The sequence below is a fragment of the Flavobacterium sp. LC2016-23 genome (assembly GCF_009674775.1).
GTDB lineage: Bacteria > Bacteroidota > Bacteroidia > Flavobacteriales > Flavobacteriaceae > Flavobacterium.
Window position 1 is genome coordinate 1 of the sequence record NZ_WKKE01000007.1, and the last position, 205,720, is coordinate 205,720.

Genomic DNA, 205,720 nt, shown 5'->3' on the forward strand with positions numbered 1-205,720 from the left:
AATCTTTGTCGATCGCCTGCTGTCATTTCGACGCAAGGAGAAATCACACAAGAAACTCCATAACTATAATCGCCAATCTTTGTCGATCGCCTGTTGTCATTTCGACGCAAGGAGAAATCACACAAGAAACTCCGTAACTATAATCGCTAATCTTTGTCGATTATCTTAATGTGATTTCTCCCTTCGGTCGAAATGACACAGGAAACTCCGTAACTATAATCGCTAATCTTTGTCGATCGCCTGCTGTCATTTCGACGCAAGGAGAAATCACACAAGAAACTCCATAACTATAATCGCCAATCTTTGTCGATCGCCTGCTGTCATTTCGACGTAAGGAGAAATCACACAGGAAACTCCGTAACTATAATCGCTAATCTTTGTCGATCATCTAGTGCGATTTACTTCGTCTGTTCGCTATCGCTCGGGTCTCCCTTCGGTCGAAATGACACAGGAAACTCCGTAACTATAATTGTCAATCTTTGTCGATCGCCTGCTGTCATTTCGACGCAAGGAGAAATCACACAGGAAACTCCGTAACTATAATCGCCAATCTTTGTCGATCATCTAGTGCGATTTCTCCCTTCGGTCGAAATGACACAGGAAACTCCGTAACTATAATTGTCAATCTTTGTCGATCGTCTGCTGTCATTTCGACGCAAGGAGAAATCACACAAGAAACTCCGTAACTATAATCGCCAATCTTTGTCGATTATCTTAATGTGATTTCTCCCTTTGGTCGAAATGACACAGGAAACTCCGTTCCTATAATCGTCAATCTTTGTCGATCATCTAGTGTGATTTACTTCGTCTGTTCGCTATCGCTCGGGTCTCCCTTCGGTCGAAATGACAAGCAGGACTAGTAATATGGTTGAGTTATAAACAAAAAAAAGACCATCATTTCTGATAGTCTTTTCTGCTCCCTCTCTTGGGCTCGAACCAAGGACCCTCTGATTAACAGTCAGATGCTCTAACCAACTGAGCTAAGAAGGAATCACCTTAAAGGTAAATATGTTTGCTAAAAAAAGTTGCTCCCCCTCTTGGGCTCGAACCAAGGACCCTCTGATTAACAGTCAGATGCTCTAACCAACTGAGCTAAGGAGGAAGTTGTTGCTCTTTTTAGCGAGTGCAAATATAGTTGATTTTTTAATTTCGCAAAAATATTTTAGCACTTTTTCTCAATTATTTTTATCTGCCTACAATTGCCTTGTAGATATCGTTTCCGTTAGCAAACAAAAGCAGTGCTATAAGTAAAACGAAACCAACCATTTGGGCGTTTTCTAAGAATTTATCGCTCGGTTTTCTGCCGCTGATTATTTCGTATAATAAAAACATCACGTGACCTCCGTCAAGGGCAGGAATTGGCAATAAATTCATAACACCAAGCATAATTGACAATAAAGCGGTGATCGACCAGAACACTTCCCAGCTCCATGAACTCGGAAAAATGTTAAAAATCGCTGCAAAACCACCTACTTGTTTGTACGCTTTTGTTTCCGGATTGAAAATCATTTTCAGCTGTTTTCCGTAACCTACCAACTGGTCTTTCCCTTTTTCAAGTCCAACCGGAATAGATTCGAAGAAACTGTATTCTTTCGTACTTATTTTATAGTAGCCTAATTTTTCTAAATCAGATAAATCAATACCTCCAGGATATACACCCAGTTTTCCGTTTTTATCCACTTTTAGTGTAACAGGAGTTTGCTTTAAATCACGTAAAACAACCCCCGGAATTGTTTTCCCTTTGTTATTAGCCAAAATAGCCACTGCCTGATCGTAGTATTTCGCCTGTTGACCGTTGATGCTCACAATTAAATCTTTTGCTTTCAAATCTTTATTGGCAGATTCAGCAGGAACATCTTTTATGGCAAAAGGTTTACGGATTGATACCAAAAGACCTTTTTCGTATTTCGATAACTGATCTACAAAATCAGTCGGCATAGCAATGGTTTGCTCTTTTCCGTCTCTTTCAATCAATATGTTTTTAGCCATGATGATGTTCATGTTAAGATCACCATCAAAATTCACCACTTTTTTACCGTCTATAGCAACCAGTTTATCACCTGTTTTAAAACCAGCTTTCAGCATCACCGGATTTTCAACCAGAATACCGTCTTTCAGATCACTGTTAGCTACATAAGTATCACCGTAAGCAAACGCCATTCCGATATAGATAATAAACGCCAGGATAAAGTTTACCGTAACACCACCCAGCATAATAATCAAACGCTGCCAGGCCGGTTTTGAACGAAATTCCCAAGGTTGCGGAGGCAGGGCCATTTGTTCTTTGTCCATGCTCTCGTCGATCATACCCGAGATTTTTACATAACCACCAAGCGGCAGCCATCCGATTCCGTATTCTGTTTCGCCGATTTTCTTTTTAATAAGAGAATATTTAACATCAAAAAATAAGTAAAATTTTTCGACTCTTGTTTTAAATAATTTAGCAGGAATAAAATGTCCTAATTCGTGAAGAATAATAAGTAAAGATAAACTCAATAGAAATTGAGAGAGTTTGATAACTATATCCATTTTGTATTTTTAGTTCGTAATTTAACGCACAAAAGTAACGTTTCTATTTTAATTTGATAGTGCAAGATAATACATAAGGTTTTAAATGTTTGTTAATAAATGTATCTAAGTTTTTTTAAAACCTATTTGGATTTATTTTCTTGTTTTTTTCAGGAACACATCCTCTTTTAATGGGCCTTTTAGGGAGAAATTACTTTTTCTTTCTTAAAAATGTCTTATTCTGGTATTTTTAAGACTAATCCGGACCTTTTTATATTTCTATTGTAATTAATTTTCCATCCGTTTAAAATCTTTTTTACTATTGATTCTAAACGAGAATATTGTATTTCATTAATTTATCTAACATGAGTTATGGATATTGTCAAACAAATAGAGCGCTTAAAAAAAATGCACAACTTAATTGTTGCTGAAAAAACAGGTAACCCCTGTGAGTTTGCAAAAAAAATGTATTTGAGCCGTAGCCAGTTATACAATACAATTGCCATCATAAAAGATTTAGACGCACCAATAAAATATTGTAAAAAAAGAGAAACTTTTTATTATGAAGCTCCTTTCGATCTGGAATTAAGTTATTCCTTTAAAGCAATTACAAACGATGAAGCCAAAGAAATTTTTGGAGGTTTTAGTTTGCGTCCAATTTTATTAGACGGAACTATTATAAGTTTGCTCTGACAAATAAGTTCTCGAGAAAATGATTTTGTTAGATTTTATTATTAACATTTTTAAAATTTAAAAATTATGAATTTAGAAGATTTAAATTTAGTTGAACTTAATGTTCAGGAAGTTCAGGAAGTACGTGGTGGAGATCTTTTTACTTTTATTGCTCTTGGAGCATTAATAATAGGAGTTGGTTTAATTTCTAATAATAATAGTAAAAAAGTTAATGGGCCCGGAGGAGGTGTTTCTAATGCTCCTGGTAACTCTACGGGATATTATAGAGGAGATTTACTTACAGGAGCAATATTTTAAATTAAACAAAAAAAAGAGCCTTGAGTTTTTCAAGGCTCTTTAAATTCACAATAATTGAGATGCTCTTATTAAAAAAAAACACTAATACAATCATAAATGAGACACTATATTTTAAAAACAATTAGAACAACAGTATTTTTTTTCACACTATTTTTAGCATATTCATGTGGATTAAAAGCTATTCCTTCTGACTATACTTTTATTAAAGGTGGTTTTGAGAAGGTTGAATTAGATAAACTGGGAAATGGCAAAATACTTATCTATAATGGTGCTGGTATTTCACATAAAATAGATAATACAGCGAGATTAAATATCTGGATTAACGATAAACCATTAGGTCAGCTAAGAGCAAGCGAATATGTAGTAATTGATCTTAAAAAGGGCACATATAAATTCAAAGTACAGCATTTAGATGTGGTTAATATGCGGAGTATAGACGAAGTTGAAATTGATGAAAAAACAAGAGTTATAAAAATTAAACCCAATCTTACTTCGAACAAATTAACCATTACAAATGAATTGCCTAAAAACTTCGATAAATTCAGGTACTCAGAAAAAAAATAATGCTTCCCTATTATTGAATTTTTATAATAGATCTGTTAAATTCAAGAAAGACTGCTTGCTGTAAACTTTTTGTTTTTAAAGCTAATACTTATTTTATGAACTTCACTTCAGATCCAATAAATACACTGGAAAACCTTATTTCAAAAAACAACACAAAGAGTTTCTCAATTTACGTTGTTGTTATTGCAGGAATTATAATTTTTCTGGGATTACTGCCCATTATTAAAATTGATATAAGTAGCCAGAGTCGCGGTATAATTCGAAGTAAAATAGATAATGTTCCCGTTTTTACAATAGTAACCGGCAAGGTTAATTGGATTCATTTAAAAAATAATGGTTTGGTAAAAAAAGGAGATACGATTTTAAAAATTGCTAAAGAAAATCTGGAAAATGATAAAAAAACCCAGGATGCCTTATCGGATGCTGTTTCAGCAATACTACAGGATATTTCGAACATTTTAAAAAATGAAACAATTGATTTACAGACGTCTGCAGGAAGAGAAGAATTGTTGAAATTTCAGTCTGAAACCAATGAATTGCAAAGCAAAATCTCGCAAGCGCAAATAAATTATGATCGAAATAAGATTTTATACGATAAAGATATTATTGCAAAAGCAGATTTTGAGAAAAATGATTATGAATTACGTATATCTAAACAAGCACTGCAAAGTTTTGTAAGTCAGCAAAACTTAACTTGGGAGAATCAGAAAAGGGATTTAGAAGAACGGCTTAAAAACCTTACCGGAACTGTTGCGAAAATAAATGTAGAGTCAAGCAATTATGTAGTTTTGGCTCCTATTTCAGGTACAATCGAAAATTATTCAGGTATTCAAAAAGGTTCTTTTGTAAGTGCTTCACAATCTATTGCAACAATTTCACCTACAGAATATCTTATTGCCGAATGTAGTATTTCTCCAAATGATATTGGCTTAATTAAGAAAAACCAAAAAGTAAAACTTCAGTTTGATGCTTTTAACTATAATCAATGGGGTTTTTTAGAAGGAAAAGTAATTGATATTGATCGGAATATAACGATTCAGGGAGAGCAGGCTTTTTTTAAAGTCCGATGTGCCATGAGTTCAACTACACTACACTTAAAATCCGGTTATAAAGCCAGTGTTTCAAAAGGAATGACACTAACAACAAGATATATAATAACCCGCAGAAGCTTGTTCGATTTATTATTTGACAAAATAGATGATTGGCTGAATCCAAAACAAATATCAAGTAAAAAATAAATGGCTTCAATTAAAATAAAACAACATGATATTAAAGATTGTGGTGCTGCTTGTTTGGTATCTATTGGAAACCATTTTAAAGTTAATCTTCCTTTAGCGAGAATTCGCCAATATGCCAATACAGATAAGAGAGGTACGAATGTTTTGGGAATTATTGAAGCTGCCGAAAAAATAGGTTTTACTGCCAAAGCAGTAAAAGGAAGTATTGATTCGTTACACAAAATTCCGCTTCCCACAATAGCCCATATCGTTACAAAAGAACAGTTGCATCATTATATTGTAATTTATAAAGTTGATAAATCTAAACTAACGGTTATGGATCCGGGTTTTGGTAAAATGGTAATTTATACTTTCGAAGATTTTCAAAAAATATGGTCGGGAGTATTAATTCTTTTTGCACCTAATGAAGATTTTAAAATATTGAATGAAAAAACTTCACCCATAAAACGTTTTTGGAATTTAATTCAGCCACATAAAACGATTTTAATTCAGGCTTTAGTTGGTGCAGTTGTATATACCGTACTAGGATTGGCGATGTCTGTTTATATTCAAAAAATAACGGATTATGTTCTGGTAGACGGCAATAGAAATCTACTCAATTTGTTGAGTATTTCTATGATTGTCATTATTTTGCTTCAGGCATACATCGGCTCTAAAAAAAGCATTTTTGTAATGAAAACGGGGCAATTAATTGATGCGAAATTAATTCTTGGTTACTATAAGCATTTGTTGCATCTGCCCCAGCGTTTTTTTGATACAATGCAAATAGGGGAAATAATATCCAGAATAAACGATGCTGTAAAAATTCGATCCTTTATAAATGAAGTTGCTATAGAGATGATTGTTAACATCTTTATTTTAATTTTTTCGTTTGCCTTAATGTTTATTTATTATTGGAAATTAGCTTTGGTTATTTTGCTAGTGATTCCATTTTACAGCACAATTTATTTTATTCTGAACAAATTAAACAAGAAAGTAGAACGAAGTATTATGGAGGATTCAGCTGAACTTCAAACTCAGTTAGTTGAAAGTATTACACATGTCAGGACTGTAAAAGAGTTTGGGATTGAAGAATTTTCAAATCTGAGAACCGAGAATAAATTTGTAAAATTATTGTTTACTACTTATAAATCCGGATTAAATGGTCTTTTTGCTAATACATCGACTCAAATTCTGGCTTCTGTATTTACTGTTGTATTAATATGGATCGGATCGGGATATGTAATCGATCGAAATATTACTCCCGGCGAATTATTCTCCTTTTATGCTTTGATAGGTTATTTTACATCTCCAGTTGCTTCACTAATAGAAATGAACAAAACAGCACAAAATGCTTTGATTGCAGCTGATAGGCTTTTTGAAATTATAGATCTGGAACGGGAAGAAACTGAGAACAAAATTGAAATTCAAAGAGAAAAAATAGGTGATATAAAATTTGAAAACGTTTCTTTTCGCTACGGATCACGAATCGAAGTATTTAAAAAATTTAATGCAATCTTCAAAAAAAATGAAACAACAGCAATAGTGGGAGAAAGTGGCAGCGGAAAAACGACCTTAATTTCATTATTGCAAAATCTATATCCTATAAAAGAAGGAAAAATTTATATCGGTGAATATGATACGCAATTTATTCACTACCAAAGTGTGAGGAAAATTGTTGGTGTTATACCACAGCAACTTAATTTGTTTTCCGGTAATATTATTGAGAATATTGCATTAGGAGATTCATTTCCGGATATTCACAGAATTTTAGATTTGTCTAAACAACTCCAAATAACAGATTTCGTAGAAAAATTGCCAAATGGTTTTGAAACACAAATAGGGGAAAATGGTGCAATGCTTTCCGGTGGACAAAAACAAAGAATTGCAATAGCAAGGGCATTATACAAAAATCCGGAAGTTTTATTAATGGATGAAGCAACATCATCACTCGATACAAATTCCGAAAAAGTGGTAAAAGATGCTATAGATAATTTTAAAAGTCAGGGAAAAACAGTAATCGTTATTGCGCATCGATTGAGTACAATTGCAAATGCTGATAAGATATTGGTTATGAAAAACGGAGCTATTGTTGAATCTGGGAATCATCAAAATTTACTGGAACAAAAAGGAGAGTATTATAATTTATGGAATAAACAACATTTGCTTTAAATGTTTGTTAATTAATAAACATTTAGATTTCTCCTTTTGGGCAGATGCCTTAACTTTACTTTTTTAAACGCTATCATACCCAATAGGTGCGTACAACTATTAAAAGTTACAAAATATGGCTTCATTATTATTTTCTCCCCTTACGATAAAAAAAATTACTTTAAAAAACAGAATCGTTATTTCGCCTATGTGTCAGTACTCCGCAATTGACGGATTTGCAAACGACTGGCATTTGGTTCATCTCGGAAGTCGTGCCAGTGGCGGAGCAGCTTTGATCATTCAGGAAGCGACAGCCGTTTCTCCGGAGGCAAGAATATCTCCGTCAGATCTTGGAATCTGGAAAGATGAGCACCTTCAAAAATTAAAACAGATCAACGAATTTATCGTTTCTCAAAACTCCATTCCCGGAATTCAGCTGGCACATGCCGGACGAAAAGCCAGTGTTTCGGCTCCGTGGGAAGGCAATAAAAAATTAGATTTCGCTCAGGGCGGATGGCAGACGGTTTCTGCGAGCGCGATTCCGTATCACGATGATGAACCGTTTCTTCCGGAAGCTATGGATTCAAACGGAATCCGAAAAGTAGTTTCAGATTTTAAAGCAGCGACCAAAAGGGCTGTTGAAGCGGGGTATAAGGTTGTGGAAATTCATGGAGCACACGGTTATTTACTGCACCAGTTTTTATCGCCTTTAACGAATGTGAGAACCGACGAATACGGAGGAAGTTTTGAAAACAGAATCCGTTTTACCTTAGAAATTGTCGAAGCCGTTCAGTCGGAATGGCCGTCAGATTTGCCGTTATTCGTTCGAATTTCAGCGACAGACTGGGCAGAAGGCGGATGGAATCCCGAAGAATCTGTAAAGCTTTCGAAAATACTAAAAGATAAAGGAGTAGATTTAATTGATGTTTCATCGGGTGGATTGGTTTCGCACCAAAAAATTCAGATTGGTCCCGGTTATCAGGTTTCTTTTGCTGAAAAAATCAAAAAAGAAGCTGCCATCTTAACCGGAGCGGTGGGATTAATTACAGAATCGCAACAAGCCGAAGAAATTTTGAAAAACGGTCAGGCCGATTTGGTTTTATTCGCCAGGGAATCACTAAGAAACCCGAACTTACCTTTAGATTTCGCCAAAGAACTACAAGACGATATTCAATGGCCAAAACAATACGAAAGAGCTAAAATTTAATTTTTTGCCACAGATTATTTTGATTAAAAGGATTAAAAAAAGTTTGCCACGAATTGCACTAATTTTCACAAATCTGTGCGTGTAAAAATGCTAAATTAATTCGCGGAAATTCGTGAAATTCGTGGCAAAAAAATCTTTCCCATCACAATAATCTCTGGCAAAAAAAATCTTTTCCAATCACAATAATCCGTGGCAAAAAAAAACGAAACGAAAATGCAAAAAATAAAAACAGCACTATTATCATACGGAATGTCGGGGAAAGTTTTTCACGCCCCGTTTTTAAACCTTCATCCGGGATTTGAATTATTAGGTTCCTGGGAAAGAAGCAAAAAACTCATTCAGGAAGATTATCCGACCGTAAAAAGTTACCCGTCCATTGACGAATTATTAGCCGATGACGTCGATTTGGTCATCGTAAACACGCCGGTTGGTACCCATTACGAATATGCAAAAAAAGTACTATTGGCCGGAAAACATGCCGTTGTCGAAAAAGCGTTCACCACTACTGTGGCCGAAGCCGAGGAACTGGCAAAAATTGCAAAAGACAAAGGACTGAAGTTGGCTGTTTTCCAGAACCGACGCTGGGACAGTGACTTTAAGACCGTTCAAAAAATAATCAATGATGGCGTTTTAGGAGATTTGGTCGAAGCCGAATTTCACTTTGACAGATACAATCCGTTGCTGAGCCCGAAAGCACATAAAGAAACCGTAAATGACGGCGCCGGAATTCTGAAGGATTTGGGACCCCATTTAATCGATCAGGCTCTTGCTTTGTTTGGTTCACCGAAAGCCGTTTTTGGGGATATCAGAGTGACCCGGGAAAATTCTTTAGTAGACGACTGGATCGATTTGGCATTGATTTACACTGATTTCAGAGTGCGTTTAAAAGCCGGATTTTTTGTCAGGGAAGCGAATCCTGCCTATACCCTTCATGGAAAAAAGGGATCTTTCCTCAAACCCCGCGGTGATGTTCAGGAAGACGATTTAAAACTCGGAAAAAAACCGGATTTAGCATCCTGGGGAACAGAATCAGAAAGTTTGCAGGGGCTTTTGCATACCGAAATTAACGGAAAAGAAGTCCGTGAAAAAGTACCAACCCTTCAGGGGAATTATTTTTCATTTTTTGATGGTGTTTACGAATCAATTGCAAATGATAAAACAGAACCCGTTACGGCACAAGACGGTGTAAAAGTAATGCAGATTATAGAAGCTGCTATTGCTAGTGCTGCGCAGCAAAAGGTTATTATTCTTTAAGGGTTTTTTGCCAGCAGATTTGCAGATTACGCGGATTAACGCAGATTTTTTCAATCCTTTTTATGCGTGATCCTGATCACTTTGGATTGGTAAAAAACTTTGAATATTACAATTAAAAGTTTGCCCGCAGATTTTGCAGATTACGCGGATTGACACAGATTTTAAATTCATTTAATTATGTGATTTCGATAGTTATGGGAAAGGCAAAAAATAAAACCAGTGAAAATCCGCCTAACCCGTAAAACCCGCGAACTAATACCTTTTCTTCTCGAATAAGCATACAATTTATAAACAATAACGTTATAAATCTGGTAAGCAGAAGGGTTTGGTAGTCTGTAAAGCAGCTTTTTAGTACTTTTGCCATACAAACATTAAACGCATTATTTTGATCAATTTCAATCCATTATCATTCTTTCAGGCCAAAGGGAAAATCAAGAAAGTCTACAGAGAGGCAAAAGCTTCTTATTTAAACCGAATTCGTTTTGCTGTCGGAATGTTTTATTTTGGAATGGGTTTAAGTTTTGCCACCTGGGCAAGCCGGATTCCGGATATTAAAACCGCTCTTCATTTGACAGAAGGAGATTTGGGATCTATACTTTTTGCATTACCGATGGGACAGTTGGTAATCATGCCTTTTTCAGGAAAAATGGTCACCAAGTTCGGAAGCCATCGTATTTTGATTTTTTCGCTGATCATGTATGTTTTATGCCTTACCAATTTAGGTTTGGCAACTACTGTTTTGCAGTTATCCTTAGGTTTGTTTCTGTTCGGATTGTTTGGAAATTTAGCCAACATTGCCGTCAATACACAAGGGGTTTATACCGAAGTTCTTTTCAAAAAAACAATTATGTCATCTTTTCACGGCATGTGGAGCTTTGCCGGATTTACAGGGGCTTTGGTCGGTTTAGGGATGCTAGCCTTAAACTTAAGTCCGCTTCATCATTTTTTAATTGTTGGCGCGGTAGTGCTGCTTATGGTTGCTTTTAATTTTAAGTTTTTGGTGAGGGCCAAAGAAAAAATTAAGGCGAAAAGCGGAGAAAAGAAAAAGCTTTTTGTGAAACCGGACAGCGCATTGATCTGGCTGGGCGTAATTGGTTTTTGCAGCATGGCGAGCGAAGGTGTCATGTTTGACTGGAGCGGCGTTTACTTTAAAGATGTTGTCGAGGCACCGGGACCACTGGTGGTTTTAGGGTACACTTCCTTCATGATTATGATGGCCAGCGGACGATTTTTAGGAGACGGAATGATCAATAAATTTGGCCGTGAACGTGTTATGCAAATCAGCGGTGTAATGATTTCTGCCGGACTTTTTACCGCCGTTTTTCTTCCTTACATTATTCCCTGTACCATTGCTTTTATGATGGTTGGACTCGGAGTTGCAACGATTGTTCCAACGGTTTACAGTATGGCCGGAAAAAATCCGACAGTGCCGCCCGGAGAGGCTTTAACGATAGTGTCCAGCGTTAGTTTTCTCGGTTTTTTAATGGGACCTCCGGTAATCGGACACATTGCCCAAAACTTTGGACTTCAGTTCTCCTTTGCTTTTATCGGAATTTTTGGGGTTCTGATTGCTTTTATGGTTTCTAAAATCAGAACTACCTAATTAAGCATCTTTTTCGAAGATTTTATAGCACACCATGCGATCTCATAATGAAATCATATTGGTGTAAATCTGTATACATTTAGAATCTTCTGTTTTCTTTTAAAATAAAATAGTAAGAAAAGTATTGTTTTAATTAATAATAATTATCTTTGAAGCGCGAACAATTGTTCGGCCATTTTATAATACCTTTTTTCCAAAGACCAATTTTATCCTTTGAGGTAAGGATTGAATGTTTGCTTTTTTAAACATTTTAATCCTAAACAATTTATCAAAGTTAATTGGTGTTATCCATGAGAAAAAAGTACCTGTTGTTTTTTATTTTGCTGCCTTTTGGACTTGCTTTTGCACAAAAGGAAATTGCCATTTCAGGAATCGTGATTGATGCAAAAACGCAAAACCCGCTGGAAAATGTTGTAGTAAGCATTCAGAATTCTTCTGTCACACAACTTACCGGAGCAAACGGAAAATTCGTATTGTATTCTTCCCTCAAAGGAGAGCAGTTGCTTTTGGTGCACAGTCAGGGGTATAAAGATTTACTGCTGAAAATAAATATCTACGCCAACCTTACTTTAGGGATTTTACAATTAGAAGATACTTTTACAGATGAGGTCCAGGGTACTTTAATTACCCTGCTCGAAAGTGATTTGTCTGATGATAACAGTTCCAGCGAAATGACTTCAGGCCTTTTACAATCGGCAAAAGATGCTTTTTTTCAGGCCTCCGCTTTTAGTTGGGGACAGGCCCGGTTTAAAGTACGTGGTCTGGACAGCGAAAACGGCACCATGATGCTGAATGGAATGCCAATGAATAAAATTTACGACGGAAGGCCGCAATGGGCCAACTGGGGAGGATTAAATGATGTACTTCGAAACCAGGAATTTTCTATTGGCGGAGCAGCTTCGCTTTATAGTTTTGGAGGTGTTTTGGGCACGCAGCAAATTTATACGCGGGCTTCCTTATACAGAAAAGGAGAACGTCTTTCGTTCTCCGGAAGCAATACAACGTACAACTGGCGGGCTATGGGAACCTATGCTTCAGGCATGAATTCTTCAGGCTGGGCGTATGTCGTTTCGGCAGGGAAGCGTATTGGAAATGAAGGGTATTTTGAAGGAACAAATTTCGATGGGGAATCTTTTTTTCTAAGTATCGAAAAGAACGTAAACAAACGGCACTCGATTAATTTTACAGGATTTTATACGCCAAATTCCCGTGGAAAAAACTCTGCCAATACAGCTGAGGTTACTCAATTGACAAATGGAAAATACAATTCCTACTGGGGCTGGCAAAACGGTAAAAAGCGAAACGCCAGAGTAAAAAATATTGAAGAACCGCTTTTAATGCTGAACCATTATTTTAAAATAAATGAAAAAGCAAACCTGAATTCGGGTATGATGTACCAATTTGGAAAAACAGGAAACAGCAATATCGATTATCAGAATACACCAAGTCCGGATCCTGTTTATTACCGAAAATTACCAAGTTATTTCAGCTCTATGTATGCCGCTGATAAAGGAGGATTCTCAGGAGACTTTACGCCTGACCATGAAAATGCCGAAAAAAGTAAAGAATTGTTTTTGAACAACCCTCAGATTAACTGGGAAGAAATCTATCGTGCCAATCAGAAACCCATAACAAATACCGACGGAATCATTACAGGATACGGACCGGTACAAAGTCATTATGTTTTGTACGAAGACCGGACAGACGACAAAACATTTGGGGCAAACTCAAACTTAAATATAGAACTCACAGAAAACAGCGCTTTTGACTGTGGAATTACTTTTCGGAATTTAAAATCACATCAGTTTCAATCTCTTTTAGATTTACTGGGAGGGGAATATTTTATGGATATTGATGCTTTTTACAGTGGCAATCAGGCACAATCTGACTTGCGAAACCCAAACCGGCAGGTAAAAGTGGGAGATCACTATGGCTACAACTATAATCTTCTGGCAACGACTGTTGATGCGTTTACACAATTTAAATTCAATTATAAAAAAACGGAACTTTACCTGGCACAATCGTATTCGGTGTCCAATTATCAAAGAGAAGGATTGTATCAAAACGGAATTTATCAAACTACTTCACTGGGTAAAAGCCAAAAAGTAAATTTTGAAAATTTTGGCTTCAAAGGTGGATTTACGTATAAGATTTCAGGAAAACAAGGACTGTTTTTTAATGGAATGTATCTGACAAGGGCACCTTCACTTCGAAATACTTTTTCAAATTCAAGGCTCAATAACGCCAATGTGAACGGAATTGAAAATGAAAACATAAGCAGCGCAGAAGCAAATTATGTATACCGTTCGCCTAAGCTTAAAATCAGAACAACCCTTTATTACAGTCTGATAAAAAACACCACCAGAAGCTCCTTTTTTTATGCAGAAGGAATCTTTGATAAAGGTGCCGGATATAATAATACGGATGCTTTTGTAGGCCAGACGCTAACGAATCTGGACAAGAAGAATAAGGGAGCTGAACTTAGTTTTGAATATCAGGTTTCGGCAACATTGAAAACAACTTTATCGGCTGCATACGGCCATTATACGTACAGCAGTAATCCAAATGTTTTTATCACCAATGATGCCAATGCTGCAAAAGCGAATGCACAGGCCGCTTTTGATTTTGGAGAATCCCGACTTAAAAATTACAAACAGCCAGGAACGCCCCAACAGGCCTACTCACTTGGTTTGGAATACAGGGATCCTAAATTTTGGTGGCTTGCTGCGAATATTAATTATTTGACGGATAATTATATCGATGTTTCGCCCATCGCCAGAACCAACCGTTTTTACATCAATTCAAAAAATGGTTTAGCTTTTCCGGAAGCCACCCAAGAACGGGCTAATGAATTATTACGACAGGAAAAATTCAATCCGGTTTCTTTACTAAATATTACAGGAGGAAAATCCTGGCGGGTTTTTGGAAAATATGTTGGCTTTTTTGCAAGTGTCAATAATGTTTTTGATTTGTCTTATAAAACAGGTGGTTTTGAACAGGCAAGAAATGCCAATTTTAGAGCCCTTAATCAGGATGTTTCCAGCGGAACTCCATCCTTTGGTCCCAAATATTTTTATGGCTACGGAAGAACCTATTTCGTTAACATTAGTATCACATTATAAAACTTAAAAACAGATTATATTATGAGAAATATATATGTAAGCTCTTTTCTAGCCATACAATTATACCTTTTTTGTGCCTGCAGCACGGAAATCGAAATTCCGAAATTGGGATGTGAGCAGGTAAATCTCCCCGTAAATCAGACCGTAGAAAAAGTAAAAAGCGTTTCCGGTTTAGTTCCGAAGCAGTATAATTACGATGACGTCATTGAAGGCTATGTGGTATCGTCAGATGAAGCAGGTAATTTCTTCAGGACGATTTCTTTTCAGACATTAGCGAATGAGCAACATCCTGCACAAGGATTTAGTGTTGCTGTTGATGCAGCCAATAGCTACGTAGATTTTTGTGTCGGAAACAAAGTATACATTAAGCTTAAAAATCAATATACAGATCTCAGTTATGGTGCGTTAAGAATTGGTAGTTTGTATGCCAGTAATTCGGGTGAACCAACAATAGGAAGGGTTTCTCAAAATGATTATAAAAATGTACTGAATGCTTCTTGTGTAGTCGTTGATGAAAATCAATTGGTTCAGTCTCTTTCGATAGAAGAAGCTTTAAACGAAAATAAGTTAAACACTTTAGTGGATCTTAAAGACGTACAATTTACAGAAGCGGCAATCGGTCGTCATTACTTTGAGGAATCCAATACTATTGGCGGTGCAACTAACTGGAACCTGACGGATAAGACGGGAAATCAAATTATTTTCAGGACCAGTAGTTTTGCCAATTTTGCTGCCGGTATCGTACCTGAAGGGAGCGGAAAAGTACGTGGAGTGATCACAAAATTCGGATCTGATTATCAATTAGTCGCCCGATTTGAAAGCGATGTTATGATGGAAGGAAAAAGGAGTGCGCCTTTCTTTTCGGAGGATTTCCAATCGGTAAAAAACAATGTAAATTTTAATCTGCCGGGCTGGGGCAATGTCGTAGAAAAAGCCTCAAAGTTATGGAAAAGTATGGTGTACGGAGGGAATGGTTATGCCGAATTTAATACCACCAGCACCACTGCTGCCGAAAACATCGCCTGGCTTGTTTCTCCTAAAATAGATATGGATTCCTATAAAAATGGGGTGCTGTCTTTTAGAAGTGCCCAACATGATTTAAAAGTGGATTCCCCGCTGAATGCATTGGAAATTTATGTGTCAGCCAATTTTGACGGCTCGAACCTAAAGAAAGCTCAATGGACAAAATTGGAAGCAAAAATAGCCACACAGTCAACGCCTTCCCGTCAGTTTATAAGCTCGGGCGCGATAGATTTGTCACCTTATTCCGGAAAGATCAATATTGCCTTTAAATATATCGGCTCCGGAAAAGACAAAACCTTAAACGGCGCTTTTATGATTGATGATGTAAAAATTTATGGAGAAAAATAGCCACACCTTTTTTTAAAAATTAAATTAAAGTATTGGTTTTTAGAGTATTATTTAAAAATCAACAGTTTTTAAGCCTGAGCCTGTTAAAATTTAATTGGATTTTGTATTTTGGTCATCCCAAATCGATACAAATACCATGAAAAAAATCTACTTACTTGCCATCATCATGATGGTATTTCCATGTTTAGTGCATAGTCAGGACGCTCCCCCTGTCCGTTTAAAACAGATCAACATTGTAAAAACCAATTACCAAAATTATAAGGATGGTGAAATTGTAAATAAAACAGTGGTTTTTAGTGAAGGAAAAATACAAACGATTACTACTTCCGATGTTATTCAGAAATTTTTTTACAACAAAAACGGTTTGCTGGATATGACTGTAAAAGAAAAAGTTGGAAGCGACTGGAAAGAAGTGATCAATTATACGTATGATGCCGATAACAACATTATAAAATTCGTAAACAAATATCATGAAGGTAATGATTACATTACCAAAACGGTAACGTTTACCTACGAAGGAGCGCGAATAAAAGCAATCACGAAAAAAAGTACCAATCACCAGAATATAGTGGATGATATTGAATACATTGTTGAAAATGGTATTATCGTAAGACGTACTTCACGTGATAGAAACAAACAGATCATTGGTAAAATAGAATACGTTTATGTGAATGATAATGTGTCTAAACATAAAGGTTTAGTGGGAGATAAAATCTCTAAAACCTATACGTACGATGATAAAAAATCGGTTGAATCTTTAATTGTTCAGAATCTTTTTGGAGATAATTACAAAATAATCGTACCGATGATTTCATACCATGAAGATGAATTTAGTTTTGAGAGTATTTCGTATAATAACGAAGTGAATTTCAGCCCTTCTTCTACAGCTTTGGTAGCGGTAAGCCGAAAATACAAATACAATAAATTAAATTATCCGATATCCTGTTCGCAGCTTGAAGAAAATGGTATTGTAAAAACAGAAAAGACTTTTATTTACGAATAACGACGTTATACTTTATTTTTTAAGTCCTTTAGAAATTAAGATTTTAATTTTTAAAGGACTTATTTTTTTTAAATAAAGACGATAATTTCCTAAATAGAACTTAAAAATAAAATTCTATAAGTGTAGTCACTTACAAATCATTAAATTTGCACCTTATTCAAAGCTATGTTAGAAAAAGAAGTTATAAATTTTGAGAGAACGGCCATTGTTGGTATTGTAACTCAAAATCAAAGTGAGGAAAAACTAAACGAATATTTAGACGAATTAGAGTTTTTGACTTTTACCGCAGGAGGGGAAGTGATCAAGCGTTTTTCGCAAAAAATGGAACGCCCCAACCCGAAAACTTTTGTTGGAACAGGTAAAATCGAAGAAATTAATCTTTTTGTAAAAGAGCACGACATATCAACTTTAATTTTTGATGATGAATTATCGCCATCACAGCAGAAAAATATATCAAAAATTATTGATTGTAAAATCTTAGACAGAACCAATCTGATTCTGGATATTTTTGCGCAGCGGGCAGAAACTTCTTATGCAAGAACTCAGGTAGAATTGGCACAGTGTATCTACTTACTACCAAGACTATCCGGTTTGTGGACACACCTTGAACGCCAGAAAGGTGGTATTGGTATGCGTGGTCCCGGTGAAACGGAGATCGAAACGGACAGACGTATTGTGCGTGACAGAATTGCGTTACTGAAAGACAAAATCAAAACTATCGATAAGCAGATGGGAATTCAGCGTAGTAATCGCGGAGCAATGGTACGTGTGGCGCTGGTGGGATATACCAATGTTGGAAAATCGACTTTGATGAATGCTGTGGGTAAAAGCGATGTTTTTGTAGAGAATAAATTATTCGCAACGCTGGATACAACCGTTCGTAAAGTCGTGATTAAAAACCTGCCATTCTTACTTTCTGACACAGTAGGTTTTATTAGAAAATTACCAACACAATTGGTAGATTCTTTTAAAAGTACACTGGATGAGGTTCGTGAAGCAGATCTGTTGCTGCATGTTGTGGATATTTCACATGCGGATTTCGAGGATCATATCGAATCTGTAAATCAGACGTTATTAGAGATCAAAAGTAATGACAAACCCACGATCATGGTTTTTAATAAAATTGATGCTTACAAACACCTGACAATCGATGAGGATGATTTAATTACTGAAAAGACAAGAAGACATTACACGCTTGAGGAATGGAAACAAACCTGGATGAGCAATGTAGGTCAGGATAAAGCGTTATTTATTTCGGCAACCCAAAAAGAAAATTTCGAAGAATTTAGGGAAACCGTTTATGAAGCTGTTCGCCAGATTCATATCACAAGATTTCCGTATAATAAATTTTTGTATCCGGATTATAAGGATGCAATCGAAAAAGAAGAAAAAGAGGATGACGAATAAATAAAATTTTACTGCAAAGAACGACAGGATTATATCCAGCGTACCTTTATAAACACAAAGTTCGCAAAGCTTATCTAGGATTTAGCTTTGCGAACTTTTTTTATAAAACCTAACGTGTTAAAATCTTTGCGTTCTTTGCGAGAAATATTAATTTTTTCATTTTGCGAATATTTTTTGTCTCGCAGATTTTGCGGATCTATTTTAAAAAATTATTAAAAAAGAAAATCTGCTTAATCAGCCAAATCTGCGGGAAACTTTACTGCACAGTTTTAAATCTAGGTCAAAACCTTAACCGCAAAGTTCGCTAAGCTTTTCATATTTAATCTCGCAAAGTCGCAGAGTCGCAAAGTTTCTTTAGGTTTTTAAACTTGGAGTTTCTGCGGTAAAAATACAATCGATTCCTTTTTACATTAGAATCCGAAATTAATTCCCAAGCCGAAAACCTCCCTGGTTTGAAAACCCTGAAAAGCATTATCGTCATAAATAGCCTGAAAGGCTAAATTAGCGGACAGGAATTTGTTTACTTTCATCACAATATTCAGCGAGTAATTAATGTCTACATTCTGTGGGTCTTCTAAATAATTAGAATATAAATTCAAACTGTTTTCTGCCGTTACGTTGGTCATAATGGCAAGTTTGTAATAAAGTGATGCGTAAAAACCAAGCTCGTATCTAATGGTTTTGTTGGCATCTACACCAAAATAAGCACCATCAACATAGGGTAATCCGGTTCCCTGATCGATTCCTGAAGTGTAGGCACCGTCTACAAAAGTGAATTTTGAGGTTAGGGGTGCAAAGTTTATTTTCAGATTATCATCTTTAGACCAGTATATACCAGGGCCTGTTGTGAGATAACCGGGAGACATAAATTTGGTATTTTCTGTACGGATTTCTTTTCCATTTACATCTTTTCCATAAAGGTAACCCGTCGAGAATTGGGTTCTGAAATTTAAAAAGAAAGAGTAATACCATTCCCCAAAAGCTCTTTTTCCGACTATTGAATTAAATTCTAAACGGTCATCGGTCTTTTTACCAAAATCAGCATTTTTAGTTTGTAAAATACCATACGAAGCCAGAATTTTATTGTCCCAGGTGATGTCGTCTTTTTTATAATTAAAGTCGTAGTTGATTCCTAAAGTTCCGGAGAAACTGTCTTCACCTCCTGCGAGCCAGTTATTAAAACTGGACTGATTTAGTAAAAGAGATACAATTCCTTTTGCTTTCCAGCCTTCCCCCTCAATTGTGTCATTTATTTTTTTTACGGCTTTTTCAGTGTTTTCAACTAGTTCTTTTTCGGAATTTTGTGCCTGAAGAAAAGTAAGATTTGCTAAAACGAAGAGTAATAAGAATATCTTTCTCATAGTATTTAGTTTAAAGTGTAATAACAAATATACTAAAAACCGCCAGATTCTGTAGGATTAATTGGTGCTTAAAGCACGTTATTTCTTAACTTCCTTGTATAAAGGTACTGCAGAACAAGCTTCTCCGTACATAATACTTCTTGCAAAAGGCTGCAGATAGGTTGTTGCTAAAATATAAGCGCGAACAGGAACAGGCTTCTTTGAACAGCCTTTTACAATAACAGGTTTGTTCTGGTACGCCGAATAATCGATTTTACTTAAAATCTCTTCGTATAAACTGCCATTTAGATCCTCGATCGTTCCGTTGACTGTTTTTTTGGCATAAGGCGCCAATTGAATCGCAACCAATAGTAAAGCCCAGGCCGGAATAATAGCATCGGTACTGCAGTTGACGGCAACATACTGATCCTGATATTGTGACCAGTCGTGATTTTTTAAATGCTCCCTGAAGTCTTTTTCTTTTAATAAGAAACCTTCCAAAAGCCATTGTGAAATGTCAAGCTGCACACGCATTCCCTTTGGGTAATAATCTTCAAGATCAAATACTTCCAGTGCACTATTGGCAACTTTATTGATTATTTCTTCCATTTTTTTTAGTTTTCAGCTAAAGCCTCAGTCACAGTGCTCAGTCACAGTCACAGTGCGCACTGAAAACTGAGACTGAGACTGCAAACTGTATACTTTCTTAAAGCATTCCTAATTCTAATTTTGCTTCTTCGCTCATTAAGTCTTTACTCCATGGCGGATCGAAAGTAATTTCTACATCAACATCTTTGATATGCTCGATGGTTTTTACTTTTTCTTCTACTTCCCTTGGTAAACTTTCTGCTACCGGGCAGTTTGGAGAGGTTAACGTCATCAGGATTTTTACTTCGTAATCGGTGTTTACCATTACGTCATAAATCAGTCCTAATTCGTAAATATCTACAGGGATCTCAGGGTCGTAAATTCCTTTTAAAACTTTTACGATTGATTCTCCTAATTCGTTTGTGTCTATTTCTTGTTCCATTTCCATTTTATTGTTTTTGTTTTTTTTTGCCACGAATTTCACAAATTTCCCGAATTAAAAAGTTCGTGTTAATTTGTGAAATTCGTGGCAGAAGAAATTTAATTTTTACTTTTAGCGTCAAAAGCCAAAGCGTACATTTTAATATTTTTTATCATCGACACTAATCCGTTTGCACGTGTTGCCGATAAATGTTCTTTTAACCCAATTTCATCTATGAAATCTGTGTCTGCTTCCAGAATATCTTTTGCCTTCTGATCCGAAAAAGTGCGGATTAAAATAGCAATGATACCTTTCGTTAAAATGGCATCACTGTCTGCAGTAAATACAATTTTATCGTCAGCTTGTTCGCCTTGCAGCCAAACTTTTGACTGGCATCCTTTAATTAAATTGTTGTCCGTTTTGTATTCTTCTTTTATTAACGGAAGACTTTTTCCCAGTTCGATGATGTATTCGTAACGTTGCATCCAGTCATCAAACATTGAAAATTCATCTATTATCTCGTTTTGAATTTCTTTTATTGTCATAATTATTCTTTAGCAAAATCTACCAATAAGTTGACCAGTTTTTCTATTTCCTTTGGAGGAAAACCATTGTCAAATCCTTTTGTTTCGTAGGTTTTTCCGTTTGAAGTTATTTTTAAATTTCCGATGGCAGCGCCATCATAAAAACGTTTTTCTGTCGGGGCTTTCAGATCCGGAATGCTTTCTAAATTCACTTTTTCGAATTCAGCAACAATTTTGTTCCATTTTGAAGCCTCTATTTTAGTTTTAACAGCTTCATCGTTTCTGCCATTTGTAACAGAGACAGATTCGTTTTGAACAAGTATCTTTTTATAAAGTCCTCTTGAAACAGCTGAATATTCAATTTGTGTTGTTGTCATGTCTGTTTTTTTTTGGCTTGAACAACCAGTTACAATAAAGACAGTTAAAAGTAATAAAGATACTATTCGCATAAGTTAGTTTTTTTTTAGCTTAACATTGTTTTTGCTTTTTTGACGGCTTCCACCATCAGATCAATTTCCTCTTTAGTATTGTAAAAAGAAAAAGAAGCACGAATCGTTCCGGGAATACAAAAGAAATTCATAATCGGCTGTGCACAATGATGTCCGGTTCTCACTGCAATTCCTAATTTATCAATGATGGAACCAATATCGTAAGGGTGTATTCCATCAATATTAAACGAAACTACTGACGCTTTATTCTTTCCGGTTCCGTAAATTTTCAGGCCTTCAATTTCTAATAAACTTTTTGTGGCATGCGCTAATAATTCTTCTTCCTGTTTCTGAATGTTTTCAAAACCGACAGTATTTAAATAATCAATCGCAGTTCCCAATACAATTCCGCCCGCAATATTTGGTGTTCCGGCCTCAAATTTATGTGGAAGATCGGCATAGGTTGTTTTTTCGAAAGTAACTTCCTTGATCATTTCACCACCTCCCTGATACGGAGGAAGTTTATTTAGCCACGCTTCTTTTCCGTATAAAATTCCGGTTCCTGTCGGGCCGCACATTTTATGTCCGGAGAAAGCATAAAAATCACAATCCAGATCCTGAACGTCCGGTTTTAAATGCGGAACAGCCTGAGCACCATCAATCAAAACAGCCGCGCCGACAGCATGTGCTTTTTCGATTATGTATTTAATTGGATTGATGATTCCCAAAGCATTTGAGATATGGTTGACCGTAACCACTTTTGTCTTTTCGGACAGAAGTGACTCATAGGCTTCCATAATCAATTCACCATCTTCGTTTATCGGAATGACTCTCAGTACAGCTCCCGTCTTTTCACATAACATCTGCCAGGGCACTATATTACTGTGATGTTCCAGAGACGAAACAATTACCTCGTCGCCCGGTTTTAAAATCGAAGCAAAACCATTGGTCACTAAATTGATTCCGTGTGTAGTTCCGGAAGTAAAAAGGACTTCATGTGCGAATTTAGCATTTATATGGTGCTGTACCTTGCCACGGGAAATCTCGTACGCATCGGTAGCTAATTGACTTAAAGTATGAACACCACGGTGAATATTGGCGTTTATTTCCTGATAATATTTTGCGATGGCATCAATCACAATTTGCGGTTTTTGCGAAGTGGCACCGTTGTCGAAATATACTAAGGGTTTTCCGTTTACAGTTTGTGAAAGTATCGGAAATTCAGCTCTTATTTTTTGAATATCTAGCATGTCTTATTTAGAAAAAATCTATTTACAAAAGTACTAAAACTAAATTGTTTTATGCGGCTATTCTATAATTTCCTTTTATGACGCTATCGGGGGAAGGCTGAAATGTTTATTTTTTAACTTTTAATCCGGATTTATGAATATTCCTGATTGTATTTCTAAATTGAGTTGTAATAACATGCGTATAAATTAATTATATTGCAGTAAAAAGCTGAAAAATTATGAAAAAAATCCTCAAACTGCTTGTACTTGTTTTAGTTATTGCCTTTTTATATTTTGGATTTACGACTTATCCAAAACTTGATTTGATTTCCGGGTTTTCGGCCAAAAGTGTTGCTTCGGGGCATTTTCTGGATCACCGGCCGTTGGATTTAATTCAAAAAACGGACAACGATATCAAGATGATCGATTTGGCTTCCAACTCGATTGATGAGGCGGGAAAGTTTGTAACGTCAAATGTGTACGGACTAAAAGAGCGCAAAGCGATTTATCGGGAAGGTTTGGGTGCCACTTTAATTAATGATGATTTTGATGTTTCAAAACCTTACCTGCTGCCAAAAAGAGCAAAATCGAAAGCTTTACCTTTTCCTTACGGGAATATGGATCCGGTGGACACCCTTTTTTCGAATGTGGACTATTCAAAATTAAAAAAAGCGGTTGATGGTTCTTTTGATAAAAACGCAGGAAAAACAAAGCGTACACGAGCAGTTGTAGTCTTGTACAAAAATAAACTGATAGCCGAAAAATACGATACCGGTTTTACAAAAGACAGCAAAATTCTAGGCTGGTCCATGACAAAAAGTATTACCAGTTCGGCTTTTGGAGTTTTAGCCAAACAGGGAAAAATTGATATTTATAAACCAGCTCCAATTGCGGAATGGAAAAATGACGATCGTAAAAATATTACCATAAACGATTTACTGCACATGAATTCCGGTTTAGAATGGGAAGAGAATTACAGTACGATTTGCGATGCTACAAAAATGCTTTTTCAGGCAGAAGATATGGGAAAAGTTCAAATGGACAAACCGGCGCAGTTTAAACCCAACACACATTGGAATTACTCTTCCGGAACCACAAATTTATTGTCCAGAATTTTAAAAAATCAATTTAAAACACAGCAGGAATATTTGGATTTCTGGTACAGCGCCGTAATTGATAAAATCGGAATGAATTCAATGATTGTGGAGCAGGATATGTCCGGAACGTTTGTGGGTTCTTCGTACGCATGGGCCACAGCGCGTGACTGGTCTAAATTTGGATTATTATATCTTCATAAAGGAAACTGGAACGGAGAACAAATTCTGGATGAAAGCTGGGTAAAATATACGGCAACGCCAACCAATACTTCTGATGGAAAATACGGGGCTCAATTCTGGTTGAACGCCGGAGGCAAATTTCCGGATGTGCCTCGTGATATGTTTTATTGCAGCGGATACCAGGGGCAGATGGTAGCGATTATTCCGTCTCTCGATATGGTTATTGTAAGAATGGGATTGAAAGAGGAGGATCAGGGATTTGATTTTAATGGGTTTTTGAAGGGGATAATTTCTTCTGTAAAAAAGTAAATTTAACCGCAAAGAGCTAAGTAAAAAGCGCAAAGTCCGCAAAGTTTATATAAAAAACTTTGCGGACTTTGCGTAAATCTTTGCGAACCTTGCGGTTAAGCTATTACAAATCGAACCCTAAATTAACGCCTAATTTCATGGCGATAATTTTAGTAATACGTTGTTTTAATTCCGGTATTTTAATGCTTTCGATAACGGCATTTGAGAAGGCGTACATCAATAAAGCTTTTGCTTCTTTCTTCGGAATTCCGCGTGACTGCATGTAGAACATTGCGGTTTCATCAAGCTGTCCGACAGTACATCCGTGAGAACATTTTACGTCATCAGCAAAAATTTCCAATTGTGGTTTTGCATTGATTGTCGCTTTGTCACTCAATAAAATGTTGTTGCTTTTTTGAAAAGCGTTTGTTTTTTGAGCTTCTTTTTCTACGTAAACTTTTCCGTTGAAAACTCCTGTAGAACGATCCGAGAAGATCCCTTTGTAATCCTGGAAACTTTCGCAGTTTGGTGTTGCATGGTTTACCAGTGTATAATGATCTACGTGTTGTTTTTCACCGATAATTGTGATTCCGTTTAGGGTACTTGTCAGTCTTTCTCCGAAATGGTAGAAGTTCAGATTGTTACGTGTCAGATTTCCTCCAAAAGAGAACGTATGTACATATACGTGGCTTTCCTGTTGTTGTGAAACGTAGGTATTATCTACCAGATTGGCTTCACTGTTATCATTTTGAATTTTGTAATAATCAACAATGGCGCGTTTCTGAGCAAAAATCTCTGTAACCGAATTGGTTAAAACCGGATTTTCATTTAGACTCTGGTGACGCTCGATAATCTGAACATGTGAATTTTCTCCAACAATAATCAAATTTCGGGGCTGAACCATAAGTGCAGCTTCATTTCCTGTAGAGAAATACATCACTTCAATAGGTTTATCCGCTACTTTTTTCTGTGGAATATTGATAAAAGCTCCTTCACTTGCAAAAGCAGTATTCAGCGAAGTTAAACTTTCGTCTTTGCTTGCAATCTGATTGAAGTAGGTATCAATAACCATTTTATATTTTGGTTTGGTCAATGCCGATGACATTAAGCAAACATCGATTCCGTCATGTGTCGTAGAAGACAAATGCGAACTGAAAACGCCATCGATAAATACCAGTTTATACGTATCGATTTCGTGTAAAAAGTATTTTTTTACCTGATTAAATTCAATTGCATTTTCCTGCTTTGGAAAAACCGTAAAGTCATTTTTTAAGATGGCGTTTAGCGATGTGTATTTCCAGGCTTCTTCTTTTTTGGTTGGGAAACCTTTATTTTCGAAGTTTTTTAAGGCGTTCGTGCGTATGTCATGTAAATCTGAATGTACATCAACACGCTCTTCAAAAGCCATAAAAGACGATACTAATTTTTCTTTTAAATCCATTTCTGTAGTTATAAGTTATGAGTTATAAGTTATGAGTTTTTGTAAACTGCAAACTGTAACTGTAAACTAGTTTTCTGCTTTAATCCAGTCGTATCCTTTTTCTTCCAGTTCGTACGCCAGTTCTTTTCCGCCTGATTTTACGATTCTTCCGTTGTATAAAACGTGAACGAAATCCGGAACGATATAATCTAACAAACGTTGGTAGTGCGTGATCACGATAATCGCGTTTTTCTCGCTTTTCAATTTGTTAACTCCGTTAGCAACAATTCTTAAGGCATCAATATCAAGACCGGAATCGGTTTCGTCAAGGATAGCTAATTTTGGCTCTAACATGGCCATCTGAAAAATTTCGTTTCTTTTTTTCTCACCACCTGAAAAACCTTCGTTTAAAGAACGGGATAAAAATTTACGATCGATTTCCAATAATTCAGATTTCTCACGAATTACTTTTAGCATTTCATTAGCCGGCATTTCTGCCTGACCGTTTGCTTTACGCGTTTCGTTGATCGCCGTTTTCATGAAGTTCGTTACACTTACTCCGGGAATTTCTACCGGATATTGAAAAGAAAGGAAAACTCCTTTGTGTGCTCTTTCTTCCGGAGCCAAATCGGCAAGATCTTCCCCGTCAAGGAAAACCTGTCCGTCCGTAACTTCGTAGTTTTCGTTTCCGGCAATTACAGCCGAAAGTGTACTTTTTCCGGAACCGTTTGGCCCCATGATAGCATGTACTTCGCCAGCTTTTACTTCTATGTTAATTCCTTTTAGGATTTCTTTATCACCAATTGAGGCGTGAAGGTTTTTTATTGATAACATTGTTTTTTTTTATTTTATATAAATGTCAATTCTATTTTTGTTGTCTGGTTCAGGATGTTGGCATTAAAATGCGCGTGCCCTAAATATTCCATGCCTAAATAATCGGCTGATTTTTTGAACGGTATGTAAAAACTCTCTTCAATTTCATTGTCATGTGAATTGGAGATCACCGCAATTTTCTTTCCTCTGAGTTTTCTTCCGGTTTCTTTTTCAATTCGGATTAAATCCGAAAAACGATCAAAGAAAACCTTCATTATTCCACTCATATTGTACCAATATATAGGAGTCGCAAAAATCAAAGTATCATACTTTTCGAGTATTCCTCTTATCAAAGGCAAAAAATCATCATCTATGTTTTTGCTTTCATAATCATAATAGGAAATAGTATAATCGCTCAAATTAATTACATCTGTTGCAGCATCTTTAGCGATTTGATCTACAATTTTAGTGGTGTTTCCGTTTTTTCGGGAAGAACCTAAAATGATGACTGATTTGTTTTCCATTAATACTTATTCGTAATGTCCTTTCATAGAAAGGATATTGAGTATTTCGATATTGTTTTCTTCTGTTATTCTATATATTATTCGATGTTCTTTATCGATTCTTCTTGACCATCTTCCAGATAATTCGTATTTTAATTGTTCTGGTTTTCCCAGTCCTTCATAAGGATGAATTAAAATGTCTTCAATTAAACTTGTGATTTTTTTCATTATTGATTTGTTTCCTGATTTCTTCCAAAAAAGAATATCTTTTTGTGCCTTTTCAGAATAAATTATTTCCACAAATCTTCAATTTTTATTTTAATTCCTTTTCCTTCTTCAATACTTTTTTCCGCTTCAAGAATTTCTTTTACAAACTTTGAATTATATGGTTTTTCATTTTCTTCAACAATTTCAAAACCAAGAGATTTTGCCAGTGATTTTAAAACTGGAAAATCTTTTTTCTTTACATTTTTTAAGATGATATCCATAATTCTTGTTTTTTCTTATCCAACAGATCCTTCCAAAGAAATCTCTAATAATTTTTGAGCTTCAACCGCAAATTCCATTGGTAATTTGTTCAGTACATCTTTACTGAAACCGTTTACAATTAAGGCAATCGCTTTTTCTGTCGGAATACCTCTCTGGTTGCAGTAAAAAACCTGATCTTCTCCGATTTTACTGGTAGTGGCTTCGTGTTCTATTTTGGCCGAAGGATTTTTGCTTTCGATGTAAGGGAAAGTATGTGCCCCGCAATTATTACCCATTAATAAAGAGTCGCATTGCGAAAAGTTCCTTGCATTTTCGGCTCTCGGGCTAATTTGCACTAGTCCACGGTAACTGTTTTGTGATTTACCGGCTGAGATACCTTTTGAAATAATAGTCGATTTAGTGTTTTTACCTAAATGGATCATTTTAGTTCCGGTATCTGCTTGTTGGTGGTTATTGGTTACGGCAATGGAGTAAAATTCCCCAACCGAATTATCTCCTTTTAATACACAGGAAGGATATTTCCACGTTACAGCTGAACCTGTTTCAACCTGTGTCCATGAAATTTTAGCGTTTGTTTCGCATAAACCTCTTTTGGTAACGAAGTTATACACTCCACCTTTTCCTTCTTTGTTTCCGGGGAACCAGTTCTGAACGGTAGAATATTTAATTTCAGCATCATCCATAGCGATTAATTCTACTACAGCAGCGTGCAATTGATTTTCATCGCGGCTTGGAGCCGTACAACCTTCAAGGTATGAAACGTAACTTCCTTCGTCGGCAATAACAAGGGTTCTTTCGAATTGTCCTGTTCCGGCCTGATTGATCCTGAAATAAGTGGAAAGTTCCATTGGGCAACGAACGCCTTTTGGAATATAACAGAAACTTCCGTCAGAGAAAACGGCTGAGTTTAAGGCTGCGTAGAAGTTGTCCTTTTGAGGTACAACGCTTCCTAAATATTTACGTACTAATTCAGGATGTTCTTTGATGGCTTCAGAAATCGGACAGAAAATAATTCCTTTTTCTGCCAGTGTTTTTTTGAAAGTCGTAGCCACAGAAACAGAATCGACCACAATGTCCATAGCGACATTGTTCATCATTTTTTGCTCATCGACAGAGATTCCCAGCTTTTTGTACATTTCTAAAAGTTCCGGATCTACATCATCCAGCGTTTTGTTTGGATCTACCTGTTTTGGAGCGGAATAATAAGAAATGGCCTGAAAATCGGGTTTGGTATAATGTACATTGGCCCATTCCGGTTCGATCATTTCTTTCCAGGCACGAAAAGCCTCGATGCGCCAGTCGGTCATCCATTGAGGTTCTTCTTTTTTAAGAGAAATAGCGCGAACAATATCTTCATTTAAACCAATAGGGAATGTTTCCGATTCGATATTAGTATAAAATCCGTATTCGTATTCTTTGGTTTCGAGTTCGATTTTTAAATCGTCTTCAGTGTATTTTGACATTTTTTTCTTTTTTAAAACGTTATAAGAAATTAGTTTTCTTAAGCGTTTAAATTTTTGCTTTTATAAATTCGTTTGATTTATAGAGAAAAAGATTCTCCGCAACCACAGGTTCTGCTTGCATTTGGATTATTAAACACAAAACCTTTTCCATTTAATCCTCCGGAGAATTCAAGAATTGTCCCGGCTAAATACAGAAATGATTTTTTTTCAACTGCAATTGTTATGTCGTTGTCTACAAATATTTTATCGTCGTCGCCTTTCGTTTTATCAAATTTTAAATCATATGACAAACCAGAGCATCCTCCGCTTTTTACGCCTACGCGTACGTAGTCTTGAGCGGCATCAAAACCATCATCTTTCATCAGGTCGATGATTTTCTTTTTGGCTGTATCAGAAACTTTTATCATTGTGTTTATAGTATTTATCTTTTCTTTTATTTTAAGCTGTATTTAAAATAGTAATGAAATGATTACATTTTAAAGTACTGTCTTTCAATGTTGAAATGAAATTATCTGCAAAGATACGACTTAAAAACCTTTTTCCATAATGGTTCACATTAATATAACAAATGTTAAAATAGAGAGAAGTTATATAATAATTCTGTCAGCAGGCTTTATGTTCTTTGGTTTATAGTTTTATAGCAACATTCTCAATTTTTGTTTTGCCACTCCCGATAGCTATCGGGATGCACGAATTTTTGTTTTAGTTAAAATAAATTCATGAATTTCATTTTACAGGGGCGGTTCTAAATTATTGAAATTGTTGCGCTTGTTTGCTATCGTTCGGGTCGTGGTGGTTTTTTTTTATTTCTTTTGCCGCAAATAAGAAAGATTGCGTTTTTGAAGGTGAATTTGTAGTATAAGGAAATCCAATTTCCTAGCTTTGTTTTACTAATAGAAATTCAAGCTCATGAAACTTTACCCTATAGAATCCGGAAATTTTAAATTGGACGGAGGCGCGATGTTTGGTGTTGTTCCCAAAACCATCTGGAATAAAACGAATCCTGCCGATAACAATAATCTGATTGATATTGCAGCACGCTGTCTGCTCATTGAAGACGGGAATCGCCTCATTTTGATTGATACCGGAATGGGAGAAAAACAATCAGAAAAGTTTTTTGGGTATTATTCGCTTTGGGGATCGCACTCGATCGACAAATCGCTTGCAAAATATGGCTTTCAGCGGGATGATATTACGGATGTTTTTATGACACATCTTCATTTTGATCATTGTGGAGGCAGTGTACAATGGAACGCTGACAAAACAGGGTACGAACCCGCTTTTAAAAATGCCAGATACTGGACAAACGAAAATCATTGGGAATGGGCAACAAAACCCAACGCCCGGGAAAAAGCGTCCTTTTTAGCTGAGAATATTTTACCGATGCAGGAAAGCGGTCAACTGAATTTTATTCAAAGGCCCAATAGTGATTATGGTTTTTCAGAAGAGTTGGGTTTTGAAATTTTCTACGTTGACGGACATACCGAAAAACAGATGATTCCACATATCAGGTATCAGGACAAAACTATTGTATTTTGTGCCGATTTACTGGCAACTGCCGGACACATTCCGCTGCCTTATGTGATGGGTTATGATACAAGACCTTTGTTGACAATGCCGGAGAAATCAAAATTCTTAAATGCAGCTGCAGACCATAAGTATTATTTGTTTCTCGAACATGATGCACACAACCAGATTATAACGGTAGAACATACCGAAAAAGGAGTTCGGTTAAAAGATGTTTTTACTTGCGAAGAAATCCTTTAAAAGAAAATTTTAAAACATAAAAAACCTGCCCTATGTTAAATTCCTTGACGGTTAAAAATCATAACGCAGTGTTAATGGTTAGTTTTTTGTAACAAAAAAGCATAATTTAGTCGCAACTTTTAACTTTATACATTAAAAATAGATACATGAGTCCTATAAAACCTATTACTTTATCTGCCTTTGCATTGCTTATTTTAGCAGGTGGAGGCGCCACTTTACAAGCACAAACTTCAGCTCCTAAAGAGGCAATCACCGTACCTTTAGCGATTGTAAAAAAAGCCCCGGTTACAGAAAACGATTTAAAAAGATGGAGTCATCTGGATCTTGTAAAAGATACGATTCCCGGAATGAGTGTTGATAAAGCCTATGCTGAACTACTTCAGGGGAAAAAGGGTAACAAAGTAATTGTTGGTATTGTAGATTCCGGTGTTGATATTGAACACGAAGATTTGAAAGGAATGATCTGGACCAACGCTAAAGAAATTGCGGGTAACGGGATCGATGATGATAAAAATGGTTTTATCGATGATGTTCACGGCTGGAATTTTCTTGGCAATGCTGTTCATGAAAACCTTGAGATGACCCGTGTTGTTAAAAAAGGAGACAACGGATCTGCTGAATATAAAAATGCTTTAGCACAGTACAACGAAAAATACGAAAAAGCGTTACAGGATAAACAACAGGTTGACTTTTTACTTGATGTTCACAATACGATTAAAAAAGAGTTAAATAAAACGACTTACAAACTGGAGGATTTAGCTGCGATTACTTCAACAGATCCCAAAGTACTGCAAAGTAAAAGCATCATGACACAGATTTTTACCAATGCAGGACCTACTTTTGATCCGGAAGCGGAACTAAAAGACTATAGTGAGCAGGTTTACGATCAGTTAAATTACAATCTAAACAAAGAATACGACGGAAGAAAAGTCGTAGGAGATAATCCTGAAGATATCAAAGACAACCATTACGGAAATAACATTGTTTTTGGTCCGGACAAAGAAAAAGCACTTCACGGAACTCACGTTGCGGGAATTATTGCGCAAATCCGTCATAATGATTTAGGTGGCGACGGTATAACGAACAATGTTGAAATCCTAACCGTAAGAGCCGTTCCTGATGGAGATGAATACGATAAGGATATTGCATTGGCAATTCGTTATGCAGTAGACAATGGTGCAAAAGTAATCAATGGAAGTTTCGGAAAAAGCTTTTCCCCTCACAAACAATGGGTGTATGATGCGATCAAATATGCGGCTAAAAAAGATGTTTTAATTGTGCATGCTGCAGGTAATGACGGTTCTAACATTGATGAGACAAAAAATATCAATTTCCCTAATGATGCAGAGGACAACATCAAAGAATTTGCAGATAATGTGCTTACAATTGGTGCAATCAATAAAGCCTATGGCGAAAATGTAGTAGCCGGATTTTCAAACTTCGGAAAAATAAATGTAGATGTTTTTGCTCCGGGAGAAGAAATTTACGCAACAGTGCCAAACAACAAATACAAATATTTGCAGGGAACTTCTATGGCTTCGCCTAATGCAGCCGGAGTTGCAGCTCTGATACGTTCTTATTATCCAAAATTAAAAGCTTCGCAGGTAAAACACATCCTGATGGATTCAGGGGTTTTGCTTCCTGCAAAGGTAGTTTTGGGTGAAAATCCAAATCCAAATGAAAAACCTGTAGCTGTTTCTTCTTCGGAATCTTCTAAGACGGGTAAAATGGTAAACGCTTATAATGCTTTATTGATGGCTGAAAAAATGTCAAAAAAATAGAAAAATAAATTACTAATCCGATGGAAGAGTGAACACTCTTCCATTTTTTTATTTAAATAAAGATGCAAAAAATTATTCTACTTTCTTTTCTGAGTTTTGGTTTAAACGCTGCTTTTGCCCAAAATACTCCTTACTGGCAGCAACATGCCGACTATAAAATGGAGGTTTCGATGGATGTGAAAAACTATCAGTATAAGGGGAAACAGGAATTGGTGTATACCAACAATTCTGCTGATACATTAAAAAAAGTATTTTATCATTTATATCCAAATGCTTTTCAGCCGGGAAGTGAAATGGACGCGCGTTTGCATACGATAAAAGATCCGGACGGAAGAATGGTGACTAAAGTAAAAGGCGCCGATGGCAAAGAAACAAAGCAAAGCCGAATTGAAACTTTAAAGCCAAATGAAACAGGATTTCTAAAAATCACGAATTTCAAACAAGATGGTGAAACCGCTCAGACAAGAACCTCAGGAACTATACTTGAGGTAACGCTGGCCAAACCAATTTTACCGAATTCTAAAACGACTTTTACGTTAGATTTTGACGGGCAGGTTCCGGTTCAGATTCGCCGTTCGGGAAGAAACAATTCTGAAGGAATAGAATTATCCATGTCGCAATGGTATCCTAAGTTAGCCGAATTTGATTTCGAAGGATGGCATGCGGATCCTTATATTGCGCGCGAATTTCATGGCGTTTGGGGAAATTTTGATGTGAAAATTACAATCGACGCAGCTTATACAATTGGCGGTTCCGGGTATTTACAGGATAAAAATGAAATAGGTCACGGATATCAGGATGCAGGCGTAACGGTTACCTACCCTAAAAAGACCAAGACTTTAACATGGCATTTTATTGCACCAAACGTTCACGATTTTACCTGGGCGGCAGACAAAGAATATGCACATGATATTGTAAAAGGACCAAACGATGTCGATTTGCATTTCTTCTATAAAAACACCCCGAAAGTAGCTGGAAACTGGAAAAAACTCGAGCCATTGATGGTGAAAGTAATGGATTATTACAATCATAAAGTGGGCGCATATCCGTACAAACAATACTCTTTTATTCAGGGTGGCGATGGCGGAATGGAGTATGCGATGTGTACTTTGATGTTAGGAAACGGAACTCTTGAAGGGATTTTAGGAACTGCTACACACGAATTAGGACATTCCTGGTTTCAGCATATTCTCGCTTCAAACGAATCAAAACACCCGTGGATGGATGAAGGTTTTACCACGTACATCGAAGACAGCGCTTTGAATGAGCTGGCAGGTGATAAAAAAGTAGAAAATCCGTTTAAAGGAAACTATAATGCCTATTACAGTCTGGTTTCATCAGGAAAAGAGCAGCCACAAACCACTCATGGCGACCGTTATGATGAGAACAGGCCTTACAGTATCTCTTCTTATGTAAAAGGAAGTATTTTCCTTTCGCAGTTAGTGTATGTAATTGGACAGGAGAATCTGGATGCGACCTTAAAAAGATATTTCAACGATTTTAAATTCAAACATCCTTCTCCAAATGACATCAAAAGAACAGCGGAAAGAGTTTCCGGTGCAGAACTGGACTGGTATTTAGTGGACTGGACGCAAACCGCAAATACGATTGATTACGGAATCAAAGATGTTGCTGATAACTCAGGTAAAACAACTGTAACCTTAGAAAGAATCGGAAGAATGCCAATGCCGATTGATTTGACAGTTGAATATACGGATGGCACTTCAGAAAGTTTTTATATTCCGTTAAGAATGATGAATTTCATTAAGCCAAATCCAAATCCAAACGTAAAAAGAACCGTTTTAGATGACTGGGCCTGGGCGCAATCCAACTATAGTTTTACAATAGACAAAAGCAAAACAGCGATCAAAAAAATCACCATAGACCCAAGCGGATTAATGGCGGATGTGAAAGCTGCCAATAATGTGTATGAAGTGAAATAATAACATAAACACCTATAAAGTAAAAGCCCTTAAATGATTTAAGGGCTTTTCTTTTTTCAAATTTATCTTAGGATATTATACTGTTTTTACTTCTGTAGCAGCAACAGTTTCTGTTTTCTTAAACGGAAATACTTTTCGATAACTGGCAGATCGCCATAACCATTCGATTGGGCCATAATTGTATTTGGACAGCCACCATTTGCTTATAAACAGCTGAACGATAAAAATAAATACTGCCAGGCAAAAGTAAAACCAGTAGGGCATTGCATCTCCTATTCCAAGGCCGATTCCCGAAAAAATAAAAGCAGCTAAAATATTTTGGGCGATATAATTCGTTAAGGTCATTTTTCCGCCGGCACTAAAATAACTGAAAATAGTTTTAAGCTTACCATTAGTGTACAACAACGAAATTCCCGTAGCTATAAAAATCATGGTGCTAAGAACAAGCCAGTAAAGTGGGTGAAAGATTTTGAAAACAGCGACTTCTTTGTAGAAAATGATTAAGTTAAAACACACTCCAATGATTATGGCTACAGTCAAACTGATCCACAGTACACGTTTTAACAACTTTTTCAGGTCGTTTAAACGATTAAAAAAGTCTATTTTCTGAAGTAAAAAGCCAAAAAGCATACAGGCAAACATGATAAGATGTGCCGTAATAGCATAGCCTGGAATAATGATTTGTTCGTAAAAAGAAGCGAGCAGATTAAACCTGAAAAAATCCAGCCAGTTTCCGGAATGATACAATTTTAAATATTCGGGATTAGTAGCTATTTCCGGATGTTCGATTTTAAAGCCGTTGACATAAGCCATGACAAAAGGAATGCTAAGAACAATAACCGCAGAAATTATGGCTAATGTTCTTGCAGAACATTTGTAAAAAAGTAACATGACAAGTCCTAAAAAAGCATAATCTTTTAAGATATCGCCCAGCCAGAAAGACGAATTAATAAAAGCCAGTACAAAAAGTAAAACCATTCGCCACGCAAAAAAAGTGACCGGATTTTTGCCTTTACTGGCAACATTATTAATTAAAATAGCAAAACCGTAGCCAAATAGCAGCGTTAGTAAAGTCCAGGATTTAGCTGCAAAAAAATAACGGTTAAACGTCATGAGTATTTCAGATAAAATACTGTGATTGAATTTGTGAGGTACGCCGATAAACAGGAAGTCCGAATAATTTCCGATGGCAACGCCTAAAAGAGCCCAGCCTCTTAGAATGTCGACAATAGCAGTTCTTTTGCTTTGTTCAACAGGATGATAAGAATTTGTCATTTGATTAACATTTTTGTTGTGATTTGATTGATGATTTTAGATAAATTTGAAATTATTCTAACGCAGCCAAAAATAAGAAAATTATACAACCGTATGTTTTTACCATAAATATATTTCACAAAAAAAAGCGTATTATTTTAAAAGAACTTCTTTTAAAATAATACGCTTTAATTAGTTAAGGGATTTTTAAATTATCCCAAATGTTCCAGCATATCTTTGGTCATTGATTCCAGATCAAAAGTATGTTTCCATCCCCAGTCTTTTCTCGCTTCTGCATCATCAATACTCGCGGGCCAGCTGTCTGCAATTTTCTGACGGAAGTCCGGATTGTATGTAATTTCAAATTCCGGAATATGTTTTTTAATTTCAGCAGCAATTTCAGTTGGCGTAAAACTCATTGCAGCCAAATTGTACGAAGAGTGTATTTTAATGTCTTCCGCCGGAGCCTTCATAATATTGATAGTGGCTTCAATAGCATCATCCATATACATCATTGGCATTTTGGTTTCTGATGATAAAAAGCATTCGTATTTTTTATCAGCAATCGCTTTGTGAAAAATATCAACAGCATAATCTGTAGTTCCGCCGCCCGGAGGAGTCGACCAGCTGATTAAACCCGGATAACGGATGCTTCGAACATCAACACCATAAATATTGTGGTAATATTCGCACCATCTTTCTCCTGCCTGCTTACTAATTCCATAAACAGTAGAAGGTTCCATTACCGTATATTGAGGTGTATTTTCTTTTGGAGTGGTCGGGCCAAAAACGGCAATACTGGAAGGCCAGAAAATTTTTTGGATTTTTTTTGCTTTGGCCAGATTCAAAACATGGAATAATGAATTCATATTCAGGTCCCAGGCAAAGGCCGGATTTTTTTCGGCGGTAGCAGATAAAAGGGCTGCCATCAAATAAATATCCGTAATCTTATGTACTTCAACAAGATGTTCAATTTGATTGAAATCCAACGCATTGACCACTTCAAAAGGTCCTGAATTAACAACCTCCGTATTTAATTTTCGGATATCAGAAGCGACAACATTTTCGGTTCCGTATAATTTGCGAAGTTTTTGAGTCAGTTCAGTCCCAATTTGACCGCACGCGCCAATGATCAATATTTTTGGATTCATTTGTGATGTTTTTTAGATAGGCAAATATAACGTTTTCGCAAATATTTTTACTTTTCAGAAGAGCAAATTATAAATTTAACAATGATAAAGATGTTTTTTTGGATTATTCTCCGTTGAGGCTTTTAATTATTTAACCGCAAAGTACGCAAAGATTTTTAAAAATTAAGCCGTTTTATAAAAAGCGCAAAGTTCGCAAAGCTAATTCAACACCAAGCTTTGCGAACTTTGTGTTTTCTAAATTTACGGCAAGATAAAAATCTTTGCGTGCTTTGCGGTTAAATTTTCCGGACACAGAGGAATAATCTGTTTAATCCGTGATCCCGATAGCTATCGGGAGTGGCAAAAAAAATAACCATGATTTATAGAATCTTTAGCAAAAATCAGAATTCGTAATTGTAAATTTACTTTGTAACTTTGTAGCTTAATGTTTGACCAAATGAAATATAAAATATCTCTTTTTCTACTTTTGATTTTTGTACTCAATTCCTGTCAGGGTGAAGATGAAAAACGCCGTGCAGAATATGAAAAAGAAGCTAAAAAAAAGGAAGTCATCTTTAATAACATCAATAAGGGCTGGACTTTTATGGATGAACCCATCAATGAAGTCTCGGAGCAAAATGCAGCAGTCTGGACAGAGTGGCGCGATTTTTTGAAGGAAATAGGAGAAAAGCCAAAGAAAACGATTGGGGCATTTCAGAAAAAATCGACTGCAATCGCCAGCAAAGCAATGTTATTAAATAATAATATTCCCGCGCAATTCAATCTTCCTCAGATAAAAAGCAGAATCTCCATTTTGATCACGAAAATCAAAATGATGGACCTGTTTATTCATTTGAACCAAATTCCAGATGAGAAAGTGATTTTTTTAATTGGTGAAATCAATAAGGAATTGGTTTCCCTGGAAAGACAAATGGACAAAATTGTCGAAAAAGCCAAGATCCCGAAAGAAGAAGGAGAAGCCGATTTCCTTAGAATGTTAGATACAACGCGCGCGATTCCGAATTCGGCACCGCCACTAGATCAAAATTTACCTAAAGTTGAGTAAAAACGCCTTATACACCACGTATGATAATCTGCCGAAAGCGCAGCAGATTGCATCAAATTTACTGGAAGGAAATCAGATAAAAATGCATCTTGGCGGTTTGCTGGGATCTGCAGTATCCTTTCTAATCCGCTCCGTTTTTAAGAAAACCGAACTGCCTTTTTTAATTGTTTTAGACAATAAAGAAGAAGCGGCGTATTACCTGAATGACCTCGAACAAATGATTGGTGAACAGGATGTTTTGTTTTATCCTGCCTCATTTCGCCGTCCGTATCAGGTAGATGAAACCGATAACGCCAATGTGCTGCTTCGTGCTGAGGTTTTAAACCGAATTAATTCCCGTAAAAAACCGGCGATAATTGTGACGTATCCGGAGGCACTTTTTGAAAAAGTGGTGACACGCCAGCAACTGGATAAAAACACGTTAAAAGTCGCTTTAAACGATAAAATCTCCATTGATTTTATCAATGAAGTATTATTCGAATATGAATTCAAGAGAGTCGATTTTATTACAGAACCGGGCGAATTTTCGGTTCGTGGAGGAATTGTCGACGTGTTCTCTTTTTCAAATGATCACCCGTACCGGATTGAATTTTTCGGAAATGAGGTAGACAGTATCAGAAGTTTTGATGTAGAAACACAGTTGTCGGTAGAAACGCATAAAAAAATCACGATTATCCCGAATGTTGAGAACAAGATATTTCAGGAAAACCGTGAAAGTTTCCTAGATTATATTTCAGAAAAAACGGTTCTTTTTATTCAGAATACAGACGGACTTTTTTCGCAGTTAGATAAACAATTCGCAAGGGCCGAAGAAGCTTTTGACAAACTTTCGAAAGATATAAAACACGCCAGTCCGGAACAATTGTTTTTGAATCAGGCTTCATTTATAAAACGTGCATTAGACTTTTCGGTTGTAGAACTGGCTTCAAAACCTATTTTTAAAACTACCAAAAAGTTCGAATTTCATATTCAGCCGCAGCCCTCTTTCAATAAGCAATTTGATTTGTTGCTGAATAACCTGAGCGAGAATCATTTTAACGGCTATAAAAATTATCTGTTTTGTTCGAATGAAACGCAGGCCAAACGTTTTCATGATATTTTTGAATCTTTAGATGAAGCCAATTCAGAGAATATTCGCAAACAATATCATACTATTGTATTGCCCTTATATCAGGGTTTTATTGATGAGGAAAACCAAATTACAGCTTATACCGATCACCAGATTTTTGAACGTTACCATAAATTCAACATCAAAAATGGGTATTCGAAAAAGCAGAATATTACGCTAAAAGAATTAACGGCACTTTCGGTTGGGGATTATGTTACGCATATCGATCACGGAATAGGAAAATTTGGCGGTCTGCAGAAAATTCAGGTGGAAGGCAAAACGCAGGAAGCTATAAAATTGGTGTACGCCGACAATGATATTGTGTATGTAAGCATCCATTCGCTTCATAAAATCTCCAAATACAACGGAAAAGACGGGACACCGCCTAAAATTTATAAACTGGGATCGAACGCCTGGAAAATTTTAAAACAAAAAACCAAAGCGCGTGTCAAACATATCGCCTTCAATTTGATTCAGCTGTATGCGAAACGTCGTTTGGAAAAAGGATTTCAGTTTGCACCGGACAGTTATTTGCAAAATGAATTGGAAAGTTCGTTTATCTACGAAGACACTCCGGATCAGACGAAATCGACACAGGAGGTCAAAGCCGATATGGAAAGCGATCGCCCAATGGACCGCCTGGTTTGTGGTGATGTTGGTTTCGGAAAAACAGAGGTGGCGATTCGTGCCGCTTTTAAAGCCGTAGATAACAGCAAACAAGTCGCAGTTCTGGTTCCGACGACTATTTTGGCGTACCAGCATTACAGAACTTTTACCGAAAGATTAAAAGATATGCCGGTTTCTATAGGGTACTTAAACCGCTTTAGAACGGCCAAACAAAAAGCACAAACCTTAAAAGATTTAGCGGAAGGAAAACTGGATATTGTCATTGGAACACACCAATTAGTCAACAAAAATGTGGTTTTTAAAGACCTTGGCTTGTTGATTGTCGATGAAGAGCAAAAGTTTGGGGTAAACGTAAAAGACAAGCTCAAAACGATTGCAGCCAATGTCGATACGCTGACCTTAACGGCAACGCCAATCCCGAGAACGCTTCAGTTTTCGTTAATGGCAGCGCGTGATTTATCGGTGATTACGACGCCTCCGCCAAACCGTTATCCGATAGAAACCAATGTGGTTGGTTTTAGTGAAGAAGTAATTCGTGATGCGATTTCGTATGAAATTCAGCGTAACGGGCAGGTTTTCTTTATCAATAACCGAATCGAAAATATTAAAGAAGTAGCCGGAATGATTCAGCGTCTGGTACCAAATGCCAGGGTCGGAATCGGTCACGGACAGATGGAAGGCGCGAAATTGGAGGAATTGATGTTAGGTTTCATGAACGGGGATTTTGATGTCCTGGTGGCGACCACAATCATCGAAAGTGGTCTGGATGTCCCAAATGCCAATACAATTTTCATCAATAATGCCAATAATTTCGGATTATCAGACCTGCATCAGATGCGAGGCAGGGTAGGGCGAAGCAATAAAAAAGCCTTCTGCTATTTTATTTGTCCGCCGTATTCGTCGATGACCGAAGATGCCAGAAAACGTATTCAGGCATTAGAGCAGTTCAGCGAACTCGGAAGCGGATTCAATATTGCCATGAAAGATCTTGAAATTCGTGGTGCGGGAGATTTATTAGGCGGGGAACAAAGCGGTTTCATCAACGAAATTGGTTTTGATACTTACCAGAAAATCATGAACGAAGCTATTGAAGAATTAAAAGAAAACGAATTCAAGGATTTATATCCGGAAGAGAATGATATTGAAACGAAGGAATACGTAAAAGATTTACAAATCGATACGGATTTTGAATTATTGTTTTCCGATGAATATATCAATAATGTCACAGAGCGTCTGAGTTTATATAACGAGCTGGGCAGTGTGAAAAATGAAGCGGAACTGGTTATCTTCCAAAACAAATTAATTGACCGTTTCGGACCAATGCCGCCTCGTGCGAATGCGCTGATGAACAGTATTCGCATCAAATGGATTGCTACAAACGTAGGGATTGAAAAACTAGTGATGAAAAAAGGCAAAATGATTGGCTATTTCGTCTCCGATCAACAGTCCGATTATTATCAGTCGTCTAAGTTTAGAAAGGTTTTACAATTTGTACAAAAACACAGTAATCTTTGCACAATGAAAGAAAAGCAAACACCTAATGGTTTACGTCTTTTACTGACTTTTGAGAATGTAAAATCTACGAAAAGGGCTTTGGAACTGATGGAATTATTGGGAGAATAATTTTTTTATTTTTTACAAGCAGAAAAATTAAGTTCAAAAGACGACCAGTCCCGCTATCCCTTTCAATCTTTTGTGCTGAACCCCAGCACAAAAGGATTTTCAGTCCTATCGGGGCTAAAAAAGAGGTTTAGTAGTTCTATTGACGTTCCTTTGAAAGAATAAATAAAAAATGCCGTATGAAGTTTTCATACGGCATTTACTTTTCAAATCTAAAGAGAACTATTTAACGATCAGTTTTTTAGTCACATTTGAATTTTTAGAATTAATACTTACAATATAAATTCCCGAAGCCAAATGATGATTGATTTGCCCTGAAGCAGCAAGTTTTTCCGTTAGTACCGTTCTTCCGTTCATATCAGAAACGGTAATTGCAGCCACATCTCCACTCTCTAATTCCGGTAATACAACCTGAAATTGATTGTCTGTAGAAGGATTTGGATAAATCGTAATTACTGCATTTTCTACCTCAACATCTTCTTTGGTATTCAGAGCCATTTTTGAAGCAGACGTACTTTCAAGCTGCCATTGTGCACTGTACCAGCCATCTTGTGAATTACCATATTGAGCCGATCCGGTTTGATTTTCCACATGAATAATGTTTCCGGATTGCCATCTGTTTCTAATTCTGGTCCAGGTTCCGTCAATATAATCAGAAGACCATTGCGCACTCCAAAAAGTGGTGTCCGTAATGTTGCACTGTACACTTCCGGTCTGCCCTTCAATATTAATTAATTCTCCTGTTGCTACATTTTTCAATACAAAATAAGTGGCATCGATCGCAATTTTCTGCCATTTGTAACTGTTGTTGGAAGCGGTTGCCCCATACCCTACATTTGTTCCGGCATCCGATAAATAAGCGCCTGTCCATCTGTTTTTTATGGTGTAATACGTTCCTGTTGGAGTTGAAACCGTAACAGCAGCTGTGCTTGTTTTGTTTCCGCTGACAGTCGTTACCGTTATCGTTGCCGTCCCGTTTGCCACAGCCGTTACTAATCCGTTTGTATTTACCGTTGCCACAGCCGTATTGTTTGAACTGTACGTAACATTTTTATTTGTTGCATTTGCAGGAAGAACAGTTGGTGTAAGCTGTTGTGTTCCGCCAACGGCTAATGAAAGGGTTGTTGGACTAAGACTCACACTTGTCACCGCCACATTTGATGCATTTACCGTTACCGCGCAGGTTGCTGTTTTAGCACCATCCTGAGTTGTTACCGTAATGGTTGCAGATCCTGCAGCTACGGCAGTTATTAAACCGGAAGCATTAACTGTTGCTACAGCTGTATTGCCTGAACTATAACTAACGGCTTTATTCGTTGCTGTTGCAGGTGAAACTGTTGGTGTTACTTGTTGCGTGGCACCAATTAGTAAAGTAGCTGTTGTTGGCGCTACTGTTACTCCTGTAACCGCTACAACTGTTCCCGGATTAGAATCGTACCAGGTAGTGTTCATGTACCAGCCGGTTTTATTTCGGCTTAAATCGGCAGATTGACTTGTTCCGTCATTGAAAATTAAATTAGTCGAAGTTACATAGGTGAACGTATAACTGTACCAGCCATTTCCGGCATCGGTCATGTTTACGCCCGGCCATGATGCGTCAGCCAAAATTCCTGTTGGCAAAGCACTCCAATAATAAATTTTGATTCCGGTTCCCCAGGTTGATGGCTTATAGAAATAAACCGTGAAATTGGTGTTCGCATTTACAGTAATTGCTGCAATTGCCGTTTTATTTCCGTCCTGCGTGGTTGCCGTAATATTGGCTGTTCCTGCAGCAACTGCTGTCACAAGACCTGCTGCATTTACGGTTGCCACTGCGGTATTACTGGAACTCCAGGTTACCGTTTTGTTCGTTGCATTGGCAGGAGCAATCGCTGCCGACAGCTGTTGTGTGTTTCCGGCATATAAACTCGCAGTCGTTGGCGAAACACTTACGGAAGCCACCGGAATTGTCGCAACTGTTATCGCTGAAGTGGCTGTTTTGTTTCCGTCAACGGTTTTAACCGTAATAGTGGTTGTACCTGCTGAAACTGCTGAAACCAAGCCGGATGCATTTACGGTTGCTACGGCTGTATTGCTTGATGTCCAGGTTACATTTTGGTTGGTTGCATTTGCCGGAGCAATAGTAGCATTAAGTTGTTGTGTAGATCCTAAACCAACAGTCGCCGTTGCCGGACTAACCGAAACTCCTGTTACAGCTACAGCCGCCACATTTGTATTGGTTAGAACAATATACTGAAAAGCATTAAAAGATTGTGTAGCTCCGGAAACCAAGGTTACTGTAGCCCCGGTATAAGCATCTTTATAGGTTCCTGCCATTGCTGACGGAATTACAAATGTTTTACCGGCGTTTCTAAGATTGGCCATTACAATTACTTTCTCTGTTCCCAGTGTTTTTGTAAAGGCACAAATATCGTCACTCGCATAAGGAGTCATGGTACCACGTCTGATGGCGGCACTGCTATTTCTAAAGTTAAGTATCCTGGCAAATTCGGGTGTAGCTGCAGTATTGCTCCAGTTGATTTTTACACTTGTATACGGCCACGGAATTACCTGATTGAAGGCTACTTCTTGTCCGCTGGTTAAAAAAGGAACGCCTTTCATATAACCTGAAACTAAGAAATTGGCAACGACTCCGGCATTACTTTTAAATACGGTAAAAGGAGCAGTATCACTATTATTTTCTGAGTCATGATTTGCCGTCCATCGTACTTCCTGCTGATTGCCTGTTGCATAGGTATATTCCATGTCATTTGTGGTCTGGAATCTTGTCGAAACAGGACCTCCGCCTGCTACATTTTTCAAGGCATCATAAAACCATTTGTCGCCAAAATTCATATCAAATCCGGCCTGAAAGTTTTGAAGGCGATCTCCTTCGGCAAGCATTAATAAGTTATGGGAAGAGATACCTCTTAAATTGCTGATAATTTCTGTCCAGAAATCCAGAGGAGGATTGTTGGCAAAATCACAACGGTATCCATCGATATTTGCGGCAAAAATCCAGTAACGCATGGCATCTTTTATGGCAGCCCTCAGGCCACTATTGTTAAGGTCCAGCGCTGCAATATCACCAAAATTGGCCAGCTGATTAATCGTTGTTCCGGTTCTTTGATAATATTCCGGATGGGAAATGGTCCACGGATGATCCCATGAAGTTCCGTTTACGGCAATATCCAGCATTACTGCCATACCTTTGGTATGAGCGGCGTCGACCAGATTACGCATATCGGTAAGTGTTCCGTATTCGGCCCCTACCGCTTTAAAGTCTTTGATACAATACGGAGAATTTGTACTTCTTGAATCGGTTCCGTAAGGGTAAATCGGCATTAAATAAAGTACATTGATACCAAGTGATTTAATTCGGTCCAGATCGGAAGTAACTGCGGCTAAAGTTCCCGAAGCACTGTGCGGACGAATATGAACCTGATAAATATTGGCATCTCTGGGGTCCGGTACTCCTGTGTAAGGGGTTCCGTACTGAGCAGGATCCTGTGCATACACGGAACTTGCAAATAATAATAGAAAACAGACTAGTGTTTTCGTGATATGAAATAATCGATTGGTAATGTTGATTTTCATAATTTTAATTTTTTTGTATGCTTGTCAGCATCTCTAACTAAAATTCATTCTCACTTGCATTGGTTTTTAAATTTGACAAACATTTTGTGGTTAATAGTTTTCAAGTAGTAAAATTTTTGATTTTTGTCCATAAAAGGACATAGGTATTCTGCCACGAATTTCACGAATCAGCACAAATTTAAATCTGCAGCCTTAATTCGTGGAATTCGTAAAAATTCGTAGCAAAAAACTTAGAAACTTAGTGTCTCGGAACCTTGAATTAAATCTTTTTCAATCCTTTTAGTTCTGCAGCATTCCCTTCCTTAATGCTGACAGCAACTCCTCCGCCCGGAGCCAGATATTGTTTTAAAATTGTCTTTGAGGTTACGACAACTTTAGTGACGGTATAACTTTGCGGTTTCTCTTTCCAATTGGCTTCTTTTGCGTCGGCGTAAATGGTGGCAATGAATTTTTTTCCAGCAGGTAAATAATCAAATGTTATGTTGGCCGTTCTGGCATTTTCATCTGTAATTCCGCCAATAAACCAGGCATCTTTTCCTTTTGCTTTACGGGCAATAGTAATGTAATCTCCCGGTTCAGCTTCCAGAATGTAACTGTTGTCCCAATCTACGGCAACATCTTTAATGAACTGAAAAGCATCCGGAAAACGCTCGTAATTCCCCGGAATATCAGCAGCCATTTGTAATGGACTGTACATCGTTACATAATAGGCCAGTTGTTTCACCAAAGTAGTATTGACACGCTGCGTGCTTCCGGTTCCGTAATACGAAAGATCAGTTTGGAAAATACCCGGAGTATAATCCATTGGCCCTCCCATCAAGCGGGTAAATGGCAAAATAGTAGTGTGATCCGGTGCTAATCCGCCCATAGATTCAAACTCAGTTCCGCGGGCAGATTCCTGTGCGATCCAGTTTGGAAACGTTCGGTTCAAACCCGTTGGACGAACGGCTTCGTGGCTGTCGATCATAATTTTATAATCGGCAGCACGTTTGGCTACATTGATATAATGATTCACCATCCATTGTCCGTCATGGTGTTCGCCACGCGGAATAATTTTACCTACATAACCTGTTTTTACGGCATCGTAACCGTTGTCATTCATAAATTGAAAAGCACGGTCTAAGCGACGCTCATAATTGGTTGCCGATCCTGAAGTTTCGTGGTGCATGATAATTTTCACTCCTTTTGAAGCGGCATACGCATGAACGGCTTTCACATCAAAATCCGGATAAGCGGTTACGTAATCAAAAACTTCTTCTTTCCAGTTGCCGATCCAGTCTTCCCAGCCAATATTCCATCCTTCGATCAGGATCGCATCGAAACCGTTTTTAGAAGCAAAATCAATATATTCTTTTGCTCTTTCTGTGGTGGCTCCGTGTTTTCCGTTTGGTGTTAATTTCGAAAAATCATCTGTCAGTTTTACGTTGTTTTCTTTTCCGAAAGCCCAGGTGCTTTTTCCGGCAACAAAATATTCCCACCAGATTCCGATGTATTTTACCGGTTTTATCCAGGAAACATCTTTGTAGCTGGTTGGATCGTTGAGGTTCAGGATTAATTTTGAAGCCAAAATTTCAGTTGCTTTATCGCTCACTACAATAGTTCTCCACGGTGATTGCGCATCAGTCTGAATGTAGCCTTTATTTCCTACGGCATCAGGTGCTAAATGGCTGCGCATTTTATTATTTGCAGCATCCACTTCAAGATACATGGCAGGATAATTAATTAAACCGGCTTCGTGAATGTTGATGTATAAACCATCATCAGATTTCATCATTGACGGGGTCTGTACCGATACTTCTTTTATGGGCCATTGGGAGTTGATCTCAATAGTAGCCTTTTTCATCAACGACGGAATTTCAGAAATTTTCGAAGTGGTATAGGCATATTCATTGGTATCATAATCGCCCGGAATCCAGAAAATTTTATGATTCCCGGCCAGGTTAAATTCAGAACGCTCTTCTTTAATCACAAAATAATTCAGATCATTTTGCTTTAGAAATTCATATCTGAATCCTAATCCGTCATTGAATAATCTGAAACGGATGCGGATATACCGGTTGTTATTTTTCGTCTGGGCTAAAGTTACCACCAGTTCATTGTAGTTATTGCGTATTGTCTTTTCTTCCCCTAAAACAGGATTCCAGGTATCATCAACCGAGGATTGTGCTGTATTTGTAATGGTAAAACCATCCAGAAACGAAGGCATATTCTGCAGTTCTAATCCCAAAGAACTTGGTTTAATAACTGGTTTTTGTTTATAGGATAACTGATAGGAAGGAATTCCGCCTTCTTTTAATTCAAATTTTAAAGAAAGGTTTTTATTCGGAGAAGTTATCTCTTGTGCCTGAACCAAGAGGACATTGGCACAAACAAAAAGAAATAAGACAACTGTTTTGCTTAGAGAAACGCCAGGCAATGCTTTTTTGGATTGAAAATTCATTTTATTTAGTTTTTTGCAAATCTAATTGTATTTTTTAGAAATGCGTATGTATTAATTTTTCAATATTAGATATTGATACGGTAAAAGGGTTGTTTCACTGTCAAGCGTTACGGTTGCGCCTGAAAAAGCGTCTTTCCATGTACCTTTTAATGCAGGTGCTACCAGATATTTCACTGAAGAATTGGTCAGGTTAGAAAGGACTAAAACTTTTTCAGCTTCTTTTACCATTGTGAAGGCGCTTACCGCATCGCTGCTGTATCCTGTAAAAGTTCCTCTTTTTATCGCATTACTGCTATTTCTGAAAGCAATAATCTTTTTGTATTCGGCAAGCATATCAGTATCTGCAGCAGACCAGTCAATAGGCGTACGGGCGAAATAATTCAATCTTTGTGCATAGCCAATTTCCTGTCCGTTGTAAATCATAGGAACCGATTTTAGATAAGCTGTTACGACAAAACTCGCCACAGATCCTTTTTTACCGCCAAAAAGCTCCAAAGGTGTCCCGTCGGTAAGGTTAACATCATGATTGCTGGTGTAGCGTACCACTTTGCTGTCAGTGGTGTAAATGTTGGCATATTCAGTAGCGTTTGAATTTTGTAAGGTCGACGCAGACAGATTGTCTTTGAAAACTTTTTCTAAGGCACTGAAAAAATTAAATCCAAAAGTGTAGTCAAAACCGGAAGTGAAATGACTTATTTTAGAACCTTCCGCTAACATTAAGATCTTTTGGTTTTTTTTGATGCTTCGTAATTTGGTGATGGCAGCTGTCCAGAAGCCCGGCGCTACGAAATCGGCATAATCACATCTGAAACCATCAATGTTTGCATTATAAATCCAGTACGACATCGCGTCGATCATGGCATCTTTCATTTCAGCATTATTGAAATCCAACTGGGCAACATCGGTATAATTGGTTCCTGGTGGAATAATGATGTTTCCTTCACCATCCTTTTGGTACCAATTAGGGTGTTGTGTAATCCACGGATTATCCCAGGCAGTGTGATTGGCAACCCAGTCCAGCACAACAGCCATGTTTTTTTTATGCGCTTCTTCCACCAAAACCTGAAGATCCTGTAACGTTCCAAAATCCGGATTAACCGCTTTATAATCCTGTACCGCATAAGGGGAACCCAGTTCTCCTGAAGCTTTTACTTTTCCAACAGGGTAAATGGGCATTAAATAAATCACATTAGCGCCAAGTTCCTGAATCTGTGAAAGCCTTTCCTGAACGCCTTTTAAAGTTCCGGCCTGACTGAAAGCGCGTATATTCACCTGATAAATGATGGCATCCTGTTTGTCCGGCATTTTTTCGAAGGCGGCACCGTACTGTGTGTAGGGTGAAGGGGGTGTGGAATTGTCATCCGAAGAACTACACGAAATAAATGCCAGGGCAATTAGCAGGGTGTAGAAGATATTTATATTTGATTTCATAATTTCATTTTTAGTTTTTAATAATCCGGTATAGCTTTTAAGTTTTAAAACATTTTAAATTAACCTGCCTTCCACGAATGAAAGACAGGTAATCTGCTCAACCAAACTAATTTAAATTTTAATTATTTTTTTGTGATGGTACAGATCGCAGTGGCCGGATAACCCGTAGTTGCCGGATCTGTTTCCACTATTTTGAACGTTACTTCGTAAGTTCCGGCTTCTGCAATATCATAAGCTCCTCCGTTATCCAGATTTACCGTATTTGTTGCAGCATCTGCCGGGCCGTAATTAATAGTCCAGCCATCATTCAATCTGAATTTTAATGCTCCCGGTAATAAATTGGCAGTAATTTTCCACGTTTTGGTTTGATGGTCATACGACATCGGAACCGAGTGATTCCATCCGTAGTTGGCGTCACCTGCTGTTTGTTCAGCTGTTGCTGATGCAGGACCCACAATTCCCCAGGCATACGGAGTAGCCGTCCATTTTAGGGTGTTTAAATTTACTTTCATCTGATACGATCCGGCTTGAGGAAGCAGAAAATCGGTATCACTCATGTTTTTCATGTCGAAATTCGTTTCTCCCGCACCATAAAATTGAGCCCAGTTTCTTTCCTTGTTTATTTTGAATTCACGCCCCTGTCCAACCGGAAGTGTCATGTAACCCTGATAAACTCCTTTTTGTATAGCGGTTAAAGCAGCAGCGGTTTCTATGCTCCAGCCCTGATAACTTCCCGGCATGTATATTTCGCCAAAAACAACACTTCTTTCATACGGAGTAATGGTTAAGGTAAGAGGATCCGAATACACTTTATGATCCAGACTCGCTTCTACGCGCACAACTAATTTTCCGGCAAGCTCAGGCAGAAGTCCAAAGTCTGTGGCGATCTGGTTTAAATCTTTTCCAAGAATAGCTTTGCTCAAAACATCTTCACCCACTTCGATCCGTTTGGATTTTTGCCAGGCCGTTGGTCCGGTAATATCCGAAATCACATCAATTTGTAAAGCATAGGTAACCGCTGTACCAACAGGAAACTGGACTGCAGGCCATGAGAATAACACGACAGAATCATCTGCGGTATCTTCCGTCAGTACCAATGTGGTGGAAGAAGCTACAAGAGTACCTGGAAAAGTAACGGTTTTTAAGGTGGTAACCTGAGCAGATTCGCTTTCACAGGAGGCACCCAAAAAAAGCAAGCTGCCTAATACGAATAACTTATTTATATATTTTTTCATAATAGTTTGTTTTTATTGCGGGTAACCCGGATTTTGTTTTAATGCTGTGTTTGCATTGATGGCAGCGGTTGGAATTGGGAACAATTTTCTGAACGCAGGCGATGCTGTTGTTCTGAATTCGTTAGGTAATAAAAATTTATTAAAACGAATCATATCCTGTCTTCTGTGTCCTTCCCAGTTTAATTCAAAGCCTCTTTCGTCATAGATATTATCCAATGTCGGATTTGCATCCAGCGCAGTAAGGCCTGCACGCTGCCTGATCATATCAACAAAAGGTTTTGCCGCTCCCGGATTGCCTAAACGAACATTACACTCTGCCATCATTAAGAGGATATCAGCGTATCTGTAGATTGGGAAATCATTAGAAGCTCCTCCTCCCGTATTTGCCCCTGCCGGATAAAATTTAACATTACGCACTCCGGCTTGCGGATCTGCTCCCGGAAGATCTATAGACTGAACATCTAAGGTATAATTCACACCTCCTGGCTGTTCACCGGCTAAAAACTGTTTTTTACGAATATCGGCATTGTCATATTTCAGGTAAAATTGTTTAGGAACGATAGTACCATTCCAACCATTATACTTCAGTGCAGTGATACCATGAGCACCATACAGGCTTCTAACGGCATAAACATTACGCGATAGAACATCAATAGTGGCGTAAATAGATAAAATAGTTTCATCCTGAGGCGAAACATCCCCGAATAATTCGTAATACTTGTTTCCAAGCGGGCTGCCTGCGTCTGCAGCACCGGAGTGAAGTGTAAATCCGCCTTCGCTTACTTTGTTACAGGCTGCTAAACACTCCGCCCATTTTGCTTCGCCGGTATACACTTCCGCATTAAGATATACTTTGGCCAGTACGGTATATGCGGCCCATTTGTTGAATCTTCCGTAATATTCTCCACCTTTGTTATTCGAAAGTAATTCCGCATTTTCGGTCAGTTCTTTTACAATAAAAGTATAGACTTCTTTACGGCTTGCCTGTGGAATTTTATCGGAAGCAATAGTGTTGTCGGTATAAAAAGGAACATCTCCGAAATCATCAATCAAAAGATAATAGAAAAAAGCACGGGCTACCTTAGCTTCGGCAATTTTTGAAGGGTCTGCATTTGATTTTTCCAATAAGGCGATTGCTAAATTGGCTTTGAAAATACATCTGTACAGCCAGTTCCAGGTGTTGGTGATAATACCTTCGCTTGGCAGCCAGCCGTGTTTGTGCAAACGGGCAAAATCCTGTTGCCAGTTACCATCATTTCGATGCGGAATCACCTGTTCGTCAGAAGACATACAGTTCATATCGTACCAGCCATTATCGGCTCCTGCATAGCCAACACCGGTATAGCCATCTCTGGTAAATTCTCCCGGAATCTGGGCATAAATACTGGCAAGGAGACTATTGGTTCCTGCGGGAGTTCCGTAAAACTCATCTGCAGGATATTGATCGTATACTGTTTCACTAACATCAGTACAGCTAAACAGGGCAAGGAAAGAGATACTTCCTGCCAACAATATATTTTTAATTTTCATTTCTTGTACTATTTAAATTTTACAGTTAAACCAAATGCAATACTTCTGGTACGGGGATAAAACCCTTTGTCACCACCAAAATTTTGTCCGCTTCCGCTTACATCCAATTCCGGATCCATACCTGTATAATCCGTAATCAGGACTAAATTATTCCCGGTAAGAGAAAGTCGGATCGACTCAAAATATTTGTCCGTAAAACGGAAACTGTACCCTGCTGTAACATTATCCAGACGGATGAAAGAACCGTCTTCTAACCATAAATCAGAACCGTAGGTAGAAGTCACAATTCCTTTGTCAACAGCACTGTCTAAAACATTTGATTTACCAACGTTCTCCAGCATGCTTAGCCTTTGGCCAAGGGCATTGTAAATTTTATTTCCTCCTGAGCCTCTCCATAACATAGAAGCATCAAAATTCTTATAGCGGTAAGACGGACTAAAAGCAAATGTATACGTTGGTAAAGCTGAACCTGCATAGTAACGGTCCGGGCTGTCGGCATTCTGATTGATTTCGCCTCCGCTTCCGTCACGATCTTCAACAGTTTCGGCTTTGTTACCGTCTACGCCTGTAGAATGCAGGATATAAAAGGCTCCCACCGGTTTTCCTTTTACCAGGTAAGAGTTTGCAGCTCCCCAGCCTACATAAGCTGTTGTTAAAGACTCACCATTATAACTGCCACTTAAATTAAGGACTTCATTTTTCATAAAGGAAACATTTCCTCCTAGTGTAAGTGTGCTGTTTTCTGTTCGGATCACATCATACGCCAAAGAAACCTCTAAACCTTTATTTGAAATACTTCCGACGTTAGCTTTAATATAATTATAGTCGTTCTTAACCTGAGACAGTGTGTAATCAAATAATAAATCATCTGTTCGGGAATCGTAAACATCTACCGTACCTCTTAATCTGTTGTCTAAAAGTCCAAAGTCAAGACCAATATTCGTTTGTTTTTTGGTTTCCCATCGCAAATCAGGATTAGCATTTTGTTTTGGACTGTAATTGTTGATTTGTGAACCTCCAAAATAAGTTAATCCCGTTGGACCTACTAACGCAATGGAGTTTTGAGGTCTAAGTCCTTGCTGATTTCCTGTAACACCATATCCTGCACGCAATTTAAGTTCATTAAATAAAGTTTGGTTCGCCATAAAAGACTCCTTGTTTATTTGCCAGGCTACGGATGCAGAGGGAAAATCCCCCCATTTGTTATTGATTCCAAATACAGACGAACCATCTCGTCTGAAACTTCCCGTAAATAAATAACGATTCAGCAAAGAATAATTGATGCGCCCTAAAAATGACACTAAGGTTCTGTCATTTTTGTACGATGTTATATCATTAGGTGAAACTTTCGAAAGATCACCAAGCTGCAAAGAATTATAAGTTGTTTTGTCACTGATAAAACCTTTTGCCTGTGCATAATTTCCCTGATAAGTTTGGTTTTGCCATTCGTATAAGGCTAATGCATTGATGCTGTGAATGCCAAAGGTTCTTTTATAGGTAAGACTGGCATTCGTTAATCTTTCATTTTGCTTTTCATTTCTAATGTTGGCATATCCTTTCTGATCAATTGCATAGGCATTTGTGGAGGCAGCAGGAAGATAATAACCATACATGTTATTTGTTTTTCTCCAGCTTCCAAACCAGCTGGCAGTTAAACCTTTCGCTAAATCCAGATCTGCTTTAAGGCTTCCAAATAAGTTATCTTCCTGTCTTTCATTCGTAACGGTTTGTGCCGCTGCATAAGGATTTAAATATTGAAACACATTTGGATCTGTAAAGTAACTTCCGTCAGGATTAAGGACAGGATCTGTTGGTCTCATTAAATAAGCATTGGTAATTAGATTTGAGGAGTAGGCAGCAGTTCCGATATCTCCAATGCTGTTATTCCCATTAATAATACCGTTTGTTAAATTAAAAGTCAGTTTTAATTTATCATTAAGACCCATTTGAGTGGCCTGAATACGGCCTATATATTTTTTATTATTCGAATTAATGACCACACCGTCTTGTAAAATAGCCGTTACAGAAGCTCTGTAGTTAAATTTGTCCGTTCCTCCACCAAAGGCCAGCGTGTGCGTTTGTGTGATCCCGGTTTGTGTTAAAAGACCATACCAGTCGGTATTAGAGCCATGGTTAGAAGAAGCCGGAGTACCTGTGGACTGAGCCACTTCCCACCATTGGCTGGCATCTAACATATCCAGTTTTCTCGGAATAAAATCCAGTGAGGTTGAACCAATATATTCTATCGTTGTTTTTCCTGCTTTATTCTTTTTTGTCGTTACAATGATGACACCGGGCGCTCCTCTTGAACCGTAAACGGCAGTAGCAGAAGCATCTTTTAAAACATCGATACTTTCTATTTCACTTGGCGGAACCTGATTTAACAAATCCATATTTCCCTGAATTCCGTCTACGACTACCAAAGGATCATTTCCGCCACTCAAAGAGCCGATTCCTCTAATACGTACACTTGGTCCTGAACCCGGTTCACTTCCGATCTGGGTAATGTTTACTCCCGCTGCTTTTCCGGCAATCAGTTGTAATGGATTTACAATTGCGCCCTGGTTCATGTCTTTTGAGGCGATCGAAGAAACCGCTCCTGTAACATCTCTTTTGGCTGTAGATCCGTACCCCACCACAACTATTTCCTGTAAATCTGTAGTGTCAGGAAAAAGCTGAATATTAATGACTTTCTGACTCGCAGTGACCTTTTTTTCTTTGTAGCCTACAAAAGAAACTACGATTACAGAAGCACTGCTTTCAACAGTAAGCTGATATTTCCCGTCAAAATCGGTTACAAAACTATTTTTGGTTCCTTCTTCAAAAACAGTTGCGCCAGGCAAAGGCAGGCCATTTTCATCGGTAATGATTCCGGAAACGGTTTGTTTTTCATATCGTACCTTCTCTGTTTTAAGTTCCGGTTTTTTTAGGATAATCTGGGTGTCCCTAACCTTAAATTCGGTGGGAGTTCCTTTAAAAAGTTTATTCAAAACAATATCAATCGGCTGATCTTTTACCGAAATAGTAACTATGCGATCCAGATCGATATCGCTCAGTTTGTAAATAAATCTGAAGTCTGTTTTTTGTTCGATGGTCTCAATAACCTTTTCGATTGTTGAATTGTTTAATTCTAAGGATACTTTTGTCTTTTGGGCATAGGTATTCCCCCGGATATTAAACATGGCGACCAAAATAAGTAGGGTAGTTAGTTTCAATTTTAGGTCATTTTGGAACACACGGGATAAAAACCCGGTATTCTTTGATTTTTTTTTCATAATTTTGTTAATTGATTGTAGTTAATTCGTTATATTCAATCACTTAGTAAATCGGAAATTGTTCGCAGCTCTTTCCGATTTTTTTTATTCGCTCTCTTTTAATTCTTTTTGTTTTGTCATTGGCTTAGTGGTTATTTAATTAGTATCTGATTGTTTTTTATCGTGTAATTAATGCCGTGAATGTCATTAAAGTAACTCATCACTTTTTCTATGGATTCCTCTTTAAAACTAGCATTGAATTTTTCATTCGCCAGCTTTTCATTTTTGTTGATGATTGTAATATTATAGCGTCTTTCTAATTTTGTGATGATATTTTTGAAAGTCATGTTTCTAAAGGTCAAACCGCCATTTATCCATGAAGTATAAATATCCGTCAATACGGGTTTGGTCAATATTTTGTCATTTTCTCTGTCAAAACTACCTTTGTAACCCGGCTTCAGGATGGTATTGTTATCGGGATTAAATGTTTCATTGGTGCGGTACATGCCAACAGAACCTTCCACCAGCACAACATCTGTAGATTGGTCTTCGGGATAATTGGAAACGTTGAAGTGTGTTCCTAAAACGCGGACGTTCAGCTTGTCTGCATTGACAATAAAGGGATGTTTTTTATCTTTCGCTACATCAAAAAAAGCTTCTCCCTCCAGGAAAACCTGTCTGTTTTCGCCGGCGATAAATTTTACCGGATATCTTAAAGTAGTTCCTGAATTTAGGTGAACAAGAGTTCCGTCAGACAATTGCAGCTGAAATTTTTTGCCGTATGGAATTTTGATAGTGTTGTACGATAGTTTTTCCAAATCAGAACTATTTTCATAAACCAGTTTGTCTCCACTTTGATTCCCAACAATATTTCCTTTTGAATCTCTTACCTGTACCGAATGATCTTCAGAAATAATCTGAACATTTCCGTCTTCTAACTGTAAAACAATATCAGTGCTTTTAAAATCAAATTTTTGTTCCGGTGTTTTATCAGTAAAGTTTTGTTTGTAAACAGCAAAGCCAATTCCGAATAAAACCACTACGGAAGCAGCTATTGAAATATACTTTCTGAAATTTGACTTTCCGGAAGAGATGTTTATCGTAGTTTCATTTTCTTTGGAGGCCTGAAGAATGTTCAGGAAAATGTCATCAGCCCTTTGCGGATTCATTTTCGGCATTTCGGTAAGCAGATCTTGAATATCCTCAACCGAAGGAAAATCATCCGTCAGTTTATTTTTTTTATAATAGGCAATTACCTCATTTGTTTCTTCGGCTGTACATTGATTTAAAACAAATTTTTGTAAAAGGCTTTTTATTTCAGAATTTGAATTCATTTCGAATTGGTTTTAGGTCCGGTTCTGATATAATACAGTTGAAAAGAAGGGGAGTACTACTCAAACGTTGTAAATTTTTAAAATTTAACATTTTTGAAATATCGTAAATCTTCTGAAGTACTATTCTTGTTGCGTTTTTTAATAAATGAAATATTTTAATTTTTTTAATAATCGGCTCGTTTTGTCATTTCGAACGAAGGGAGAAATCGCATTTGCTGAATACACAAAGCACATTGCTCTGTATTTAAAGTTACTGTACGTTGCATCAACCCTCGAGCCCTTTGCGGTTACAACAAAAAAAAATCACCCGGAAAGAGTGATTTAATTGGTTAAATGTGGTTTTTTGGTTTAGACAATTTCGTCATGAACCTGAAAAAAGACCCGCATCGATTCTAATGCTTTGCTCATCTGGTTCCTGACTGTATTTATAGAGATGCCGAGTTCCTGACTGATTTCTTCGTAACTCATGCCTTTCTTTCGTGACATTTTAAAAATTTGCTTTCGCTTGGGAGGCAATTGATTCATGGCCTGCTTGCGGAGTTTTTTGCAATCGGCTTCCCGAATTGAATAATCTCCGTATTCGTGCGATTTCTGGCTTTCATAAAAAATCTCTTCTTTGAGCAGTACATCATTTGCTGCTTTATTTAAGAAATTAAAAGCCTGATTTCGGGCAATGGTAAAAATATAAGCCTTAAAGGATTGTTCCGGATTTAAATTTTCGCGGTTCATCCAGACTTTCATAAAAACATCCTGAACATTTTCTTCAGCAGCTTCCTTAGATTTTAAAATACTGATGCTGTACCCATAGATATCCTGATAGTATAAATCAAAAAGGGCACGAAATGCTTTTTCGTTACCGTTTTGGAGTTCACTGACCAATAATTTTTCGCTATGGTTGCTCGCTTCTAACATTAATTTAATTAGTCTTGTTTAGTTCTAATTATATTATGACTCTAAATGGGGGGTGTGATTGTTTGCTTGGTTGGCAAATATATAAAAATATTATTCTCAACAAATTATAACTAAAAAAACTTATTTCTTAATTTTTGTTAGTTTTTTTATTAAATGAAGAATAAACGCCTGTAAGTCACTCTTTATAAGCAAGTGTCATTTTGACGCTTTTGAGTTTTGCAATTTAATCGTAAAGATACTTTTGAGAATATTCTTATTTGTGTGTACTAAATAAAGGCGATCAAAGGTTTATAAACTTAAAAATCCTTTTCTCTTTTAAACCTTAAAAGAGAAAAGGATTCTATGTTTTGGTAAATTTTGTGTTGTTTTAGCTTTAGTTTTTCAAATCTTTAATCACTTTAAAAGCAACATCAACCTGATCTTCCCCAACCAGAATGGTGAATTCATTTGAAGTCGAAATTACCTCGTTTATAATGATTCCTTCCCAGGCCAGACGCTGAAAGATAAAGTAATAAATACCCGGAACAACAATATTTTCTTTAGGTAATTTTACAGTTATGGAAGCAAGATTATCTAATTTCTGTATTAGTTTTTCACGCATAAAGTGTTTTTCAACCAAATGGTTAACACTGCTGCTTACGACAATATTAGTTTCGTTTACACCGCGGGATGAGGTGTAAAAAATATCAGACAAAACATTAATATCAGATATCAGATCGGCTTGTTTGTTTAAGACAGTTTCTGAGGCTGCAAAAGTGTAATCCGTTAATTCTGAACGAACTGTAATCTCCCCAATGTTCTTGATGACTTTGTTGATTTTATGGTTCAGTTTAAAATCCAATTCTTCTGTGAGTCGTTTTAGAGACATTACAACAGCGCCTTGTTTTACTTCTTTACCAAATTCACTTTCCAGTTCGGTCATGATATTCCGGGACAGAGAGGTAAGGTTGATGATTCCAAGCGATAACGCATTCAATAAAAAGGGTTTTGTTTTAATGTAATTTTCTACAATGGAAGAAACGGTTTTCATAGTTTTTTTTTTTTTTTTTTTGTAACGTAATTGGTTGGTTTAGTTAACAGCACGATGTTATAAAACTCTGCAAATATAAATAAAAAAACAATTTGTTACAATTATAACAATAGAAAATTGTGTTAAAAATGATAAAAAGCGTCTGTAAGATGTTCAATTGCAAATGATTCGTTGTTTTTTTGTACCGCAATGATGTCAAATCTTACTTCAAAATCTATTTCCCTATAGTTTATGTAGGCATTTACTGCTTTTACCAGTAACTGAATTTTTTTCGGTTTAACAAAATCCTGAGGAAGACCAAAATCGATACTGGATCTGGTTTTGACTTCAATTATGGCCAGAATATTTTCTTTTTGGGCAATGATATCTATTTCAGCCTTCTGAAAGGTCCAGTTGCGCTCCAGAATTTCATAGCCGTTTTCCTGAAGGAAGGCTACGGCAAGTTCTTCTCCTTTTTTTCCGAGTTCGTTGTGTTCGGCCATTTTTTTTTAGGTTTTTTAGTCTCAGTTTTCAGTCTCTGTCTCAGTTTTCAGTCTCAGTTTTCAGTCTCAGTTTGGAATTTTTTTGTAAATTTTGATGGCACGCAAAGACGCAAAGTCGCAAAGTAATTCATTTCGAACTTTGCGACTTTGCGTGATTTATATTGTGGTATTTAAAACTCTTCCTTAATTTAAGGAATTGTTTGGGAAGCATTATTTGGTGAAGACAACAGTACTTCCGGATTCATTAACTTCTATGGTAATAGTACTTCCCATGATTAAAGCCCTGTTGTCCTGAATATGACCTGCCGGGAAATTGAAAATTACCGGAATATTATATTTTTGGGTGACATCATCTACGATTTCAACGGCATTTTTACCCCACGGCACTTCGTTGTCCTTCATTTTAGTCATCCCACCAACAATTATTCCTTTCAGGTTTTCGATGCATCCGTTGCGTCTCAGGTTCATCATCATACGGTCAATATGATACAGATATTCATCTAAATCTTCAATAAATAAAATTTTATCCTTGCAATCTATGGCAGATTGGGATCCTAACAAACTATAAAGTATGGATAAATTTCCGCCTACCAATTCTCCGGTTGCTTTTCCGTAACGATTCATTTTATCCGGGCCTACAGTGTATGATAGAGTCTCACCAAACAAAGCTGCTTTCATCGAACTGATAGCGGCCGGAGTAGCACGCGGAATCGTTACCGGCATTACCCCATGTATAGATTTATAGCCCATTGTATTCAGGTGGTTGTGCAAAACGGTAACGTCGCTAAATCCAATAATCCATTTTGGATGTTGTCTGAATTTGGTGAAATCCAAAAGATCAATCATTCGCACCGTTCCATATCCACCGCGGACACACCAAATGGCTTTAATGTTTGGATTGTCCAATTGTTTCTGAAAATCAGCAGCACGTTGTTCGTCAGTCCCGGCCAATTGATTGACATCAAGGCCTATAGTGCTTCCTATTACGGCCTCTAAACCCCAGCTGTGCAATAAATCGATAGTAGGTTTAAGATTATCATCTATATTTTTTCTGGCTGTTGCTAAAATAGCTACTGTATCTCCTTTTTGTAAATAAGGTGGTGTGATCATGTTTTGTTGGGATTGACAGGTGAATGATTGCAAAGCAAAAGTAAGAAATACGATTTTACAAAGGGTAAAACGTTTCTTTATATGTTGAAAGCAGCTCGTGTTCATAGTATCTTTTGCTTAAAATTATAAATTATTTTTAAGATTTTGGCTAAAATTAACCGCCATATTGTTTTTCTAATTCCTCCAGAAGAAGCGTTAATCCTTTATCGGCTTCTTCAGATTGTACGTTGGCAAAAATAAGGAAAGCTTTATTAATAGCGGGACAAAGATACACTTTGGTTAAAAATGTTCCGGGATTTCCGTTGTGAAAGGAATATTTTAACTGATTTTTTTCTTTGATTTCTGATTGCCATCCAAAAGAAAATTCAGGAAGTCCATAATGCATGTGTTCGAATTCATCAGCCGTTAATAGTTTTGATTTCCCGAGAAGTCCCTGAAGCTGCAGTTGTGCAAATTTACAATAATCAGGTAAATTTATATTGATATTACCTGCTGCTGATAGCCAGTTTAATTTGTAATTCAGAGCCGGTTTTTCGGGTTTTAAATTTTCATCATGACCCCAGGGCTGATTTTTGTCTTTTAGATTCGGCTGACCAAAATCAAAAGCAATTTGTAAAGATTTTCCGAGCTCGTACACGAGAGTTTCGTAGCTTTTTCCGGTGGCTTTTTCAAGCATTAATCCGGCTGCAACATAACTGGGATTGGACCAATAGATCTCTTGTTGTTCTGCAACTGGCTTTTGTTGAAAAAACCATTCTATAAATTCATAGCGTTGCTGCTGGTTGTTTCCTTTGATTTCTTTAGGGGTTGGAGTCTCATTTCCATAGGACCAGATGTTGAGATTCGCTCTGAAAGTTAAAAAATCCTGCAAGGTAAAATCATAAGTAGCCGGATTGCTTTTTGATTTTAATTCCGGATACAAATCAAAAAATTTAGTGTCCCATTTTATTTTTCCTTCTTTGACCAAAAGCGTTGCGATATAACTTGTAACTGTTTTGGTTATGGATCCTAAACGAAAGCGATCATCGATTTTTGCTTTATAAGAAGTATTGTAACGCTGATCACCCAAAGCCTGAATCTCAAATACAGAATCTGAAGAGACAACCGCATAAGCCAGTTCCGGAATTTTGTGTGTTATCCTGATGCTGTCTGCAAACGAACTGTTTTTTTGCCCGTAAAAAGAAGTTAGAAAGCTAATATAAAAGGCAAAAACAAATATTTTTTTCATTTGGTAGCGTGTCAGGTTTTGCAGGCAAGTTACAAGCATTTTAAAGAGAAACAAAAATTAATGGTAAAATAAATTAATATAATTTTCTTACAAATAATTAATTTCCTAATTTGTGGTTTTTAAATTCGTCAAGTATTATGCATACTATTATTCGGTTTTCTTTGTTTTTCTTTTTTGTACTATCCTGCGGATTTGCCCAGCCCAAAAAGTTTAAAATACATACAGTTGCTTTCTACAATTTTGAAAATCTTTTTGATACGATCAACGATCCCGCAACAAATGACGATGAATGGACTCCACGTGGAATTCAAAACTGGACGAATGCAAAATACCGACAGAAATTAAAGAACCTTGCGAGGGTCTTGTCTGAAATCGGAACTCCTGAAAACACCAATGCACCTGTTGTGATAGGAGGTTCTGAAATTGAAAACCGGGGCGTTCTGGAAGATTTGATCCGACAGCCCAAATTGCAGCCCTATGATTACGGAATTATTCATTTTGACTCTCCGGACAAACGCGGAATCGATGTTGCTTTATTGTATCAGAAGAAATTTTTCAGGCCGACTTCCTTTTCGAATATCCCGTTAAACATCTATAAAAACAGGAGTACTGTAATAGAAGAAAAAGTAGAAGAAAAAGTAGAAGAAGAGTCAGAGGAAGAAAAGGTTGTAGTGGCTCCCAACAATCGGGTTTTTACCAGAGACCAGCTTTTAATCACGGGATTTTTAGAAGGGGAAGAAATAAGTATAATTGTCAATCACTGGCCTTCGCGGTCCGGAGGAGAAAAAGCAACAGGCAAATATCGGGAAGCTGCCGGGGCTTTAAACCGAAAAATTATCGATTCCTTACAACACATAAATCCCGATGCTAAGGTAATTTCAATGGGAGATTTCAATGATGGTCCCTATAATAGAAGCTTTAAAGTGGCTTTAGGAACGAAAGCAAAAAAATCGGAAGTGCCGGAATTCGGCCTCTTTAATCCGTTTGAAGAAATGTTGGCCAGGGGAATGGGAACGCTCGCTTTTAGGGATTCCTGGGATATTTTCGATCAGATTATACTTTCCGAATCTTTAATAAAACCGGACTTTGATTCTTTCAAATTCTGGAAAGCCGGAATTTTCAATAAACCCTATCTAATTCAAACCTTCGGAAAATACAAAGGATATCCGCTACGGCATACTTTAACCGAAGTAGGTTTCAGTGATCACTTTCCGGTTTATCTTTATCTGATAAAAGAAGTTAAGTAAGTCTCAGTTTTCAGTCTCAGTCTCAGTCTCAGTTCTCAGTTCTCAGTTTTCAGTTTTCAGTCTCAGTCTCAGTCTCAGTCTCGGTTTCAATTTTTAAGCTGTAAACTTCCACTGCGACTGAAAACTATTCCTAGTCTCGGTTTCAATTTTAAGCTGTAAACTGCCACTGCGACTGAAAACTATTCCTAGTCTCGGTTTCAGTTTTTAGCTGTAAACTGCGACTGTAACTGAAAACTTCTGTCACCCTCAGTTTTAGCTGTAAACCGCGACTGCGACTGAAAACTTTTACCTAACTTAGCGTTTATATAAATTAAGGACAAAAATGGCAATAGCAAAACCTTTCAACCTCACCAAATGGATTGAGGAAAATCGTCAATTATTGAAACCACCGGTTGGGAATAAAAATCTTTATGTTGATTCGGGTGATTATATCGTCATGATTGTTGCAGGACCAAACGCCAGAAAAGACTATCATTATAACGAAACCGAAGAACTTTTTTACCAGTTGGAAGGAAGTATAAAAGTAGTAATCCAGGAAGATGGAGAGCGTAAAGAGATGATTTTAAATGCAGGTGACATGTACCTTCATCCGGCTAAAATTCCGCATTCTCCGGTTCGTTCCGAAGGTTCCATTGGCCTGGTGATCGAGCGTAAACGTGCCGGAAAAGGATATACAGACGGTTTGCTTTGGCATTGTGATAACTGCAATCATAAACTTTATGAAGTGCATTTTGAATTGCATAATATCGAAAAAGATTTCCTCCCGCATTTCGAACATTTTTATAATTCAGAAGAATTAAGAACCTGCGATAACTGCGGAACCGTTATGGAATCTGATCCCAGGTTTATAGCGAAGAAATAAGGAAACTATCGAATTTCAAAACTGACAGGTTTCAAAAACCTGTCAGTTTTAGATAATTCCTATAAATCAAAACGTTTCCCTTGTTCCGGATAAATGAGTTGAACTCCTAAATCATTTTGACTTTTGAGTTGCTCTTTAATTTTAGTAATGTTTTTGGTCGGCGGTTTTAAATGGGTGACAATAATTTTAAAACCTTTCAAAGTATCTTTTCCGGCCAGTTCTTCCAGAACATGAAGTTCTTTCATTAGGTAATTCGGAGTTAAATGTCCAAATAAGAATTTATCAGGCTGTTCGTTAGGGAATGAAACTTCAATAAAAATTCCTTTCAGTTGTTTATTTTTAACTAGTGGAGCAATCGCCGTCCATAACTCCTTTAAATGAGTGTTTTTTTCGACTTCGTCCGGTCCCGTATCTCCTAAATACAAAGCGTAACTATCACCATTTCTGATCAGGAAAGCAGTACTTTCAAACGGATTGACATGGCTTAATGGGAAAGCTTTTACGGCCATTGTGGTATTGGTAACAGGAGTTTCTTCGTTAGGAGCTAAAGTCTGAAAATGGTATTTTTTCAAAGGAAATCCGGGTCCCTGATCACCAAAATTAGCCCACGTCTGATCGTTGAAATAATGGTTTTCCATCATTTCCATACACTTACCAGTGGCATAAACAGTTTTTGAAGAATCAGCAGGAGAATTAATAATCAAACCGGATACATGATCCAAATGGGCGTGGGAAATCAAATACCCTTTGATGTATTTTCGTAAGACCTCGCTGATGGATATTTTGAATGTTTTCTTTTCAATGGCTTTTTCGATTCCGGCATTTACAGTTCCGGCATCAAGACAGATATAATCATTGGTTTTTACCGGAGCCAGCAAATAAGCCGACAGGTTTTTTTCATCAATGCCTCCTTTTACTCCTAAAGGAACCACCTGAAAAGCGGCTTGTTGTAGTTTTTGAGAAAAAGCGGAACCGGATAATAAAAGAAAACAGATCAGAAGTTTATTGAAAAATGTCATGTCTAAATAATTTGATGATGCAAATTTCATTAAATAATGGCAATAAATTGCCACATACTTTTAGAATTCCTATTTAATAACGCTAAATTTACTTTGTTTTTAACAACATAATTAAATCAAAATTCAACTCGAAACAATATCTTTACAAAAAAAATATAACAATTTTAACTAAAAAAGTTACAATGACAACAATAGCATCACAATTTGGAATGAATGAGGCTCTGGAAAAATTGGGCATCAAAACAATAAATGAAGGAACATCTACCGGTTTAGAGAACTTTTCATCGGGAGAAATCCTGGAAAGTTATTCACCGGTGGATGGAAAATTAATTGCTTCCGTAAAAATGTCAACGGCTGAAGATTATGAAAAAGTAATGAAGTCGGCAACAGCAGCTTTCAAAACTTTTAGATTAATTCCGGCTCCGCAGCGTGGTGAAATTGTGCGTCAGTTTGGAGAGAAATTACGTCAGAACAAAGAAGCACTTGGTAAATTGGTTTCGTATGAAATGGGGAAATCACTTCAGGAAGGCTACGGCGAAGTACAGGAAATGATTGACATCTGTGACTTTGCAGTAGGTTTATCACGTCAGCTTCACGGATTGACGATGCATTCTGAAAGACCGGGACACCGTATGTATGAGCAATACCACTCTTTGGGAGTTGTTGGAATTATTTCCGCCTTTAATTTTCCGGTGGCAGTCTGGGCATGGAATACGGCTTTGGCGTGGATTTCCGGAGATGTATGCGTTTGGAAACCTTCAGAGAAAACACCACTTTGCGGAATTGCCTGTCAAAATATTATGGCACAGGTAATCAAAGAAAATAATTTGCCGGAAGGAATTTCATGTCTGATCAATGGCGATTATAAAATAGGAGAACTAATGACCGCTGATACCCGTATTCCTTTAATTTCGGCTACAGGTTCCACCCGAATGGGAAAAATCGTGGCACAGACTGTTGCAGGTCGTTTAGGAAAATCGTTATTGGAATTAGGAGGTAATAATGCCATTATCGTTACTCCGGATGCTGATATCAAAATGACCGTGATCGGAGCTGTTTTCGGAGCTGTAGGTACTGCAGGACAACGTTGTACTTCAACACGAAGACTAATCATTCACGAAAGTATTTATGATAAAGTAAGAGATGCTCTGGTAGCGGCGTACAAACAATTAAGAATCGGAAATCCGCTTGACGAAAATAACCATGTCGGACCGCTAATTGATACCCATGCCGTAGCAATGTATGCACAGGCACTGAATAAAGTAGTTGCCGAAGGCGGAACTATTCTGGTAGAAGGCGGAGTGCTTTCAGGCGAAGGTTACGAAAGCGGCTGTTATGTTAAACCGGCAATTGCAGAAGCTGAAAATTCATTTGAAATTGTACAGCACGAAACTTTCGCTCCGGTTTTATACTTAGTGAAATATTCAGGAGATGTAGAAAATGCAATTGACCTTCAAAACGGAGTAGCACAAGGATTATCCTCCGCAATTATGACGAATAATTTGCGTGAAGCAGAAAGATTCCTTTCGGTTACAGGATCAGATTGTGGAATTGCGAATGTAAATATTGGAACTTCAGGAGCTGAAATCGGAGGTGCTTTTGGAGGAGAAAAAGAAACCGGAGGCGGTCGCGAATCAGGTTCGGATGCCTGGAAAATATACATGAGACGTCAAACCAATACGATCAATTATACCACCAGCCTGCCATTGGCACAGGGAATAAAATTTGATTTGTAATATTTTGATTTAAACTAAAAAAGGCTTCCAAAAATGGAAGCCTTTTTCTTTGATAAGAAGTTATGGTATTATTTCTTTATAATCGTCTGACTAAAAGTGCCTTCTGAAGTATGTATTTTAGCAAAGTAGGTTCCAGGACTTAAATTACTAACATCGATTGTTTCACTGCTTTTTCCGGAAGTTTTAACTAAGGAAGCTAACATATTATAAATTTCAATTTTTTCTATTGATTGCCCTGAATTTGATACGTATAAGGTTTCTGAAACAGGATTAGGATATACTGTTGTTTTTACAGTTTCAGTTTGTTTTGCTTCATTTTGTGCTACGCGTAAAGTTCCACCGCTATAGACTGTACTGATATAAAATAAATTAGCAACTGATCCTTTGGTGATCGTATTTGTCCCGGCAGGAATGGAAGCTGTAACAATTCCGGCAGTAGCAGTATACGATACATTGTTTACTTTTATTGTTCCGGTAAAATTGGAATCAAATACCAAAGTTAAAGTTGAAGCGGCGGTTGTAGTATACGTTATAGAAGTACTGGATTCAATTTTTAAACGCGCTGTTAAGGTCAATCCGGCATAAGTTACAGATCCGGCGGTAGAGTTCATGTTTCCTGTAATGGTATAAAAAGAACTTGTTTTTCCTGATGTTGTAAAATTATGTATTTGATTTCCGGAAGAACCTCCGCCAGTGGTTACCGTAATAGTTCCGGATCCTGTTGCCGGTGAACCTGCAGTACCGGTTGTTGCGATCGAATAGGATACAGTTGCGGTCGGTGTTCCGGTAATCGTAATGGTTTTGGCCGTCGTATTTTTTACAAAACTAATTCCTGATGCAGGTAAACCGGTTACTGTGGCGTCTGTTGCGTTGCCACCCCACGTGAAAACAATAGAGCCAATTGCTGTACCGCTTGTCACAGTCTGGTTGTTATTGGTTGTTGAAGTCAGTGTTTGATTTCCTGCTGTAGTTACGGTTATAGTTCCGGATCCTGTTGCCGGTGAACCTGCAGTACCAGTTGTTGCGATCGAATAGGATACAGTTGCGGTCGGTGTTCCCGTAATCGTAATGGTTTTGGCTGTCGTATTTTTGACAAAACTAATTCCGGACGCAGGTAATCCTGTCACCGTTGCGTCTGTAGCAGTTCCTCCCCAGGTAAATACGATCGTGCCAATAGCCGAACCGCTTGTTACGGATTGGTTATTGTTTGAACCTGAACTTAGCGTTTGTGAACCGGTCGGAGGATTTGATTCGCCCTGTACAGAAACTAATGTACCTGTATAGTTAGTCAGGGCTGATTTTAATGCTGTAATGACAAGAGACGATGTGTCATCAGTTGCATTGTTAAAAGTCCATTTTAAGTCACCACCGGAAACACGCCCTGAATATTGAATGGTTTTGGTTTTGGCTGAAGCAGGTTGTTCTACCGTTAGGTTTTTAATATAAAGTGCAGCATTAGTATCGAAATTGTTATAAGTATTGGCGCCTGATTTTGATTTCACAGTACTGCTCACTACTTCACCTCTTGATGAGGCTACATAAGCATCAAAGTCGGTCGTTGAACTGATTTTGCCGGAAATATTATAAAGAGGATTAGTATCTCCATAGGCAACAAAACGCATGTTGTTAGTCGCAATATCAGCATCGAAAGTATTGTTGAACGCTTTGATAGAACCTCCGGCTTCACCAGAAAATGTACCCATTGTTCCGGCATTATTGACCTGATTAGCTTCGTCCCAGATATCAGTGCCCTGAAGTGAAGTAAGCATCGGATGTTTGCTGTTTCTGAAATAATTGCCTTCTACAAACAGGGAAGAACCTAAAGTGGAACCCGAACCGTATTTGGCAACACCATCAAAATAATTGTTGTAAATGTGAGCCGAGTAATATCTCACACGCGGATGACGTGAATCCGAGTGGTCGAACCAGTTGTGATGGTACGTAATATATAAACCGGCTGTTGTTCCTTCGCTTAATCCTAATAAACTCGCTTTTCCGTTATCCCAAAAGTGGTTGTAGGATAAGGTAATGTAGGTTGAGGTTTTATTGTCGAGGGCACCATCACCTTTTATCTGATCGGCGTCGCTGCCCGCATTTCCGTAGAATAAATCGCAATTGTGCACCCAGATGTGGTCGTTATCCTGCTGCATTCCGACATTATCTCCGGCAGTACTGTTACAATTCATAAAACCCAGATTGCTTACTTCAATGTTGGAAGCTGCCTTAAGGCGAACTCCCCAGCCATTGGCAACAGCGTCGGTTCCAACACCCTCAAAAGTGACATAACTGGAAGCATTATTCGCATTTTCTATTACTATGTCGCCTCCTTCCATGACGGTCAAATCAGTAATGTTTCCGATAAGTCGAAAAATAAAAGGGCGTGTATCTTTCCCTTTTTTTATCGCATACAAAATATTTTGCAGTCCAACACAAGGATTTGCGCTGGCTCCTGTAATATCAAGGGAAACCGTATTTTTGGTGTTCTGCGTAATGTAAACAATTACGGCATTATCTTTTGGAGTACCGTCAATTTTGTATCCTCCCGGAACTCTTCCGCTGTCAAAAGCAAATCCGTTACGATCCTGAGCTACGACGGTTAAAGTACCTGTTGTGCTTCCCGTCCCTTCGGTTCCTGAAATTACCGGTTTTACTTTTACAGTGTAAGATCCTGATTTAAGACCCGGAATGTCAGCACGGAAATAACTCCCATAACTTCTGATCAGTTGGTCGTCTATTTTTTGATCCGTAATTCCCTGACCCGTGTAATACACATTGTAACTTTGGGCATTGCTAACAGGCTGCCATTTTACAAATGCTGATTCGAGCCAGCCGGAAGATTCAGTAATTTGAATTTGTTGTGCCCATGTCTGAACTGCTAAGAGAAAAGCAGCCAGAAAAAGTAAGTTTTTTTTCATTGTGGTTAGTTTTTAAAGTTAGTAAATAATCAAAAGTGATTTTTTTGTGGTTTTTAGTATCGAAAACAATTTTAATTGTAATCGATTACACAAAAATATATAAAATTTCGATATTCAAAATAAAATAGTTTTAAAAAAGAATTTATAATAAAAAAAATAGCTTTTAAATATTTAATATGTAATAAATTGCATTAATTGTAATTTATTACATATTTGAAGAATTCTTCATGAAGTCTTATTTTTACTACACTTTTTAAATTTTAGAAAAGCCGCACCATTAAAAAAATAATGTAAGAAGTTAAAATGTTAGCCAGTTATAATTTTTTTAAATAAAAAGAAAAATACTGTTAAATTTAAAAAATTGAAGAAGGTTTTCACTGTCAAAATGGAAGGCTGAGGTCAATTTTAATTTAAAATGAAGGTGAATATCGTTCTGAAAATGGATTTTTGAAGGATACTCATCTGTATTTTCACACCAAAAAGAGGAAATATGTTGTGGCGATTTCATTCAAAAGAGCGTAAATTTATTCCGATAATTGAAAAAACAGAAGAGGGAATCAGTTTTAGATTTTAAGTATAAAAAAAGCCCTTTTGAATTTCAAAAGGACTTTTTTATGAGGGTATAATTAAAGAATTAATCTTTGCTCGATAATTTTGAAAGTAATCTCAGGAATTCGATATACAACCAAACCAGCGTGATCACTAATCCCATTGCGCCGTACCATTCCATAAATTTCGGCATTTTTTGTTGTACTCCTTTTTCGATTTGGTCGAAATCCAGGAATATATTTAAGGCTGCTATAATAATTACAAAAACGCTGATTCCGATACTCATTAATGAATTTCCGTGATGAACAGGAGTAAAGTTGGTAAACATGGATACCACCCATGAAATCAGGTAATAGGTTGCAATCGCTAAGGTTGCTGCAATAACGACTGATCTAAATTGTTCCGTCACTTTTACAATCTTAAACTTGTATAGTCCCAGACAAATTAAAAAAGTAACCAGGGTTGCTCCAACCGCATTGATAACGATTCCCGGATATCTGGCTTCAAAAATGGCAGAAATTCCACCTATAAACAGACCTTCAAACAAGGCATAACCTGGCGCTAAATAAGGAGAAGCCTGTGGTTTGAATGCAGAAACGATAACCAGGATAAGTCCAACAACAGCACCGCCAATTGCCGGTAACATTACATTCATTCCGTTAAAAGCCATCCACCACGTTATTAGGGATGAGCCGCATAAGATTAAAAATAAAATAGCCGTCTTATTAATAGTACCCGATAAAGTCATTTCCTGATTATAGTCAATAATCTGTGCATGGTGTACTTCTTCAGCTTTTGAAACTGCATTTGATGAAAAACGCTTGTTGCTTAAAAAAGGATTTTTTGAATTGAAGTTCATAGTTCTAATACTTTTAATTGTATTCAAATATATGGAGTTTTTTTGAAGTGGAATTGTTTCTGTATTTTTTTTAACATGATTTTTTCTTCTGAATAAAGGTGTGTTAAAACAAAAAATCCATCAGTGAATGCTGATGGATTTTGATATGTTGAGATTGAAATTTCTATTTCAATAAATCTAAAACTAAAGAAGGGAATAAACCTAAAGCAATATTCAAAACAATAGAAACGATGGCAACAGCGTAAATAAGGAAAGGCTTCCCAGTGCGCTCTTCATTTGGCTCTTTTGAATACATGGCTAAAATTAGTTTGAAATAATAGCCAACACTAATAATAGAGTTGATCACTGCTACGATAACCAAAGCAATATATCCTGCCTGAATAGTCTCGTTGAATAAGAATAATTTAGCGAAAAATCCTGAAAAGATTGGAATTCCGGCCATGGACAATAATGAACCTGTCAGTATAGCAGCCAATAAAGGATTTGTTTTTCCTAGTCCGTGGAAGTTCGTAATGTCTTCGTTATGCTTGTTTTTACAAACATATAAGATTACGCTGAAAGCAGCAATCCCGGCCAAAGCATAAGCAGCAGTATAATACAATAAAACACCTGCTGAGGTGGCAATGCTTAATAAAGTCATTAACATAAATCCTGCATGTGAAATTCCGGAGAATGCCAGCATACGTTTTACATTCACCTGACGCAAGGCCATAATATTACCGACAGTCATAGAAGCCATCGATACAATTACAACAATTATTTCAAAGGTTCCCAACAGATCCTGATTTTCAAGTGAAGGGATTAAATTTAAGGCGCTTACTAATTTGTATAAAGTTGCTATAGCAATAACTTTTGCCAAAGTACTCATTAAAGCTGTTGTTAACGCCGGAGAACCTTCATAAACGTCCGGAGCCCAAAAATGAAAAGGTACGGCAGCTACTTTAAATAACATTCCGATGACTACCAAAACCATTCCGATTGGAAACCAGATTGGCAGCTCTGCAGATAAAGAACTTTCATGTATTTCAACAACGTCAAAACTTCCCATTGCTCCGTAAATCAAACAGATTCCAAATAAAATAATTCCTGACGCGAAGGATCCCATTAAGAAATACTTCATACCGGCTTCGTTACTTTTTAGGTTCAGACGATCACTTGCCGCAAGAATGTATAAAGCGATGGATAATATTTCAATTCCTAAGAAAAACATAGCCAGGTTTCCAAAAGAGACCATCGCTACACCTCCTGCTAATAAAAATACTTTTATAGCAATAAAATCGGAAATTTTGGTTTGATGATTTTCATAAAAATTATGACTTAAGGCTACTAAGAAAATAGTCAGCACAATAAATAAAGATGAAAAAGCAGTAGAAAACTTACTCACTTCGATCATATTATTGTAATAACTTCCTGTCGAACCGAATTCATAAAAATTAAGTGCCAAAACTCCCAAAAGTCCAACAATGGTAAAAGGAACAATGGCTTTCCTTAAATTAAGAATTTCAAACAATAGGCAGAAAATACCCAATCCCGTTATAGCTATTAATGTATTCATTTTTGTTTTTTTGATTTAGGAAATCTAAAACTAATGATGCCCTAATTTATTTTTATTTAAAATATTAATTTTTATTGATAACGTTTAAAATAGTCTCTAAACTTGGTGTGATCAAATCTGTAATTGGTTTTGGATAGAATCCGAAGAAAATCAAAACAGCAATAATCGCAACCAGAGAAATTCCTTCATTAAGCGTAACATCGGCAAATGTTTTTGAATTGGCTTCGCCCAACATAACATTCTGAAACATTTTAAGCATATAATACGCTCCAAGGATAATGGTGGTTCCGCCTAAAACAGCAAACCATACATTAATCTGTGAAAGACTATATAAAACGGTGAATTCTCCAACAAAATTAAAAGTACTTGGCAATGCGACTGAGGCCAGAACTAAAATTAAAAACATTGAAGTAAATTTCGGAGACTGTATGCGGATCCCGCCTAACTCAGAAATTTGTCTGGTTTCAAATCTTCTGAAGATAATTTCGGCAGCATAGAATAATCCGACTACAACAAAACCGTGAGCGATCATTTGCAGCACAGCTCCACGTAAACCATCAATGGTTAAGGTATAAGTTCCGGCAGCAATTAATCCAACGTGAGCCAGAGAAGAATAGGCTAATAATTTCTTCAGATCTTTTTGTCTTAAAGCTACAATAGAACCATAGATTACACCCGCAATTCCTAAAGCGATAAAAATATTCATATATTCTTTTGCCGCAAGGGGAGCAATTGGCAATTGCCAGCGGATGACACTGTACAATCCCATTTTTAGCATGATACCGGATAAAAGCATGGTTCCAACAGTTGGTGCTTTTTGGTATACGCTTGCCTGCCACGTATGGAAAGGAATGATCGGAATTTTAATGGCATAGGCTAAGAAGAAAGCCAGGAAGATCCAAAGCTGTTCTGTTGCAGATAAATTCAATTTATATAAATCCTCAATCAGGAAACTTCCTGCCTTTTGATATAAATAAATGAAAGCAACCAGCATAAACAGGGAACCTGCAAGTGTATAAATAAAGAATTTAACCACTGCTTTTCTGCGTTCCTCAGCATCTCCGTTACCCCAGATCAGCGCAATAAAATAGATTGGAATAAGGGATAATTCCCAGAAAATATAATATAATAAACCATCTGCTGCCAGGAAAGTTCCTGTCATAGCAAAGGCCATAAATAAAATTAAAGCATAAAAACCTTTTGCATTTTTATATTCATTTCCGAAAGAAGAGAATATAATGATTGGGGTTAAAGCTACCGTTAACAAAAGCATTGCCATTGCCAGACCGTCTGCATTTAAAACAAATGAGATTTTGGGCTGGGTAATCCAGGCATTGATTAAGCTAATGTTTTCGCCCGCATTGAAATGGCTTAATAAAACCAGCGAACAGCCCAAAGCTGCTAAACTAAAGAACAAGGCTACTTTTGAAGCAAGTTTGTCACCAACAAAATAAGTGGCAAATGCACCAATTAAAAGAATAATTAATATAAGAGAAACGTTCATAGTTATAAAATTATTGAGCTAAAAATATATAGGAAATAATGGCACAAAGACCCAAAACAAAAGCAAAAAGGTATAATCCGATACTTCCGTTTTGTAATTTTTTACCCTGAAAACCTATTTCATTTGTTACTTTACCCAGTCCGAAAACAAAGGCAGATAAACCGGTTTCGATGTAATCCCTGAAAAATCGTGATAACACATTTACAGATCGCACGAATACAACATCGTAGATTTCATCTACATAATATTTGTTGTATAAAACTTTAGTCAATCCGGTGATGTTTTCGTCAGCTTCCGGAACATTATCCTGTTTGAAGTATTTGATGTAAGCGATCAACATACCTAATAAACAGCCTGCAACTGCAACACCCATCAAAGTATATTCCGTTGTTCCTAGATGGTGTTCTTCGCCTGCCGCTTTCGTAAAAAGCGGAGCCATATATTCATTTAACCAACTATTTCCAGGAAGACTGATAAGTCCGCCAAAAGCAGCTAAAATTGCCAAAATCATCAATGGGAACGTAATTAATCCGTCGCTTTCATGTAAATGATGTTTTTGTTCTTCAGTTCCTCTGAAATCTTTAAAGAAAGTCAGGAACATTAATCGGAACATATAAAAAGCAGTCATGATAGAAGCAATAGAGCCAACCACATATAAGGGAATACTGTGGTGGAAAGCAGTCATTAAAATTTCATCTTTAGAGAAGAAACCTGAAAGTAAAGGGAAACCTGAAATGGCTAATGAAGAAATCATCATTGTCCAGAAAGTAACAGGCATTGCTTTACGCAGACCCCCCATTTTACGCATATCCTGCTCGCCATGTAAACCATGAATTACAGATCCTGATCCTAAGAATAGACAAGCCTTAAAGAAAGCGTGTGTGATTACGTGGAAAACAGCTACTTCATAAGCACCAAATCCTAAGGCTAAAAACATTAGTCCTAATTGGGAAACGGTAGAGTAAGCCAATACTTTTTTGATGTCTGTCTGAACCAAGCCAATGGTTGCAGCAACTAATGAAGTCACAGCTCCAATAACAGCAATAACGGTTTGAACATCCGGTGCTAAATCAAATACAAAATTTAATCGCGTTATCATAAAGATACCTGCTGTCACCATCGTTGCAGCGTGAATCAACGCAGAAACAGGAGTTGGTCCTGCCATCGCATCCGGTAACCAGGTGTATAAAGGAATCTGTGCAGATTTACCACAAGCCCCAATAAATAAACACAAGGCAGCTAATGAAAGCAATGGAATATTTAAGGTAGTTGCTCCCGAAATTGCCGTTTTTAAAGTCGCATAATCTAAAGTAGAGAACATGGAACCAATAATAAACATACCGATTAAAAGACCTAAATCTCCGATTCTGTTCATGATGAATGCTTTTTTCGCAGCATCATTGTAATCCTGGTTTTTATACCAGAATCCAATTAATAAGTACGAACAAAGTCCAACACCTTCCCAACCGATAAATAAAACCAATAAGTTACTTCCCATTACAAGTGTAATCATGAAAAACACGAACAAGTTTAAATAAGAGAAAAACTTATGCATATTCTCATCATCGTGCATGTAGCTGATAGAATATAAATGAATCAATGATCCGATACCGGTTACAAAAAGCAACCATAATAAGGACAACTGATCTAATAAAAATCCAAGATTAATATGAAGATTGCTAATCTGAATCCAGTCAAATAAAGTTATCTGAATGGCTTGTTTGGTTTGTGTAATCTGAGAGAAAAAGAAAAGTGTAACCGCAAAAGAAACTACTACTGCAGCCGTTCCGATAATACCGGAAACTGTTTTGCCTAAACTTTTTCCAAAGAAGACATTGATTAAAAATCCTAAAAAAGGAGCTAATACTAAAACTAAAGCTAAATTGGTATTCATTTCCATTTATCCTTTTAAATTTTTTAAATTATCGATACTAATCGAACCTAAATTTCTAAAGATCGAAACTAAAATAGCCAATCCTACCGCAACTTCAGCCGCAGCAACTGCCATCGAAAAGAAAACAAAAACTTGTCCCTGTGCATCCTGATGATAGGTTGAAAAAGCTACAAATAAAAGGTTAACCGCATTCAGCATGATTTCGATAGACATAAAAACGATGATAGCATTTCGTCTGTACAATACACCAAAAATACCAATACAGAAAAGTACAACACTTAAAAAGATGTAATTTTCAATACCTATTTGATTTAATATATTACCCATTATTTATTTAATTTTTCTTTTTTAGACAATAATACAGTTCCAATCATCGCTACCAAAAGCAGGATCGATGCAAATTCAAACGGAACCATATATTCGTTCAGTAATATTTTACCCAGTACTTTTATCGATTGAAAATCCTCACCGGTAGAATCATACGCTCCGACAATTGGTTTCGAGTTAATGAAGATTGCAATCAGTACGATGCAAATCAAACAGAAAGAAACTATGGCACCCAAACGTGTAATTCTGGGTCTGTGCACCTGATGGCGTTCGTTTAGATTCATTAACATGATCGTAAACAGGAACAAAATCATAATAGCCCCGGAGTATACAATAAGATGTACGATAGCCAAAAATTGAGAGTTTAATAATAAATAATGACCAGCAATCGAAAAGAAACAAATTACTAAATAGATAGCACTGTGAATCGGGTTTCTGCTAAAAATGGTCAGGAAAGCGGTGATCACCGTAATAAACGCTAAGAAACAAAATATAATTTGTACAGTAGTTGCGTGTGCAAAATCAGGAATATGTATCATTTAGTTAGCATTATTAAGTTGAGCATTTTTGATCGCCACGTCAAGAGGCATCACTAATCTGTCTTTTCCAAAAATGAAGTCTTCTCTTTCGTAACTTGAAGGGACCAAAACTTTAGAAGTAGTCAGATAAATGGCATCCTTTGGACAGGCTTCTTCACATAAGCCGCAAAAAATACAACGAAGCATATTGATTTCGTAAATTGAGGCATATTTTTCCTCTCTGTACAAATGTTTTTCATCTGCTTTACGCTCGGCAGCTTTCATGGTGATGGCTTCAGCAGGACATGACAAAGCGCATAATCCACAGGCTGTACAGTTTTCACGACCTTGCTCATCACGTTTCAATTGGTGCTGACCACGGTATACAGGACTCATTTCACGTATTTGTTCCGGATAATGGATCGTCACTTTTTTTCTGAACAAGTGCTTTACCGTAATAAATAATCCTTTTACAATCGCTACAAGATACAATCGTTCCAAAAAGGTCATCTCCTTATTGGAGACCATCTTTTTTCTACCCGATAATGATATAGTTTCTATTGACATTTTTTAACGTATGATTTATGATTTCCAAGTTGTACGAAACAAATTCAAAATCTATTTTATTTTATTTGAAGCTTAATCCTGCTATGATCAGGGTTAGGGCTCTCGGTATTACAAACCTAAAAAGGCTGCAATTTCACTTCTTAAAATAACAGCTCCGGTAATCATGATATTGATGATCGACAGCGGAATTAATATTTTCCATCCTAAATGCATCAATTGATCGTATCTGAATCTTGGAATTGTCCAACGCACCCACATATAGAAAAATATGAAGAAACATATTTTTACAAACAATACTGCAATTCCCAAAAGGTTAGCGGTATTTACACCCACATTTTCTACCATCCATTGCATACCCGGATAGTTGTAACCTCCGAAAAACAATACAGATATAATAGTAGCAGAGATAAACATATTGGCATATTCAGCAAATAAGTAGAATCCCATTTTCATGGATGAATATTCTGTATGGTAACCACCAATTAATTCAGATTCACATTCCGCCAAATCAAAAGGAGTTCTGTTGGTTTCTGCGAAAGCACAAATTAGGAAAATCAGGAAAGATAAAGGCTGGTATAATATGTTCCAATGCCATTCTGCCTGTTGCTCAGAAATTTCTTTTAAGCTTAAAGTTCCGGTCATCATCAATAATGCAATCATCGATAATCCCATCGCAACTTCGTAAGAAACCATTTGAGAAGCAGCACGAACGGCTCCCATCAATGAGAATTTATTGTTAGAGGCCCATCCACCGATCATGATACCGTAAACTCCCACAGATACAACTCCGAAGAAATACAATAAACCGATATTGATATCCGTAGCCTGCAAAAGAACATCTCTGCCAAAAATATGTAAGCGATCGCCCCACGGAATTACGGCACTGGTCATTAAGGCAGTACTCATGGCAATTGCCGGACCTACCACAAATAAGAACTTGTTAGGCGTATTCGGGAAGAATTCTTCTTTGGAGAATAATTTCATACCATCAGCAAGAGGCTGTAATAAACCTCCCCAACCTGCACGGTTAGGTCCGACACGGTCTTGTAAAAAAGCGGCTACTTTACGTTCAGCCCAGGTAGAATACATCGCCATAATCATTGTTACGGCAAAAACCACAACAATTACAACACTTTTTTCTATAATAAATGCACCATCTACCATCGTTAAGAGTTTTGATTGTTAGTGTTTAACGGAATTTCAGCCATACTGATTTTTTTACGGTCAATATCTCTACCCATTAGAATCGTTTTTTCAGTATCGATTTCTACTTTTTCTAATTTCTGAGTATAGTTGTTTTGATTGATCACAGAATCTTTTTCAAATTCTCTTGGTCCTTCAATCGTCCAGTCGTTTACATTTTTGTGGTCGAAACGGCAAGAATTACAAATAAATTCTTCCACTTCATGATATTCGTCTTTACGGCCAGTCACACGTTGAATTTCTCCTCCAAACATCCATACAGTTGTTTTTCCACAACATCCCGGAGTAGTACATTCTCTGTGTGCATTGTAAGGTTTGTTGAACCAGACTCTGGATTTGAAACGGAAAGTTTTGTCTGTTAAGGCTCCAACAGGGCAAACGTCGATCATGTTTCCGGAGAATTCGTTGTCAATAGCTTTAGAAATTCCGGTAGAAATATTAGCGTGATCGCCACGATCTAATACACCGTGAACTCTGTTGTCTGTCAATTGATCTGCCACTTGGACACATCTTTGGCATAAGATACAACGGTTCATATGAAGTTGAATATGCGGACCGATATCTTCGGGCTCGAATGTTCTTTTTTCTTCAATAAAACGTGATTTCGGATTTCCGTGCTCAAAACTTAAGTTCTGAAGGTCACATTCTCCTGCCTGATCACAAACCGGACAGTCTAATGGGTGGTTGATCAGTAAAAACTCAGTTACAGATTTACGGGCTTCCGTTACTCTGTCCGAAGATTTACTGTTCACTTCCATTCCGTCCATACATCCTGTTACACAAGAAGCCATTAACTTTGGCATTGGTCTTGGGTCAGCTTCACTTCCTTTGGAAACTTCAACTAAACAACAACGACATTTACCGCCGCTGCCTTTTAATTTTGAGTAATAGCACATGGCTGGCGGAACTAAATCTCCTCCAATCATACGTGCAGCCTGCAGGATCGTTGTTCCTGGTTCTACGTCTATACTTTGACCGTCTATGGTTACTTTCATCTCTTAATTTTGTTTTTTTAGTTTCAGGTTTCAAGTTTCAGTGCCGATAGCTATCGGTATTGAAACTAAAAAAAACTTGAAACTTTAAACTATTTTTAAACTGTTTGTCTGCCTACTAAATGTTTCACTTGCGAGAACGGCTCAGCAACAAAGTGATCTCTGTTTTTTATTTTTTCAGGGAAACGAACGTGATATTCGAACTCATCTCTGAAGTGACGAATCGCTGCTGCTACCGGCCAGGAAGCGGCATCACCAAGTGGGCAAATTGTGTTTCCTTCAATTTTGCTTTGAATGCTCCACAATAATTCGATATCCTCTTCACGGCCCTGACCGTTTTCGATTCTCCACAATATTTTTTCTAACCAGCCTGTTCCTTCACGGCAAGGTGTACATTGTCCGCAGGATTCATGGTGGTAGAAACGGGCAAAATTCCAGGTGTTTCTTACCACGCAGGCGGTGTCGTTGTAAACAATAAATCCTCCGGAACCTAACATCGATCCGGTAGCAAAACCACCATCACTTAAAGATTCGTAAGTCATTAAACGGTCTTCACCATTTGCTGTTTTAAAAATCAATTCAGCTGGTAAAATCGGCACTGAAGAACCTCCTGGTACAAACGCTTTTAAAGGTCTGCTCGAAGACATTCCGCCTAAATATTCATCAGAATTCATAAATTCGTCAACACTTAAACCCAATTCAATTTCGTAAACGCCAGGATTTTTGATGTGTCCTGAAGCTGAGATTAATTTGGTTCCTGTTGAACGACCAATTCCGATTTTAGCATAATCATCTCCTGAATTGTTGATGATCCACGGCACAGTTGCGATAGTCTCCACATTGTTTACTACGGTTGGATTTGCCCAAAGACCTGAAACCGCCGGGAATGGTGGTTTGATACGAGGGTTTCCTCTTTTACCTTCCAGTGACTCAATAAGTGCAGTTTCTTCTCCACAAATATAAGCTCCGGCTCCACAGTGAACATGTAATTCTAAATCGTAACCTGTTCCTAATATATTTTTTCCTAACCATCCGGCAGCCTTAGCTTCGGCGATCGCTCTTTCTAATATTTTGAAAACCCACATATATTCTCCACGAATGTAGATATACGAAAGGTTAGCGCCCAGGGCAAAACTCGAGGTAATCATTCCTTCGATCAATAAGTGAGGAATAAATTCCATCAGATAACGATCTTTGAAAGTTCCCGGTTCAGACTCGTCGGCATTACACACTAAATGTCTCGGTTTTCCTGATTTTTTATCAATAAAACTCCATTTCATTCCGGCAGGGAAACCTGCACCACCACGACCACGAAGTCCTGATTTTTTTACTTCTTCAACCACTTCGTCCGGTGTAAGTGTTTTCAAAGCTTTTTCTACAGAGGCATAACCACCATTTTGGCGATAAACTTCGTAGGTTTTAATACCCGGAACATTGATTTTATCTAATAATATTTTTTGTGACATCTTATTTATCGTGTAATATTATTTTATCGTCTCTGCAATCAGCGATTAACTGATCGATTTTTTCCTCTGTCAATTTTTCTTTGTAGAAATCGCCTAACTGCATCATCGGAGCGTATCCGCAAGCCCCTAAACATTCTACACCGGCAATGGTAAACATTCCGTCCGGAGTTGTTTCGCCCATTTTAATGCCTAATTTTTCAGAAGTGTAATCCATTAAATTTTCGGCACCATTTAAACAACAACAAGAAGTCTGACAAAATTCGAACATGTATTTTCCAATTGGTTTTTGGTTGTACATGGTGTAAAAAGTAACCACTTCGTAAACCTCAATTGGTTTGATGTGCAAAATTTCGGCAACTTTATCCTGTAACTCCGTACTCAGCCAGTTATCATGCGCATCCTGCACTTCATGCAAAACAGGCAGCAAAGCTGATTTTCTTTTGTCTTCCGGATAATGACTGATTAATTCATTGATGCGGTTCATCAATGCTTCAGTCATGTTTATTTCTTGTTTGTAATGTTTACGTTCCATTTTTATTTTAGATTTCGGATTTTAGATTTTAGATTTTTTCAAATCTTTGTCCTTAATCCCTATTCTGCAATCTTTTAATTTTAGATTTTAGATTTCTGATTTTAGATTTTTTAATCTACATTCTAAAATCTAAAATCGACAATACTTTCTACGCGTCTAATTCTCCTGCAATTACATTTAAACTCGAAAGGATAACAATTGCATCCGATAATAAAGCACCTTTGATCATTTCAGGATAAGCCTGATAATAGATAAAACAAGGTCTTCTGAAATGTAATCTGTAAGGCGTTCTGCTTCCGTCAGTAACTAAATAGAATCCTAATTCTCCGTTTCCACCTTCAACAGGGTGATAAATTTCTGCAACCGGTACAGGAACTTCTCCCATTACAATTTTAAAATGATAAATAAGAGATTCCATAGAAGTGTAAACATCTTCTTTTGGAGGAAGGTAATAATCCGGAACTTCTGCATGATATTCGTTTCCGGCCGGCATTTTGTCCAAAGCCTGACGAATGATACTTAAACTTTCACGAACTTCCGCATTACGAACACAGAAACGATCGTATGTATCACCTGATTTTCCAACAGGAACAATAAAGTCGAAATCTTCGTAAGACGAATAAGGATGTGCAACACGTACGTCGTAATCAACTCCGGCAGCACGTAAATTTGGACCTGTAAATCCGTAAGCCATTGCTTTCTCTGCTGAGATTGCACCAACGTTTACAGTTCTGTCAAGGAAAATTCTGTTTCTTTCGAATAAGTTTTCAAATTCCTGCCAGGCGACAGGAAAATCTTTTAAAAATACATCCAGTTTGCGGAAAGCTTCCGGTGACCAGTCTCTTTCGAAACCACCGATTCTTCCCATATTTGTTGTTAAACGGGCACCACAAATTTCTTCGTAGATCTCGTAAACTTTTTCTCTAAATTGAAAAACATATAAGAAACCGGTATAAGCACCAGTATCAACACCCAGAATCGAATTACAAATTAAGTGATCTGTAATACGCGCCAATTCCATTACAATTACTCTTAAGTATTGTGCTCTTTTGGGAACTTCAATATTTAGTAATTTTTCTAAAGTCATCCACCATCCCATATTGTTGATCGGGGAGGAGCAATAGTTCATACGGTCTGTAAGAGGCGTAATTTGGTAAAAAGGACGATTTTCGGCGATTTTTTCGAAAGCTCTGTGGATGTAACCAATGGTTGGTTCAGCTTCAAGAATTCGCTCACCATCCATCAACAGGATATTTTGAAAAATACCGTGAGTGGCAGGGTGTGTTGGACCTAAATTCAAAACCGAAAGCTCGCTTCCGTCTTCGTTTAGTTTATCCTTAACTATTTTAGCATAGCGATGCTCTGGTGGTAATAATAGTTCTGACATTTTATAATGTTGAATTATTTATTTTTTAGCAATTTGTTGTTGTTCTTCCAAAGAATCTGTCATCCTTATCCGTTCTTCCGCTGTCTTCCAGCGGGAATTCTTTTCGCATTGGAAAAGAGATCATTTCATCCATATTCAAAATACGTTTCAATTGTGGATGACCAATAAAGTTTACTCCGAAGAAATCGTAGGTTTCTCTTTCCATCCAGTTGGCGCTTAGGAAAATATTTGAAATGGTTTTTATTTCCGGTTTTTCGCCGTTGATATAAACTTTGATTCTGATACGTTTGTTCTCGTACCAGTTGTGTAAATGATATACGATTGCGTACTGACGATCAACTTCGTTATCAGGGTAGTGAATACCACATAAGTCTGTTAAAAAGTGAAAACGTAAATCAGCATCATTTTTCAGGAAAAGAATCAGAGAGGTGATTTTATCAGCTGTTGTTTCCAGGGAAAAAATATCTCTTTCCTCCTGAAAGTTAAAAACACTTGTGTCAAATGTTTCTGTAAGTTTATCTTGAATCAGGGTATTTTCTAATGCCATTTTATGAAATATTATATGAAGCTAATAATTCCTGGTATTCAGGAGAACTTCTGCGTCTTACAGACTCGCTTCTTACTAATTCTTGTAGTTTCATTACACCGTCAACAATTTGCTCTGGTCTAGGAGGACATCCCGGAACGTAAACATCAACAGGGATAACTTTGTCAATTCCCTGTAAAACAGAGTAGGTGTCAAAAATTCCGCCTGATGAAGCACAGGCTCCGACAGCAATTACCCAACGAGGCTCAGCCATTTGTTCATACACCTGTCTTAAGATAGGTGCCATTTTTTTGGAAATAGTTCCCATAACCATTAACATATCAGCCTGACGAGGAGAAAAACTCACACGTTCAGAACCAAATCGTGCCAAATCATAATGGGAAGCCATTGTTGCCATAAACTCGATTCCGCAACAAGAAGTTGCAAACGGTAAAGGCCAAAGAGAATTCGCGCGTGCCATACCTACAACATCATTTAGTTTTGTGGCAAAGAAACCTTCACCAACAACACCTTCCGGAGGGGCAACCATATTTACTTTTGAATCGCTCATTTTATTTTAGATTTTAGATTTCAGATTTTAGATTTGGGTAAATCGTAAAAAATTAAAATCAAATTTAATATCGTTAAATCTTCAATTTGAGAAATCTAAAATCTGAAATCTCAAATCATAAATTATTATTCCCAGTCTAAAGCTTTCTTTTTGATGATATAGAAAAATCCAACTAAAAGCAAAGCCATGAAAACAATCATTTTCAGCATTCCTTCTATGCCCAGTTCTTTGAAGTTTACTGCCCACGGATAAAGGAAGATTACCTCTACGTCAAACAATACAAAAAGAATGGCAACCAGGAAATATTTTACTGAAAAAGGAATACGGGCATTACCGACAGATTCGATTCCGCACTCGAAATTTTTATCTTTTACCTCAGAGGTTCTTTTTGGACCTAATTTTCCGGAAATAATGATAGTTCCTACCACAAAACCAACAGCAAGAATAAGCTGCATTAAAATAGGAAGATAGCTGTATTGATCAGATTGCATAAACTTGGGGTTTTTTACTTAAAAAATAAGCCACAAAGATAGCGCCCAACTCTGTAAATCACAAGCTAAAAAAGCATTTAAGTAGGGTCGTAAACATCGTTTATGTCTAATTTTTATTCATTATAAATAACTTTTCCTTTTTTTACTATTTTTTTAAGATTTGAGCAAAAAAAAAACGTTTCGAAACAAATCGAAACGTTTTAAAACCATTCAGAGGCAAAAAAAATAAATTGCTATATTTTTCTTAGATTACTGCTACTTTAGCAGCAACTTTCCCTTTTCTTCCTTCTTCTTCTTCATAGCTTACACGGTCTCCTTCGCGTAATTCTTCCGCGTTAATTCCTGAAGCGTGAACGAAGATATCTTTTCCTGTTTCTTCGTCTGTAATGAATCCATAACCTTTAGATTCATTGAAAAATTTTACTGTACCTGTACGCATTGTAATTGTAATAATAATTTATAATGAAGCAAATGTAATATATAAATTCATACAAAAGACAATAAGGTGTTAATTTTTTGTAAAAATTATTGATTTACAGTGTTTTTACTATTTATTTTGCTACTCTTTTGATATGTCATACTTTAAAATGGCAACCATTAAAGATATGTTAAAAAGTAAGAACTTTTTGACTTTATTGAAGGTTGAATTATGATTTTTGAATGTCCTAAATCAACCTTTATTTTTGTCTTTTAAATATTTTTTCAGGTCCTTATTTTTTTCAGTTCTGACTGAATTATACCAAATCTACTTTAATGTGTAATTCTTTTAGTTGGGAATCATCAATCTTAGCAGGAGCATCAATCATAACATCACGCCCTGAATTGTTTTTCGGGAACGCAATAAAATCCCTGATGGTTTCCTGACCTCCTAAAATAGCAACAAGACGGTCTAAACCAAAAGCTAATCCTCCGTGAGGCGGCGCTCCAAATTGAAAGGCATCCATCAAAAAGCCAAATTGTGCTTTTGCTTCGTCTTCGGTAAATCCTAAATATTTGAACATCAGCTGTTGCGTTGCTTTATCGTGAATACGAATAGAGCCTCCTCCAATTTCATTTCCGTTCAGGACCATGTCGTAAGCATTGGCGCGTACTTTCCCCGGTTGTGTTTCCAGTAAATGCATGTCTTCTGGTTTTGGAGAGGTAAACGGATGGTGCATGGCATGATAACGGCCGCTTTCTTCGTCAAGCTCTAATAACGGGAAATCTACAACCCACAGCGGAGCAAATTCTTCCGGTTTGCGCAGTCCCAAACGGGTTGCCAACTCCATACGAAGTGCTGAAAGCTGTGCACGGGTTTTATCAGCAGGACCAGAAAGTACAAAAATCATGTCTCCCGGTTTTGCGCCTGTTATTTTTGCCCATTGTGCTAAATCTTCCTGATCGTAAAATTTATCTACAGATGATTTGTAAGTTCCGTCGTCATTACATTTGGAATACACCATTCCTGATGCACCCACTTGCGGACGTTTTACCCAGTCAATAAGTCCGTCAATTTCTTTACGGGTGTAATTTCCTGCACCCGGAACGGCGATCCCTACTACTAATTCCGCAGCATTAAATACCGGGAAATCCTTGTGCTGTGCAAATTCGTTCAGTTCGCCAAATTCCATTCCGAAACGAATGTCCGGTTTGTCATTTCCATATGTTTTCATGGCGTAGTCGTAGGTAATTCTCGGGAATTTCTCTACTTCAATACCTTTAATTTCTTTTAGTAAGTGTCTGGTTAGTCCTTCAAAAACATTCAGGATATCTTCCTGTTCCACAAATGCCATTTCGCAGTCAATTTGTGTAAACTCAGGCTGACGGTCTGCACGTAAATCTTCGTCACGGAAACATTTTACAATCTGGAAATATTTATCCATTCCGCCCACCATCAATAATTGTTTGAACGTTTGCGGAGATTGTGGTAATGCATAAAACTGTCCTTCGTTCATGCGGCTTGGAACAACGAAATCTCTTGCGCCTTCCGGAGTTGATTTGATTAAGTAAGGAGTTTCCACTTCACAGAAATCAAGATCTGATAAGTATTTACGAACTTCCATTGCCACTTTGTGACGGAAAAGCAAACTGTTTTTTACCGGATTACGGCGAATATCCAGATAACGGTATTTCATTCTTATATCTTCCCCGCCATCTGTTTCGTCTTCAATTGTAAACGGAGGCGTTAAAGCAGCATTCAAAATGGTTAATTCAGAAACTAAAATTTCGATATCACCAGTCGGAATGTTTTTGTTTTTGGCTTCACGCTCAATAACAGTTCCTTTTACCTGAATTACAAATTCTCTTCCAAGTGTTTTGGCCAGTTCAAAAACCGTTTTATCAGAACGGCTCTCGTCGAAAATAAGTTGTGTGATTCCGTAACGGTCGCGTAAATCAACCCAGTTCATAAATCCTTTATCGCGTGATTTTTGAACCCAACCCGCTAGTGTAACTTCCGTATTAATATTTGAGGCGTTTAACTCGCCACAATTATGACTTCTATACATGATCTCAATTTTAGACTGCAAAAGTAAACACAAAATTCAAATTAATATAGAAAAGTAGATAACTAGATGGTGTTAAAATGAAATATTTTGTTAATTCTTAAATTTTGAAGACAGAATTTATTTAGTTTTGAGTCACTATAAACAAAACTATATTAGATATGAGAAAACTTTTTGTTGCTGGTTTATTGATTTTCAGTGCCCTGAATGGTATTGGACAAGTCAAAAATCCAATCAAATTTACGGCTAAAATTACGAACAGAAACAGTGATACCTTAGTCATTAAAGGGGCTAATAATTTCAAACAAGTTATTCCGATTGATAAAAAAGAAGTTTTTGCTGCTACTTTTGAAGCCCCAAAAGGGTTTTATCGGTTTTCTGACGGAGTAGAATCATCTACTTTATTTCTGAAACCGGGTGCTGAAGTGAACCTGACCATGAATGCTAAGGAATTTGACGAAACCATTGTATATAAAGGAAAAGGAACTAATGAGAGTAATTTTTTAGCACAACAGGCTTTAAAGGACGAGAAATTTCAAAATGAAGCGTTCGCTAAAGAAGCCGCTGAATTTAAATCCTTATTAGACGGAAAAACAAAATCTGATCTGGAAAATATTGAAAAAGGTGATTTTGATGCTGAATTTAAAACAAACCTAAAAAAATCATTCGAGCAGTTTAATCAATACGCTGTGCAGATGTATGAAAGTGCCGCTAAGATGAAGGGCTTTGTTGGAAAACCTTCAGCTGCATTTGATTATGAAAACCACAAGGGCGGAAAAACGAAACTTTCAGATTTAAAAGGAAAGTATGTGTATATTGATCTTTGGGCAACCTGGTGTGGTCCGTGCAGAGCTGAGATTCCATTCCTGCAAAAAGTAGAAGAAAAATATCACGGAAAAAATATCGAGTTTGTCAGTATTTCTGTCGATGTACTAAAAGACCACGAAAAATGGAAAAAATTCGTAACCGATAAACAACTGGGAGGGATTCAGTTATTTTCTGACAGTGACTGGAAATCTGCTTTTGTAACCAGCTATGATGTAACCGGAATTCCAAGGTTTATTTTGATCGATCCGCAGGGGAATGTGGTGAGTGCTGATGCTGCCAGACCCTCTTCTCCAGAGCTTCAAACGCAGTTAGACTCGTTATTAAAGTAATTTATGATCAAATTTACAACGTTATCGTAAATATGTTATTTAGCTAAAATACCAGTAAAACCAGTGCCTGAGCACTGGTTTTTTTTGTATCGTTCTGATTTCCAATGTTAAGTTTTTATTCAATGTTACCAAATTGTTAAGTAAAAGTTTTTTTAATGTAAACATTTGATTATATTTGGTAAAGATTTGATAACATTAAAACCTACAAGATATGAAAAAGTGTGTAATTTTAGTTGCAATATTGTTCTCTGGAATTTTAGTTGCACAAGAGAAAAAACCGGAATTAGAAGCTGTTGGAAATACAGTAAAAGCTACCTATTACTATGATAATGGTAAAGTACAACAAGAAGGCTTTTTTAAGGATGGTAAATTAGATGGCGTTTGGGTATCATATGATGAAAAAGGAAATAAAGTTGCTGTAGGGGAATATACAAACGGACTGAAAACCGGAAAATGGATTTTCTTTAATGAAAACAGCCTTAGCGAAGTTGCTTACGAAAACAGTACAGTAAGTTCAGTTAAAAATTTACAGAAAAATGCTTTAGCAAATAGAAATTAAGATAATTTCAGATGAATAAGAAAGAACCGCTTTAATCAGCGGTTTTTTTTATGTCTTTTATTTAGTACTGAAAACAAAATGTACAGGTTTAATTCTAACAATAAAAACAAATGGCCCGGAAATTAATCCGGGCCATTTGTTTTTAAAATGTTTCTTAACGATCTGCTTTTGCTTTTTTTAATTTGAAAGAAATAAACAAGGTAAGTGAAGCGAGTACAATCCAGAAGATATCGATAAAGAAAATCTGCCTTTGATCTGCTGCAAAAGTTTTCCAGAACCAATTTCCGGAACAAATACCATTGGCAATAGGAACTATAAACCCTAGAATACTTCCTGAGATCAGACACCATTTATTGGTGAAATTTATATCTCTTTTCAATAAGAAGAATACAATTAATACGAGCCAGCTGATAAAATAAACACTGTATATATTCTCCTGGCTAAGCGGATAAAAAGCCTTGTTCGCAATAAAAGCCAATGCTGTAACCGGATACATGCTCAGGCAAACGGCTAAATAAATACGGACCACAGAGTTGTTAAAACGACGTTTTTTCTCGGGCAGGTTTTTCTTATCTCTGGCTACCAGCCAAATCATAACTCCGGAAATAATTACAAAACACGTAATGATCCCAAGCACAAAACTGATGATTTTAAGGGCATATCCGCCATAATCTCCAAAGTGAATACGATATAAGACATTTTTGACTACATCCAGATATTTGTTGTCGGTCACGGGATCTTTTTTGGCGATCACCTTTCCGTCAGCTACTTTATAGATTATTTTCCCAACGGCTGTAAATTTTTTATCGTATGGCAGTTCACCTTCAACGATAACATGCATGTTGGCATCTCCGTAATTCTGAATCTGCACGCTGTTGATTTCAAAATCTTTCCAATTGTTTTTGCCATTAGCTACGAATTCATTTATACTAAAGGGATTGGCTATTTTTTTGTTTTCAAATTTAAATACAGGGTTATTGTATTCTAATTCATCATATAGTTTATTCTGATCTCCTTTGTATAAAGCCATTACACTTGGAGCCACGATCAGAAGCTTGATCATAAAAAAGGCTCCGGTTACGGCATACACAAACTGAAAAGGCAAACCAATCATACCTAAAGCGGTATGCGAATCGGTCCATAATGTTTTCAGTTTTTCTTTTGGCCTGAACGTATAAAAATTAGAAACAATTTTGTTCCAGTGCAGTAACACTCCGGTTACAATAGCAAATAGAAAAAATAAAGCCACAAAACCGGAAAGATAATAACCAACCGGGTAAGGAACCTGTGCCAGAAAATGAAGTCTGTACAGGAATTCGCCTAAGGAATAGGATTCCTCATACGTTTGCGTTTTTAGATTTTCGGTATCTAAATAGAAGAACTGGCTTTCTTTTTGTCTGGCAGGCGCCAAAGTATCTTTAGTACCTTCCATGTAAATATTTACACGTCTTTCGTTACTCGCTTTTGAAATAGAAATCGTTCTTCCTGCTAAATTGTATTTTTTATCTAGAGCTGTTAAAGTTGCATCGTAGTTCAGCTGCATTTCTTTGGTCAGGGCAACAGATTCGCCACGTTCCCAATTGATTATTTCGTCTCTGAAAAAAGAAAAAGATCCGGCAAAGAAAATAACAAACAAGACCACGCTTATCACGATTCCGCTTACGGTATGCGTATGAAAATAGATATTATAGTTTCTGTTGTTCATGGCTTATTTGGTAATAGGATTATAGGTTTGGCCGAGATAGATTATGCCACAAAAAATAAGGGTAAGCAACAAATAGATTCCCCAGATTTTTAATCCGCTTTTCGCTAAAAAGGCAATAACCATTAAGGCAACCCAGAGAATAAATCCTGTAAAAGCCATTGTCATAATTATATTGACGCGATTAAACCAGGATGCCAGCGCCAGATGAAAACTCACAGAAACGAAATAGCCGCCAAGTATAGCCGCTGTTATTTTGGCAAAACGCTGCCATTTTGATTGCGTCAGGTATTTAGGATTTGCAGGCATATTTAATAGTAATAAATTTCTATTAGTCCGCTAAGGATAAAAAGTAGCGCGACAGCTTTACTATTCACGACTTTGAGCGGGGATAAGATAACAATCAAACTTCCGATGGTCATTAACTGAATGAAAAACAATAAGGTTCCGGTTCCTGGAGCTTTTGTAAACAACAATAAGAAATAAGCCAAAAGAAGTACAGCCAACCCTGAAATTTTGGTGGGTCCGGGGTTATTATTCATCCATTTTTCAAAACCATAATCATAAGAAAGCACGGCTTTTCTGGAAGTGTAATAAAACATATAAAAAGAGATAAAAACGAAAAGACCGGCTATTGTTATCATGATTTTATAAATTTATAAAACACCTTTCCGGTTAAAGGGAAAGATGTTTTATGTTTATTTTGTTAGAATTTATAGGTAAAACTTGCTGCTGCACTGCGCATGTTTCTCGGATGGATGGTTGACCATCCGTCATAGGTATCAACATTTGCGATATTATCAATCTTCAAAGTTAATGTGAATTTTTCTGTTCCGTAGAATATGGAAGAGTTCATAACGGTATATTCCGGAAGAGTAAAAGTTCCAACAATTGTGCGGTTCATTATTTTGTTTTTACTGGCATAATTTCCTCCAAAACCTAAACCAAATCCTTTTAAATCACCTTCCGGGAATTTATAGCTTGCCCATAGGTTGGCTAAATTTTGAGGTCCGGCGCTTTCTGGTCTGTGGCCTACGAAATCAGGATCACCGGCAAGTAAAATGCCATCATTATAACTATATCCGGCAACAATATTTAAACCATCAATTGGATTAGAAACGATTTCAGCTTCAAAACCTTTGTTTTTTTGTGCTCCATCCTGAAAAGCAGTTTGAGTGGTAGCGCCATAAACAACATACACCTGATCTTTAACTTCAATATTGTAGTAACTGAATGTTGCATAAAGTTTATCCTTAAAGATATTTAATTTTGTCCCAACTTCAAATTGATTAGCATGTTCCGGATTAAAAGTTCTTGGACGTGTACTTCCATCTGCTAAAATTTCAGTTACAGGAGCTGAATTAGCAAAACCATCCATGTAATTAGCAAAAAGAGATACTTTGTCGATAATTGGCTGATAAACTAATCCGAATTTTGGAGAAAAAGCAGTTTGATTAAAATCATCAGCTTTTGTACTTAAATCTCCCGCTGTCATAAAGCGATCTACACGTAAACTGGCCATTGCAGATAATGCAGGAGTAATATTGATTACATCGGATGCATAAACACTGTATACTTCTTGTTTTGTTTTATTGTTGTTTATAGGTGCATTAGCGACAAGAGCATCAGCTCCGGCTTTAGTTAGATTTCCATTATCACCATTTGTAATATAATCTTTAGGATCCGTGATTCCATAGAGATTTTCATTCACAGTTTTTAAATCCAGATTACCAATATAGATATTACCATTTGATACATATCCGGAACCATTATCAATTTGCCCTCTATTGAAATAATCTAAACCAACAACAATTCTGTTTCTTAAATTTCCAAGCTTAAAGTCTCCGATGAAGTTTTGTTGAATGTCTGTTGTTAGCGTTGTTGAATTTTGGTAATTCATAAAACGTCCTAAAACAATTCCTTCACTTATAGCAGCTGGTGCAAATCGTGTACCTTCATATATATAACTGTAAAATCCTTCTGATGATGATGAGCCTCTTGAAACTACAGTTTGAGAAGTCCACTCATCAGAGAACTTATAGTTCATTTGTCCCTGAAGACTGTATGATGGCGTTTCAATTGCAAGTTGATTACTTGTATAAGAACGTTTGTTATCATAGCCTAATTCACCCATATTATGGACTCTTAAAGCAGTTCCTCTGTCTAAAAATAACATAGTAGGATTGGTTGCTTTATTTTTCATGAATTCTGTATTGATGAAAAACGAAAGTTTATCATTTACGTTATATGAAAGTGATGGGGCAAAGAAGAATGATTTTTTAAATCCTGCATCCTGAAAACTGTTTTCACTATGGTAAGCAGAGTTTACGCGAATATTTATTTTGTGCTCCTCATCTAAAGGAGTGTTTACATCTACAGTAACTCTGTTTAGACCATAACTTCCGGCAGTGTAATTAACTTCCCCGCCAAAATGATCGTATGGTTTTTTTGTAGTTAAATTAATTAAACCTCCATAAGAAATTAAACTGCTTCCAAACAAAGTTCCTGAGGGTCCTTTTATAACTTCAATCTTTTCAATATTAGCAGGATCAAGACTTCCATTGGTTAATCCTGGCAATCCATTAATCATTGTAGGCTGAACGGCAAATCCTCTCAAAGAAAAATATCCCGCACCATCACCACCGCGACCTGTTGAAGCCCAAAGCGGTGTTAATCCCGGAGCATTTTTAAGAGCATCCTCAAGGTTAGTTACAACTTGTTCTTTTAAAAGTTCGCTTGTAATTGTACTGTAAACTTGTGGATTTTCAAGATTTTTAAGAGGCATTTTTGATACCTGCTGTGTTTCCTTGCGTGCAAAAGTATTTTTTTTAGCATTTCCATTTACTACAATTTCATCTAGTTCTTCAGAATTTGCAACAATCTTGAAATCTTCTACTAATTCGTCTCCACTATTAATTGTTACACTTTTTTCTTTACTGGAATATCCAACAGAAGAAACTCTTATCACGTAGCTTCCCGGTTTAACATTTTTAATTTCATAGAAACCGTGACTATCTGTGGTTGTTCCTATTTTTGTTCCTTTAAGTACTACAGAAACATTATCTGCCGCATCATTATTTGATATACTGATCTGGCCCTTTATGGTACCTTTTTCCTGTGCGGAAATTGACGTATTTGCCAATACAAAAAAACAGAAACTCAAAAGTAATATTGTAAATTTAGATTTCATTTTTATTTAGAATTGATTTTAATAGTGCAAATTTAGTGGTTGAGTCTTAACTAAACAAGCTATTTTTATTTATTCTAAATAAAATATTTTTTAAAGGGTAAAATTTACGTTTATTCAAAAAATTAACATCTAGAGCAGAATTTAAGCCCATATTAATAAAAAAAAAACCTGCTCAAATGAATGAACAGGTTTTTGTATGTTATGAAAATTAATAAGAACTACAATTCTAAAGCACGTTTAGCATCGCCATTCATTAATAATTCTACCGGGTTTTCTAAAGCTTCTTTTACGGCAACAAGGAAACCAACTGACTCACGTCCGTCGATAATTCTGTGGTCATAAGAAAGGGCAACATACATCATTGGGTGAATTTCTACCTTACCGTTTACAGCAATCGGACGCTCAATAATGTTGTGCATTCCCAAAATTCCTGATTGAGGAGGGTTGATAATTGGTGTACTCAACATACTTCCAAAAACACCACCATTAGTAATTGTAAAAGTACCTCCGGTCATATCGTCAACCGTAATCTGACCGTCACGTGCTCTAAGGGCTAATCTTTTAATCTCCGCTTCAATTCCACGGAAAGTTAACAATTCCGCATTACGAACTACAGGAACCATTAATCCTTTTGGTCCTGAAACTGCGATTGAGATATCAGCAAAATCGTAAGCGATTTTATAATCACCATCCATCATTGAGTTCACATCAGGATATAATTGTAACGCTCTTGTCACTGCTTTTGTAAAGAAAGACATAAAACCTAAACCAAGACCACCATGTTTTGCTTTGAAAGCATCTTTATATTCATTACGAATCTGGTTGATTGGTGTCATGTTAACTTCATTGAAAGTCGTTAACATTGCTGTTTCGTTTTTCGCAGCAACTAATCTTTCTGCGACTTTACGACGCAACATTGATAATTTAGTACGCTCGCTTCCACGGCTTCCTCCTGTCGGAGTTCCCATAGAAGGTACTGCATTTACAGCATCATCTTTGGTGATTCTACCGCCTTTCCCAGTTCCTGAAATGGTTGCCGGTGCTATGTTTTTTTCGTCTAATATTTTTCTTGCTGCCGGAGATGGAGTTCCTGTAGCATACGTTGCTGGTGCTGCTGTGGGTGCAGGTTCCGCTTTTGGAGCTTCTGCTTTTACTTCCGCTTTCGGAGCCTCTGCTTTTGGCGCTTCCGCTGCCGGTGCTGCCGGAGCATCTCCTGCAGGTTTTACACCATCAGTATCAATTAAACAAACTACAGCTCCTACAGCAACTGCATCACCTTCTTCTGCTTTTAGCGTAATAATTCCGCTCATTTCAGCCGGTAATTCAAGAGTTGCTTTATCGGAATCAACTTCGGCAATAGCCTGATCTTTTTCTACATAATCTCCGTCTTTTACTAACCAAGTTGCAATTTCAACTTCTTTTATTGATTCCCCTGGTGATGGGACTTTCATTTCTAAAATCATCTTGTTTTTGTTTAAAGTTTTAATTGTTTAAAGTTTCATGTTAGGGTTAAACCTGAAACTTTAAACTTGAAACATTTTTTTTATCTAAATAAGTTTTTATCAAATACCATTCTGATCGCATCTGCATGACGGCGTTTTGCTCTTGTGTAACTACCTGATGCCGGAGCAGCATAAGCTTTTAATGAAGCTAACCTCCATTTTACAAGATCAAAATTCATTAACATAAAGCTGTAAGCTCCCATGTTTTTAGGCTCTTCCTGTGCCCAAACATAATCGTCAGCATTTGGATATTGTGCAATAATTGCTTTTAACTGTTCTACTGGTAATGGGAATAATTGCTCGATACGAACCACTGCAACGTCATTTCTTCCGTTGTTTTCTCTTTCAGCTACAATGTCGTAGTAGAATTTACCCGTTACGAAAACTAATGTTTTTACCGCTTTTTTGTCTACTGTAGTATCGTCGATAGTTTCCTGGAAACTTCCTTTAGCTAATTCTTCTACTGTTGAAACACATCTTGGATCACGCAATAAACTTTTTGGAGAGAAAACGACCAAAGGTTTACGGAAATTCGTTTTCATTTGTCTTCTTAACAAGTGGAAGAAGTTGGCTGGCGTTGTACAGTCTGCCACATACATATTTTGTCTTGCACAAAGCTGTAAGTAACGCTCCATTCTGGCAGAAGAGTGTTCTGCTCCCTGACCTTCATAACCGTGAGGCAATAATAAAACGATACCGTTTTGGTTGTTCCATTTGTCTTCTCCGCATGAAATGTATTGGTCAATCATAATTTGGGCTCCGTTAGAGAAATCTCCAAATTGTGCTTCCCAGATGGTCAGTGCTTTTGGATTCGCCAAAGCGTAACCGTAATCAAAACCAAGAACTCCATACTCCGATAAAAGGGAATTGAATACTCCGAATTTTCCTTTTTTGTTTTCGATGGCATCCAGTAAAATTACTTCTTCTTCAGAATCTTCTACTTTAACTACAGCGTGACGGTGAGAGAAGGTACCACGTTCCACGTCCTGACCTGAAATACGGATATCAAATCCTTCCGTCAAAAGTGAACCGTAAGCTAGTGCTTCAGCAGTTCCCCAGTCGATAGTGTTATTGTCGTATCCTGCTTTTCTGTCTGTAACAATTTTAGTTATTTTGTTGATGAACTTCTTGTCTGACGGTAACGTTGAGATTGTATTGATAATAGAATCCAGGCCATCTTTATCAAAAGTAGTGTCCACTTTTTGAAGCATTTGCGTATCAGTTACCTGAACAAATCCTTCCCATTCGTTTTTCATGAATGGTGTGATAATGGTCAAATCTTTTTTACGGGAAGCTTCTAAATTCTCCTCCATATTCGATTTGTATTCTTTTTCCAGAGCGTTTACATAAGTCGCATCAATTACACCATCAGACAATAATTTCTCTGCATAAATGTCTCTTGGGTTCTTATGTTTTGCGATGATTTTATATAAAACCGGTTGTGTAAAACGAGGCTCATCACCTTCGTTATGACCGTATTTTCTGTATCCTAATAAGTCAATAAACACGTCACGGCCAAATTCCATTCTGTAATCCAATGCAAATGAAACTGCATGAACCACCGCTTCAGCATCATCAGCATTTACGTGTAATACCGGTGAAAGTGTCACTTTGGCAACATCTGTACAATAAGTAGATGAACGGGCATCTAAATAATTGGTCGTAAATCCAACCTGATTGTTGATGACGATATGAATTGTTCCTCCTGTTTTGTATCCGTCAAGCTGTGCCATTTGAATGATTTCATACAAAATACCCTGACCTGCGATTGCAGCATCACCGTGAACGGCAATTGGTAATACTTTTGAGAAATCATCAGCGTAATATTTATCTTGTTTTGCGCGGGTAATACCTTCAATCACGGCTCCAACTGTTTCTAAGTGAGAAGGGTTTGGTGCTAAATTGATATTAATATTTTTTCCGGTTCTTGTTTTCTTGTCAGCGGTAAGTCCTAAGTGGTATTTTACGTCACCATCAAAATATTCCTGATCGTAATCTTTACCATCAAATTCACCAAAGATATCCTGGGTAGATTTACCGAAGATATTGGCTAAAACGTTCAGACGGCCACGGTGTGCCATTCCCATTACAAATTGTTCAACACCTTTTTCTGCAGCTTTTTCGATCAAAGCATCAAGAGCCGGGATGATGGTTTCTCCCCCTTCTAATGAAAATCTTTTCTGACCTACATATTTCGTATGTAAAAAGTTTTCGAAAGAAACGGCCTCGTTTAATTTTTCTAAGATGATTTTCTTTTCGTCACCTGAGAAATTAGGCTGATTCACATTTACAGCTAATTTATCCTGAATCCATTTTACAACACCGGGGTTACGAATGTACATGTATTCAATACCAATATGCTGGCAGTAAATAGTTTGAAGACGTGTGATAATGTCTTGTAAAGAACATGGTGCGACTCCGATAACTTTAGCAGCATCAAAAACGGTTGATAAATCAGCACTTGATAAACCAAAGTTTTCGATATCAAGATTAGGAGAGGAAATTCTACGGTCACGAACCGGATTTGTTTTGGTAAACAAATGTCCACGCGTGCGATATCCGTCAATTAATTTTAATACATTAAATTCTTTTTGTAACTTTTCAGAAACCTGACTGTAATCTGTGTTGTTTGAGGCAAATTCAACGATTTGCTGAACAGGATTTTCGTCATTATAAGTGGTCATTCCAAAGTCAAAACCCTGAAAAAAGCTTCTCCAGCTTGGCTCAACGCTATCCGGATTTACTAAATATTGATCGTATAATTGTGCGAAAAACTCTGTATGCGCTGCATTTAAAAATGAAAACCTATCCATAATATTAGTGAATATACTTTTTGTTAAATAGAATGGCAAAAGTACAACAATCGCATTTATTTAAATCCTTTTTTTACGTACTTTTACGTAAAAATTTGTTAAAACTAGAGATAACCATGAAGGAAAATCATTTTTCAATCGTTTTCAAATCCTTTTTTGTGATTTTGATGTTCTTGTTTTCAAATCTTGCTGTTAGTCAGACACAACAAAACTATGTTATAGATAATACTACCGGTTTTTGGGAGAGGGTTCAGTTTGGTGGTGGTCTTGGTTTAGGGATTGGTTCCGGTTATACTGATATTTCTGTTATGCCAAGCGCTATTTATAATATTAATGAAATCGTAGCTGTTGGTGTTGGCTTGCAATTTGGCTATTTGTCTTCTAAAAACTACTATAATTCTTTTGTTTACGGCGGAAGCATCGTTGGATTGGTAAATCCGATTCCGGAGATTCAATTGTCTGCCGAATTAGAACAGGTCCGTGTCAATACAGATTACGAATCGAATAGTTTCAGGCCTGCATTTTCTGATAATTACTGGGATACTGCCCTGTACCTGGGAGCAGGTTACAGAACCGGAAGCGTCACGATTGGTGCCCGTTATGATGTTTTGTTTGATGATGACAGAAGTCTATACGGATCGGCATTTATGCCTTTTGTGAGGGTTTATTTTTGATTCTGAGAGGCTAAGGTTCTGAGATGCTGAGTTTCTAAGTTTTCTTTAATATTTTTATAATGTACTATTGGTCCTGTTTTGATAGTGAGGATATAGATGATTGTTTTAAAATTAGTTCTTTTATCAGGGAACTTTTTTTATAATATGAGAGCAAATCTCAGAACCTCAGAGTCTTATCCACTCAGCACCTCTCTATTTATAATAATTCCGAAACCAAACTTTCTGCCATTCCCTTTTTAAGATCAGAAAAGAAACCTGTTCGGCAAGAACTACCAAATCAGAACCGTCGAGTTTTTTTATTTCGCTTTCGGAGACGTCAATGATGTAAAGAAGATTCAGGTATTCTGCAAATTTATACTGAATCATGCGGTATATTTTTTCGTGCAGCTGAATTTTTATCTCGTCAGGTGAAATACTCAGTGGAAAATCGATTCCTTCGTTGGCCAGATTAAAATCTTTGTTGATCTGCTCAATCAATTTGAGGTATAAAGCTTCGGACTGGGCTTCAACTAATAACGAATCTGCGTTTTTTGGGGCTACAAACATTTGATTTTTATTTAGATTGCTGATTTATGATTGTAGATTTCTATCTGAAAATTGCACGGAATATTAAACCGTTCTTCCCATCAGATTTTCTCCAAAGGTTTTCAGGATTTTCTTTTTTTCTTCAGAAATGGCCATTTTTTCGAGCGTTTTAAAAGCTTTCAGCGTATACATTTCGATAGCTTCCCGTGTTGCTTTTGAGGCGCCGGATTCATTAAAAATAGCTTTTGCGGTTTCAATTTTAGCTGAATTATCCTCCAGTTGTAGATGGAATAAATTTTCCAATTGTAAGGCTTTGTCTGCAGAAGAAAATTCTAATGATTTTAAATATAAATAGGTTTTTTTATTTTCTATAATATCTCCGCCAACCTGTTTTCCAAAAGTTTCCGGATCTCCAAATGCATCCAGGTAATCGTCCTGAAGCTGGAAAGCTAATCCCAGATTAAGTCCGAATTCGTAAATTAAATCGGCGTCTTTTTCAGAAATTTCCGCCACAATAGCGCCCATTTTCATGGCTGCAGCAACTAAAACAGCTGTTTTGTATTCAATCATTTTCAGGTATTCCGGAATGGTGACATCGGTTCTTTCCTCAAAATCAACATCCCATTGCTGGCCTTCACAGACTTCCAGGGCTGTTTTGCTGAATAATTTTGCCAGATTCCTGAAAATAGCCGGTTCGTATTGCTCAAAATACTGATACGCCAGGATCAGCATGGCATCGCCGGATAAAATTCCGGTATTGATGTTCCATTTTTCATGGACGGTTACTTGTCCTCTTCGCAAAGGGGCGTCGTCCATAATGTCATCATGCACTAAAGAAAAGTTATGAAAAACTTCCACAGCCATTGCTGCCGGAAGTGCTTTTTTATAATCGGCATCAAAAACTTCTGCCGACATTAACGTGAGTACCGGACGCATCCTTTTTCCGCCAAGACCTAAAATATATTCCATAGGTTCATAAAGATTTTTTGGCTCTTTGTTGATTTTTTGGCTTTTTAAATAGCTTATAAAGAAATCCTGGTACTGACTAATATTGTGCATAAAGTGAAATTCTGATTTACGAGGCTCAAAGATACAATTCAATTATGAATAATTAGTTCCTAAATTTAAAAGGAATTGTGCCGTAAAAATTGATTTTTTGCCTTTTCATTTGTAATGTGTTAAAATTTTTTTGAAAAAACTTGGAAACTTTCTTGGTGTTTAGAGTTTCCTTTTTATATTTGCACTTTCAAATGGAAACTCAGGACACTAAAAAAGTTTCCGTGAAAAAAAGGAGTGATTAAGAAACTCAATAAAATCAGATATTTATGAAAACAACATGGACCATTGATTCTAGCCAGTCAGATGTTTTAATTAAAATGAGACATTCGATTATTGCCTATTTAGGAGGAACTGCAAATAAATTTGACGGCTATGTGAATATTGAAGACAATGAAATTGAAGATGCTTCTGTTGAATTTTCTTTAGATATAAACAACAAAAACGACAGCTTTCAGCAAATCGATACGCATTTACAGCTGAACGACCTGTTTAATGTAAACGAGCATCCGATCATTAGTTTTAAATCGACTTCTTTTCAGAAGGTCAATAATAACATCAATTTTTTCAAAGGAGATCTCACGATAAAAGATGTGACAAAGGTGGTAGAACTGGATGCGGAGTTTATTGGGATCAATTCTTATGATGGCAAAAAGAAGGTCGCTTTTGAAATTACAGGAAATATCAAGAGACAGGATTTTGGTTTAGATTATAATTCATTTAATCATAACGGAGGCCTGGCATTGGGAAAAGACATGAAACTGATCGCTAATTTAGAGTTCTGCATATAATTCTTACAATGAGCAAATTAATGTAAAATTATTACAAATTTAATGGAAACTGTTTTTTACAAATAGAGTTTCCTGTTTATATTTGTAATACAATTTGAAAATTAAAATGAAAGAGAAAATCATAGCAAAAGCGAGTGACTTGTTTTTGAAACTGGGTTTCAAAAGTGTTACTATGGATGACATTGCAGGTGAAATGTGTATTTCAAAAAAAACGATTTACAAATATTTTTGCAACAAAGAGGTCTTAATTGAAGAAAGTACTTCAATGGTTCATAAACAGGTACATGAAATTATTGATACCATAGTCGAGAAGAATTACAATGCAATTCACGAAAATTTTGAAATCAGGGAAATGTTTCGGGACATGTTTAAGAACAATTCAGATACGTCTCCTATTTACCAGTTAAAAAAGCATTATCCTGAAATATATCAAAATGTATTGTCCCATGAAATTGACCAGTGCACCAGATATTTCAGAGAGAACATCGAGAAGGGAATTCGGGAAAAACTATATCGTCCGAATCTAAATATAGATGTTTATGTAAAGTTTTATTACACACTGATATTTCATATTAATGAAAATACGGTTTCAGAAAGAGAAGCCCAGCAAATAGAATTAGAAGCCCTGGAATATCATACCAGAGCGATGGCAACGCCCGAAGGAATACTGGAATTAGAAAAACAACTTAAAAAAATTACCATTTAATCATCAATCTATGAAAAGAATAATTCTTATATTTTTGTGTTCAATTGGCTTAAGTGTCAGCGCACAAGTCAAAACACTAACCTTAAAAGATGCCCTTACCTACGCGCTTCAGAACAAAGCCGATGCTAAGAAATCGAAATTAGAGGTTGAAAACAGCGAGTATAAAATTCAGGAAGTACGCTCAAGAGCTTTACCTCAAATTTCTGCAAACGGAAACTTAACCTACAATCCGATTATTCAGACAACAGTAATTGACGGAGCAGGTTTTGGAGCGCCTGGAACAACAATTCAGGCAGCATTTGGTCAAAAATGGACTTCAACTGCAGGGCTTTCCTTAACTCAGGCCATCTTTGATCAGTCTGTTTTTACAGGTTTAAAAGCAGCCAGAACGACACGTGAGTTTTATCAGATCAACAATCAGTTAACAGAAGAACAGGTTATTGAAAGAGTAGCAAACAACTATTATTCTGTATTTGTACAAAAAGAAAGATTGGTTTTATTAGACAGTAATTACGTAAACACAACAAAAGTTCGCGATATCGTAAAAGGGCAGTTTGATAATGGTTTAGCCAAAAAAATTGACTTAGACCGTATCGTGGTTAAGATGTCTAATATCGACACCGAACGTCAGCAGATTAAAAACCAGATTACTTTACAGGAAAATGCGTTGAAGTTTTATATGGGAATGCCTATTGAAACGCAAATCGATATGCCAAAAGAAGAATTTGAAGTGATTCCTGCGTCTTTAACAGAACAGGCCAATGTTGAAAACAGAACAGAATACCTGCTTTTGAAAAAACAGGAAGAGCTTTTAGTGTACAATAAGAAAGCTGTTGAAGCAGGATATTACCCGACGCTTTCATTAACAGCTGGTTATAATTATATTGGTCAGGGACCTGAATTTCCCTGGTTTGCAAAACCAAAAGACGGGGTCTACTGGTCAGATTACTCTGCAATCGGGTTAAACTTACATGTACCAATCTTCACAGGTTTTGGAACCCGTGCCAAAGTAAGACAGGCAGATGTTCAGATCAGATCCCTTCAGGAAGATATGAAAGACACGAAACTTTCTCTTGATTTAGATTACAGAAATGCCATCGCTCAGATTGACGATAATCTGGTAACGATCGAGAATCAAAAAGAAAACATGCGACTGGCTAAAGAAATTTTAGACAATACCAAAAACAATTATCTTCAGGGACTGGCATCATTAACAGATTTATTAGATTCTGAAAATGCATCACTGGAAGCACAAAACAATTATACCAGAGCAGTACTGAATTATAAAATTGCCGAGGTAGCATTAATCAAATCAAAAGGCGAACTAAAAACTCTTTTAAATAACTAGAAACAAAATGAAGAAAACTATTATAACTATCGTAATCATAATTGCAGCCTTAGGTGTAATTGGATATATCTTAAACAATAATAAGAAGGAAAATAAAGCAAAAACCGATATTGTTGCGGAGAAAAATGCAGCAGTTTCCGTAAAAGTGGCAGCCGTAAAAACAGAAGAAGTTTCATTAAGTTTCGTAGCTAACGGAAACTTTGAACCTATCCAGGAATTGACTTTCTCTGCTGAAAAATCAGGAAAAGTAATCAGCGTTCTGGCTAAAGAAGGAGATTACGTAAGAGTAGGTCAGACTTTATTGACCGTTAGAGGTGATGTAATCAACGTAAGTGCACAACAGGCACAAGCCGTTTACCAAAATGCAAAATCAGATTACGCCAGATATGAAAATGCTTTCAAAACAGGAGGTGTTACCAAACAACAAGTAGATCAGGCAAAATTAGCCTTAACAAATGCGCAGTCCAGCTTAACTCAAGCCAATATTAATGTGGGTGATACGAAAGTAAAAGCACCAATAAACGGATTTATCAATAAAAAATATATTGAGCCGGGATCTATTTTATCAGGAATGCCGGCAACAGCATTGTTTGATATTGTAAACGTTTCTAAATTAAAATTGAAAGTGACCGTAAACGAAAGCCAGGTGGCCAGTTTAAAGGTAGGGAATGCAGTAAACATTACAGCCAGTGTATATCCTGACAAAGCTTTTTCCGGAAAAATTACTTTTATCGCTGCAAAAGCAGACGAAAGTTTAAACTTTCCTGTTGAAATTGAAATCGCAAACAACTCAGATAATGATTTGAAAGCAGGTATGTACGGAACAGGAAACTTCGGTTCTAAACAACAAAAACAAAACCTGATGGTTGTACCGCGTAATGCTTTCGTAGGAAGTGTGAGCAGCAATGAAATCTTTGTAGTTGAAAAAGGGATCGCAAAATTAAGAAAAGTAACTGCCGGAAGAATTTTAGGAGATCAGGTAGAAATCATCAACGGACTGACTGATGGAGAAACTGTAATTGTTACGGGTCAGATTAACTTACAAGACGGTAATACAGTAGAAATTATTAAATAATTTAAAGCATTAAGCAATACGCCATAAGCATTAAGCTTATTGCCTAAAGCCTACAGCCTAAAGCAAAATATATGAAATTAGCCGAAATATCCATAAAACGTCCGTCGTTGGTAATCGTATTGTTTACGATTCTGATTCTTGGTGGATTGTTCAGTTACAGCCAGTTAGGTTATGAGCTGATCCCTAAATTTGAACAAAACGTTATTACAATTTCTACGGTTTATCCCGGAGCTTCTCCGAGTGAGGTAGAAAATACGGTAACCAAAAAAATTGAAGATGCGATTGCGTCCTTAGAGAATGTTAAAAAAATTGACTCAAAGTCCTACGAAAGTTTGTCTATTGTTTCGATTACACTAACCTCAAATGCAAAAGTCGATTTCTCTTTAAATGATGCACAGCGTAAAATAAATGCGATCATTAGTGATTTGCCGGAGGATGTAAAAACGCCGGCACTGACCAAATTCTCGCTGAGTGATTTACCAATTATGACCCTTGGTGCCAACGGAAAAATGGACGAAGCAGCATTTTATGACTTAATTGACAAAAAAATTGCGCCAATTTTATCCCGTGTACAAGGTGTCGCTCAGGTAAATATTATCGGTGGTTCAGAGCGTGAAATTCAGGTGAACCTTGACGCTGTAAAAATGCAGGGTTACGGATTATCGGTTCCGCAGGTACAACAAACTATTCTGACTTCCAATCTGGATTTTCCAACCGGAAACATCCAGACACGTGACCAGAAAATATTAATTCGTTTAGCAGGTAAATACAAAAACGTTACAGAATTAAGAAACTTAGTCGTTTCTTCTCAAAACGGAATTCAGGTTCGTTTAAGTGATATTGCCGATGTTCAGGATACTCAGAAAATCGCGGAAAAAATCTCTCGTGTAGATCAAAAAAGCGCTATTGTTTTGCAAATCGTAAAACAATCTGACGCGAATGCGGTGGCAGTAAGTGAGCAATTATTAAAAACAATTGCGATTCTCGAAAATGATTATAAATCGAATCAGCTAAAACTTGAAGTAGCAAAAGACAGTACTGTTTTTACTCTTGAAGCCGCAGATTCTGTAGTTCACGATTTATTAATCGCCGTAGTTCTGGTAGCGCTTGTAATGTTGTTCTTCCTGCACAGTATTAGAAACTCATTGATCGTAATGGTTTCGATTCCGGCCTCTTTGATCGCTACCTTTATTGGTATTTATTTAATGGGATACACCCTGAACTTAATGAGTTTATTAGGATTGTCTCTGGTCGTCGGGATTCTGGTCGATGATGCGATTGTGGTCCTCGAGAATATTTACCGACATATGGAGATGGGTAAAAATAAGATTCGGGCTTCCTATGACGGAACTGCTGAAATTGGAGGAACGGTAACTTCGATTACATTGGTAATTGTGGTAGTGTTCCTGCCTATTGCAATGAGTTCCGGATTGGTTTCTAATATTATTACACAATTTTGTGTGACGGTAATTATTTCAACCTTATTATCACTTTTAGCTTCGTTTACCATTATTCCATGGCTATCCTCCCGTTACGGTAAATTGGAACATATCGAAGGAAAGAATTTATTCGGAAGAATTATTCTTGGTTTCGAAAACTATTTAACACGTTTCACCAACTGGATTTCTCAATTGTTAACCTGGTGTCTGGATAATTATGGTAAGACCATTGTTCTGGTACTGATCTTGTTCTTTGGGTCAATCTTCGGACTGGGCGGCTTTATTGGTGGAGAGTTTTTCGCTTCTTCTGATAGTGGAGAATTCTTAGTTCAGATCGAAATGCCGAAAGATGCTTCGTTAGAACAAACGAACTTCATGACACAAAAAGCAGAAGCTTATTTAAAATCTCAGGAATATGTGCACAGCCAGATTACAACGGTTGGACAAACCAGTGAAGGTTTTGGAGCATCACAGGCTACCGCTTACAAAGCAGAGATTGACGTAAAAATGATCGAACAAAAAGACCGTACCGATGATGCCAATGTTTATGCGGCAAAAATCAAACGTAAGCTTGAAAAAGTATTAGTAGGAGCAAAAGTAAAAACAGTTCCCGTAGGTATCTTAGGAACTGCCGAAGATGCTACTTTAGGATTAATCGTAACCGGACCTTCAACAGAAAGTGCTATGGCCTTTGCTAAATTAGCGGAAGCAGAATTACGTACGATTCCCGGAACAACAGAGATTAAGTTAACTGTTGAAGATGGAAATCCTGAAGTAAACGTTAAGGTAGACCGTGATAAAATGGCTGCTTTAGGACTGACACTTCAAACCGTTGGTTTAACCATGCAGACTGCTTTTAGCGGAAATACAGATGGTAAATACAGAGCCGGAGAATACGAATATGATATCAACATCAGATACAATGCTTTCGACAGAAAAAGTATTACAGATGTAAGTAATTTGATTTTCGTTAATGCATCAGGGCAACAAATTAAGTTATCCCAATTTGCTGATATTACCGAAGGTTCAGGACCTAGCCAGTTAGAGCGAAGAGATAAATCTGCATCGGTAACGGTAAAAGGACAAAACGTTGGGGTTCCGTCCGGAACAATTGTAACACAATGGCAGGCAAAATTAGACAAACTGAAAAAACCGGCCGGAGTAAACTACATCTGGGGAGGTGACCAGGAGAACCAATCCGAAGGATTTGGTACTTTAGGAATTGCCTTATTAGCTGCGATTATTTTGGTTTACCTGGTAATGGTGAGTTTGTACGACAGTTTCGTTCACCCGTTTGTGGTATTGTTTGCAATCCCGCTTTCGTTTATTGGTGCTTTATTAGCATTAGCCCTGACAAATAACTCCCTGAATATCTTTACGATTTTAGGTATTATCATGTTGATTGGTCTGGTGTGTAAGAATGCGATCATGCTGGTCGATTATACGAATCAGCGAAGAGCTGCCGGAGAATCCATCAGAACAGCTTTGATTCAGGCGAATCACGCTCGTTTGCGTCCGATCTTAATGACGACAATTGCGATGGTATTCGGTATGTTCCCGATTGCATTAGCTTCAGGAGCAGGAGCAGAATGGAAAAACGGATTGGCCTGGGTAATTATCGGAGGATTGATTTCTTCGTTATTCCTGACCCTGATTGTTGTTCCTGTAATCTACCAGATCATGGAAGGAATCATCCGCAGATTATCTAAAGGAGAAAAAATTGATTACGAAGCTGAAATGGTGGCCGATTATGTGCCGGCTGAAGTTAGTGAAGACGGTTTTAACCCTAAACATACTCATTAAGAGTTTTAAATCTCAATATTGAAATTCCAAATTCCAAATTCTTGGAGGAATTCCAAAAAACACAAAAAATCCCAAATTCCAATTTAAGGAGTTTGGGATTTTTTTATTGTTAATTAAAAAAAAGATGTTTATTTGTATCACCTTATATTATAAAGTTTATGCTACAAAAAGACAAGTCTGCGGCGATTGGTTTTATTTTTATAACCATGTTAATTGATATTACGGGATGGGGGATTATTATTCCTGTAATTCCAAAATTAATAAAAGAATTAATTCATGGTGATATCAGCGAAGCGGCAAAAATAGGCGGCTGGCTGACTTTTGCGTATGCTATAACCCAGTTTGTGTTTGCACCTGTAATTGGTAATCTGAGTGATAAATACGGGAGAAGGCCGATTATTTTAATTTCGCTTTTCGGATTTTCATTAGACTATCTTTTGCTGGCTTTTGCGCCAACTATCTTATGGTTATTTATAGGAAGAATTATTGCAGGAGTAACCGGAGCCAGTATAACAACAGCTTCAGCTTACATTGCGGATGTCAGTACACCCGAAAACAGGGCCAAAAACTTTGGTCTGGTAGGTGCCGCTTTTGGATTAGGATTCATCATCGGACCGGTCATTGGCGGTTTATTAGGGCAATATGGATCAAGAGTGCCTTTTTATGCAGCGGCCGTTTTGTGCATGGTCAATTTCCTATACGGATTTTTCATCTTACCGGAATCCCTGAAAAAAGAAAACCGCAGGCCTTTCAATTGGAAACGGGCCAATCCTGTTGGTGCAATTCTGGGCCTGAAGAAACATCCCTCACTGATTGGCTTAATTACAGCGATATTCTTATTGTACGTTGGATCTCATGCGGTACAAAGCAACTGGAGTTTCTTTACCATTTATCAGTTCAACTGGGACGAACGAATGATCGGAATCTCTTTGGGAATAATTGGTCTGTTGGTGGGAATTGTACAAGGAGGTTTAGTTCGCTGGATCAATCCGAAATTAGGAAATGAAAAAAGTATTTATATCGGATTGGCCTTGTATACCATCGGAATGTTGCTGTTTGCCTTTGCAACAGAAAGCTGGATGATGTTTGTGTTTTTAATCCCGTATTGTCTTGGCGGAATTGCCGGACCGGCATTACAATCTGTGGTTGCCAGTAAAGTATCGCCTAGCGAGCAGGGAGAAATTCAGGGAACTTTAACGAGTTTAATGAGTGCTTCTTCGATCATTGGTCCGCCCATGATGGCGAACACTTTTTTCTTTTTCACCCATGACAACGCTCCTTTTAAATTTGCCGGATCACCCTTTATTTTGGGAGGTTTTTTAATGCTCATGAGTACAGTAGTGGCTTATTTTTCATTAAAAAAACATACGGTTGCCAATAAAGAAAGTGAAGCGTAAATCGTTTCCGTTTCAATAAAAAGCACCCCTTTTTTATTGCAGATAAACATAATGATTGTAATAATCAATAATAGCTTTCCCTTTAAGCAGAACATCAGCACCGATAATACCGTGTACCGCTTTTGCTTTGTAGGATGTTAAAGCCTCATTTACATGTGAAAGATCAAAAATGACCAAACTGAAATCGCTATTTTTCCAGCTGCCGAGCTGCAAATGATTATGGGAAGAAACCTGGGTTTCCATGCCGGTGGCACCGGCTCCGGAGGCTTTGGTTTTAGATTTTTTGGCGGAGATTTCAAAATATTCAATACTTTCAAAACCAATACAGGTATTGGAAGCTCCGGTATCTAAAATGAAATTTCCTGAAACACCATTTATTTTTGCCTTAATTAATAAATGCTGGGTTTTGGTAATTTTGAATTTTACTTTTCGGTATTTTGCTTTTTTGAGGACTTTGTGAAGATCTTCCATTTCTGATAAGGATTGAAAATCAAAAATAAACCAATTACAATCAAAATACTAATGATGTATACGATATAATTGGAAGATTTTTCAGCTGGCGCAATACTGCCGTAATAGACAAACGCACTCCAGTAATAAGGTGATTTTTTAGCATTGGGAATATTCGGGTCTTGTAGAAAATCACGTTTCGCATTGGCATTGGCTTCAAAATAAGATGGATTCTTTTTGAGGTTGGTATAAAAGTCATCCATAAAAACAGAAGTCGTGAAATCGTTTACCTTCCATAAAGAAAACAATAAATTTTGTGCACCTGCAAACTGAAAACCCCTGGCAACACTCATGGCACCTTCTGCTTTGTATAATTTGCCTATGCCGGTTTCACAGGCACTCAGGACAACCAGATCCGGATTTATATGGAGATTGTACAATTCAGAATACAGGATTTCCTGATCGTAGAATTTGATGCTTGCCGGAGTTTCCAGATCACCGGAAGAAGCGTGCGTACTCAAATGTAAAATGGAATAATGGACGGCATTTTTTTTAAAATTAGAAAAAGTCGCATTGCTGTTTTCGAAAAACTGACCATCGAAATTCTTCTTTATAGACTGCAGTTCATTCTTAGAAAAAGTCAGCGCAAAATCGGTATTTTCGAAAATCGGAAAAATTCCCAAAACCGTTTTTTTAGGTTTAGAAAACGGAACAGAATTCACATAAAAGGAAGCAGAATTGTTATACGCGACATTAAAATCATTCAGTAAATAATGCATTTTAGCAAAATTTGTTGTAGCCGATTCTTTTGTGATTAAAGCTTCAAAAGGAAGAAAGCTCAAAACACCATCCGGAATAAGGATGAGGTTTTTATGGTTTCCGGTGGACGGAATTTTAAGATATTTATAAATACGGTTTCCAACCCGGTTGTAGTGCTGCGGATTATTGGTAATCGTATTGGGATCATTAAAAAAGCGAATAAATTCCATTAGACTGGTAAATCCGGTACCTTCCAGGGAAATATAGTAAAGCTTTATGGTGTTGTTTTCGACCGTAAAATTATAAATACCAGTAGAGCCTGCAAAGTACTCCGTTAGTACGGCATTATCCTGCATTAATTTGCCGTATAATTTTTGAAGATCAAAAGTAGTATTGGTTTCGGTAGCGTCTTCACTTTTCTCTTTTTTAAGAAGCAGCATCAGTTCATTTTGCTTTTTTATGGCTTCATTAATTTTAGAAATATTGGCCAGTTCCAGTTTTTGCTGTTCTTTTAGAATAACCGTATTCCAATTTTGAAGCTGTTGCAGAATGTGTTTTTCTGCTCTTGACCTACTGGCATTTTCATGAAGACGGCTTTTTAAAACCACCGATTTGGTTTGTTCCGAAAGCAAAAAAGCACTTTCGATGTAATGCATCTTTTTCTCTTTTTCGTAAAGGGAATAATAAATAGAAATACACTTTTCGGTTCGGTTTCGGTTTCGGATCTGGGTTACGATTTTAGAATTTTCATACACCAGAAACGACTGAAACAATTCTTCGATATGAAACGAAAGGGCAAAACTTTTCAGGGCATTTTTGGGCTGGTTTTGCGCCAGATATAGTGCTGCCTGCAAATCCAGAGCATCCAGCAAAACCGTTTCTGCATAAAGCGAATTTTGATTGGGAAGAATACTTTTGGAAGGAGAATAATCCGGAAGGAGCGTTTTAAAAACAGCACTAATATTCTGGCTGGCATCTTTTATTTTTCCTAGTTTGAAAGAAAGAAAAGCCGCTTCATAATACAATTGTGCTATTTTTCTGGGCTCCTGGCCGGAAGTTTTATGGAAAGCTGTTTTGGCTTTTTCGAAATAGTCAGAAGCTTTGGTCAGGTCGTTTTGTTCTATTTTTAGTTTGGCCAGATTTCGATACGAATTGGATAAAGTCTCCGCCTGCGAAGGATCCTTTTTTAAGAGTAAGATCGCTTTAAGAAAAGAACTTTCGGCCTTCTCAAAAGCAGTTGTTTGTATTAAAAAACGTTTAGTCGTCAGGAAATAATCAGCACCTAGATTGTTTAATAAAATCCCTTTTTGAGTTGGGGTTAATTTTTCGGTCTGGATTGTTTTTTCAAGTAGATCAATTGCTTTGTATAGATTTCCGGTGTTTTGATACACATTCGACAAATTAAGGATTGCCGCTACTTTCTGAGGTTCATTTTTCTCCTGATCGGCAATAAAATAATACTGTTTGATAGTGTTTTCAGCATTGTCATAATCACCGAGAAGGGTATATAAATTACCTAAAGGTTTAAGACAGTATTCGATAATATCGTAGCCTTTAAAATGATGCCTCTGATATAGGAGCCAGGCTTTTTCGTAGCTTTTAATCGCTTTTTCAGATTGCCCGAATTGATTTTCATAGTAGGCTTTATTGCAATTTAAAACCACAATGGCCAGTAAAGCCTCTTTGGTTTTGGGCTTTGGGTTTTTCCAGAATTCTGTTTCTGTATCCGTTAAATTTTGCAGGGCTTTCGCCGAAGGATTCGCAACAAAAACATCAATGGCATGGTATAGCTTATCTTCTTCCGAAAAAGATGGCTGCCCGGATAGTATTACCGATGTGAAGAATAAAATATAGCAATACAGTTTTGTCATGTTATTCGATTATTTCACGGAGACTCACGAAGTTTTCGCAAAGGCTCACTAAAGGATTTTAAGTTTTTTTTGCCACGAATTACACGAATTTCCGCGAATTAATTTAAGCAGTATAACGAAAAAAATTAGTGACAATTCGTGTAATTCGTGGCAAACTATACTTTTTTAAATTAAAAATTTCGTGGCAAACCCTTTTTTCTCTGCGTATCTCTGTGAAAAACCTTCGTGCAACTTTGTGTAATAACCTTAAAACTTCCAGATTCCATAAAACTGAAAATAATTGAAATTCTGTTCGAAATTAATCACGTAACGTGCCCCCAGACTCGGGCCAATTCTCGCGGCACCAACAGTCAGATCAAACAATAATCCGGTTTTAAGATCGGAAAACGAATTTTTGACGGCATTAGAAGCAGTTCTGGTGTTGATTATAAATTTAGTCGAATCACCCTCAAAAGATTCAATTTTAATATTTTGAGTCTGCTCTTGGGAAACATTGAAATTGGCCTGTACCCCCGCACCAACTCCGATGTAATTATTGATATTGTACCGAATCAGCACCGGCACTTCCCAATTGACACTTTTGTTTTCTGTACTTGTGGTGGTGCGTTGCCGTTGTTTTACCCCATTCGGATTTACAACCACTTCGTCGATTACGTTTGAGGCACTATCGTATTTATTGATGCTGTTAACCCATTCGGCCTGCCAGTAAAAACGATAGGATTTAAAAGGCGAAATTGTGGCGCCCACAAAATAACTGGTCGAATTGTCTAAATCCGGATATAAATTGTAACCCGCTTTTGCCCCGATAGAGATTCCCGGTAAAAATCGGGTAGTGGCATAATTGGTAATTATAGGCTCGTTTTTGTCGAAAATGATGGCAGTACGGCTTCGCGTTTTTACCTTATGAAAGTCTTCGGCAAACTTCATGGAATATTTCACAAAACCTTTTGTACTGTCTTTTTCGTGTACATTTTTTTGTTCGCTTCCCGGTAAATAGATGTTCTTAAACGTAAAAAAGATCTGGTTCTTTTTAATGATGGTATCCAGACAGCTTACCGTTGGTTCTTCGCCTTTCGGGCAAATCGGACATTTGGGATACAGGTCTTCAATCTGAAATGTTTTTTTGTCAAACATATCCGGAACATCTGTTTCAAGACGAATCATTCTTGCAGGTCCTTCGCCATTGTTCTGAAAACGGGTTTTGAAGTTTACCCTTTTAAAACGTACCAGCCTGTAATTCATAAAACGTCCGTTAGACCCCATTTTGTTGGGATCATGGGAAGTAACAATTTCCATTTCGAGGTTTTTTATCTTATGGTTTTTATAACTTCGGTTGGGAACAAAAATTCCGCGCATGGTGACCGTTGCGCTGGTATCCTTGATCATTTCGGGCGTTGTTTTAAACGTGTAAAAAAGATTGCGGGTTTCTCCCGGATTAGCATCGTCAAACTCTAAGACAGACACATTATGATACGTTTTGTTGGCGTCTGCTAAGGAAGCGTCAAGATCTTCTTCGGTGGTGGTGTTTCTGTATTTTTTGGTCTTGAAAGTGTTTTCGGCAGAAGCCAGATACGATTTAGTATCATCCAGATCATCAACGGCAGCGACCGGATTTTCTTTGACTTCCCGTTCATTTGCGTATGTCCTGAAATCGACCAATTCGAAATTATTGCTTTTGAATTGCTTCTCATTATAAAACAAATACAGTTTACCGCTGGAAACATAATTTTCCAGATTCTGATAACTTACTACAACTACCATTTCCTGCTCCGGAATCGGGTCACAGTTTTTTAAGATCGCAAATCCGTTTTGGTCGGCTATCGATGCGATATCTTTATAATTCGTGTCGGTGATGTCATTTACAGCGACTTTCTTTGGTCGTGTTGCCGGAGGTTTTCCATTGTCGTAATTGTTGGTTACGGCAAGTCTTGCGGTATAATTTCCTTTGTTTTTGTAGACATGTTTCGGTTCGGCCTCTTTGCTGTAATGCCCGTCTCCCAGTTCCCATAAATACGAATAGCTTGGTTTTGGCGCACCTGCTATCGGAATTAACGGTGGCGTCTCGGGTTTGTAGGTAACGGCATTTCCGTTTTGGATAAAAACAATAGTGGCTCTTCGGGTGATGGTGTCTTTTACTTTGGTTTGGGAGAAAGCGAATATAGAAAACAGAAGAAAGAGAATAGAGGATAGTGGTTTCATAACTAGATACTTTTTAGCCCTGATAGTAGTGGAAATCCTTTTTTGCCGGTCCCGATAGCTGTCCGGAGACAAAAAAGAGTGCAACGAATAGCAGGATTAGCTTCTGAAATCATCAGAATTAATTTTAAAACTGGATTAAATGTAAAAAAAAGTGATGAGCAAATCACCACTTTTTCTTAAAAAGTATTTTGTAAGTTACTGAATAGCATTCACTGCCGCTATCAGTTGCGCTTCTGTGCCGACTGTTGTTTCGGCAAGTGTGAAAGTATAAATGTCTCCGGCAGCTACTGTCACCCCTTTGATTGCGTAACGCCATTGACCATTATCTTCGGTTGCAAAAATCACGTGACAAGCCAGTCCAATCGGGATTTGTCCGTAGTGTTCACTAAATAATCCTGCTGCTGTATACGTATCCAGTTTCGCCAATGCATTTGTTCCTTCACCATCATAAGACAAATAAACCGCGCTGTTGTTGTTGTCGAAACCTTCCGGAACATCTACAAGAATTGTAGTTTTTGGTCTTGGGTCGCTGTAAAAACGGTCTACGTTTGTCCATCCGAAATTCCCGAAAGTCACATAATAATTGTTTCCTTCGCCTTGTACGCCGCCTTTTCCGTTACCGCCATCTGCGCCGGCTTTCGCTTCTCTCCAGGCCAGTTCTCCGGCTTCATTGATAGCACCTGTCCATAAAGTCATTGCATTGTCTACACCATCTGTTAAAGTTGCAGGAACCAACATGTTCATAGAACAGGAAGTCTGAAGTTCAACACCGCCCTGAGTCGCTTTAATGAAAAATTCACCACCTGAAATCAATAAATTTTTCTTTCCGTCTGCTGTAATTCCCATGGTAGGTTTGTTGGTCACCAGCATATTTCCTTTGTCAAAAAGCTCGATATATTCAATATTTACGGCTCCGGTTACAGGAGTTCCGTTTTTAGTCAAACAGTCTCCGTTGATGTTTACTTTAACCCCTTTTGCAGAAGTGAAGCTTACCAGTCCGTTTCCGGCTGTTACGGTAAAGTTTTGCGTATTTCTTTTGATTCCTTTTTCGGTGATTCCTTTAAATGCTGCAGCAGTCGGAGGCAGGATTGAATTGTTGTTGTCGCCGTCGCTGTTATCACAGCTTACTAATGTCGTTATAGCGAATAATAATAGTCCGATTGTTTTAAAATTTGTTTTCATGATATTCAGTTTTAATAGTTATTTAATAATAGATGTTTAATGGGGGGAAATTGTTACCCCTGTTTTTAATTTATTTCAGGTTTTATAGAAGTAGATAAATTAGGTTGAAATTTTGTTACCCCTCTTTTTTACTTTTTTTCAATTTTATTTCGAAAAGCACTTTTCTTCAAAAACATTTCCGTCTTCATCCAATGCAACCAGAATGTCTTTTTTTCGGGCAAGCGATACAATCAGATAAATCCAGATGATGGACCAGAGACCCAATGTGATCACCGTAAGAAATAAGTGAAAAGGATGATTGATTTCTGTTTTCTCTTTCGATAAAACGGCATAAGGCAATTTCTCGTTCTGTTCGATAATGACAAAACCGTTTCGTTTTTTAGCCAAAAGCATTTTGTGAAACCGGTCCAGATTTTTTTCGTGTATAAGATGATAACTTTCCATTTCTTTTAATTTTTTGAATTGTTTTAAAAGTTTCCTGCTTTGCTATATCCATCTGATTTTAGAATTGTTACCCCTGTTTTTAAATTTATTTTGAGATTCTTTCTACATTAGCTTTTTAAAAAGCTGTTGTATGGCCAAAACCAAAATTCATTCCGACCAAAAATATATCGAAGGACTTGCCGCGAATAATTCCATTATAATCCAGGAGATCTATAAAAAGTTTGTTCCGAAAGTCGTGTTCTATATCAGGAACAATTCCGGCAATCAGGATCAGGCGCAGGATGTTGTTCAGGAAGTACTGATACTGCTGTTCAATCAGGCCAAAGCCAATACCCTGGAACTGACCTGTCCGTTTGATGCCTATTTTTTCCTGCTGTGCAAAAGAAAATGGCTGAACGAATTGAAAAAAACAGCTAATAAAGGGGTAACAATTAATGAAGATGCGGGATCTATAAATGAATCTGCTCATGAATTGGTCGAACAAACCGAAGAATTTGATGAAAAACAGCAGCTTTTTGACGCCATGTTTCAAAAATTAGGAGACAAATGCCAGGAATTACTAAAGCTGAGTTTTGAAATTAAATCGATGGAAGAAGTAGCCGAAAAGCTCAATGTAACTTATGGGTATGTCCGTAAAAAGAAATCCTTATGCATTGGCCAGTTGACGCAGTGGATTCAGGAAACGAAAAACTTTAAATCTCTAAAAAATAATTAGTCATGAACGAAGAACGCTACCTATTATTCGATCAATACCTTCAGGATGAACTCACTCCTGATGAAAAAGCGAATTTTGAAAAACAAATCGCGGAGGATCCCGAATTTGCTGCCGAGTTCATGGCTTTCAAAACAGCGCAGCAGCAACTGGAACATAAATTCGGAATAGCAGCAGAAAGAGAAGCGTTCAAAGAAAATCTAATGAAGATTTCGGATAAACATTTCCATAAAAATAAATCAAAAGTAATTGCCCTAAAACCTTGGAATTATGCCGTTGCAGCTTCTATTGTGATTTTGCTTGGTTTGTTCTTTTTTAATTATGGCAAAAATCCCGTTTATGAAGATTACAGCCAGCACGAACAGGCTTATTTTACAGAAAGGGGACATACCAATACTACTTTAAAACAAGCAGAAATAGCTTTTAATGCTGAAAAATATAAAGCTGCAATTCCGCTTTTTGAAAAACTATTAATGGAATCCAAAACGCCCGAAATTCAGTTTTTCTATGGTATTTCTTTATTAGAAGAAAACCAGTATAAAAAAGCAGAAAGTGTTTTTGAAGCGCTGCGATCAGGAACATCGGTATATAAAGAGAAAGCCACCTGGAATCTTGCGTTGTGTAAATTGAAGCAAAAAGATTATGCCGGATGCAAAAAAATCCTGCTCACCATTCCGCAGGATTATGAAGATTATGTAGCAGTACAGCTCTTACTGAAAGATTTGGAGTAAGTCCGTCAAAATTTAGCATGTCATTTCGAAACGGGGAATTTCTTTAGGGAGATTCCTCGTTTTCATTTTGAGTTTATTGTCTTACGGACGAGAAGGATCCGTAACAAACCATCCATAAACCAGAAAACCCGTGACAATCCGCGTTTTCACGAAGTGAATCCGTGTCATCCGTGTCCCATTTACCACCCAAACCATTCAAATTGGGAAAGTTTTTAATATTGTCGTAATTTTGGCTTCTTAAAAATAAGTCCCATTGAGCGCAACAACCATTATTACCGATACACACACACATTTATACTCAGAAGAATTTGATCAGGACCGTGATGAAATGATCCAGAGAGCCATTACTGCCGGAGTAACCCGCTTTTTTATTCCCGCAATCGATGCTGCTGCAACGCAGTCGATGTATGAGCTGGAGAAAAACTATCCCGAAAATGTGTTTCTGATGATGGGGCTGCATCCCACTTACGTGAAAGACAATTACCTGGAGGAGCTGCAGCATGTGGAAACCGAATTAGCAAAAAGAAAATTTTATGCCATTGGAGAGATCGGAATCGATTTGTATTGGGATAAAACACATCTGGCGGAGCAGCAACTTGCTTTCCGAAAACAAATTCAGTTAGCGAAACAGTATAAACTGCCCATCGTAATCCATTGCCGTGAAGCTTTCGATGAGATATTTGAAATTCTGGAAGAAGAAAAATCAGAAGATTTGTTTGGAATTTTCCATTGTTTTACCGGAACACACGAACAGGCTTTACAGGCCATATCTTATAATATGAAACTCGGAATCGGTGGTGTGGCGACTTTTAAAAACGGAAAAATTGATCAGTTTTTAAAAGAGATCGATTTAAAACATATTGTTCTCGAAACTGATTCGCCTTATTTAGCGCCAATTCCGTATCGCGGAAAACGAAATGAAAGCAGTTATATTGTAAATGTTGTAGCAAAACTAGCTGATATTTATGATGTTTCCGAAGAAGAAATAGCAGCAATTACGACCCAAAATTCAAAAGACGTTTTCGGTATTTAACCCTGAACTTACAATACTTTAATTTTTTTTTTGTTCTTTTGCCCCCTAAAATAGATATTAATGCAGAGATTTGATGCCATTCGACCGTTTTATGATTCAGAAATAAATGAAGCACTTCATGATGTTGTCAATCATCCGATGATGAAAACCATGATGAACTTTACTTTTCCGGAAGTAGAAGATGAGGTTTGGAAAGAGCAGCTTAAAAAAACACATTCGATTCGTGATTTTCAATGCAACTTTATTTATAATACCATACAAAAAGTTCTTGAAAAAAGCTCAGAAGGCCTTACCACTTCAGGTTTTGATAAATTAGAAAAAAACACATCGTACTTATTTATTTCGAACCACAGAGATATTCTCTTGGATACCACTTTATTAAATGTTTGCCTTTTTGAACATGGTTTAGTCATGACCGCATCGGCTATCGGAGATAACCTGGTTAAAAAAGCATTTTTGAGCACATTGGCAAAACTGAACAGAAACTTTTTGGTTTTAAGAGGTTTAACGCCAAGAGAAATGCTGCAGAGTTCTAAATTATTATCCGAATACATGGGGCAATTATTGCTTCGTGAAAATCGTTCGGTTTGGATTGCCCAAAGAGAAGGCCGTACCAAAGACGGAAATGACGAAACGAATCCCGGAGTACTGAAAATGATCGGAATGGGTTCTGATGAAGCCAATCTGATGGACTATTTTAAGAAAATAAAAATTGTTCCCGTTTCTATTTCATACGAATACGATCCTACCGATGTGCTGAAAATGCCGCAATTAATGGCAGAAGCCAACAACGAAGTTTATATCAAGGATAAAAACGAAGATTTCATGACCATTTTAAGTGGTATTATGGGAACTAAAAAGAGAATACATATTTCTGTTGGCGATGTTTTAAACACGGAAATTGATCAGATTGTAGCCGAGAATGATAATGCCAACAAGCAAATTCAGGCATTGGCGCAGGTAATTGATGATTCTATTCTGAAAAATTACCAATTATGGCCGACTAATTTTATTGCTTACGATATTTTAAACCAAACAAATAAGTTTGCACATCTGTACAAAGAAAACGAAAAATCGCTTTTTGAACGCCGTTTAGAAATACGAATCGGAAGTGATAATCCTGTGACCAGACAAGGATTTTTATCTATGTATGCCAATCCGGTTGTCAATAAACTAAAATATCAGGATGTCATCTAAAGCTAAAATACTTTTAATTTATACCGGAGGAACCATCGGTATGAGTAAGGATTTTGAGACAGGAGCACTCAAAGCTTTCAACTTTAGTAAACTATTGCAAAAAATCCCGGAGTTAAAACAACTGGATTGTGAAATCGAAACGGTTTCATTTGAAAACCCAATCGATTCCTCGAATATGAATCCGGAGATGTGGGCCAAAATGGCCACGATTATCGAGGAGAATTATTTGGCTTTTGACGGTTTTGTAGTTTTGCATGGTTCCGATACCATGTCTTATTCGGCTTCAGCATTGAGTTTTATGCTGGAAAATTTAGCCAAACCCGTAATCTTTACCGGATCACAGCTGCCAATAGGGGATTTGCGTACCGATGCTAAAGAAAACCTGATCACCGCCATTCAGATTGCTTCATTACAGGAAAATGACAAACCCGTAATCCATGAAGTCTGTCTGTATTTTGAATATAAATTATACCGCGGCAACCGCACTTCTAAAGTAAACGCAGAACATTTCAGGGCTTTTACGGCACCCAATTATCCTGAATTGGTAGAATCAGGCGTACATCTTAAATTAAATTCCCATTTGTTCCTTCCCGTAAAAACCGATGCAAAATTATTGGTGCATAAGAATTTAGACAATCATGTGGCCATTGTAAAAATGTTTCCCGGAATGAGCGAAATTGTTTTGGGATCGATCCTGTCAACGCCAAACCTAAAAGGAATTGTTCTGGAAACCTACGGTTCCGGAAATGCCCCGACCGAAGAATGGTTTTTAAGCCTGATTCAGAAAGCAATCCAATCCGGCCTGCATATCGTAAATGTGACGCAGTGTTCCGGCGGAAGCGTCAATATGGGACAATATGAAACCAGTACGGCACTCAAAGAATTAGGGGTAATTTCAGGTAAAGACATCACAACGGAAGCGGCTATTACAAAACTAATGTACCTGTTAGGTCATGAAATAGAAGCAAAAAACTTCAAAACTATTTTTGAAACTTCTTTACGCGGGGAGATTTCATTATAAAAAAACAATATTTTAAATTCCAAATTCCAAAACGGATCACTCAAAGTTTGTCATTTCGACGTAAGGGAGACCCGAGCGAGAGAGCTTATAGACAAAGTAAATTACACAAGTAACTCCATTCCTAAAATGGCAATTGTTATAGAATTCCGAACGTGATTTTTTCCCATAGAGGTGATGTAAGCTCATTTAATTCGCATGGTTTGTCATTTCGACCGAAGGGAGAAATCACACTAGATGATCGACAAAGATTGGCGATTATAGGTACGGAGTTACTTGTGTGATTTACTTCGTCTATTCGCTGTCGCTCGGGTCTCCCTTCGGTCGAAATGACAAGATTGTGAACAATTGGAATTTGGAATTTATTCAGATCGCTACCAAAATTGGAATTTATCAATCCTTATAACGTACCGGACAAGTTTCTAAATCTTCTTCAACAGCTTTGTTGTTTTTGTAATACACGTAAACAATCACCGAAAGAATACAGATGATACCCTGAATTGCCACCGTAGTTCGCACACCAAGAGAGTGGGAGAGATACCCGATAATCAAACTTCCCACAGGAATCATTCCCTGATACGCCATCAGGTAATAACTAATACTTCTGGATCGCATATTGACGGCACTTTGTGTCTGAATATAAATGTTGATCGATGAGGTTTGTCCCATCATTCCGAGACCGCTCAGCGTCATGCAGATTAGTGCAATGGTCAGACTGTTTGAAATGGCGAGGATAATAATGCTGAAACCGAGCAATAAACTCGACGCAATCATTATTTTATTCATGTTTTTGGACGATTTCAGGTTGGCAAGATAAATCGCGGAGAGCACAGAACCAATCCCCGCGGCACTTTCGAACCAGCTAAAAGTCTGGGCATTTCCGCTAAAGATATCTTTGGCAAAAACAGGCATAAGCGTGTTGAAAGAAATGACAAATAAACTACTGCACATTAACATCAAGAGCATTCGGGCCATTTCGGTTTCTTTTTTGACGTAATCAAGGCCTTCTATCAGATCGTCCAGCATTTTAAGTTTATGCTCCGCTTTGATATGGGGTGTGATTTTCATCAGTAGCAATGAAATCAGAACCGGAATATAACTAATGAAATTTCCAATAAAGCAAATGTCTTCTCCATACTGGTGCAGAATAATTCCGGCCAGGGCTGGACCGGCAATTCGGGCGAAGTTGTTCAGCGTTGAATTAAGTGCTACGGCATTGGGTAAATCTTCTTTGTCATTGACGATATCAATCATCATGGTTTGTCGGCAGGTCATGTCAAACGCATTGATAATACCCTGAACAAGACTCAATGCCAGAATAAAGTTGATGTTGTATATTTTCAGGTAAATAAGCAAAGCCAGTGCACCCGCCTGAAGCATGGCCAGTGATTGTAAAATCATCATGGAGCGGTGTCTGTCGTAACGGCCGATAATACTTCCGGCCACAGGTGCTAAAAATAAGGAGGGAATCATGCTCAGAAAAGTAGCCAGTCCCAGTAAGAAAACAGATCCTGTGATGCTGTAGACCATCCAGCTGACCGCAGTTTTCTGCATCCAGGTCCCAATAACCGAAACCGACTGACCGTAAAAGAATAATTTGAAGTTTTTTGATTTTAACGCCTTAAACATAACCCTTGCTGTTTTTTTACAAAGTTCGGGATTATGATTTCATTAGAAAAATTAATAATTTTACTGATAATAAGTAGAAAAAATTATCAATATGGAAATCTATCAACTACAGTATTTTATTAAAACGGCTGAGGTACTTCATTTTACAAAAGCCGCCGAGCTGTGTTTTGTTACGCAATCCGGATTATCGCAACAGATCAAAAAACTCGAAGAAGAACTCGGAATGCCTTTGTTTATCCGGATCGGAAAAAAAGTACAGCTTACCGAAGCCGGATCTGTTTTCCTGATTCATGCCAAGCAGGTCATCGAAAAGGTACAAAACGGAAAGCAGGCCATCGACGATTTAAACGAAATGATTGGCGGCGAACTTCGGGTAGGCGTAACGTATATTTTCGGACTTTTGATTTTGCCGGTAATCAATTCCTTTGCAAAAAGGTATCAAAACCTCAAAATTGTAGTCGAGTATGGCACAACAGAAGCTCTGGAACAAAAACTAATGAACAACGAACTGGATTTGGTGCTGGTAATTTCGTCACACGAAATAGAGCTTACGATCCAGAAAGTGCCTTTGTTTACTTCGCACATGGTCATGGCGGTTTCAAAATCGCATCCTTTGGCAGTTCTGGATAAAATTGCCTTTAAGAAAATAGAAGAAATTCAGCTTATTTTACCCGGAAAAGGCTCCAATTCCAGGGAATTTGTAGAAGGGCTGTTTCTAAAACACAACATGAAACCCAAAATCGCCATAGAGTTAAATTCCATTCACGCTTTGCTGCAAATGGTTGAGAACAGTGACTGGGCGACGATAGTGGCAGAAAAAGCCTTAAAAGGCTGGGATAACCTCAAATCGATTCAGATTACGGGAGTTCCGACCAAAAGAGATTCGTTTATGCTGACGATTGGCGGTTACCAGAAAAAGGCCGTAAAACTGTTTATGGAAGAGTTTCGAAAAAGCATCTAAAGAATATTAGATTTTACTTTTGTAAGTCATTTTTTTTTGTGTTATTTGCAAACCGAAATAGAGAGGTGTCCGAGTGGTTGAAGGAGCTAGCCTGGAAAGCTAGTATATGGGTAACTGTATCGAGGGTTCGAATCCCTTCCTCTCTGCAAAATTAGAAACCCTTGTGAAGTTTAATTCACAAGGGTTTTTTTATGGAATAATCTTTTTTATTAAAATAATAACAAAGTTGGTGTTGTACAGTTTGTCATTTCGACGAAGGAGAAATCACACCAGAAACTCCTTACTGAAAGTCGCCAATCTTTGTCGAATTACGAATGTGATTTCTCCTTCGTCGAAATGACAATATTGCGGATATAAAATTAATTGGACCACCAATTTAACAACTAATAAAATCAACATCAAACCACCAAAATCCCTGACAATATGGCAAAAAAAGACCAAATCTACCCAAAATCTACAATAAAGTTCACGTATAGGAGTGACGGAGCGGTGACGGAGGAGTGACGGTAACGTGACGGAGAAATGACGTATGAAAAATACAATGTCAAACTGTCAGAATTAAGAAGGAAGTCCATGTTTTTTAAACAAAAAAGAGACCGATCAGGGTCTCTTTACATAGTATTATTTGTGTTTTAAAAAAGGGTTATTTCCCTTTCGCAATTTCTCTGAATATTTCGTTTTTTTCTTTTTCGGCTTGTACCAAACGTTCGTAAAGTTCGACTACTTTATCTAAAGGATTGAAGGTGCAATTATTAAGGTGATTGCCCATATTGAAAGTTCCCTGATCATAATTATTATTAAAATAATTGATTACGGCTTCATCTGAAAAATTCTTTATCGCTTCTACAGTTACGCCAAGGGCTTTTGCCACTTCTTTAAGTTTTTCTTCGTCAATCGTCTCGCTGTTCTCGATAATCGAAACGGCCTGTTGGTTGGTACCTAAAGCTTGTGCCAGTGCTTCCTGCTTCATGTCTTTAAGTTCACGAATTCGGCTGATTTTTCGGCCTATGTGATTTGGTTTTGTTGCTGTGCTCATGATTCAAAGATATTAAAATTCTTTAAGATATATATTTTAGTAAAAACAGGTTTATTTTGTAAGATATGCTTTTCAATTTTATGCAAAAGTACTGTTTTTTACAGAAATACAGCGCCTCAAAAACATTAAAATTGTATTTGAAAACAGTAGAGCGATGACGCTTTTTAAATCTTATTTTTATGTTAAAATTATTAAATAAATTATTCTATATTTGGATCCTTTTGTTACCTAAATAACTGTAATGGATTTACCCCCTTATTCGCCGGGACTGCACAAACTGGTTACTTTACATGTCGATAAACCTCAGAAACTAACCGATAGTCAGGGCTTTGTTGATGCTACCAATCTAATTTTAGAGCGCTATTTTCTGGAGAAAGTAGGTGTGGTGGTGCATAATTTTGAAAACAACAGTTTTACCATTTCATTCTGTTTAAAAGAATCCCATATCTGCATTCATACCTGGCCGGAATACAGCCAGCTGACGCTTGATGTTTATTTGTGCAATTACCTGCAGGACAATTCGCAAAAGGTAAAAGAGGTTATGGCCGATTATGTGGCTTATTTTGAGGGGACTATTATAAAAGATTTTGAAATTAATCGTTAAGCAGATATGAAAGTTCCTTGTTACGATTGTAATACTGTTACCGAATTAGAGGTTGGTTTTAAGGTAGTTAACTTTGTCTGCCCGAGTTGTCATAGTTTGTACGTGACACACGAAGACGGTGAGCTTAGACGAAAATCTAAGTTTAAATCTGATATAGACAATTTTGCTTTTACTATTGGGAATAAAGGATTCCTGAAAGGAGAGGAGTATACCGTTACGGGTATGATCGTCAAAAAAGTATATCCGGATTATTTCTGGAAAGAATATATTCTGGTCAATAAAAAGAATGAATTTGTATACCTTTCCGAAAGCAACGGACACTGGATTTTTCTGACAGAAATAGAAGAAGAGTATGATGTAAGGGAACATCCGCATGCAGTAGAGTATGACGGGAGTCAATTTAAGCTCTACGAATACACGGATGTTGCGATAGAAACGGCAGAAGGTTTTTTCGATTTTGAATTGCCCAATACCTGGATTCATATGGTGGAGTATATTCAGCCTCCATCAATGATTTCTATTGAAAAGATGAATAAGGTGCAGACCACTTATCTGGGCGAATACATCAGTAAGAGAGAAATTAAAAAAGCGTTTCCGAATAGTATTTTAAGACTTAAGACGGGTGTAAGTGTGGTGCAGCCTTTTTATTTTGACGTTACGAATACGGCCATTGTGTTTTGTTTTTTCGCTTTGTTAATCATCTGTTCGAACTGGTATATTTATAAAGATCAGACCGAACAAAATGTATTTTATAAGGAGATAGCCTTTGACAGTAACAATAACAAAGAAATAATAAGCGCCCCCTTTGAGCTAAAAGGAGGTTCGGCACCCTTAAGCATATGGGTTTCAACAGAAGTCGATAACTCCTGGGCCAACGTTGATGTGGCTTTGGTGGATGAGAAAACGAGTGATGAAATTCACGCCAACAAAGATATCGAGTATTATTCGGGCTATGAAGGCGGCGAAAGCTGGACAGAGGGCGGCCAGACCCAGGAGTTTAATATCTGCGGTATAAAAGAAGGCAAATACCACCTTTTGATTACGTCACAAAAAGCACCCGAAGACAGTCGTAATAACGTCATGAAAGTTAAAGTGGTCTGGAATCAGCCCTCGAGCCGAAATGTCTGGCTGGTTATTATTTTTATGATTGTTGTTCTTGTCATCATCAGTTTTGCCAGTTTAAGTTTTGAGAAAAGAAGATGGGAAGACAGTCATTACTCTCCCTATAGCGAATAAACAGTATGAAAAATATAATTGATTTTATCAAAAATAATATAGCAGCAACCTTAATCGGACTGTTTTGCTTTGGGGTCTATTTGTATTTTGCCTATTCGGGAAACCGGATCTGCGATTGCGAATCGACAGAAAGTTATACTACCGCAGGAAACAGAAGTTCAGTAAACCGTTTTTATCATAAATAAATCTTTAAACTATGGATTTAATACATTACCAACCCGTTATCAATTCGATTCTTTTTTCATTTCTGGGAATCATAATTTTATTAGCCGCCTATTTTGTAATTGAGAAAATTACTCCGGAAAATACCTGGAAAGAAGTAGTAGAGAAAAACAATGTTGCCGTTGCTATTGTCCTGGCAGCTTTTATCATTGGGATCTCGATGATTATTAGTGCCGCAATTCATGGGTAAAAAGTTTATCAGGTTTGAATTTTTATTGCTTTTTGCCGTTTTTATAATTGCGACCTGCGGGCTTGTTTACGAGCTCGTTGCCGGAACGCTCGCCAGTTATTTATTAGGGGATTCTGTAAAACAATTTTCATTTATCATTGGCGTCTACCTGTTTTCGATGGGTATTGGCTCTTTCTTTTCTAAGTTTTTCCATAAAAACCTGCTGAATACTTTCGTCGAAATCGAGATATTGGTAGGGTTAATCGGGGGCTTAAGTTCCGTAGTATTGTTTTTATTGTTTGAAAGCGTAGGGTCTTTTCAGTTCATCTTGTATTTGCTTGTTTTTGTAACCGGCTTTTTAGTGGGTTTGGAAATTCCGTTACTGATGAACATCCTGAAAGACAAAGTCGAGTTTAAGGATTTGGTTTCGAATGTTTTTACTTTCGATTATATTGGTGCCTTATTGGCGTCGATACTTTTTCCGTTGCTACTGGTTCCGAAACTTGGAATCATGGGCACTTCACTATTCTTTGGTATGATCAATGTCAGCATTGCCATTGTATTGTGCTTTCTTTTGAAATCAGAATTAAAGAATAGTTACTTCCTGAAAGTAAAAGCAATTCTTTCGTTCCTGTTGTTATTGACCGTTTTTATATTTTCAGAAAATATTTTATCATATTCCGAAGGGAAATTATACGGGGAAAATATTATTTACACACACTCAACTCCCTATCAGAGAATCGTTTTAACGCATAATAAGAGCGATTACAGGCTCTATCTCAACAACAACCTACAGTTTAGTTCTGCAGACGAATATCGTTACCACGAAGCCCTGGTTCATCCTGTAATGTCAATTGCAAAAAAGGTCAGTCATGTTTTGGTTCTGGGCGGCGGCGATGGTCTGGCCGTGCGTGAAATTTTGAAATACAAAGACGTAAAAACGATTACCTTAGTCGATCTGGATCAGGGAATGACGAAATTGTTTAAGACCAATAAAGTACTGACCGGCCTGAACAGTAATTCACTAAACAATCCAAAAGTTACCGTAATCAACACCGATGCTTACATTTGGGCCAAAAGCTGTAAAGTAAAATTTGACGTGGCGATTATTGATTTCCCGGATCCTTCCAATTACAGCCTGGGGAAATTATATTCCCTAAATTTTTACCAGACCGTTCAAAGCATCCTGCAGCCAGATGCAGCAGTAGTGATCCAGACGACATCGCCTTATTTTGCACCAAAATCATTTTGGTGTATCAATAAAACGGTAATGGCTGTTTTTCCTCAGGCAGATGCGTATCATGCTTATGTCCCTTCTTTTGGGGAATGGGGATTTACGATTGCGATTAATGGTTTTAACACCACCTTTAATACCGTAAACAGACAAGCGTCAGGATTGAAGTTTTATAATTATCAGTTTGACCGGTATAATTATTTTACTAAAGATATGATTTCAAATGAAATTGAAATCAATCGTTTAGATAACCAAATTTTAGTGCGCTATTTTGATGAAGAATGGGGAAAATTACAATAGTTCCAGACGAAGTTTTGTAAAAGGAATTGCGGCTTCGCTGCTTCTGGTTCCGTTTTTGCAGTTTTGTACCGACAAGATAGCCGTTTTAATGATTCGTTTGTCGGGAACAAAGCATCTTTTGGGACATCGATTATGGATTAAGGATTTTCCGGAACCAACGTCTCAGATACAGACTTCTTATCTTATTGTCGGAGGTGGTATATCGGGTCTGAGTGCGGCGCGTCAGCTCACGAAAAGAGGCATTTCTGATTTTATTCTGGTGGAACTGGAGGATCATCTGGGAGGAAATTCCTCCAATGGAGAAAACCAGTATTCCAAATATCCACTAGGTGCGCATTACCTGCCTTTGCCTAATTTTCAGGACAAAGAATTATTGCATTTTCTGGAAGAAGAAAAGATTATCATCGGGTATGATTCCAAAGGGCTTCCTCTTTTTGATGAACTCCAGCTTACTTTTGCTCCCGATGAACGATTGTTTTACAAAAACAGCTGGCAGGAAGGTGTTGTTCCCAAAGAAGGAAATACGGCTGCCGAAGATGCAGAACTGAAAACCTTTTTCAGACAAATGGATTTTTTCAGAAGTGCAAAAGGACAGGACGGGAAGTACTTATTTGATATTCCGCTTCGTCTCTCTTCTGCTGATGCCGCTACCAGGGCTTTAGATGAAATAACAATGAAAGAATGGTTTGAACAAAATAATTTCAAATCAGCACCTTTATTTAATTATATCGATTACTGCTGCAAGGACGATTTCGGATTGGGAATTGAATACGTTTCGGCCTGGGCCGGAATTCATTATTTTGCCGGAAGAAAACAGGATGCATCGTCTGATAAAAAGGACAGTGTTTTAACCTGGCCCGAAGGGAATGCACGACTGGCTGCGCACCTGAAGAAATATACTAAGGACAAAGCGTTAAAAAACCACCTGGTCTATGAGCTTAAAATCGAAAAGAATAAAGCTGTTGCCAAAACTTTCGATAATCATAAAAAAACGTCCGTAACCATTATTGCCGACAAAGTAATCATGGCGACACCTCAATTTGTCAATCAATATATTATGAAAGACAGAAAAGAGTTCACCAAAGAATTTCATTATACTCCCTGGCTTTTGGCTACGCTGGTTGTGTCTGACCTTGCCGATAATTTTAGTTTCCCGTTGTCCTGGGATAATATTATTTACGGATCAAAAGGATTGGGCTATGTATACGATCAGCATCAGTCTGTAAGTCAGTTACAAACCAAAAAAGTAATTACGTATTATTATAGTTTTTCAGGCCCGGACCTTAAAAAGACGAGAAAGGAAATTTATAAAAAGAAAACAGAATATTGGAAACAGCTGGTTTTTGACGATCTGAAAATGGCACATCCGGATATTGAAAGTGTTACCGAAGAAATGAACGTTTTTGTATTAGGACACGGAATGATTAGTCCGGTGCCGGGTTTTATCTTTGGGGAAGCAAAAAAACAAGCCTCAAAAAACATTGATAAACGGATCTATTTTGCCCATACCGATCTGTCCGGTATTTCTATTTTTGAAGAAGCTTTTCATCACGGAATTAATATTGTAAATCAGATTTTAGATGACACAACCCTGGATTCATAAATCAAAAACCGATTTCTTTTTCATAATCGGACCTTCTTTTTTCGTGCTGGCCTTTATTTTTCTGTTTCAGGATTTTATTACCGGAATCGAGGAGCGGTATTCCTTTTACACCTGGCTCTTTTTAATCGTTTTTATAGATGTGGCGCATGTTTATGCAACGTTGTTTAAAACCTATTTTGTAAAAAAAGAATTTGAAAAGAGGAAAAAACTGCTGACCATTGTACCCGTAATCTGCTTCGCTGTGGGCTTTGTTCTCTTTGCTTTTGGCAGTATGGTGTTCTGGTCTTTTCTGGCGTATGTTGCGGTTTATCATTTTATCAGACAGCAATATGGTTTCATGCGCTTGTATGCAAGGAATGAAAACAAAACAAAAGAATCTGTTTTTCTGGATAATCTTACGATTTATGCCGCAACCGGATACCCTATGTTGTATTGGTTTCTATCCTCACCAAGAAAGTTTAACTGGTTCGTAGAAAATGAATTTTTTCGTTTTCATAACGAAACGATTTTAGCAATTCTATTCTGGATTTACATCGCTATTTTAATCAGTTATTTGATTTACGCGTTGTATACCAGTATAAAAAACAGCTTCTTTAATATTCCGAAAAACAGCATTATTTTAGGGACGGCATTGTCCTGGTATTTCGGCATAGTTTATTTTAATGACGATCTGATTTTTACCTTGTTAAATGTAATTTCACACGGAATTCCCTATATGGCGCTGGTGTATTTTAGGGAAATTGATAGCAAAACTGATTCAGAATTGGGGGTGTTATGTTATTTAAAGCGGTACAAAGGCATTTTTATCTATGCAGCAATTTTACTGTGTATTGCTTTTGCGGAAGAATTTTTGTGGGAAGTTTTGGTGTGGAATGAAAATATTTCTGTTGCAGCACTAAACCTTTCCGGCTGGGAATTTCTGGCTGTTCCATTATTAAGTGTTCCGCAATTTACGCACTACCTTCTCGACGGATTTATATGGAAATCTGACAAGGGTTAATACGGAATTTCTTTCGCTCAAAAACCCGAAATAGCTCTTAAATCGTTTCGTCTATTCGCCTAATATCGGGATATAGAGATCAAATGTTGCGCCTTTATTGATCTCGCTTTTGGTTGTTATCTTTCCATTGTGATTTTCGATAATTTTTTTTACGATAGCGAGACCAATTCCTGTTCCTTCATACTCCGAATTAGTATGCAGACACTGAAAAAGTTCGAAAATACGGTCTTTAAATTGCGGGTCGAATCCAATACCGTTATCACTGATGCTAATATGGGCATAATCATTCTTGGATTGATTTTTCGCTTTTGATCTTGCAAACGGAATATGGTTTTGAATAACGATATGGGGAGGAAAACCGGGTCTCGAAAATTTAAGGGAATTACAAATAAGGTTCTTTAAAAGCTGTTTGAATTGAAGTGGAATAACAGTTGCATTGCCCAGATCAGAAACTTCGATAATAGCTTTTTTTTCTGCAATATCATCTTCAAGATCTTCCAGTGCTTTTTGTACGACGCTGTTTAAATTTGTATCTACAAACTTTTTGTCGGTCGAATTGGTTCGGGAATACGTAAGCAGATCATTTAAAAGTGTTTGCAGGCGGGCAGCTGCAAATTCAGTACGTTTAAAATAATACTGTCCTTTTGGAGATAAATTCTGGTGTTCGTCAGTAAGAATGCGATTGGAAAAAACCTGAATTTTTCGGAGGGGCTCTTGCAAATGATGACTTGAAATATAGGTAAAAGAGTCAAGTTCTTTGTTCGCAATCAGTAATGCTGCTGCATGTTTTTCATTTTCTTTGTTCTGAAAAGCCAGTTCGGTATTGGCAAGTAAGAGTTCGGCAGCGCGTTGCTCTTTTTCTTTGTTTTGAAAAGTAAGTTCGATATTGGCAATTAGAAGTTCAGCAGCACGTTTTTCTTTTTCTTTGTTCTGAAAGGCCAGTTCTTTATTGGCGTCAATGAGTTCAGCGGCAAGCTTTTCTTTCTCTTTGTTTTGAAAAGCCAGTTCTTTATTGGCAATGATTAATTCTGAAGCACGTTTTTCCTTTTCTTCGTTTTGATAGGTAAGTTCAATATTGGCAATCAGTAATTCGGCAGCACGCTTTTCTTTTTCTTTGTTTTGAAAAGCCAGTTCCCGGTTGGCGATAACCAGTTCGGCGGCACGCTTCTCTTTTTCTTTGTTCTGAAAGGCCAGCTCTTCATTGGCAATAACAAGCTCTGCAGCGCGTTTTTCTTTTTCTTTATTCTGGAAAGCCAGTTCTGTATTGGCAATAGCCAATTCGGCGGCACGTTTGCCGCGATCTTCTATTTGCTGTGCCAGTTTTTTATTGGCCAGAATTAATTCTGCCGGATGGTTGATCTTGTCTTCTGATAAAGGCTCAAGGTCTGTAAAAGCGGCATTAGGTTTTGTTGGGTTCATAGTTTTATCCTGCAATTTCCAAAGATAATATAACTAAGTTTAATCTGTTGATTTTTAGAATAATATGTGTCATTATTGTTGGTTTTGATTGGAAAAAATCCAATTTTAAAAAAGAAATTTTACGTATAAGCTTACTAGCGTGTGTTTTATGAAAAAAATAAAAGCAAAATTCTTTGTAAAAAGTTTTTAATTATAATTGAACGATCTAATATTGTCTTTAAATTAAAACAAGAAAATATGTATCAATATTATTTTCGTCCGGGCTACCATTTAGAAGAACTTTTGATTGATGTTTTTGACGGAGCCGAAAAGGAAACCTTTTTTCCGGATTTTATGCATGCAATCAGAGAGATACAACCAAAGCTGATCGATATTCTGGATTTATGGATGAATGATGAGGTGCTGATGACGATAGATTCCGAAGCAGGAAAATTTACAGTTTCAAAAGATATCTGGGGCTTTGCTTTTATTATGGCCGATAACAATCAGGAAGGATTGCATCGGATCAATCTGATTTTAGAGCAGGCGCAACATTTTGAAAAAGTCGATGTTGATTTTGAAAATTATAAATGAAACAGGATTTTCTGAGGCTTAAAAAAAACAAAACCCTTGTGGAGTTTTCCATAAGAGTTTTGCTTTTTGTCTGAAGTAGTTTTTTAAAGCTTAATCTCAAACAAACTAAAAGAACCTTCTTTGTAATGTTCCGGCAGTTCGCTTGTCCATTCTATAGTACTGATTCCTTTGTAATCGAAACCGCAGCTTGTGTAGTAGTTGTTTATTCTCTCGTTGCCGCTATGGGTATCAAGCCGGATATAGTCTTTACCGTTTTCTTTGGCATATTGCTTAGCCCATTCGATGATTTTCTTTACATAAGAGCGCCCTCTGAATTTTGGATTCGTAGCAATGCGGTGAAGGTATACAGCAGGATCGGCAGCGGCTTCTTTCCAGATAATCCAATCGTTGAAAGTAAGCACAAACGTACAGGCAATTTCGTCTTCTTCCTTAATTATAAAATGGCGGTTCTCTTCAATTTCTTTTTCTATTAGTGATTTTTCGAAGCCTCTCCAGCTTTTTATGTTGACCGTTTTTTGGTAGGATGTAGCTTCATTATAAATATCAAAAACGGCATCGATATCTTCCTTTGTAGTTTTAAGAAATTTCATTATTTTATTTATTCTCTAAATTAACGGATATCAAAGATAGATTTTTGACAGCTGAAAGGCTTTAAGATTTTTGGTTTTAACTCTTTTTTTCTTCACTGGTAAGCCATGCGACATTTTGTTCGGCTATATGATCCTGACCAATAATATCTTTGTATAAATTGGGTCTTCGGGCTTTTATGTAGCGATTTCCTCCGGCCTGAAGGCATTTTTCAGGAGTAATTATTGCTGTTGCAAAAGAGTCGTCAAAAGAGCGGCATTCGGTAATGATATCGCCAAAAGGATCAATAATCATAGCACAGCCATTTTTCAACTGGTCGTCATCCATACCTATGGGGTTTGAAAAGACCGCATAGATGGCATTGTCATACGCTCTTGCCGGCAGCCATTTCAGCAGCCAGTCACGGCCTTTCATTCCGTCAAATTCTATTCGTAAAGAAGTCGGGTCTGTTTCCCGGTTTTTCCAAAGTTCAGGAGCCACAAAGCCGGCGCCCGGGCGGGTAGAAGGGGTACACATGGTCACGTGTGGCATAAAGATAATCTGAGCTCCTAAAAGAGCGGTGGCGCGTACATTTTCGATAATGTTATTGTCATAACAAATCAGAATACCACATTTCCAGCCGTCGATTTCAAAAATGCAATAGGAATCTCCGGGCGTAAGATGCGGATTTATAAACGGATGCAGCTTTCGATATTTCGCCACTAAACCATTTTTGTCAACACAAACGTAAGCCTTGAACAAATTGTTGTTTTCATCTTTTTCAAAAAGACCTGCCAATATAACGATGTTATTCTTTTTGGCTATTGCTGTCAGCTTTAAAAGGCTATTACCCTCCGGAATAATTTCTGCTACCTCAAGCAGCTGTTCTTTAGATAAATGCCGGGCAAAAGTATAGCCTGTTACCGAACATTCGTGAAACGCAATTACATCACAGCCTTCACGGGATGCTTTCTCTGAAAGTTTTTCAATTACAGACAAATTGTACTCCTTGTCGCCACTCCTGTTTTCAAACTGGGCAGTAGCTATTTTTAGATTTTTCATTTGGTAAACGATTAAGAATACACCAAAAATAGTATTAGAGGTACTTTAGAAATTGTATAAAACCGACATTTAAAGGCTGTTTTTCGGAGAGGTCTGGATGAAGTTGTTGGTTAGTTTTTCGGTATCAAACAGATACTCACGAGGCGTGATTCCTGTGTGTTTTTTAAATTCCCGTATTAAATGAGACTGATCAGAAAAGCCTGCTTCATACGAAAGAGAGGCGAGAGCAGTATTCGCATTTCTGTTTTTAAGAAGTGCTAAAAAATGCTGCAGCTTTATGATAGTGGCAAATTTCTTAGGATTTAACCCGACGCCTTCCGTAAATTTTCTTTCGATATGTCTTTCCGTATAACCGGTATAACCAACTAATTGGCTTAAAGAAACCTGGCCTTTATTTTTGAGGATAAAATCTAAAGAGGCATTCGTGATCAATGGGTTGGTTCGTGGCTTTTTTGCCTCAATCCTTCTGAAAAATTGATTTAACAGCTGTAATCGCCCCTGAATTGTTACTTGTCCGGCTAATTTTTCTTCAAGTTCTACACCTGTCCGGCCAAATACAGACTCGATGGTAATTATGGCATCCCGAAACGCACTGCCGGAAATTCCCAACAGCTGGTTGATGCCGTTGGGTTGAAAAACGACAATAACAATCAGCATTTCGTTGTCTGAATAGATATTTTTAAAACCGTTTGGCTGTCCGTATAAAAAAGAGCCGGGCAGGTAATTTTGTGTTTCGTAATTGTTTAATCCGGAGATTAGTTTGCTTTTGGGTGAAAATACAATTCCGGTATTGCCATCAGAAAAAAAGCGGAGTTGCCGGGCATTATTATCTTTGTTTTCTAAAAAAAGATAATGTTTTATATAAGCTGATAATTCCTTCGGAGGCAAAACTTGCATAGTCTGTATGGTATTACCCTATGTTGTTAGCAGCACGGGAAAGTAAAATTAAATATATTTTTTGATATTTCTTTTTAATCTTCATTTTGATGATCAGGGTTGTTAGGCCATGGCTTCTTTATAAAAACTACTATTTTTTTATAAAGCTTAATAGTTGTCTTATTTTGATAGTTTTATGACTTTTACGGACTGTTTGCTCTTTTATATCACTTTACTTTTGCGGTATAAATCAACAAATATGGAAGATCTGAATAAAATGGAAATCATTCGCGACAATCGCGTTTCAAGATTGTTGTGGTTTGTTCTGGGAGCTATTTCCTCCTTTTTGATAAGTTTAATGTTCTAAACAGCTTATGAAAAATACTAACAGTGCAAAATATTAATTTTGAAGGGCTATTTTTACTTTGGGTAATATTCTATCCGTGAATAACTTATAGGCACTTTCTGACGGATGCAGGCCATCCCCGGCTACCAGATCGGGATTAGTGAGTCCCTGACGTGTAATGTCGGTTATCGAAACAAAAACAACATTGTTGCTGGTGCAGTAGTTCTCGGCAAACTGGTTGTATTTGTTTATTTCTGCGGTTATTTTTTCACCCTGTCCTGCCATCTGGATTTTACCAAACGGAGTGTAGGCATAATCAGGAATAGAAAGTACAATCACATTTTTTTTGTCGCCTTTGGCTAAGGCAATAGCTTTGGTGACCAATTCCGGAAATTCCTTTTCATAGAGTGAAAAACTTCTGCCCTGGTATTGATTGTTTACGCCTATTAGTAAAGTGACCAGATCGTAGTTCGATTTGGGATTTTGTGCTTTTATTTCAGAAATTAAATTAGAAGTGGTCCAGCCGGTAGCAGCAATTACGTTTAATGAAATACTGCTTTGAGGATAGATGGCTTTCAGGCTTGCTTTGAGCTGTTCGGGATATCTGCAGGTTTCACACACACTCTGGCCAATGGTATAACTGTCTCCTAAAGCGAGATAATTAATGGAATTGATAACAGGAGTGACAGGTGTTGTTGTAGGAGGTACAAGGATAAAGTCGGTTTGTGAAGACATTTCATCTGAACTGCAACTTATAAGGAAAATAGAAAAGAAAACGATAACTATTTGTTTGAACTCTGTTGTCATAATTCGTTTAAATTAAGTTGTATGTGTTAAACAAATAGTTACGTTAAACAGGCTGTTTTGGTTTTAGACCATTTCTGCTTTCATCAGGATTTCTTCTTCAATGGCATTCCAAAGACCGATTCTTTTTTCTAATGCCAAAATTGAAATGTCTTCAACATCTTTCCATTTTTGGGCATCGTCTTCGCAAAGATCAGTAATCATTTGCATGGCCATTGGTCCGTGCTCGTCTGCATCTAGTTCGATATGTCTTTCGAAATAATAAAGCAATTTGCTTAAATCGGTTTCAGGCAGGTTTTTCTGGAAGTTTTTCAGGATTTCGGTAAACATGCTCGGAATCAGGTCTTCTCTTCCAAAAGTAAAGGCAGCCGCAATTTCGTGTGGTTTTCCCTGTTCGATAACTCTGAAGGTAAAATCTAAAAAGGACTTTACATCAGGGTGAAGTGTACTTTGTTTGATCGCAACAAAAATATTATGAAGCGAATTTACTTCAGATAAAAAATTAGTGATTCCGGTGGTATCTGCCCCGCAATCTTCCATTGCTTCAAGATACATTTCGTAATGACTTTGTCTTCTTCCGTCAATAGTTAAATCTGTTTCTTCGGCCAGGACAATTTCGTTGATTAAATATCTTGTTTCAGGATTTTTTGTCGCAAACCATGGTGTAGTTGTACAGGTAAGTTTAGCTTGTAACGCCTTTAATAATGACATAAAATCCCAAACAGCAAAAACATGGTTTTCTAAAAAACTATGCAAATCATCTATACTTTGTATTTTATTATAAAGAGAATGTTGTAAAAGCTGATCTTTTTGAGGTTGAATGCTATTATTTATACTTTCAATATTCATTTTTGTAGATTTTGAGGCAAAGATAAAAAGCTTCCCCGTAAGAAGAAGCTTTTTTATATTGATTTTGTATATATTTTAATAGTTAATTACGATTTAAATGCTGGAATTCCAGTTACATCCATTCCTGTAATTAATAAATGAATATCATGTGTACCTTCATAGGTAATGACACTTTCGAGATTCATCATGTGACGCATAATCGAATATTCACCGGTAATTCCCATTCCGCCCAGCATTTGTCGGGCTTCACGTGCAATATGAATGGCCATGTCAACATTGTTTCTTTTGGCCATCGAAATCTGTGCAGTGGTTGCTTTCCCTTCATTTCTCAAAACTCCCAAACGCCAGGTTAGCAGTTGTGCTTTTGTGATTTCGGTAATCATTTCGGCTAATTTCTTTTGTTGTAGTTGAGTTCCTGCAATTGGTTTTCCAAACTGAATTCGTTCTTTTGCATAACGCAGTGCCGTGTCGTAACAATCCATCGCTGCTCCGATGGCACCCCATGCGATTCCGTATCTGGCTGAATCGAGACATCCCAGTGGTGCTCCTAAACCGGATTTGTTTGGCAAAAGATTTTCCTTAGGAACTTTTACATTATCAAAAATCAACTCTCCTGTTGATGAGGCACGAAGTGACCATTTATTATGTGTTTCGGGAGTAGAAAAGCCTTCCATACCGCGTTCTACGATTAAACCGTGAATTCTGCCGGTTTCATCTTTTGCCCAGACTACTGCAATATCAGCAAACGGGGCATTCGAAATCCACATTTTAGCACCATTTAAAAGATAATGATCCCCCATATCCTTAAAATTGGTAATCATACTGCCGGGATCGGAACCATGATCAGGTTCTGTCAGGCCAAAACAACCCATAAATTCACCTGTTGCCAGTTTTGGCAGGTATTTCATTCTTTGTTCTTCATTTCCGTATTTCCAGATTGGGTACATTACCAGAGAAGATTGTACAGACGAAGTAGATCGTACACCGGAATCACCGCGCTCAATCTCCTGCATGATTAAGCCATAAGAAATCTGGTCTAATCCTGCTCCGCCATATTCTTCAGGAATATAGGGTCCAAAACCACCAATTTCTCCAAGTCCTTTAATAATTTGTTTCGGAAATTCTGCTTTTTGCGCATATTCTTCTATAATAGGAGAAACTTCTCTTTTTACCCATGCACGTGCTGAATCACGAACTAATTTGTGCTCGTCTGTCAATAAATCGTCAAGGTTATAATAATCCGGCGCTTGAAATAAGTCTGGTTTCATCTTTAGTTAGTTTTACAAAACAAATTTACGTAATAAAAATATAACAAAACAAAGGTAATTTGTTATATTTTTTTAACACTAAATAAAAATAAATAAGAATAAGACGAATTTATGCTAGTTTTTTGGCATTTTATAAACTATTTTTGAGTCCAAAAACAATATAAATGAGGCTGATCATCTCTTTTTTACTTTTTTTTGTCCTCAATAATTCTTTTGCGCAACAGAAAAAAGAGTTAACGGAACAAGAATATTTACTCTTGCAGGATAAAATACGTTTAAATCTTAACGCAAATAGAGATAGTGCGGTAGTATATGCTTATGAAATGGCAAAGTCCGGTAATAATAAGCATATGGCTTTTGCAAATGTTGCATTGGCTTATTTATTTCAGTTAAAAGATAATACAGCAAAGTCCAAAGAAAAGTATAAACTGGCATTTCAGTATTTAGATAAAATGCCGGAATCCAGAGATAAAATTCAGCTTAAGTCTTATCTGTACAACTATAGCGGATTAATAGAAGCTGCAAAAGGGAATTATGGCGCAGCTCTTGAAAATTATCAGAAAGGAATGAAAATTTCGGTTCAGATAGAAGACATTATTCAGATTGTAAAATTCAAAAGTAATATCGCTTTTATTAATGATGCAATAGGCAACTATCAACTTGCTATAAAAAACTTAAAACAAATTAATGATTTTATAGATAAAAATGAGAGTTTTTATACCAAGGATCAGTTCCACACCATAAAAAGCAATAATAACCTAACGCTTGGAGGGTCGTATGAAAGCTGGTACATGAAAAACCAGAATCAGACAAAATTGCTTGATTCAGCCGCTTACTTTTACCAAAAAACAGTTTCCTATTCTCAAAATCTGCCCATGAATAATATTTCTGCTAAAATTAGTTTAGGGAATGTTTATTATATGAAAAATGATTTTAAGAATGCGGAAAAGACCTATTATAATATTATATTTTTTGCACAGCAGAACAATTTTAACAGAGAGTATAAAATTGCGACCTATAATCTGGGGAATTTATATTATGAAATAAAGAAGTATGATAAAGCACTGGTTTTTTTCAAAAAGGTAGATTCTGTTTCTATGGTAGATAATAGAAAAGATGAAAGCTTTTTAAAGTCCAATTACTACCAGGCAAAAATTTACAATATAAAGAAGGAGCCGGAATTGGCTTTCAAACATTCAAAAATTTATCTGGATAATTATGAGAAATCAGAAGCTAAATTAAACAATGAGGCTTTAGAGGTAAATTATAAATTAGGAACTGGTGATTTGAGCAATGAGATGGTCAGTATTCAGAAAAAATACGAAAAAGATGTTCTTTTAAATAAAGCGTTGAAGGTTTTTTATGTTTTACTGGTTATTGGAATCGTCTTTTTACTGATTAAAAATATCAGAGACAAAAATAAGGCGCATAAAAAAATGAATGCACTGATCGAGGAATTTAAAGCGAATCTCGAGAAGAAAGAAAATCCTCAGGTCGAAATTGCTGTAATGGAGCAGGAGGAAGATGTACTGCTTAAGAAAGAAAATGCCAATCTGAGTATTGATGAGGCTAAAGAAAATAAAATAGTCGAAAAACTGCTGGCATTAGAAAGTAAACACGAATACTTACATGCTGATTTTACGTTATCTTATGTTGCCAAAAAGATAAAAACGAATACAACTTATTTATCTTATGTTGTCAATAAAAGATTTGGGAAATCTTTCGGGGAATATTCGAATGAGCTTAAAATTAATTACGTAATCAATGAGATGATTACCAATCATATGTATCGTAAATACTCTACGCAGGCAATTGCAGAAAGTGTAGGATTTAAAAATGCAGTATCTTTTGCCAAATCATTTCGCAAAAGAACTGGAGTATCTCCAGCTCAGTTTGCGAATAATATTTAATTTCCTGTAAATTTCAGGAGAGATTTTAGCCATTTCCGTTCCCGTTTCCGTTTCCGCCACCACCTCTGATAGGGTCTTTTCCATCTACAGGATTTTCTCCGCCTGTTGTATCACCGCCCCAAACCATTTTTTGTTGGGGTTTATTTATTTTATCAGCTTTGAAATCTTCTAATTTTAGTTTTTTACTTTTCATAATATTTATTTATTAAAGTTATTCTTTTTATCTGTTTAATTTTAATTTATCCATTTCCATTCGTTTGTCCTCCACCTCGAACCGGGTCTTTTTCCTCCTCAGGAATAGTTCCTCCAAGTACTTTTTTTTGTTGATTTTCAGATAATTTTTCAACTACAAAATCTTCGAATTTTAATTTTTTTTTTGTCATGTTTTTGAGTGTTATGGTTTAACTTTTTCAAAACTAGGTAAAAAGCAAAACCCTTAATCGAGAATAGGCTTTTTGAGACTTTAAAGCAAATATATTTTGTATAATTAACTGTTTGTCAATGTTTTATGTTATTCATTCAGACTGGTATAATTTATAAATTGTATGTGCTATAATTAATAAAAAGTATATACAAAGGCATTTTTTTCAAATAAAAACTACAATATTTGCATCGTAGTTATGATTTAAACGCCACAAAAAGATGTTAAAACTGGTTCAGAAATTTCTTCTAATTAACAAGTACTCGGATATAAAAAATGAGTTCAAAGATTTGTTTCTTTCTCATCCAAATTACCCAAGCTTGTTTGCGATAACAGATTCTTTGGATTTGTTGTCTGTGGAGAATGCTGCAGTACGTGTTTCGAAAGAACAAATAGAAAATTTACCATCTAATTTTTTAGCGTATTTTAAAGAAGAACTTACTTTGGTCGAAAGAGCAAAAGATTATGTTCGTATTGATACTATAAAAAAAGGAAGTCAGAAAATATCTTATGATAGTTTTCTTTTAGACTGGAATGGTGTAATTGTAGCAATTGAACCGAATAATGTAGTGGGGAGAGAAGGCTTCAAGGATCAATATAAAAATGTAAAATACTATGTTCCGTTATTTCTTTTAATTGGACTGTCATTTTTTTACAATACATATAATTTTTTCAGTACTGTCTTTTTAATTACATCACTTTTAGGATTACTTGTTAGTGTCTTAATCGTTCAGGAAAAATTAGGGATAAAAAGCACGCTATTATCAAAGATTTGCAATCTTACTCCTAACACCTCCTGTAATTCCGTTCTTAGTTTTGATGGATTAGGTAAAAAATGGGTTGGTTTTTCAGACTTGCCTCTGATTTTCTTTAGTTCAAGTTTTGTTGCAATCCTGCTTCAGCCTTCAAATTCGTCAATTTTTATTGGTTTTTTGAGTTTATTGGCAATTCCGGTTGTTGTGACATCAATATGGATACAAAAATTTGAGATTCAAAAATGGTGTGTAATGTGTCTGGCAGTTTCCGCTCTGATTTTGGTACAAAGTATTATTTGGTTTGCCTCAGATTTTTTTACCCTGAGTTTTAGTTTTGGAAGTGTTTTTCCGTTCTTATTCTCATTAGTTTTCTTAGTGACGTTGTGGGCGGCTTTGAAACCTATCATTAGAAATGTATTAAATGTAGATGGTGATTTAAAAGAGTTGAAAAAATTTAAAAGAAATTTCTCCTTATTAAATTTTTTATCTAAAAAAGTACCGCAAACGGCAGGATTTGAAGATTTAAGAGGTTTGAGTTTTGGAAACAGAAATGCGGCAATAAAGTTGTCTATATTAATAAGTCCAAGTTGTGGACATTGTCACAAGACATTTCAGGAAGCATTTGATCTGGTGTTAAGATTTCCGGACAAGATATTTTTAAATGTATTGTTTAATGTAAACCCTGAAAATGCAGATAATCCTTATAAGATTATTGTCGAGAGACTTTTAACCATAAACAGGGCTACACCTGGAAAAACTGTAGAAGCAATATCAGATTGGCATATTAAAAAGATCGGGCTTAAAAAATGGTTAAAAAAATGGCATACAGAACCTGTAAGCATGTTGATAAACCAAGAGATACAAAAACAATACGAATGGTGTTCTAAAAACGATTTTAATTATACACCTGTTAAGATTGTAAATGAAAAGATATTTCCTAACGAATATGAACTAAACGAATTGAAATATTTTTTAAATGATTTTGTAGAAGAGAAAGAAATTGAAGTTTTAGAAAAAACAGCATAATATATATAGTACAGACCTGAACTTCAATGTCTTTAAATAGTTGGAGTGTTAATTGATAAAAACTTAAGTTATGTTAAAAAAAATCTTAAGCCTTGAAGGAGCTAAAGAGCTTACAAAAGAGGAAAAAAAAGTTATTAAAGGAGGTCTTGCATGTTACGAAGATGGAACATGTCCGAAAGGATCAATTTGTGAATATGATTCCTGGCGTTGTATACGTCCATAATATGATTTAACAGTTTTAGTAAATAAAAATAAAGCCTTATTTAAAATTTAGTCATGTTTTTTTTGAATTTGTAGGCGCTCGATCGTGGAACATTGAGCAAATATCCCCACATTGATGATTGGTGTTGGGATTCTCAGGATAATTGGTCACTTGGTTGGTTTTATTTGGTTAGGACTAACCAGTGTACCATCTCCTAGAGAAATTAGAGTTACTAAAATTTATTTAATATAAAAGAGAGCATTAAAGCTCTCTTTTTTTTTGACCTCAAAACAAAATAGTAGTAAAAATACTATACCTGAATTATTTTAGGACTTCAGTAGTCTTAAATAATTGAACTTCAGCCGATGAAACAAAGATGTTTTCAGGAAACTTTTAATTAGAAGAAAGTCAGGAACAGAACCATAATTATTTTTTATAATAAATTCATCTTAACAAATTGATATATAGGTTGTTGATTTGTTTTTGCCGGATTGTTAAAAATAGATTGAATTAAATTTTAATTCTAACATATTCAGGCGATAATCTTCTTTTTTTAAGAATTTTTGTATAATATTGCTATTACATAAAATCAATTTAGAATTGAAAAAATTCACCAATTACAAACAAGCAGATTATAAGGACTGTGGACCAACGTGTTTAAAGATTATTGCAAAACATTACGGCAAGACAATCCATATTCAGGAGTTGAGAGATCATAGTGAAACGACTCGTGAAGGAAGTAATTTGCTTTTTCTGAGCGATGCAGCGGAGAAAATTGGTTTCAGGACTTTAGGGGTAAAATTAAGTCCGGAGAGGCTGAACGAAGCTCCCTTGCCTTGTGTTTTACATTGGAATCAAAATCATTACGTAGTACTTTACAAAATAAAGAGAGGTATTTATTATGTCTCGGATCCGGCTTTTGGTTTAATTGAATATAATAAAGAAGATTTTATTAAATTCTGGATAGGAAACAACGCCGATGAATCTACCCAGGAAGGAATTGCATTGTTGATAGAAGCTACTCCGAAATTCTTTCAGACTGATTTTGACAAAGAAGATAATAAAAGTTTTGGATTCGGATTATTGTCACAATACGTATTGCGATACAAATCATTTTTAATTCAATTAAGTATAGGATTACTGGCGAGTAGTTTATTGCAGTTAATATTTCCTTTTTTAACTCAGAGTATTGTTGATATTGGAATACAAAATCAAAATATTCATTTTATTTATCTCATTCTTTTTGCACAATTGTTTCTTTTTGCCGGCAGAACAGGTTTAGAACTTATCCGGAGCTGGATATTACTTCATCTTTCTACGCGAATAAACATTTCGCTGATTTCAGATTTCTTTATTAAGCTAATGAACCTGCCGATCTCCTTTTTTGATGTCCGTATGACGGGAGATATAATGCAGCGTATCAATGATCATAGAAGAATAGAGCGAATTTTAACTACGTCATCGCTGAATGTATTATTCTCTGTAATCAATATGTTTGTTATGGGAGGCGTTTTGGCCTATTTTAATCTCAAGATATTTTTTGTGTTTTTTGCCGGAAGCGTTCTTTACTTTGTCTGGATCACTTTATTTCTAAAACGAAGAGAAACGCTGGATTACAAACGTTTTGCGGAAGTCTCACAGGAGCAAAGCAAAGTAATGGAGCTAATTAATGGTATGCAGGAAATAAAGCTTCATAATGCCGAAAAACAAAAACGGTGGGGATGGGAGTATGTGCAGGCAAGATTATTCAGGGTTTCAATAAAAGGACTGATTTTAGAGCAAACCCAGACCATTGGTTCCTCTGTAATCAATGAGCTTAAGAATATTTTTATCATATTTTTATCTGCAAAATTGGTTATTGACGGTTCTATTACATTGGGTATGATGCTGGCCATTAGCTCGATTGTAGGGAGTTTAAACGGTCCGATTACGCAGCTTATTGAGTTTGTCCGCGAACTTCAGGATGCCAAAATTTCATTGGCACGATTATCCGAAATTCATGATAAAGAAGACGAAACGCAGCAGGAAGTGCATCAAACGAGTGATGTGCCTTTTGATTCGGATATAGAAATAAAAAATCTATCCTACCGTTATTTGGGATCCGATATTCCAGTATTAGATGATCTCAGTTTGATCATCCCGGCCAATAAGGTTACAGCCATTGTAGGCGTTAGCGGAAGCGGCAAAACAACTTTAATGAAATTACTGCTAAAGTTTTATGAACCCGAAAAAGGAGAGGTTACGATTGGAAATACGCAATTAAAGAATATTTCTCAAAAGGCATGGCGAGGTAATATTGGGGCGGTGATGCAGGAAGGTTTTATTTTTAGCGATACTATTGCAAATAATATTGCTATCGGAGTAGATAAAGTAGATAAAGAACGATTGGTTTATGCAGCTGATGTAGCAAATATAAAAGAATATGTAAGTAGTTTGCCGCTCGGATATAATACAAAAATAGGGGCTGAAGGTGTAGGTATGAGTACAGGGCAGAAACAACGTCTGCTTATTGCGAGAGCCGTTTATAAAAACCCGGAAATTCTGTTTTTTGATGAAGCTACTTCTGCTTTAGATGCCAATAATGAGAAAGAAATTATGCGAAAACTGGATATTTTCTTCAAGGATAAAACAGTAGTTGTAATTGCCCACCGCTTAAGCACGGTCATGAATGCGGATCAGATTGTGGTTTTGGATAAAGGAAAAATCATTGAAATTGGGAGTCATTCGGCTTTAGTAGAGCAAAAAGGAAATTATTTTGAATTGGTTCGAAATCAATTGCAATTAGGGAATTAATCATGACAGAAGATAATACTACATTCGAATTAAGAAGTGAAGAAGTTCAGGACATTCTCACCAAAGTACCACATTGGATGATACGGTGGGGGACAGTTTTGATATTTACCATACTTTTTATGCTGTTTTTTGTGTCCTGGTTTATTAAATATCCCGACGTTGTAAATACCGAAATTGTAATTACAACCAATATTCCGCCGGAGAAAATAGTTTCTAAAACATCGGGACGTATAGAAGCAATACTGGTTAAAGATAAATCTGTCGTAAAAAAAAATATGACCTTGGCTATTATTGAAAATACGGCCAACTACAAAGATGTTTTTTTGCTGAAAAGTATTGTTGACGGTTACAGTATTAATGATTCAAAAAAAGATTTCCCATTTGCTTTACTGAAAAACGCACAATTAGGGGAAATTGAAAGCGCTTATGCCGTTTTCCAAAAAGATTATCAGGCGCAGCAATTAAACAAAAATCTCCAGCCATTTGAAGTGGAAAACAGGGCGCAAAATTCAGAAAATATTCAAATTAAGGAACGTTTGGAGATTTTGCAGCAACAGAAAGTAATCAATGAAAGTGAATTGCAGCTTCAGAAGAATGAGGTCGCCCGTTTTGAAATATTGTTCAACAAAGGAATCATTTCAACTCAGGAAATGGAAGCTAAGAAGCTAAATTACCTTCAGGCGCAGAAGAATTACAGAAGCCTGTTATCGTCTATTTCTCAATTACGGTCATCATTAATCGATAATACAAAATCAAGTCAGAGTTCTCATATAAACAGCACTAAAGAGGAGGTTAATTTGGGTAGAAACATGGCGCAGTCCTTTTATCAGTTGAAAAAAGTGATAAAAGACTGGGAACTCAATTATGCTTTAAAATCATCTATTAGCGGTGTTATTACTTTTTTACAGGTATGGACAGAGAATCAGACCATCAATTCAGGAGATAATGTTTTTTCTATAATTCCCGATGCGAGAAATGGATTTGTAGGCAAAGTTAAAGCGCCAGCGCTAAATTCAGGTAAAATAAAAGTAGGGCAAAAAGTGAATATCAGACTCGCTAATTTTCCCGATCGTGAATTCGGCGTTTTATATGGTAAAATTCAGAATATTTCTTTGGTTCCCGATAAAGATGGCAATTTATTGTTAGACGTTGCCTTGCCAAGCGGCTTAGAGACTTCGTATAAAAAACAAATCATATTTCAGCAGGAAATGAAAGGAAGTGCTGAAATCGTAACCGAAGACTTGCGATTGCTCGAAAGGATTTTATATCAGTTTAAAAATATTTTTGAGCAGGTTTAGGGGGAATTAAAATTTTAAATAAAAATCCTTAGTCAATTCAATATATTCAGCAGTATAATTATGGCGTTCCATTTCAATAATTAATTCGTCGATTTCAATTTTTGTTTTTTCGTCTCTGCTGAATGCCAACAGACTTCGCTTTATGCTTGAGGCTGGAGTTCCCTTTACACGTGTAATTTTTAAGGGGTACAATTCTGATTCTTTAGCCAGAGCTATAAAACGTTCTTCTTCTTTGTAAGGAAGAATTAAAGCAAAAATTCCATTTTCAGAAAGCAACAGATCGGCGGCTTCTACTAATTCTTCAAAAGGCATAGCATCCTGAAAACGAGCCAGATCGCGCTGTTCATTTTCGGTTTTATAATCTTCAGAGTAAAAAGGAGGATTTGATACAATTAAATCGTATTCATCTTCAGGTTCTTCAATAAATTCATCTAAACCTGCATGGAAACAAAATAAGCGATCACCCCAGGGCGAACTTTCGAAATTTTCAACAGCTTGTTCGTAAGCGTCTTCATCAATTTCCAGGGCATCAATTTGTTCCGCATGAGTTCGCTGAGCAAGCATTAGAGCAATGATTCCCGTTCCGGCACCAATGTCTAAAATGCTGAATGGATTGTTGTTTACAGGAGCCCAGGCACCTAATAAAACACCATCGGTTCCTACTTTCATAGCGGTTTTATCTTGTTGGATAGCGAATTGCTTGAATTTGAACATACAAATAGAAAATTCCAATTTTTTATCCCAATAGCTATCGGGACCAAATTATAAATGAAAATGAAATTCCAAAAATGAAATTCCAAATTCCAATTTCAAATTGGGGGTTGTTTTACATTGTAAAAATAAGACTAAATATCGAATTAATTATTTTGATGTTTTGGTGATTATTACCGATAAAATTTTTCGTAATTCTTCTATTTCGAATAATAGAGAATCAGAAAGTGTTTTTTGATCAGGATTTAATTCGTGTAATAAGCGTAGCCAAAATTTAGATTCCTTAGCTTCTTTTCGGGAAATTTTTAGTCGAAATATTAAATCTTTGTCTCCCAGTTTTTCATTTGCCTCAATGTAATTAGCACCGACAGAACCCGATGATCTGATTAATTGTTTGCCATCTTCCAGGTTTGATGTAGTTTTAGGAAGGGTTCGAATATAGTTCCTGCATTCCTTTGCAAACAGAAATGTTCTTTCTTCTAAATTATAAGGTTTGTTCATGAAGCAAATGCCAATTTTTTAAATTCCAAATTCCAATATTGAATGTAAAAGTATAAAAAAAGAATTAGTAAAAGAAGGTTTTTTCTTTCAAAAATAAATTTATCCAAAAATAAGAATCAACCTTTTGAATTAGGAGTTTTATTCCAAGGATTCGGGTTGTAATTTAATCCTCAGGTTGTAATTTGGGATTTAAAAAATTTGGAATTTAAAACTACAAGTACATCTCAACCAATCCTTCCGGAAGGTTCATGATAACCTTTTTATTATCACGATCAATTTTTACCAAAAAATGATCAATCATTGGGATCAGCATTTCAACTTCACCGTTTAAAACTTCAAAAAGGGGCTGTGCAGTAGTATCGTTTACGGCAGCGATTTTTCCAAATACGCCTAAACGCTGGTCTTCGATTTCAAAACCGATTACTTCGTGAAAATAAAATTTGTTGCCTGTAAGTTTTGGCAGCATGTTTAAAGGAAGATAAATAGCATTTCCCATAATGGCATCTGCATCCTCTTCGGTATTCATATCTTCAAAACGGATTCTGAGAAAATCGTTTTTATGCAATGAACTTTTTTCAATAAAAAAAGGAACCAGGTGTTTGTTGCATTCAACAAACACTGATTCCAGATTTTCGTATAACTCAGGTTCGTCCGTGTCTAAATAAGCCAGAACTTCTCCTTTGAAACTAAATTTTTTAGCGATTTTACCTAAATAAAAACAATCTTCTTTACGCATTCTCGCTAACTAAAATTATGCTTCAGTTGTTTCGTTATTTTCTTCAGCAGCAGGAGCTTCTTCAGTAGCAGCTTCCGCTTCAACTTCAGCAACTTCTTCTTCAACAGCAGGAGTCGCAGCAGCGATAGCATCAGCTTCAGCCTGAGCAGCAGCAGCTAAACGTTTAGCATTAACTTCTTGTTCTGCTTTAAAAGCTTTAGCTTTAGCATCAGCTTGCGCTTTTGTTAAACCGTCTTTTTTAGCATCAACTTTTCCAGCTTTAGCATCTAACCAGGCAGCTAATTTAGCATCAGCCTGCTCTTGAGTTAAAGCACCTTTACGAATACCTCCATCAAGGTGGTGTTTCAATAAAGCACCTTTGTAAGAAAGAATTGCTCTAGCAGTATCAGTTGGTTGTGCACCATTGTGTAACCATTTAACTGCACTATCAAGGTTTAAGTCGATAGTTGCCGGGTTTGTGTTTGGATTGTAAGTACCGATTTTCTCTAAGTATTTACCATCTCTTTTTGAGCGTGCATCTGCAGCTACAACCCAGTAAAAAGGTTTTCCTTTTTTACCGTGTCTTTGTAATCTAATTTTTACTGACATAATCGTATGATTAAATTTTGAGGTACTCGACCTCTGTTAATTAAGGGCGCAAAGATATAATTTTTTTCTGAATTGTACGTTCAAAATGGTATTAAATGTCCTTATGGTAAATTATTCCTAATTTTTATTGTTTTTCGGACTTGTTTTTTAATTATTTCTCTCAAATGAAATACTTTTGCGCTAAATTTATTTTACATGAAAAAATGTTTCTGTTTTCTTTCATTAATTTTTTTGCTTGTCACTTCTTGTACAGAAGATGTGAAATTTAATAATCCGGCCTTTCAAAGTTTAAAAGACAATGTTTTTTGGCGGGCGCAAATTTATGAAGCTCAAATTGCCCCGGATGATAAAGTAACAATTAAAGGAACGATGGGTTCTGAACAGGTACTACTTAATTTGGCTTCTTCAGAGGAAAGAACCTATTTCCTTGGATTAGATAATGTTACAAGAGCCTCTTATTATTATGAGATTGGTTCAGATGTTTTTTTATTTAGTACCGGACCAAATATTGGAGAAGGCCAGATAACAATTACAGAATATAATATTGAAGATAAAACGATTTCGGGAACATTTAAATTTAAAGCAGTAAATTCAAATGCAGCCGCGAATGAAAAAAAGAATGTAAGTTTTACCGAAGGCGTGTTTTACAAGGTTCCAGTCACTCCCAGCACAACTTTGGAAAATTAATTAAATTTTAATTATTAAATTTTTCTAAAATAAGGGTTTTAAAATTAAAATAAAAACATAAATAAACTAATATATAGTAGATTAGAGAAAAATAAGATTACATTTGCTACATTATTATAAATAAGTACATATGAACATTTTTGTTGGAAGCCTTCCATTCAGTATTGAGGAAGCAGATTTAAGAGAGTCTTTCGAGGCTTACGGAGCAGTAGATTCAGTTAAGATCATTACTGATAAATTTACAGGAAGAAGCAAAGGTTTTGGTTTTGTTGAGATGCCAAACGATGCTGAAGCTCAAAAAGCAATTGATGAATTGAACGGAGCTACTGTTCAAGGTCGTGCAATTGTGGTTAATAAATCTGAACCGAAACCAGAAGGCGAAAGAAGAAGCTTCAACAATAACAGTCGTGGTGGAGATTCACGCGGAGGTTATGGTGGAGGAAACAGCCGTGGTGGAAATGACCGTGGTGGTAACAGAGGAGGATATTAATATTTTTTTCTAAATATATAAAAGGGATCAACGAAAGTTGATCCCTTTTTTTATGTGCTAAATTTTGTGTCAGGTTTGATTTGTGTCAGGTTTCAAGTTCGAAAACCTCAAACCTGAAACAAAAATTAACTATAAGTTCGCTACAAGCCAGTCTCCAACTTCACTGGTTTTGTAGGCTTTTGATCCTTTTGCTGCCAAATCTTCTGTAACAACACCTTGTTCCAAAGATTTGTTTACAACCACTCTGATCGCTTCAGCTTCGGCTTTTAATCCAAAAGCATCTTCGAACATCATGGCGGCTGATAAAATAGTGGCTAACGGATTCGCAATATTCAATCCGGTTGCCTGTGGATAAGAGCCGTGGATTGGCTCGTATAAGGAAGTATGTTCCCCAACAGAAGCCGAAGGCATTAATCCCATAGAACCTGAAATTACAGAAGCTTCATCGGTTAAAATATCTCCGAATAAATTCTCAGTAATCAATACGTCATAAGAGTTTGGCCATTGTACCAAACGCATGGCCACCGCATCAACAAACTCGTAAGAAACGTTAACTTCCGGATACTCTTTTTCCATTGCCTGAACGGTTTCTCTCCATAAACGCGAAGTTTCCAAGACGTTTGCCTTGTCTACGCAACATAGTTTTTTGCTTCGTGTCATGGCTAATTCAAAACCTTTTTTGGCTAAACGCTGCACTTCGGCTCTGGTGTAAACACAGTTATCGAAAGCAGTTTCTCCATCGTCTCTTCTCCCTTTTTCACCAAAGTAGATTCCTCCCGTTAATTCTCTTAAGAAAACCAAATCAGTTCCTTCGATTCTTTCTCTTTTTAAAGGAGAATTGTCAATTAAAGAAGGAAAAGTAAAAGTTGGACGCACATTTGCAAACAATCCCAATTTTTTACGCATCAACAATAATCCCTGCTCCGGACGAACAGGAGCAGTTGGGTCATTGTCGTATTTTGGGTGACCGATTGCCCCAAATAAAACGGCATCCGCTTTCATACAAATTTCGTGAGTCTCATCGGGATAAGGAACTCCAACGGCGTCAATGGCACAGGCTCCTGTAAGAGCTGGTGTCCAGGTTATTTCATGATTGAATTTTTTTGCAATAGCATCAGATACTTTTACTGCTTCATTTATTACCTCAGGACCAATTCCGTCTCCTGCTAAAAGGGCTATGTTAAATTTCATTTTTTTTAAGTTTCTAAGGTTCTGAGTTTCTAAGGTTCTAAGTTATTTTTTCTTAGTAAGTCAGAACTTTTATTTATAATTGTTTTTTGGGTTTTAAGTTTCTGAGGTTTGAGTCGCTAAGATTCTAGGTTTTTTCGCTCAGAACCTTAGGATCTTAGCAACTTAGAACCTTACGGAATCACATTCAGCATTTTTTGCGTTGCAATAATCGCTGCAACGGTCTGATCTGAATCTAATCCTCTGGTTTTAAATTCTTTTCCGTTGTTTACCCAGGTGATGATCGTTTCGCATAAAGCATCGGAGCTGCTGCCTGGCGGAATTCTCACGGCGTAATCGATAAGTTTTGGTAATGTTAATTTCTTTTGTTTATAGATTTTAGACAGTGCATTCATGAAAGCATCAAACTGACCGTCGCCCTGTGCATTTTCTTCGATAACTTCGTCATCGATTTTTAATAACAAAGTGGTTGACGGACGCATTCCTTTTGAGTGTACTAATATATAGGACTCAATTGTGATTTTATCCTGATAGGTATGACTGTCCAGAACGTCGGAAATGATATAGGGCAGGTCTTCTTTGGTGACCGTTTCTTTTTTGTCTCCCAATTCGATGATTCTCTGTGTAACTAATTTTAAGTCTTCCTGGTTGAGTTTTAAGCCTAACTCCTGAAGATTTTTTTCAATATTAGCTTTTCCTGATGTTTTTCCGAGAGCGTACTTTCTTTTTCTTCCAAAACGTTCCGGAAGTAAATCGTTAAAATACAAGTTGTTTTTATTGTCACCATCGGCATGAATTCCGGCAGTCTGCGTAAAAACATTATCGCCTACAATAGGTTTGTTGGCAGGAATCCTGTACCCGGTAAAAGTTTCCACCAGTTTGCTTACCGAATATAAAGAAGTCTCTTTTATATTGATACTTACCTCGGGCATATAGTCGTTTATCACGGCCACAGTACTTTCCAGGGGAGCATTGCCGGCACGTTCTCCCATTCCGTTTACGGTTACGTGCAAGCCGTTAATCCCGGCTTTTACAGCTTCCATAACATTGGCCACACTTAAATCGTAATCATTGTGCGCGTGAAAATCAAAATGGGTTTTTGGATATCTCGCTGTAATTCTTGAAATAAATTCAAAAGCCTGCGACGGAATTAATACGCCAAGAGTATCCGGAAGTAAAATTCTTTTTACAGGCTGCTGCGTTAAAAAATCTAGATACTGAAAAACATATTCAGGAGAATTACGCATTCCGTTGCTCCAGTCTTCCAGATACACATTGGTTTCTATATTGTTTTCTTTGGCTAAAGCGATCGCTTGTGCAATTTCGGAAAAATGCTGTTCCGGTGTTTTTTTTAATTGATGGGTGAGGTGGTTTAAAGAACCTTTGGTTAATAAATTCTGGACTTTCGCACCCGATTTTTTCATCCATTCAATAGACAATCCTCCGTCTACAAATGTAAGAACTTCGATTCGGTTGGTGTATCCTTTTTCTTCAGCCCAGGTCATAATGCCTTTTACTCCCTGAAATTCACCTTCGCTTACACGTGCAGAAGCAATTTCTATTCTATCAATATTTAATTCTTCCAATAATAATTGTGCAATGGTCAGTTTTTCTGCAGCAGAAAAAGATACTCCGGAGGTTTGTTCACCGTCACGAAGCGTCGTATCCATTATTTCAATTTTTCTTTTTTCCATATTGATATGCTATATTTCTAAAAATGAAATTATAGTTGTTTTATATTTTTCTCTTCTTTAATTTAGAAAGACCCGACAGGTTTTTGGAATCTGTCGGGTCTAAATAGAATGAACAAGATTTTTTTTAGTAAGGAAGTTTATCAGCGAAAGCCACAATATCTTCTTTAATATTTTGTAAATAATCAATGTCATCAAAACCATTGATCATATTGTTCTTTTTGTATCCGTTAATGGCGAAAGACTCTTGTTGTCCTGTCGCTAATAAAGTAATGGTCTGGTTGGGCAAGTTGATTTCTAACTCGGTTTTAGGATCTGCTTCAATCGCTTTGAAAATGGTATCAGCAAATTCAGGGCTAACCTGAACCGGTAAAACGCCAATATTCAAGCAGTTTCCTTTAAAGATATCGGCAAAGAAACTAGAAACGACAGCTCTGAAACCGTAATCGTAAACGGCCCAGGCAGCATGTTCTCTGGAAGAACCTGAACCAAAGTTTTTTCCTCCCACCAGAATTTTTCCGCTGTAAGTGGAGTCGTTCAAAACGAAATCAGCCTTTGGGCTATCATCGCCGTTATATCTCCAGTCTCTAAAAAGATTGTCTCCAAAACCTTCACGTTTTGTTGCTTTCAGGAAACGGGCCGGAATGATCTGATCTGTATCTACATTCTCAATTGGTAGTGGCACAGCACTACTGGTAAGTATATTAAATTTATCGTATGCCATTTTTTTTTGCTTTACGCTGTAGGCTGTAAGCTTTAGGCTTTTCTCTACAGCAATGTTTTTGTATTGATTTTTCAGCTTAAAGCTTAAAGCTTAAAGCGTATAGCGAGAATTAAAATAATTCTCTTGGGTCTGTTAGTTTTCCGGTAACAGCAGCAGCAGCAGCCATAATCGGGCTTGCTAATAATGTTCTGGAACCAGGGCCCTGACGGCCTTCAAAGTTTCGGTTTGATGTACTAACCGCATATTTTCCGGCTGGAACCTTATCATCATTCATTGCTAAACATGCGGAGCATCCAGGCTGACGTAATACAAAACCGGCTTCCGTAAGAATGTCTAATAAACCTTCTTCTTTAATCTGAGCTTCCACAACGTGAGAACCGGGAACTAGCCAGGCAGTAACATTGTCTGCTTTTTTTCTTCCTTTCACAATTTCGGTAAAAGCTCTGAAATCTTCAATACGTCCATTTGTACAGCTCCCTAAGAAAACGTAATCAATTGGTTTTCCAATCATCACATCGTCTTCTTCAAAGCCCATGTAGGCTAAGGATTTTTTATATGTTTCCTCTCCGCCTTCAACCTGATTGGCATTCGGAATATGTTTAGAGATACCAATTCCCATTCCAGGGTTAGTACCATAAGTAATCATTGGTTCGATGTCAGCAGCATTGATGTTTAATTCGGCATCAAAAACGGCATCGTCATCTGTTTTTAAAGTTTTCCAGTATTCAACTGCTTTGGTCCAGGCTTCCCCTTTTGGTGCATATAACCTTCCTTCAAGGAAATCAAAAGTAGTCTGGTCCGGAGCAATCATTCCGCCGCGGGCACCCATTTCGATACTTAGGTTGCAAACCGTCATACGGCCTTCCATAGTCATGTTTTCAAAAACATCTCCGGCGTATTCAACAAAATATCCTGTACCTCCGGAAGTAGTCAATTGCGCAATAATATAAAGTGCAACGTCTTTTGGCCCCACACCTTTACTTAATTGGCCGTTTACGTTGATACGCATTTTCTTTGGTTTTGGCTGCATGATACACTGTGTAGAAAGTACCATCTCCACCTCAGAAGTTCCGATACCAAAAGCAATCGCTCCAAAAGCACCGTGAGTAGACGTATGCGAATCACCACAAACAATAGTGGCACCCGGCAAAGTAATTCCGTTTTCAGGGCCTACTACGTGTACAATTCCATTTTTAATGTGACCTAATCCCCAGTGTGAAATTCCGTATTCGGCAGCATTATCTTCAAGTGCTTTAAGCTGATTGGCAGATAAAGCATCTTCCACTGGTAAATGTTGGTTTATGGTTGGTGTATTGTGATCGGCAGTTGCAAAAGTACGTTCCGGGTATAAAACCTTTACGCCTCTGGCTTTTAATCCTAAAAAAGCAACGGGACTTGTAACTTCATGAATGAAATGACGGTCAATAAAAAACACATCCGGTCCATCTTCAATTTTACGCACAACATGTGAATCCCATACTTTGTCAAATAATGTCTTACTCATTTTTTATTTTTTTTAATTGTAATTTCTAACCACAGCAATTTCCTGCTCATTATAAATAGGAAAACAAAAGTAAAAAAAGATACAAGGGCGTCAATTTCAATATTTCATTATATACGATACCCAAACTGTAATACAAATCGCTATTGGTATTTACGCGCTTGGATTTTATCGAAAAAGGAATAGAAAACTGAATTTATTTTTCTTTTTCTGCTTAAATTATTTTTTATTTTGATAGTTTGCAAAATTATCTTAAAATATCTATAAAATGGAGTGTTTTGCTTTGAAAAACGCAACAAATTGAATGAAAGTAGTGATAATTGTTGTTTTTGAGGTCGTTTTTTATTTGTGAAATTTCAAATATAAACCCTTTTTGATTATAATAAAACAAGATTCAAAACGAGTATTTTCTTCCATTTTTTAATTGAAATACTACGACATCCAAAGAAGTGATTTTTATCAAATTTTATGTATTTTAAGAGAAATGCTAATGAGTTGATAAGAATAATTTTTTGGCTATTAATCCGTTTTCTTTTTCTAAAAAATGACTAAATTTGAACTTCTTCCATATATGTATTTCGATATTTTTATAGTCCATATAATCAATGTTTTATGCGGATAAAGGACTTTGGATTTGGAATTTAATTTTTGCTATTTAAACTTATGTATTTAATATTCGATACCGAAACAACCGGATTACCCAAACGTTGGGATGCCCCGATAACCGATTCTGATAACTGGCCCCGCTGTATACAGATCGCATGGCAGCTGCATGACGAAATGGGACAATTGATCGAACATCAGGATTACTTAGTTAAACCTGACGGATTTAATATTCCATATGATGCAGAACGTATTCACGGAATCTCCACAGAGTTGGCTGAAGCCGATGGAATCACCCTGGCCGAAGTTTTAGAGAAATTCAACATTGCTTTAAGCAAAACCAAATTTATTGTGGGTCAGAATTTAGGTTTTGACGTTAATATTATGGGAGCCGAATTCCACAGAATGGGAGTGGATTCGCCAATGAGTGCTATGCCGGTTTTAGATACCTGTACGGAGGTAACCGCGTCTTTATTACAGCTTCCGGGAGGCCGTGGAGGTAAATTTAAATTACCAACCTTAACAGAATTACACGAATATCTTTTTAATAAACCTTTCGCAGAAGCGCACAATGCAACGGCCGACGTTGAGGCAACGACGCGTTGTTTTCTTGAATTAATCAGAAGAGAAGTTTTTACCAAAGAAGAACTGGATGTTCCGCAGGATTATTTCAGGGAGTTTCAAAATAGAAATCCGCAGGAATTTCCATTAATTGGTCTGAAACATATCAACTTAAAAGCAGCCTCTGATAAAATCAGGGAGCAATTAAGAGCTTTAGAAGGAAATACCAGACAGACAACGGTTTCAGATTCTGACAGAGCAGATTTTAAAGCGGCAAAATACGCGCATTTACACAATCATACGCAGTTTTCGGTTTTACAATCCACAATAGGAATCGGTAATATCGTTGCGGCTACAGCTAAAAACGGAATGCCGGCCGTTGCCATGACCGATACGGGAAACATGATGGGGGCTTTTCACTTTGTGAGCGCCGTTATGAATCACAACAAAGCGGCATCAGCCAAAAATAAAGCCTTGGTTGAGGCTGGTGAAGAACCAACGGAGACCGAAATCAAACCAATCGTGGGCTGTGAATTTAATGTTTGCGACAACCACCTGGATAAAAGCAAAAAAGACAACGGTAATCAGGTTGTATTGTTAGCCAAAAATAAAAAAGGCTATCACAATCTGGCGAAGATGTCGTCGATTGCCTTTACGGACGGATTTTATTATGTTCCCAGAGTTGATCGAAAAATTATCGAACAATACAAGGAAGATATCATGGTATTGTCCGGAAATTTATACGGAGAAATCCAGAGCAAAATTCTGAACATTGGTGAAAACCAGGCCGAAGAAGCTCTGATTTGGTGGAAAGAACAATTTGGGGATGACTTTTATCTGGAAGTCATGCGCCACAACCAGGAAGATGAGAATCGTGTCAATAAGACGCTGATTGAATTTTCTAAAAAGCACAATGTCAAGTTAATTGCCACAAATAACACCTATTATTTAAATAAAGAAGACGCCAATGCGCACGATATTTTATTGTGTGTAAAAGACGGAGAAAAACAAGCAACTCCAATTGGTCGTGGCCGTGGTTATCGCTACGGACTACCCAATCAGGAATACTATTACAAGTCCCAGGAAGAGATGAAAAAGCTCTTTGCCGATTTGCCGGATGCCATTATCAATATTCAGGAAATTGTCGATAAGGTCGAGATTTACTCGCTTTACAGGGACGTATTGCTTCCGAAATTTGATATTCCCGAAGAATTCGTAGTTCCTGAAGATGAAGCGGATGGCGGAGTAAGAGGTGAAAATAAATATTTGCGACACCTGACTATGGTGGGTGCAAAAAAGAGATATGGAGAAATTACGGAATCTATTCAGGAACGTCTGGATTTCGAGTTATTAACGATTTCCAATTCCGGATATCCGGGGTACTTCCTGATCGTTCAGGATTTCATCGCCGAAGCCCGGAACATGGACGTTTCGGTAGGGCCTGGTCGTGGATCTGCAGCGGGTTCTGCCGTAGCCTATTGTTTGGGAATTACCAACATTGATCCGATTAAGTACGACTTGCTTTTTGAGCGTTTCCTGAATCCGGATCGTGTATCTATGCCCGATATTGATATCGATTTTGATGACGAGGGTCGTGGACGTGTTATGGATTATGTAATCAATAAATACGGTAAAAATCAGGTAGCTCAGATTATTACCTATGGTAAAATGGCCACCAAATCGGCGATTCGTGATACAGCCCGTGTACTGGATTTACCGTTATTTGAAGCTGACAGGATTGCAAAACTGATTCCGGCCATGATGCCGTCGAAATGGAATTTAGCGCGTTTTATTTCTGAAAATGAAGACGAGGTTAAAAAAGCACTTCGTTCGGATGAGTTTGACAATGTAAAAGAATTAATCGCGATTGCCAACGAAGACGATTTGGCCGGAGAAACGATACAGCAGGCAAAAATTCTGGAGGGATCGATGCGAAATACAGGTATTCACGCCTGTGGGGTAATTATTACGCCATCGGATATTACGAATTTCGTTCCCGTTACCACTGCTAAAGATTCTGATTTATATGTAACCCAGTTTGATAACTCGGTGGCCGAAAGTGCAGGATTGCTAAAAATGGACTTCCTGGGTCTGAAGACCCTTACCCTGATAAAAGATACCGTTAAACTGGTAAAATACCGAACCGGAATTGATTTGGATCCGGATGTTTTCCCAATTGATGATCAGGAAACCTACGCACTTTTCCAAAGAGGAGAAACGGTTGGAATCTTCCAGTACGAGTCACCCGGAATGCAGAAATACATGAAGGATCTGAAACCTACGGTTTTCGGAGATTTAATTGCCATGAACGCCTTGTATCGCCCGGGGCCTTTGGAATATATTCCTTCTTTCGTTCGAAGAAAAAACGGAGAGGAAGAAATCAAATACGATTTAGATGCCTGTGAAGAATACTTAGGAGAGACTTACGGAATTACGGTGTACCAGGAGCAGGTAATGCTTTTGTCGCAATCGCTGGCTGATTTTACCAAAGGTGAAGCCGACGTTTTGCGTAAAGCGATGGGTAAGAAACAAAAAGACGTTCTGGATAAAATGAAACCTAAATTTGTGGAGCAGGCAGCAAAAAAAGGTCATGATGCAAAAATTCTGGAGAAAATCTGGAAAGACTGGGAAGCCTTTGCGAGTTATGCCTTCAACAAATCACACTCGACTTGTTACGCCTGGATTGCGTATCAGACCGCTTATTTAAAAGCACACTACCCTGCAGAATATATGGCAGCGGTGCTTTCGAATAATATGAATGATATCAAGCAGGTATCGTTTTTTATGGAAGAATGTAAACGTATGGGGTTAGAGGTTTTAGGACCTGATGTGAATGAATCGTTTTATAAATTTACGGTAAATGATAATTATGCTGTCCGTTTTGGGATGGGAGCAATTAAAGGGGTAGGTTCAGGAGCGGTAGCAACAATTGTAGAAAACAGAAAAGACGGAAGATATAAATCTATTTTTGATTTGGCGAAGCGTATTGATTTACGTGCGGCCAATAAAAAAGCAATCGAGAATCTGGCTTTGGCCGGAGGATTTGATTCGTTTGAAGGAACAACAAGAGCCCAGTATTTTCATGATGATGGCGATGGAATTACATTCTATGAAAAAGCGATGCGTTATGGAGCGAAATTTCAGGAAAACGAAAACTCATCGCAGGTAAGTTTATTCGGAGAAGCAAGTGAAGTCCAGATTGCTGAGCCAGTCGTGCCTCCTTGTGAAGACTGGAGTACCATGGAAAAGCTGGCAAAAGAAAAAGAGGTAGTCGGGATTTATATTTCCGGACATCCGCTTGATGATTTTAGGTTTGAAATGAAATACTTCTGCAATGCCCGACTGGAAGCGCTGAAAAGCATGGAATTATATGTGGGGAAAAACCTGAATTTTGCCGGAATCATCAATAATGTACAGCATCGTGTCGCTAAAAACGGAAAAGGCTGGGCAGTATTTAATTTAGAAGGCTATGATGAAAGTTACGAGTTTAAGATTTTTGGAGAAGAATACTTAAAATTTCGCCATTTCCTGATTCAGAATAATTTTGCTTTCCTGAAAATATTAATAAAAGACGGTTGGGTAAATCATGATACCGGTAAAAAATCGGAGCCGAGAATGCAGTTTGTTGAGATCAGGCAATTGCAGGATATTCTGGAAGCCTTTGCTAAAAAATTGGTTTTATTGCTGAATATTAAAGACCTGAAAACTGAATTTATTCACAAACTGAGTCATTTATTCAATGAAAACAAAGGCGATAATACGGTTACTTTTGAAATCATGGAATTAGAAAAAATAAAACGACTCGTGGCAGTAGAAACACCGACTGATTTTGAAGAAACCGAGGATGCTGTTTTTGCAGAGGAGAATGAAAATGAAGATGCACCGCTCGAAGAAACTAAAATTCAGGAAGTAAATGAGGTTGAGGAAATTAAGGTAGTAACCAAATTAACGATGCCAAGTCGTCGATTGAAGATTAAGATTTCGACAGAATTGTTGCAGGAATTGGAAAAAATGCAGGTTAATTTTAAGCTCAACTAAATTTTAACAGTTAAAATTTAAGAGGATGCGTTTTTTTTTAGTTAAAAATATGCATGCATAATACTTTTTTAGTAATATTGCTCGAAATTACAACGATTTCGCTACAAGTCTAACGAAGCAAACTGTAAGATTGTGTTAAAATAATCTAAGTTTGTATAAATTAATTAAATCAGAATTATGAAAAAGAACCTATTTTTATTAGGATTATTAGTTTGCTCTATGGCCACAATGGCGCAAACAGAAAAAGCAGACAAACCAGAAAGCTGGTATTTTAAATTGGGAGGGTCATATTTCAATCAAACGGCTTCAACTGAGTTTCCAGTTGTTGGAGGTCAATTGCCAAACAGAGATGTTTATGTAGGTACTTTAGCAAATAATAAATTAGCTTCAAGAGAAAGTGTTACAGGATCTTTCGGACAGGGTTTCAGAAGTGGGATTACTGCAGGTTATAGATTTTCTGCACGTTTAGGGGTTGAGATGGCTGCAAACTATTATGTTAGTAACGAAAAAACGATGTCTCAAACAACGAATAGACTTATTTCATATAATCCAGCTAACAGTCCGGCAGCTACATACGTAAGTTTTACTGCGGAAGGAGAAATTAAAGCTTTTGATTTAGCTCCTGCAATTGTAATGTTTTTAGGTGAATCTCATGGTTTTGAGCCATATACTAAAGTTGGAATCATTGTTCCTATCCATGGTACATTAGATATTAAAACGGATAGACAATATACAACGTTCGTAGGTGCTAATCAGGTTGCTTTAACAGATGCATATTCAAAAGATGTTGTGAAACCAAATCCAACTCTTGGATTCATGGCATCTTTAGGTACTTCTTATAAATTAGGAAAACATATTTCTGCTTTCGCAGAATTAGAGTATCGTAACTTTACTGTACACGGAAAAACGAAAGAAACAGAAGTATACACTGAAAACGGAGTAGATAAATTGAATACTACAACTTCATTTAGAGCAGCATCATATTCTGCTAATCATACTAAATATGTAGATCATTTAGACGGAAGCTCTAATAATAAAGATTATAATCCAGCCGGATATGATTCTACTAAACCAATGAACGAATTAAGTTCTTATGTTGGAATTTCAGGTTTAGGTTTGACTTTAGGTCTTAAATACAGCCTTTAATTCTAAGAATTTATAGTTTACAAAAAAGAGGATATTCGAAATAGAATATCCTCTTTTTTTTGGTTTTATATTTTTGTTGTCATTTCGAGGCACGAGAAATCACATCCAATATTCGACAACAGTGCGTTCAAAGCGTGTGTGATTTCTCGTGCCTCGAAATGACAAATTGTGGAGAAAAATGTTTTTTATGATTTATTTCGAATTTCTAAATTCTTTCAACACTTCATCAATAACCCAGGTTGTTCTTGCTGCTGAGGTTCCTTTTGAGGGAGAAACTCCTTCGTTGCCCAAAAGTTCGGCAACAACGGTTTCTATAAAAGGCTGCTGAATATGAAGCGGATTTTCGATCGTAATAGTTTCTTTTTCCCCGTTTGTATATTGAATATGAATCGGGTCATTTCCGAAAGTAGAGAAAGAGATTTTCCCTTTATCACCTACGATTTCAGTATTGTCATAACGTTCAAAACTGGCAAAATTCCATAAACCGGTTCCATGAATGCCGTTTTCGAATAAAAAAGACATCGAAACCGAATCTTCGGCAGGATAAGCGAGAAGCTGAGAAGTCGCATGTCCGCGAACCGATTTGATCGGACCAAAAACAAAGTCCAGAAAATCTAAAGTATGGCAAGCCAGATCAACAAAAATACCACCTCCCGAAATATGAGGTAAAACGGTCCAGGGTAAATTAATATCATCGTCGTATCTTTTTTCAAAAGGATGATATAAAACACAATTTACATGTCTGATTTTGCCTAATTTATTTTGATCTATGAGTTCTTTTATTTTTAAAAATCTTGGCAGACTTCTTCTGTAATAGGCAACAAATAAAGGTACATTATGTTCTTTGCATGCACTTATCATTTCGTTGCATTCTTCAAAGTTCAATGCCATTGGTTTTTCTACATACACCGGTTTTCCGGCTTTGGCACATAAAATTGTATATTCTTTATGAGAGGATGGAGGAGTAGCAATATAAGCGGCATCGACTTCCGGATCGTTAATTAAGTCTACTGCATTCGAATACCATTTTGGAACATTATGACGTTTGGCGTAATCTTCGGCAAGGGCAGCATCCCGGCGCATTACAGCTACTAAAGCTGAATTTGGAGCTTTCTGGAAAGCAGGTCCGCTTTTAACTTCGGTTACATTCCCACAACCTATTATTCCCCATTTTACAATTTTCATTTTTCGGTTTTTTAGTTTCCCAAATTTAAAAAAAGGTTTGCCACTAATGGCACGAATTTTCGCGAATTATTTATTTTGTAGCGGAGTAAAAAAATTCAGTTGCTAATACATGAATTATTTTTTCTCGCAGATCTTGCAGATTTAGCGGATTTTTTTCGAACAGAATCTGCTAAATCTGCGAGATCTGCGGGAGTAAATTATAATAAAAATTCAAAAAGAATAGCCACGATTTGCACGAATTATTTTCACGCAGATTTAAGCAGATGTACACAGATTTTATTTTACCGCAAAGCACGCAAAGTTTTTGTATCGGCTTGGTTGGTAAAAACACAAAGTTCGCAAAGCGGGGTCAATACAAAGCTTTGCGAACTTTGCGGTTTCTGAAGATACTTTCTATGTACAATTTTGCGTGCTTTGCGGTAAAATTAAAGTAGCCCTTGGCAAAATAAACGCACAGATTATAAAAATCATTTAAATCTGTGGCAAAAAATAACCACGAACGCACAAAAATAATTCGTGAATTCGTGGCTAGTTAAAATTAAAAGACTAAAGTTTTACTTTTTAGGCAAAGTTTTAAATCCCATATTGTAAAGCGTGAACGCCTGAATGTCTACATTTTCCTGAATCGTGGCCGCAACAGATTTTCCTGCTCCGTGACCGGCTTTTACATCAATACGGATTAAAACAGGATTGTCTCCCGTCTGTTTCTCCTGTAATTCGGCAGCAAATTTAAAACTGTGCGCAGGAACAACACGATCATCATGGTCTCCTGTCGTCACCATAGTGGACGGATAGTGTACGCCTTTTTTAACGTTGTGAACCGGTGAGTATCCTTTTAGGTATTCAAACATTTCTTTGCTGTCCTGAGCAGTTCCGTAGTCAAAAGCCCAACCTGCTCCGGCAGTAAAAGCATTGTAACGCAGCATGTCCATAACTCCAACAGCCGGTAGGGCTACTTTCATCAGATCAGGACGCTGCGTCATTGTGGCACCTACTAATAAACCTCCGTTTGATCCTCCGCGAATGGCTAAGAAATCAGATGAAGTATATTTTTGGGCAATCAGATATTCGGCAGCAGCAATGAAATCATCAAATACATTTTGCTTTTTCAGTTTGGTTCCTGCATCATGCCATTTTTTTCCATATTCGCCCCCGCCTCTTAAATTGGCAACAGCGTATACACCGCCGTTTTCCATCCAGACAGCATTTGCAATACTGAAACCCGGCGTCAGGCTAATATTGAATCCGCCATACCCATAAAGGATGGTCGGGTTTTTACCATTTAATTTCAATCCTTTTTTATAGGTGATAATCATCGGGATTTTTGTTCCGTCTTTTGAAGTATAGAAAACCTGTTTTGATTCGTAATCGTCACTTTTGAAGTCTACAACAGGCTTTTGATAGATTTCTGATTTCCCTGATTTAGGATCAAAAGAAAAGATAGTTCCGGGAGTCGTATAGTTTGTAAAGCTGTAATACAGAATTTTTTCTTCCTTTTTTCCGCCAAATCCTCCTGCAGTTCCAACCGCGGGAAGTTTGATTTCACGAACTAATTTTCCGTTGTAATCGTATTGCAGTACCAGTGAAACAGCATCCTTGGTATAATTTGCAAAGAAATATCCGGAACCCGTTGAAGGGGCTAAAACATTTTCGGTTTCTTTGATGAAATCTTTCCAGTTTTCCGGTTTTGGATTGCTTACGTCTACCGTAACAATGCGTTTGTTTGGTGCGCCTAAATCAGTATCGATAAACAGTTTACTGCCTTCATTTTCAATAATACTGTTATCGCTGTTAAAGTTGTCCACAATGGTAATAATCGGACTGTCCGGTTTGGATAAATCTTTAATGTATAATTCATTTCCGTACGTAGAATTGGCTGCCGAGATCACCAGGTAGCGATCATCTTCTGTAACATAACCGCCAACATATCTTCTTTTCTGATCGGCTCCAAAAATTATTGTATCGTCTTTTTGAGAAGTGCCTAATTTGTGGAAATACAATTTATGCTGATCTGTTTTGGCAGATAATTCGCTTCCTTTTGGTTTATCATAACTGGAATAGTAAAAACCTTCATTTCCTAACCAGGAAACACCGCTGAATTTGACATCAACGATAGTATCTTCTAAAACTTTTTTCGAAACAGCATCAATGATAATCACTTTTCTCCAGTCGCTTCCGCCTTCAGAAATGGAGTACGCTGCTTTGGATCCGTCTTTAGAGAAATTTAAACCACCCAGTGAAGTTGTCCCGTCTTTAGAAAAAGTATTGGGATCCAAAAAGATTTCATCTTTACCCTTTTCTCCTTTTCTGTAAATTACCGATTGGTTCTGAAGTCCGTTGTTTTTCGAATAATAGGTAAATTTTCCTTCTGTAAAGGGGGCACCTATTTTTTCGAAATTCCAAAGTTTTTCCATTCTTTTTTTAAGCTCTTCGCGAAATGGGATTTTATCTAAATAACCGTAAGTTACTTCATTTTCAGCCTTTACCCAGGCCCCTGTTTCTGCTGATTTGTCATCTTCAAGCCAACGGTACGGATCATTTACTTTCGTATCAAAGTAAGTATCAATTGTTTCTCCTTTTTTGGTTTCGGGGTACTGAATTTTATTTTGTCCAAATGAAATTCCTGCGGTTGTAATAGCCATTATAAGAATTGTTTTTTTCATAGTAAAAGTTTATGGTTCTAACAAAAATAGCACTTTTTGTGGGATGATTAAAAAATTAACCGCAATGTACGCAAGGAGTTTTTCGCAAGGTTCGCAAAGTTTACAATAAAGCTTTGCGAACCTTGCGCTATTCCTTGGCGCACTTTGCGGTTAAAACAAAAATTACAAATTGAAATTCACTCCCAGAACAATGTTTCTTCCAATGTTCGGAATACCGTCTGTTTTTAATCTGGAGAGATGTGCAATGTATTTTTTATCGAATAAATTATTTCCATTCAGATTAATATCGAAGGCCGTTTTACCAAGTTTAACCGTTCCTCCAAAACCTAAATTTACCAGCGTATACCCTTTTGATGCGGTTTCGAAACCACTCACATTATCCTGATCAAAAGTAGAGGAAACGTTCAGGGATGCAAATCCTTCCTCTAACCAATTTTTGATTTTGAATTCCGTTCTAAGCGTATTATTCCAGTTATTAGCCGGAATTAACGGTAAATAATCATTGTTGTCTTTTTTTCCGGTTACGGTTTCAAAGCTGGTTTCAAAGTGCAGCCAGTCTAACGGGTGCGGGTGAAAGTGAAAACCAACTTCACCGCCGTATAGTTTGGCATTATCCTGAATATAGGCAAAAACATCATTGTCCTCTAAGGTTTGGCCTGTTGGGGAAGTATAGATGTAATTGTTGATATGATTGTAAAATCCGTTGATGAAAAATTCAAAATGCGAATTTTTATATTCCAGGTTCAAATCGGTCTGAACGTTTTGCTCGGTTTTTAAGGCAGCGTTTCCAATTTCGTATCTGTTGGTTCCTTCGTGAACACCATTTGACGTTAATTCGGCTAAGTTCGGTGCTCTGAATCCGGTAGCAACATTCAGGCGAAGGGTTAGCGGTTCAGCCAGTTTGGTTTTATAGCCTAATGAAGCATTAAAGCTGTCAAAAGAGCGGTCTAAAGCCTGAAAATAACCTTCTTCGTCTACAATCCCGTGAGCCTCAGAAGTAACATTTCGGTTATCAAAACGCAATCCGGCCTGAATAACATTACTGTTCCATTCGTAATTTGCGGTTCCAAAAACCCCAAAATCATTGGTAGTGGCATCCGGAATTAAGTATTCTTCTCCCGAATTGGTATTCGTCTGGTGCATTCCCTGCACGCCAAGAATAGTTTCAATTTTGCCAAATTTCGGGAAATGGTATTTTGCATTATAATTTAAAGTGTTCAGCTTCATGTGCAAAGACGCTGTATTGCTGTCTTCAAATTCACTTCGGTCATTCGAAATGTAACCTAAGTCAACATCTAATTTCGAATTTTCGAAAAAGATCACGTTGTTTAAACTCAATAAGTGATTGAAAATTCCCTGTCTCGGAAATTGTGTGTCTTTGCTTGAAGACTGTTCCGCAATTCCGTCTTCGGGAATACCGATATCCAATTTATTGTAATTGTATCGTAACACACTTGAAAAAGTCGAGTTGCTGTATCCGATTCCGGTTTTAAAATCCGTTTCGTTGTAACGCGAATTGGTTACACGGTCTCCGTCGGCAATTTTGTAATCGGAATGCGTATTGAAACTTCCGCGCGCTAGAAATTTCCAGTTGTCAGTAGACGTTTTCAGTCCAATAGATGAATTACTTCCTTGTGTATTGGTAAAATATTTTTGACTGAAATTGGCTTTGAAAGTATTCGCATCAGCAAATTTTTCAGGGTTAAAGTACAAAACGCCACCCAAAGCATCAGAGCCGTACAATAAAGAAGCAGGGCCTTTAATGACTTCAACGCTTTCGATTCCGGCATCATTTAAGCCTAAGCCATGTTCATCTCCAAACTGTTGGTTCTCGATACGAACGCCTTGCGAATACACCAAAACACGATTCCCGCTAAGACCTCTGATTACCGGCTTCCCGATAGAAGTTCCCGTTGAAATCTGAGAAACCCCCGGAATGGTTGCCAGACCTTCTATTAAAGTTGAGGTTCCTTTTTGCTGTAATGTTTTGATGCTTTCATGTTCTACTTTCATAACGTTTTGCGATTGCAGTTTGTTGAAAGGCGTAGAAACAATTACTTCATCCATTTCAAAAATAGATTCCAGTAATGTGACGTCCAGCGTATTCTCTTTTGCCGGTTTGGCAATCGTTTTATTTTGCGTGGTGTAACCGACAAAAGTAAAAGAAAGGCGTAAGTTTCCGTTTGGAAGATTAGTGATTTCATATTTTCCGTTGGCGTCAGTGGTGGTGCCTTTATGTAATTCCGGAGCGTAAACAGAGACTCCCGGCATAGGCTGGTTTTGAAGATCGGATACAGTTCCGGAAACGGAATTTTGAGCTGAAAGCAGCCCGGAAAACCCTAAAATAAGGGCTAATATTAGTTTTTTCATTTGAAAATAATGCTATAGTTAAATGGATTTTCTTTTAAAATAAAACACCAAAAACAATACTAAAGTCTGCCAATCCCGATATGGTCAGGATGGGGAAACCCAATGCTTTTTGAAATGTAATGTAAAAGATTTTTGATTTTATTTCGATGTTTCGAAATTTAGGCAACTATAGGGGCTGGAGGACCACGCAGTAAATAAGCACGCTCTGAAAATGGAAATATTTTTTCTGAAAGCGCAAAGAAATAAGGTATTTCTTTATGCGAAGTAGTAAAATCGAATGAAATTTTTTCAGGAACCAAATAGCTTCCAAAAGAAAAATGACATACATAACAAAGATCATAATTATGATGCTGATGGGTGATTTCGCCACTTGGATCACTATAATCGTGATGACATTGTTTCTCTGAAAGTTGCTTTACAATATGCTCATAACTGTGTATGGACTGAAACAATATTGAGAACAATACCGTCAGCGCCAGAGAGACACTTAATATGAGCTGCTTTTTCTTCATTCCAGGCAAAGGTATAAAAGAGCAGTCGAAAATAGATCGATTTTTTTAAATTATGCTGTAGATTTATTAAAATTCCTTAGCCAAATCGTTTTATTTTTAAAGAAAAAGAGAATAATTGCTTTCTAAATCCTCTCCTGAGCCGGCATTATATTATATTTGTAAGTGAAATAAATCATCTTCAAAAAACGTTTACCTGAAAAACTCTTTAAAATCAAAATACAATATGAGATTACTTTTTAGCTGTTTATTTTTAGTCTCGTTTTTTACTGTTTTTTCGCAGGAAGAGACAAAGCCTAAAATAGAGCCAATCGTTAAAATCGATTCGTTGTACCGTGAAGATCAGTTTTACTTTTCTGTTACCTATAATCTTTTTGCCAATATCCCTCCGGGACTGAAACAGGATAAATTTTCTGTGGGACTTTCGGGTGGTTTTTTGCGCGATATGCCCATTAACAAAAAAAGAACACTGGCCTTTGCAACAGGTCTTGGTTTGAGTTATCAGAACTTCTTTCAGAATTTTACGATTTCCAAAGATGGTCAGGGCGCTTTAGTGTATAATGTTAATGACTATAATGAGATTGTTTCCAACCGCTACAGGCAATATTTAATAGATCTTCCGATTGAATTCCGATGGAGAAATTCAACCTATGAAAGTTATAAGTTCTGGAGAGTTTACGGAGGACTTAAGGTCAGTTATGCATTCTCTACCAAATCGGCTGTAGATGATGGCGAGACGACTTATAAAGTCACCAATAATCCGGACATTAACAAATTGCAATACGGAACTTATCTTGCAGCGGGCTACAATACCTGGAATGTTTATATCTATTACGGATTAAATCCTTTATTTAAATCTTCAGTTAAAACGATTTCCGGTCAGAATGTAAATATTCAGACCATCAATGCCGGTCTGATTTTCTATATCCTATAACCACAAGAACAGGAATAAAATCTGGGGAAGGGTTCCGGCTAGAAGACCAATAAGCAATTCTTTATTGGTGTGGGCTTCCATTTCCAGACGGGATGAAGCTACTGCGCCCGTTAAGGTTACTGCCAAAGCCGTCCAATACGGATTTTGCATTTGCAGGTGAATGTTTAATCCTATAATAAAAACAGTAAGACCGCTAATGGCCAGCATGTGAAGGCTTGCCTTTATTTTAAAAAGGGAAAGTACCAGTGCTAAAATGGTACTGAATAAGGCTCCAAGAAAAAAGAAATGAAGTTCCGGATAACGTGTGATGACGATACTTCTCTTAACCAGTAAAATGTATAAAAAGCATTGTAAAATAAGCGGAATTCTGCGCTGTGAAGTGTCAGGAACCATAACAGATTTTATATGTCCGGTAGAGCGAAGTAACAGGAAAAATAATACCGGTACCAAAACGGTTATAATCAGGATTTGAAATAAAACATAATATTTTTCCCTGTTCGTGAAAATGTCCTCTTTGCAGTACAGATAAAACAAAGTGGCATAGACCGATATAAAAACCGGATGCAGGATATAAGAGAATAGGGGCAGTATTTTTTTCAAAACCGGGTAATTTGAGGTATTAAACAAATATAATAAAATAAAGTTTTTTGCTGCGAATTTGATGAGTTTTCACAAATCAAATTATTTTAGACTTAGTTTTTTGACTCAATCATGTGCTGTATTTTTAAGAAAATCACAACTCTTTTCTGTCTTTAATGTTTTAAATTTGACAAAAAGATTTTTAAATGAGCATAGACTTAAAAAACCTCATTCCTGTTCTTCAGGCCGAGTGGATTGGTTTCAATACAGCTACTATTGTAGATCATGTTTCGATCGACAGCCGTTCTTTACAAAACGGATCAAAAACTTTGTTTATTGCACTGTCCGGTATAAATAATGATGCTCATTTGTATATTCCTGAACTTATCGAAAAGGGCGTTCAGAATTTCGTGGTGCAGTATATTCCTGAAAAGGCAAAGGGAAAAGCCAATTTCCTCTTGGTCGAAAATAGCCTGAATGCCTTACAGCAATTTGCGGCGTATTACAGAGATTTATTCCATTTTCCTGTTATCGGGCTAACCGGAAGCAACGGTAAAACGATCGTAAAAGAGTGGCTTAATTTTTTGCTTAGTCCTGATTATAATATTATCCGAAGCCCTAAAAGTTACAACTCTCAGGTGGGGGTTCCCTTATCGGTAATTGCCATTAATGAAAAACATAATCTGGGTATTTTTGAAGCCGGAATTTCTATGGTCAATGAAATGGCCCGTCTGGAGCAGATCATCAAACCGAATATTGGCGTTTTAACCAATATTGGTTCCGCACACGACGAGGGATTTCAGAACTTAGAGCAAAAAATAAACGAGAAATTGCAGCTTTTCAAAAGAGCAGCGGTAATTATCTATCAGAAAAATGAACTTGTTGATGCATGTCTGGCTTCTTTTTCGAAAGAAAATCAATTAAAAAACAGGGTACTTTTTTCGTGGAGTTTCACCGATAAAACGGCGGATGTTTTTGTTCTTAAAAGAGAAAATAAAAACGATACCACCTTTATTCAGTATCAATATAAAAACGAAATTTTTGATGTAGAAATTCCTTTTCAGGATTCTGCTTCAATAGAAAACGCTGTTTCCTGTTTGTTGGTTTTGCTGTATTTCAAATACGACTCCCCAACAATTCAAAACCGAATGCAGCTGCTGTATCCGGTAGAAATGCGCCTTGAAGTAAAAAACGGAATTAACAATTGCAGCATTATTGACGATAGTTACAGTTCGGATTTTCAATCCCTCAAAATTGCCTTGGACTTTCTGGAAAGCCAGAAAAAGAATGCTTCGAAAACGGTAATCTTATCGGATATTTTTCAGAGCGGATTTTCAAATGAGGAATTATATTCGAAAGTAGCGCAATTAATCGCAGACAATAACGTAAACCGCATAATTGGAATAGGGAACACGATTTCGTCCTTTTCAGACAAATTTTCAAATGCGGTAATGTTTCAGACGACAGCCGATTTTATCTCCGGTTTTGAAAGTCTGAGCTTTGCCAATGAAACCATTCTGATAAAAGGGGCAAGGTCTTTTCAGTTTGAAGAGATTGTAGCCCTGCTGGAAGAGAAAACACATGAAACGATTCTCGAAATCAATCTCAATTCCATCAGTCATAACCTCAATTTTTTTAAGGCCAAGCTTGCCGCTAAGGTGAAAATGATGGTGATGGTGAAGGCTTTTGGGTACGGCAACGGAGGTTTGGAAATTGCAAAATTATTAGAATATCATAAAGTAGATTATTTGGGTGTGGCTTTTGCCGATGAAGGAATTTCACTTAGAAGCGGCGGTATCCAATTGCCGATTATGGTTTTGAATCCGGAATCGACAAGCTTCCCTTCGATTATTCAATACCAGCTGGAGCCGGAAATTTACAGTGTAAAAGGATTGAATGCTTTTCTGAAGATTGCCCGCGAAAAGAATCTGAAAGATTATCCTATTCATATAAAACTCGATACAGGAATGCATCGTTTAGGGTTTGAGGAAAATACCCTTGAGGAATTGATTACTACTTTAAAAGGAAATACAACCGTTAAAGTTCAGAGTATTTTATCACATCTGGCAACAAGTGATGATATGACTCATTATGAATTTGTGCTTTCCCAGATTCGCTTATTTGAAAAATTATCGTCTAAATTAATGACAGAATTAAACGTAAACCCAATTCGTCATATTTTGAATACATCCGGAATTAGCAATTTTCCTTCGGCACAATTTAATATGGTGCGTTTAGGAATTGGATTATACGGAGTTTCAAATGATCCGTCAGAACAAAAATATCTCGAAAATGTGGGGACTTTAAAATCGATTATTTCGCAGGTTCGTACCATTCCGGCCGGAGACAGCGTGGGTTATGGCCGAAGATTTATGGCACAGAAAGAAACTAAAATTGCCACCATCCCGATTGGGTATGCCGATGGCATTTCGAGGTTATGGGGAAATGAGATCGGTTATGTAAGTATCAAAAACCAAAAAGCACCCATTGTGGGCAGTATCTGTATGGATATGCTGATGGTTGATGTAAGTGAAATAGATTGCAGGGAAGGGGATTCGGTTGTTATTTTTGGAGAAAATCCGACCGTAACAGAGATTGCAGCCGCTTTACAAACCATACCCTATGAAATTCTTACCAGTATTTCGCAACGGGTAAAGCGCGTTTTTTTCAGGTAGATTTCAGGAATTTTAAAGAAAATTATGTATTTTCGATATCAATTAATCATTAAACTAAAGAGAGAATTATGGGAATATTTTCAGAATTTAAGGAATTTGCAATGAAAGGCAACGTAGTCGATTTGGCTGTCGGGGTTATAATTGGAGCTGCTTTTGGGAAAATTGTAAGCTCATTAATTGAGAATGTTATTACACCATTGTTATTAAAACCGGCATTAGATGCGGCTCATTTGTCTACTATAGAAGAGCTGACCGCTTTTGGAGGAGTCAAATACGGTTTGTTTCTTTCGGCAGTCATTAACTTTGTCATTGTTGCCTTCGTTTTATTCCTGATTATTAAAGGAATAAATAATCTTAAAAAGAAAGATGTTCCGCCACCGCCACCGGCTGGCCCGACTCAGGAAGAGTTATTGATCCAAATCAGAGATCTTTTGAAAAATAAACAATAATATATATACCGCTACACTAAGTCTAACTTAACCGTTCCTTAATTGGGACGGTTTTTTTGTCTTTGTTTGTTCTGTAACATTTTGTTATTTTTTGTGAATCGCCTTGTTTTGATTTTTATTATGTATACTTTTGCATTGTAATTTAGATTAATTCATACTAAAAATATAAAAATGAGAATAGCGGTTGTAGGCGCCACTGGTATGGTTGGCGAAGTAATGCTGAAAGTTTTAGCGGAAAGAAATTTTCCTGTTACAGAATTGATTCCCGTTGCTTCTGAGAAGTCAGTGGGAAAAGAAATTGAATATAAAGGTCAAAAATATAAAGTTGTAGGATTGCAAACCGCTGTAGATATGAAAGCTGATATTGCCGTTTTTTCTGCAGGAGGAGACACTTCATTAGAATGGGCACCAAAATTTGCAGCTGCCGGAACTACAGTAATCGATAATTCTTCTGCCTGGAGAATGGATCCGACCAAAAAACTGATTGTTCCTGAAATCAATGCATCAATATTAACAAAGGAAGATAAAATTATTGCCAATCCAAACTGCTCTACGATTCAGATGGTACTGGCGTTGGCCCCTTTGCACAAAAAATACAACATCAGAAGAATTATTGTTTCTACGTACCAGTCGATCACCGGAACAGGTGTAAAAGCGGTAAGACAATTAGAAAATGAGTATGCAGGAATTCAGGGAGAAATGGCGTATAAATACCCAATTCACAGAAATGCGATTCCACATTGCGACAGTTTTGAAGACAACGGATACACGAAAGAAGAAATGAAATTAGTTCGTGAGACCCAAAAAATCCTTGGTGATAATACCATCAGAGTGACGGCTACTGCGGTACGTGTACCGGTGGTTGGCGGCCACAGTGAAGCTGTAAACGTGGAGTTCACCAATGATTTTGATGTAAACGAAGTGCGTGAAATTTTACATCACACCGATGGCGTAACCGTTCAGGATAATTTAGACACCTTTACCTACCCAATGCCTTTGTATGCTGAAGGTAAAAATGATGTTTTTGTGGGTAGAATCCGTCGTGACGAAAGCCAGGAAAACACCTTAAACATGTGGATTGTTGCTGATAACCTGAGAAAAGGTGCCGCAACAAACACCATTCAAATCGCTGAATATTTAATTCAGGCAGGTTTGGTATAAAACCGGAGATTAAAGAAAATTGTTATAAAGAGAAAGCCGTAATTGCAGTAATGTGATTGCGGTTTTTTTGTAAAGTAAATAAATAATGAAACCCGACAGGTTTTTAAAACCTGTCGGGTTTAAATGTATAAAAAAATCCAAATTCCAATAGCACACTCAGTACTATTGGAATTTGGATTTTTAAACTATTGGAATTTAGTATTTAATATTCCGGTGCCAGTTCTAATTCCAGCCCTTCTAATTCTGTTGTAATGGGGATCTGACAGCCTAAGCGACTATTAGATTTAACATAAAACGCTTCCGACAGCATGGCCTCTTCATCATCTCCCATTTCCGGTAATGCAACATCATTCAGAACATAACACTGGCAGGAAGCACACATTGCCATTCCTCCGCAGGTTCCTTCAACAGGAAGTTCGTATGCTTTGCATAACTCCATTATATTCATTGCCATATCAGTTGGAGCCTGTAATTCGTGTATAACTCCTTCTCGATCTTTAATCTTTATTAATACATCCATTTTAATTGTTGGAATTTTTTTTAGGATTTGAAAACGTGAACAAATCCCTGATCTTTAATTAACTGTTAGGTTTTAAACTAAAAGCATATTCTCTTCTGTTGTTATCCTTTAAGTGCATTTTTACTCCAAGCATACTTCCTCCTTTTTCTAATAAGGTCACTACTGCAATTACGGAGTAATAATCTTTATCAGACTGAAAAATTAATGTCCCTTCGTAAGTTGAGTTTACAACTCCTTGTTTGTCTGTTGTTACAGAAAGTTTTCTGGGATGTGAAAATTCAGCTGCGCTATACGTTGCTTTATTGGCAAATTTAGCTTTTCCTTCGCAGAAATCATATAAAAAATCATAATTACCAATTCTTAATGATCCTTCTTCTGCACTTGGATTTGTCGAAAATACAATTTGTCCCGCATAGGTAAAATCAGACCATTCTTCAGACTCATTTACCCAGGCTTTATCAACCACCAGGGTTGTAGAACTTTGTTGCGCGTAGCTGGCGGAAACAAAAAATAATACCAAAATTAAATTGTAAAAATTTCTCATAGATTAATGCTTAAGGGTTCTGTCACAAATTTAAGTTAATTCTGTAACAATAAAGCAATATAATCTCTTAAAACTTTATATTATTTTTTGTTAAAATCGCAAAAACAAGCATTTTTTTGAATGTTTTTTTAGTTTTTGCAACTAAAAACAGCTTAAGGCTTATTATTCTTGTTAATTCTGCTGCAAATAAACAGGCACAGATACTATTTTTATTAGATGATATTTACTACAGTTTCAATCTGTGGTGCATATTTTTTTATTGTTGTTTCAACGCCTGCTTTTAAAGTCATTTGATTTACGCTACAGCTAATACATGCCCCTTCAAGACGAACTTTTACATGTTTGTCATCGTCAATAGAAATGAGTGTAATGTCTCCTCCATCAGAATTTAAAAAAGGTCTGATTTCGTCCAGAGCCAATAATACGTTGCTTGTTAATTCTTCTGTTGTCATAATATTTAATGTGTCAATTAGAAAATGTGTCAATTAGAAAATTATCTAATTATCTCATTATCTCAATTATCTAATTTTTTTTAACTGCTGAACAACCTGCCATAGTTGTAATTTTAATGGCTTCGGTAGCGGGTAAACTATCATTTCTGTTTACTACTTCCTGTACCACATTTCGGGTAATTTCTTCAAAAACTGTTTCGATTACTGAGGCTGTCTGCAAAGCTGCCGGGCGGCCATAATCTCCCGCTTCACGAATAGACTGTACAATTGGTACTTCGCCAAGAAAAGGAACATCTAAATCTTCGGCAAGGTTTTTAGCCCCTTCTTGTCCAAAGATGTAATATTTGTTATCAGGTAATTCTTCCGGTGTAAAGTACGCCATATTTTCTATGATTCCCAAAACAGGAACATTGATGTTATCCTGCATAAACATCGCAACCCCTTTTTTGGCATCAGCAAGAGCTACAGCCTGAGGTGTACTTACGACTACTGCTCCTGTAATTGGTAACGATTGCATGATCGAAAGGTGTATGTCTCCTGTTCCCGGAGGCAAATCGATCAGCATAAAATCCAATTCTCCCCAGTCTGCATCAAAAATCATTTGGTTTAATGCTTTTGAAGCCATGGGACCTCTCCAGATAACGGCCTGACTTGGAGCTGTAAAGAATCCGATAGAAAGTATTTTTATTTCGTAGCTTTCAACCGGTTTCATTTTCGATTTCCCGTCAACGGTAATAGAAATTGGTTTTTCATTCTCAACATCAAACATAATAGGCATTGATGGGCCATAAATATCAGCATCAAGAATACCCACTGCAAATCCCATTTTTGCCAGCGTTACCGCAAGATTCGCTGTAACAGTAGACTTTCCTACACCACCTTTACCGGATGCAACGGCGATTATATTTTTAATTCCGGGAATTGCACGACCTTTAATTTCGTTTTTCTCCGGAGTTTCAACTTTAATATTTACTTTAATTTTAGCTTCAGAAGACACCAGTTCGTGAATAGTTTTTCGAATATCGTCTTCTGCTCTCTTTTTAATGTGCATAGCAGGAGTGTGAAGCAGTAAATCTACCACAACTTCATCGCCAAAAGTAATTACATTGGCAACAGCGCCACTTTCAACCATATTTTTTCCTTCTCCGGCTATAGTAATTGTTTCTAGAGCTTTAAGAATTTCTTTTCTGTCTAATTTCATTTTTAACGTCGTATTTTTTTATTGAATGAAAGTAATTTAAAAACTGTTTTTATTTAAACTGATTTCAGACTGCAAAGATAACGGATTATGTTCGGATTTTAACTTTTTTACATTGCATTTGTTGATATTGGGATTATTCAAAATTATAGGATTCAGATTTCTGTCTAATGGGTGTTTGAAGAAAAAATATTTTTTTTCTTCAATGTCTGCGGCGCGTTTTGGAGTTAAATAAGATGAATTTTAATACAAATTTGTCTTTTTACTATAGTTCTTTTTCAATAATGTTCACTAACTTTGGGCTGCCCCGATTTTGATTTTCAGTATTTTAAAAAATAGGTGAAAGTTTATTGCGGTTTTCCTGTTATGCTTTTGCTAATTTTTACGAGAATTTATTTATAAATTTTTAAAAAATGAAATTATGCGAAATTTTACTTCCCCTTTGCTAATTATTGTTATTGCATTTTTAGTCTTTTCTTTTACGCCACCCGAGGCTAATGAAATTAAATCAAAAACGGCTTCTGAAAACTCAGCCACCATTAGGAATAATGCCAAGACAGTTGTATTGGACAGTGCGGCCCTGAATCAGTTTTTTAAAAAATATTCCAAACTGAAAAAATATAAAAATGATGTACTGGATGTTTACAAAAACCGGGGGTTCAAATCCATCTGGTACGATCAGAAAAACATCACGGAGTTTGGTCACTTATTGTATCAAAAGGTAAATGTTTTAAAGGAGCAGGGAATTGATAAGGAAATGCCTTATAAGGACGATATAGACGCAGCCTTTAACGAAAGTTCGGCAGAAAAACCTTCTCAGACCGAAACCGAATTGCTGCTTACCAACATGTATGTTTTTTATGCCAGTAATGTGTATTCGGGCGTTGATCCGGCAACTTTAAAGAAAATCGGATGGTTTCTGCCAGCCAAAACCATTTCCTATGCCAAAATATTAGATTCGCTTATTGTAGACTCAAACCGGTTAAATGAAGACGACAATCTCTTATTCAGTCAGTATTACAAACTTCAGGCAGCCTTAAAAAAATACCGAAAAATAGAGACCGATAATTTGTGGCAGCCCATTGAGATTGATGCTGCGACTTACAAAGATTTAAAACCTTTCGATATATCAAATACAATCAGGGATGTAAGACAACGTTTATTTGTAGTGGGCGATCTGGCTCAGGATTCTAAAAGTGATGTATACGACGAAGAACTGATGGCGGGTGTTTTGAATTACAAAAAAAGATATGGCCTGAAGCTCAATTATACCTTAACCAAAGAGCATATTGATCAACTGAATGAGCCGATTTCAAAAAGAATAAAAACCATCATGCTCAACATGGAGCGCTGCAGATGGATACCGGCGAAACTGGCAAAAGCAGATGAATACATTATGGTTAATATTCCTTCGTTCCGGCTGATTTATGTCAAAGACGGAAAATATGATTTTACATCTGATATTTTTGTAGGTACAAGAATGACCGAAACAGTGATTTTTAGCGGCGATATGGATCGCATTGTTTTTAGCCCGTATTGGTACGTACCAACAAGTATCATTCAGAATGAATTAAAGCTTCAGATGGCCAGTGACAAAAATTACCTCGCAGACCACAATATGGAATGGAACGGCGGACGTGTCCGACAAAAACCGGGGCCGAAAAATTCTCTCGGCCTGGTTAAGTTTATGTTTCCGAATCCAAACGATATTTACCTGCACGATACCCCTGCAAAAAGTTTGTTCGATTTCGAAAAACGTACTTTTAGTCATGGATGTATCAATGTAAAAGAAGCAAAAGGACTGGCGCTTGCCATTTTAAAAAATGATCCGGACTGGCCGGCAGCTAAAATTGATCAGGCGATGAGCGGCGAAAAAGAAACCACTTGTATGCTTAAAAAGAAAATCCCGATTTATATCGGCTATTTTACTTCCTGGGTAAATGATCAGGGTGAAATTAGCTTTTTCCCGGATGTGTACGGAAGAGATGAAAACTTAGATAAACTACTGTATTCGGATTCAGTTAGTATGAAATAGTTTTCAGTCGCAGTCGCAGTCACAGTCACAGTCTCAGTTTTCAGTCACAGTCGCAGTTTTCAGTAAATGAGACTGAAAACTGCGACTGAAAACTTAAAACTAAACTACTCGTATTTTAAATACTTCAGGATGTCTATTTTAGTGACCTGATAGGCTTTTGCTAAGACAATCAAGAGTGTCAAAACCAATAAAGAAACTAAGGCAATACTGAACGGAACGATTGAAACGCCGATTCTGAAAGCGAAATTTTCGAGCCATTTTTGCAGTAAGATGTACGCCGGAACAATTCCGATCACAAATCCCATCAGGCAGAAAATGACATATTGTTTTGATAATTCTTTCAGTAAAATATCAGTCTCTGCGCCCAGTGTTTTTCGGATCGCAATTTCTTTTAGTCTTCTTTCCATCGAGAAGGAAGCCAATGCAAACAATCCAAAAATGGCGATGATAATCACGACAAGATTTAGGATGAAAAACAGATCTTTTTGTTTTACCTGTTCCTGATAGGTTTTGGCAAATCCTTTATCTACAAATTCATAATTAAAAGGGTAATCAGAATTTATATTTTTCTGCATGTAAGTCTCCAGTTTGGCTAAAGTCCCCGACAAATTATCAGGCGAAACTTTGACATAGATATTGTTGAAATTGTTCCATTTTATAGTTTTCATGTTGATAAAAACCATAGGAGGAATTTTGTCCTGCAATCCGGTAATGTTGAAATCCTTTACAACGCCTACAATTTTAAATTTCATGTTTTCACCTTTTTCATTTCCCCAGCCTGAAGTAATGATGGTGTTGATGGGGTTTTTAAGATTTAAGGTCTTTACCAGCGTTTCGTTCATCAGCATATTGTCTATTGTATCCGAAGCAAATTGAGGAGACAAATCGCGTCCCTGTACGATTTTGATTTTCATCATTTCCAGAAAACCAAAATCCATTTCAACATTTCTGGGCTGTACAAAAACGCCATTATGTGTAAAACCTGAACTTGAATTCGTACTGTTCCCGAAAGTTCCGGCAAAAGTAGAAACATCTTCCACTCCCGGTATTTTTAGGATTTCCTGTTTTGAAGACAGATATTTGTCTGTTTTTTTATCTCGTTCCGGATAATTAAAAGGGATTCGGATAACCTGACTGCCGCTAAATCCGAGATCTTTATTCATCATATAACTTACCTGTGAATTCACGATTAAGGCACCAACGATAAAAAAGGCAGCGATTCCAAACTGAAAAATAAGCATCGAATTTCTGATCCAGATACCGCTTTTGCTTCTGGAGAAATTTCCTTTTAAGACTTTAAGCGTTTCAAAATTTGAAATATAAACGGCTGGAAAAATACCCGCAAGAATAATTACTAATCCAAAAATGAAAATAAGCTGCAGGTAAAATTCACCACCATTCATCGTTAAGGTTTTGTTCAGAAAGGTGTTGTAATAAGGTAATGAAAGTTCGACGATCGCCAAGGCAAAAAGAATAGCCAGAATAACAATAATGGTAGTTTCGAATATAAACTGAACAATTACCTGATTTTTAGTAGCACCGACAACTTTGCGGACTCCGACTTCTTTAGCACGCTTGATAGCCGATGCCGTTGCCAGATTGATATAGTTTACCAACGATAAAACCAAAATCAAAAGCGACAGGCCAATCATGATATAAAGCAATTGCAGATTCCCTCTTCCTTCCGGGTAATTGCGTCCGTTGGTTGATTTTGTGCCGTGCAGGCGGGAAGTTTTCAACTGGTCAAGTATGACGGTCGTCTGTCCGTTTTCTTTGATATATTGTGCTACAGTCTGCCCGCTGGATTTAGCGTCTTTCAGCGTTCTGTTGACATAATCAATATTTTGCATTTTTTTCAAAACAACAGCAGGGTCACTTCCTTTTTTAGTTTTAATTAATAAACCATAATTAAAATTTCCCCAGCTGTTTCTATCCTGATCCCTAAGAATTCCCCCAAACACATAATTAGGTTCTATAGAAGACGGGCTGATCAGGTGATAAACAGATTTTACAATGTAATTATTATTATCATAATTAATTGACTTGCCAATTGGATCTTCGTTTTTGAAAATTAATTGTGCTGTTTCTTCCGAAATTGCTACGCTGTTTTTTTCTTTCAGGATGTTCGTTTTGGCTCCCTTTACAATTGGGAAAGGAAAAATATCAAAAAAGCCATTGTCAGTAACGGTAATTTTGGTCCCAATGATTTTTTGAGTCCCATATTTTACAGGCGCATCGTTATACCAGGTATTATTTAGGAAACAAATCGATTCAATTTCAGGAATCGTGGCTTTGCAGGTCTCTCCAAAAGGGATCGAGTTCGAAGCCCAGATATCTCCGGTCATTCCAATTTTATTCAGGACCTGAAAAGAATTTTCCTTTTCGGGATTCCACTGATCGTATGCATTTTCGTTATCCCAGTATAAAATGGCGAAAATAACACCGGCAATACCGATACTTAATCCTAAAACATTTAAAAAGGAAAACAGTTTGTTTTGCTTTAAATGATAAACAAATATTTTAAACCAGTTGCGGATCATCTTTTTATTTCTTTAAAATTAGTTCGGTCAAAGTCGGGGCAGCAACCTTATTTTTACTTTCAATAGTCATTATTTTGCAAACAAATCCCACCAGAATTAAGATTGCAGTTACAATAAATTTGATCATTTTACTTGTTATTTAGCGTCCATAAAAACATCTACATTTCTTTGATTGAAGCGTTCAGAGAAAATCACCCCGTCTTTCATATGAATCGTTTTCTGCGAAAACGAAGCATCATAATCAGAGTGTGTCACCATCAGGATTGTCGCGCCCTTAGCGTGCAAATCAGTTAAAAGTTCCATTACTTCATTACCGTTTTTACTGTCCAGGTTTCCCGTTGGCTCATCGGCAAGAATAATTTTGGGATCGTTTACCAAAGCTCTTGCCACCGCAACTCTTTGTTGTTGTCCTCCCGAAAGTTGTTGTGGAAAGTGTTTCAGACGATGTGAGATATTTAATTTTTCGGCAATCGCTTCAATTTTTTGTTTTCGCTCTGATGCTTTCACATTGTTATAAAGCAAAGGCAATTCGATATTATCATAAACCGAAAGCTCATCGATCAGGTTGAAATTCTGAAAAATAAATCCGATGTTTTCTTTACGGACACGTGATCTTCCTTTCTCTTTTAAGCCGATCATTTCCTGATCCAATAATTTATAACTTCCGTCAGTCGCGCTGTCTAATAGTCCTATTATATTCAGTAAAGTCGATTTTCCACAGCCCGAAGGCCCCATAATCGTTAAAAAATCACCCTTTTTAATTTCTAAGTTAATTCCGCTCAAGGCAGCTGTTTCTACTTCTTCGGTTCTGAAAACTTTGGTTAAATTTTGAATGGTTATCATATTTTTAAAGTATTAGGTGTTGTTGATTTATTTTTTGATTGATGATTGAAACTTTTATTAATTGTGAATTGTGAATTGTGAATTGTAAACTGAGACTGAGACTGAAAACTGCGACTGCAAACTGTCACTGCGAACTAATAGAAAGCTCTTCAATATCCTTATAATCCGAATAGGAAGAAGTAATTACAGATTCGCCTTCTTTCAATCCCTCGAGCACTTCATAATATGAAGGGTTTTCGCGGCCTAATTTGATGGTTCTTCTTTCAGCCTTATTTCCTTTTACTACAAAAATCCATTTCCCGGCGGTGTCCTGATTAAAGCTTCCTTTCTGAACGACGAGCGTTTTGTTTTTCTCTGATAAGATCAGTTTTACACCGAAGCTTAATCCGTCCTGTAATGCAATATTTTCTTTAGACGTAAATGCCAGTTCAACCGTAAAATGACCGCTTTTTACTTCCGGAATTACTTTGGTTACCAAAACTTCCAGAGTCTGGCCTTTAAATTCTACCTGACCTTTCAGCCCTTCGCGTAATTTCTCCAGATAAAACTCATCGACATCTGCAATAAGTTTGTATCCTTTTTTGGAATCAATTTTTCCGATGCTTTCCCCGGCCTGAAATGTTTTTCCCAACACCGGTTCAAAAGAAGTCAATCTTCCGGATTCCGGAGCTGTGATCAAAAAGTTATTTTTGTTGTTTCTCAGAATCTCAAGGCTTTTTTCCATGGTTTGTATGGAACGGTTGATTTGCGAAATCTGAACCTGATTGCTTTGTTTTTCTTTTTGAATACTTTGGTGAATCGTTCTTTTACGTTCTTCCTGAAAACGCAGGCCTTCCTTAAAAGTATTCCAGTCATTTTTCGAAATTACATCTTTATCAAACAATTTGGAGTTCATATCGTATAGCCTTTTGGCATCGTTATAATCATGTTCAATCAATACCAAATCTTTGTTGAGGTTCAGTTCCTGATTTCTAATGTTCAGTTTGCCTGAATTCAGATTGTTGATTTGCTCGATAATGGCCGTTTCCTGCGTCAGGTAATTAAGTTCGGTGTTCGGATTGTACAAACGGGCCAACGATTGTCCCTTGGTCACCAAGGCACCGTTTTCTACAAAAATCTCTTTTACCGATCCGCCTTCGGTTACGTTGACAAGCATTACGTTCAAAGGTTCTACTTTGGCCTGAAAAACCACGAAGTCTTCAAAAAACGCTTTTTCGACTTTTTGAACCGTCAGTTCCTCTGCTTTTACATTCAGAGTTCGTTTAGTACTGAACGAAAAAAAGACGATTACTGCCAAAACTAAAAAAACACCAATTAGTATTGTGAGGTTTCTAAATTTTCTATTTTTACGAGGAATTACCGTGTCCATTTTTTAAATAATTTACTGATAATCAATAGGTAAATATTGTGCCATAAAAAGTATTATCGGTAAAGCATTGATTTTAAAGAGACTTTAAAAACCATCAAAAAAAGGAGTGTCCGATAATGAACAGTTGACCGTTCGAAATCGAACAAAAATAAATGTCATGCGAAAGAAACTAGCTCAAATATTAGTCGTTGATGATCAGGAAGAAATTCTTTTTTCGGCAAAAATGATTCTGAAAAAGCATTTTGAAACCATTTTTACGGCCAACAGCCCCAAAAAAATCATTTCAATTCTCAATGAAAATGAAATTAATGTGGTTTTGCTGGACATGAATTACCGGATAGGTTTTGAAGACGGGCGCGAAGGAATTCACTGGCTGAAAGAAATAAAAACACTTTCGCCCCAAACGGTGGTGATTTTGATGACTGCTTTCGGAAAAATTGATACCGCTGTGGAAGGCATCAAAATAGGGGCTTTCGATTATGTTCTGAAACCCTGGCACAACGAAAAATTACTGGAAACGATTGATAAAGCAGTTACCGAAAGCCGAAAAAACACCAAAAAGACACCAGCTGAAAAAGCAGATAAAAAATATTTTGTGGGTACTTCCGCTAAAATAAAACAAGCCTATTTGATGGCTGAAAAAGTAGCCCGAACCGATGCCAATGTTTTGATTTTGGGAGAAAACGGAACCGGAAAATATGTTTTCGCCGAGTTTATCCATTTGAATTCAGAGCGAAAGAAACAGCCGTTTGTGCATGTCGATTTAGGTTCGCTGAGTGATAGTTTATTCGAAAGTGAACTTTTTGGCTACGCAAAAGGCGCTTTTACAGATGCCAAAACCGATACACCCGGAAGATTCGAAATGGCTGCTGAAGGAACCATTTTTCTGGATGAAATCGGAAATATACCGCTTCATCTGCAGGCAAAATTGTTGCATGTTTTACAGACCAAAACCGTTACGCGTCTGGGAGAAAGCAAGCCACGACCTTTAAATGTGCGCATTATAGCAGCCACAAACAGCGACATTAAGGCTGAGGTGAAAAACAAAACCTTCAGGGAAGATTTACTGTACCGAATCAATACGATGGAAATTTCGCTGCCGTCACTTCGCGAGCGAAAGGATGATATTGTGCCGATGGCGGATTTTATCTTAGATCAGATCGCTGCCAAATACAATCAGGAAAACTGGCATTTTGAAGCCAATGTTGGTCCTTATTTAGAGAAGTATCCCTGGAAAGGAAACATCCGTGAAATGGAAAATAAAATCGAGCGTGCTTTGATTTTGGCCGATAACCAGACCATTTCGGTAACCGATCTGGATATTCTGGATTTCGAGGATTTTCAGGAAAATGATGATAACCCGTTATCCGAACTGGAGAAAAATGCGATCGAAAAAGCCTTATTCAGACACAACGGGAACATTAGCAAAACAGCAGAAGAACTGGGGTTGTCACGAGCGGCTTTGTACCGAAGAATTGAAAAATACGATTTGAAAAACATATAGATATAGAAAGATCAATAGTTTTTTCTCTCGCAGATTTTGGAGATTTAGCAGATTTTTTTTATGACTGTCCGCTAAGCGGACTAATGCCCAATAAGGGACGCAGATGACACGGATTAGACTGATTTTCGCTGCTATTAATATAAAAATCTGTTTTTTACCGGTTTAAATCCGTGTCATCCGTGTACCATTCTCAAAATTGGTACAAGTAACGGACAGTCATATTTTTTTTAATCTATTTTATCTGCTCAATCTGCGGGAAACCATTTTAATAAATCATGTGAAATCCCTTAATCTGTGGCCATAAAAAAATAAAACAATGAAAAACCTGAAATTCTACAATGCTTTGTTTTTAAGAATACTGTGTATTATGGTATTGTTTTTCTTTTGCGTTTTTCTGATTTACAAAGGACTTTATTACAATGCTATTTTGGTTGGTTTCTTTGCGGTTATACTGATTTCGGAAATGTATGTTGCGATAAAAAACCGAATGTTGTTTTACGATAAAACCCTGCTTTCGATACTACAGAATGATTTTTCGACCAATTTCCCGGAAGAGTATAAAAAAGAAAACTTTAAGACGTTGTATCTGTTGTACAATACATTAAAGGTAAAGGAACAAGAGCAGGTTTCGAAAGAACTTATTTACCAATCGATTCTGGACAATATCGATACCGCCACTTTAATTCTGGAAAAAGAAAACGACGAATGGCATATTTTTTTAATGAACGATTGTTTTTCAAACCTGTTTAAAGTACCAAAAGTCAGTCATTGGAAATACCTTAAGAATTATCTGCCGTCACTTTGTAATGAAATCGAGAAATTGGGTTTTACCGAATTAAAATCAGCTATTTCGATAAAAATTGAAGAGCAGGATCTGCAGACTTTTGTGTTGCAGACTTCCCATACCAAAACATACGATAAGGAATATTTTATCATTTTATTAGACAGCATACAGCGCGTTATTGAGAAAAAAGAGAAAGAAGCCTGGATCAATCTGATGAAGATTATTTCGCATGAATTAATGAATTCCCTAACGCCTATTCGGGCACTTTCGCAAAATTTGCTGCACATTGTTGATCAGGAACAATTGGTGGAAGAAGATTTTGAAGACATCAAAAGCAGTATTTCGACCATCATCAACAGAAGTGATCACTTGCAGGTTTTTGTAGAGAATTACCGAAAACTAGCCATGCTTCCGACGCCGACCAAAGTAATGACGCCGATCAATGCGCTTTTTGAAGATTGTATGCGAATCATGAGTCCGATTCTGAAAGCGGAAAATATCGAATTGATAAACGAAATCAATAGTTCACGATCGATTCTGATTGACAAAAACCAGATGGAACAGGTGATTATCAATTTAATTACCAACAGCGTGTATGCTTTGAAAGAAAAGAGCGAAAAGAAAATGTTTTTGTCCAGCTATACCGAAAACAATCGCTTTTTCATTACCATTTCAGACAACGGAAAAGGAATCGACAACGAGATCAGGGACAAAGTATTTCTCCCGTTTTTCACTACCAGAAAAGACGGCGCCGGAATTGGGCTAACGCTTTCTAAAAACATCATAGAAGCACACGGCGGTTACCTAAGCTACCAGACCGATGAAGACCGGACGAGTTTTGTGATTTGTTTGATTTAACTCCTGACCTTTTCTACCATATAAGTGATTATAAGTTCATATAATAGGGATGTTATGCTAACTTGTTCCATTTTGACAAATGACCTCAAACGTTCCGCGCAAAACTTAAATGAACTTACATTACTTATATGGTAAAGTTATTTAAAGTTCAATTTCGGGTGTCCAAAAGTGTTTTTCGAGATCGATAATCTGATTGTTTTCTATCACAATACCTTCGCTTTCCAGAAGCTGCTGCATTAAATTGGTTCCGTCAAAATGATGTTTTCCGGTCAGAAGTCCTTTTCGGTTAACGACCCTGTGCGCGGGAACATCTTCCATATTATGACAGGCATTCATAGCCCAGCCCACCATTCGTGCAGAACGGGCTGTTCCCAAAGCCTTTGCGATAGCGCCATACGAAGTTACTTTCCCATACGGAATTTGTCTGGCAACCGCATAAACTCTTTCAAAAAAATTATCTTCAGCCATAGTTGATTTTATCTGCTAAATCTCCAAAATCTGCGTGAAAAATTCATCACAACAAGAATCACTTTTAATCTGCGGCAACTATATTTTTACCCGAAATAGTAATTCAGAATATTAAAAAGCGTTACAATAGCAATCAGACCCGTAATGCTTCCAATGATTGTATTCATATTTCGCATGATATAATCGGTTTTCTTTTCGATTCTTCCGAAGAAAGCAATGTAGCTGTATAAAACAGCGAATGAACCTAAAACAGATCCAAATACAAAAGTGAAAATGACATTGTTTTCAAAAGCAAAAAGATGGTAAGAAGCCAAAGTGACACTCACCACAACATAATACGGAATCGGGAAGAAATTCAGTCCCGAAAGCAGCATGCCCAGAAAGAAACGGCTTTTTTTACTGCTTTTTTTAATCTTCGATTTTTTAGCTTTAGGTTCTTTGGCGATAAACAAAAAGTAAATCGTCAGGATCGAAAAAATCGCAAAACCAACTTCACGTAATAACGTAACCACGTCCGGCCTGTTGTCGATGACCTGAGCGAATAAAACGGCTAAGGAAACCTGGAAAAAAATAACGAGAACGGCACCAACGACAAACCAAAGCGCATTCTTTTTTCCTTCTTTCAGATTTATTTTGGCTGCCGTCATGTTAATTAGACCAGGAGGAATAATTCCGATGAAAGCGGCAATGAAACCTGAAAGTAATGGAGTAAGTAATGCCATTCAGTTAAATGATGGGTTAGTATTTGGTTTTAAAACTAAATTAATCTTTAATTTTAAAACGAATATACGTAATTGCCTTGTTAATTTCTAAATATTGTTTCTCGTAAAAAGTCTGGAAAGCAGTTACTTCTTCCGGACTTCCTTCGTTTCTGTACACATTATGGTTGGCGTATAAAACTTCGTGTCCTTCTCCGTGCAGTAATCCCAAGGTATAACCGTGCATGAATTCGCTGTCGGTTTTCAGGTTTACCACACCGTCTTTTTTAAGGATTGTTTTGTATAATTTCAGGAACTCAGAATTCGTCATTCTGTGTTTGGTTCTTTTGTATTTGATTTGCGGATCCGGAAAAGTAATCCAGATTTCATCCACTTCATTTTCGGCAAAAACATGGTTGATCAGTTCGATTTGAGTTCGGATAAAGGCAACATTATGCAGGCCATTTTCTACCGCAGTTTTGGCACCTCTCCAGAAACGCGCGCCTTTAATATCGATTCCGATAAAATTTTTGTTGGGATATTTTTCGGCTAATCCAACAGAATATTCTCCTTTTCCACAGCCTAATTCCAGGACTAACGGATTATCATTTTTAAAGAAATCAGTATTCCATTTTCCTCTTAAGGGCATTAAATTGCCTACCACTTCTTCTCTGGTTGGTTGAAAAACGTTTTCAAATGTTTCGTTTTCCCTGAATCTTTTAAGTTTATTTTTACTTCCCACTTTTACAAAAATTTTCAGCAAAATTAAGGAATATAAACGAATGAATTAGAGTGGTTTTGTTTTTTGCCACGAATTACACGAATTTGCACTAATTTTTTATGGGTAATGATATTTTTTTGCCACGAATTGCACGAATTGGCACTAATTTTTCGCGTATGCTGCTTAAATTAATTCGTGAAAATTTGTGTAATCTGTGGCTACTATTTTATGCGTAATGGTATGTTTTTTTGCCACGAATTGCACGAATTTCCACTAATTTTTTCGCGTATGCTGCTTAAAATTAATTCGTGAGAATTTGTGTAATCTGTGGCTACTATTTTATGCGTAATGGTATGTTTTTTTGCCACGAATTACACTAATCTCCACTAATTTTTCGCGTATGCTGCTTAAAATTAATTCGTGAGAATTCGTGTAATTCGTGGCAAACTATATTTTAATTAAAATTCGTGGCAAAGCAAATATCTTAATGGTATTGTGTTTCCGGTACGGCTAACATTTTAGGATCTAATGTCTCATCGTGTTGTGATAAATCCAGTCCGATGTGTTCGGATTCTTCGGAAACACGCAGCGGAATAATAAAGTTGGTTACTTTGAATAGGAAATAAGCCCCGAAGAAAGTAAAGATCGAAACCAGCACCAAAGCAATCATATGATGCATAAATACGTTCCAGCCGCCGTGCAGTAAACTTGCCTTTTCGCCATGTGCAAAAATCGCGGTCAGGATCATTCCCATGATACCGCCCACACCGTGACAGGCAAAAACGTCAAGCGTATCGTCAAATCTTCTCGAGAAACTACAATTCACAACTGAATTAGAAACCAAAGCCGTTACAAATCCGAAAAACATACTTTCCGGAACCGAAACATAACCTGCTGCGGGCGTTATGGCCACCAAACCTACCACAGCTCCGATACAGGCCCCGAGAGCGGAAACTTTTCTACCGTTCATTCGGTCAAAGAAAACCCAGGTTAACATGGCTGCCGCCGATGAGGTTGTGGTCGTGGCAAAAGCCATGGCAGCAGTTCCGTTGGCCGCAAGAGCAGAACCGGCATTAAAGCCAAACCAGCCGAACCATAGCATTCCCGTTCCTAATAAGACAAACGGAATATTGGTCGGAATATGTAAACTGTTTTTTCTTTTTCCTAAAACCAGCACTCCGGCCAAAGCTGCAAAACCGGAACTCATGTGTACCACGGTTCCCCCTGCAAAATCTTTCACACCAAAATAACTGCCCAAAACACCCGTTGGATACCAAACGGCATGGCATAAAGGCGCATAGATGAAAATCGTAAACAAACTGATAAAGATTAAATACGATATAAAACGAACGCGTTCTGCAAATGAACCTGTAATAATTGCCGGAGCAATAATGGCAAACTTCATCTGGAACAAAGCGAATAACATAAACGGAATCGTGCTCGCTAATTTTTTATGCGGAAGAACGCCCACATAATCCATAAAAGCAAAAGTGGTCGGATTACCAAAGAAACTGTAAAAATGCGCTCCTGTGCCAAAACCTACCGGATCTCCAAAAGCCAGACTGAAACCCACAGTAACCCATAAAAGCGTTACCACACCCAGACAGATAAAACTTTGCAGCATCGTCGAGATTACATTTTTCTTGCCGACCATTCCGCCGTAAAAAAATGATAATCCGGGTGTCATAATCAAAACCAGACAGCAGGAGGTAAGCATCCAGGCAACATCGGCAGGAACTATGTGGTCTGTAGTTCCAAATTCAGACAGTACGTAATTGTTTTCGGTAACCGTTGGCCAAAATGCCCCTGTAATACAAACAATACTTATAATAATAAAGGAAATGATCCAGCGTTTTTCTATTTTCATTTTTCAGATACTTTATTTAAACCCTATTTTTTTTGGGGTCAAAGTTAAAAAAAAATAAATATTCAGCTTTTTAGGGCTGATAAAATAGAGGGCACGGCTTTATTTTAGTCAATTTTGTAAAATTCAATACCTTTTTTTGACAGTATGCTATTTTCAGGATTAAAAAAACAGGCTTACTTGATAAATATGTTATAATTAAATCGATATTCGGTTTTGTAAAGCACTCAAAAAGTTAGGATTATAATAACAATCCCTCAATTTGTTTATTTTTTCTGAAGCTTTGCAATCAGGGCATCTTCAATAGGCGCTTTTATTTTGGTCACAGCATCAACCTCGTCATTCGGAACGGTCATCGATAAAACATAATGTTGAATTTTCCATTCTTTCCCCACTTTCACCAAAACACCCGATCCGCGGCAGATTTTCATTTGTGTACTGAGCAATTCATCAAACCAGGCGATTTTTCCGGTTTTGTCAAAAAAGATATGGCGTTCCAAAGCCTTAAAATTCCAGGTAGTTCCTTTGTCAAAAAAAGGTTTTGCCCAGGCTTTGAAATCCGGTTTGGTCCAGTTTTCTGTTGCATCGGTTCCGATATAAATGGCATCGTCGGCCATGGCATTAAAGTAAGCCTCAAACTTTACTTCGGCAGCTGCTTTGTGCCAATGATCTAAAGTATTGTTGATGTTTTCTTTTTCGGCATTTTGTGCATGGGCAAAAGCCGTAACGAATAATAAAAGGAGAAGTGATTTTTTCATAGTGGGTTTGTTTTTGGTTTTAAAGTTAGTAAATATATTTAACCGCAAAGGGCGCAAAGTAAAAGCGCCAAGCACGCAAAGTTTTTTTTTCTTTGCGACTTTGCGACTTTGCGTGCAATTCTCAACGCTTTGTGCATTTTTTAATCACGCAAAGACGCAAAGGCGCAAAGTTTTTTTTAAGTTTTTCTTTGCGACTTCGCGACTTTGCGTGTAATTTCTCAACGCCTCGGGAGGCAGGTGGACATATTTTAATCACGCAAAGGCGCAAAAGCGCAAAGTTTTTTTTTAAGTTTTTCTTTGCGACTTCGCGACTTTGCGTGCAATTTCTCAACACTTTGTGCATTTTTTAATCACGCAAAGACGCAAAGGCGCAAAGTTTTTTAGCCTTGCGTACTTTGCGTAAATCTTCGCGTTCCTTGCGGTTAAACAACTCAAAGCTTAAATGAACTTACCTCCCTTACATGGTTTATCCCGTTACAATGTTAATCTTAGCGCTCCTAGCGGTTAAAAACACACAGTAATCAAAACTTAAATGAACTTATAACCCTTATATGTTTATTTAGTATATTTGAGAGCTCTTAAAATACTACCGTTATGAATTCGAAAATCATTATAAGCTCTCTAGTCCTTTCCTCTTTGGTTTTGGTATCCTGCAAGAAGGAACTCGAACCACAGGAAAACACCCCAACCTCAGAATTGGTAAAATTGGGGCTAGTGAAAGACACCACCAAAGTCAATACAGCAGCGGCCGCACCTGCGCCAACTGCCAACCCGAATACCGTAATGAACGCCACCGGCGGCATAAATCCGGCACACGGACAACCCGGCCACCGCTGTGATATTGCGGTTGGAGCACCGTTAAATTCGGCTCCGACACAAACACAAACGCAGACCACCACGACGCAGACCGCACAAACCATGCAGGTCAATCCGGGCAAGCAGGTGGTAACTACGACCACCACGGCAGCACCCGTAAAAGTAGCCAAAGGAATGAATCCATCGCACGGACAACCGGGACATCGATGTGATATTCCTGTTGGAGCACCGCTGAATTCTCCGAAAGCGAGTACCACCGCTACAGCTTCGGCTCCTTCGCAAGGCGGATCGTTTTCGCAAAAAATAACCGTAACACCACCGCCTGCCAAAAGTAACGTACCGGCATTGCTGAGTACAGAAACTACCAATCAGGTAGCAGAAGGCATGAATCCGGCACACGGACAACCGGGACATCGTTGCGATATTCCAGTAGGGCAGCCGTTACCAAAATCATAAACACAAAAAAACCGAATACAAATCGTATTCGGTTTTTTGTTTCTATTCGTTAGCGATATCGCTATTGGTAGATTAATCTATATAAATTAATACTCTTTCATTTTTTCGAAAGTCGTAGTAAGTGATTTTTTTGCTTTGGCCAGCGCACCGCTGAAGGCTTTTTCAAGTGTATCGGAGTGGTCTGTTACAGTTAAGGGTTGTAAATTGGCTACACGAACTTCGATCACGCATTTTTTATCGTTTAAGCTGAATTTCTCTCCGTTTTCATCTCCGAAATGTACTTCAACGCGGGTAATTTTTTCTTCAAAACGGTTTAGGCCTTTTTCTAATTCTTCAGAAAAGTAAGTAGCTAATCTTTCGTGTCCTTCGATGTTCTTGTCTGTATTGATTTGAATTTTCATATAGTTTATATTTAGTGATTGTTTCTCAAAGCTATTTTAATTAGAATGAAAAGCCAAGTGAGTTAATAAAACATTATGAAAATAGTTACCCCATTTTGTCATTTCGACGAAGGAGAAATCACATCACAAACTCCACACCAATAGGAAAATATAAATTGTAAGAATTTATCTTGTATTTTTTTGTACTGACTTGCAGAAGTTCCCATCTTTTGTGTATCTTCGCAGTCCTAAACTTCGAGATTATGAACACAACAAAACTTCTTGCCCGTATGGCATGCTGGCGGTATTGGAAACAACCACAACGCGTTCTCGAAGGCGTAGGACAGCTAACCCGTACGGGTTTTTTATTCCCTAAACTTTGAGATTATGAGTACCAACACCTTTTCAAAAGAAACCGAATTGAGGTTAAATGATTTCTTCAGCCATTCCATTGATCCGGAGAGTATGGCCAAAACCATCAGACATGTCAATTATCTGCTTGCTCTCGGCGTCATGCGTGATCACGAACCGCTGCATTCAGATAAAAGAAGTCTCGAAGTTTGCTTTTACTGGATGAACGAACTAGCCGAAATCCTAAATCCTTATCTGGATGTTGACTGATTAAAAAACCGAAAAAGCCACTGTTAGCAGTGGCTTTTTTTGTTTAAAGCCGTTTATTTTGAAAAAAAATCTGTTGTAAAATTTCTGTTGTAAAAAAAACTACAACAGAATATTTTCAACAGTTTTGTTGTAAAAATTTTGTTGGAGAAAAAAAGTACAACAGAATATTTACAACAAATTTGTTGTAGAAATGAAATTGAAAAGTAAAAATACAACAGGAAGTTTCTAAGTGTTTTGTCTTTCGTTTATGGCATTTTGAATTTCAAGAATACAGGAATCCAAATTCTTTTTGATATCGTTGCTCCAGAAACGCAGAATCTTCCAGTTTTGAGCTTCTAAATGTGCATTGACTTCTATGTCGCGTTGCATGTTTCGTTCGATTTTTTTGATCCAGAATTCAGGATTGGTTTGTGGTTTTTTCCGCGTTTCCCAGTCTTTTCCATGGAAGAATTCTGAATCTACGAATACTGCAATTTTTAGTTTTTTAAAGGTAAAGTCCGGTTTTCCAAAAACTGTTTTATTGTTTTTTCTGTAGCGGTAACCTAGATTCCATAAGGCTTTTGCCAAACTTACTTCAGCTTTTGTTGCAGTGCTTTTGATGGCACGCATGTTTTTGGAGCGTTGTTCTGGATTGTGGACATCCATAACAAATTAAGTTATTTTATTTTGTCGTTGTCGAACTACGTTTATAAAGTCTTGAAGGTTTAATAAATTTAATTGTTGAGAAGCAGTATAAGTTTCCTTCAAAGATTGTGGAATTACAAGTTGTAAATTTTGCGCTAACATTTCGTCAGTCTGATTTACGCTTATTGCGGGCTCTAACGTGATTAAATGTTTCTGGGAAGTAATTCTCTCTGCTTCCGATAAAACTTGTCTCCATCTATCTTTTGCTGTAGTCTTAACACCAAGCATTGTCAATAATTCAACGGGGAAATCTGGGTTATGATAATTTGTTATCGACGGAAAAAGAAAATCAGGTTTGTTATTCCTTTCTGTTTTTGCTCCTTTAGAAAAGTTTATTTCTTGAAATTTAAAAATAGAGGCGAGATGATTTTCAAAAGCAAAACCGGCACGAGACTTTCTTCTATTCTGAACGCTTAATGAGAATGAAATAAAATCGTCTACGTCTATCCTATTTTCTCCAAATCCTTGTTCAAGTTTTTTTGATACAATATGTTTCTCAAGCGTTTTGAAAAGCATTTCTTCTCTTTCAAGCCAAGCAATCAAAGTTTGATCTGGTTCTTCAATTGGGGAAACATTACCAACTGTGGAACGGGCAAATTCTGAAAAGTCCGATGTTGAAGGAAACTTATTTCCAAATTTATTAAGGATCAAGTCTAAGAAATCTGGCTCAGTCTCATCAATTTCAAAACCAAGTGAATTAAGAATATATTTTCCTGCAAAATTAAGTTTGATGTCATTTGAGGAAATATCACGGAAAATAAATTTGTTTCCAATTTCTTCTATTTCAAAAAGCCAAAGTAATTGCTGTTCAGCCGTTGTTCCCTTAGGAGCTACTACCACAGCTAATTTGTTATCATGTGTGAGTCCAATTAATAAAAAGTCACCAGCATTAGCACTTTCCATAACTTGTGTTGCGGAATAATAAAGACGATATTCTGCGCTTCTATTAGGGGTATCTTTCCTTGCGTTATACCAAGACAGGAATCCTTCTTCTCGTAATATAGTTTCTTCATTGTCAGTTAGGTATATAAAAACACATTCATGTTTAGATCTTTCCGTGCCTAACATAGATCTAAATCCACTAATACCATTAAATTCATGTTGGTTAGAAACTTTGGGATCAACTTCAACTTCACTAAGTCTTTTTGCGCCTATGTTTTTAAAGTATTTTGAAAGAAGACCATTTCCCATTATTATAAAATTATAATTAATTTATCCTGTTATTGCTCGGGAGAATTTAATTTTTGATTAGCCTTTTGTTTTACAATTTCTGCGACTAAATTTTTGCCAACTGCCTGCATTAAAGGTGAAACTACTGAATTTCCAAATTGTTTATAAGCTTGATTGTCAGAAACAGGAATCACAAAATTATCAGGAAATCCTTGAAGTCTTGCGCATTCCCTAGGCACTAGTCGTCTAGGATTTTTACCTTCCTGAGGAATTAATATTTCTGCGCCATCTTTATAATATCTGGCACTCATTGTTCTTGAAATTCCATTTAAATCTGCCAGACCAAATCCAAAACCATTTCCTTTGGCTTTATGTTTTTTAGCATATTCTTGTAAATAGTTCCAAAGTTTATCTGATAGTGTGTATTTGGGATCAACTTCAGGTAAAAGAATATCCTTTAATGCAAATTTCACATCACTCATTTCAGGGAATTTGAAATTTTCTCTCCCTTTAAAATATTCATTATCAAATCCAACAATAATAATTCTTTCTCTATGCTGAGGAACAAAATGTTTACCATCTAAAACTTTAAAATAAATAGTATAATTTAATTCTCTTAATGTGTTTTGGATAACTTTAAATGTATTGCCTTTGTCATGAGATACAAGATTTTTGACGTTTTCTAACATGAAAGTTTTAGGTCTTTTATGTTTAAGGATTCGTGCTATATCAAAAAAAAGTGTTCCTTGTGTTTCATCCAGAAAACCATGTTTTCGGCCTAATGCATTTTTTTTTGATACTCCTGCAATTGAGAAAGGTTGGCAGGGAAAACCAGCAAGAAGAATATCATGATCAGGAATTTCAGTTTCATTGATCTGAGTTATGTCTCCGAAAGGGACTTTTCCAAAATTTGCCTCGTATGTTTTTTTCGAATAAGTATCCCATTCACTAGTAAAAACACACTTACCGCCTAGATTTTGATATGCCAGTCTTATACCGCCAATACCTGCAAATAGATCAATAAATTTAAATTCAGGATTTTTAACTGGAGGGAATGGTATGTCCCATTTAATTGGTAAATAATATTGAAAATCAGGTTCTTCAACAATATTCAATTTCTCATGTATATCAGTTAAATATTCTGCTGCATCACTTTCGAAATATTGTGAAACTCCATTTGTATGGTTGTGAAAATAATGAGTAAGTTGAGCAAGTCCATTATCTGTTTTTTTATCAACTTCGATATGGAGTTTCTCTTTTATGTCTGAATACTTTTTTTGTGTCATTATTTCTTAAAATTGTTGTCGTTGAAAAAAGCTCCAAAATCGGTATCGAGAGCTGTAATTATTTTTTCTATGATTTCTATCGAAACATTTCGTTGACCTTTTTCAATGTCAGAAATATAGTTTCTGTCAACGTTGGAAATATTGGCTAAATACTCGATTGAGTATCCTTTTTGTTCTCGAAGTTCTTTGACTTTGAATCCGAATTTTTCTTTGATATTCATAGTTTATAAAAGTAATTTCGTGCATACAATTGACCCGAGTACAATTGGCCTCATTAAATAATAGTTTTCAACTCGATATTAACCGATAGTTTTAATTCTTTTCCATAAAAAAACGCCAATCATTTTCTGACTGGCGTGTTAAGATTCTAAAAAAGAAAATATCTTTGTGATCATATGTTGATTCTAATTTAATGCATAATATTTATGATAAGCAGAAGAAATCGAATTATAGCTTTTTTAATCATTATTGTAAATATCTATCTTATTCCTGTTTCGGTTTCTATATTTCTTTCGCATGGTGGTCCTGCTGGAGTTTCTAATTGGATTTTACCATTTAGTATTTTAATAAATTTATTTTTTGTACCCGCTTTATTATCATTTAAAAAGAATTTTGAACAGCGAGTTTCTAGAATTAACGAAGTTGGAATTTCAATGATTGTAGTACTATTTGCTTTAGGATTCTTATCCATATACTTTGTTTAATGAAAATGAATTATGGAAGAGTTTCTAAATAATTCAATATTTAAAATCCAAATTACAAGCTGGAAAACTTTTCGACTTCGCTCAGAGTGACAAATCTTTGTCGAGTTTCTGGTGTGATTCCTCATTCTTCGGAATGACAAGATTGGGTGGAAAGTGTGTTATAAATAAATTTACTTCCCCTTCTTCCCCCACTTAATTTTCATTTTCCCTTCATCATCAACAGCAGTTAAATGCAGGACAAGACCACGTTCGCGAACCGCATCACGTTCGGCCTGGGTGGCGAGATTGATGTCGTTTTTGGAGTTTCGGAGTGGGATGGTGAGGGCGAGATTGGTGCCGCGGCCAAAGGAATAAATACCTTCGGCATCGAGGTTTAAAACGCTCGAACTGATGGTGAAATCATTGACATCGATCTGCTCTCCGCGCAATTTAAGAATGCCCGATAAATCACTAAAGGTAATATTTTTGACATCGCGAAACGGAAAGGCAAACTTCCCGATTTTTACAATAGGCTCGAAGTTTAACAAAGCACCCTGTTTGACGTTGAACGTCAGATTGCCGTGCATCGAATTCGTGATCAGCGCGCCATTGCCGTTGATAAAACCCGTTACGTTGGCCTCACTGCTGAGTTTTCCTTTGATGTTGTTTGGATTAAAAGACGTCACGCCGAAGTTGTTGAACGAGCGTAAAAAACTCGCAATATCAACCCGCTTGACCTGCGCGTCAGCGCTAAAGGCAAAGTTTTTTCCGCTGGGCTGTACTTCGCTGTTAAAGTTGATGCTTCCGCCGGAGGTTTGCAGGGAACCGTTTTTGATCACCAATTTCGAATCGATCATCTGAATGGTTGCGGTGGTATTGGTCGCCGTTAGTTTATTATAATTGATTTTGTCGGCTTTGATGTCGATTACCACCAAACATTTATCGATTACGGTTCTTAGATGGTTGGAGATGGTGGTTCTTTTGCCCGCTTTGGCAATGGCTTTTGTTTTTTTGGAAGTCGCCAAAACGCCCAGAAATTGTTTGAGGTCGATATTCGGACAATAAATTTTCCAGTTGACGACCATTCTTTCGGGAGCATCATAATAGAGGTTCAGGAAATTGTCAATTTTTCCTTCGATGAAAATCGTATTCTTATTATGTTTATAAGCGATTTCCTGGATCAGTAAGGCTTTCTCTGTAAAATTGAGATGGATATTGGTTTTTATGGCATGAAGATTCTTCGGAATGTAATGAAAGGAAGCATCGTCAACATTTATTTTACCAATAAAACGCGGCTTTTCGATGTGCAAACCGACAATATCAAACTGAAATTTCAGGTTGGCTTTGGCGTGACCGGATGTAAACTGAATCCATTTGTCGTTGCTGATTTCGTTGAGCCTTTCCACCTCAAAATCAGAACTTACGTTTCCGGTAGCGACAGGTTTATTGAGATTGTTAATCGACAATTGTGGAATCGTAAGCGGAATGTTTTCATAATCCCCTGCAAATTGAGTCAGGATAATAGCCGAATTGGCGTCGTTGTAACCGTCTTTGGGTTTGAAATTGTTGGTAAAAATACCTTTGAAATTACAGTTTTTAATCAACCCGTCGGGAATACTCAGTTCGTTGTCTTTTATAATCGCCTGAACGACAATTTTGGGATCGCCCTCGGCATTAAAATCACCTTTGATGTCGCAATTCACGTCTATGGGTTTACTCAAATTGAATCGGTTTAACTTCGAACTGATGTTGGCAGATAAGACATTCGAAGCATTTTGCCATAAAATGGTGGTCCCGATATTGATCCCGAACAGGGCATTGCCTTTGGCGAGATTAAAAAAAGCGATGATGTCAAAAGAGTCCGCTCCGATTTTTAGGTTTCGGGTGACGACATTTATTTTTTCTTTTTCGGAAGAATAGGCAACATTAAAAGTTCCCCTGAGTTCTTTCTCTTTGGCAAAACTGCCATGTTTGGTATTAAAAGCCAGACTTTTGATCTGGGTGTCGAGAAAAACATCGGTTTGCCAGTCGTCTCCGTCGTAGTCTACTTTGGTTTTCAGGCTGGAAACATCAAAATCAAACAGTTTATGCCCCAAACGATTGTCCAGAATAAAATGTACGTCGTTGAGGTCGACCTGATCGATTGTCGTTCCGGTATTGGATTGATCTGCGGGTGCTTTTTTCTTTTTAGGTTTAAAGATATCGGCGTTCGAATAACCGTTTTCGGCTTTGTAGACATAAATATCCGCATCGTTAATGAGGATTTTATGAATGTTGATTTCGTTTTGCAACAAGCTCCAGATGTTTAGGCGGGCTTCGATTTCTTTGGCTTTTAATAAAGTATGCTGATGGGTTTTCCATTGATTGTCTTTGAGTTCAACCTCTTTTAAAGCCAGGGTAAAATTCGGAAAACCGGTTAGGAACTTATACTGAAAATCGCCCACATGAAACTGTCCGTTGATGTTTTCGTTGATGGTGGTGTTGATTTTCGCAATAATTTCAGTCTTGTTCCGGTTGAAATAAAAAGACAGGCTTCCGGCCAGAATAAGAACCAATACAATGCACCCCGCAATGAAATAGCCAAATCGTCTGGCGTATTTTTTAAAACCGGCTGATTGTAAAAAGTTTTTCAGGTGTAGTAAAGCTGCTTTCATAGAAACTGATTTTCAGGATTACTAAAGATACAGTAAAAAGGATGGAATTCCTAAAAACGTGCCTCACAATCGGGTATAGGACAAAACTTACAAATAAGAATTTTAGTACTAATATAATTAATGACAATACGTTTATAATGAAAACTAATTTGGTTATGGCGTTTGATTGATTTAAAATTTCTAAATTTGTACTCAGTTAAGGAACAAATTAAAAATTGCTCCCCTGAGAGAAATTCAAGGGATAAACTTTAAATAAAAAATTATTATGGCATTAGCAATAACAGATGCTACTTTTGACGAAGTAGTTTTGAAATCAGATAAACCAGTAATGGTAGATTTTTGGGCAGCATGGTGCGGTCCTTGTAGAATGGTTGGTCCGATCATTGATCAGATTAGCGAAGAATACGCAGGTAAAGTAGTGGTTGGTAAGGTAGATGTAGATGCTAACCAGGAATTCGCTGCAAAATATGGTGTGCGTAACATACCAACCGTTTTGGTTTTTCATAACGGTGAAGTAGTAGGAAAACAAGTAGGAGTTGCTCCGAAACAAACCTACGCAGATAGTTTAGACGCTTTGTTGTAATCGTAAGATTATGATTTATATAAAGAAGGTTTGGCGAAAGTCAAGCCTTTTTTATATATAAAAGGAAAAGGATATTAGACCCGACAGGTTTTTAAAACCTGTCGGGTCTAATTGTTACAGGTTAAAAAGGTTTTTTGCCACGAATTTCACGAATTTCCGCGAATTAATTATTTTGATTTTGCTTAAAAAAGGTTGCCACAGATTAATGGATTAAAAAGGATTTTTTTTGCCACGAATTACACGAATTTTCACGAATTACTTATTACGTTTATTGAAAAAGCTTGCTGCAGATTAAAGGAATTTAAAAGATTTTTCTAATCTGTGAAAATCCCTTAATCTGTGGCAAAAAAACACACATTTTAATTCGTGAAAATTCGTGAAATTCGTGGCAACTTATTATTTAAATTCGTGGCAAACTCTATTTTAAGAATTTAATCGTAAAAGTAGTTCCGGAATCGGGTTTTGAAGTTACTTCGATTTTACAATTAATGGCCGTTGCGAGATCGCGGATAAGGTGTAATCCCAAACCGGATTTGATTCCGATGACTTCAGAATCGTCGTATAAGGCTTTAAACTGTTCCTGAGTTCCGCCGGGACCATTGTCGGTAATGGAAAGACAGGTTTGGTTGTTTTCATTCCACGCTTTCCAGATTATTTTCCCGTCTGTTGTTTTATCCAGTGCTTTTATGGCGTTTCCGGTCAGGTTTCGGATAATGGTTTTCAGGTAATTTTCGTCGGTATCCAAAATTATGTTTTCAGGATCTTCAAATAAAATTTGGATGTTTTCAATTCCGGAGAAATGCTTTTGAGTTTCATCAAATAAAACCGAAATCGGCGTTTTCTGGAGATGAGGTTTGAAGTTTTCCATTTGCCCTTTGCTCCACAACAAAATGTCTTCCATAGAGGATAATAAATTCTCTGCTCCGCTAATGACTTTGGTCTGCATTCGCAAAGCGGTGGCTTCGTCAATGAGCTCCGGACTTTCTTTCTGAAGGTGCAGGAAGTGAATTAAATTGGAAACCGGGCTTCGTAAATCGTGGTTCAGGATGCTAAAAAACCGTGCTTTTATTTTATTGGCTTCATCTAATTCCTGATTCAAAACCTGTAATTTCTGATTGGTTTTTTTGCGGTTCTGACTTTGTTTGAATAACAATAATCCGATGATCCCCACGAGAATTAATCCCAGAATTAAAAAGAGACGTTGTTTTTTGGCCTCTCCAATCTGAATATTCTTGATCGTATTTTCGGTAGAAAGGGTTTTGATTTTTTGCTGTTTGGTTTTGTTTTGATAATGTGCTTCGGCATTGGCAATGCTTTGTTTGGCCGATTCCTGCATCATTTCATCGTTATACTTACTGTAGATTTCGTTATAATAGAATGCTTCTTTCCAAAGCCCTAATGCGGCATAACTCTGAGAGAGTTTTTTGTTTATGATAACGAAGAATTCTTTATCGTAATTTACTGCTTTTACAGCCGCTTTTTTCAGGATTTCTATTGCATTTTTGTACTCCTTTTTTTCATATAGAACCCGTCCCATGATGGTATTGGCCTCCATGATAATTTCTTCATCTGTAGATTTCTGACCGAATACAACAGCTTTTTTGGCATAGTTATAAGCAGTATTGATCTGGTGTTCGTTTATGTAATGTTCCGACATGCTTCGATTGGCAAAACTTAAATTCAGAAACAGCGAATCTTTTACGGTGGGTAAGGTGTAGATTAAAGTATAATATTTTTTGGCCTGCTCAGGTTTGTTTAGAGAAACATAACATTGTATATAATAGTTGTAGATAAAAGCGGTTACATACGGAGAATTTGTAACATACGGCTTTGCATATTCCAGGTATTCTATGACTTTGTTAAATTGTTTCATCTTAAGGTAGGAACCCGCAATCTGAGAATACGAAACTCCAATGTTTTCATCATTGGTAGCATCTTTTTTAAGCCGTTTTTTGTATTTGATGGCTTTCAGTTGATAACTGATAAAGTTTTCAAAGTTTGAATTATTCTGATAGTATTCGGCCAGACTTCCATTTAAAACCGCTTTTGTGTAATCGCTTTTAGTCGTATCCAGAACCTGTTTGATATAATGGACCAGGGATTTTCCTTTTACGGTATCCTGAACAGAATAATAAATATAATTGAGCCGCATTAAAGCCGAAGTTTCGTTTTTTAAGTGATTGACTTTTCGGGCGTATTTCCAGGATTGTTCGTAATCAACCAATGCTTTTTGATATTGGTTGTTACTAAATTCATATGCAATTCCCTGCTGAAGATAAAATCTGCTGAGATATGCGGCGTGATTTTTAGAAAGCTCAATTCCTTTTTGTGAGGCGATTATTAATTTTGGATAATCTTCGGAATCCAAAAGAGCAACAGTGTATTTCAGCCAGACTTTTAGTTTTTCGTTGGTGGTTTTATATCGGGACAAATTCGGTTCTTGTTGTGCAAAAACAGAAAGCGTTATAAAAAACAGCAGCAAAAAACGGCCTTTTCTCATCTAAATCAGATTTAGGTTTTCTTTATAACTTCTTCCCACAGGAATTGAAATATTGTTGTTTAAAATAATTTCCGTTGAATTCATTTTCTGTATAAACTGCTTCTGCACCGCAAAACTCCTGTGGATCCGGATGAAGGACTGAAAATGATCTTCTTTCAAAAGATTGCCGATGCTCGACAACACACAATGTCTCTTTTTTTCTGTAATCACCAGGGTGTAATCTTTCAGGGCTTCGAGATATAAAATTTCATGCAGTTTTACTTTCGTCTGTTCGTGGCCTTCTTTAATATAAATAGTATCACCGCCGATGCTCGCTTCAAAAAGTAAGGCTTTGAGTTTAATTTCCATAAACTCTTCGACACGACTCATGGTTTGTGTAAAGCGATCGAGTTTTAAGGGTTTTACGATAAAATCGAGTGTTTCTATTTGAAAACTTTCTACAGCATGTTCGGGATGTGCGGTGATAAAAATACAAACCGGAATTTCCATGGCCTTTTTTCTAAATTCAATTCCGTTTAGGCCCGGCATATCGATATCCAGAAATAAGATATCGACTTTTTGTTCTTCGATAAACGGAAGCGCTTCATCGGCCGATTCAAAAACACCTAAAATATCCAGAATCGGAAACTTTTTGGCAAACGATACTACCGTGAGTCTGTCTATTTCGTCATCGTCAATAATAATACAAGTATATTTTTTGGTCATTTAATTCGATTTTATGTCGTCTGTCTATTTAAAATGTCGTCTGTCTATTAGCTGTTTTTCTGCCGATTTTAATCCCGCAAATTTGCTTTGTAATTAAGCTATTAGATCAAAAGAAACGTTCTTTTAGAGATTTGACTTTTACAAAAATAATGTTATTGAATTAAATAAGAATCATTTAGCCAAATTTTAAAACCAAAATTATTATGAAAATTTCAAAAACCATTTTTACGCTTTTTTTAGTTGCCATTTCCACCATATCCTGCAGCAGCGATGACGGAACTGACGGAACTGACGGAAAAGACGGAATTGATGGACAAACAGGAGCAACCGGAACAGCCAACGTGATTTACAGTGCATGGCTAACGGCTCCAACAGCAGTTGCAGAAACTATTGATGGGACTGCAGGAATGTCTACCAGCATTGTTGCTCCCCAATTGTCAGAAGATATCCTTGCCAAAGGAACCGTATTGGTTTATATGTCTTTCGGGGCAGGAAACTATCCGTTGCCTTATACCTCAACAGCAGGAGGATTTGCTAACACCATTACAGCTATCTCTACGGCAAAGAAAATCAAATTGTTCCGATTTAGACATGACGGAGCAGGGACTGTCAATCTTCCAACATCATTGAGCTGGCGCTATATCCTGATTCCGGGTGGAGTTGCCGCTGCAACAGCTAAAACGGCAAAACCGGATTATTCTAAAATGAGTTACCAGGAAGTTTGCGCACGTTTTAATATTCAGCCTTAATTTTTGAGAGCAAATTAATACAGTATAAAATAATCCAATAAATAGAACCAGTTAAATTAATTATTATGAAAACTTTAAAAACAATTTTGTCCATTTTTTCGCTTGCTGTGTTTGCTATTTCCTGCAGCAGTGATAACGATAACGGACCAGAACCTATTAAATATGCGGAAGAAAATCCATTAGATGCTTATATGGCAGGTTCAGGATTCAGCCAAAAAGCCGTTGATGTAAAAAACTCAGGAATCTACGAATACGGTTTCAGTTTTAAACCAACCGTAACTGGGAAAATAAACGCTTTAGTAGTAAAAATTCCGGATGTAAACCCAACTTTAAGAATTACAGTATGGGATGCAGCCACCAAAACGGTTATAAAATCTGAAGTTGTAAATGTAGCAACAGCCAATGTTACCGTTGAAAAAGCGATCACTCCAATTCTATTGACAAAAGATAAAGAATATTTTTTCACAGTAAATAGTGATGACTGGATCAACAGAACCAAAACAGACGGATCAGCAGCCACTTATCCTATTGTAGCCGGAAATATAACCATTACAGGATATGCGTTTATTTCAAGTACAGCTGCAGAAACGCTGTTCCCTACAAATATTCGTACTACCTACTATGCAGGAGATATGAGCTTTAAATTTCAACGAACTGAATAATTTTTATTTTGGATGATTTGAATTAGTTAAAAAAGGTTTGGCGTCAGTCAGGCCTTTTTTTATTTTTAAATGATTTAATCTTTTAATACATTTGAAAGATGAAGATCGAATCGGAAATAGAGAAAGTATCCAGTTTTCAGCACCTCGAGATGCTGGCCAATCAGGTGGTGGAAGGATTTATATCGGGCATGCACAAGAGTCCGTTTCATGGGTTCTCGGCTGAGTTTGCGGAGCATAAGGTGTATAACGCCGGAGAAAGCACCAAACATATCGACTGGAAATTGTTTGCCAAAACCGATCGCCTGTATACCAAACGTTTTGAGGAAGAAACTAATTTACGCTGTCACCTGATTGTCGACAACTCGTCGTCGATGCATTATCCGGAATTAAAATCGAATCAGCCTTTTTATGAAAAGAAGATTGGTTTTGCTGTTCTGGCTTCGGCAGTTTTAATGAATATTCTGAAGAAACAGCGCGATGCCGTTGGCCTGAGTGTGTTTTCGGATACGTACGAATATTACGCTCCCGAAAAAGGAAGTGACCGTCACCACCGAATGCTGCTTAATAAATTAGAACAGTTATTAGAACAGCCAAAAGTCAAAAAAAGTACCGATACCATTACCTATCTGCACCAGATTGCTGAAAAAATGCACCGTCGCTCGATGATCATTTTGTTTACGGACATGCTGCAGTCGGAAGAAGATGAAAAGCTTTTTAATGCCTTGCAGCATTTAAAACACAACAAACATAAAGTAGTCCTGTTTCATGTTATTGACAACAAAACAGAGCTGAAATTTGATTTTGACAATACCCCCAGAAAGTTTATCGACTTAGAATCAGGAGAAGAAGTGTCGATTTTTGCCGATAATGTAAAAGAGGAATATGAAAAAAGGGCAGAGGAGTACTTTAAAACACTAGCGCTGACCTGCGCAAAGAACCAGATTAAGTACGTTCCGGTGAATGTAGGAGATAATTTTGAAAAAATATTGACTACATATTTGGTTGAAAAACAAAACTTTGGCTAACGATTTAAAAATATATTTGATTTTTTTTAGCAAAACGCTTGCAGAAATGAAATTCTGTTCTATCTTTGCAACCGCAATAACGCAGAGGTTTGGTAGTTCAGTTGGTTAGAATACATGCCTGTCACGCATGGGGTCGCGGGTTCGAGTCCCGTCCAGACCGCAA

The 205,720-nt window shown here is 37.0% G+C and carries 171 protein-coding genes and 4 tRNA genes; 68 read left to right on the plus strand and 107 right to left on the minus strand.

What is annotated here, in order from left to right:
* Window positions 1–916: 916 nt before the first annotated feature.
* The 3 genes from GJU43_RS07245 to rseP form a co-directional block, all read right to left on the minus strand.
* Window positions 917–990 (minus strand) — tRNA-Asn (locus GJU43_RS07245).
* Window positions 991–1,028: 38 nt separating this feature from the next.
* Window positions 1,029–1,102: transfer RNA gene (locus tag GJU43_RS07250), tRNA-Asn, on the minus strand.
* 83 nt (window positions 1,103–1,185) lie between these two features.
* On the minus strand, window positions 1,186–2,529 hold the full coding sequence (gene rseP, locus GJU43_RS07255; protein ID WP_154340124.1) for an RIP metalloprotease RseP: 1,344 nt from the start codon (window positions 2,527–2,529) through the stop codon (window positions 1,186–1,188).
* A 387-nt stretch (window positions 2,530–2,916) separates the two neighbouring features.
* Between rseP and GJU43_RS07260 the strand changes: the two genes are divergently transcribed.
* The 12 genes from GJU43_RS07260 (at window position 2,917) to hflX (ending at window position 18,397) form a co-directional block, all read left to right on the plus strand.
* Window positions 2,917–3,201 (plus strand): hypothetical protein, encoded by a 285-nt coding sequence (locus GJU43_RS07260; RefSeq protein ID WP_154340125.1) that lies wholly within the window; start codon window positions 2,917–2,919, stop codon window positions 3,199–3,201.
* 66 nt (window positions 3,202–3,267) lie between these two features.
* Complete coding sequence (locus GJU43_RS07265; RefSeq protein WP_154340126.1) at window positions 3,268–3,498, plus strand: hypothetical protein; 231 nt, start codon at window positions 3,268–3,270, stop codon at window positions 3,496–3,498.
* Window positions 3,499–3,594: 96 nt separating this feature from the next.
* Window positions 3,595–4,062, plus strand: coding sequence for a hypothetical protein (locus GJU43_RS07270; protein WP_154340127.1), 468 nt, complete (start codon window positions 3,595–3,597; stop codon window positions 4,060–4,062).
* Window positions 4,063–4,157: 95 nt separating this feature from the next.
* Window positions 4,158–5,300, plus strand: a complete 1,143-nt coding sequence (locus GJU43_RS07275; protein WP_154340128.1) for an HlyD family secretion protein — start codon at window positions 4,158–4,160, stop codon at window positions 5,298–5,300.
* Window positions 5,301–7,451, plus strand: a complete 2,151-nt coding sequence (locus GJU43_RS07280; RefSeq protein ID WP_154340129.1) for a peptidase domain-containing ABC transporter — start codon at window positions 5,301–5,303, stop codon at window positions 7,449–7,451.
* Between the two features lie 115 nt (window positions 7,452–7,566).
* On the plus strand, window positions 7,567–8,637 hold the full coding sequence (locus GJU43_RS07285) for an NADH:flavin oxidoreductase/NADH oxidase (RefSeq protein ID WP_154340130.1): 1,071 nt from the start codon (window positions 7,567–7,569) through the stop codon (window positions 8,635–8,637).
* 213 nt (window positions 8,638–8,850) lie between these two features.
* The gene (locus GJU43_RS07290; RefSeq protein WP_154340131.1) at window positions 8,851–9,891 is read left to right on the plus strand and encodes a Gfo/Idh/MocA family oxidoreductase; all 1,041 of its coding nucleotides are present in this window, start codon (window positions 8,851–8,853) and stop codon (window positions 9,889–9,891) included.
* Window positions 9,892–10,276: 385 nt separating this feature from the next.
* Window positions 10,277–11,494, plus strand: coding sequence for an MFS transporter (locus GJU43_RS07295; protein WP_154340132.1), 1,218 nt, complete (start codon window positions 10,277–10,279; stop codon window positions 11,492–11,494).
* Window positions 11,495–11,784: 290 nt separating this feature from the next.
* On the plus strand, window positions 11,785–14,616 hold the full coding sequence (locus GJU43_RS07300; RefSeq protein ID WP_154340133.1) for a TonB-dependent receptor: 2,832 nt from the start codon (window positions 11,785–11,787) through the stop codon (window positions 14,614–14,616).
* A 21-nt stretch (window positions 14,617–14,637) separates the two neighbouring features.
* Window positions 14,638–15,987, plus strand: coding sequence for a DUF5689 domain-containing protein (locus GJU43_RS07305; RefSeq protein ID WP_154340134.1), 1,350 nt, complete (start codon window positions 14,638–14,640; stop codon window positions 15,985–15,987).
* A gap of 136 nt (window positions 15,988–16,123) precedes the next feature.
* Complete coding sequence (locus GJU43_RS07310; RefSeq protein WP_154340135.1) at window positions 16,124–16,990, plus strand: hypothetical protein; 867 nt, start codon at window positions 16,124–16,126, stop codon at window positions 16,988–16,990.
* 165 nt (window positions 16,991–17,155) lie between these two features.
* Window positions 17,156–18,397: a GTPase HflX gene (hflX, locus tag GJU43_RS07315; protein ID WP_154340136.1), complete on the plus strand. Its 1,242-nt coding sequence runs from the start codon at window positions 17,156–17,158 to the stop codon at window positions 18,395–18,397.
* A 410-nt stretch (window positions 18,398–18,807) separates the two neighbouring features.
* Here hflX and GJU43_RS07320 read toward each other — a convergent pair whose 3' ends face one another.
* The 6 genes from GJU43_RS07320 to GJU43_RS07345 all read right to left on the minus strand — a co-directional run bounded on the left by GJU43_RS07320 (window position 18,808) and on the right by GJU43_RS07345 (window position 22,948).
* Window positions 18,808–19,758 (minus strand): DUF3078 domain-containing protein, encoded by a 951-nt coding sequence (locus tag GJU43_RS07320; RefSeq protein WP_154340137.1) that lies wholly within the window; start codon window positions 19,756–19,758, stop codon window positions 18,808–18,810.
* A 78-nt stretch (window positions 19,759–19,836) separates the two neighbouring features.
* Complete coding sequence (locus GJU43_RS07325) at window positions 19,837–20,346, minus strand: DUF2480 family protein (protein WP_154340138.1); 510 nt, start codon at window positions 20,344–20,346, stop codon at window positions 19,837–19,839.
* Window positions 20,347–20,443: 97 nt separating this feature from the next.
* Complete coding sequence (locus tag GJU43_RS07330; protein WP_053472865.1) at window positions 20,444–20,767, minus strand: SUF system Fe-S cluster assembly protein; 324 nt, start codon at window positions 20,765–20,767, stop codon at window positions 20,444–20,446.
* A gap of 98 nt (window positions 20,768–20,865) precedes the next feature.
* Complete coding sequence (locus GJU43_RS07335; protein WP_154340139.1) at window positions 20,866–21,291, minus strand: SufE family protein; 426 nt, start codon at window positions 21,289–21,291, stop codon at window positions 20,866–20,868.
* Between the two features lie 2 nt (window positions 21,292–21,293).
* On the minus strand, window positions 21,294–21,647 hold the full coding sequence (locus GJU43_RS07340; protein ID WP_370455536.1) for a hypothetical protein: 354 nt from the start codon (window positions 21,645–21,647) through the stop codon (window positions 21,294–21,296).
* An 86-nt stretch (window positions 21,648–21,733) separates the two neighbouring features.
* On the minus strand, window positions 21,734–22,948 hold the full coding sequence (locus GJU43_RS07345; protein ID WP_154340141.1) for an aminotransferase class V-fold PLP-dependent enzyme: 1,215 nt from the start codon (window positions 22,946–22,948) through the stop codon (window positions 21,734–21,736).
* A 218-nt stretch (window positions 22,949–23,166) separates the two neighbouring features.
* Between GJU43_RS07345 and GJU43_RS07350 the strand changes: the two genes are divergently transcribed.
* Window positions 23,167–24,513: a serine hydrolase gene (locus GJU43_RS07350; protein WP_154340142.1), complete on the plus strand. Its 1,347-nt coding sequence runs from the start codon at window positions 23,167–23,169 to the stop codon at window positions 24,511–24,513.
* A 103-nt stretch (window positions 24,514–24,616) separates the two neighbouring features.
* On the opposite strand, the gene sufD is transcribed toward GJU43_RS07350, so the two are convergent.
* The 7 genes from sufD to GJU43_RS07385 all read right to left on the minus strand — a co-directional run bounded on the left by sufD (window position 24,617) and on the right by GJU43_RS07385 (window position 29,587).
* Window positions 24,617–25,933 carry a Fe-S cluster assembly protein SufD gene (gene sufD / locus GJU43_RS07355; RefSeq protein WP_154340143.1) on the minus strand — a complete coding sequence of 439 codons (1,317 nt, stop codon included), beginning with the start codon at window positions 25,931–25,933 and terminating at the stop codon, window positions 24,617–24,619.
* A 66-nt stretch (window positions 25,934–25,999) separates the two neighbouring features.
* Entirely contained in the window at window positions 26,000–26,746 is a 747-nt protein-coding gene (sufC, locus tag GJU43_RS07360; protein ID WP_154340144.1) for a Fe-S cluster assembly ATPase SufC, read from the minus strand.
* A gap of 14 nt (window positions 26,747–26,760) precedes the next feature.
* Window positions 26,761–27,249 (minus strand): flavodoxin family protein, encoded by a 489-nt coding sequence (locus GJU43_RS07365; protein ID WP_154340145.1) that lies wholly within the window; start codon window positions 27,247–27,249, stop codon window positions 26,761–26,763.
* A gap of 6 nt (window positions 27,250–27,255) precedes the next feature.
* The gene (locus tag GJU43_RS07370) at window positions 27,256–27,528 is read right to left on the minus strand and encodes a Txe/YoeB family addiction module toxin (protein WP_132032510.1); all 273 of its coding nucleotides are present in this window, start codon (window positions 27,526–27,528) and stop codon (window positions 27,256–27,258) included.
* A complete protein-coding gene (locus GJU43_RS07375) occupies window positions 27,519–27,716 on the minus strand; it encodes a DUF2683 family protein (RefSeq protein WP_154340146.1) in 198 nt (65 codons plus the stop codon). The genes GJU43_RS07370 and GJU43_RS07375 overlap by 10 nt, the downstream gene beginning before the upstream one ends.
* 15 nt (window positions 27,717–27,731) lie before the next feature.
* The gene (gene sufB, locus GJU43_RS07380; RefSeq protein ID WP_154340147.1) at window positions 27,732–29,180 is read right to left on the minus strand and encodes a Fe-S cluster assembly protein SufB; all 1,449 of its coding nucleotides are present in this window, start codon (window positions 29,178–29,180) and stop codon (window positions 27,732–27,734) included.
* Window positions 29,181–29,257: 77 nt separating this feature from the next.
* On the minus strand, window positions 29,258–29,587 hold the full coding sequence (locus GJU43_RS07385; RefSeq protein WP_059114664.1) for an iron-sulfur cluster assembly accessory protein: 330 nt from the start codon (window positions 29,585–29,587) through the stop codon (window positions 29,258–29,260).
* Between the two features lie 502 nt (window positions 29,588–30,089).
* Here GJU43_RS07385 and GJU43_RS07390 point away from each other — a divergent pair.
* The 3 genes from GJU43_RS07390 to GJU43_RS07400 all read left to right on the plus strand — a co-directional run bounded on the left by GJU43_RS07390 (window position 30,090) and on the right by GJU43_RS07400 (window position 34,671).
* Window positions 30,090–30,947, plus strand: coding sequence for an MBL fold metallo-hydrolase (locus GJU43_RS07390; protein WP_154340148.1), 858 nt, complete (start codon window positions 30,090–30,092; stop codon window positions 30,945–30,947).
* Window positions 30,948–31,093: 146 nt separating this feature from the next.
* Window positions 31,094–32,728, plus strand: coding sequence for a S8 family peptidase (locus tag GJU43_RS07395; protein ID WP_154340149.1), 1,635 nt, complete (start codon window positions 31,094–31,096; stop codon window positions 32,726–32,728).
* 62 nt (window positions 32,729–32,790) lie between these two features.
* Window positions 32,791–34,671 (plus strand): M1 family metallopeptidase, encoded by a 1,881-nt coding sequence (locus tag GJU43_RS07400; RefSeq protein WP_154340150.1) that lies wholly within the window; start codon window positions 32,791–32,793, stop codon window positions 34,669–34,671.
* Window positions 34,672–34,746: 75 nt separating this feature from the next.
* On the opposite strand, the gene GJU43_RS07405 is transcribed toward GJU43_RS07400, so the two are convergent.
* Together GJU43_RS07405 and GJU43_RS07410 are read right to left on the minus strand one after the other, a co-directional pair.
* Window positions 34,747–35,946 carry a DUF418 domain-containing protein gene (locus GJU43_RS07405; protein ID WP_154340151.1) on the minus strand — a complete coding sequence of 400 codons (1,200 nt, stop codon included), beginning with the start codon at window positions 35,944–35,946 and terminating at the stop codon, window positions 34,747–34,749.
* A gap of 191 nt (window positions 35,947–36,137) precedes the next feature.
* Complete coding sequence (locus tag GJU43_RS07410) at window positions 36,138–37,076, minus strand: L-threonine 3-dehydrogenase (RefSeq protein WP_154340152.1); 939 nt, start codon at window positions 37,074–37,076, stop codon at window positions 36,138–36,140.
* 436 nt (window positions 37,077–37,512) lie between these two features.
* Between GJU43_RS07410 and GJU43_RS07415 the strand changes: the two genes are divergently transcribed.
* Together GJU43_RS07415 and mfd are read left to right on the plus strand one after the other, a co-directional pair.
* The gene (locus GJU43_RS07415) at window positions 37,513–38,121 is read left to right on the plus strand and encodes a hypothetical protein (RefSeq protein WP_154340153.1); all 609 of its coding nucleotides are present in this window, start codon (window positions 37,513–37,515) and stop codon (window positions 38,119–38,121) included.
* Complete coding sequence (gene mfd, locus GJU43_RS07420; RefSeq protein WP_154340154.1) at window positions 38,114–41,479, plus strand: transcription-repair coupling factor; 3,366 nt, start codon at window positions 38,114–38,116, stop codon at window positions 41,477–41,479. The genes GJU43_RS07415 and mfd overlap by 8 nt, the downstream gene beginning before the upstream one ends.
* A 219-nt stretch (window positions 41,480–41,698) precedes the next feature.
* On the opposite strand, the gene GJU43_RS23065 is transcribed toward mfd, so the two are convergent.
* From GJU43_RS23065 to GJU43_RS07485, 12 genes are all read right to left on the minus strand, one after another.
* Window positions 41,699–45,052, minus strand: a complete 3,354-nt coding sequence (locus GJU43_RS23065; RefSeq protein WP_229655020.1) for an Ig-like domain-containing protein — start codon at window positions 45,050–45,052, stop codon at window positions 41,699–41,701.
* A gap of 259 nt (window positions 45,053–45,311) precedes the next feature.
* Complete coding sequence (locus GJU43_RS07435; protein ID WP_229655021.1) at window positions 45,312–47,492, minus strand: glycoside hydrolase family 97 protein; 2,181 nt, start codon at window positions 47,490–47,492, stop codon at window positions 45,312–45,314.
* 51 nt (window positions 47,493–47,543) lie between these two features.
* Complete coding sequence (locus GJU43_RS07440) at window positions 47,544–48,923, minus strand: alpha-amylase family glycosyl hydrolase (RefSeq protein ID WP_154340155.1); 1,380 nt, start codon at window positions 48,921–48,923, stop codon at window positions 47,544–47,546.
* A gap of 122 nt (window positions 48,924–49,045) precedes the next feature.
* Entirely contained in the window at window positions 49,046–50,158 is a 1,113-nt protein-coding gene (locus GJU43_RS07445; RefSeq protein ID WP_154340156.1) for a SusE domain-containing protein, read from the minus strand.
* Between the two features lie 12 nt (window positions 50,159–50,170).
* Window positions 50,171–51,688, minus strand: coding sequence for a RagB/SusD family nutrient uptake outer membrane protein (locus GJU43_RS07450; protein WP_154340157.1), 1,518 nt, complete (start codon window positions 51,686–51,688; stop codon window positions 50,171–50,173).
* Between the two features lie 8 nt (window positions 51,689–51,696).
* Complete coding sequence (locus GJU43_RS07455) at window positions 51,697–54,963, minus strand: TonB-dependent receptor (RefSeq protein WP_154340158.1); 3,267 nt, start codon at window positions 54,961–54,963, stop codon at window positions 51,697–51,699.
* 131 nt (window positions 54,964–55,094) lie between these two features.
* A complete protein-coding gene (locus tag GJU43_RS07460) occupies window positions 55,095–56,276 on the minus strand; it encodes a FecR family protein (protein ID WP_154340159.1) in 1,182 nt (393 codons plus the stop codon).
* 348 nt (window positions 56,277–56,624) lie between these two features.
* A complete protein-coding gene (locus tag GJU43_RS07465; RefSeq protein WP_154340160.1) occupies window positions 56,625–57,188 on the minus strand; it encodes an RNA polymerase sigma factor in 564 nt (187 codons plus the stop codon).
* A gap of 373 nt (window positions 57,189–57,561) precedes the next feature.
* Complete coding sequence (locus GJU43_RS07470; protein ID WP_042564741.1) at window positions 57,562–58,218, minus strand: aspartate kinase; 657 nt, start codon at window positions 58,216–58,218, stop codon at window positions 57,562–57,564.
* Window positions 58,219–58,340: 122 nt separating this feature from the next.
* A complete protein-coding gene (locus tag GJU43_RS07475) occupies window positions 58,341–58,700 on the minus strand; it encodes a YraN family protein (RefSeq protein ID WP_154340161.1) in 360 nt (119 codons plus the stop codon).
* Window positions 58,701–58,910: 210 nt separating this feature from the next.
* The gene (locus tag GJU43_RS07480) at window positions 58,911–59,810 is read right to left on the minus strand and encodes an LD-carboxypeptidase (RefSeq protein WP_154340162.1); all 900 of its coding nucleotides are present in this window, start codon (window positions 59,808–59,810) and stop codon (window positions 58,911–58,913) included.
* A 154-nt stretch (window positions 59,811–59,964) separates the two neighbouring features.
* On the minus strand, window positions 59,965–61,038 hold the full coding sequence (locus GJU43_RS07485; protein WP_195760027.1) for a serine hydrolase: 1,074 nt from the start codon (window positions 61,036–61,038) through the stop codon (window positions 59,965–59,967).
* Between the two features lie 137 nt (window positions 61,039–61,175).
* Between GJU43_RS07485 and GJU43_RS07490 the strand changes: the two genes are divergently transcribed.
* Together GJU43_RS07490 and GJU43_RS07495 are read left to right on the plus strand one after the other, a co-directional pair.
* The gene (locus GJU43_RS07490) at window positions 61,176–62,285 is read left to right on the plus strand and encodes an endonuclease/exonuclease/phosphatase family protein (RefSeq protein ID WP_154340164.1); all 1,110 of its coding nucleotides are present in this window, start codon (window positions 61,176–61,178) and stop codon (window positions 62,283–62,285) included.
* Between the two features lie 322 nt (window positions 62,286–62,607).
* The gene (locus tag GJU43_RS07495) at window positions 62,608–63,147 is read left to right on the plus strand and encodes a 3-hydroxyanthranilate 3,4-dioxygenase (protein ID WP_154340165.1); all 540 of its coding nucleotides are present in this window, start codon (window positions 62,608–62,610) and stop codon (window positions 63,145–63,147) included.
* A gap of 59 nt (window positions 63,148–63,206) precedes the next feature.
* Here GJU43_RS07495 and GJU43_RS07500 read toward each other — a convergent pair whose 3' ends face one another.
* The gene (locus tag GJU43_RS07500; RefSeq protein WP_154340166.1) at window positions 63,207–64,166 is read right to left on the minus strand and encodes an MBL fold metallo-hydrolase; all 960 of its coding nucleotides are present in this window, start codon (window positions 64,164–64,166) and stop codon (window positions 63,207–63,209) included.
* A 182-nt stretch (window positions 64,167–64,348) separates the two neighbouring features.
* Between GJU43_RS07500 and GJU43_RS07505 the strand changes: the two genes are divergently transcribed.
* Window positions 64,349–65,902: an aldehyde dehydrogenase family protein gene (locus GJU43_RS07505; RefSeq protein WP_154340167.1), complete on the plus strand. Its 1,554-nt coding sequence runs from the start codon at window positions 64,349–64,351 to the stop codon at window positions 65,900–65,902.
* 68 nt (window positions 65,903–65,970) lie between these two features.
* On the opposite strand, the gene GJU43_RS07510 is transcribed toward GJU43_RS07505, so the two are convergent.
* The 18 genes from GJU43_RS07510 to aspS all read right to left on the minus strand — a co-directional run bounded on the left by GJU43_RS07510 (window position 65,971) and on the right by aspS (window position 86,244).
* The gene (locus GJU43_RS07510; protein ID WP_154340168.1) at window positions 65,971–68,817 is read right to left on the minus strand and encodes a T9SS type A sorting domain-containing protein; all 2,847 of its coding nucleotides are present in this window, start codon (window positions 68,815–68,817) and stop codon (window positions 65,971–65,973) included.
* A 634-nt stretch (window positions 68,818–69,451) separates the two neighbouring features.
* Window positions 69,452–70,225 carry a Bax inhibitor-1/YccA family protein gene (locus GJU43_RS07515; RefSeq protein WP_154340169.1) on the minus strand — a complete coding sequence of 258 codons (774 nt, stop codon included), beginning with the start codon at window positions 70,223–70,225 and terminating at the stop codon, window positions 69,452–69,454.
* 163 nt (window positions 70,226–70,388) lie between these two features.
* Window positions 70,389–71,780, minus strand: a complete 1,392-nt coding sequence (locus tag GJU43_RS07520; protein WP_154340170.1) for an NADH-quinone oxidoreductase subunit N — start codon at window positions 71,778–71,780, stop codon at window positions 70,389–70,391.
* A 64-nt stretch (window positions 71,781–71,844) separates the two neighbouring features.
* The gene (locus GJU43_RS07525) at window positions 71,845–73,284 is read right to left on the minus strand and encodes a NuoM family protein (protein WP_154340171.1); all 1,440 of its coding nucleotides are present in this window, start codon (window positions 73,282–73,284) and stop codon (window positions 71,845–71,847) included.
* Window positions 73,285–73,294: 10 nt separating this feature from the next.
* A complete protein-coding gene (gene nuoL, locus GJU43_RS07530; RefSeq protein WP_154340172.1) occupies window positions 73,295–75,178 on the minus strand; it encodes an NADH-quinone oxidoreductase subunit L in 1,884 nt (627 codons plus the stop codon).
* 6 nt (window positions 75,179–75,184) lie between these two features.
* Window positions 75,185–75,505, minus strand: a complete 321-nt coding sequence (gene nuoK, locus GJU43_RS07535) for an NADH-quinone oxidoreductase subunit NuoK (protein WP_017494599.1) — start codon at window positions 75,503–75,505, stop codon at window positions 75,185–75,187.
* Window positions 75,505–76,044: an NADH-quinone oxidoreductase subunit J gene (locus GJU43_RS07540; protein WP_127338241.1), complete on the minus strand. Its 540-nt coding sequence runs from the start codon at window positions 76,042–76,044 to the stop codon at window positions 75,505–75,507. The genes nuoK and GJU43_RS07540 overlap by 1 nt, the downstream gene beginning before the upstream one ends.
* A complete protein-coding gene (locus GJU43_RS07545) occupies window positions 76,045–76,590 on the minus strand; it encodes an NADH-quinone oxidoreductase subunit I (RefSeq protein ID WP_154340173.1) in 546 nt (181 codons plus the stop codon).
* 108 nt (window positions 76,591–76,698) lie between these two features.
* Entirely contained in the window at window positions 76,699–77,754 is a 1,056-nt protein-coding gene (gene nuoH / locus GJU43_RS07550; RefSeq protein ID WP_154340174.1) for an NADH-quinone oxidoreductase subunit NuoH, read from the minus strand.
* 2 nt (window positions 77,755–77,756) lie between these two features.
* Window positions 77,757–78,788: a 2Fe-2S iron-sulfur cluster-binding protein gene (locus GJU43_RS07555; RefSeq protein ID WP_154340175.1), complete on the minus strand. Its 1,032-nt coding sequence runs from the start codon at window positions 78,786–78,788 to the stop codon at window positions 77,757–77,759.
* Window positions 78,789–78,883: 95 nt separating this feature from the next.
* Window positions 78,884–80,251, minus strand: coding sequence for an NADH-quinone oxidoreductase subunit NuoF (gene nuoF / locus GJU43_RS07560; protein WP_059114698.1), 1,368 nt, complete (start codon window positions 80,249–80,251; stop codon window positions 78,884–78,886).
* Between the two features lies 1 nt (window position 80,252).
* On the minus strand, window positions 80,253–80,783 hold the full coding sequence (locus tag GJU43_RS07565) for an NAD(P)H-dependent oxidoreductase subunit E (RefSeq protein ID WP_047774917.1): 531 nt from the start codon (window positions 80,781–80,783) through the stop codon (window positions 80,253–80,255).
* A gap of 148 nt (window positions 80,784–80,931) precedes the next feature.
* Window positions 80,932–82,170, minus strand: a complete 1,239-nt coding sequence (locus tag GJU43_RS07570) for an NADH-quinone oxidoreductase subunit D (RefSeq protein ID WP_154340176.1) — start codon at window positions 82,168–82,170, stop codon at window positions 80,932–80,934.
* Between the two features lie 25 nt (window positions 82,171–82,195).
* Window positions 82,196–82,717 (minus strand): NADH-quinone oxidoreductase subunit C, encoded by a 522-nt coding sequence (locus tag GJU43_RS07575; protein ID WP_154340177.1) that lies wholly within the window; start codon window positions 82,715–82,717, stop codon window positions 82,196–82,198.
* A 1-nt stretch (window position 82,718) separates the two neighbouring features.
* Window positions 82,719–83,267, minus strand: a complete 549-nt coding sequence (locus tag GJU43_RS07580) for an NADH-quinone oxidoreductase subunit B (protein ID WP_127338250.1) — start codon at window positions 83,265–83,267, stop codon at window positions 82,719–82,721.
* Window positions 83,268–83,392: 125 nt separating this feature from the next.
* A complete protein-coding gene (locus GJU43_RS07585) occupies window positions 83,393–83,758 on the minus strand; it encodes an NADH-quinone oxidoreductase subunit A (RefSeq protein ID WP_007809098.1) in 366 nt (121 codons plus the stop codon).
* A gap of 244 nt (window positions 83,759–84,002) precedes the next feature.
* Complete coding sequence (locus tag GJU43_RS07590; protein ID WP_007137066.1) at window positions 84,003–84,197, minus strand: cold-shock protein; 195 nt, start codon at window positions 84,195–84,197, stop codon at window positions 84,003–84,005.
* A 295-nt stretch (window positions 84,198–84,492) separates the two neighbouring features.
* Complete coding sequence (gene aspS, locus GJU43_RS07595) at window positions 84,493–86,244, minus strand: aspartate--tRNA ligase (RefSeq protein WP_154340178.1); 1,752 nt, start codon at window positions 86,242–86,244, stop codon at window positions 84,493–84,495.
* Window positions 86,245–86,402: 158 nt separating this feature from the next.
* Here aspS and GJU43_RS07600 point away from each other — a divergent pair, with 158 nt between their 5' ends.
* Window positions 86,403–87,398: a TlpA disulfide reductase family protein gene (locus GJU43_RS07600; protein ID WP_154340179.1), complete on the plus strand. Its 996-nt coding sequence runs from the start codon at window positions 86,403–86,405 to the stop codon at window positions 87,396–87,398.
* Between the two features lie 211 nt (window positions 87,399–87,609).
* Entirely contained in the window at window positions 87,610–87,957 is a 348-nt protein-coding gene (locus GJU43_RS07605; RefSeq protein WP_154340180.1) for a toxin-antitoxin system YwqK family antitoxin, read from the plus strand.
* Window positions 87,958–88,111: 154 nt separating this feature from the next.
* Here GJU43_RS07605 and GJU43_RS07610 read toward each other — a convergent pair whose 3' ends face one another.
* The 6 genes from GJU43_RS07610 to GJU43_RS07635 all read right to left on the minus strand — a co-directional run bounded on the left by GJU43_RS07610 (window position 88,112) and on the right by GJU43_RS07635 (window position 97,164).
* The gene (locus GJU43_RS07610) at window positions 88,112–89,662 is read right to left on the minus strand and encodes a PepSY domain-containing protein (protein ID WP_154340181.1); all 1,551 of its coding nucleotides are present in this window, start codon (window positions 89,660–89,662) and stop codon (window positions 88,112–88,114) included.
* A gap of 3 nt (window positions 89,663–89,665) precedes the next feature.
* Entirely contained in the window at window positions 89,666–89,968 is a 303-nt protein-coding gene (locus GJU43_RS07615; RefSeq protein WP_154340182.1) for a hypothetical protein, read from the minus strand.
* A gap of 2 nt (window positions 89,969–89,970) precedes the next feature.
* The gene (locus GJU43_RS07620) at window positions 89,971–90,303 is read right to left on the minus strand and encodes a hypothetical protein (RefSeq protein WP_154340183.1); all 333 of its coding nucleotides are present in this window, start codon (window positions 90,301–90,303) and stop codon (window positions 89,971–89,973) included.
* 62 nt (window positions 90,304–90,365) lie between these two features.
* Entirely contained in the window at window positions 90,366–92,849 is a 2,484-nt protein-coding gene (locus tag GJU43_RS07625) for a TonB-dependent receptor (RefSeq protein WP_154340184.1), read from the minus strand.
* A 218-nt stretch (window positions 92,850–93,067) separates the two neighbouring features.
* Complete coding sequence (gene odhB, locus GJU43_RS07630; protein WP_154340185.1) at window positions 93,068–94,312, minus strand: 2-oxoglutarate dehydrogenase complex dihydrolipoyllysine-residue succinyltransferase; 1,245 nt, start codon at window positions 94,310–94,312, stop codon at window positions 93,068–93,070.
* Window positions 94,313–94,392: 80 nt separating this feature from the next.
* The gene (locus GJU43_RS07635; protein WP_154340186.1) at window positions 94,393–97,164 is read right to left on the minus strand and encodes a 2-oxoglutarate dehydrogenase E1 component; all 2,772 of its coding nucleotides are present in this window, start codon (window positions 97,162–97,164) and stop codon (window positions 94,393–94,395) included.
* Window positions 97,165–97,280: 116 nt separating this feature from the next.
* On the opposite strand from GJU43_RS07635, the gene GJU43_RS07640 reads away from it, so the two are divergent.
* Window positions 97,281–97,838, plus strand: coding sequence for a hypothetical protein (locus GJU43_RS07640; protein ID WP_154340187.1), 558 nt, complete (start codon window positions 97,281–97,283; stop codon window positions 97,836–97,838).
* Window positions 97,839–98,030: 192 nt separating this feature from the next.
* On the opposite strand, the gene GJU43_RS07645 is transcribed toward GJU43_RS07640, so the two are convergent.
* A complete protein-coding gene (locus tag GJU43_RS07645; RefSeq protein WP_154340188.1) occupies window positions 98,031–98,384 on the minus strand; it encodes a hypothetical protein in 354 nt (117 codons plus the stop codon).
* Window positions 98,385–98,447: 63 nt separating this feature from the next.
* Entirely contained in the window at window positions 98,448–99,422 is a 975-nt protein-coding gene (locus GJU43_RS07650) for a polyprenyl synthetase family protein (RefSeq protein WP_154340189.1), read from the minus strand.
* A gap of 266 nt (window positions 99,423–99,688) precedes the next feature.
* Between GJU43_RS07650 and GJU43_RS07655 the strand changes: the two genes are divergently transcribed.
* From GJU43_RS07655 to GJU43_RS07680, 6 genes are all read left to right on the plus strand, one after another.
* The gene (locus GJU43_RS07655) at window positions 99,689–100,210 is read left to right on the plus strand and encodes a YceI family protein (protein ID WP_154340190.1); all 522 of its coding nucleotides are present in this window, start codon (window positions 99,689–99,691) and stop codon (window positions 100,208–100,210) included.
* A 106-nt stretch (window positions 100,211–100,316) separates the two neighbouring features.
* Window positions 100,317–100,916, plus strand: coding sequence for a TetR/AcrR family transcriptional regulator (locus tag GJU43_RS07660; protein WP_154340191.1), 600 nt, complete (start codon window positions 100,317–100,319; stop codon window positions 100,914–100,916).
* A 10-nt stretch (window positions 100,917–100,926) separates the two neighbouring features.
* Window positions 100,927–102,264 (plus strand): TolC family protein, encoded by a 1,338-nt coding sequence (locus GJU43_RS07665; RefSeq protein ID WP_154340192.1) that lies wholly within the window; start codon window positions 100,927–100,929, stop codon window positions 102,262–102,264.
* Between the two features lie 7 nt (window positions 102,265–102,271).
* Window positions 102,272–103,339 (plus strand): efflux RND transporter periplasmic adaptor subunit, encoded by a 1,068-nt coding sequence (locus GJU43_RS07670; protein WP_154340193.1) that lies wholly within the window; start codon window positions 102,272–102,274, stop codon window positions 103,337–103,339.
* A 71-nt stretch (window positions 103,340–103,410) separates the two neighbouring features.
* The gene (locus GJU43_RS07675) at window positions 103,411–106,581 is read left to right on the plus strand and encodes an efflux RND transporter permease subunit (protein ID WP_154340194.1); all 3,171 of its coding nucleotides are present in this window, start codon (window positions 103,411–103,413) and stop codon (window positions 106,579–106,581) included.
* 158 nt (window positions 106,582–106,739) lie between these two features.
* The gene (locus GJU43_RS07680; RefSeq protein WP_154340195.1) at window positions 106,740–107,978 is read left to right on the plus strand and encodes a TCR/Tet family MFS transporter; all 1,239 of its coding nucleotides are present in this window, start codon (window positions 106,740–106,742) and stop codon (window positions 107,976–107,978) included.
* A 33-nt stretch (window positions 107,979–108,011) separates the two neighbouring features.
* Here the strand turns inward: GJU43_RS07680 and GJU43_RS07685 are convergent, their stop codons facing one another.
* From GJU43_RS07685 to GJU43_RS07705, 5 genes are all read right to left on the minus strand, one after another.
* Window positions 108,012–108,449: a retropepsin-like aspartic protease gene (locus GJU43_RS07685; RefSeq protein ID WP_154340196.1), complete on the minus strand. Its 438-nt coding sequence runs from the start codon at window positions 108,447–108,449 to the stop codon at window positions 108,012–108,014.
* On the minus strand, window positions 108,401–111,058 hold the full coding sequence (locus tag GJU43_RS07690; RefSeq protein WP_154340197.1) for a CHAT domain-containing protein: 2,658 nt from the start codon (window positions 111,056–111,058) through the stop codon (window positions 108,401–108,403). Before GJU43_RS07690 ends, GJU43_RS07685 begins: the two co-directional genes overlap by 49 nt.
* Before the next feature lie 246 nt (window positions 111,059–111,304).
* Window positions 111,305–113,257 carry a PKD domain-containing protein gene (locus tag GJU43_RS07695; protein ID WP_154340198.1) on the minus strand — a complete coding sequence of 651 codons (1,953 nt, stop codon included), beginning with the start codon at window positions 113,255–113,257 and terminating at the stop codon, window positions 111,305–111,307.
* A 195-nt stretch (window positions 113,258–113,452) separates the two neighbouring features.
* Window positions 113,453–114,439, minus strand: a complete 987-nt coding sequence (locus tag GJU43_RS07700) for a hypothetical protein (protein WP_154340199.1) — start codon at window positions 114,437–114,439, stop codon at window positions 113,453–113,455.
* 144 nt (window positions 114,440–114,583) lie between these two features.
* The gene (locus GJU43_RS07705) at window positions 114,584–114,883 is read right to left on the minus strand and encodes a hypothetical protein (protein WP_154340200.1); all 300 of its coding nucleotides are present in this window, start codon (window positions 114,881–114,883) and stop codon (window positions 114,584–114,586) included.
* 130 nt (window positions 114,884–115,013) lie between these two features.
* Between GJU43_RS07705 and GJU43_RS07710 the strand changes: the two genes are divergently transcribed.
* From GJU43_RS07710 to GJU43_RS07730, 5 genes are all read left to right on the plus strand, one after another.
* Complete coding sequence (locus GJU43_RS07710) at window positions 115,014–115,598, plus strand: RNA polymerase sigma factor (protein ID WP_154340201.1); 585 nt, start codon at window positions 115,014–115,016, stop codon at window positions 115,596–115,598.
* 2 nt (window positions 115,599–115,600) lie between these two features.
* Window positions 115,601–116,326 (plus strand): CDC27 family protein, encoded by a 726-nt coding sequence (locus tag GJU43_RS07715; RefSeq protein WP_154340202.1) that lies wholly within the window; start codon window positions 115,601–115,603, stop codon window positions 116,324–116,326.
* Window positions 116,327–116,579: 253 nt separating this feature from the next.
* Entirely contained in the window at window positions 116,580–117,359 is a 780-nt protein-coding gene (locus GJU43_RS07720; protein ID WP_154340203.1) for a TatD family hydrolase, read from the plus strand.
* A 60-nt stretch (window positions 117,360–117,419) separates the two neighbouring features.
* The gene (locus GJU43_RS07725; protein WP_154340204.1) at window positions 117,420–118,556 is read left to right on the plus strand and encodes a 1-acyl-sn-glycerol-3-phosphate acyltransferase; all 1,137 of its coding nucleotides are present in this window, start codon (window positions 117,420–117,422) and stop codon (window positions 118,554–118,556) included.
* Window positions 118,546–119,577 (plus strand): asparaginase, encoded by a 1,032-nt coding sequence (locus tag GJU43_RS07730; protein ID WP_154340205.1) that lies wholly within the window; start codon window positions 118,546–118,548, stop codon window positions 119,575–119,577. Before GJU43_RS07725 ends, GJU43_RS07730 begins: the two co-directional genes overlap by 11 nt.
* A 390-nt stretch (window positions 119,578–119,967) precedes the next feature.
* Here GJU43_RS07730 and GJU43_RS07735 read toward each other — a convergent pair whose 3' ends face one another.
* On the minus strand, window positions 119,968–121,203 hold the full coding sequence (locus GJU43_RS07735; protein ID WP_154340206.1) for an MFS transporter: 1,236 nt from the start codon (window positions 121,201–121,203) through the stop codon (window positions 119,968–119,970).
* Window positions 121,204–121,294: 91 nt separating this feature from the next.
* Here GJU43_RS07735 and GJU43_RS07740 point away from each other — a divergent pair, with 91 nt between their 5' ends.
* Both GJU43_RS07740 and GJU43_RS07745 read left to right on the plus strand, forming a co-directional pair.
* The gene (locus GJU43_RS07740; RefSeq protein WP_154340207.1) at window positions 121,295–122,164 is read left to right on the plus strand and encodes a LysR substrate-binding domain-containing protein; all 870 of its coding nucleotides are present in this window, start codon (window positions 121,295–121,297) and stop codon (window positions 122,162–122,164) included.
* 59 nt (window positions 122,165–122,223) lie between these two features.
* Window positions 122,224–122,310 (plus strand) — tRNA-Ser (locus GJU43_RS07745).
* 497 nt (window positions 122,311–122,807) lie between these two features.
* Here GJU43_RS07745 and GJU43_RS07750 read toward each other — a convergent pair.
* Window positions 122,808–123,200 (minus strand): helix-turn-helix domain-containing protein, encoded by a 393-nt coding sequence (locus GJU43_RS07750; RefSeq protein WP_154340208.1) that lies wholly within the window; start codon window positions 123,198–123,200, stop codon window positions 122,808–122,810.
* Window positions 123,201–123,441: 241 nt separating this feature from the next.
* Between GJU43_RS07750 and GJU43_RS07755 the strand changes: the two genes are divergently transcribed.
* From GJU43_RS07755 to GJU43_RS07785, 7 genes are read left to right on the plus strand one after another with little or no spacing between them, the layout of a single operon-like run.
* Entirely contained in the window at window positions 123,442–123,804 is a 363-nt protein-coding gene (locus GJU43_RS07755) for an S-adenosylmethionine decarboxylase family protein (protein WP_132032341.1), read from the plus strand.
* A gap of 6 nt (window positions 123,805–123,810) precedes the next feature.
* The gene (locus tag GJU43_RS07760; protein ID WP_154340209.1) at window positions 123,811–125,040 is read left to right on the plus strand and encodes a DUF4178 domain-containing protein; all 1,230 of its coding nucleotides are present in this window, start codon (window positions 123,811–123,813) and stop codon (window positions 125,038–125,040) included.
* Between the two features lie 5 nt (window positions 125,041–125,045).
* Window positions 125,046–125,225 (plus strand): hypothetical protein, encoded by a 180-nt coding sequence (locus tag GJU43_RS07765; protein WP_154340210.1) that lies wholly within the window; start codon window positions 125,046–125,048, stop codon window positions 125,223–125,225.
* Between the two features lie 11 nt (window positions 125,226–125,236).
* Window positions 125,237–125,452: a DUF350 domain-containing protein gene (locus tag GJU43_RS07770; protein ID WP_154340211.1), complete on the plus strand. Its 216-nt coding sequence runs from the start codon at window positions 125,237–125,239 to the stop codon at window positions 125,450–125,452.
* The gene (locus GJU43_RS07775; RefSeq protein ID WP_154340212.1) at window positions 125,445–126,965 is read left to right on the plus strand and encodes a polyamine aminopropyltransferase; all 1,521 of its coding nucleotides are present in this window, start codon (window positions 125,445–125,447) and stop codon (window positions 126,963–126,965) included. Before GJU43_RS07770 ends, GJU43_RS07775 begins: the two co-directional genes overlap by 8 nt.
* Window positions 126,940–128,568, plus strand: a complete 1,629-nt coding sequence (locus GJU43_RS07780; protein ID WP_154340213.1) for an FAD-dependent oxidoreductase — start codon at window positions 126,940–126,942, stop codon at window positions 128,566–128,568. The genes GJU43_RS07775 and GJU43_RS07780 overlap by 26 nt, the downstream gene beginning before the upstream one ends.
* A complete protein-coding gene (locus tag GJU43_RS07785; protein ID WP_154340214.1) occupies window positions 128,546–129,568 on the plus strand; it encodes a hypothetical protein in 1,023 nt (340 codons plus the stop codon). The genes GJU43_RS07780 and GJU43_RS07785 overlap by 23 nt, the downstream gene beginning before the upstream one ends.
* Window positions 129,569–129,619: 51 nt before the next feature.
* Here the strand turns inward: GJU43_RS07785 and GJU43_RS07790 are convergent, their stop codons facing one another.
* Window positions 129,620–130,987 carry an ATP-binding protein gene (locus GJU43_RS07790; RefSeq protein ID WP_154340215.1) on the minus strand — a complete coding sequence of 456 codons (1,368 nt, stop codon included), beginning with the start codon at window positions 130,985–130,987 and terminating at the stop codon, window positions 129,620–129,622.
* 237 nt (window positions 130,988–131,224) lie between these two features.
* Here GJU43_RS07790 and GJU43_RS07795 point away from each other — a divergent pair, with 237 nt between their 5' ends.
* The gene (locus tag GJU43_RS07795; protein WP_154340216.1) at window positions 131,225–131,560 is read left to right on the plus strand and encodes a hypothetical protein; all 336 of its coding nucleotides are present in this window, start codon (window positions 131,225–131,227) and stop codon (window positions 131,558–131,560) included.
* A gap of 83 nt (window positions 131,561–131,643) precedes the next feature.
* On the opposite strand, the gene GJU43_RS07800 is transcribed toward GJU43_RS07795, so the two are convergent.
* The 6 genes from GJU43_RS07800 to GJU43_RS07825 all read right to left on the minus strand — a co-directional run bounded on the left by GJU43_RS07800 (window position 131,644) and on the right by GJU43_RS07825 (window position 137,332).
* Entirely contained in the window at window positions 131,644–132,150 is a 507-nt protein-coding gene (locus GJU43_RS07800; RefSeq protein WP_154340217.1) for a GNAT family N-acetyltransferase, read from the minus strand.
* A 76-nt stretch (window positions 132,151–132,226) separates the two neighbouring features.
* Window positions 132,227–133,189, minus strand: a complete 963-nt coding sequence (locus GJU43_RS07805) for a nitrilase family protein (RefSeq protein ID WP_154340218.1) — start codon at window positions 133,187–133,189, stop codon at window positions 132,227–132,229.
* Between the two features lie 69 nt (window positions 133,190–133,258).
* Window positions 133,259–134,086, minus strand: a complete 828-nt coding sequence (locus tag GJU43_RS07810; RefSeq protein ID WP_154340219.1) for an AraC family transcriptional regulator — start codon at window positions 134,084–134,086, stop codon at window positions 133,259–133,261.
* 379 nt (window positions 134,087–134,465) lie between these two features.
* Window positions 134,466–135,218 carry an SGNH/GDSL hydrolase family protein gene (locus GJU43_RS07815; RefSeq protein WP_154340220.1) on the minus strand — a complete coding sequence of 251 codons (753 nt, stop codon included), beginning with the start codon at window positions 135,216–135,218 and terminating at the stop codon, window positions 134,466–134,468.
* 63 nt (window positions 135,219–135,281) lie between these two features.
* Window positions 135,282–136,064, minus strand: a complete 783-nt coding sequence (locus GJU43_RS07820; RefSeq protein ID WP_154340221.1) for a DUF3050 domain-containing protein — start codon at window positions 136,062–136,064, stop codon at window positions 135,282–135,284.
* 86 nt (window positions 136,065–136,150) lie between these two features.
* Window positions 136,151–137,332 (minus strand): acyl-CoA dehydrogenase family protein, encoded by a 1,182-nt coding sequence (locus tag GJU43_RS07825; protein ID WP_127340632.1) that lies wholly within the window; start codon window positions 137,330–137,332, stop codon window positions 136,151–136,153.
* A 164-nt stretch (window positions 137,333–137,496) separates the two neighbouring features.
* Here GJU43_RS07825 and GJU43_RS07830 point away from each other — a divergent pair, with 164 nt between their 5' ends.
* Window positions 137,497–139,242: a helix-turn-helix domain-containing protein gene (locus GJU43_RS07830; RefSeq protein ID WP_154340222.1), complete on the plus strand. Its 1,746-nt coding sequence runs from the start codon at window positions 137,497–137,499 to the stop codon at window positions 139,240–139,242.
* Window positions 139,243–139,267: 25 nt separating this feature from the next.
* Here the strand turns inward: GJU43_RS07830 and GJU43_RS07835 are convergent, their stop codons facing one another.
* Both GJU43_RS07835 and GJU43_RS07840 read right to left on the minus strand, forming a co-directional pair.
* Window positions 139,268–139,435, minus strand: coding sequence for an rSAM-modified peptide (locus GJU43_RS07835; RefSeq protein ID WP_154340223.1), 168 nt, complete (start codon window positions 139,433–139,435; stop codon window positions 139,268–139,270).
* A 46-nt stretch (window positions 139,436–139,481) separates the two neighbouring features.
* Complete coding sequence (locus tag GJU43_RS07840) at window positions 139,482–139,625, minus strand: rSAM-modified peptide (RefSeq protein ID WP_154340224.1); 144 nt, start codon at window positions 139,623–139,625, stop codon at window positions 139,482–139,484.
* A gap of 358 nt (window positions 139,626–139,983) precedes the next feature.
* On the opposite strand from GJU43_RS07840, the gene GJU43_RS07845 reads away from it, so the two are divergent.
* The 4 genes from GJU43_RS07845 to GJU43_RS07860 all read left to right on the plus strand — a co-directional run bounded on the left by GJU43_RS07845 (window position 139,984) and on the right by GJU43_RS07860 (window position 145,737).
* The gene (locus tag GJU43_RS07845) at window positions 139,984–141,444 is read left to right on the plus strand and encodes a vitamin K epoxide reductase family protein (protein WP_229655022.1); all 1,461 of its coding nucleotides are present in this window, start codon (window positions 139,984–139,986) and stop codon (window positions 141,442–141,444) included.
* Window positions 141,445–141,514: 70 nt separating this feature from the next.
* Window positions 141,515–141,667 (plus strand): hypothetical protein, encoded by a 153-nt coding sequence (locus GJU43_RS07850; RefSeq protein ID WP_154340226.1) that lies wholly within the window; start codon window positions 141,515–141,517, stop codon window positions 141,665–141,667.
* Between the two features lie 579 nt (window positions 141,668–142,246).
* On the plus strand, window positions 142,247–144,439 hold the full coding sequence (locus GJU43_RS07855) for a peptidase domain-containing ABC transporter (protein ID WP_154340227.1): 2,193 nt from the start codon (window positions 142,247–142,249) through the stop codon (window positions 144,437–144,439).
* A gap of 2 nt (window positions 144,440–144,441) precedes the next feature.
* A complete protein-coding gene (locus tag GJU43_RS07860; RefSeq protein WP_154340228.1) occupies window positions 144,442–145,737 on the plus strand; it encodes an HlyD family secretion protein in 1,296 nt (431 codons plus the stop codon).
* Between the two features lie 6 nt (window positions 145,738–145,743).
* Here the strand turns inward: GJU43_RS07860 and GJU43_RS07865 are convergent, their stop codons facing one another.
* The 4 genes from GJU43_RS07865 to GJU43_RS07880 all read right to left on the minus strand — a co-directional run bounded on the left by GJU43_RS07865 (window position 145,744) and on the right by GJU43_RS07880 (window position 148,273).
* Window positions 145,744–146,451: a tRNA1(Val) (adenine(37)-N6)-methyltransferase gene (locus tag GJU43_RS07865; protein ID WP_154340272.1), complete on the minus strand. Its 708-nt coding sequence runs from the start codon at window positions 146,449–146,451 to the stop codon at window positions 145,744–145,746.
* A 147-nt stretch (window positions 146,452–146,598) separates the two neighbouring features.
* Window positions 146,599–146,949: a four helix bundle protein gene (locus GJU43_RS07870; RefSeq protein WP_154340229.1), complete on the minus strand. Its 351-nt coding sequence runs from the start codon at window positions 146,947–146,949 to the stop codon at window positions 146,599–146,601.
* A 211-nt stretch (window positions 146,950–147,160) separates the two neighbouring features.
* Window positions 147,161–147,685 (minus strand): ribosome maturation factor RimM, encoded by a 525-nt coding sequence (rimM, locus tag GJU43_RS07875; protein WP_127340642.1) that lies wholly within the window; start codon window positions 147,683–147,685, stop codon window positions 147,161–147,163.
* Between the two features lie 15 nt (window positions 147,686–147,700).
* Complete coding sequence (locus GJU43_RS07880; RefSeq protein ID WP_154340230.1) at window positions 147,701–148,273, minus strand: 30S ribosomal protein S16; 573 nt, start codon at window positions 148,271–148,273, stop codon at window positions 147,701–147,703.
* A 195-nt stretch (window positions 148,274–148,468) separates the two neighbouring features.
* Here GJU43_RS07880 and GJU43_RS07885 point away from each other — a divergent pair, with 195 nt between their 5' ends.
* Together GJU43_RS07885 and GJU43_RS07890 are read left to right on the plus strand one after the other, a co-directional pair.
* Entirely contained in the window at window positions 148,469–148,960 is a 492-nt protein-coding gene (locus GJU43_RS07885; RefSeq protein WP_154340231.1) for a DUF6252 family protein, read from the plus strand.
* Window positions 148,961–149,090: 130 nt separating this feature from the next.
* Entirely contained in the window at window positions 149,091–149,450 is a 360-nt protein-coding gene (locus GJU43_RS07890; RefSeq protein WP_026982652.1) for an RNA-binding protein, read from the plus strand.
* A gap of 129 nt (window positions 149,451–149,579) precedes the next feature.
* Here the strand turns inward: GJU43_RS07890 and leuB are convergent, their stop codons facing one another.
* The 4 genes from leuB to leuC form a co-directional block, all read right to left on the minus strand.
* Window positions 149,580–150,641 carry a 3-isopropylmalate dehydrogenase gene (gene leuB, locus GJU43_RS07895; RefSeq protein WP_154340232.1) on the minus strand — a complete coding sequence of 354 codons (1,062 nt, stop codon included), beginning with the start codon at window positions 150,639–150,641 and terminating at the stop codon, window positions 149,580–149,582.
* Window positions 150,642–150,811: 170 nt separating this feature from the next.
* Complete coding sequence (locus GJU43_RS07900; protein ID WP_154340233.1) at window positions 150,812–152,332, minus strand: alpha-isopropylmalate synthase regulatory domain-containing protein; 1,521 nt, start codon at window positions 152,330–152,332, stop codon at window positions 150,812–150,814.
* A 124-nt stretch (window positions 152,333–152,456) separates the two neighbouring features.
* Window positions 152,457–153,053, minus strand: coding sequence for a 3-isopropylmalate dehydratase small subunit (gene leuD, locus GJU43_RS07905; protein WP_154340234.1), 597 nt, complete (start codon window positions 153,051–153,053; stop codon window positions 152,457–152,459).
* Window positions 153,054–153,162: 109 nt separating this feature from the next.
* Complete coding sequence (leuC, locus tag GJU43_RS07910) at window positions 153,163–154,557, minus strand: 3-isopropylmalate dehydratase large subunit (protein ID WP_154340235.1); 1,395 nt, start codon at window positions 154,555–154,557, stop codon at window positions 153,163–153,165.
* A 660-nt stretch (window positions 154,558–155,217) separates the two neighbouring features.
* Here leuC and dnaE point away from each other — a divergent pair.
* Window positions 155,218–159,756 carry a DNA polymerase III subunit alpha gene (gene dnaE / locus GJU43_RS07915; protein WP_154340236.1) on the plus strand — a complete coding sequence of 1,513 codons (4,539 nt, stop codon included), beginning with the start codon at window positions 155,218–155,220 and terminating at the stop codon, window positions 159,754–159,756.
* Window positions 159,757–159,933: 177 nt separating this feature from the next.
* The gene (locus tag GJU43_RS07920; protein ID WP_154340237.1) at window positions 159,934–160,902 is read left to right on the plus strand and encodes an outer membrane beta-barrel protein; all 969 of its coding nucleotides are present in this window, start codon (window positions 159,934–159,936) and stop codon (window positions 160,900–160,902) included.
* 192 nt (window positions 160,903–161,094) lie between these two features.
* Here GJU43_RS07920 and GJU43_RS07925 read toward each other — a convergent pair whose 3' ends face one another.
* From GJU43_RS07925 to GJU43_RS07940, 4 genes are all read right to left on the minus strand, one after another.
* Window positions 161,095–162,087, minus strand: coding sequence for a Gfo/Idh/MocA family protein (locus GJU43_RS07925; protein WP_154340238.1), 993 nt, complete (start codon window positions 162,085–162,087; stop codon window positions 161,095–161,097).
* Between the two features lie 554 nt (window positions 162,088–162,641).
* The gene (locus tag GJU43_RS07930) at window positions 162,642–164,750 is read right to left on the minus strand and encodes a prolyl oligopeptidase family protein (RefSeq protein ID WP_154340239.1); all 2,109 of its coding nucleotides are present in this window, start codon (window positions 164,748–164,750) and stop codon (window positions 162,642–162,644) included.
* Between the two features lie 162 nt (window positions 164,751–164,912).
* The gene (locus GJU43_RS07935; RefSeq protein WP_154340240.1) at window positions 164,913–167,120 is read right to left on the minus strand and encodes a TonB-dependent receptor; all 2,208 of its coding nucleotides are present in this window, start codon (window positions 167,118–167,120) and stop codon (window positions 164,913–164,915) included.
* A gap of 158 nt (window positions 167,121–167,278) precedes the next feature.
* A complete protein-coding gene (locus tag GJU43_RS07940) occupies window positions 167,279–167,632 on the minus strand; it encodes a hypothetical protein (RefSeq protein WP_154340241.1) in 354 nt (117 codons plus the stop codon).
* A 223-nt stretch (window positions 167,633–167,855) separates the two neighbouring features.
* Between GJU43_RS07940 and GJU43_RS07945 the strand changes: the two genes are divergently transcribed.
* Complete coding sequence (locus GJU43_RS07945; RefSeq protein ID WP_154340242.1) at window positions 167,856–168,563, plus strand: porin family protein; 708 nt, start codon at window positions 167,856–167,858, stop codon at window positions 168,561–168,563.
* On the opposite strand, the gene GJU43_RS07950 is transcribed toward GJU43_RS07945, so the two are convergent.
* Entirely contained in the window at window positions 168,558–169,163 is a 606-nt protein-coding gene (locus GJU43_RS07950; protein ID WP_229655023.1) for a hypothetical protein, read from the minus strand. The two genes, GJU43_RS07945 and GJU43_RS07950, sit on opposite strands and share 6 nt — an antisense overlap.
* 185 nt (window positions 169,164–169,348) lie before the next feature.
* On the opposite strand from GJU43_RS07950, the gene GJU43_RS07955 reads away from it, so the two are divergent.
* The 3 genes from GJU43_RS07955 to GJU43_RS07965 all read left to right on the plus strand — a co-directional run bounded on the left by GJU43_RS07955 (window position 169,349) and on the right by GJU43_RS07965 (window position 173,427).
* Window positions 169,349–171,817 carry a bifunctional UDP-N-acetylmuramoyl-tripeptide:D-alanyl-D-alanine ligase/alanine racemase gene (locus GJU43_RS07955; RefSeq protein WP_154340243.1) on the plus strand — a complete coding sequence of 823 codons (2,469 nt, stop codon included), beginning with the start codon at window positions 169,349–169,351 and terminating at the stop codon, window positions 171,815–171,817.
* Window positions 171,818–171,885: 68 nt separating this feature from the next.
* Window positions 171,886–172,266 carry a large conductance mechanosensitive channel protein MscL gene (gene mscL / locus GJU43_RS07960; RefSeq protein WP_127340661.1) on the plus strand — a complete coding sequence of 127 codons (381 nt, stop codon included), beginning with the start codon at window positions 171,886–171,888 and terminating at the stop codon, window positions 172,264–172,266.
* Window positions 172,267–172,437: 171 nt separating this feature from the next.
* Window positions 172,438–173,427 (plus strand): aspartate-semialdehyde dehydrogenase, encoded by a 990-nt coding sequence (locus GJU43_RS07965; RefSeq protein WP_154340244.1) that lies wholly within the window; start codon window positions 172,438–172,440, stop codon window positions 173,425–173,427.
* A 202-nt stretch (window positions 173,428–173,629) separates the two neighbouring features.
* Here the strand turns inward: GJU43_RS07965 and GJU43_RS07970 are convergent, their stop codons facing one another.
* The 4 genes from GJU43_RS07970 to GJU43_RS07985 form a co-directional block, all read right to left on the minus strand.
* The gene (locus GJU43_RS07970) at window positions 173,630–173,947 is read right to left on the minus strand and encodes a 2Fe-2S iron-sulfur cluster-binding protein (protein ID WP_007805184.1); all 318 of its coding nucleotides are present in this window, start codon (window positions 173,945–173,947) and stop codon (window positions 173,630–173,632) included.
* Between the two features lie 58 nt (window positions 173,948–174,005).
* On the minus strand, window positions 174,006–174,491 hold the full coding sequence (locus GJU43_RS07975) for a hypothetical protein (protein ID WP_154340245.1): 486 nt from the start codon (window positions 174,489–174,491) through the stop codon (window positions 174,006–174,008).
* A gap of 212 nt (window positions 174,492–174,703) precedes the next feature.
* The gene (locus GJU43_RS07980; protein WP_154340274.1) at window positions 174,704–174,943 is read right to left on the minus strand and encodes a NifU family protein; all 240 of its coding nucleotides are present in this window, start codon (window positions 174,941–174,943) and stop codon (window positions 174,704–174,706) included.
* 70 nt (window positions 174,944–175,013) lie between these two features.
* Window positions 175,014–176,144 carry an Mrp/NBP35 family ATP-binding protein gene (locus GJU43_RS07985; RefSeq protein WP_154340246.1) on the minus strand — a complete coding sequence of 377 codons (1,131 nt, stop codon included), beginning with the start codon at window positions 176,142–176,144 and terminating at the stop codon, window positions 175,014–175,016.
* Between the two features lie 418 nt (window positions 176,145–176,562).
* Here GJU43_RS07985 and GJU43_RS07990 point away from each other — a divergent pair, with 418 nt between their 5' ends.
* Window positions 176,563–178,176, plus strand: a complete 1,614-nt coding sequence (locus tag GJU43_RS07990; RefSeq protein ID WP_154340247.1) for a murein L,D-transpeptidase — start codon at window positions 176,563–176,565, stop codon at window positions 178,174–178,176.
* 104 nt (window positions 178,177–178,280) lie between these two features.
* On the opposite strand, the gene GJU43_RS07995 is transcribed toward GJU43_RS07990, so the two are convergent.
* The 3 genes from GJU43_RS07995 to GJU43_RS08005 form a co-directional block, all read right to left on the minus strand.
* Window positions 178,281–180,716, minus strand: coding sequence for an ABC transporter permease (locus GJU43_RS07995; RefSeq protein ID WP_154340248.1), 2,436 nt, complete (start codon window positions 180,714–180,716; stop codon window positions 178,281–178,283).
* A 135-nt stretch (window positions 180,717–180,851) separates the two neighbouring features.
* Window positions 180,852–181,559, minus strand: coding sequence for an ABC transporter ATP-binding protein (locus GJU43_RS08000; protein WP_154340249.1), 708 nt, complete (start codon window positions 181,557–181,559; stop codon window positions 180,852–180,854).
* Window positions 181,560–181,683: 124 nt separating this feature from the next.
* Window positions 181,684–182,928 (minus strand): efflux RND transporter periplasmic adaptor subunit, encoded by a 1,245-nt coding sequence (locus tag GJU43_RS08005; protein WP_154340250.1) that lies wholly within the window; start codon window positions 182,926–182,928, stop codon window positions 181,684–181,686.
* Between the two features lie 157 nt (window positions 182,929–183,085).
* On the opposite strand from GJU43_RS08005, the gene GJU43_RS08010 reads away from it, so the two are divergent.
* Both GJU43_RS08010 and GJU43_RS08015 read left to right on the plus strand, forming a co-directional pair.
* Window positions 183,086–184,432, plus strand: coding sequence for a sigma-54 dependent transcriptional regulator (locus tag GJU43_RS08010; protein ID WP_154340251.1), 1,347 nt, complete (start codon window positions 183,086–183,088; stop codon window positions 184,430–184,432).
* A gap of 316 nt (window positions 184,433–184,748) precedes the next feature.
* Window positions 184,749–186,074, plus strand: a complete 1,326-nt coding sequence (locus GJU43_RS08015; RefSeq protein ID WP_154340252.1) for a PAS domain-containing sensor histidine kinase — start codon at window positions 184,749–184,751, stop codon at window positions 186,072–186,074.
* A gap of 141 nt (window positions 186,075–186,215) precedes the next feature.
* On the opposite strand, the gene GJU43_RS08020 is transcribed toward GJU43_RS08015, so the two are convergent.
* The 5 genes from GJU43_RS08020 to GJU43_RS08040 all read right to left on the minus strand — a co-directional run bounded on the left by GJU43_RS08020 (window position 186,216) and on the right by GJU43_RS08040 (window position 190,583).
* The gene (locus GJU43_RS08020) at window positions 186,216–186,542 is read right to left on the minus strand and encodes an MGMT family protein (RefSeq protein WP_154340253.1); all 327 of its coding nucleotides are present in this window, start codon (window positions 186,540–186,542) and stop codon (window positions 186,216–186,218) included.
* A gap of 86 nt (window positions 186,543–186,628) precedes the next feature.
* Window positions 186,629–187,264 carry a LysE family transporter gene (locus tag GJU43_RS08025; RefSeq protein WP_154340254.1) on the minus strand — a complete coding sequence of 212 codons (636 nt, stop codon included), beginning with the start codon at window positions 187,262–187,264 and terminating at the stop codon, window positions 186,629–186,631.
* A 40-nt stretch (window positions 187,265–187,304) separates the two neighbouring features.
* Window positions 187,305–187,982: a tRNA (guanosine(46)-N7)-methyltransferase TrmB gene (gene trmB, locus GJU43_RS08030; protein ID WP_370455550.1), complete on the minus strand. Its 678-nt coding sequence runs from the start codon at window positions 187,980–187,982 to the stop codon at window positions 187,305–187,307.
* Window positions 187,983–188,445: 463 nt separating this feature from the next.
* Window positions 188,446–189,828, minus strand: coding sequence for an ammonium transporter (locus tag GJU43_RS08035; RefSeq protein WP_154340255.1), 1,383 nt, complete (start codon window positions 189,826–189,828; stop codon window positions 188,446–188,448).
* Between the two features lie 263 nt (window positions 189,829–190,091).
* Window positions 190,092–190,583, minus strand: coding sequence for a nuclear transport factor 2 family protein (locus tag GJU43_RS08040; RefSeq protein WP_154340256.1), 492 nt, complete (start codon window positions 190,581–190,583; stop codon window positions 190,092–190,094).
* A 594-nt stretch (window positions 190,584–191,177) separates the two neighbouring features.
* Between GJU43_RS08040 and GJU43_RS08045 the strand changes: the two genes are divergently transcribed.
* Window positions 191,178–191,855 carry a hypothetical protein gene (locus GJU43_RS08045; RefSeq protein ID WP_154340257.1) on the plus strand — a complete coding sequence of 226 codons (678 nt, stop codon included), beginning with the start codon at window positions 191,178–191,180 and terminating at the stop codon, window positions 191,853–191,855.
* A gap of 86 nt (window positions 191,856–191,941) precedes the next feature.
* Here GJU43_RS08045 and GJU43_RS08050 read toward each other — a convergent pair whose 3' ends face one another.
* Window positions 191,942–192,256 carry an HPF/RaiA family ribosome-associated protein gene (locus GJU43_RS08050; RefSeq protein ID WP_154340258.1) on the minus strand — a complete coding sequence of 105 codons (315 nt, stop codon included), beginning with the start codon at window positions 192,254–192,256 and terminating at the stop codon, window positions 191,942–191,944.
* Between the two features lie 366 nt (window positions 192,257–192,622).
* Between GJU43_RS08050 and GJU43_RS08055 the strand changes: the two genes are divergently transcribed.
* Window positions 192,623–192,856: a hypothetical protein gene (locus GJU43_RS08055; RefSeq protein ID WP_154340259.1), complete on the plus strand. Its 234-nt coding sequence runs from the start codon at window positions 192,623–192,625 to the stop codon at window positions 192,854–192,856.
* Window positions 192,857–193,081: 225 nt separating this feature from the next.
* On the opposite strand, the gene GJU43_RS08060 is transcribed toward GJU43_RS08055, so the two are convergent.
* The 6 genes from GJU43_RS08060 to GJU43_RS08085 form a co-directional block, all read right to left on the minus strand.
* On the minus strand, window positions 193,082–193,501 hold the full coding sequence (locus tag GJU43_RS08060; RefSeq protein ID WP_154340260.1) for a very short patch repair endonuclease: 420 nt from the start codon (window positions 193,499–193,501) through the stop codon (window positions 193,082–193,084).
* 6 nt (window positions 193,502–193,507) lie between these two features.
* On the minus strand, window positions 193,508–194,731 hold the full coding sequence (locus GJU43_RS08065; RefSeq protein WP_154340261.1) for a type II restriction endonuclease: 1,224 nt from the start codon (window positions 194,729–194,731) through the stop codon (window positions 193,508–193,510).
* 29 nt (window positions 194,732–194,760) lie between these two features.
* Entirely contained in the window at window positions 194,761–195,996 is a 1,236-nt protein-coding gene (gene dcm, locus GJU43_RS08070) for a DNA (cytosine-5-)-methyltransferase (protein ID WP_154340262.1), read from the minus strand.
* The gene (locus GJU43_RS08075) at window positions 195,996–196,217 is read right to left on the minus strand and encodes a helix-turn-helix domain-containing protein (protein ID WP_026982691.1); all 222 of its coding nucleotides are present in this window, start codon (window positions 196,215–196,217) and stop codon (window positions 195,996–195,998) included. Before GJU43_RS08075 ends, dcm begins: the two co-directional genes overlap by 1 nt.
* A gap of 257 nt (window positions 196,218–196,474) precedes the next feature.
* Window positions 196,475–196,687 (minus strand): hypothetical protein, encoded by a 213-nt coding sequence (locus tag GJU43_RS08080; RefSeq protein ID WP_154340263.1) that lies wholly within the window; start codon window positions 196,685–196,687, stop codon window positions 196,475–196,477.
* 183 nt (window positions 196,688–196,870) lie between these two features.
* Window positions 196,871–199,333, minus strand: coding sequence for an AsmA family protein (locus GJU43_RS08085; protein WP_154340264.1), 2,463 nt, complete (start codon window positions 199,331–199,333; stop codon window positions 196,871–196,873).
* A 265-nt stretch (window positions 199,334–199,598) separates the two neighbouring features.
* Between GJU43_RS08085 and trxA the strand changes: the two genes are divergently transcribed.
* Window positions 199,599–199,916: a thioredoxin gene (trxA, locus tag GJU43_RS08090; RefSeq protein ID WP_041516662.1), complete on the plus strand. Its 318-nt coding sequence runs from the start codon at window positions 199,599–199,601 to the stop codon at window positions 199,914–199,916.
* A gap of 418 nt (window positions 199,917–200,334) precedes the next feature.
* On the opposite strand, the gene GJU43_RS08095 is transcribed toward trxA, so the two are convergent.
* Window positions 200,335–202,416 (minus strand): HAMP domain-containing sensor histidine kinase, encoded by a 2,082-nt coding sequence (locus GJU43_RS08095; protein WP_154340265.1) that lies wholly within the window; start codon window positions 202,414–202,416, stop codon window positions 200,335–200,337.
* Window positions 202,417–203,121 (minus strand): LytTR family DNA-binding domain-containing protein, encoded by a 705-nt coding sequence (locus tag GJU43_RS08100; RefSeq protein WP_154340266.1) that lies wholly within the window; start codon window positions 203,119–203,121, stop codon window positions 202,417–202,419.
* Between the two features lie 203 nt (window positions 203,122–203,324).
* On the opposite strand from GJU43_RS08100, the gene GJU43_RS08105 reads away from it, so the two are divergent.
* The 4 genes from GJU43_RS08105 to GJU43_RS08120 all read left to right on the plus strand — a co-directional run bounded on the left by GJU43_RS08105 (window position 203,325) and on the right by GJU43_RS08120 (window position 205,717).
* A complete protein-coding gene (locus tag GJU43_RS08105; RefSeq protein WP_154340267.1) occupies window positions 203,325–203,870 on the plus strand; it encodes a hypothetical protein in 546 nt (181 codons plus the stop codon).
* 65 nt (window positions 203,871–203,935) lie between these two features.
* The gene (locus tag GJU43_RS08110) at window positions 203,936–204,532 is read left to right on the plus strand and encodes a DUF4082 domain-containing protein (protein WP_154340268.1); all 597 of its coding nucleotides are present in this window, start codon (window positions 203,936–203,938) and stop codon (window positions 204,530–204,532) included.
* 98 nt (window positions 204,533–204,630) lie between these two features.
* Window positions 204,631–205,557 (plus strand): DUF58 domain-containing protein, encoded by a 927-nt coding sequence (locus tag GJU43_RS08115; RefSeq protein ID WP_154340269.1) that lies wholly within the window; start codon window positions 204,631–204,633, stop codon window positions 205,555–205,557.
* 86 nt (window positions 205,558–205,643) lie between these two features.
* A tRNA-Asp gene (locus GJU43_RS08120) sits at window positions 205,644–205,717 on the plus strand.
* The last annotated feature ends 3 nt before the right edge of the window (window positions 205,718–205,720 follow it).

Excerpts from the sequence above, each read along its gene's own strand:
- rseP (WP_154340124.1), bottom strand. The coding sequence starts at position 2,529 with ATGGATATAGTTATCAAACTCTCTCAATTTCTATTGAGTTTATCTTTA.
- GJU43_RS07260 (WP_154340125.1), top strand. The coding sequence starts at position 2,917 with ATGCACAACTTAATTGTTGCTGAAAAAACAGGTAACCCCTGTGAGTTT.
- GJU43_RS07265 (WP_154340126.1), top strand. The coding sequence starts at position 3,268 with ATGAATTTAGAAGATTTAAATTTAGTTGAACTTAATGTTCAGGAAGTT.
- GJU43_RS07270 (WP_154340127.1), top strand. The coding sequence starts at position 3,595 with ATGAGACACTATATTTTAAAAACAATTAGAACAACAGTATTTTTTTTC.
- GJU43_RS07275 (WP_154340128.1), top strand. The coding sequence starts at position 4,158 with ATGAACTTCACTTCAGATCCAATAAATACACTGGAAAACCTTATTTCA.
- GJU43_RS07280 (WP_154340129.1), top strand. The coding sequence starts at position 5,301 with ATGGCTTCAATTAAAATAAAACAACATGATATTAAAGATTGTGGTGCT.
- GJU43_RS07285 (WP_154340130.1), top strand. The coding sequence starts at position 7,567 with ATGGCTTCATTATTATTTTCTCCCCTTACGATAAAAAAAATTACTTTA.
- GJU43_RS07290 (WP_154340131.1), top strand. The coding sequence starts at position 8,851 with ATGCAAAAAATAAAAACAGCACTATTATCATACGGAATGTCGGGGAAA.
- GJU43_RS07300 (WP_154340133.1), top strand. The coding sequence starts at position 11,785 with ATGAGAAAAAAGTACCTGTTGTTTTTTATTTTGCTGCCTTTTGGACTT.
- GJU43_RS07305 (WP_154340134.1), top strand. The coding sequence starts at position 14,638 with ATGAGAAATATATATGTAAGCTCTTTTCTAGCCATACAATTATACCTT.
- GJU43_RS07310 (WP_154340135.1), top strand. The coding sequence starts at position 16,124 with ATGAAAAAAATCTACTTACTTGCCATCATCATGATGGTATTTCCATGT.
- hflX (WP_154340136.1), top strand. The coding sequence starts at position 17,156 with ATGTTAGAAAAAGAAGTTATAAATTTTGAGAGAACGGCCATTGTTGGT.
- GJU43_RS07320 (WP_154340137.1), bottom strand. The coding sequence starts at position 19,758 with ATGAGAAAGATATTCTTATTACTCTTCGTTTTAGCAAATCTTACTTTT.
- GJU43_RS07325 (WP_154340138.1), bottom strand. The coding sequence starts at position 20,346 with ATGGAAGAAATAATCAATAAAGTTGCCAATAGTGCACTGGAAGTATTT.
- GJU43_RS07330 (WP_053472865.1), bottom strand. The coding sequence starts at position 20,767 with ATGGAACAAGAAATAGACACAAACGAATTAGGAGAATCAATCGTAAAA.
- GJU43_RS07335 (WP_154340139.1), bottom strand. The coding sequence starts at position 21,291 with ATGACAATAAAAGAAATTCAAAACGAGATAATAGATGAATTTTCAATG.
- GJU43_RS07340 (WP_370455536.1), bottom strand. The coding sequence starts at position 21,647 with ATGACAACAACACAAATTGAATATTCAGCTGTTTCAAGAGGACTTTAT.
- GJU43_RS07345 (WP_154340141.1), bottom strand. The coding sequence starts at position 22,948 with ATGCTAGATATTCAAAAAATAAGAGCTGAATTTCCGATACTTTCACAA.
- GJU43_RS07350 (WP_154340142.1), top strand. The coding sequence starts at position 23,167 with ATGAAAAAAATCCTCAAACTGCTTGTACTTGTTTTAGTTATTGCCTTT.
- sufD (WP_154340143.1), bottom strand. The coding sequence starts at position 25,933 with ATGGATTTAAAAGAAAAATTAGTATCGTCTTTTATGGCTTTTGAAGAG.
- sufC (WP_154340144.1), bottom strand. The coding sequence starts at position 26,746 with ATGTTATCAATAAAAAACCTTCACGCCTCAATTGGTGATAAAGAAATC.
- GJU43_RS07365 (WP_154340145.1), bottom strand. The coding sequence starts at position 27,249 with ATGGAAAACAAATCAGTCATCATTTTAGGTTCTTCCCGAAAAAACGGA.
- GJU43_RS07375 (WP_154340146.1), bottom strand. The coding sequence starts at position 27,716 with ATGGATATCATCTTAAAAAATGTAAAGAAAAAAGATTTTCCAGTTTTA.
- sufB (WP_154340147.1), bottom strand. The coding sequence starts at position 29,180 with ATGTCAAAATACACTGAAGACGATTTAAAAATCGAACTCGAAACCAAA.
- GJU43_RS07385 (WP_059114664.1), bottom strand. The coding sequence starts at position 29,587 with ATGATAAAAGTTTCTGATACAGCCAAAAAGAAAATCATCGACCTGATG.
- GJU43_RS07390 (WP_154340148.1), top strand. The coding sequence starts at position 30,090 with ATGAAACTTTACCCTATAGAATCCGGAAATTTTAAATTGGACGGAGGC.
- GJU43_RS07395 (WP_154340149.1), top strand. The coding sequence starts at position 31,094 with ATGAGTCCTATAAAACCTATTACTTTATCTGCCTTTGCATTGCTTATT.
- GJU43_RS07400 (WP_154340150.1), top strand. The coding sequence starts at position 32,791 with ATGCAAAAAATTATTCTACTTTCTTTTCTGAGTTTTGGTTTAAACGCT.
- GJU43_RS07405 (WP_154340151.1), bottom strand. The coding sequence starts at position 35,946 with ATGACAAATTCTTATCATCCTGTTGAACAAAGCAAAAGAACTGCTATT.
- GJU43_RS07410 (WP_154340152.1), bottom strand. The coding sequence starts at position 37,076 with ATGAATCCAAAAATATTGATCATTGGCGCGTGCGGTCAAATTGGGACT.
- GJU43_RS07415 (WP_154340153.1), top strand. The coding sequence starts at position 37,513 with ATGAAATATAAAATATCTCTTTTTCTACTTTTGATTTTTGTACTCAAT.
- GJU43_RS23065 (WP_229655020.1), bottom strand. The coding sequence starts at position 45,052 with ATGAAAATCAACATTACCAATCGATTATTTCATATCACGAAAACACTA.
- GJU43_RS07435 (WP_229655021.1), bottom strand. The coding sequence starts at position 47,492 with ATGAATTTTCAATCCAAAAAAGCATTGCCTGGCGTTTCTCTAAGCAAA.
- GJU43_RS07440 (WP_154340155.1), bottom strand. The coding sequence starts at position 48,923 with ATGAAATCAAATATAAATATCTTCTACACCCTGCTAATTGCCCTGGCA.
- GJU43_RS07445 (WP_154340156.1), bottom strand. The coding sequence starts at position 50,158 with ATGAAAAAATATATAAATAAGTTATTCGTATTAGGCAGCTTGCTTTTT.
- GJU43_RS07450 (WP_154340157.1), bottom strand. The coding sequence starts at position 51,688 with ATGAAAATTAAAAATATATTGTTGGCAGGAAGTATCTCTTTCCTTGCC.
- GJU43_RS07455 (WP_154340158.1), bottom strand. The coding sequence starts at position 54,963 with ATGAAAAAAAAATCAAAGAATACCGGGTTTTTATCCCGTGTGTTCCAA.
- GJU43_RS07460 (WP_154340159.1), bottom strand. The coding sequence starts at position 56,276 with ATGAATTCAAATTCTGAAATAAAAAGCCTTTTACAAAAATTTGTTTTA.
- GJU43_RS07465 (WP_154340160.1), bottom strand. The coding sequence starts at position 57,188 with ATGTTAGAAGCGAGCAACCATAGCGAAAAATTATTGGTCAGTGAACTC.
- GJU43_RS07470 (WP_042564741.1), bottom strand. The coding sequence starts at position 58,218 with ATGAAAACCGTTTCTTCCATTGTAGAAAATTACATTAAAACAAAACCC.
- GJU43_RS07475 (WP_154340161.1), bottom strand. The coding sequence starts at position 58,700 with ATGGCCGAACACAACGAACTCGGAAAAAAAGGAGAAGAACTTGCCGTA.
- GJU43_RS07480 (WP_154340162.1), bottom strand. The coding sequence starts at position 59,810 with ATGATCACACCACCTTATTTACAAAAAGGAGATACAGTAGCTATTTTA.
- GJU43_RS07485 (WP_195760027.1), bottom strand. The coding sequence starts at position 61,038 with ATGAAAAAAATATTTGTTTTTGCCTTTTATATTAGCTTTCTAACTTCT.
- GJU43_RS07490 (WP_154340164.1), top strand. The coding sequence starts at position 61,176 with ATGCATACTATTATTCGGTTTTCTTTGTTTTTCTTTTTTGTACTATCC.
- GJU43_RS07495 (WP_154340165.1), top strand. The coding sequence starts at position 62,608 with ATGGCAATAGCAAAACCTTTCAACCTCACCAAATGGATTGAGGAAAAT.
- GJU43_RS07500 (WP_154340166.1), bottom strand. The coding sequence starts at position 64,166 with ATGACATTTTTCAATAAACTTCTGATCTGTTTTCTTTTATTATCCGGT.
- GJU43_RS07505 (WP_154340167.1), top strand. The coding sequence starts at position 64,349 with ATGACAACAATAGCATCACAATTTGGAATGAATGAGGCTCTGGAAAAA.
- GJU43_RS07510 (WP_154340168.1), bottom strand. The coding sequence starts at position 68,817 with ATGAAAAAAAACTTACTTTTTCTGGCTGCTTTTCTCTTAGCAGTTCAG.
- GJU43_RS07515 (WP_154340169.1), bottom strand. The coding sequence starts at position 70,225 with ATGAACTTCAATTCAAAAAATCCTTTTTTAAGCAACAAGCGTTTTTCA.
- GJU43_RS07520 (WP_154340170.1), bottom strand. The coding sequence starts at position 71,780 with ATGAATACATTAATAGCTATAACGGGATTGGGTATTTTCTGCCTATTG.
- GJU43_RS07525 (WP_154340171.1), bottom strand. The coding sequence starts at position 73,284 with ATGAACGTTTCTCTTATATTAATTATTCTTTTAATTGGTGCATTTGCC.
- nuoL (WP_154340172.1), bottom strand. The coding sequence starts at position 75,178 with ATGAATACCAATTTAGCTTTAGTTTTAGTATTAGCTCCTTTTTTAGGA.
- nuoK (WP_017494599.1), bottom strand. The coding sequence starts at position 75,505 with ATGGGTAATATATTAAATCAAATAGGTATTGAAAATTACATCTTTTTA.
- GJU43_RS07540 (WP_127338241.1), bottom strand. The coding sequence starts at position 76,044 with ATGATACATATTCCTGATTTTGCACACGCAACTACTGTACAAATTATA.
- GJU43_RS07545 (WP_154340173.1), bottom strand. The coding sequence starts at position 76,590 with ATGTCAATAGAAACTATATCATTATCGGGTAGAAAAAAGATGGTCTCC.
- nuoH (WP_154340174.1), bottom strand. The coding sequence starts at position 77,754 with ATGGTAGATGGTGCATTTATTATAGAAAAAAGTGTTGTAATTGTTGTG.
- GJU43_RS07555 (WP_154340175.1), bottom strand. The coding sequence starts at position 78,788 with ATGAAAGTAACCATAGACGGTCAAAGTATAGACGTAGAACCAGGAACA.
- nuoF (WP_059114698.1), bottom strand. The coding sequence starts at position 80,251 with ATGTCACAAAAAATATTATTAGATAAAATCAATGTTCCGGGTATTAAA.
- GJU43_RS07565 (WP_047774917.1), bottom strand. The coding sequence starts at position 80,783 with ATGGAACGTAAACATTACAAACAAGAAATAAACATGACTGAAGCATTG.
- GJU43_RS07570 (WP_154340176.1), bottom strand. The coding sequence starts at position 82,170 with ATGTCAGAACTATTATTACCACCAGAGCATCGCTATGCTAAAATAGTT.
- GJU43_RS07575 (WP_154340177.1), bottom strand. The coding sequence starts at position 82,717 with ATGGCATTAGAAAATACCCTGATTCAAGATAAACTTACAGAAACATTT.
- GJU43_RS07580 (WP_127338250.1), bottom strand. The coding sequence starts at position 83,267 with ATGAGCGATTCAAAAGTAAATATGGTTGCCCCTCCGGAAGGTGTTGTT.
- GJU43_RS07585 (WP_007809098.1), bottom strand. The coding sequence starts at position 83,758 with ATGCAATCTGATCAATACAGCTATCTTCCTATTTTAATGCAGCTTATT.
- GJU43_RS07590 (WP_007137066.1), bottom strand. The coding sequence starts at position 84,197 with ATGCGTACAGGTACAGTAAAATTTTTCAATGAATCTAAAGGTTATGGA.
- aspS (WP_154340178.1), bottom strand. The coding sequence starts at position 86,244 with ATGTATAGAAGTCATAATTGTGGCGAGTTAAACGCCTCAAATATTAAT.
- GJU43_RS07600 (WP_154340179.1), top strand. The coding sequence starts at position 86,403 with ATGAGAAAACTTTTTGTTGCTGGTTTATTGATTTTCAGTGCCCTGAAT.
- GJU43_RS07605 (WP_154340180.1), top strand. The coding sequence starts at position 87,610 with ATGAAAAAGTGTGTAATTTTAGTTGCAATATTGTTCTCTGGAATTTTA.
- GJU43_RS07610 (WP_154340181.1), bottom strand. The coding sequence starts at position 89,662 with ATGAACAACAGAAACTATAATATCTATTTTCATACGCATACCGTAAGC.
- GJU43_RS07615 (WP_154340182.1), bottom strand. The coding sequence starts at position 89,968 with ATGCCTGCAAATCCTAAATACCTGACGCAATCAAAATGGCAGCGTTTT.
- GJU43_RS07620 (WP_154340183.1), bottom strand. The coding sequence starts at position 90,303 with ATGATAACAATAGCCGGTCTTTTCGTTTTTATCTCTTTTTATATGTTT.
- GJU43_RS07625 (WP_154340184.1), bottom strand. The coding sequence starts at position 92,849 with ATGAAATCTAAATTTACAATATTACTTTTGAGTTTCTGTTTTTTTGTA.
- odhB (WP_154340185.1), bottom strand. The coding sequence starts at position 94,312 with ATGATTTTAGAAATGAAAGTCCCATCACCAGGGGAATCAATAAAAGAA.
- GJU43_RS07635 (WP_154340186.1), bottom strand. The coding sequence starts at position 97,164 with ATGGATAGGTTTTCATTTTTAAATGCAGCGCATACAGAGTTTTTCGCA.
- GJU43_RS07640 (WP_154340187.1), top strand. The coding sequence starts at position 97,281 with ATGAAGGAAAATCATTTTTCAATCGTTTTCAAATCCTTTTTTGTGATT.
- GJU43_RS07645 (WP_154340188.1), bottom strand. The coding sequence starts at position 98,384 with ATGTTTGTAGCCCCAAAAAACGCAGATTCGTTATTAGTTGAAGCCCAG.
- GJU43_RS07650 (WP_154340189.1), bottom strand. The coding sequence starts at position 99,422 with ATGCACAATATTAGTCAGTACCAGGATTTCTTTATAAGCTATTTAAAA.
- GJU43_RS07655 (WP_154340190.1), top strand. The coding sequence starts at position 99,689 with ATGAAAACAACATGGACCATTGATTCTAGCCAGTCAGATGTTTTAATT.
- GJU43_RS07660 (WP_154340191.1), top strand. The coding sequence starts at position 100,317 with ATGAAAGAGAAAATCATAGCAAAAGCGAGTGACTTGTTTTTGAAACTG.
- GJU43_RS07665 (WP_154340192.1), top strand. The coding sequence starts at position 100,927 with ATGAAAAGAATAATTCTTATATTTTTGTGTTCAATTGGCTTAAGTGTC.
- GJU43_RS07670 (WP_154340193.1), top strand. The coding sequence starts at position 102,272 with ATGAAGAAAACTATTATAACTATCGTAATCATAATTGCAGCCTTAGGT.
- GJU43_RS07675 (WP_154340194.1), top strand. The coding sequence starts at position 103,411 with ATGAAATTAGCCGAAATATCCATAAAACGTCCGTCGTTGGTAATCGTA.
- GJU43_RS07680 (WP_154340195.1), top strand. The coding sequence starts at position 106,740 with ATGCTACAAAAAGACAAGTCTGCGGCGATTGGTTTTATTTTTATAACC.
- GJU43_RS07685 (WP_154340196.1), bottom strand. The coding sequence starts at position 108,449 with ATGGAAGATCTTCACAAAGTCCTCAAAAAAGCAAAATACCGAAAAGTA.
- GJU43_RS07690 (WP_154340197.1), bottom strand. The coding sequence starts at position 111,058 with ATGACAAAACTGTATTGCTATATTTTATTCTTCACATCGGTAATACTA.
- GJU43_RS07695 (WP_154340198.1), bottom strand. The coding sequence starts at position 113,257 with ATGAAACCACTATCCTCTATTCTCTTTCTTCTGTTTTCTATATTCGCT.
- GJU43_RS07700 (WP_154340199.1), bottom strand. The coding sequence starts at position 114,439 with ATGAAAACAAATTTTAAAACAATCGGACTATTATTATTCGCTATAACG.
- GJU43_RS07705 (WP_154340200.1), bottom strand. The coding sequence starts at position 114,883 with ATGGAAAGTTATCATCTTATACACGAAAAAAATCTGGACCGGTTTCAC.
- GJU43_RS07710 (WP_154340201.1), top strand. The coding sequence starts at position 115,014 with ATGGCCAAAACCAAAATTCATTCCGACCAAAAATATATCGAAGGACTT.
- GJU43_RS07715 (WP_154340202.1), top strand. The coding sequence starts at position 115,601 with ATGAACGAAGAACGCTACCTATTATTCGATCAATACCTTCAGGATGAA.
- GJU43_RS07725 (WP_154340204.1), top strand. The coding sequence starts at position 117,420 with ATGCAGAGATTTGATGCCATTCGACCGTTTTATGATTCAGAAATAAAT.
- GJU43_RS07730 (WP_154340205.1), top strand. The coding sequence starts at position 118,546 with ATGTCATCTAAAGCTAAAATACTTTTAATTTATACCGGAGGAACCATC.
- GJU43_RS07735 (WP_154340206.1), bottom strand. The coding sequence starts at position 121,203 with ATGTTTAAGGCGTTAAAATCAAAAAACTTCAAATTATTCTTTTACGGT.
- GJU43_RS07740 (WP_154340207.1), top strand. The coding sequence starts at position 121,295 with ATGGAAATCTATCAACTACAGTATTTTATTAAAACGGCTGAGGTACTT.
- GJU43_RS07750 (WP_154340208.1), bottom strand. The coding sequence starts at position 123,200 with ATGAGCACAGCAACAAAACCAAATCACATAGGCCGAAAAATCAGCCGA.
- GJU43_RS07755 (WP_132032341.1), top strand. The coding sequence starts at position 123,442 with ATGGATTTACCCCCTTATTCGCCGGGACTGCACAAACTGGTTACTTTA.
- GJU43_RS07760 (WP_154340209.1), top strand. The coding sequence starts at position 123,811 with ATGAAAGTTCCTTGTTACGATTGTAATACTGTTACCGAATTAGAGGTT.
- GJU43_RS07765 (WP_154340210.1), top strand. The coding sequence starts at position 125,046 with ATGAAAAATATAATTGATTTTATCAAAAATAATATAGCAGCAACCTTA.
- GJU43_RS07770 (WP_154340211.1), top strand. The coding sequence starts at position 125,237 with ATGGATTTAATACATTACCAACCCGTTATCAATTCGATTCTTTTTTCA.
- GJU43_RS07775 (WP_154340212.1), top strand. The coding sequence starts at position 125,445 with ATGGGTAAAAAGTTTATCAGGTTTGAATTTTTATTGCTTTTTGCCGTT.
- GJU43_RS07780 (WP_154340213.1), top strand. The coding sequence starts at position 126,940 with ATGAAGAATGGGGAAAATTACAATAGTTCCAGACGAAGTTTTGTAAAA.
- GJU43_RS07785 (WP_154340214.1), top strand. The coding sequence starts at position 128,546 with ATGACACAACCCTGGATTCATAAATCAAAAACCGATTTCTTTTTCATA.
- GJU43_RS07790 (WP_154340215.1), bottom strand. The coding sequence starts at position 130,987 with ATGAACCCAACAAAACCTAATGCCGCTTTTACAGACCTTGAGCCTTTA.
- GJU43_RS07795 (WP_154340216.1), top strand. The coding sequence starts at position 131,225 with ATGTATCAATATTATTTTCGTCCGGGCTACCATTTAGAAGAACTTTTG.
- GJU43_RS07800 (WP_154340217.1), bottom strand. The coding sequence starts at position 132,150 with ATGAAATTTCTTAAAACTACAAAGGAAGATATCGATGCCGTTTTTGAT.
- GJU43_RS07805 (WP_154340218.1), bottom strand. The coding sequence starts at position 133,189 with ATGAAAAATCTAAAAATAGCTACTGCCCAGTTTGAAAACAGGAGTGGC.
- GJU43_RS07810 (WP_154340219.1), bottom strand. The coding sequence starts at position 134,086 with ATGCAAGTTTTGCCTCCGAAGGAATTATCAGCTTATATAAAACATTAT.
- GJU43_RS07815 (WP_154340220.1), bottom strand. The coding sequence starts at position 135,218 with ATGACAACAGAGTTCAAACAAATAGTTATCGTTTTCTTTTCTATTTTC.
- GJU43_RS07820 (WP_154340221.1), bottom strand. The coding sequence starts at position 136,064 with ATGAATATTGAAAGTATAAATAATAGCATTCAACCTCAAAAAGATCAG.
- GJU43_RS07825 (WP_127340632.1), bottom strand. The coding sequence starts at position 137,332 with ATGAAACCAGACTTATTTCAAGCGCCGGATTATTATAACCTTGACGAT.
- GJU43_RS07830 (WP_154340222.1), top strand. The coding sequence starts at position 137,497 with ATGAGGCTGATCATCTCTTTTTTACTTTTTTTTGTCCTCAATAATTCT.
- GJU43_RS07835 (WP_154340223.1), bottom strand. The coding sequence starts at position 139,435 with ATGAAAAGTAAAAAACTAAAATTAGAAGATTTCAAAGCTGATAAAATA.
- GJU43_RS07840 (WP_154340224.1), bottom strand. The coding sequence starts at position 139,625 with ATGACAAAAAAAAAATTAAAATTCGAAGATTTTGTAGTTGAAAAATTA.
- GJU43_RS07850 (WP_154340226.1), top strand. The coding sequence starts at position 141,515 with ATGTTAAAAAAAATCTTAAGCCTTGAAGGAGCTAAAGAGCTTACAAAA.
- GJU43_RS07860 (WP_154340228.1), top strand. The coding sequence starts at position 144,442 with ATGACAGAAGATAATACTACATTCGAATTAAGAAGTGAAGAAGTTCAG.
- GJU43_RS07865 (WP_154340272.1), bottom strand. The coding sequence starts at position 146,451 with ATGTTCAAATTCAAGCAATTCGCTATCCAACAAGATAAAACCGCTATG.
- GJU43_RS07870 (WP_154340229.1), bottom strand. The coding sequence starts at position 146,949 with ATGAACAAACCTTATAATTTAGAAGAAAGAACATTTCTGTTTGCAAAG.
- rimM (WP_127340642.1), bottom strand. The coding sequence starts at position 147,685 with ATGCGTAAAGAAGATTGTTTTTATTTAGGTAAAATCGCTAAAAAATTT.
- GJU43_RS07880 (WP_154340230.1), bottom strand. The coding sequence starts at position 148,273 with ATGTCAGTAAAAATTAGATTACAAAGACACGGTAAAAAAGGAAAACCT.
- GJU43_RS07885 (WP_154340231.1), top strand. The coding sequence starts at position 148,469 with ATGAAAAAATGTTTCTGTTTTCTTTCATTAATTTTTTTGCTTGTCACT.
- GJU43_RS07890 (WP_026982652.1), top strand. The coding sequence starts at position 149,091 with ATGAACATTTTTGTTGGAAGCCTTCCATTCAGTATTGAGGAAGCAGAT.
- leuB (WP_154340232.1), bottom strand. The coding sequence starts at position 150,641 with ATGAAATTTAACATAGCCCTTTTAGCAGGAGACGGAATTGGTCCTGAG.
- GJU43_RS07900 (WP_154340233.1), bottom strand. The coding sequence starts at position 152,332 with ATGGAAAAAAGAAAAATTGAAATAATGGATACGACGCTTCGTGACGGT.
- leuD (WP_154340234.1), bottom strand. The coding sequence starts at position 153,053 with ATGGCATACGATAAATTTAATATACTTACCAGTAGTGCTGTGCCACTA.
- leuC (WP_154340235.1), bottom strand. The coding sequence starts at position 154,557 with ATGAGTAAGACATTATTTGACAAAGTATGGGATTCACATGTTGTGCGT.
- dnaE (WP_154340236.1), top strand. The coding sequence starts at position 155,218 with ATGTATTTAATATTCGATACCGAAACAACCGGATTACCCAAACGTTGG.
- GJU43_RS07920 (WP_154340237.1), top strand. The coding sequence starts at position 159,934 with ATGAAAAAGAACCTATTTTTATTAGGATTATTAGTTTGCTCTATGGCC.
- GJU43_RS07925 (WP_154340238.1), bottom strand. The coding sequence starts at position 162,087 with ATGAAAATTGTAAAATGGGGAATAATAGGTTGTGGGAATGTAACCGAA.
- GJU43_RS07930 (WP_154340239.1), bottom strand. The coding sequence starts at position 164,750 with ATGAAAAAAACAATTCTTATAATGGCTATTACAACCGCAGGAATTTCA.
- GJU43_RS07935 (WP_154340240.1), bottom strand. The coding sequence starts at position 167,120 with ATGAAAAAACTAATATTAGCCCTTATTTTAGGGTTTTCCGGGCTGCTT.
- GJU43_RS07940 (WP_154340241.1), bottom strand. The coding sequence starts at position 167,632 with ATGAAGAAAAAGCAGCTCATATTAAGTGTCTCTCTGGCGCTGACGGTA.
- GJU43_RS07945 (WP_154340242.1), top strand. The coding sequence starts at position 167,856 with ATGAGATTACTTTTTAGCTGTTTATTTTTAGTCTCGTTTTTTACTGTT.
- GJU43_RS07955 (WP_154340243.1), top strand. The coding sequence starts at position 169,349 with ATGAGCATAGACTTAAAAAACCTCATTCCTGTTCTTCAGGCCGAGTGG.
- mscL (WP_127340661.1), top strand. The coding sequence starts at position 171,886 with ATGGGAATATTTTCAGAATTTAAGGAATTTGCAATGAAAGGCAACGTA.
- GJU43_RS07965 (WP_154340244.1), top strand. The coding sequence starts at position 172,438 with ATGAGAATAGCGGTTGTAGGCGCCACTGGTATGGTTGGCGAAGTAATG.
- GJU43_RS07970 (WP_007805184.1), bottom strand. The coding sequence starts at position 173,947 with ATGGATGTATTAATAAAGATTAAAGATCGAGAAGGAGTTATACACGAA.
- GJU43_RS07975 (WP_154340245.1), bottom strand. The coding sequence starts at position 174,491 with ATGAGAAATTTTTACAATTTAATTTTGGTATTATTTTTTGTTTCCGCC.
- GJU43_RS07980 (WP_154340274.1), bottom strand. The coding sequence starts at position 174,943 with ATGACAACAGAAGAATTAACAAGCAACGTATTATTGGCTCTGGACGAA.
- GJU43_RS07985 (WP_154340246.1), bottom strand. The coding sequence starts at position 176,144 with ATGAAATTAGACAGAAAAGAAATTCTTAAAGCTCTAGAAACAATTACT.
- GJU43_RS07990 (WP_154340247.1), top strand. The coding sequence starts at position 176,563 with ATGCGAAATTTTACTTCCCCTTTGCTAATTATTGTTATTGCATTTTTA.
- GJU43_RS07995 (WP_154340248.1), bottom strand. The coding sequence starts at position 180,716 with ATGATCCGCAACTGGTTTAAAATATTTGTTTATCATTTAAAGCAAAAC.
- GJU43_RS08000 (WP_154340249.1), bottom strand. The coding sequence starts at position 181,559 with ATGATAACCATTCAAAATTTAACCAAAGTTTTCAGAACCGAAGAAGTA.
- GJU43_RS08005 (WP_154340250.1), bottom strand. The coding sequence starts at position 182,928 with ATGGACACGGTAATTCCTCGTAAAAATAGAAAATTTAGAAACCTCACA.
- GJU43_RS08010 (WP_154340251.1), top strand. The coding sequence starts at position 183,086 with ATGCGAAAGAAACTAGCTCAAATATTAGTCGTTGATGATCAGGAAGAA.
- GJU43_RS08015 (WP_154340252.1), top strand. The coding sequence starts at position 184,749 with ATGAAAAACCTGAAATTCTACAATGCTTTGTTTTTAAGAATACTGTGT.
- GJU43_RS08020 (WP_154340253.1), bottom strand. The coding sequence starts at position 186,542 with ATGGCTGAAGATAATTTTTTTGAAAGAGTTTATGCGGTTGCCAGACAA.
- GJU43_RS08025 (WP_154340254.1), bottom strand. The coding sequence starts at position 187,264 with ATGGCATTACTTACTCCATTACTTTCAGGTTTCATTGCCGCTTTCATC.
- GJU43_RS08035 (WP_154340255.1), bottom strand. The coding sequence starts at position 189,828 with ATGAAAATAGAAAAACGCTGGATCATTTCCTTTATTATTATAAGTATT.
- GJU43_RS08040 (WP_154340256.1), bottom strand. The coding sequence starts at position 190,583 with ATGAAAAAATCACTTCTCCTTTTATTATTCGTTACGGCTTTTGCCCAT.
- GJU43_RS08045 (WP_154340257.1), top strand. The coding sequence starts at position 191,178 with ATGAATTCGAAAATCATTATAAGCTCTCTAGTCCTTTCCTCTTTGGTT.
- GJU43_RS08050 (WP_154340258.1), bottom strand. The coding sequence starts at position 192,256 with ATGAAAATTCAAATCAATACAGACAAGAACATCGAAGGACACGAAAGA.
- GJU43_RS08055 (WP_154340259.1), top strand. The coding sequence starts at position 192,623 with ATGAGTACCAACACCTTTTCAAAAGAAACCGAATTGAGGTTAAATGAT.
- GJU43_RS08060 (WP_154340260.1), bottom strand. The coding sequence starts at position 193,501 with ATGGATGTCCACAATCCAGAACAACGCTCCAAAAACATGCGTGCCATC.
- GJU43_RS08065 (WP_154340261.1), bottom strand. The coding sequence starts at position 194,731 with ATGGGAAATGGTCTTCTTTCAAAATACTTTAAAAACATAGGCGCAAAA.
- dcm (WP_154340262.1), bottom strand. The coding sequence starts at position 195,996 with ATGACACAAAAAAAGTATTCAGACATAAAAGAGAAACTCCATATCGAA.
- GJU43_RS08075 (WP_026982691.1), bottom strand. The coding sequence starts at position 196,217 with ATGAATATCAAAGAAAAATTCGGATTCAAAGTCAAAGAACTTCGAGAA.
- GJU43_RS08080 (WP_154340263.1), bottom strand. The coding sequence starts at position 196,687 with ATGGATAAGAATCCTAAAGCAAATAGTACTACAATCATTGAAATTCCA.
- GJU43_RS08085 (WP_154340264.1), bottom strand. The coding sequence starts at position 199,333 with ATGAAAGCAGCTTTACTACACCTGAAAAACTTTTTACAATCAGCCGGT.
- trxA (WP_041516662.1), top strand. The coding sequence starts at position 199,599 with ATGGCATTAGCAATAACAGATGCTACTTTTGACGAAGTAGTTTTGAAA.
- GJU43_RS08095 (WP_154340265.1), bottom strand. The coding sequence starts at position 202,416 with ATGAGAAAAGGCCGTTTTTTGCTGCTGTTTTTTATAACGCTTTCTGTT.
- GJU43_RS08100 (WP_154340266.1), bottom strand. The coding sequence starts at position 203,121 with ATGACCAAAAAATATACTTGTATTATTATTGACGATGACGAAATAGAC.
- GJU43_RS08105 (WP_154340267.1), top strand. The coding sequence starts at position 203,325 with ATGAAAATTTCAAAAACCATTTTTACGCTTTTTTTAGTTGCCATTTCC.
- GJU43_RS08110 (WP_154340268.1), top strand. The coding sequence starts at position 203,936 with ATGAAAACTTTAAAAACAATTTTGTCCATTTTTTCGCTTGCTGTGTTT.
- GJU43_RS08115 (WP_154340269.1), top strand. The coding sequence starts at position 204,631 with ATGAAGATCGAATCGGAAATAGAGAAAGTATCCAGTTTTCAGCACCTC.